The organism is Pseudomonas sp. FGI182, from assembly GCF_000511325.1.
Lineage (GTDB): Bacteria > Pseudomonadota > Gammaproteobacteria > Pseudomonadales > Pseudomonadaceae > Aquipseudomonas > Aquipseudomonas putida_Z.
Map to the genome: position 1 here is coordinate 4,483,288 of NZ_CP007012.1, position 230,686 is coordinate 4,713,973.

The window sequence follows — 230,686 nt, forward strand, 5'->3', positions numbered from 1 at the left end:
CGGTGATCTGCACGACGTATTCGCTGCGCACGCGGTCGGCAGCGGCGAAGGTTTCGGCGCGATCCGGGTCGAACACGACCTGGGCCATGCCTTCGCGGTCACGGATGTCGAGGAAGATCACCCCGCCGTGGTCGCGGCGACGATGGACCCAGCCGCAAAGGGTGACTTCCTGGCCGTCCAGGCTCTCGTTCAGTTGGCCGCAATAATGGCTGCGCATCATGATGGTGGTTTCGCTTCTCGTGATTCGTGTATTCGGTGGAGGCCTTGGCCGCCCGCAGAGGGCTAATACTGCAAGACCCGGTCACAGCATTCAACTCAGTCGGCCTTGTCGCCGCCTGCCAGATTCTTTTTCGCCCCGGTCTTGAAGTCGGTTTCGTACCAACCGTTACCGCTCAGGCGGAAGCCTGGCACCGACAGCAGCTTTTTCAGCGCCGGCGCCTGGCAGGCCGGGCAATCGGTCAGCGGCGCGGCGCTGATCTTCTGCAGCACTTCCATGCGGTGCTCGCAGGATGCACATTGATAGTCATAAAGGGGCATGGGTGTCTCTCGTCAACCACAACGCTGGCTGCCGGGGCAGCAAAAAGCGGGATTATATATGGTTAGCAAGCACTGCGCAGCCCGCCAGGCGATCAGCGCACACTTGGCGGGTCCAGCAGCCAGGCGACGCAGATCACCCTGATCAGCCCGCTGAAGTTGCGCACCCCACCCTGGCGCAGGTGTACCTCGCGGTCGACGTAGGACAGCACCGCGCTGACCGAGCAGCGGTTGGCCGCGGCGATGCGCTCCAGGATGCCCCAGTAGACGGCCTCCAGCCGCAGGCAGGTGGAAAAGCCGTTGAGCCGCACCGAGCGTGACACCGGCTGGGTCTGCAACATGTCGAAATCCGCCTTGAACGGGTCGATGCACTGTTTACCCGGCCAACGCCCCTGGCCAGCCACACGTTTGCTTGCTTGCATCATGCGCCACACTTCCTCGTCACAGGTACCAGGTGGCCTATGAAGCGCTGATGGGCGAGCTTAAAGCAGCGGCAAAATCTTCCCACACAAAATTGCGCAGGACCTGTAGGAGCGGCCTTGTGTCGCGATGGGCTGCGAAGCAGCCCCAGGGTTTGAGTGCAATTGCACAAATTGCCGGGGCTGCTGCGCAGCCCATCGCGACACAAGACCGCTCCTACAAGGGCCGGTACAGCGTTGGGTATCTACTTGCCGTCGAGCAGCACCCGCAGCATCCAGGCGGTTTTCTCGTGCACCTGCATGCGCTGGGTCAGCAGGTCGGCGGTCGGCTCGTCACTGACCTTGTCCACCACCGGGAAGATGCTGCGCGCGGTACGCACCACGGCTTCCTGGCCCTGAACCAGCTGGCGGATCATCTCGTCGGCAGGCGGCACCCCTTCTTCCTCCTTGATCGAGGAGTGCCTCGCATAGAATGCATAAGCCCCCGGCGCCGGAAAGCCCAGGGCGCGAATGCGCTCGGCGATCGAGTCGACCGCCAGCGCCAGTTCGTTGTACTGCTCTTCGAACATCAGGTGCAGGGTGCGGAACGACGGACCGGTGACGTTCCAGTGGAAGTTATGGGTTTTCAGATACAGCACGTAGGTATCCGACAACAGGCGGGACAGCCCATCGACGATGGACTTGCGATCTTCTTCACTGATACCGATATCGATTGCCATGAAGTTCCCCTTTCCATAAGGCTTGAGACCCAAGCAGGTGACGACCACTGTAGCAACACTTGGTACACGCCGCATGTGACATGGCGCAACACATCGCCCGTCGCGGCCTGCGGTTTGAGTAGCCTGCGGCTTTACTGTTAAATAGGCATGGTGCCACCCGTGCGGATTGTCATTGCCGGGTGCATAGGCTGGCCTGCCACGTGTTCGCGCTCTACACCTCATGCGCACCGTGCTGCCAGCTCTTCCTGTGATCGGCCTTATCAACTGTGAGCCAACCCCATGTTCAAGATCGTCCATCTGGTGACGGGCGTGGCAGCCTTGCTGCTATCGCTCATACCCAGCCTGAAAACCGATGCGACACCCTTCCTGCAACAACCCGACGCGGTCTACCTTGCCCTGCTCGGCCTGCTCAACCTGGTGCTGGCCCCGGTCGTACCACTGTACTACCGCGGCGCGCGACAGCAGTTGCAGCACCTGGCCTGTGCCCTGCTGGTGGTGGCCGTGGTGCTGCAGACCCTGACACTGCTGGCCCGCCCGGAAATGGGCAACCTGGCCGCACTGGTCTGCGCGGCGCTGGCCGTGGCCGTGCACCTGGCCGTGGGCTTTGCCCGCATCCCGCGCAAGGCACGCGCCAGCCAGCACGCGGCGCAGGACGCCGGCAATCGTGATACCGGTACCGTGAAGTGGTTCAACACGTCCAAAGGCTTCGGCTTCATCTCCCGCGACTCGGGCGATGATATCTTCGTGCACTTTCGCGCCATTCGCGGCGAAGGCCACCGCATCCTGGTGGAAGGCCAGCGCGTGGAGTTTTCCGTGATGCACCGTGACAAGGGCCTGCAGGCCGAGGATGTGGTTGCGGTAACCCGCCGCTGATCCAGCTTGCAGAAACCACCCCCTGCAGGAGCGGGCATGCCCGCTTCTGCAGGGGTCCAGGTATCAATAATGAGGCGGTGGCGCCTCGTCCCCTTCGCTGCCGTACTGGCCAACCATCTCTTCGTAACGCTTGATCAGCTCGGCCATCTGCAACTGCAGCCGCTCGATCACCCGCCCCTGTTCGACCACCACGTCATTCAGCGCCTGGATGGTGTCATCCTGGAACGCCTGGCGTGTTTCCAGTTCGACCACTCGCGATTCAAGCGACATGTCAGGCCTCCTGGTAGCCGGCGAGCTGCAGCCCGCGCAGGCGCTGGCGAATGGCTTGCACCTGGTCGTCGGTGTAGGCCACCGCCGGGCACTTGCCCCACACCGGTGCCGGCCAGGCGGCGTCGTCGCGCTGGCGCACGATCACGTGCATGTGCAACTGGCTGACCACATTGCCCAGGGTGGCCACGTTCATCTTGTCGGCGCTGTAGCTGGCTTTCAGCGCTTCGGCCAGGCTGGTGGTTTCCTGCCACAACTGCTGCTGCTCCGCAGCATCGAGCTCGAACAGTTCGCTGATACCGGCGCGCTTGGGCACCAGGATGAACCATGGATAGTTGGCATCCTTGCTCAGCAGCAACTGGCACAGCGCAAACTCCCCCAGCACCAGCGAATCCTGCTGCAAACGCGAATCGAGGACGAACACGGCAAATCTCCTTCAGGCAGAACCAACCCGCGTCACGCGGAAAACAGGCCTGCAAGGATACCCTGCACGTTCCCGGTAACACAGCGCTACTTTTCGCACCAAAATGAGGCCACCCGTACACCTCGCACCACACTTGCCACCCCAAAGGTGACGCTGCATGAACAAGTTGCGGTAACACATTGACTTTCATGACAGCTTTTCAAATTTTAATGATTCTTGACTGTGACACCCCGTCAGGCGGCTCCCGCCCCGTGTTTACGGCACTTTCCGACCCCCGGTAGCAGGTTTTGTGAAAATTTCATGAAGCGTTGCGAATTTTGAGCACGCTTGTTGCATTCCTTTCACGCCAAGTCGGCACGACATCTGCATCGACAGGTGTACGCGACAAATAACAACAGCGGCATTGGTTACCAGGGAGTTTCCCCAACCGGAATCGGTAGTTACAGGTTCGTTACGGTGAAAGAAACAGCGCTGGTGTTGTACGGCCCTTAAACCGGGGCGTGATTTGCGACATGGAAATACTTAAAAGCGACATGGTGAAAAAGTTCCGAAAAGGATGTTTATACCCATATCGCCAACAACAGTCAGCGTGCTATACATTTTCGCCGACATAACAAGAAAGAGCTGCCCCATATAACTAAAACACTTGGACGCAGCGGTACTCTTCCTAAAAACCAAAGGAGCAAATCACGATGCGCGTGATGAAGTGGAGCATGATCGCCCTGGCCGTTGCGGCAGGGACCTCGCAGTTGGCATTGGCCTCTTCCCAGGACGAGTCCAAAGGTTTCATCGAAGACAGCAAGCTGAACGTCAAGACCCGCATGCTGTACTTCAGCCGTGACTTCCGTAACAACGAAGGCGGCCAGAGCCGTCGCGAAGAAACCGGCCTGGGCTTCCTCGGCACCTTCGAGTCCGGCTTCACCCAGGGCACCGTGGGTGTGGGTGTTGATGCCATCGGCATGCTCGGCCTGAAACTGGACAGCGGCAAGGGCCGCGCCGGCACCGGCCTGTTCCCGACCGGCTCCGACGGCCGTTCGCAGGATGACTACTCCAAGGCCGGCGGCGCGGTTAAATTCCGCATCTCCGACACCGTACTGAAAGTGGGTGACCAGTTCACCGCTCTGCCGGTCTTCGCCACTGACGACAGCCGCCTGCTGCCGGAAATCGCCCAGGGCACCCTGATCACCAGCAACGAGATCGAGGGCCTGACCCTGCACGCTGGTCATTTCACCAGCCTGACCGCCCAGGAGCAGACCAACCGCGACAGCTTCCGCCTGAAGGAAGCCAACGTGGTAGGTGGTACCTACGCGTTCACCGACAACCTCAGCACCAGCCTGTACTACTCGAAGGTTGAAGACTACTGGCGCAAATACTACGCCAACGTCAACTGGGCTCTGCCGATCTCGGACAAACAAGGCCTGGTGTTCGACTTCAACATCTATGACACCAAGAGCGAAGGCTCGGCCGAGTACCGCGCATTCGATGGCGACAAGCTGGACAACCGCGCATTCAGCCTGTCGGGCGCCTACAACATCGGCGCTCACACCTTCACCCTGGCCTACCAGAAAGTCACCGGCGACGGCGACTATGGCTATGGCATCGACGGTGGCGGCACCATCTTCCTGGCCAACTCCGTGGCCCGTTCCGACTTCAACGCCGAAGACGAGAAATCCTGGCAGGCTCGCTACGACCTGAACTTTGCTGAATACGGCATCCCGGGCCTGACCTTCATGACCCGTTATGTACGCGGTACCGATGCCAACGTCACCGGCACCAGCAACGGCAAGGAATGGGAACGCGACGTCGATATCAAGTACGTGCTGCAGAGCGGCCCGGCGAAAGACCTGAGCTTCCGCGTGCGTCAAGCCACCTACCGTTCTTCCGATGGCACCTACTACGACTCCCCATCGATCGACGAACTGCGCCTGATCGTGGAGTACCCGCTGAGCATCCTGTAAGCCTGGCTTGCAGTGCCCCGCACCTGAAAAAGCCCGGCGATCACGCCGGGTTTTTTCTTGGCTGACAAGCGTCACGCCCTGGGGCATCCTGTACGCCTTCGTTTCGCCCCCGTACAATGCGGGGTCATTTCAATGTCTTAGGCAATCGACACGGCTCACCATGCGCACCAGTCAATATTTGCTCGCCACCCAGAAAGAAACCCCTGCCGACGCAGTGGTCATCAGCCATCAGCTCATGCTGCGTGCCGGCATGATCCGCAAACTGGCCTCCGGCCTGTACACCTGGCTGCCGATGGGCTTGCGGGTGATGCGCAAGGTCGAGGCCGTGGTGCGTGAGGAAATGAACGCCGCCGGCGCCCTGGAAGTGCTGATGCCCAGCATCCAGCCCGCCGAACTGTGGCAGGAATCCGGCCGCTGGGAACAGTACGGCCCGGAGCTGCTGCGCCTGAAGGACCGCCACCAGCGCGACTTCTGCGTCGGCCCGACCCACGAAGAAGTGATCACCGACCTGGCCCGCAACGAGCTGTCCAGCTATAAACAGCTGCCGCTCAACATGTACCAGATCCAGACCAAGTTCCGTGACGAGATCCGCCCGCGCTTCGGCCTGATGCGCGGCCGCGAGTTCATCATGAAGGACGCCTACTCGTTCCATGCCGACCAGGCTTCCCTGCAGGAAACCTACGACCGCATGCACCAGGCGTACAGCAACGTGTTCACCCGCCTGGGCCTGGACTTCCGCCCAGTGCAGGCCGACACCGGCTCCATCGGTGGCAGCTACTCGCACGAATTCCACGTACTGGCCGAGTCCGGCGAAGACGACGTGATCTTCAGCGACAGCTCCGACTACGCCGCCAACATCGAGAAGGCCGAGGCCATCCCGCGTGAAACCGTGCGCCCGGCCCCTACCGAGGAGCTGCGCCTGGTCGACACGCCGAACGCCAAGACCATCGCCCAGCTGGTGGAAAACTTCGGCCTGCCGATCGAGAAGACCGTCAAGACCTTGATCGTGCGCGGTGCCGAGGAAGGCAAGCTGGTAGCACTGATCGTGCGTGGCGACCATGAGCTCAACGAAATCAAGGCGGCCAAGCTGGAACAGGTTGCCGACCCGCTGGTCATGGCCACCGACGCCGAACTGCGCGAGGCCATCGGTGCCGGCGCCGGCTCGCTCGGCCCGCTGAACCTGCCACTGGAGTGCGTGATCGACCGTTCGGTTGCCCTGATGAGCGACTTCGGCATTGGCGCCAACATCGACGACAAGCACTACTTCGGCGTGAACTGGGAGCGCGACCTGCCGGTTCCACAGGTCGCCGACCTGCGTAACGTGGTCGAAGGCGACCCGAGCCCGGACGGCCAGGGTACCCTGGTGATCAAGCGCGGCATCGAAGTGGGCCACATCTTCCAGCTCGGCACCAAGTACAGCGAGGCGCTGAAGTGCCAGGTACTGGGCGAGAACGGCAAGCCGGTAACCCTTTCCATGGGCTGCTACGGTATCGGTGTGTCCCGCGTGGTGGCAGCTGCCATCGAGCAGAGCTACGACGACAAGGGCATCATCTGGAACGACGCCCTGGCCCCGTTCCAGATCGCCCTGGTACCGCTGCGCTACGAAACCGAGGTAGTTCGCGAGGCGACCGACAAGCTGTACGCCGAGCTGACTGCTGCCGGCTACGAAGTGCTGCTGGACGACCGTGACAAGAAGACCAGCCCAGGCATCAAGTTTGCCGACATGGAGCTGATCGGCATCCCGCACCGCATCGTCGTCAGCGATCGCGGCCTGGCCGAAGGCAACCTGGAGTACAAGCACCGCACCGAGCAGGACGCCCAGTCGTTGCCGCTCAATGAAGTGCTGACCTTCCTGCAGGCCCGCGTTCGCCGCTGATAACCAATGCACGAGTGATCATGTTCAAGCGAAGTACCTTTCCCCTGGGGGGCGCCGCACTGTGCGGCGCCCTGCTCGTCAGCGGCTGCGCCAACCAGATGTCCCAGCGCAGCGACCATGAGGAGCGCGTCGAGCGCAAACTGCTCGAGCACACCCTGCAGATCGATGTCGGCGAGCCGAAGGTGATGGAGCTTCCGCAACGACGTGTGCGCGTGCATGAGCAGAAGCGCTTCGAAGTCACCGAGTTCGAAGTCACCCGCAGCTATGACCGCTACACGCCTTACCAACCCTGGCGGGAAATCTACGAGATCCCGTTGGGTGCGGTGGCCGTGGTGGCAGGCGTGGGTGCCAATGTGGTCAATGTCTTCGCCCTGGGCAACCTGCCGGAAAGCATCACCCACGACTGGCTCAGCTATGGCGTGGACGGGCTCAACCCGTTCATGAACGTGCCGTCCAACGGCCGTGCCCAGCAGAACCTGGCCGGGATCAGCGAAGTACAGAAAGGCAAGCGCGAGGAATCTACCAGCGTGCCCTGGAGCGAGCGCCTGGTCGAGGTCAAGGCCGGCAAGATGACCCACGAGCTGACCACCGACAGGAACGGCGTGCTGCGCCTGAACCTGCTCGACAGCCCGTTCTCCGAGCAGAACCTCAACCACATCGGCACCCTGCACCTGCAGGTGCTGGACGAGGACAACGCGGTACGTGGCGATGCCAGCCTGCTGGTCAGCGCCACCCTGCGCAACAAGCTGCTCGAAGCCCATGAACTGATCTTCGATGACCTCGAAGATGACGATGTCGGCCAATGGGTACACCGGGTCAAGCGCTTGTCCGAACTGGGCCTGGAAGAGGAAGCCAGTGAAATGGAACAGAGCCTGATCGAACTGACCCGCAACGATCCGGAGTTGCAGCAGGAGTTTCTGCAGTCGCTGACCAAGGCCACTGGCCGGTTGGTGGCCGACCCGGGCGCGCAATAACCGGCATCACGCATTACCTTGTAGGAGCGGCCTTGTGTCGCGATGGGCTGCGAAGCAGCCCCGGCAATTCACGCATCAAGGCTGAAATCATGGGGCTGCTTCGCAGCCCATCGCGACACAAGGCCGCTCCTACAGGGACCGCGTTAAATTGGCGGGCCATTTATTGAGGCGGGAACAGCTCCAGCTGCTCATGCGCCCCGCGCAAGTCGCGCAACCTCACGCCTACCCCCAGCAAGCGCACCGGTTTGCCACCACGGGCAAACGCCTGCCCCAGCAATTGTCGATAACTCTCCAGGTCCCTGCCCGCCCCCGCCTGTTCCATGGTGGTCTGGCTGAAGTCATGGAACTTGACCTTGACGAAGGGCTTTTCCGGTCGGTAACTGCTGTCCATTCGGGCGATACGCTCGTTCAGGCTTTCCAGCAGCTCGGGCAGCCGTGCCAGGCAACTGGCCAGGTCCGGCAAATCGGTGTCGTAGGTGTTTTCCACGCTGACCGACTGCCGGCGACTGTCATTGTGCACCGCACGTTCATCGATACCCCGCGCCAGCCCCCACAAACGCTCGCCAAAGCTGCCGAACTCGCGCACCAGCGCCAGGCGCGACCAGTCGCGCAATTCCAGGCAGGTTTCGATACCCAACCGCGCCAGCTTGTCTGCCGTTACCTTGCCTACCCCGTGCAGCCTGGCCACCGGCAGGGCGGCGACGAACGCCTCCACTTCGCCCGGAGTAATCACGAACAGGCCATTGGGCTTGCGCCAGTCACTGGCGATCTTGGCCAGGAACTTGTTCGGCGCCACACCGGCCGAGACAGTGATATGCAGGGTGCGGGCGACGCGCCGGCGGATATCCTCGGCAATGCGCGTGGCGCTGCCCGAATACCACTGGCTGTCGCTCACATCCAGATAGGCCTCGTCCAGCGACAGTGGCTCGATCAACTCGGTGTAGTCGCGGAAGATCGTGTGGATTTCCCGCGAGGCCTCACGGTAGGCCTCGAAGCGCGGCTTGACGATCAGCAGGTCCGGGCACAGCTTAAGGGCGTGCCGCGACGACATGGCCGAACGCACGCCGTAGGCACGCGCTTCATAGTTGCAGGTGGCGATCACCCCACGGTGGTTGGCCGAGCCCCCCACCGCCATGGGCCGCCCGGCCAGGCGCGGGTCGTCACGCATTTCGATCGCGGCATAAAAGCAATCGCAGTCGACGTGGATGATCTTGCGCAAGGACATGGATGACCGTCAGCACTGTAAATTCATACAGATAGTATCGCATGTGCCTTCGAGGCATGCAGCCTGTGCCCGGCATTGGTCGATAATCGGCCTGAAAGCCCCGTCGCGCCTGAGCTGCGCGCTATATTCAAACGCTAAGAGTTTGAACAGGAAAGGTTTTTTCAGAAAAAAGCTTGACACCCACGGGTAAATCCGTAGAATTCGATCTCACAGGCGCGGGATGGAGCAGCCTGGTAGCTCGTCGGGCTCATAACCCGAAGGTCGTCGGTTCAAATCCGGCTCCCGCAACCAGATTCGAGAAAAGGCCACTGTTCACACAGTGGCCTTTTTCTTTTGCGTCAAATAATGCGTTGAAAGAAATTTCAAAAAAATCAATGACTAGCGCTTGACACCCATTCTGAAAGCTGTAGAATGCGCCCCACTGACGCGGGATGGAGCAGCCTGGTAGCTCGTCGGGCTCATAACCCGAAGGTCGTCGGTTCAAATCCGGCTCCCGCAACCATATTCGTCAGAACAAACCCCGTCTGTGTAACAGCAGCGCGGGGTTTGTTGCATTCCCCCTCCTGCTTTTCGTCGCCCTCCAATTCCCCCGCCTCCAGCCAACCCGCAGGCTTGAGAGGTCGTGCCCAGGATGAACTATCTTTAACCCTGCCAGGCCGCTGAAAGCGCTTGAGGCCGGAGTAACATTGGATACGTTTTCCTAAGGGACTCTCACTTGGCCACACCTCTCCCTCACCTCGCGCTGCAAGCCCGGGGCAATCCATGACTTCGCACAACCCCGAACCCCCGGTGCCGCTTGCCTCGGCCCTACCCGGCGCGGTGCAACGCCTGCCCTTGCTCGAACGCTTGAGCCGCTACCGCCAGCCCATCGGCCTGGTAGTGACCCTGGTGTTGTTCACCATGGCCTTGATCGCCTGCCGCCACCTGTTGAGCGAATTGGACATCTATGCCTTGCACGATGCCATGCTCAGCGTGCCGACCCAGTCCTTGCTTGGCGCCTTGCTGGCTACCGTGCTCGGTTTCGTTGTCCTGCTGGGCTACGAGTGGTCGGCCAGCCGCTATGCCGGCGTGAAGCTGCCGGCGAGCAGCCTGGTGCTGGGCGGCTTCAGCGCCTTTGCCATCGGTAACGCCATCGGCCTATCGATGCTTTCGGGCGGTTCGGTGCGCTACCGCCTGTATGCACGCCAGGGGGTTGGCGCAGGTGAAGTTGCACGGATGACCGTTTTTGCCAGCCTGTCACTGGGCTGCGCGCTGCCGCCCCTGGCCGCCTTGGCGACCTTGAGCGACCTGCCGGCGGCGTCTGCCGCACTGGGTTTGGCGCCTGGCTTGCTGGCGGGTGTCGCAATAGCCGTGCTGCTGGTATGCAGCGTGCTGGTGTTCGGCTTGTACCGCCGGCGCCTGGCTGAGCAACCACTGGCCAACAGCCTGCTGGTACAACTGGGCCGCCGCACACTGCGCCTGCCTGGCGCACGCCTGGCAGCCCTGCAATTGCTGATCACCGCACTGGATGTCGCCGCTGCCGCCACCGTGCTGTATCTGCTACTGCCCGAAGCACCGCCGTTCGGTGCCTTTGTGCTGGTGTACCTGCTGGCCTTGGCCGCAGGTGTGCTCAGCCACGTACCGGGCGGTGTCGGGGTATTCGAAGCGATCCTGCTGGCAGCTTTTGCCGACCAACTCGGCGCCGCGCCGCTGGCCGCGGCCCTGCTGCTGTATCGGCTGATCTACGTGGTGCTGCCGCTGCTGCTGGCCTGCGTGCTGCTGCTGGCCAACGAGGCCCGGCGCCTGCTGTTCGCGCAACAGGCTATCAAGGCCGCTTCCGGGCTGGCCGCGCCGATCCTGTCGATCCTGGTGTTCCTGTCCGGGGTGGTGCTGCTGTTCTCCGGGGCCACGCCCGAGATCGACACCCGCCTGGAGCACATGGGTTTCCTGGTACCGCACCGCCTGATCGACGCCTCGCACTTCGGCGCCAGCCTGATCGGCGTGCTGTGCCTGCTGCTGGCCCAGGGCCTGCGCCGGCGCCTGTCCGCCGCCTGGCTGCTGACCACCGTGCTGTTGCTGGTCGGCGCCCTGCTGTCGCTGCTCAAGGGCTTCGATTGGGAAGAGGCCTGCCTGCTGACCCTCACTGCCGCCCTGCTCGCCTTGTTCCGCCGTTCCTTCTACCGCCCCAGCCGTTTGCTCGAGTTGCCGTTCTCGCCGGTGTTTCTGGTGGCCAGCGCCTGTGTGGTCGGCGCATCGGTGTGGTTGTTGCTGTTCGCCTACCAGGATGTGCCCTACAGCCATCAGCTGTGGTGGCAGTTCACCCTCGATGCCGATGCCCCGCGTGGCCTGCGCGCCGCCATGGGCAGCGCAGTGCTGCTGGCGGCCGTGGCCCTGACCTGGCTGCTGCGCACCGCACCACCGGTGATCCACCTGCCTGACGAAGAAGAGCTGCTGCGTGCCAACCGCATTCTGCTGGCCTCCGACCAGCCCGATGGCGGCCTGGCCCTGACCGGCGACAAGGCGCTGCTGTTCCACCCTCGCGACAACGCCTTCCTCATGTACGCCCGTCGCGGCCGCAGCCTGGTGGCGCTGTACGACCCGATCGGCCCGGCCCAGGAGCGCGCCGAGATGATCTGGCAATTCCGCGACCTGTGCGACCTGCACCATGCCCGCCCGGTGTTCTATCAGGTGCGCGCCGAGAACCTGCCGTTCTACATGGACATCGGCCTGACCGCGCTGAAGCTGGGCGAAGAAGCCCGGGTCGACTTGCGCCGCTTCGACCTCGAAGCCAAGGGCAAGGAGATGAAGGACCTGCGCTACACCTGGAACCGTGGCGGCCGTGACGGCCTGAGCCTGGAAATCCACGAACCCGGGCATGCCCCGCTGGCAGAGCTGAAGGAAATATCCGACGCCTGGCTTGGCGGCAAGAACGTGCGCGAGAAAGGCTTCTCGCTGGGGCGCTTCAGCCCTGAATACTTGCAGCATTTTCGCATTGCCCTGATCCGCTTCCAGGGCCGCCCGGTGGCTTTCGCCAACCTGCTGGAAACCCATGGCAACGAACTGGCCAGCCTCGACCTGATGCGTGCGCACCCCGAGGCCCCGAAGCTGACCATGGAATTCATGATGATCGGTCTGATCCTGCACTACAAAAGCCATGACTACGCCCGCTTCAGCCTGGGCATGGTGCCGCTCTCCGGCCTGCAGCCGCGGCGTGGGGCGCCCTTGACCCAGCGCCTGGGCTCGATGGTGTTCCGCCGTGGCGAGCAGCTGTACAACTTCCAGGGGCTTCGACGCTTCAAGGACAAGTTCCAACCGGACTGGGAACCCCGCTACATGGCCGTGCCGGCCGGGCTCGACCCGCTGGTGGCACTGGCCGACACCGCCGCCCTGATCGCAGGCGGCCTGACTGGATTGGTGAAACGTTGATGACCCGACGCTTTTGGCTGTACCTGCTGGTTCCCCTGCTGTTGGCCGCCCTGGGAGGCGCGCTGGCGTTCTGGCTATGGACCCGCCCTGCCCCCGAGGCACGCCTGGAACAACTGAGCATCAATGACACCCGCATCACCCGTGTGACCCCGGGCGTGCACCCCAAGGCCCGAGTGGCCATCGGTGTACCCCAGGACCAGGCGCTGACCGACAGGCAGCTGCTGGACCTGGCCCAGGCAGGCGAAGCGCAACTGGTGCAGGTGATTCTGCCGCCCAACGACTGCAGCAAGCAGCAACAGGCCTTGGACCAGGCCATGGGCCAGTTGCCGGAGAAACCGACCCTGGTCGCCGGTATCGGCCCTGGCGCCTCTCAGGCGTGGCGCTGGCTGGCCAGCCAGAACAACGACAAGGCGCGGGCGATTTCCGTGGACTTCAGCCTGGAACAGCCCGGCTGCCAGGCAGCGCTGCCGAAGTCGGCCGCCCACGGCCACTGGAACGTCGCCTGGAACGACAACCCGGATGACGCCAGCGCCGCCTTCGTGCGCGACCAGGCCAATGCCGAAACCAGCATCAGCGACTACGACATTCACCTGCCACAAGTGCTCAAGGCCCAGCTGACCCAGGCCCTGGTCGGCCACGACGGCAACGCCCTGGCCATCCCGGTGGTCGAGGTGCCAGCCGGGCAGACCACCGACACGGTCACCCTGTTCCTTTCCGGTGATGGCGGCTGGCGGGACCTGGACCGCGACGTGGCCGGGGAAATGGCCAAGCTTGGCTACCCGGTGGTGGGCATCGACACGCTGCGCTACTACTGGCAGCACAAGACCCCGGAACAAAGCGCCGCCGACTTGTCCGAGCTGATGCAGCACTACCGGCAGAAATGGGGCACCAAGCGCTTCGTGCTGACCGGTTATTCGTTCGGTGCCGACGTGCTGCCGGCGATCTACAACCGCCTGCCGGCCGAGGACCAGCAGCGTATCGACGCGGTGATGCTGCTGGCCTTTGCCCGCAGCGGCAGTTTCGAGATCGAAGTCGAGGGCTGGCTGGGCAAGGAAGGCCAGGAAGCGCCAACCGGGCCGGAAATGGCCAGGCTGCCGGCCTCCAAGGTGGTGTGCGTGTATGGTGTGGAAGAAACCGACGAGAGCGGTTGCACCGACAAGACTGCGGTGGGTGAACGCCTCAAGCTGCCGGGGGGGCACCACTTCGACGAAAACTACCCGGCACTGGCCAAGCGCTTGATCGGCGAGATCGAGACGCGCCAGGGCAAATCCAGCGTGGCAGAGCAGAACTGATAAGACCTTGCGGCCCATTCGCGGGTGAACCCGCTCCCACAGGTATGGACTGCCCCCAAGAAGTTGGACACCAATCCAACCCTTGGGGGATCTATGGGTAAATACACAGAGCAGTTCAAGCTCACGGCTATCACCGCTTACCTAGAGGGCAGCCGGGGCTTTCGCAAGGTGGCACAACACTTTGGCATCGATTTCAGCCTGCTTCGGCGCTGGGTTGCTGGCTACCAAGTCGATGCCAGCCTCAGCCCTCGCTCGCATGGTCGCCGCTACACCGAGGAATTCAAGCGGCGGGTGCTCAAGTACATGCTTGAGCATCGCCTGTCCCTGCGCCAAACAGCGGCGCACTTTGACCTTGGACAGTCCTCACAGATAGGCATTTGGCTGCGGCAGCACTACAGTGGCAGTCCTGTAGCCACTCTCGCCAAACAAAGAAAATCAGCCGTGCCGAAGAAAATTAAGCCCATCAAGCCGACAGACACCAATGACGCAGAGAAATCTCGTGAGCAGTTGTTGAGCGAGCTCGAGTATCTGCGCATGGAGAATGATGTCCTAAAGGAGTTAAAGGCTCTGCGAGAGGAGAAGGAGCGAACACGGACGAAAAAGCCCTGATCGTCTGCAAATTCAGACATAAATATCCGCTGCCTGACCTCTTGCAGATGGTGGGGTTGCCACGCAGTACCTTTTATTACCAGGTCAAGTGCCAGCAAAAGCCGGACAGGCACGCCTCGCTCAAGGAGTTGGTGCAGCGTGTCTATCACGAGGAGAAAGGGCTGTATGGCTACCGCCGCATTGCCCTTGCCATCAGGAATCAGGGGACCTTGGTCAACAAGAAGGTCATTGAACGGTTGATGGCTGAGCTTGGTTTGCAGTCCGTTGTACGCCCGAAGAAGTATCGATCCTATCGCGGCATTGTCGGCAAGGTGGCCATGAATTTGCTTGAGCGTAATTTCGTCGCGCAACGCCCCAACCAGAAGTGGGTGACCGATGTCACTGAGTTCAAAGTGGCCCAACAAAAGCTCTACCTGTCGCCCGTGATGGACTTGTACAACGGTGAGATCATCGCCTATGAAACAGCTTGCCGGCCTACCTATGGCTTGGTCGGGAACATGCTGGAAAAGGCGCTCGATGGGTTGGGTGAAAAGCCCAAGCTAGTGATCCACTCAGACCAGGGATGGCATTACCAGCAGCCCCAATACCGCCATAAGCTCGCAGCGCGCGGTGTGAAGCAGAGCATGTCTCGCAAGGGCAATTGTCTGGATAATGCAGCGATGGAAAGCTTCTTCGGCACACTGAAGTCAGAGTTCTTCTACCTGAAGCGCTTTGAAAGCGTCGAACAGCTGAAGGCGGGCCTGGAAGAGTACATCCATTACTACAACCATGACCGCATCAGGCTGAAACTCAATGGCCTGAGCCCTGTCAGCTACAGGACTCAGGCCACTGGCTAAAACTGTCCAACTTTTCGGGGGCAGTCCAGGTACAGCGCAAGCTTTGAAAGCTATGCGGTCCATGTGGGAGCGGGCGTGCCCGCGAAGCCGGCAACTCGGTGTAGGGCACCGGCTTCGCCGGTGTTCGCGGGCATGCCCGCTCCCACATGGGACGGGTACTGCCTTGAAATCTGTGTTGCCCCTCAGATCTCGACCTGGGTCCCCAGCTCGATTACCCGGTTCAGCGGCAGGTTGAAGAAGCGCAAGTTGCCGTTGGCATTCTTCAGCAGGAACGCGAACAGGTTGCCCCGCCAGCGCGACATTCCCTCCAGCCGTGAGGCGATCACGGTCTCGCGGCTGAGGAAGAAGGTGGTGCGCATCGGGCTGAAGTCCAGGTCTTCCAGGTGGCACAGCTTCAACGCCGCCGGCACGTCTGGTTCGTCCATGAAGCCGAAGTGCAGCAACACGCGGAAGAAACCGTCGCCATAGGCCTCCACCTCAAAGCGCTCCTGCTCCGGCACCCGTGGCCGATCCTCGCTGACCACCGTCAGCAGCACCACCTGGCTGTGCAGCACCTGGTTATGCAGCATGTTGTGCAACAGCGCATGGGGTACCGCATCGGAGCGCGCCGTGAGGAACACCGCCGTGCCTTCGACCCGGTGCGGCGGCTGAATGCGGATACTGCTGATGAACAGCTGCAGCGGCAGCGCGCCTTCGTCGATACGCTCCATCAGGATCTGCTTGCCGCGCTTCCAGGTGCTCATCAACAGGAACAGCACAGCGCCGGCCAGGACCGGGAAGGCCCCGCCCTGGATGATCTTCGGCACGTTGGCGGCAAAGAACAGCCCATCCACAAACAGGAAACCCAGCAGGATCGGCACCGCCAGCACCGGTGGCCACTTCCACAGCAGCAACATCACCGCCGAGACCAGGAGCGTGGTCATCAGCATGGTACCGGTCACCGCCACGCCGTAGGCTGCCGCCAGGGCGCCGGACGACCCGAAGCCGATCACCAGCAGCACCACGCCAACCATCAGCGCCCAGTTCACCGCACCGATGTAGATCTGCCCTTGCTCGTCGCTGGAGGTGTGCTGGATCTGCATGCGTGGAATGTAGCCCAGCTGGATGGCCTGGCGGGTCAGGGAGAAGGCCCCCGAGATCACCGCCTGCGAGGCGATCACCGTGGCCATGGTGGCCAACCCGACCAGCGGCAGCAGTGCCCAGCCCGGCGCCAGCAGGTAGAAGGGGTTACGTGCCGCCTCCGGGTCCTGCAGCAGTATCGCGCCCTGGCCAAAGTAGTTGAGCACCAGCGCCGGCAGCACCAGGACGAACCAGGCGCGGGCGATCGGCTTGCGGCCAAAGTGGCCCATGTCGGCGTACAGCGCCTCGGCACCGGTCAGCGCCAGCACCACCGCGCCGAGGATGGCCACGCCCATGCCGGGGTGAACCACGAAGAAGTTCACCGCCCAGACCGGGTTGAATGCCTTGAGCACTTCCGGGCTCTGCGAGATGCCATGCACCCCGAGCACGCCCAGCGCCACGAACCAGGTGACCATGATCGGGCCGAACAGCTTGCCGATCTTCTCGGTGCCGTGCTTCTGCACCAGGAACAGCGCCACCAGCACCACCAGCGAAATCGGCACAACCCAGTGGTCGATGCCTTCGAAGGCCAGCCCCATGCCCTCGACCGCCGACAGCACCGACACCGCCGGGGTGATCATGCTGTCGCCATAGAACAGCGAAGCGCCGATCAACCCGCACACCACCATCAGCGTACGCAACCTCGGGTAGGCCGCCGTGGCCCGCCGCGCCAGTGCAGTCAGTGCCATGGTGCCACCCTCGCCCTGGTTGTCGGCGCGCAGGATGAACATCACGTACTTGAACGACACCACCCACAGCAGCGACCACAGGATCAGCGACAGGATCCCCAGCACGCCGTCATGGTTGACCGGCACTCCGTACCCGCCGCTGAAGACTTCCTTGAGGGTATACAACGGGCTGGTACCGATATCGCCATAAACCACCCCGACCGCCGCCACGAGCAGGCTCAGCGACCGCGTCGCGCCCTGCTTCCCCTCGTGCCCGCCCTCGGCGTGACTGCTTGCCTGAACCATCGACCACTCCCGCAGACGGCCTTGCAAGGCCAGTAGAATTCCCCATGCGCCAGGTGATACTGATACCCCCGACACAATGGCGCGAAGCATAGCGCAGCGTTCGTCGCATTTCTGCTGGTCAAGCGACCCTGCGCTCGCTAGAATTGCGCACTTTTTGATCAGAGGCGCCAAAAGCGCCCGTCAAGATCGCCCCCGATTCCGGTCGGGCGACCTGCATTCAATACCGAGGTTAGTCATGTCCACCACGCCCGCCACCCCCAAGGTAGGTTTCGTAAGCCTGGGTTGCCCAAAAGCCCTGGTCGATTCCGAGCGCATCCTGACCCAGCTGCGCATGGAAGGCTATGAAGTCGTGCCCACCTACGAGGACGCCGACGTGGTGGTGGTCAACACCTGCGGCTTCATCGACAGCGCCAAGGCCGAGTCGCTGGAAGTGATCGGCGAAGCGATCAAGGAAAACGGCAAGGTCATCGTTACCGGCTGCATGGGTGTCGAGGAAGGCAGCATCCGTGACGTGCACCCGAGCGTGCTGTCGGTCACCGGCCCGCAGCAGTACGAGCAGGTGGTCAACGCCGTGCACGAAGTGGTGCCGCCACGCCAGGACCACAACCCGCTGATCGACCTGGTACCGCCCCAGGGCGTCAAGCTGACCCCGCGCCACTATGCGTACCTGAAGATTTCCGAAGGCTGCAACCACAGCTGCAGCTTCTGCATCATCCCGTCGATGCGCGGCAAGCTGGTCAGCCGCCCGGTCGGCGAAGTGCTGAGCGAGGCCGAGCGCCTGGTCAAGGCCGGGGTCAAGGAGATCCTGGTAATTTCCCAGGACACCAGCGCCTACGGCGTCGACGTCAAGTACAAGACCGACTTCTGGAATGGCCGCCCGGTCAAGACCCGCATGCTCGAGCTGTGCGAAGCCCTGAGCAGCCTGGGTGCCTGGGTACGCCTGCACTACGTGTACCCGTACCCGAACGTCGACGACGTGATCCCGCTGATGGCCGCCGGCAAGATCCTGCCGTACCTGGACATCCCGTTCCAGCACGCCAGCCCGAAAGTGCTCAAGGCCATGAAGCGCCCGGCCTTCGAAGACCGCACCCTGGCACGTATCAAGAACTGGCGCGAGCAGTGCCCGGAGCTGGTGATTCGCTCCACCTTCATCGTCGGCTTCCCGGGCGAGACCGAGGAAGACTTCCAGTACCTGCTGGACTGGCTGACCGAAGCCCAACTGGACCGCGTGGGCTGCTTCCAGTACTCGCCGGTGGAAGGCGCCCCGGCCAACGACCTGGGCCTGGAAGAAGTGCCGGACGACGTCAAGCAGGACCGCTGGGACCGCTTCATGGCCCACCAGCAGGCCATCAGCGCCGCCCGCCTGCAACTGCGCATCGGCAAGGAAATCGACGTGCTGATCGATGAAGTGGAAGAGCAAGGCTCGGTTGGCCGCAGCTTCTTCGATGCCCCGGAAATCGACGGCAGCGTGTTCATCGATGGCGACCACGGCTTCAAGCCGGGTGACAAGGTGCGTTGCCGCGTGGTGGATGCCGACGAATACGACATGTGGGCTGAACCCATCTAACACAGCTGCAAACTGAAAAGCCCCTGCCCCGCCATTCCCCACAAGGAACTGCCGGGCCAGGGGCTTTTTCGTCAGAACGCGTGAAAAAGCATCAGGCCGCCCTCTGCATCCGGGCTGGCATCCGAGAAGCCTTTGACTGCATAGAGTTGCACTTTCCACTGCTGGTTGAGCTTGTGTGTCAGGAACAGGGTAAGTTCCTTGATCTGCGCGCCCGTCGAGACGACCTTCTGCCGCCAGTCGTAGGAGGCGCCCGCGGAAGTGCCTGCAGCCACGGGCATGGCGAAGCCGAGACTGGCAAATATCGGGTCGTCGAAATCGCTGTCGGGCGGGTCGCCGAACTTCTTCCAGCCCAGGGTCGCGAAGCCGGTCACCGGGCCAAAGGCCTTGGCGATGTCGACCTGGCCGGTGTAGTCGTATTCACCGGTGCCCAGGCACTGGTCTTCATCGGCAGTGGGGAATTTGACCTTGCCGATCAGGTCCAGCATCAGGCCGCCGTCACTGCCATCGAGCAGGGCATAACCGGCGCTGGCAACCGTGTCCCCCAGCCCGCTTTCCACATCCCGGCAGCCACCGGGCAAGGGGTCACCATTCGGGCCCACTTCAGGGTTGGTGATGCGCAGCCAAGGCACGGTGACCTTATAGGTCATTGGGCCGGTTTCATACTTGCCGACCACGGGGACGTACCAGATTTCCGAGGTTGTACCCGTGCCATAGTCGCCACTTGAATAGTCCATGCCTATGGCGGCGCTGAAGGTATCGCCCAGCACCGACGCACTGGCGCATGACAGCAAGCAGGCGAAAAGAGGGAGCGTGGGTCTCATCTGCACCTCGGTATCCCGGACGGGAAGGGTGATAGCACTTACCCAGCCTAGTTGCCTAATGCCCGGATCGCTCTGGATGCTCCACTTTTTCGACTTTCTCTACTGTCTCGGGCCTTTCGACCTTTTCAACCCTCTCTACTTTCTCGACCTTCTCTACTTTTTCTACCTTCTCGACTTTCTCAGGCTTTTCGATCTTCTCGACCTTTTCGGGCTTCTCGGCTTTCTCGATCTTCTCGACTTTTTCTACTTTCTCTACCTTTTCAACCTTCTCTGCTTTTTCAATCTTTTCCACCTTTTCAAGCTCGACCTTCTCTACCCGGTCAGAGCTTCCACTATTGCTGCTCTCGGGTTGCTCCACGGTGTCGACATGTTCCGACTTTCCGGACTTGTCCACGCTTTCAGTACTGTCCCGACCACTGGAATCGTCAGCACCGCCGTGCCCGCTGTGGTCATCGCTGCTTTCAATGCGATCACTGGTCGCATCGCGTCCGCCATGCCCGCTATTGCTGGAAGCTTCAGCGTCACGGGTGCCGTGCTCGCTGGCACGCCCCGAATGCCCTCTGTCCGGGTTGTCAGCACGGTCGTCATCGAACTCCACGCGGGTTGCCCGCAGCTCGTGCCTACCATTGAACACCCCGCTCACCCGCACACGTTGATCGAGCGCCAATGCCGCGGGCTGCTTGCCGACGATTACGGTGCCCTGCCCCAGCGTCACCTTGATGCCTGCCACCACCAGTTGTTGAGCGTGGCTGCGCTGTACCAGCCCCTCGATCACCGCCGTCTGCACACGGCCAGCAAAAGGCAGGCTCGGGTCTGGGCGGGTTTGCGCCACTTCCAGCTGCCGTCCGGTCCACTGCCCACGTACCAGCACTTCCCGCGCAGGTGCCACACGGGTTCCCAGCTTCAGCCCCTGGAGGCTGCCGGCACGGTCAACCGCACCGATGGCACTGGCTTCCCTGAGCCCCGGCGCCCGCTCGATACGGCTGGCTACCACTTCGCCCCTGGCATCGCGCAGGCCACTGACCCTGACCGGCTCGCCCGGGCGCAGCCCTTCAGCCACCCGCGCCCCTGCTGCAAGCCGCACAGGTTGGCCCATGACCCGCAGGGGGGCCGAAGCATTGGGCAGTGCCGTCAGCGGCCCTTCGTAAACGTTGAGGATCGAGATGCGCCCTGCTTGCAGGCCGCGTTTGCCGGCAAATGCCTCCACCGCGACAACCTGGCCGATTGCCAGGTGAGCGCTACTGGCAGGCGCACCGTTTTCACTCACCGGCACGTCCTTGCCAAAGTGCACTTCCAGGCCATTGACGCAAATCGAGGCAAACCCGGTGATGGTGCCGACGATGCCCGTGCCACCGGTACCGCCGGGGCGCAGGATCGGTGCGCCGGTACCGCCTACCCCGCCGTGATCGATGAAGGTGCCGTCCACACCGTCGGCCACCGCACCGGTCCCGCCTGTACCGCCGGGACGCTGCGGCAGCGGCGCACCGGTGCCACCCACTCCGCCGTTTTCGCTGCGTACACCGGTACCACCGACCCCGCCCGTCCTGGCCCCGGTACCACCAATACCGCCCGGAAACTGCAAGCCCGCCGCCCCCGCCATACCCACTTCGTCACGGCTGACACATACCGGTGCTGCGGCCACCTCGGCAGGCGCCACCAGGTTCAGCCCGAAACCCAGGACCAGTGTGACGACACTGAGGCAGCGCGCGAGGGAAGTCATGGGTCGGGTGTCTTCGACAAATCGGGGTCGGTAGTTTCAGTGTAGAAATAAAGCCCTACCGTGATGCGCTGACGTTGCTCGGCGCTGGGCACATCGGCATCTTCCAGGTCTGATGCGAGCCGACTGAAGGCAAGCAGCATCTGCATGCCGTCCTTGTCCACCGCCGCACGCAGATGGTCGACGCTGGCCGGGCTCAAGGCGTCGTAGTGCACACTGCGTTCAAAGAACGGCTGGCCGTCCCCACTCAGGTTGTGCACTGCTGCGCAGGCATGGTCATGCAGGTTGTGGCCAAAGTACGCGGCCTTTTCGTCGAAGCCCTTCTGCGGCACAAATGCCTGGGCCTCCAGGTGAACACAGTCCTGGTCGTCGAGCCGGACGATACCCAGGCGCAACCACTCATCCAGCACCACCCGCCCGCGGATGTCGGTGCTGATCTTCGCCACCAGCGCATCGAAGGAACAATCGCCGCCAACGCTCGCCAGGCGCGGCAACGGCAGCGCCTGGCCAGGCGCCGAGCAGAACGGCTTGCCAGTGGTCCACATATTGACCAACTGTGCACCTAACGTGATGTTTCCCGGCAGCGCGGCGAGCGATACGCCCCCCTCGCTGCGCAAACGCCGGACATCCTTGCGATGCACGCCCGTGAGCAAGCTGATGCGGCTGTCGGTCGGCGCTGTACCGTCCAGGCGAAACTCGCGATGGGCCACGTCGACGAACACTTCCTTGAGCAGGTCGGCGAACATCGTGTAGGTGACCCCTTTGCGCAGCATCAGGCGCACCAGAGGACGCATGACACGCCGCAGTGCGCTTAACATCGAAGGGGGGATGGTAGGCGATTGCATTGAGCGCATTCCTTGACAGATGAACCCAGTATACGACGCGGGAAAAGATCCCACACCAACTGTGACCATATCCCTGACGAGATGAGGGATAGTCGTCGGCGCTCATTGCATTCGCGTTGAGTGGGCTGCCGTGTATCCGAACCCGGCCTCATGCAGGCCCGCCCCGTGGGCACTGCATGAGACCGTTCAGAGCCAGTCAGCTCCTGCTGTTGTCATCACCCGGTTCGCCTGCGGCATGCTCACCGCGGTCATCACCCGGTTCGCCACCCAGATGGTCGCCACGATCATCACCAGGTTCACCACCAACGTGATTGCCGTGGTCATCGCCAGGCTCACCGCCAACATGATTGCCATGATCGTCCCCGGGCTCACCGCCAACGTGATTGCCATGATCGTCACCGGGCTCACCGCCAACGTGATTGCCGTGATCGTCCCCAGGCTCACCGCCAACGTGGTTGCCATGATCATCACCCGCTTCAGCGTGGTTGCCGCTGCGCCCAGAGTTCGAGGAGCCGTCATGGCCGCGCCCACTGTTGCCGGCATGGCCATCTCCATCCCCGCCAGCGCCGTGGCCGCCGCCTTCACCGCCATGGCCGCCACCGCCGCCACCGTGACCACCGCCGCCACCGCCATGGCCACCACCGCCACCACCGTGACCACCGCCGCCACCACCATGGCCACCGCCGCCACCACCGTGGCCGCCACCGCCGCCACCGTGACCACCTCCACCACCACCGTGGCCACCTCCACCACCACCGTGGCCACCGCCGCCACCACCTCCGTGACCACCACCGCCACCACCATCCTTGGCGTAGGCGCTGGAGCCATTGGATATCGAGTCCGGGATCAGAACGATGGAAGTCGACAGCACGCCAGCAACGGCAACCGCCAATAGCGCCTTTTTGAACAGCACATGTATTTGCATATTTCGTCTCCAGGTCGTCGCCATGAGAAACGCCAAATCAAGCCGGGAATCCTGTGTTCGGTTCTTGCCTTTCATTGCGTGGGAATTTTTCCCACGGGAAAGTAATAGACCGCCAAACCCCGAGGTTCAAGCAGCGCACGGAGAAGCCGACCGGTGGTTGGCCTGCTATGTTTGCCTTATCGTCATGGAGGAACACCGGCATGCATTCGGTACTGACGCTGCAAACCCCGCGCTTGAGTGACTACGGCGAACTGGTACAGGTGTGGGAGGACTCGGTACGCGCCACCCACGACTTCCTGCCGGATTGCTACATCGTCTTGCTGCGCGACCAGGTGCTGCGTCGCTACCTCGATGCAGTGATGCTGATCTGCTGCAAGGACCGCCAGCGCATCTGCGGCTTCGCCGGGGTCGCCAACGGGCGCGTGGACATGCTGTTCGTCGCACCGAAGTACCGTGGCAAAGGGGTTGGCAAGCGCCTGCTGCACTATGCGATCGACGAACTGAATGCCGAGCGCCTGGACGTCAACGAACAGAACCCGCAAGCCTTGGGCTTCTACCTGCACGAGGGCTTCGAGGTGATCGGCCGTTCGGAAACCGACGGCCTGGGGCAACCCTACCCGCTGCTGCACATGCGCCTGCGCAAAACGGCGTAAATGACACAGATTCCCAGCCCCTCTGCCGCGCGGGCAGGTACAATGCAGGTCTTTCCCTGCCTTTGCGAATTGCCGTCATGTCCGAACCCGTCCGCCTGTCCAAACGCCTTATCGAGCAGCTTGGCTGCTCCCGCCGCGAGGCCGAGCTGTATATCGAGGGCGGCTGGGTCACGGTCGATGGCGTGGTGGTCGAGCAACCGCAGTTCAAGGTCGAGCAGCAGCGCGTCGAACTGCTGCCGGGTGCCCGTGCCGAAACGCTGGAACCGGTAACCCTGCTGCTGAACCAGCCGGCCAGCGTGGACAGCGAGACCGCCCGCGCCAGCATGAACATGAGCAACCTCAGCGAAGCCCACCGCGAAGGCGTGCGCGCACTGCACGGGCATTTTGCCCGGCAGGCCTGCGTGGCGCCGCTGGAGCGCGGCGCCAGCGGCCTGCAGGTATTCACCCAGGACTGGCGGGTAACCCGCAAGATCGACGCCGACCTGCGCCGCCTGGAACAGGAATTCATCGTTGAAGTGCGCGGCGAGACCACGCCCCAGGCGCTGGAACGCCTGGCGCGCGGTGCCACCCGCAATGACCGCGAGCTGCCTAAAGCCAAGGCCAGCTGGCAGAACGAAACCCACCTGCGCATGGCCCTGAAAAACCCGCAGCCAGGGCAGATCGCCGAGCTGTGCGCCTACCTGCGCCTGGAGCTGGTAGGCATGCGCCGCATTCGCCTGGGTGGCGTATCGATGGGCAAGCTGCCCCTGGGCCAGTGGCGCTACCTGGCCACTACCGAACGTTTCTAAGCAATACGCCGCGCCACAGGTGCGGCACCTGAACAGGATTCTGCAACAATGAACCACAACGACGTCCTGCGCAGCCTGCGCTACATGCTCAAGGTGAATGACGCCAAGATGGCCGAAATCATCGGGCTATCCGGCCTCGACGTGCATCCCCTGGTGCTGGCCACCTACCTGAAGAAGGAAGACGAGGAAGGCTTCGTGCGGTGCCCGGAACGGGTCATGGCGCACTTTCTCGACGGCCTGGTGATCCACCGCCGCGGCAAGGATGACAGCCGCCCGCCGCAGCCGATCGAGCTGCCGGTAACCAACAACCTCATCCTCAAGAAGCTGCGGGTGGCCTTCGAGCTCAAGGAAGATGACCTGCATGCGATCCTCAAGTCGGTCAACTTCCCGGTCAGCAAACCCGAGCTCAGCGCGCTGTTCCGCAAGGCCGGCCATGACAACTACCGCCCTTGCGGCGACCAGCTGCTGCGCAACTTCCTCAAGGGCCTGACCCTGCGCGTGCGCGGCTGATTGGCCATGCAGCATACGGTTACCCCGGTCGGCATCATCCGCTCCTGTTTCAAGGAGAAGTTCGCCATCCCGCGCCAGCCGCAACTGGCGCCCGCCGCACGCGGCGTGCTCGAGCTGCTGCCGCCGTTCGATCAGGGCGATGCGGTCGAGGGGCTGGACCAGGTCAGCCATGTCTGGCTGCTGTTCCTGTTCCACCAGGCACTGGAAGACAAACCCCGCCTGAAAGTGCGGCCACCGCGCCTGGGCGGCAACAAGAGTATGGGTGTGTTCGCCACCCGCGCCACTCACCGGCCCAATGGCATCGGCCAGTCGGTGGTACGCCTGGAAGGCGTGGAGCCAGGGCGCCTGCTGTTGTCTGGCATCGACCTGCTCGACGGTACGCCGGTGCTGGACATCAAGCCGTATGTGCCGTACGCCGATAGCATCGCTGGCGCCAGCAACCAGATGGCCAGCCAAGCGCCCGCCGCGATCGCCGTGCAGTGGGGCGACAATGCCCTGCCCCAGGCCCGCGAACATGCACTGCGCCTGGGTGAGCCGCTGGTGGAGCTGATCCAGCAGTGCCTCGCGCAGGACCCACGGCCGGCCTACCAGGTGCCGCCGGCCGAGCGGGTGTATGGGGTGAAGTTCTGGGATGTGCAGGTAAGGTGGCATTACCCGCAGCCGGACGTGATCCGGGTGCTGGAGGTGGTGCTGGCCTGACCTCTGGACTGTGCGCGGTCTTCGCGCCTGTACGCGGTCCCTTGTAGGAGCGGCCTTGTGTCGCGAAAGGGGCGCGTAGCGGCCCCAGGATCTCGGCCATCCTGCAAGGTTGCCGGGGCTGCTACGCAGCCCTTTCGCGACACAAGGCCGCTCCTACAGAGGACCGCGCACAGGTATGAAGGCACATGAAAAAGGCGACCCTGAGGTCGCCTTTTTCTTTTCACCATCCCGCGATCAGCGAGCCGGGCCTTCAGCCACGCCCAGGTCGTCGGTCGGACGGGTATCGACCAGCGGCGCACCACCGGAGGCCAGCTCCGATGCCAGCTTGTCGTTATCCATTTCCTTCACCCACTTGGCCACGACCACGGTGGCAACGGCGTTGCCAACCAGGTTGGTCAGGGCGCGGGCTTCGGACATGAAGCGGTCGATGCCGAGGATCAGCGCCAGGCCGGCAACCGGCAGGTGGCCAACGGCCGACAGGGTGGCGGCCAGGACGATGAAGCCCGAACCGGTAACGCCGGCAGCACCCTTGGAGGCCACCAGCAGCACCAGCAGCAAGGTGATCTGGTGCGTGATGTCCATGGTGGTGTCGGTGGCCTGGGCGATGAACACCGCAGCCATGGTCAGGTAGATCGAGGTGCCATCGAGGTTGAACGAGTAACCGGTCGGGATGACCAGGCCAACCACCGACTTCTTCGCACCCAGGCGCTCCATCTTGGCCAGCATGCGTGGCAGGGCCGACTCCGAGGAGGAAGTACCCAGCACGATCAGCAGTTCTTCACGGATGTAGCGGATCAGCTTGAGGACACTGAAACCGTGGGCGCGGCAGATACCGCCCAGCACCACCAGCACGAACAGCAGGCAGGTGATGTAGAAGCAGGCCATCAGGTAGCCCAGTTGCACCAGCGAGCCAACGCCGTACTGGCCGATGGTGAAGGCCATTGCACCGAAGGCACCGACCGGGGCCAGTTTCATGATCATGTTGATGATGTTGAACATGACATGGGCGAAGCGGTCGATCATGTCCAGCACCGGCTTGCCGTAGCTGCCCAGGCGGTGCAAGGCGAAGCCGAACAGCACGGAGAACATCAGCACTTGCAGGATGTCGCCGTTGGCGAAGGCGCCGACCACGGTGTTGGGGATGACGTTGAGCAGGAAGCCGACAGTGGTCTGCTGCGCGCCGGCGGCGGCGTAGGCAGCCACGCTGCTGGCGTTCAGGGTGCTGACGTCGATGTGCATGCCAGCGCCCGGCTTGACCACGTTGACGACGACGAGGCCGATGATCAGGGCGATGGTGGAGACGATTTCAAAGTACAGCAGCGCGTAGCCGCCGGTCTTGCCGACCGACTTCATGCTCTGCATGCCGGCGATGCCGCTGACCACGGTACAGAAGATGATCGGGGCGATGACCATCTTGATCAGTTTGACGAAGCCGTCACCCAAGGGTTTGAGGGCGACGCCGGTCTCTGGGTAGTAGTGGCCGAGCAGGATGCCGATGGTGATGGCGACCAACACCTGGACATACAGGGATTTGTACAGCGGCTGACGTGTCGTCATGGCTAATTTTCCTCAAGTGTGCCGGTTCACCCTTCCCAGGGCGATGGGGCACCTGAATCGCTAACCCTCCTGCACCTGGAGGGATTTGTCGTTGTGTTCGAGCTGCCTGGGCAGGCCTCTGCGAGGATCAATAGCAAGGGTGGTGCCAAAATGCCCATCAAAGGTGCAAAGGCTGTATTTGCGAGGGATAAACGCCCAACGACGGGGCGGTTTGCCTGAGGAAGGCTGGCGGATTTCCGCCCGGTGGCGGGATTTGTACAGGGGCATTGGCGGGAATCCGCCCATTGTGGTTTGCCTGTGCCGGCCTCTTCGCGGGTAAACCCGCTCCCACAGGTACTGCACAGGGCTCGAGTGCAGTGCGCCCCCTGTGGGAGCGGGTTTACCCGCGAAGAGGCCGGCCAACCCAGTAAATCACTCGAGGTTGAAGGTAACCCTGAACGCCGCGCCCCCCAGAGGAGAATCCCCCAGGCTCAGCTCGGCGTCATAGCTGTCGACGATATCCTTGACCACCGCCAGCCCGATCCCCTGCCCCGGGTGCTGGCTGTCCAGCCGCTCCCCACGCTCCAGAATCCGCTCGCGCTGGTCCGCCGGCACCCCCGGCCCGTCGTCCTCGATGCACAAGGTCAACTGCCCAGGCGCCTGCTCCAGGCTCACGCGCACCTGGCCCAGGCTCAGGCGGTAGGCGTTCTCCAGCAGGTTGCCCAGCAGCTCCAGCAACGCGCCCTGCTCCATCGGCACCTGCGCCGCATCGGGCAGTTGCAGCGTCACATCCACCCGCTTGTCCCGGTACACCTTGGCCAAGGTGCTGCACAGGCTTTCGAGCAACGGCCGCAGCAACACGCTGTGGCGTACCAGGCCGCTCTTGCGCAGGCTGGCGCGTTGCAGCTGGTAGTCGATCTGCTGGCTCATGCGCTCGATCTGGCTCTGCAGCACGCGCGCCTGCTCGCGCTCGCCGCTACGCTGCTGCAGGCTTTCGCCCACCCCCTGCAACACCGCCAGCGGCGTCTTCAGGCTGTGCGCCAGGTCATCGAGCGAATCACGGTAGCGCTGACGCTGCTCGCGCTCGCTGCGCAACAGGCGGTTCAGCGAGCCGGTCAGGCGCAGCAGCTCCCGTGGGTGTTCGCGGCTCAGGCCATCCCGCACGCCCGACTCCACATCGTCCAGCTCGCGGCTGAGCCGGCGCAACGAACGCAGGCCCCAGGTCAGGCCGGCCCACAGCAGCACCAGCAGCGCCAGCAAGGCCGCGCCAAAACCCAGGTAGAGCTTTTCGCGCAGGCCATCGAGGGTGTGCTGGTATTCGCGCACCGGTTGCAGGGCAACGATGCTGTAGGCGGCGCTCTGGCCACCCAGCAGCTTGATCTCGACGTCATAGACGAAGAACTCTTCGCCATTGGCCTGGCGAATGCGGGCGAATTCGTTGCCTCGGCCGTCGTAGCGCGGGCGGTAGTTGACGTTCTGCGCGGCGGTTGCCCGCGACTGCCAGACCAGCTTGCCGTCGCGGTCGAAGATATAGCCGAGCAGGCCGGTGTACGGCAGGTTGTAACGCTCGTCCGGCAGCAGCGTAGGCATCTGCAGTTGGCCGTGCTCGATGCGCGCAGCGGAAATCAGCGTGGTCACATCCGAGGCCAGGCGTTGTTCGATCGACTCCTGCAGGGCCAGGCTGAAGGCCTTCTGCAAGGCCGGCAGCAGCGCCAGCATGAACAGCAGCGCCAGCACCGCGGCCGCCAGCATCAGGCGCACCCGCAGCGAACGGATCATCGGCAGCGCTCGGTGAACAGGTAGCCCAGGCCGCGCACGGTGTCGATCGGTTTGAAGCCGTGCTCGCCCTCGAGCTTGCGCCGCAGGCGGCCGACCAGCACTTCGATGACATTGGGGTCGCGTTCCTCGTCACCCGGGTACAGCTGCTCCATCAGGCGGTCCTTGGCCACCACCTGCTGGTGATGGCGCATGAGGTATTCGAGGATGCGGTATTCGTAAGCGGTCAGGGCCAGGGGCTGCTCGTCCAGCGTCGCCTGCTTGCGGTTGAGGTCGAGCACCAGCGGGCCGGCGGCAATGGTCGACTGTGTGAAGCCGCTGGAGCGGCGCAGCAGGGCGTTCAGGCGTGCCTCGAGTTCTTCGAACTGGAACGGCTTGACCAGGTAGTCGTCGGCACCGGCGGCCAGGCCCTCGACCTTGTCCTGCCAGTTGCCGCGGGCGGTAAGGATGAGAATGGGGAAGGTCTTGTCCTGGCTGCGCAGGCGCGTGATCAGCTCCAGCCCGCTGATGCCGGGCAGGCCCAGGTCGATGATGGCAAGGTCGAAATGGTATTGCCCGGCCTGGTACAGCGCCTCCTCGGCATCGGCGACCGCCTCGACCACATGGCCGCTCTCGCCCAGGCGGGTGTAGAGGTGATGGCGAAGCAGGGCTTCGTCCTCGACCACCAGCAGTTTCATGTGCAGCTCCTTGATATGTATTGCCTGTACCGGCCCTTTCGCGGGTAAACCCGCTCCCACAGGTACTGCACAGGTTTGAAGAACTGCGCGATCCCTGTGGGAGCGGGTTTACCCGCGAAGAGGCCGGTACAGGATAACCCGGCTCGCCCGTCAGAACTTGTAGCTTGCAGCCAGGTAGGTCTGCGCGCTGCTGGTCAGGCGCAGGGTGCCGTCCTTCGGCCCGCCGTGCGCACCCACTTCGGTGGCGGCGTTGGTACGCAGGTAACGGTAGCCCAGTTCAACCGAAGCCTTGTCGGTGATGTCCTGGATCACGCCGGCCTGCAGGCCATACGCGTAACCGTAGTCGGTATCCCGGCTGGCACCCGGCGAGTCCTGGGTCAGCTTGGTCACGCCCAGGCTGCCGCCGCCGAACAGCTTGGTGGTATCACCCACCGGCAGGAACAGGTCGTAGCTGCCCAGCAGGTTTTCCTGGCGCAGCTTCAGGCCGCTGTGGTCGCCCGAGACATTGTCGTAAGTCATGTAGTAGCGGCCCTGGTCATTGATTTTGCCCACGCGCACGCCCCAGGTGTCGTCCTTGCCGATGATGCCGTCGGCGTTGAGGTGGTCGGTGTTGCGCTGCAGCAGGCCGGACTTGCGAACCTTGTCGCTGGTCTGGCCGTAGGTCAGGCTGGCGAAGTTGTCGTCAGCGGCCTGGGCAGTGGTGATGCCAGCGGCGCAGACGGCCATGGCGGCAAGCAGGGTGTTGAAGGTTTTCATGGCTGGATACTCCAGTTGAGTGCGCTGTTTCGGTCTGGAAGCTAGAGTAAGCAGGGCACCCTGAACCGCGACTGAACCCTGGCTGAACCTCGGCTGAACGAACCGTTTGCAGAACAAGGAGTAGTGACCATGCGCGCCCTGCTGGCCTTGACCCTGATGTGCAGCGCCGCCCTCGCCCAAGCGGCGGTACAAACCCGCGAGATCCCCTACCAGGACGCCGACGGCAACCGCCTGGTCGGCTACTACGCCTATGACGACGCCATCGAAGGCAAGCGCCCCGGCATCGTCGTGGTGCATGAGTGGTGGGGGCTGAACGACTACGTCAAGCGCCGCGCCCGCGAGCTTGCGGCGCTGGGCTACAACGCGCTGGCCATCGACATGTATGGCGACGGCAAGCAAACCGAACACCCTGACGACGCCAAGGCGTTCATGACAGCGGCGACGAAAGACCCCAAGGCCGCGGAGCGGCGCTTCGATGCCGGCCTGGAGCTGCTCAAGCTGCAGCCCAATACCAACAAGCACCAGTTGGGGGCAGTGGGTTACTGCTTTGGCGGCAAGGTGGCGCTGGATGCCGCGCGGCGAGGGGAAAAGCTCGATGGCGTGGTGAGCTTCCACGCCCCGCTGGGCACGCAGACACCGGCCAGGCCGGGCGTGGTGCGGGCCGATATCCTGGTGGAGCATGGTGCGGCGGACACCCTGGTGCCCGAGCAGCAGGTGGAAGCGTTCAAGGCGGAAATGGATGCAGCCAAGGTCAACTACCAGTTCGTCAGTATTCCCGGGGCCAAGCACGGGTTCAGCAACCCGGATTCGGACCGCATGGGGCACGGTGAACATGGCGGGCCGGATATTGCTTACAGCAAGGCGGCGGATGCCAGTTCCTGGGCGGATATGCAGGCGTTCTTCAAGAAGGTGTTCAAGTAAGGAGTGCCGGGGCCGCTTTGCGGCCCATCGCGACACAAGGCCGCTCCTACAGGTACCGCGTCGCTTTGTGTAGGAGCGGCCTTGTGTCGCGATGGGCTGCAAAGCAGCCCCAGCTATTCCACCTCCCACACCACCGCTGCGGCTGGCACAATATCCCCCATGAACACACTCCCCGCCTGCTGCGCCCCGCTCCAGCACCACTGGCCCCTGCCCCGCCCACTACCCGGCGCGGTGCTGGTCAGTTGCTACTTCGACCCCGCCCGCCTGGCACCCGACGACTTCCAGCGCGCCGGCGTCGTGCCAGGCGCCAGCCTGCAGCGCTCGGTGGCCAAGCGTCAGGCCGAGTACCTGGCCGGCCGGGTATGTGCCCGCGCCGCGCTGCAGCACCTGGACGGCCGTGACTACGTGCCCGGTACCCACGAGGACCGTTCGCCCATCTGGCCCGCCGGCATCCACGGCTCGATCACCCACGGCAAAGGCTGGGCGGCCGCCGTGGTTGCTGCCGAGGGCAGTTGCCAGGGCCTGGGCCTGGATCAGGAAGCACTGCTGGATGACCAGCGTGCCGAGCGGCTGATGGGTGAAATCCTCACCCCGCCCGAACTCGAGCGCCTGGACCGCCGCCAGCTCGGCCTTGCCGTCACCCTGACCTTCTCGCTGAAGGAAAGCCTGTTCAAGACGCTCTACCCGCTGACCCGCCAGCGCTTCTACTTCGAGCACGCCGAAGTGCTGGACTGGTCCGCCGAAGGCCTGGCCCGCCTGCGCCTGCTCACCGACCTGTCGCCGCAGTGGCGGCATGGCGCCGAACTGCAGGGCCAGTTCTGCCTGCAGGACGGCCACCTGCTCAGCCTGGTCAGCGTCTGACCGTCACGACGGTGCCTGCTGCCGTGGCCAGTTCAGGCTGAAGCAGGCACCGCCCAGCGCGGCGCTGCGCCCCACCGTGGCCCGCCCCGCGTGCCAGTAGATGATCCGCCGCACGATAGACAGGCCCAAGCCATGCCCGCCCGAGGCGCGGGTACGGCTGTCGTCGAGGCGGGTGAACGGTGTGAAGATACGGTCCCAGACGCCCTCGGGGATGCCCGGGCCGTCATCCTCCACGTCGATGCGGCAGCGTTGCTGCCCCAACTGGTAGCTCAGGCGCACCTCGGCCTCTGCGTGGCGCATGGCGTTACCCACCAGGTTCTGCAGGGCCCGGTGCAGGTAGCGCGGTTCGGCTTCGACCCAGGCGCCTTCGCCATCCGCGCCCTGGCACTCACCGCGCACCACCCGTACCTCGGCACGCAGCGGCGCAAGCTCTTCGATCACCCGGTCGAGCAAGGCGTCCAGGTCTACCCGCTCGAACTTCAGCGCCGGTGCGCCCTGCTCCAGGCGGGCGTAGGTGAGCATCTCGTCGACCAACTTGTCGAGGTCCTGGATATCGCCGTCCATGCCCGCCAGGTGCTTGGCCCGGGCCTGCTCGGTGGTGGCACTTTCGATCATCTCCAGGCCAAAGCGCAGGCGTGCCACCGGCGTGCGCAGCTCGTGGGAAACCGCCCGCACCAGCTCGCGCTGCATGGTCAGCGAGCGCTGCAGGTGCTCGGCCATGCCGTTGAAGGCCGCGGCGAGGCGCCCCACCGAGTCGGCGTCGCCGGCCGGCACACGGGTGTCCAGGCTGCCCTGGGCAATGCGCGTGGCGGCAATCTCCAGGCCCGACACGCGCCGCTCCAGTTGGCGCACCAGCAGGTAGACCACCAGGCCGATCAGGCACAGGCCAAGAAAGGTGATCAGGACCAGCAACTGCGGCGGATACGGGTTGAGCTGGTACAGCGGGCCGATTTCCAGCACCCAGGGCGAACCCGCCAGCCCTGCGAACACGCGGATCGAGTCACCATCCTTGCCCAGGGCCATGACCGTGTCGCCCTCCTCGACCCGGCGCCGCTGGTCATCGTCCAGGCTCACCCGCTCGATGCGCTGCAGGGCCACGCCAAAGCCGAAGCCCTTTTCTTGCTTGATCTGTGCCAGGCGCTGCTGCTGTTCGGTCACCGGGTAGCGCACCAGTTCGTCGGCCAACAGATAGAGGGTGGCCCGCGCCAGTTGCTCGCTGATCTGTTTGATCTGCGCTACCAGCATCAGGTCTTCCTGGCCGACCTTGCGCAGCACCTGGGCCGCATGCGGGCCGGTCTTCTCGACCACCACCAGGCCACGGTACAGGCGCGCCCGCTGGCCGCCATCGAGTGTGCGCGCGGTCATCGGTTGCAGCGCCAGCGGCACGCCGAGCAGGCGCTCCCAGATCAGCAGCGAGCGCTTGCGTTCGGTGTCGTTCTGCAGCGCCAGGTTGTCGGCCATCAGGCTGAAGGTACCCTGGGCCAGGCCCTCGCGGTGCTGGGCGGCACGCACTTCGTTGACCAGGTGCAGGCTGAGCACCCCGAGCAGGGCCACCAGCACCAGCACGGCCAGCATGCCGCCATAGATGCGCAGGAAGATCGAGTTGTTCATGGGGCCTCGCCGACGAACAGGTAGCCCTTGCTGCGCAGGGTCTTGATCAGCCTCGGCTGGAGCGGGTCGTCGCCGATCTTGGGGCGGATTTTGGAGATGCGTATGTCGATGGAGCGGTCCTGGCCGTCATAGCCGACGCCACGTAGCGCGGTGAAGATCTGCTCGCGCGTCAGCACCCGCCCGGCGTTGCTGGCCAGCAGCCAGAGCAGGTCGAATTCGGCGCCGGTCAGCTCGATCAGCTGTTCCCCCAGACGCGCCTCGCGCAGGCGATTGTCGATGCGCAGTGCGCCGAAGGCCAGGTCCTGGCGCTTGCTGTCAGGTGCTTCGCTGCGGCGCAGCAGGGCCTGAATGCGTGCCAGCAGCAGGCGTGGGCGTACGGGTTTGCAGACGTAGTCGTCGGCCCCCAGGTCCAGGCCCTGGACCTGGTCGAGTTCATCGCTGCGGGCGGTCAGCATGAGGATCGGGCCGGGGTACTGGCTGCGCACCCGGCGGCAGATGCTCAGGCCGTCCTCGCCGGGCAGCATCAGGTCGAGAATGACCAGGTCGGGCTGGCTGTCGACGATGCGCCGCGCGGCGCGCGCGCCATCGCCCTCGACGCTGACTTCGTAGCCGTTGGCCTGCAGGTACTCGGCGGTGAGCTCGGCCAGGCGCTGGTCGTCTTCGACGATGAGGATGCGGGGTGCGGGGTGGTCCATGGCTTGTGCCTTTGTTTGTTGTTTTTCTATGGCCTGTGCCGGCCCCTTCGCGGGTGAACCCGCTCCCACAGGGATCGAGCCGCTTTCGAACCCTGTGCAGTACCTGTGGGAGCGGGCGTGCCCGCGAAGGGGCCGGTGCAGGCAACATAACCCTTTAACCAAAAAGCAACATCCCCTCGGAATACTACGGCTGCCATCCGGTACTGCCAACCTGCCAGCAGCCCCTCGACTGAACCGTTTTTTGTGATAGGGTTCGCGCCCGAAAAATTCTGCCCCGGGGCAGCAAGGCGCAGAAAAATACTGCAAACCACTTGGCACAAGGCCTACAGCGAATACCCACCATTCACTCACAAAGTACGCACAAGTTATCCACAGGCGCTCGCCTTGCAAAGCCCCCGATACCGCATTATCTTGTATCCCGATCGCAGCGAACCACTAGATATAGGGGTTCGTGCAAAATCACACACAAAAGTCAACCCGCAAAATCAAGCGATTTTTTCGGGTGAACTTCAAGTGATTCCAGCAGCCAAACCGCTCCTGCGGAGGCGACCGAGGCAAGCCCTTCCAGGGCCTTGTTCGGGTATGGGTGTTACAGGCCAGGCCTGGCATCCATCAGCAACAGTTTTTGGGCCCGGCCCAGAACCTTTGACTTCGGCCAGGGAGCGGCGAACCAATTGCCCTTATTCCTGAGTCTGTCCCGAAGTTGGTACGCCCGCGCGGGCGGATGCGCACGCATTGCCCATCCCCGCCGGGCCATCGAGCAAGTGGACGGAACGGTGGGCGCCCAAAAGGCGCCTGAACAATATAGAAACTGTGGAGACACCCACCCATGCAAACCGACACAACTCGCGAGAACCCGCAGGCCAAGGTGCCGCAGGCCGCCGATTCCAACCAGGATCTGGCCGCCACCGCTCCCGGCCAACTGCGTGTGATCAAGCGTAACGGCACTGTCGTCCCCTACACCGACGACAAGATCACCGTGGCCATCACCAAGGCGTTCCTCGCAGTTGAAGGCGGCACCGCCGCCGCTTCGTCGCGCATCCACGACACCGTCGCGCGCCTGACCGAGCAGGTCACCGCCACGTTCAAGCGTCGCATGCCATCGGGTGGCACCATCCACATCGAAGAGATCCAGGACCAGGTCGAACTGGCCCTGATGCGCGCCGGCGAGCAGAAAGTCGCCCGTGACTACGTGATCTACCGCGAGCAGCGCGCCAAGGAGCGTGCCACCCGCGTCAACACCGAGTCCGTGGTCGAGCCGCACCCAAGCATCCGCATCACCCTGGCCGACGGCAGCCTGGCGCCGCTCGACATGGCCCGCCTGAACACCATCATCAGCGAAGCCTGCGAAGGCCTGGCCGAAGTCGATGGCGACCTGATCCAGCGCGACACCCTGAAGAACCTGTACGACGGCGTGGCCATCAAGGACGTCAACACCGCCCTGGTGATGACCGCCCGTACCCTGGTCGAGCGCGAGCCGAACTACTCGTTCGTTACCGCCCGCCTGCTGATGGACACCCTGCGCGCCGAAGGCCTGGGCTTCCTGAACGTGGCCGAGAGCGCCACCCACCACGAAATGGCCGACCTGTACGCCAAGGCCCTGCCGGCCTACATCGACAAAGGCGTCGAGTTCGAGCTGCTGGACCCGGCCCTGAAAGGCTACGACCTGGACCGCCTGGGCAAGGCCATCGACCACGAGCGTGACCAGCAATTCACCTACCTGGGCCTGCAGACCCTGTACGACCGCTACTTCATCCACAAGGATGGCGTGCGCTTCGAGCTGCCACAGGTGTTCTTCATGCGTGTGGCCATGGGCCTGGCGCTGGAAGAGAAAGACAAAGAAGCCCGTGCCATCGAGTTCTACAACCTGTTGTCGTCCTTCGACTACATGGCCTCGACCCCGACCCTGTTCAACGCCGGCACCCTGCGCCCGCAGCTGTCCAGCTGCTACCTGACCACTGTGCCGGACGACCTGTCGGGCATCTACCACGCAATCCACGACAACGCCATGCTGTCGAAATTCGCCGGTGGCCTGGGCAACGACTGGACCCCTGTGCGTGCACTGGGCTCCTACATCAAGGGCACCAACGGCAAGTCGCAGGGCGTGGTTCCGTTCCTGAAAGTGGTCAACGACACCGCCGTTGCCGTCAACCAGGGTGGCAAGCGCAAGGGCGCCGTGTGTGCCTACCTGGAAACCTGGCACCTGGACATCGAAGAATTCATCGAGCTGCGCAAGAACACCGGTGATGACCGTCGTCGTACCCACGACATGAACACCGCCAACTGGATCCCTGACCTGTTCATGAAGCGTGTCTTCGATGACGGCAAGTGGACCCTGTTCTCGCCTTCGGAAGTGCCAGACCTGCACGACCTGACCGGCAAGGCCTTCGAAGAGCGCTACGAGTACTACGAAGCCCTGACCGAGTACAACAAGATCAAGGTGTTCAAGACCATCCAGGCCAAAGACCTGTGGCGCAAGATGCTGTCGATGCTGTTCGAGACCGGCCACCCGTGGCTGACCTTCAAGGACCCGTGCAACCTGCGTTCGCCGCAGCAGCACGTGGGCGTGGTCCACAGCTCGAACCTGTGCACCGAGATCACCCTGAACACCAACAAGGACGAGATCGCGGTCTGCAACCTGGGCTCGATCAACCTGCCGAACCACATCGTCGACGGCAAGCTGGACACCGCCAAGCTGCAACGCACCGTGAACACCGCCGTGCGCATGCTCGACAACGTGATCGACATCAACTACTACTCGGTGCCGCAAGCGCGTAACTCGAACTTCAAGCACCGCCCGGTCGGCCTGGGCATCATGGGCTTCCAGGATGCGCTGTACCTGCAGCACATTCCGTACGGCTCCGATGCTGCCGTCGAGTTCGCCGACAAGTCGATGGAAGCGGTCAGCTTCTACGCCATCCAGGCGTCCTGCGACCTGGCCGACGAGCGCGGTGCGTACGAGACCTTCCAGGGTTCGCTGTGGTCCAAGGGCATCCTGCCGCTGGATTCGCAACAGATCCTGATCGAGGCCCGTGGCGCCAAGTACATCGACGTCAACCTGGAAGAGTCCCTGGACTGGGCCCCGGTGCGCGAGCGCGTCAAGAAAGGTATCCGTAACTCGAACATCATGGCCATCGCGCCGACCGCGACCATCGCCAACATCACCGGCGTGTCGCAGTCCATCGAGCCGACCTACCAGAACCTGTACGTGAAATCGAACCTGTCGGGCGAGTTCACCGTGATCAACCCGTACCTGGTCCGCGACCTGAAGGCCCGTGGCCTGTGGGACTCGGTAATGATCAACGACCTCAAGTACTACGACGGTTCGGTGCAGCAGATCGAGCGTATCCCGCAAGAGCTGAAGGACCTGTATGCCACCGCGTTCGAAGTCGAGACCAAGTGGATCGTCGATGCCGCCTCGCGTCGCCAGAAGTGGATCGACCAGGCCCAGTCGCTGAACCTGTACATCGCCGGCGCCTCGGGCAAGAAGCTGGACGTGACCTACCGCATGGCCTGGTACCGTGGTCTGAAGACCACCTACTACCTCCGTGCCCTGGCCGCGACCAGCACCGAGAAGTCGACCATCAACACCGGCAAGCTCAACGCCGTTTCCAGCGGTGGCGACAGCGCCCCGGTCCAGGCAGCCGGCCCTGCGCCAGTGCCGAAGGCCTGCGCGATCGACGAGCCTGACTGCGAAGCCTGCCAGTAAGGCCTGAGTGCCGCGCGGGGTGCCCACGGGCGCCCCGCGCGGCATTTTTGTATCCGCCCTGCGCTGAAACCGGCCGCGTCACTTCGGTCGAAGAAGCACGCAGGCATTTCAAGACACGCATTGCCGAAACGTTGCATACAACTCGGTAGCTGCGGATTGACCCGGTTCCTGTAGGAGCGGCCTTGTGTCGCGATGGGCCGCAAAGCGGCCCCGGCGATGTATGTGGCGAAGCTGCAATATTGGGGGCGCTTTCGCACCCCATCGCGACACAAGGCCGCTCCTACAAAGATCGCGCCAACACCACATCCTGTGCTTAAAAAATAAATAACCACAACATATAGTGCCTTTCGCGTTTTACCGCTACACTTCCCCCCTGTATCTGATGACACACGCTTCGTGAACGGACGCACGCCAAAACGGTCGAAAAAGTTACCCTCGCCCGCCAGACACGCACCCCGATCGAAGGCGAATTCCGGTATACTGCGCCCCCTCTGAAAAGGGCACCTTTCAATTGTCCTGGCCCCTCCGAGAGGCCTGGCCAGGTACAAGCCAGAACACACCAGATGTAAACGAGAGTCAGCCTCTCGAGCTGTCCATTCGCCGTAACGGCCTTGCGTCAGGCATCACATTCTTAAAATCCAACCGGTTGCCCCAGGGCGACCCTCAAGCAGGAGCCAAACCATGCTGAGCTGGGACGAATTCGACAAGGAAGACGGCGAAGTAGCCGCCAAAGGCAACACCCCTGCGCAGGCCGCTGCCGCCGCCACCCTCGACAAGCTCGACAGCGCCGGTGGTGCCGCCGCCCTGGAAGCCCGTGCCGCTACCGCTGACGACTCCGACGCCGTCAAGCGCGCCAAGGCTGCCCTGAACGACCTCGACATCGCCGAAGGCCTGGCCGAGCTGGAAGGCTCCGGCGCCCGCGTGCGTGTTGACGAAAAGCGCATGATCAACTGCCGCGCCGACCTCAACCAGCTGGTACCGTTCAAGTACGACTGGGCCTGGCAGAAGTACCTGGACGGCTGCGCCAACCACTGGATGCCGCAAGAGGTCAACATGACCGCCGACATCGCCCTGTGGAAGAGCATGGACGGCCTGACCGAAGACGAGCGTCGCATCGTCATGCGCAACCTCGGCTTCTTCTCCACTGCCGACTCGCTGGTAGCCAACAACCTGGCCCTGGCCGTGTACCGCCTGATCACCAACCCGGAGTGCCGCCAGTACATCCTGCGCCAGGCCTTCGAAGAGGCGATCCACACCCACGCCTACCAGTACTGCATCGAGTCGCTGGGCATGGATGAAGGCGAGATCTTCAACATGTACCACGAGATCCCATCGGTAGCGAAGAAAGCCGCCTGGGGCCTGAAGTACACCCGCGCCATCTCCGATCCGGAATTCAACACCGGCACCGTCGAAACCGACAAAGAGCTGCTGCGCAACCTGATCGCCTATTACTGCGTACTGGAAGGCATCTTCTTCTACTGCGGCTTCACCCAGATCCTGTCCATGGGCCGCCGCAACAAGATGACCGGCGTGGCCGAGCAGTTCCAGTACATCCTGCGTGACGAGTCGATGCACCTGAACTTCGGTATCGACGTGATCAACCAGATCAAGATCGAGAACCCGCACCTGTGGGACGCGGCGATGAAGGAAGAAGCGACCCAGATGATCCTGCAAGGGACCCAGCTGGAGATCGAATACGCCCGTGACACCATGCCACGCGGCGTGCTGGGCATGAACGCAGCGATGATGGAGGACTACCTCAAGTTCATCGCCAACCGTCGCCTGACCCAGATTGGTCTGAAGGAAGAGTACCCAGGGACTACCAACCCGTTCCCGTGGATGAGCGAGATCATGGACTTGAAGAAAGAGAAGAACTTCTTCGAGACCCGTGTGATCGAGTATCAGACTGGTGGGGCGTTGAGCTGGGATTGATTATCCGAGCCCCACTTGTCACGATCGTTGATCACGAAGTCACAATGACTTGAAAGTGGAACTCCCTAGCCCTCGTCTTCAGTGAGTTTCCGCAGCAGATAGGGCAAAAAATGAAAAGTCACCTGAGCCGTTAAGGCGCAGGTGGCTTTTCAGCATAACGCCAGGGTTGAATTGCCCCAGCGCCTCGCTCAACATTAAGTTCAAACCGGCGGAATCGAGTCCTTCAAGGCTCTGAGTTCACCCCCGAACCTTTTCGATTATTTTTTCCTCCCCTCCTTCCTGATCAACCTGCATCAAGATAATCAAGGTCGCAGGGTTCACCCCCAGTCGCTCAGCGAACTTTTCCATCTTCTCAATCGTTGGACTGCGAATTCCACGTTCAACGGTGCTGACGAATGACTGACTAGCGCCAATCTGCTCTTGGGCTATCCCCTTCTGAACTCGGACAGACTTTAGCGCCGAGCCAAAGGCTAACTTGCGTTCCATGTGCTAATCCTTGTATTCAAGTTTTGGTGAAGCTCGGTGAGCAGCGAACAAGCGAAAAGCACACACGCTTAGCCAAACCGACCCTTTAAACAATCAACTTAGAGCACACACATTACAACTTCCGAACGAATGACAAAAACACACAGAATCACCTCAAACGGATGGACTGCGACATATTAAGTCGCAGTCCATTGAACTAAAAAAATCCATTCAATTTCTTTGACTCCCCCACAAAATCGTGATCAAATCACAACCATCTTAGATACATAAATCGCTCTTAGCCAGTGAATGAGTTGAGGTCCGCATGGATTTCGAGCAAACTTCAGACATTGTCAAAAGTCAAAAAACCGCCGTCAAAAGTGGAAGATTCAATACTAGTGCTGACGTCAAAAGATTGGTATGGACCCGGTCTGCTGGGCATTGTGAGCTATGTGGACTTGATCTAACGCAAGACTTTCGCGTTGGAGCATCGATGAATTGGGCTGAAGTTGCTCATATTCTTCCTGCAAGCCCAAAAGGACCAAGGGGAGGACCAGAGTGCGATTCAGCCCTGGCTCAGATCCTTACTAATGACGTAAGCAACCTCATGCTGCTATGCCCAAATTGTCACGAAAAAATTGATCGCGACGATGAGGGTTATCCAGAGAAAGACCTCAGCAGTCTACATGAGGCCTACATTGAGCGAATTCGCTTGGCTGCAACCGCGCCAGATGCTGGACGCGCGGTGGCCTTGATTGTTCTAAGTCAGCACCACGCCACTCACAACGACATTTCAGAGCGAGAGCTTTTGACAGCGATGTCAGCCGAGGGCTTGGTCGCATTTGGCCCTGTTGTTAAGCACATTTTTGCAGCCCCAGGCCCACGTGGACGAGACAATCTTTATTGGCAAAGCATCAAGGACGATGTCCAGTTCGCAATTGAAAAGCAACTTCGGTTACGTGGTGGGAGCTTTGGAGATATCCCTGCTCTAGCCATTGTTGGCATCGCAGACATCCCGACCCTTATGGTGTTGGGGCAGTCATTGGGAGATCGGTTCAATCGCTACCTGTTTTCATCCAGTCGAGAGCATCGTCTTAAGTGGCCGGATCTCAAAGCAGAACCTCCTGAATTCACTATTACGCTCCCACCACCAAGCAATGGACCGATAGCGTTGGTGCTGTCCATCTCTGCCGAAATTCCATCCAGGGACATTTTCAAGGCACTACCCAATGCTCGAATCGCAACACTGACTATCAAGGAACCTAGCTACGCGATGGTACGCAATCGTCGTGTCATTCATGCATTTCGCGATGCATTACAGATTCAAATCAGCCAACTGGAGGCCCAAACCCTCGAAGAAATCCACGTATTTGCAGCAATCCCCGCCGCGTTCGCAATAGAGTTCGGTGCTCTTCTGACGACTCAGCACCAGCACTCCTATGCGGTTTACGACCGGGACAAGACTGAAGAGAACGGATTCCAACGTATTTTAAATCTGGGTCCCACTACTGACGAGAAATGACCATGACGTTGATTACCCAAGATGAACGCACCAGGCAACGCAGTTGGGAACTGCTCCTTCTACGCGCTGCCAATCGCATTTCCTTGACTCCGAGCCAGTACCAGACGATTGATGATAGGTACACTCAACTGCAGAAAATCCTGTCGGTTTCGACCAATCCGCTCCTTGCAGGAGCTCACATTTTCGTTCAAGGGTCGATGCGTTTGAGAACAACCATCAACCCTGTCACTGGAGCTCCCAAAGACCTTGGGACCATTGATGCCGATGCCATCATCTGGCTGCCCAATGCAGCAAACGCTGATGCCATGACGGTGATGAACGCAATCGAAGAACGCTTCAAAGAAGGCAGCAGGGTGCAGTCAGCCATTAAACCCCTGCGCCGCGGCATCCGTATCGAATATGCTGATGAGAATCCTGGTTTCCACATCGACATCACTCCTGCCCGGAATGTGAGAGGCAATTTCGAACGGGACGGCAAAGGGAAACTTGAGGTGCCGGATCGTGACATTCAAGACTGGAAGCCCAGCAGTCCAATTTCTTACGCGGACTGGCTGAACGATGCCTCGGAACAGCACATCACCCTAGAGCGAGAGCTGGTTGCGGCGATGGAAAGCTATAGTCGAACGCTCGACTCGGCCACGACCCAAGAGCCATTACCTACCTACCAGGAATACGACAAGCTCGATCCGCTTCGGGCTACGGTAAAGCTGTTGAAACGGCACCGTGACGAATGGGCTATTGAGACTGGTGCTACGAACCATCGCCCTATCTCGGCAGTCATTACTACTCTGGCGACGCACGCCTACCTCAGGGTTGTTCAAGAGTCCAAAGCCTCTCCACTGACGCCTGTCGAGGCGATTATCAAAATCGTCCAGAAGATGCGTCAGTTCATCGGGTTCAACGAGGGGGAGTATCAGGTCTTGAACCCGGAGGATCGCGGTGAAAATTTCGCCGAAAAGTGGAACAAGCCTGGAGAGGGCGAAAAGTATCGCGCGGCATTCAACAACTGGCATGCCAGCGCCGAAGTCGCGATTCAGCTTGGTCTGAAAAGCCACGAAAGTGAAGATGCTTTCGCCCGCGCCATGAACTCTACCTTTGGTATCGGTAACGCGCTGATCAGCGAAGTGAATAGGCAGATACCAGGCTCATGGACGATGCCTGGACGCACCCCGGGAACAACCCGAAATAAGGCGGCCGCTGCAGTATTTTATAGCGGTGCAAGTCAGTCCAAATCTCAAAGCGGTGTGGAACCAGTTGAACGCCTCGGTTGAGTCTACCCCCACCCTCTTGGAGCGCGGCATCGCCGCCCTCCAAGATTTCATTGGCCAAGAAGCCGCCTACCTTCTTCAACCTACTCCGAGGCAGAAGGGCGAGGCGGAGAGTTTCACATTCCCACTACCGGCTGACTACACCGGGATAGAGCGTCGAGTACGCATTTCATTCCCAACCCATTTCCCCCAAGCATCACTCCAGCTGCATGTCCAGCCCTCTCCCTGGCTTAAATGGCCTCACGCAATGGAGTCCGGTCTTTGCCTCCACGGCTTTCGTGAAAAACCGATCACTGGAACGCCAGAAGAGATCGTGAGGGATAGTCTCTCTCGCCTCTCATCGATCTTGCGACTGGTAGCCGAAGGAGCAGATCCAGCTCTGCGTGATACCGAATTTCATAACGAGTGCACCACGTATTGGAGCCTGCAATTGGACTCCGCACCACAGGATCTCCTGTTGCTTGAACGCCCAAAAACCGCAACTCAGCTATTTGCGATCAGCGATCCACGGCCAGGTAGACGCAATCGCACAGCATGGCTTGCTTCAAGCAAGGACTTGTTGAAAGGCCGTCTGAAGCAAGTGATCGGTCACGCTGGGAAAATCCGAGCGCCGTCCGCGGCTGGGTTTTATGTCAAACTGCAGACCCATCCTGATATACGCTTTCCAACCCCTGAAGCCCTTTTGGATTGGTTGACCCCACACCTGAGCGCAGACGACGCTAAACAATTTCTCAATTGGTTTTCGGGAAAAGGCTCAGTCGCTGACCGCTGGATCATGCTTGAGTTACCAGGTGGACAGGGAGCGCCTGTGTACTGCTTGGAAGTTCGCTCCTACAGCAAGCAACCAGACTATGGACGCTGGCACGGGTTTAGGTCTGCCAGACGCTGGTCGGGTAAGCACCAGCCAGCCCACGCCCCTGTACTTGTGCGCACTACAACGCTCAATATCCTCGACCGAGACGACATACTCTCACGCGACCTCAGCGGTACCGCATCAGATCTCGAAAAGGCGCGTGTTGTCATGATTGGCGTCGGCTCATTGGGCAGCCCAGTTTCATTGCAGTTGGCCAAGTCGGGCGTGGGGGAACTCATTCTGATTGATCCCGATGTGCTGGAGTCCGCCAACCTAGGCCGTCACGTGCTTGGCACAGATGATCTGGCACAGCCCAAAGCAGAAGCGCTGGCTGAAAAGCTCAGGCGTGACCTCCCTATAGTGAAGGTCACCCCAATCCCCGCGCGCTCTGAAACAGTCATGCAGGCTAAACCATCGCTGATCAAAGATGCTGACCTCGTGATCGTGACGACCGCAGACTGGGATTCAGAAGTTGCACTATGGGCTAGCAAGTCAAACGGCGCCCCAAGGAACCTGATCCAAGCCTGGAGTGAGCCTCACTCCTACATTGGACATGCTCTGCTAGCTCCTGATGGAAACTTTGATGGGCGATCGTTGTTCGATCATTCAGGGAATTTTCTGAATAAGTACACGGAGTGGCCTCAAGGAGAAGGAGTCGTACAACTTCCAGCCTGCGGTCAGACTTTCATCCCTGGCGGCGCTTCAGGAATGGCTAATGTAGCGGCAATGGTGGTGCAACTCGCACTGAGATCATTGACCGAGAAGTTCGAACAGCCGGTTTGGAGCACAACGATCTATCGACCTCAGGACATTGCCAGCCGTGGCGGCACCTATCACGGACCCGAAGTGGCAGAAGGCGTTCAGCACATCGTTCTAGAACGCGAGTGGCCAACCGTCGAGGACCAAGGCCAATGACAGCCGTCGCCTGGACGTGGGAGTGGCGTTGCCTCGGTTGCAGATTGTCTGTGACACAAGCCGTTGCCGATGTACTTGATCAGTATCGGCAACGATCATCAAGGTCCGAACGGGGTGGCCAGCTGTTTTTGGATTTAGACGATCCCACCGGACTGATGATCAGTCTGGCCACACCGCCACATGCCCGGGATAGGGCGGGCTGGACATGGTTGGAGCTCGACGCCGAACGCTGCCGGCGCGAGATAGAAATTGCGAACGCACAAGGGCTTCGGCTTGTCGGCTATTGGCATACCCACCCCCAGGCCATTCCCATGATCTCTCCCACCGATGTCAAAAGCTTCAAGAGGTTTGCCGCGCGCTATGCAAACGAACTGCCCCATCCGATCGCTGTGATTGTGGGTCTCTCGTCCGAACGCAACGGTATCAAGGCTTGGCTATTCCACGGCGAGTCTTGCATCGAGGCAACCTTGGCCGACTGACTCAGCCTTGCTCTTCTCTGCGCTTCAACATCAAGGCGAAGAGCTCGGCCTGATGCTGTGCGTCTTCGAGCGCATTGTGCGTAGAGGCACTCCGGGGCTGGAGATTTTCGACCATATGCGAGGATTTGGTCTGTCTCCATTCGAGATTGAAAGCGCCCATGTAGTAGGCCTTGATGTCGAGTGCAGTAAACCCAAACGGGTTCTCTCCAACATATTTGTGAAAGTAGTAATTTACGAATGACCAGTCAAAAGGAGCGTTGAGCCCTACTAAGACGGGCTTCTTCTCACTACCTCCGACATCAGCAACCCAGGCGGAAAACTTCTTCATGGCGTCGACAGGCTCAAGCCCTGTGCGGCTCAGCTCATCAAGATGAAAGCCCGTCACGCCCAAAGCCTCAGGGTCGTGCTTGGGGCTGTCGGGTTTCAGCTCCATATAAAAGCTCTGCTCTGGCCGCCCGACCACACAGGCCCCCAAGGAAAGCATGCTGTACTCCCCAGGAATGGGGCCAGAAGCCTCGATATCAACAGAAATAAAAAGTTCTTGAGTATTCATCTCATCCCCCAACACCGGAACATTATCGAGCATGTGAGTTTATCATCTTGTCCTAATCCAAGCTGGTTCGCTCGCCCCGCTGAGAGCTTAACCATTTCTCCATACCTCTTTTACAATCGGACCGTACATATTGCAGAAAGCATCCCCTAGTGTGCCAAACACGTGGAAAAGCCTTCATCAATAGTAGCTTTAGATCATGCCATCCGTGATCATTGACTGACAGCATGCACCCTGCAGAATACTGCTTTGAATAGAAAGGAAGAATTGATGGTTAAGGAAGAAATCTTGAACTGGGGAAGGAAGCTGATCGATTGGTTCGTCCGTCCCAAGAATTTTGGACTCAGCCTTATCCGCAACGGAGTCGTGTTGATAGGCCTTTCGCTGGCCGGAGGCTTAATTGGAAAAATCATATTCGTCAGCGCCTCAGTGCAACTGCAAGCAAGCGTTGATACGACTGGCGGGCCTGCTGCCTGGATGGTCATTACCGCCTTCGCGGTAGGTCTAGTGATGATTATTGCCGGAGCAGGCTTCAATCTGCACGACCGTAAACAACTCGCCCGGCAGCGCGTCGTTCTTCTGGAGCAGAAAGGATTGTTCAAGATCGATACCCCGCTGGATAGCACGGTGCGAGATACCATTGGCGGTAACGTCGAGCGGATCCTCGTCGACATCCGTGAAGGGTTGACGGAAGGTCGCATATCGAGCCCAGAGATTGCGCTGCAGAAGGTGGTGGAAGGTCGAGGCGATCTGGTTCGTCGGTTGGAGGGCGAGAACAAAAATGACGTCAAGATCGCCTACGGTGGACTGATGGCTGTACCATTCACTTTTCTTACGGGCTACCTCCTGGATGACGAGGGAGGAAGCGTACAGGTCTTTGACTGGGATCGGTTCGGAGCCGGTCAATGGCGCCTTATCGAAAAGGGGGTTGATGATGGGCGACGGCTGGAAATCGTAGCTTCGCCCAACGGCGTAGCCGATGAAGTGGTTTTGGCGATATCAATTTCCTATCCGGTCGACGAGGCAGGCATCGCAGCTACTTTTCCAAGCTTCCCGATCATGCACCTGAAAATGCAAGAGCTGTCCTCAAATGCGCACTGGTCTCAGGAGAAACAATCCGCTTTAGCGGAGCAGTTCCTGCAGGCAGTTAAGCTACTTTCAGGACAGGGCACAAAGACCATCCACCTGGTCCTAGCAGCTCCGAACAGCGTGGTGTTCAATCTGGGACGTAGTTACGACAGAAGGCTCTTGCCGACCGCGATCATCTATCAATATGAGCGGTCCTCCGTGCCAGTCTATCCGTGGGGAGTCGCCCTACCCTCCCATGAGCACAATCAACCCGTGATCGTTCACACGTCTCGATAAAGTGACTTACTGCTCTCTGGCTCCGCGCGGAACCTCGAGTCCGCCCCTGTAGATGCAACCTGCGAACGCCTCTAGTACCATGCTAAAGACGCTCGCAGGCTAAGCTCAGGGACACTCTTAGCTCTCTTGGTCAATCCTGCCGGCTCAGCTCAAAGTGTCCATCTGTCGCTGCGCTGGTGTAATAATTACCGGTTAATTTATTAATGCCTAGCGCAGAAAATTTAAGATTGGCAGATCCTTCATATGGCTCTTTCGCCTCGACATCAGTTTTCTTGGGGGTAACCCGGTAAAAATAGAAAATCTGGGCACGCCCCGACTCCTGGTCCTTTTTTGGAACAATAGCGAGCGTCTGTGACTCCGAATTCTCCGAAAGAACTTCCATGCTCATACTCAGCCAGTTCTGCTTGATCACGGCCGTAGCTGATACAGATCCGCTCACTTCAGCATTACGGTAATGAATTTTCATTTCCCAGACACCATTTAGATCAGGAAAAAGTAGAGAGTTCAGTGCAGGGATGCATGACCATACTTTTCGCCATCCCCAATAGCAGAAACCTAGCAATCCAAGATTTAAAACAGCTCCACCGCTAAAGGCCATGGTGAGCGGACTGGAATCACGCTGGAGGCAGAAGAAATCCAATAGGGTGTAGACACCAAACACGCATACACCATAAAAAACGCATAAAAATACGATCACCCGCACTGGATATATCAACAAGAACATTCATACCCCCTCAAAATAAACTTCACGTCCATCCTTGAAAATCACAACACCCAATGATTTAGTTGATATCCCGCACAGGCACACACCCGGCAACATGGAGCCAAATATGGCGGCAACATATCGCCCACCAAATTTTCGCGACCTATTGATAACTGCCGACATCGCTATCGAAGGAGAGAAGTACTGTGACAGTGCAATCAATTTTAAATCCGGACTCAACACATGAAACCCGTCATGCAGGTCACTATCCACTGTAGATAGACCAGCTAAAATCGTAGCCACATCATCCTCAATCGGTATCTCAACATCTAGCCTCAGTGGAAACACAGGAAGCTCAGCACTTGAATCACAAACAACAACCCCTAACCCTGTGAAATCCTTTCCAGCCAGCAACCGGGCTCGACCTAAAACTTCTGCCAGCTTATTAATCATGAAGAAATCCAAACCCTTTGACTTGAGCGATCCAATTGTAGGCCAGCCGCCAATTTTCAGCATTGGGCATCGAATGCTGCACAACGCCATATAATCGCCAATTTGTCAATTTCCACCAGTACCAACCGGATATTACTGGCGGCGATTTTGGGTAGCTGTCCCCCCCGACGCGTTATGGCCAACGGTTCACGCCTCCACACAAACCGCTCCTTACATCCACCATCTGCGTCTGCTGTTGACATTAGAAGCAGTCGCTGAGATTGTCATCCGAATCGCGCCCGATTCTCTGGTGTTGGCCCAGTCCAACACTACGTTCGGACCCTCTTACTTATGAAGAACGGAAGGTGCCGTAGCTCTCTCCACTCCACATCTTCTAGACCTTGAGTGCCATACTCCGATTTTTCATGTACTTGACTCATCCCACCTAATTCTAGAGTTTCGTAGGTAAGACTAGATAGCAACGACGGCTAGCGGCCGCCGAAGCTTGAAGAGCATGAGCTTTCTGAGCTGCCACCATTGAAATGCCTCTCCAAGGCAATTCAATGAGGGCACCAGTTGCCCATTATCGAGGTATCCAGCGGCTTCGTAATTACCGTCAGGACGTCAATACTCCTTTCGCTGACGCTACTAGGCTCATGAGATGCTGTTGATCCGCCGCTAATATTCTGAGAATGGATTCATAGCTTCTTGAATTGGCACGACGACGGAAAGCGTCCTCCTGGAGTCGCTCCGAAATCAAATTAAAACCTTTCTCCCCGACCAAGTTATTTAGCCACTGCACAATATTGTCGTTGTAGAATGGCAAAACCAAACCAGTCCGTCTATTTATCATCATTGCTCGCAGTTCAGCAAGCCTCACTATGTCCGCCACATCCTTATCGTTGGTAATAATTTTATCCACGAAAAATGTAACATCCGGAAACTTCTTAGAGAATGAGAGCGAGTCCAAAATCCTGAATATGTAAATATCCCACGCACAGTTCTTGATTCTATCCAGCGGATCATCTGCAGTGAGCAACGAATTCAATTTTTTTGATGTATTGCAACGCCCACCTCTAAAAAATATATCTGCACATATGATCAGCTCCCGATTCATGACGATTGCCAGATCTTCATCCATGAACCTTATGAGCTCTAACATTTTCGACTCAGGAGTCATCCTCTTGTCAGAGTCCAATATCTTAGCCCGTAGCAGCATACATTCAACGGCGGCAGAATGTATTTTTAAGGCCTGCCCCAGCGAACTTTCTAACGTTTTGGAAAAATCTTTTATCAGGATTTTCGCATGGGCCTCTGCTTCTTCGACATATTGCGTTCGGTAGCGCTCTCCCCATCCTGCGTCCAGCGGACTATCGCATAGACTCAGGCCATAAAGTGCTGCAACAGTTTGCTCGCAACACTCCATGGTCGTAGCGTTCCAGTTCCGGTGTGCCTCCCACAGATACAAATAGGGATTGATGTTCTGCAACACGTCCGGGGTCAAGCTTGAAGCCAGCCGCTCTCTGATTTTTTCGCGCGCTTCAGACGGTTTCTTGTAAGCGATACTTCGGATGTAGGAGGCAACGTTGGAGTCGACGAAAGCACACTGCCCCATCTTCATTTCATACCGATTGTCACCCGCAGAGGCGAACTCGGCGTCCAAGCACCAAAGTGAACGCCCACGGAAAAGGGTTGCAACGATTCCATCATCCAAGAGTTGCTCTCGGCGAATGGGATATGGGCCATCGTTCCGCTCTGACGCATAGAGAATGCGCCAGTCCTTCAGAATATCCGATCGCTCCATATAGCGCTTGTAAGCGTCTTCCACCTCCGGCTCAGAGCAGACTTCAAAAATCGCGTACTGCTCCTCAAAGCTTGGAATGCGCTCTGAAGTACTTTTGTCCACCGCCATAGCCTCCTGAACAAAACACAACTTGATACACGACATCAGCCATGAAACATCCTGAGTAGCCACAACAAGCATACTAGTCACACTTTCATTAACTATGCTATCAGGCATTTACTTTTATCGACCTGCTTTCGCAGTTTTACAAAAATTACGTAGTAAGACACTGAATCACCTCTGGTTCCCCAGACACTCTCCAAGCTCAGGAAATAGCGTTTCTCATACTCTACTGGAGACAGCTGCATAGCACTGCTGTGTCGACGTTTTGGATTATAGAACATCTCGATGTAATCGAAAATATCACTTCGGGCTTCTTCACGGGTTGTGTAGATCTTTCGTCAGATTCGCTCCCGCTTCAAAAGCTGGAAGAAGCTCTCGGCTACGGCATTGTCATGTAGCCGCTGGGGTGCACCTTGAGGGTTTGGTAAAGGCGCCGCACCGGGTAATCAGTCGAGTGCTTCTTGATGAAGGCATACTTCAGCCGCACTCCTTGGCAAAGTACGCGGCGGCCTTTATTAAGATGTCTCGCTCTTCAGTCACGCGCTTGAGTTCAGCGCGTGGCTTGCGCAATTCGGCCTGCTGATCATCGTCTTGCTGACGCTGCTCTTGGGGCTTGCTGTAGACCTTGATCCAGGCGTAAAGGCTGTCCACGGACACGCCTAGGCGCTGGGCGACATCGGCGACAGGATCGCCTTTTTCGGCCACTTGCTTGACCGCTTCTATCTTGAACTCTTCGGGGTAACGCTGACGACTCATGGCATCTCCTATTTTGGCTTCATTATGAGGCTTGGAGGTGTTTACAAAACCAGGGGCGATTCATTCCTCCCTACTGAGATCCAACTGCATCCGCAGTCTCATCGTACTAGGTCATACATAGCCACCTCATATTGACAGTACCAATAAAAACTCAGAAATATTTGACATTTAGAGTCAAGTCATCATGAAATTATACTTAAATATCAGTGGCCTTTTTTCTAAGCTCCGTGGAAAGTGGGGCCGAGCGAAGCATAGGGAAGGCTGCCGATTGGCAGGAAGAAGCCGAAGAGGAAGCTTCCTACAAGGTTCTCATTGTGACTTTTGTATCGTCGCGATAACGTCTGCCGGCGCTTAAGAACGCTCACGCAGCGGTATTCCGTTCCCGTTAGCAGCGGCTCTCCAAATCAGGATGGCCAAGATGGACAGTTTCGATACACCTACCCTCTTCACCCGCCACAACCGCCCCCTCCACACCCTCTGGCTCGAATCCCAAGCCTGGTTTTGCGCCCACGAACTCGCCCGGCTGAGTGGTCACTTCTACGACGAACACTGCATGCGCAAACTCGACCCGGATCAGTACCGCTCCGTGCAGTTGCTGCGCTATGGCAAATACCAGGAAACCACGATGGTCAGCGAATCCGGGGCGTATACCTTGTTGGCGCATCACCATGTGCCGGAGAACCGGCATTTGCGCTGGTGGCTGACGCATGAGGTGGTGGCGGTGCTGCGTGATCGGCAGACGGACGGGATGGAGGATGTCCCGCGACTGGGGCAGATGTGCTGGCCTGGGGGGGGGGAGCGCGACGTTGTTGTATTGGCAGAGTGAGCCTTGGGTGAGGATGCGGGATATGCCGGTGGTGCTGGCAGGGGAGGTGCAACAGCTGCCGCCGGTAGAGAGGCCGAAGTTGAGTTGGCGGGAGTGTGCGCAGCGGGCGCTGCGGTTGCATGGGGTTTAAGCGGCGGTTTTGCCTGGGCGGGCCTCTTCGCGGGTGAACCCGCGCCCACAGGTACTGCGCTGGCTTCGGGGTCACGCTGTACCTGTGGGAGCGGCCGTGGCCGCGAACACCGGCGCAGCCGGTGCCATGCACCGCGTCGCCTGATTCGCGGGCTTGCCCGCTCCCACAGGTACTGCGCTGGCTTCAGGATCACGCTGTACCTGTGGGAGCGGCTTTAGCCGCGAACACCGGCGCAGCCGGTGCCATCCACCGCGTCGCCTGCTTCGCGGGCTTGCCCGCTCCCACAAATGCCGGTGCCATCCACAGCTAGTTCATTTGCTTGCCTACAACACCACTGCCCTGCTACTTCCCCTCCCCAACCGGCTCCACCCGCTGCACCACGATCTGCATATGGCTCGCCATGTCGCTCAGTATCACCTCCCCTTCCTTGTACTCCGGGGTGATCATCAGCGAGCGGACAAAATGCTCGTTGCCACCTTCGCGCTTTTGCACGTTCTCGAACGCCACGATGATCGTCTCGTTGCGCCAGTTGCTGATGTCGAAACCGCCCGCAGCAACGAACTCACTAATGTCGCGCTCGTCGTTGAACACATTGGCAGGCAGGATCAGCAGGCGGTCCTTGAGAAACACCTGATAATACTGGCGAGGCCCCACCGGCCAGTTCTGCTCCACCACGTGCTCGATGCGCCAGTGATGGACGTTATTCTCATAGACCACGACACGCTCGACCTTATGGCCATTGCAAGCAACGAGCAAGGGCAATAGCAAACCACCGAGCCAGGTACGCTTTCGGCGCAGATTCATCCCGATCCCCTCGTTACATCAGAGAAAGGTGTCATTTAGAGGTTTTTGCCGCGCGACGGTTGAATTTACGGATGTCCCGATACTCCACCAGGCGCACGCGCATCTCGCGGTAACGCTGGCTGTTGATGATCAGCAGAGCCAGCAAACCGAACACCAGGACGGAAATGTACGCCCCCATGTGCGGGCGATAACCGTAGCTGGGCAATGCGGCGAGCAAGGCAACCACGAGGATGCCGATCACACCGCGCACGCCCCAGACAAAGCCACGCACCATGGCGATATGCGAGGCGGCACTCACTACACCGGCTGCCGCCAGCACCATCACCGAGAGTTCAGGGTCTGAGCTGCGCATATAGGTGGAGAACACCAGCGAGACGGTGCCACCCAGCGCCATGCAGGAAAAGAAAAACTCGGCAATGAACACGCCGAAATAACGGGAAAGAAACGCTTGCAGCTCCTGGTCACGGGTCACTCGGTAATCTCCTCGTAAAGCCCCACGGCAACCGATTGCACGAAGCTACTGCTGCCAAAGCCCGACAAGCCGCCTATCGAGTCTTTGATCAAGGTACGCGTGGCATGCTGAATTTCGGTAGGGGTAAAACGTTTGATCGCAGTTCCCGCCGCTTGCTTCAGCTTGAGCTGCTTGGCAGTGAGCGACGGATGCTTGATGAGCAGAAGCTCCTCGGCCAGCGCCTTGCGTTGCTGCCGCGACAGGCTATGGAACAGCTCCCTCCAGCCCTTGCCGGTAGCCGCTTTGCGAGCCTGCAGGAACCGCACGGTGTTCAGGCTCGATGCGCCCACACCTGCCAGCGCGACGCCGTCCAGTATGCTCATCACGGTCTGGACCGTGTCGTTACTGTCGAGCCAGTCGTTCTGCCCTGGGTCGAACACTTCGTTGAACACTCGGTACCCGCCCATCATGCACTGCCCGGTACCCGCAGCCGCGGCGGCATAACCGACCGCCGTCAACACCATGCTGGCGCCGCCAGTGAACGGTACGGCAATGGTGCCACTGAACATGACGACCCAACCAAGGTAGGCCGAGAGGCAACCCAGACTGGCGTTCACGGCCTCTGCCATCACCTTGCGCTCACGCGCGCCGGTTTGCAGCTGGGTCATGAACTGTTCAGGTGACTTGTAAGGTGCTGCCTCCTGCAGAATCACACGCTTGGGCGCAATGCTGCAGATAGGCTTGAATTCGCGCAGGACGATCACGTTGTACTCGGCATCGATATAGACAACACCAGCACCCACGATACCCGGGTCGGCATCGATGGCCCTGAACAGCTTCTGCTGGTCGACGGTCAACAACAGCCGCTGACGCGCCATTTGCTGGCGGTAACCGCCCAGGGCGCCGGACATCAGATCAGTCACGACAACTCTCCTTGATTCGAAAAGCCGCTGCGCCGGCCCACGCACGCCCCGTGCAGGTCAGGCGACCTGCCAGGGGCTGCACGTGCACCGGCGCGAGCGCAACGGAGCGTGGGTTACACGTTCGGGCAAGGCACCGGCGCCCAGTCACCCATGTCGGGGCTGCGGCACATCTTGTTGACCTGGTCGACGCCAGCATTGGCCACCTGCTGGGCCTCGGCTTTCTTGGTAGTGGCCTTCTGCAGGGTCTTCTCGGTGGCGACCGCCTCTTGCGGCACGTTCGTGTTCACCTTGACGGCCTGGGTCTTCTTCTTGCCAGTGGTGGTCTTTGGCGGCTCAGCCACGGTTGCCACATCGGTACGAGCCACACCAACCTGCTTGAGGTCCTGCTCGTAGGCCTGGGTGTAGTTGTCGAGGTTTTCCGCAACGCGGCCGTTGACGGTGGCCAGCAGCTTGTTCGACTCCTGCAGGCCCGAGACGATCTCGGCCAGGCGCTTGCGCCCTTCGGTGTCGTTGATGCGGTTGGCCTTGCGGCCGTCGATCAGGCTGGTGAACTCACGCTGGTAGCAGCTCTGCGAAGCCTTGGCATAGGCCGTGGTGCGGTCCAGGTCGGCAGCGCTCTTGTCGATGTCGGTGGCGTACGAGGCAATGCGCTGCTTGTCGTCACTGATCTGCTTCTGGCGCTCGGTGTAGTAACCGGCCGCACCGCCCACCAAGGCACCACCCGCCGCACCGATGGCAGCGTTACGGCCGCGGTTGTCACCATCGACCAGGGCGCCGGTCAAGGCACCGCCGAGGGCCCCGATGACGGCGCCTGTGGCAACCGAGCGGGTCATGTCACCGTCGGTGGAGCGCAGGTGCTGCACGGGCTCGTAGCAGCTCGGGTAGTACTCGACCTTGGTCGTGGCACCAACCTTGGACACCGGAGAGCTGGAGCAGCCCGCCAGCAGGACAGTGCTGAAACCGGCGGCGAGCAGCAGGGCGGAACGGGCATGAGTAGCCGTGAAGATGGTCTTGAACATGTCACTTTCTCACGTGGGTGGTTAAAACGGGGGGCTTCATGCCACCCCGCGGTTGCGTCAGGCAGAAGCCACTACGAAGGCCGCGCGGCGGCCGATGCCAGGAGCTCCTTGAGGATCGTTGCCGGGTCGGCGCGCCGGTTCTGGCGGTACTCCCCAACATGGCGAACGAACAGGGTCGCGCGGCTAACCAGGCTCTTGCCCAGGACCGGCTTGCGATTGAGTTCTTCCTTGACCCGCTGGAACTGCGCCTGGATCACCGCATCGGTGTAGCGCGTACCACTGGCCAGGTTGTCGATGTAGATCGCCACGGCGCCATCGAGGGCGGCGCGGCCGTTGGCGATGGCTGCGGCGTACATGCTCACGGTGGTCTGGTCGCCACGCGCCTTGGCCTCGGCCTGGGTGTTGCGCAGGTTGGTCAGGCGAATGTTGTAGTTGTTGATGGTCTCGGCCACCAGCGCGGCGGACTGGATCAAGTTGCCGGCAGCCTCTTCGCGCTGGCGACCGATCAGCGAAACGCTGCGCTTGAGTTCTTCGTTGACCAGCCCCAGCTCGGCCTGCTGGCGCGGGTCGGCGGTGGCGGCGATGATGCTGTCCAGGCGCTCGGTCGGGTCCTGCACGGCATCAATATCGTCGGTCAGGCTGGCCAGGCGCCCTTCCTTTTGCCACTGCTCGAACAGTTCCTGGTAACGCGAACGGGGTGCCGACAAGGCGCCGATGGCCACCCGGAAGCCTGTGGTCTCGTTGCGCTGCTCGGTACCGTCAGCGCCGAACAGCGGGTACTCGCGGCGCATGCCGGTAAACAGCGTGCCCTCGCCTTCCAGGTAGTTGCCGCCCTTGACCACGAAGCCGCCATAGGCGCCTTGCAAGCGGCCGGCATGCACCAGCTGGAACGACTCCTGAACCATTTCGGCGGCATTGCCGATCACATCGAACAGCCCCAGCGGGTTCGGCAGCCGGGTACCGATCGGCATCAGGCGTGCGGCCTGCCCGGTGCCGCCAGCCACCTGGTTGAACACTGCCCAGTCGCCAAGCGGCCCGTCGCTGTCACTGCCCTGGACCTTGCGCGGGAACAGCCGCCCTTCCAGTTCCTGGCGGCTTACCGCAGAGCCGCCACGGGCAGCGAACTCCCACTCCACTTCGGTGGGCAGGCGCACAAAACCGACCCCGCCGTCCTCGGCCTTGCTGCCCCGGCCACTGACCGGCAGCAGGTCACGGTGATGCTTGAGCAGCCAGGCACTGTAGACCGCGGCAAAGCGCTCGGCCTCGAAACGCGACAGCTTGACCTTGGGCAGCCGCCCCGCCGCCGTGGTATCGGGCTGACAGGCCGGCGCCGCCTCGCCGCTGGCCAGCGACTGGGCCTGAGCCATCACCTGGGCATACTGCCGGGCGCTGACCTCGTACTTGCCAATGAAATACATCATCGGCTTGAGCGGGCCAGCCTGGTCGAGTTCGGGCAGGCTGGGGGCGACGGCCTTCTGCCAGGCGGGCGAAAGGTCCTGGAGGCTGAACTGGCCATTGATGAAGTCACGCCGATAACCGGAAATGAACGACTGCTGGTAGCCGGCCTCGCCCTCGCTGAACGGGTAGCCGAGGTTGACCTCGCGGTCGTCCAGGCTACCCTGGGCCAGCACGTAGACGCTGCGCAGTACCAGTTCGCCGCCGCATGGCAGCGGCAGGCTGACGTCGCCCGGCAAGGGCTTGGGGTTGTCCAGCTTGCTGGTGTCGACCGGCTGTGCCGGGGCGCTGGCGGCAGCGGCGTTGGCCGGCTTGGCAGGCGGCTCGTCGGTACCCGGCGAACAGGCCGCCAGGCCCAGCGTGGTCAGAAGCAGGGCCGTAGCCCCGAGGCGAAGTTCAGACATCACGAATTCCTTGACTGGCATCGATGCGCGTTACCCGCCAGCCACCCAGGGCAGCAGCGGCTGTGCTGGCCAGCAGCACCGCAGACAACGCAACGAAGTAATGCATGGGCAACAGATGGCTGGCGTATTCGCCTGGCACCTGCGTGAAGATCCGGTTGAGGCCCTGCTCGGCCAGCAGGTACAGGGCGCCGGCAACTGCGGCCGCCAGCACGCCGCTGTACAGCGCCTGCAGCACCACGAACAGCAGCAGCGCGGCCGTGCCGAACCCCAGCAGGCGCAGCACCGCCAGCTCACGCTGCTTGCGCTGTACCGCCGCCACCGCGCCAGCGGCGATGGCTGCCACGGCACCGGCCACGGCCAGGCTGGTGATGATCCAGAACACCAGGTCAAGGTTGCGGCTCAGGGCCTGCACCTGGGCGATCTGCGCTGCCTGGGTCGATACCAGCCACTTGCGTTCGGCGAAATAGGCGCGCAGCGTCTCGACATCAGCCAGCCCACGGGCATACAGGCGAAACGCCGGGTATATCCGCTGCGCATCATTGCCTGCGGCCTCCCCCGGCCAGCCCAGCGCCGGCACGCCGCGCCCGTCGCGGTAGTCCTCGACCGCTTCGAGCAGGGCCAGGGAAGCAAACAGGCCATCGCGCTCGAACGCCGCCAACGGCAGCACGGCAGCTACCTGCAGGCGCGTCTGGCGCCATTGCACCTGGCCGGCCTGCTGCCGGCTGAAGCTGGCCTGTAGCTCATCACCGGCAGCGGCACCGAGCTTCTCGGCAGCGGTAAAGCTCAGTACCACCTGCTGCAGGCCCTGCGGCGGCGGCACCTGTTGCAACAAGGGGTCACCGGCAGCGGTCGGCAGCATCTCGACGGTTACCGCACGCCCCTTGGCAGGCAGCAGCAGCTCTGCAGTGGCGGCGATCTGCCGGGTCCGCGCGATGGCGAAGGCGACGTCCGGTCGCTGCCCCAGGGCATCGATGAAATCGGCGCGGAAACGGCCCCCGCCCAAGGGAATGATCTCGCGTACGCTCGGGTCGCGTTGCAGCCGCTCGGTCAGGCTGCCGACCAGGCCGAACTTGAGACCGAACAGCACCAGCAACGGCGCGATCACCGCGACCAGCGCCAGCACGCTGCACGCCGACAGCCGCGCATCGTTGCGGTAGTCCTGCCAGGCCAGGCCGGCGATCAGCCACGGGCGCATCAGACGGCCTGCGCCAAGGTGGCGGTGACGCCGCCGTCGGCATCGCGCCGGCAGGCCATGCGCAGCACGCTCAACCCGGCCCGGCGCGCCAGCGCTTCGTCATGGGTGGCGAGCACGCAGGTCACCTGGCGCGCCTGTGCCTCGCGCAGCAGCAACTGCATGACCCGCTCGGCGTTCACCGGGTCCAGCGCTGCGGTAGGCTCGTCGGCCAGCAACAATGCCGGCGCATGCGCCAGGGCCCGGGCGCAGCTGACACGCTGACGTTGCCCCAGCGACAACGCGGCAGGTTTCTTGGCCAGCTGGTCACGCACGTCCAGCGCCTCGGCCAGGCGTTCGACGCTGCCGTCCTCGCCCAGCCCCAACAGCTGCCGTGGCAGGCGGATATTGCCGCGCACATCGAGGAAACCGAGCAATCCGCCGGCCTGCAGCACGTAACCCAGCTGGCGGCTGCGCAGCGCCGCCAACTGGTCGAGGCGGCGCTGGCGCCACAGGCCAGCCACATCGGCGCCGGCGAAGACGAAGCCCTCGGCGGCATCCGGCGCCAGCACCAGCGCCAGCAGGTCGAGCAAGGTACTCTTGCCGCAGCCGCTGGGGCCGACCAGGGCCACCCGTGCGCCTGCCGCCAGCTGCAGCCGGTCGATCTGCAGGCTGTAGCGCTGGGCACCCTGGCCGCGCGTCTTGTGCACCGCGTGCAGGCTGATCATCACGGCAGCGTCGACAGCGGTACACGGTACAGGGCATCGCCCGGCTCGGCCTTGCCGAAGCGCACCCAGTTGGCCATGTCGTTGTGGAAGGTTTCGTACAGGCGGATCTTCGAATCCAGCTCGTCGATGAAATCCTCCTGTTCGGCCACCGACAGCGACAGCCACAGGTCCTCGGTCATGCTCAGGGACTTGCTGCGGTACGGCAGGCCTTCGAGGTATTCGCCCAGTACCCCGCCCTGGGCCAGGTTTGCGCCCTTGCGCAGGGCACCCGGATCGCGGCTCATGTAGGCGCTCGCGCTGGCGATCTCGTTGAAGAAATCACCCGGTGAACTGCGGGTCTTGCGCGCGGCATCGACGATCAGCTTCAGCGACTGCTGCAGGTCATTGAGCTGCAGCTTGGTCAGCATCACACACACCTGCAGGCTCGGCAACGCCGGGTTGGCCAGGTCATGGTCGGCGGCCCAGGCGCTGACCAGCTGCGGCGCCTGGCTGGCGCCGTTACGGCCGAGGAAGTCCATATGCATGGCATAACCGATCGCCTGGGACTTCGCCGCCAGGCTCGCGCCCGAGCCCAACTGGGGCAACGGCTGTGGCTGCTGTTCACGCACCTGGTGCACCAGTTCGGCGAACGTCGAGCCGATCTCGCGCACGCGCTCGCCAAAGGCGCCCACATCGCCGCCCGGCACAGCCACGTACAGGTCACCGATCTGCGGGTTGCTGTCGGCGGTAAGCACGCGGTACTGGCTTTCGGCAGCGCCATGGTTTTTCACACCGGCCGGGGTGCGCAGGTGCAGGGCGTAGATCCTGATCTGCTTGCTCAACGCAGCCTGGCGAACCTCGGCCTCGTTCATCTGCGTGCTGCTGTAAGGGTCGTTCTTGCGCAGGGCACCGGCATCGCTGACCAGCAGGACGATGCGCCCGCCATAGCCCGACCAGTCCATGCCCTCCACGGCCTGCATCACGCCGGCAAAGGCATCTTCGTTGAACGAATGGCTGGAGACGCTGGTGGCCTTGACCTGCGCGGCAGCCTTGAGGAAGCGCGCCGGGTCGCGGCCCTCCTCCAGGCTGACCAGGGTCTTGCTCAGGTAGTCCAGGCCCGGGGTGCGCTTGACGCTGTTGCGAAAGCCCACCAGGCCGAAGCTGACATTGCCCAGCTCGCCCCGTGCAGCCAGTTGCGCCTGCAGTTCGCTGACCACCTGGCGCACGCGGTCGATGTAGGGTTGCATCGACACCGACGTGTCGACCACCAGGACGATGCCGGTACGGAAGCGGTTGTCCGTTGCCACGGCCGCACCGGCAGCCGTGGCCGCCTGGCTGCGAACGCTGCTGCCGGGGTCGATGGAGGCGACGTTGAGCAACTGCACCGGCTGGCCGTCGGCGCCGAAGCTTTCGCGGTAGTCGAAGATCGGCATCAGGTAGAACTGGTTCTGCGGCACCGCACTGGCGGCGGGCTCCAGGGCCAGCACCTGGGGCACCTGGTCGGGCTCGTTCTGCGCCTTGAGCAGGTCGGCGCGGGCCTTGCCGGTGTCGTCGAGCAGTTGCTGCAGGTCATCGGCCTGGCGCATGAACATCACCGGTGAACGGCCGGAACGCTCGGTAAACTTCAGCACCAGGCTTTGCTTCCAGTCGCTGGTTTGTGCCGCAGGCAACCAGCCGTCGCGCTGGCCGCTGCTGGAGGCGCCAACTTCCAGCCAGGGCTGGCCGTCGATGTCCTTGCGCTGGTACACGTACAGCACCGAGAACGCCGGCAGCGGTTCACCGGCGCTGTCACCGGGCCGCGCGCGCAGTTGCGCTTCGGGCTTGCTCAGCACGCGTTGGAACAGGGTTTTCTTGCCCGGCATCAACAAAGGCCGGCCGTCTTCGCTGGCCGCTGGCGGTGGAGCGGTTGGCGTCAGCGGTTCGCTCGCGGTTTGCGCCACGGGTGGCTGCACATCCGGTTGGTCGCTGCCACTGCGCAACCAGAACAAGGTCGCGCCCAGGCCCAGCGCCGCGGCTATGGCCACGGCCAGCATGGCCTTGGCCGGCATGCCCGAGGCTGGTTTCGGCGGCGCAGCGGGCCTGGGCCGGGACGGCTCCTTTGCAGGCGTGGGTGAGGCGACCGGCTCGGCCGTGGCCTGCGGAATATCGATGGACACCGGCGTCAGGCCGCCAAGGTCTGCCTTGCCCGGCATCGCGACCGGCAACGGCCGGACCACTGTGCTGTCCTGGTCATCGGCAGGCAAGCGGTCGAGTGCGGCCAGCAACGCGTCGGCATCGGCGAAGCGTTGATCGGGGTCCTTGGCCAGCAGCCCGCGCAGGATGCCCTGGTAGCGCCCGTGCTCGATGGGCAGCTCCGGTAGTGGCTCGGTCAGGTGGGCCAGTGCGGTCGACAACGCATCGGTGCCACGGTAGGGCAGCTCGCCGACAAGGATCTCGTACAGCACCACCCCAAGCGCATACAGGTCGGCGCGGCCGTCGATGTCCATGCCCCGCGCCTGCTCCGGGCTCATGTAGCTCGGGGTGCCGACAGCGAAGCCAGCCTGGGTGAACTGGGTGCGGTCATCCAGCGACTTGGCGATGCCAAAGTCCGAGAGCACCGCCGTGCCATCGGCGCGGAACAGGATGTTGGCCGGTTTCACGTCGCGGTGCACCAACCCCTGGCCGTGGGCATAACCCAGCGCCTGGGCGATCTGCCGCACGTACAGCAAGCCCTGCTCGGGTGCAAGCCCGGCGGCGATGCGCTCCTTGAGGGTGCCGCTGGGCAGGTACTCCATGGCCATGTAGTACAGCTCGCCGACGTTGCCGATGTCATGGATGGTGGCGATGTGCGGGTGCGCCAGCCGCGCCAGGGTGCGCCCTTCGCGCAGGAAGCGCTCGCAGAAGGTAGGGTCGGCGGCAAGGCTCGCGGCCATCACCTTCAGCGCCACCTTGCGCTGCAGCGAGCGCTGGGTGGCCAGGTAGACGCTGGCCATGGCGCCCTGGCCAATCTCGCTGTCGATGTCGAATCCGGGAATCTGCATGTTCGGGGTGCTCTTCATTTCGCCTTCACCACCACGGCGGTGATGTTGTCAGGGGCGCCACGGGTCAGCCCCAGGTGCACCAGGCTGCGGACCACCTGATAGGGGTCGGCGTGGCCGAGCACGTCGGCGATCTCGTGGTCTTCGGCGGTCTTGTTCAAGCCGTCGCTGCACAGCAGGTAGGTGTCGCCCGGCTGTACCTGCACATCCACCGCCTGGAGTTCGAGCTGGTCCTCGACGCCGATGGCGCGGGTGACGATGTTGCCGCGCGGGTGCACGCGGGCTTCGGCCTCGTTGAGCAGGCCGCTGTCCTGCAGTTCCTGGACATAGCTGTGGTCGTGCGACAGGCGCTCGATGCGGCCATCGCGCAGCCGATACAGGCGGCTGTCACCGGCCCACAGGCCTACCGCCCGGTCGCCGCGGGCGGCCAGGATCACCACCGTGCTGCCCATCATCGCCACGCCCCGGCGCAAGGTCTCCTCGCGTACGGCGCTATTGACCTGGGCCAAGGTGTCGCGCAGGGCCTGGGTGAAATCCTCCAACCCATCGATGAGCGGCAACTGGCGCAGGCTGTCCACGGCCAGGCTGCTCACATAGTCGCCGGCGGCATGCCCACCCATGCCGTCGGCAACGGCCCACAGGCCATCCCAGGTCAGCTCCAGGCAGGCGTCTTCGTTGATCTTGCGGACCATGCCTACATGGCTGTAGCTGGCCGCGCTGTAGTGCACGCGGCTCATGCTGGACTCGCCTCGCTGCCCAGCAGGAACGCGGCGAACTGCTCGCTGCGCGGCAGGCCCTGGCTACGCAGCAGGCCAGGTGCGATCCGCTCGCTGCCCAGGCCCCACCACAGGCTCATGCCTTCGCAGGCACATTCGGCCAGGGCCAACGCCCTGCCCTGCGGCGTGCTGCCGTCGAGCCGCTGCAACCCGCCCACGGCTAGACGTGGCCCCTGCAGCAGCGGCCGGGGTTGGTCGAAAGGCTGCAAGGCTGCCTCGAAATGCTCGAAAGCCGCATCCGCTTCAAGCGTGCCCAGCAACGCCGCCTCGACACCTTCGAACCACTCATCGGCCCCACCAACGATGCCTGCGATCGCCACCCCGGGCTCCAGCACCTGCGCCACGCTCAGCGGAAAATACCGCCCCACCCGGTCGATGCTCGGCATCAGCACGCCGACCACCGCGTCCGGGCCACACACCCCAGGCGCCAGGGCAAAGCGCCACAACGGGCTGACCAGGTAGGCCTGCAGCCAGGCCTCGCCAAGCGCCTGCTGGCTGGCCTGGATACCGGCGGCCAGCCACTGGTCCCAGGGCTGGATGAAGGTCTGCGGCAAGCCACGGCTGACGAAGTCGCCGCGGCAGGCCAGTTTTCCGTAGAAACCCACGTCGTTCACAGATGCTCCGGCAGGCTGAAACCGCTGACCACTCGGCTGCGGAACGGGTTGAAGGCGCTGCTGGCACGCAGCTCGTACGACACGCTGGCGCCATCCACGCGCAAACGCAGGTTGAAACGCTCCGGCGAGCTGCCAGCCACCAGGTCGGCCTGGTCGAGCAGGCGGAACCACGCCCATGGGCCCTCCACGGTCAGCCCCGAACGGCCGCTGGCCGATGGCGGCGCGATCGACAGGCGAACCACGCCGATGCTGTTCGGGTTGGGCCACTGCAACGCCACCGGGCGGCTCGGGCCGTGGTCGTAGCTGACTTGCTGGCCGTCGAGATCGAGCAGGAACTGGGTGATGCTCGCGTCCATCGCCACCGGCTTGAGCTCGAAACGCACGCTTGGCTGCAGGCCGTTACCGCTGCGGAAGAACGCATCGCGGATGGTCGCCGCGCGCTGGAAGGTGTACAGCACATTGCCGCTGATCCCGAGCTTCTGCGCAGCGCCCGGCTGCCAGCTCCAGGGCGTGCTGGAAGTATTGACGTAGGGCTGCAGGTACTTGCGGAAGTAGTTGTCCATCACCCCACCGACCCCGAAGAACTGGCCGAAGTCTTCCAGGGTGGCGTCGCGCGAACTGCCGGCCACCAGCGGGTAGCGGCCGCTGAGCGACTGGCGGTAGACATTCAGCACTTCGCTGGCCCAGGCGGCATTGAGCTGGTTGCGCACCCCGCCCATGACGATGCCATGGGTCGAGCCGAGTACCGAACTGACCAGGTTCTGCACCACCCTGGGCTGGCGCGCCGCGCCCAGGGCTACCCGTTGCGCCGCAGCCTGGGCCTGGTTCTTGGCCTCGCCGAGCAAGGCGTCGCCGCTGGCACCGACCATGGCGCTGACCTGCACGTAGAGCGCATTGAGGTCGGTGAGCAAGCCGTCGATGGCGGCGGGCTGGCCTTCACCGCTGCCAACCAGCGTGGCCAGCTCGGCGAAGTGCGCGGTCACCGGGTCCTGCGTGCGGGCTGCGGGGCTGTCGACGGGCAGCGGCGCGTCGCCGAGCAGCCCGCCAAGGCGCTGGCGCAGCTGGTCGACACCGGCCTGCTCGGCCTTGTCCTGGACCTTGTCGAGCGTGGTCGGCTGCGCCAGGTTGGTTTCACGGGCCACCGCCTGCAGCAGCTGCTTCATCGGCGAGGTCGGCCCGGACAGCACCCGCAGCACGTCGGCGGCTTGGCCAACGCTGGTGACAGGCACGACGTCCAGGTCGTCGAGCAGGGCATCCCAGTGGCGGATGTAATCCTGGTAGTAGAGTTGCTGCACATCGTCGGCCAGGCGTTTGGCATCGCCCGCTTCGCCCGGCGCGCGGCCCAGTACCCAGCGTTCCTCGGCCAGCGTGGTGCTCTGCGCCAGGCTGGCGGCGAGAAATGCCTGGCGGTAGCCCTGCACGGTGAACAGCCCCGGCAGCGGCTCGCTCAGCGGCTTGCCGCTCTTGAAGCGAAACACCAGGGCGGCATCACGCCCGGCAGCGTCGCTGACGCGGAAGTCTTCGACCCCGCCTGGCAGCTTCTGGCGCTTGACCCGGTCGTAAACACGCTGGGCCACCGGCAACTGCTGCAGCTGGCGACGGGTGTCGTCGATCAGGCGCTGGTCCAGGCGTGCGTTCGGCGGACGTTTCTCGAACAGCGCCGCCAGGTGCTGCCCCAGGGCTTGGCGCAGGTCGGGCGCAAGGTCGCGGGGTAACTGGCGCTCCCAGTCGAGGGTGATCCAGGCCTTGATGAAGTCTGGGTCGTAGTGCTCGGCATCGGCCAGCATCAGGTAGGCCTTGAGCCCTTCGTAGAGGTAATCGGATGGCCCCCCGGCATACAGCTGTTCCTCGATGCGGGTGACCAGGCGCGGGGCGAAAATGGCGATCAGCAGCTTGCGGTACAGGCTCTGCGATTCGCTTTCGAGCATGTCGCCCTGGTACAGGCCCAGGCCCTCGGCCCAGTTGGGAGGGTCGTCGGCCAGGTGGCGGACGGCGTTCAGCAGCGGCAGCACGTCGACCACGTTGCGCTGCGCAGGGCTCAGGCCTTGCACGCTTTTGCCCAGTGGCTGAAGGCGGCTGTCGACTTCGGCGATGTATTGCTGGTTGGCCCGATAACTGAGGGCCCACAAGGTCCCGACCAGCAGCACCAGCGCCACGCTCACGGCCAGCGCACCACGGGCGATCCACCGGCGCCGCCGCTCCACCTTGGGGTTGCTGCCAACCAGGCCGCGCTCGGCGAAGGCCACGGCAGTGAACAACCGCTCGATGAAATAGCTGCGCCCGCTACCGCTCTGGCGTGCCAGGTGCGCACGATCCAGGCCCATGCTCTGGGCCATGCTGCCGATCAGCCGGTCGATGGGGCTGCCTTCCTGGGTGCCGCTGGTGAAGTACACACCACGCAGTAACGCCCGTGCCTCGAAGGCGTTGGGCTTGAAGATGCCGTCGAGGAAGGCCTTGAGGTTGCCACGCAGGGCGGCGAACTGTTGCACGAAGCCATAGACAAGGTCGCGTCGGGCCGGGTCGCGTTCCTGTTGCAGGCGCTCGACCAGGCGCTCGCCGAGCCGCCGTTCGAGCAATGCGAACTCGTTGTCGAACTGCGCCAACGGGCCGTCAGCGCCCTGCTCGAGAGTATCCAGCGGGAAGGTCATGCCCCACACCTGGGCGCGTTCGTCCTTGCCCAGGTTGTCGAAGAACTCCATGAAGCCCGGCACCAGGTCGAGCTTGGTCAGCATCAGGTACACCGGGAAGCGCACGCCCAGCTGACTGTACAGCTCCTGGATGCGCGCGCGGATCGCCGCGGCGTGGGCGGCGCGCTCGGCGTCGCTGCCCAGCAGCAGGTCGGACAGGCTGATGGCGATGAATGCACCGTCGATGGGGCGGCGCGAGCGCTGGGTCTTGAGCAGGTCGAGAAAGCCCAGCCAGGCCGCCTTGTCGACCTGGGCGTGGCTGTCCTGGGTGGTGTAGCGGCCGGCAGTGTCGAGCAGCACCGCCTGGTCGGTGAACCACCAGTCGCAGTTGCGCGTGCCGCCCACACCGCGGATGGCGCCCTCGCCCAGTTGCGCGGCCAGCGGGAAGTGCAGGCCGGAATTGACCAGCGCGGTGGTCTTGCCAGAGCCGGGCGGGCCGATGATCACGTACCACGGCAGCTCGTAAAGATTGCGACGCTCGTCACCGCCCAAACGGGCCTTCTTCAACAGGGCCAAGGCCTCGTCCATGCGCTGGCGCAGCGCCGCCAGCTCTTCGGTGGTGGCCACGCTGGCAGGGTCCGGGGCGGTTTCTGCGGCCAGGCTCTGCATGACCTTGGCCGCCTGCCGGCGCGCCTGCACGATGCGCCAGGCGCGGTAGCCGCCCCACAGGGCGAACAGCAGGACGATCAGCAGCCAGCGTGGCGTGGGCGACGCCAGCATGTCCAGCAACGGCCCGACGAACCAGATGATCAGGCTCAGGGCGATCAGGCCCAGCAGCGGGATCACCCAGCGAATGACAAAACTGAAAAACGCCTTCACTCGACGCCCTCCGCCAGAACGGTGATTTCAACCCGGCGATTCTTCGCCCGGCCCTGCGCGGTGTCGTTCGACGCCAGTGGTTCGGTGTCGCTCAGCCCTTGGGCGCTGAAGCGCTCGGGTTGCCCGGTGCGCGCGGCGAGGATGCCCTTGACCTCTTCGGCGCGCGCTTGCGACAGCGCCCAGTTGGACGGGAAGCGCAACGTCGCGATGCGCTGGTTGTCGCTGTGCCCGGTGACCCGGACATTGCCCTTGACCTTGGCCACAGCCTCGGCGATGCGCAGCATCAGCGGCTGGAAATCGCCCTTGATGCTGGCGCTGGCGCTGGCGAACAGCTCGTCACCGCGAATGGTCACCACCGAGCGGTCGACCGCGTCTTCGACGGAAACCCGGCCGGCCTTGATGTCATCGGCGAGGAACCCGGCCAGGCGCGGGCGCTCCACGGGCTTGGGCTGCAGCACCGGGCGGTCCATGGCTTGTACCGGGATTTCGCCCAGCGCGTGGATACCCCGGAACACCGGCTCGGCATCGGCGGCCAGCTTCAGGCGCAGGCCGAACAACAGCAGCAACAGCAATGCCGCTGCCACCGCCAGGCCCACCCATGGCGGCACGAACTGGGCCAGGCGGTCACGGCTGACAGCCACCCCACGCCAGTGTGGCGAGAGTTCGCGCTCACGCTCGCCACGGGCACTGCGAATTGCCGCAGCGGTACGCTCGCGCAGCGCTTCGAGCTGGGCGCGGCCATCGTTCATGACCCGGTAGCGGCCCTCGAAGCCGAGGCTGGTGCACAGGTACAACAGCTCCAGCAGGTTGAGGCGTTCGCGCGGGCTCTGCAGGCAATGCTCCATCAGCTGGAACACCTTCTCACCGCCCCAGGCCTCGTTGTGCACCGTGATCAGCAAGCTCTGGCGGCTCCAGTCGCTGGCACTGCCCCACGGCGTGCTGAGCACTGCCTCGTCCAGCGCGGTGCATAGCGCATAGCGCGCCAGCAGCACCTCGTTGCGCACCACCCCGGCGGTTTCGGCACGGGTCTCGAACTGGCGCAGATAGGCCAGCAACTGCGCCCGCAGGCTGGCCGGCGCCGAATGAGCGATGGTGTTGCGCAGGCGGGTAAGCAAGGCCAGCAACGGCCCGGCCGCCTGCTCGAGCGGGTTGACACCCACGCCCTGGCCAGGCGCCAGGGGCTCGGCCGGTACCTGCAACGGCGGCGGCTGCGGCGCTGGCGCGGCGGGTTGCGGGGCAGCACGGCCACCGGGGCGCGGCATGAACTGGGTACGGTCGTTGGCCTGCGGATCTTCCGGGTGCATCACGGGTTATCCTCGAATGGCCCAGAAGGCCAGGCTCAGGCCGGGGAACTCGCCGGCGACGTAGAAGGCAAAGCCACCGGAGTGTTGCAACTGCTTCCAGTGCTCGCTACCCCGGTCGAGCTCGAAGTAGGTGGAGCCGGCATGGAACGGGATCTGCCGGGGCGCCACCGGCAACGGCAGCAGGCCGATGCCCGGCAGTTGCAGGTTGACCAGGTCGCGGATGTGCTCCACCGAGCCGATCTTGCTCTGTTGGCCAAAGCGGCTACGCAGCGTCTCGCTGGGCACATCGGCACGCACCACCAGGACGAAACTGGCGCTGTCGAGCAGGCTGCGGTCGGCAAGCATGCCAACGTGGATACCGTAGGCCTTCTCGACGATGGGAATGGCCACCGCCTTGCTGTCGATCAGCGTCGACAAGGCCTCGCGCAAGGCTGCCATCACTGGCGCGAAGGTCGCCGCCAGGTCGTCGTGTTGATACACCGGGAAGCTGTGCGGGCGGCGGCCATCGCGGGTGAAGGTGGCGAACTCGCCAGCCAGGGCCACCAGCTCGCTGTACAGCCGCTCGGGGTGCAGCGGGCTCAGCTGGTTGAGGTGTTCGACCAGCGGCTGGGCGCGGTTGACCAGTTGCAGCAGCATGAAGTCGGCAATTTCCGACGCCCCGCCATTGGCCGAGGCGACCACCCTGCCCGCCAGCGCTTCGCCACGTTGGTGCAGCAGGCCCAGCAGCTCGCCGCAGAAGCCGGACAGTTGCTGGCTGGCCGCCACGTCGAGTACCGGCGGGATGTAGCTGTCATCCACCACCAGCGCGCGGTCGGCGCGCTTTTCGCGGATGCGCAGCATGCCGAGGGCGGCGTAGTCGCTCAGGCCGTCCTCGCTGCGCAGCAGGCGCAGGGCGCGGCTGCCGAGGGCCAGCGGGGCACGGTTCTCGAACGGCGCGTTGTCGTCACGCACCTCGCTGACACGGCTGACATAGCGGGCGCCAGCGACGGCTTCGCCCTCGTCGACGGTGTCGCGGGCCCCCGCCCGCTTGAGTGGCAGCCCCAGGTGGACAACGCCATCGCGCAGATCGTCGGGCACTTCCAGCGGCGCAGGTGGCAGGTCGTCGCGGGGGATGTCGAACGGCGTGCCGTCGGGCAGCAAGCCGCGGGCGCTGAGAATCGCCACCTTGCCCTGGGCAAGCAGGCCCTGGTCGAGCAGCAGCTCGGAGAAACCCCAGGCGGCCACGCTCAGCGGCCGGTTGCGGGCGTCGACCAGGTGTTCGAGGTAGCGATCATGCTGTTGGAAATGCTGGGTCGTGATGAACATGCCTTCCGACCACACCACGCGATTGTTCCAGGACATGGGGACTCCGATTGCCTAGCGGGCAGGTTCAGGTTGTGGGGTGGCCACGGCGCTGCGCACGGCACGCACATCGAGGCTGATCTGATAGTCCCGCGGCGGCACCGGCAGCACGCTGCGCCACTGGGCCTGGTCGATCTCGCGGTAACCGACCACCAGGCCGATGTGGCGAGTGGCAGGGTCGAGCGGACGTTCCAGGCGCAACTGGCCGCCGGGCTGCAACAGCACTTCGTCCTGGTCGATCAGGTCGGCGCCGAGGGTGGCCTGGGCGCGCTCGGCCAGGGCGAAGTAGTCGGCGCGGGCAAATGCGGCGCTGTTCTTCAGCTCGTACAGGCGCACCCGTACCGGCGCAGGCGTGCCGCCAGGGCCCGGGTTCAGCCCCTCGGCGGCACTGAAATACAGGGTCACGGCTGCGCTGTCCGGTGCACTGTCGGCAGCGGGGGCAACCGGCGTGTCCTTGCTGCAGGCAGCCAGCAGCACCAGGCTCAGGGCTGCGACCAGTCGTATTGCTTTCATCCTTGTCCTCTTGACGTACCGTGGTCTTCCTGGGGGCGCTCAACTACGTTGCAAACGGCTGCTGTGGGCCTCGTAGGCGCGGCTGAATTCGCGGCCGAACAGTTCCTGGAAATCGTCTTCGGCTTCACGGGAGATCTGCCCGTAAAGCTCGGTGAACTGCTGCCAGCAGTGGGCCTGGCGCGAGCCACCGAACAACTTGGCCAGCCCCGCCGCAGGTGCCAGGCGCTGCTCCAGGCGCGCCGGCTGGAAACACGCGAGCAGGTGCTTGATTGCGGCCTGCACGCCCGCCATCACCGCCAGCTGGTGGGCGCGCACATCATCGAAGCTTTCGCGCACGGCCTGGTCCGGCGCCATGAACGCCTGGTTACCGTGACGCAGCAACAGCAGCAACGCCTCGTCGGCATTGGGGGCGAACTTCAGCGGGTTGTTCTGCACCGGGGCGATGGTGGTCTGCTGCATGCGGAACTCGCCCTTCAGGCTGCTGCGTGCACGCAACACGTCGATCAGGCCCTCCACCATCAAGCGGTAGCTCTGGCCGATGGCCTCCATTTGCGCGGCGGCGTCGGCGGCGTCGATGCGCAGGTGCTCGATACCGGCGCCGCGCAGGAACGCCTGCAGCAACGCATCGCTGCTTGCGGCTGGCGCAGGTGCGGCGACTGGTTCGCTTGCAGCAGGCTGTGCAGGCACTGCAGGAACGGCTGGCGCAGGCGGCGCAGTCGGGGTCGGGGTCGGGGTCGGGGTCGGAGCCGGTGCCGAGCCGAACAGGTTCCAGTCTTCCGGGATCATCCCCGGCGCAGCCGGTTCGGCGGCCGGGGCAGGTGCCACCACCGGGGTTGGCGGGCGGAAGTCGTGCTGCTGAGCCGGCACATGGTCGGGCTGGCTGACCGGCGGCACGCTCGAGGGGCCGAGGAAGTCGAACAGGTCAGGCAGCGTGTCGTGGTTCGACGCACCTTGCAGGAACGCAGCCGGCGCACCGGAAATCGGCGGGGCGGGAACGGCCGGGGCCGCCACCTGGTTGGCCATCAGCGCCTCGAAACTGTGTACCTGGGGTTCGCCCTCCAGGGCGCCAGGCAGGTTCACGTCGATGCGCGCCTGTATCTCGTATTCCCCAATACGGATAACTTCGCCATCCAGCAACTGCTCACTGTTACCGCGACGCAAGCGAATACCGGCACGAACTAATTCCACACCGTTCGTACTGTCATCGGTCAAAAAATATCGCCCGTCCTTGAACTGGATCACACAATGCCGGGCCGATACCAACCGCTCGGGGTCAGGAAGTACCCAGTCATTATCCGCCGCACGGCCAAGCGTGATGGCACCGGTTTCCAGCCGCATCTCCGGGCATTGCCCGGGAGTAATCTTGTGGTAACTAGTGATAGTTAGGCAAAGTGCCATCACGCCTCCATGCATCCATTTAAAACATCAATCCATCCATTTGAGTTGTTTCCCCACAACCACTCAAATACAGCTGCACCCCTTGATTTACGGGGGCTTCGTGCACACAACCGAACATACGACGGCTATTCAACGCTAATGCCGAGGCTAACCGAATGGAATCGGACGAGTGGTGCTCGGTAACTGCCAACGGATTCACAGCTGGCACTCGGGGGCGCGTAGCTTACCTTGACACTCGCGAATAAATAAACCATAAATGCGCAACTTCGAAGTGCCAAAATAATATCACCATGATATCACCCCGGCACTCTTTGGAAAGTTTGTGCGCCAGTTCACACTTGCAACTTCGCACAACAACACGCCCTCACCAAGGGCCGATATGGAGATCGAATTCTGGTGAACGCATCGCCGCTGCTCGCCGCTGTTTCCGCTGACTTTCCCTGCGGCGATGACCTCGAATATGACGCCGAGTTTCTGCAACTGGAGCGTGACGCCCAGGGCCGCCCCGAGCGCGTCATGGGCGACGCCGTCCAGCCTGCCGAGCCACCACAGTGGCGCGATATCGAGCAGGCAAGCACGACCCTGCTGCAACGCAGCAAGGACCTGCGCATCACCCATTTCCTGCTTCAGGCCAACCTGGCCCTGCACGGCCTCCCAGGGCTTGCCGCCAGCTTGGAACTGATCCGCGATCTGCTCGGCGAATACTGGCTGCACCTACACCCACAACTGGACGCCGCCGACGACAACGACCCTACGGTACGGGTCAACGCCCTGGCCGGCCTGGCCTGCGACACCAACATCGCGCTGCTGCGTGACGCCGTGCTGGTGCGCTCCCGTGCCTTTGGCCCGGTCACCCTGCGCGCGGCACTGCACGCCGCAGGCGTGCAGCATTTCGCCAGCGAACAGCTCAGCGCCGAGGAACTGGCCGCCGCCCTGCGTGACGCCGACGCCGACCAGCTGCAGCAATGCCAAGAGGCGCTGCGGCTGGCCCGCGAGGCGGTGGACGCCATCGAGAGCCGGGTCAACGACCAGGTCGGGTCGGCCAGCGGTATCGATTTGTCAGCCTTGCGCCAGCCGCTGCGCCAGGTGCAGCAGGTACTGGCTGACTACTGCCCCGACGGGGCGGGCCCAGCCCCGCAAGCCGATGACACGTCGGCTGCCGAGCGCGATGACGAGCGGCAGGCGACTGCCAGTGCCGCCCCGGGCACACGGCCGGCTGCCCGCCCTGGTGAAGTCAACAGCCGCGAAGACGTGCAGCAGAGCCTTGACCGCCTGCTGCAGTACTACGCCCGCCACGAACCATCAAGCCCGCTGCCGGTACTGCTGCACCGGGCGAAGAAGCTGGTCCATGCCGATTTCGCAACCATTGTGCGCGACCTGATCCCCGATGGCTGGTCGCAATTCGAGAACCTGCGCGGCCCCGAGGACAACTGACGTCCTCGGCCCGCATCAACACCGACGCCCGCAACGAACAGCGCCGCCGTACCGGCGACCAGGAGGAACAACGTGGCGAAAGACAGCTCCCAGAAATTCATCGCGCGCAACCGTGCGCCGCGGGTGCAGATCGAATATGACGTCGAGCTCTACGGCGCCGAAAAGAAAGTCCAGTTGCCGTTCGTCATGGGCGTGCTGTCGGACCTTGCCGGCAAGCCGGCCGAGCCGCTGCCAGCGGTGGCCGAGCGCAAGTTCCTGGAAATCGACGTCGACAACTTCGACTCGCGCCTGAAGGCGATGAAGCCACGCGTGGCCTTCAACGTGCCCAACGAACTGACCGGCGAAGGCAACCTGAGCCTGGACATCACCTTCGAGAGCATGGACGACTTCAGCCCGGCCGCCGTGGCGCGCAAGGTCGACGCCCTCAACCAGCTGCTCGAGGCCCGCACCCAATTGGCCAACCTGCTGACCTACATGGACGGCAAGACCGGTGCCGAGGACATCATCCTCAAGGCCATCAAGGACCCGGCCCTGCTGCAAGCCCTGGCCAGCGCACCGAAACCCGTCGACAACGAGCCCAAGGCCTGAGGAGACAGCCCATGAACGATCCATTGCGCGACGCCCAGGCCCAGCCGGGAGCTGCCACCCAGGACCCGAGCGAGTTCGCCGCCCTGCTGCTGCAGGAGTTCAAGCCCAAGACCGAACGTGCCAAGGAAGCGGTCGAAAGCGCCGTGCGTACCTTGGCCGAGCAGGCCCTGGCGCAGACCAGCCTGGTGTCCAACGATGCCATTGGCTCGATCGAGCAGATCATTGCCGCCATCGACGCCAAGCTGACCGCACAGGTCAACCAGATCATCCATCACGACGACTTCCAGCAGCTGGAAAGCGCCTGGCGTGGCCTGCATTACCTGGTCAACAACACCGAGAGCGACGAGCAGCTGAAGATCCGCGTGCTCAACGTCTCGAAGACCGAGCTGCACAAGACCTTGAAGAAATTCAAGGGCACTGCCTGGGACCAGAGCCCGGTGTTCAAGAAGCTGTACGAGGAAGAGTACGGCCAGTTCGGCGGCGAACCTTATGGCTGCCTGGTCGGCGACTACTACTTCGACCAGTCGCCACCCGACGTCGAGTTGCTGGGCGAGATGTCGAAGGTCTGCGCCTCGATGCACGCGCCGTTCATTGCCGCCGCCTCGCCGACCGTGATGGGCATGGGCTCCTGGCAGGAGCTGAGCAACCCGCGCGACCTGACCAAGATCTTCACTACCCCGGAATACGCTGGCTGGCGCTCGCTGCGTGAGTCCGAAGACTCGCGCTACATCGGCCTGACCATGCCACGCTTCCTGGCGCGTCTGCCTTATGGCGCCAAGACCGACCCGGTCGAGGCATTTGCCTTCGAAGAAGACACCGACGGCGCCGACAGCAGCAAGTACACCTGGGCCAACGCCGCCTATGCCATGGCCGTGAACATCAACCGCTCGTTCAAGTACTACGGCTGGTGCTCGCGCATTCGTGGCGTGGAGTCGGGTGGCGAAGTGCAGGGCCTGCCGGCGCACACCTTCCCCACCGACGACGGTGGCGTGGACATGAAGTGCCCGACCGAAATCGCCATTTCCGACCGCCGCGAAGCGGAGCTGGCCAAGAACGGGTTCATGCCGCTGTTGCACAAGAAGAACACCGACTTCGCTGCCTTCATTGGTGCCCAGTCGCTGCAGAAGCCGGCCGAGTACGACGACCCGGACGCCACCGCCAACGCCAACCTGGCCGCGCGCCTGCCGTACCTGTTCGCCACCTGCCGCTTCGCTCACTACCTCAAGTGCATCGTTCGCGACAAGATCGGCTCGTTCAAGGAGAAGGACGAGATGCAGCGCTGGCTGCAGGACTGGATCCTCAACTACGTCGACGGCGACCCGGCGCACTCCACCGAGACCACCAAGGCCCAGCACCCGCTGGCAGCCGCCGAGGTTGTGGTCGAGGACGTCGAAGGCAACCCGGGTTACTACAACTCGCGCTTCTACCTGCGCCCGCACTACCAGCTCGAAGGGCTGACCGTGTCGCTGCGCCTGGTATCAAAGCTGCCTTCGGCCAAAGGGGCCTGACAGACTTCGGGGCCGCTTAGCGGCCCTTTCGCGACGCAAGGCCGCTCCTGCACAGAGGGCCGACGTCGTGTGTTGAGTGAGAGACCGACGCAGCTTCTGTAGGAGCGGCCTTGCGTCGCGAAAGGGCTGCGCAGCAGCCCCAACTGCACCAAACCGCCAACCTGACGCGTAATACCGAGGACACCATGGCTGTAGATATTTTCATCAAGATCGGCGACATCAAGGGCGAGTCCCACGACAAGGCCCACAAGGACGAAATCGACGTGCTCAACTGGAGCTGGGGCATGTCCCAGTCCGGCAACATGCACATGGGCAGCGGCGGCGGCTCGGGCAAGGTCAACATCCAGGACCTGTCGATCACCAAGTACATCGACAAGGCCAGCCCCAACCTGATGGCCCACTGCTCCAGCGGCAAGCACATCGACAAGGTCAAGCTGACCGTGCGCAAGGCCGGGGGCGAGAGCCAGGTCGAGTACCTGATCATCAACCTTGAAGAAGTCATCATCAGCTCGCTGAGCACTGGTGGCTCGGGCAGCGACGACCGCCTGACCGAGCACGTGACCCTGAACTTCGCCAAGGTCACCGTCGACTATCAGCCGCAGAAAGCCGACGGCACCAAGGAAGGCGGCCCGATCAAGTACGGCTGGAACATCCGCTCCAACGTCAAGATCTGACCGACCGCGCCCGCGCCGCCTTGGCTGGCGCGGGCGCCTTCCCCCACCTCACCCGCTCACGGTGAACCCCATGGCCAAGCCTTCTTTCATCAACCTCTGGAATGCCTACCCGACCGACTCCTCGCCTTGCGACGGCGGCTGGGACAACCAGTGCGCCATCCGCATGAGTATCGCGCTCAACGGCGAGCACACCATCAAGGTGAACGCCGGTACCTACAGTGAACCACGTTGTGCCCATGGCCATGCCCGGGGTGCCGAATCGCTGGCCAACTGGCTGTGGAAGCACCATCTCGGCGCCCCGCTGCAACTGAGCGGCAGCGCAAGCGACCGCCTCAAGCTCGGCGAAAAGCGCGGCATCATCTTCTTCAAGGACTGCTTCGCCCGTGCCGGGCAGGCATTCGAAAACCGTACTGGCGATCACATCGACCTGTGGGACAGAGGCCGGGTCACGGGCTATTTCGCCGACCAGGCCCATCGTTCCAAGGCCGTCTGGTTCTGGGAGCTGAAATGAAACGTGCGCCCAAAGCCATGCCGGCCCTGCTGGTCGCGTTCGCCCTGAATGCCTGTGCACAGCCCCCCGCTCCCTCGCCGAACGCGGCGCCGGAGGTCAGCCTTGCCGGGAAAAAGCTCGTGCTGGTGAACCACGAAGGCCGCTGCGCGCTGCGCAAGGCCGATGCCTCGCTGTTGCAGTTGGAGATGCCCTGGCCCTGCCAGCTCAGCCCGGAGCGAGATGGCGGCAAGCCTCGCGTGGAGCAGTTCAATGGCGCGCAGATCATCATTGTCAGCCATGTGCAGCCAGACCCGTCACAACCCGGCCGTTGCGAAAGCCAGTACCAGGCTGTTCGCCAACTGGGCGAGCGCCTGGAGCCTTCCATCCTGGCACGTGGCGCCAGCTGCTCGAACGGCCCTGTAGACCAGAAGAACTTCGTGGGGCTGTTCGAGTGGTAGCCGAAATCGCCGCCCGCGACCGTCTGCAGCCCTCGCTGCTGGACCGCCTGACCGACGACGACCCGGGCAACCCGCAGGAAGCGCCGGACAAGCGCGTGCTCAGCCTGCACCAGCTCAAGGCCTCGGTACTGCGCGACCTCGCCTGGTTGCTCAACACCACTTCGCTGCTCGACAGCGCCGCGACTCTGGGCACCCCGGCCGGGGCTTCGGTGATCAACTACGGCCTGCCGGCCCTGGCCGGCAACAGCGCCTCGAACATCGACCTGGCCGCCCTGGAGCGCATCATCCACCAGGCCATCGCTACCTACGAGCCACGCATCCTCGCCCATACCTTGAAGGTGCGTGCCCAGGCCGCACCCGGCGAGATGAATGCCAACGCCCTGAGTTTCGAAATCGAAGGTGACCTGTGGGCCCAGCCGGCGGCCTTGCCGTTGCTGCTGCAGACCGAGGTGGACCTTGAGTCCGGCCATGTGCGCGTGGCCCCTGCCGAACGCCGGAGGCGTGCATGAACCCGCGCCTGCTCGAGCTGTACAACCAGGAGCTGCAGCACATCCGCGAAAGTGCGGCGGAGTTCGCCCGGGAATACCCGAAGATCGCCGGGCGCCTGACGCTGTCCGGGATCGAGTGTGCCGACCCCTATGTCGAGCGCCTGCTCGAAGGCTTCGCCTACCTCACCGCGCGGGTGCAACTGAAGCTGGATGCCGAGTACCCGACCTTCACCCATAACCTGCTGGAGATCGCCTACCCGCACTACCTGGCGCCGACCCCGTCGATGACCGTGGTGCAACTGCAGACCGACCCCGACGAGGGTTCACTGGCCGCCGGGTTCCGCCTGCCGCGTGACAGCGTGCTGCGCGCCAACCTGGGGCGCAACTCGCAAACCCCGTGCGAGTTCCGCAGCACCCAGGACGTCACCCTCTGGCCCTTGCAGGTAGCCCGCGCCGAGTACTTCGGCAACCCTGGCGCGGTGCTCGGGCGCCTGGCCAGCAGCGTGCCGCAAGCCCGCGCCGGCCTGCGCCTGACCCTGCGCAGTGGCGCCGAGGTGCCGTTCGCCAGCTTGCCGCTCAGCCATCTGCCGCTGTACCTCAACGGCGCCGACGAAACCCCGTTCCGCCTCTACGAGCAACTGCTGGGCAGCGCCTGTGCGGTGTTCGTGCGCCAACCCGGCGCCGATTGGGTGGAACGTATTCCGGTCGAACAGGCCCTGCGCCCGTGTGGCTTCGATGACCGTGAAGCGGCGTTGCCGGTGGTGCCCCAGGCCTTCCAGGGCTACCGCCTGTTGCAAGAGTACTTCGCCCTGCCGCAGCGCTTCCTGTTCGTCGATTTTGCCGGGCTGGAGCAGGCCGTACAGCGCTGCACCGGCCAGACGCTGGAAGTGCTGGTATTGTTCGAACGCTTCGACCAGAGCCTGGAGAGCAGCGTCGGCGCGAGCCAGTTCGTGCCGTTCTGCACCCCGGCGATCAACCTGTTCCCGCGCCGTGTCGACCGCCTGCACCTTTCCGATCGGGTGCATGAGCACCACGTGATCGCCGACCGCACCCGGCCCACCGATTTCGAGATCCATTCCCTGCAGCGGGTCACCGGCCACGGCACCGGGCCGGATCAGGAATTCCTGCCGTTCTACGCGGTGCGCGACCCTTCGCGCTACGGCCGCGACCAGGCCTACTACATCGTGCGCCGGGAGCCGCGGGTGCTGTCCAGCGACCAGCGACGCAATGGCACCCGCTCCAGCTACATGGGCAGCGAAACGTTCATCAGCCTGGTCGACGGCCAGCAGGCACCCTACCGCCACGACCTGCGCCAGCTGGGTATCAGCGCCCTGTGCAGCAACCGCGACCTGCCACTGTTCATGAGTGTTGGCGACGGGCGCAGCGACTTCAGCCTGGCCGACAGCGCACCGGTTGCCGGCGTGCGTTGCCTGGCCGGCCCGAGCCGGCCCAAAGCCAGCCATGCCCATGACAACCGCGCCTGGCGCCTGATCAGCCAGCTGTCGCTGAACTACCTGTCGCTGGCCGAGCACGGCCAGGGCGCCGCCGCCCTGCGCGAATTGCTGCGCCTGTATGGCGACCCGCAGGACAGCGCCCTGAACCTGCAGATCGACGGCCTGCGCGACGTCAGCAGCAAGCCCTGCACCCGACGCCTGCCGATGCCCGGGCCGATCGTTTTCGGGCGTGGCCTGGAGATCACCCTGACCTTCGACGAAAACGCCTTCCGCGGGACCGGCGTGTTCCTGCTCGGCGCGGTGTTCGAGCGTTTCCTGACCCGCTACGTGTCGATCAACAGCTTCACCGAAACGGTACTGCGCACCAGCGAACGCGGCGAGATCATGCGCTGGTCGGCCAAACCGGGGCGCAGGCCGACCTTATGAACACCTTGCAGGCCATGCAGGACGAGCCCTGGGCGTACGACTTCTTCCAGGCGCTGCGCCGCCTCGAAGCGCAATACCCCGAGCTGCCACGCTTCGGTCATTCCCTGCGCCTGGCCGACGAGCCTGTGCGCCTGGGCCAGCGCCTGGACTGCGGGTTCGCCCCGTCGACCCTGGCCTCGGTCAGCGCCGACGGCAACCAGCCGGCGCGCCTGGAGCAGTTTTTCTTCGGCCTCGGTGGCCCCAACGGGCCGCTGCCACTGCACCTGACCGAATACATGCGCGAGCGCCAGCGCAACCATGCCGATTCGACCAGCAAGGCGTTCCTCGACGTCTTCCATCACCGCCTGCTGAGCCTGTTCTACCGTGCCTGGGCCGAAGCCCGACCGACCGTCAGCCACGATCGCCCGGGTGATGACTACTGGGCCGCGCGCCTGGCGGCGCTCAGTGGCCGTGGCCAACCCGAACTGCAAGGCCAGGGCGCGCTGGCCGACACCGCCAAACTGCACTGGTCCGGCCACCTGAGCGCGCAAACGCGCTACCCGGATGGCCTGTGCAGCATCCTCAGCGGGTATTTCGGCGTGCCTGTGACGCTGGAAGAGTACGTCGGCCAGTGGCTTGAGCTGCCCGAACGCAGCCAGCTCGGCGTGCGCGCCAACCGCCTGGGCGTGGACCTGTGCCTGGGCCGCTACGCCTGGGACCGCCAGCACAAGTTCCGGCTGTGCCTCGGCCCGCTCAGCATCGACCAGTACCACGCCCTGCTGCCCGGCGGACAGGCCTTCGTCGAACTGGCGGCATGGGTCGCCGAATACCTGGGCCAGGAACTGGACTGGGACCTCAACCTGATCCTCGCGCAGGACCAGGTGCCTGCGCTGCAACTCAATGCCGGCCTACGCCTGGGCTTCGATACCTGGCTCGGCCGCCCTCCGCACGATGCACGCGACCTGAAGCTGGCCCGGTACTACGCCGACCAGCCGGCCGCCGCCCACCATACAAGGAACCAGGACCATGGGTGAAATCAGCCGCGCCGCGCTGTTCGGCAAACTCAACAGCGTCGCCTACAAGGCCATCGAGGCCGCAACGGTGTTCTGCAAGCTGCGGGGCAACCCCTATGTCGAACTGGTGCACTGGCTGCACCAGTTGCTGCAACTGCAGGACAGCGACCTGCACCGTATCGTGCGCCAGTTCGATATCGAGCCGGCGCGCCTGGCCCGCGACCTGACCGATGCGCTGGACCGGCTGCCACGCGGTTCGACCTCGATCACCGACCTTTCCTCGCAGGTGGAAGAAGCCGTCGAGCGCGGCTGGGTATACGGCAGCCTGATGTTCGGCGAGAGCCAGGTGCGCAGCGGCTACCTGCTGGTCGGCATCCTCAAGACACCTGGCCTGCGCCATGCCCTGCTGGGGCTGTCGAACGAGTTCGCCAAGCTGAAGGTCGAGGCGTTGAGCGAACGCTTCGACGAGTACGTGGGAGACTCACCGGAAAACCACCTGGCCGCCACCGACGGCTTCAGCGCTGCGCAGCCTGGCGAGGCCAGCGGCGCCGTGGCGCCTGCGGCGATGGGCAAGCAGGAGGCGCTCAAGCGCTTTACCGTCGACCTTACCGAACAGGCCCGAAGCGGCAAGCTCGACCCTATCGTCGGCCGTGACGAAGAGATCCGCCAGCTGGTCGATATCCTCATGCGACGCCGGCAAAACAACCCGATCCTTACCGGTGAAGCCGGTGTCGGCAAGACCGCCGTGGTCGAAGGGTTCGCCTTGCGCATCGTCGCTGGCGACGTGCCGCCGGCGCTCAAGGACGTCGAGCTGCGCAGCCTGGACGTCGGCCTGCTGCAGGCCGGCGCCAGCATGAAAGGCGAGTTCGAACAGCGCCTGCGCCAGGTGATCGAGGATGTGCAGGCCTCGCCCAAACCGATCATTCTGTTCATCGATGAAGCCCATACCCTGGTCGGTGCCGGTGGCGCCGCCGGCACCGGCGATGCCGCCAACCTGCTCAAGCCGGCACTGGCCCGTGGCAGCCTGCGCACGGTGGCGGCTACCACCTGGGCCGAGTACAAGAAGCACATCGAGAAGGACCCGGCCCTGACCCGCCGCTTCCAGGTGGTGCAGGTGGACGAGCCGAGCGAAGCCAAGGCGCTGCTGATGATGCGTGGGGTGGCATCGACCATGGAGCAGCACCACCAGGTGCAGATCCTCGACGAAGCACTCGAAGCCGCGGTCAAGCTGTCGCACCGCTACATCCCGGCGCGCCAGCTGCCGGACAAATCGGTAAGTCTGCTCGATACCGCCTGCGCGCGCGTGGCCATCAGCCTGCACGCGGTGCCGGCCGAGGTCGACGACAGCCGCCGGCGTATCGAGGCGCTGGAGGTCGAGCAGGCGATCATCGCCCGTGAAGCCGCCATCGGTGTGCCTACCGGGCAGCGCCAGGCCCAGGCCGACACCCTGCTGGCCGAAGAGCGCCAACGCCTGGCCACGCTGGAAAGCCGCTGGGCCGAAGAAAAGGCCCTGGTCGACCAATTGCTGGCCACCCGCGCCCAGCTGCGCGACCAGGCCGGGGTGGTCGACCAGGACGCGCAGGTGCCAGGCAACCCGGAACTGCGCGAAACGCTGGCCGACCTGCAACGGCGCCTGAGCGCCCTGCAAGGCGAGAGCCCGTTGATCCTGCCGACCGTGGATTACCAGGCAGTCGCCTCGGTGGTGGCCGACTGGACCGGGATTCCGGTGGGACGCATGGCGCGCAACGAGATCGAGACCGTGCTCAACCTCGACAGCCTGCTGGCCAGGCGCATCATTGGCCAGGACCACGCGCTTGAAATGATCGCCAAGCGCATCCAGACCTCCCGCGCCGGCCTCGACAACCCGAACAAGCCGATTGGCGTGTTCATGCTCGCCGGCACCTCTGGCGTGGGCAAGACCGAGACCGCACTGGCCCTGGCCGAGGCGCTGTACGGCGGTGAACAGAACCTGATCACCATCAACATGAGCGAGTTCCAGGAGGCCCATACCGTCTCGACCCTCAAGGGCGCCCCGCCTGGCTACGTCGGCTACGGCGAAGGCGGTGTGCTGACCGAGGCCGTGCGCCGCCGGCCGTACAGCGTGGTGCTGCTGGACGAGGTGGAAAAGGCCCACCCGGACGTGCACGAGATCTTCTTCCAGGTGTTCGACAAGGGCGTGATGGAGGACGGCGAAGGCCGCCAGATCGATTTCCGCAACACGCTGATTCTGCTCACCACCAACGCCGGTACCGAGCTCATTGCGCGCACTTGCAGCGACCCACAGGCCCTGCCCGACCCGGACGCGGTGGCCAGCCAGCTGCGCAAGCTGCTGCTGGAAATCTTCCCGCCGGCGCTGCTCGGCCGCCTGGTGACCATCCCCTACTACCCGCTCAGCGACGCCATGCTCAAGGCCATCACCCGCCTGCAACTGGAGCGCATCCGCAAGCGCGTGGAAGGCACGCACAAGGTCGGCTTCGCCTACGACGAAGGAGTGGTGGAGCTGATCGTCTCGCGCTGTACCGAAACCGAAAGCGGTGGCCGCATGATCGACGCCATCCTCACCAACGGCCTGCTGCCGGACATGAGCCGCGAGTTCCTCACCCGCATGCTCGAAGGCAAGCCGCTGGCGAGCGTGCGCATCAGCCGCCGCGACAACGACTTGCACTATGACTTCGGCGCAGCCGACTGACAGGACGGACCATGCTGTTCACGCAGTTCACGCGCCTGGCGCAGATCAACAGCCCGTTGGGGCCGGACAAGCTGATCCTGGCCGAAATGGGTGGCAGCGACGAGCTCGGCCGCCTGTTCGACTATGAGCTGCAGCTGACCAGCGACGACCCGGCCATCGACCTCAATGCCCTGCTGGGCAAGCCGATGAGCCTGAGCGTGCAGCAGGGCCTGGGCACATCACGTTACTTCCATGGCATCGTCGCCCGCTGCAGCCAGTCGGTGGACCAGGGCCAGTTCGCCAGCTACCGGGTCACCCTGCGCCCGTGGCTGTGGCTGCTGACCCGCACCAGCGACTGCCGCATCTTCCAGCACCTGAGCGCGCCACAGATCATCAAGCAGGTGTTTCGCGACCTGGGCTTTTCCGACTTCGAGGATGCCCTGAGCCGCAGCTACCGCGAACGCGAATACTGCGTGCAGTACCGCGAGACCAGCTTCGACTTCGTCAGCCGGCTGATGGAAGAGGAAGGCATCTATTACTTCTTCCGCCACGAAGCGCAGCGCCACGTGCTGGTGCTGGCCGACGCCTATGGCGCGCACCCGCAAGTGCCTGGCTACGAAAGCGTGCCCTTCTACCCGCCGGACGGGCAGCACCGCGAGCGTGACCACATCAACGACTGGCACCTGGCCCAGGAAGTCCAGCCAGGTTCCCTGGAGCTCAACGACTACGACTTCCAGCGCCCCAGCGCGCGCATCGACGTGCGCTCGGCCATGCCACGCCCGCACCAGGCCGGTGACTACCCACTGTACGACTACCCCGGCGCCTACCAGCAAAGCCAGGATGGCGAACACTATGCGCGTACTCGCCTGGAGTCGCTGCAGAGCCAGCACGAGCGGGTCGAGCTGCGCGGCAACGCCCGCGGCCTGGGCAGTGGCCACCTGTTCAGCCTCAGCGGGTTCACCCGCCAGGACCAGAACCGCGAGTACCTGATCGTCGGCGCACGCTACTACGTGCATCAGGAGCGCCTGGAAAGCGGCACAGGCAGCAGCGCAGCGCAATTCGAAAGCAACCTCAGCTGCATCGACGCACAGCAGAGCTTCCGCCCGCAGGGCAGCACCGTGCGGCCGATCGTCAAGGGCCCGCAAACCGCCGTGGTGGTCGGGCCCGCTGGCGAGGAGATCTGGACGGACCAATATGGCCGGGTGAAGGTGCACTTCCACTGGGACCGCCACGACCAGTCCAACGAGAACAGCTCCTGCTGGATCCGGGTATCGCAGGCCTGGGCCGGCAAGAACTGGGGCTCGATGCAGATCCCGCGCATCGGCCAGGAGGTGATCGTCAGCTTCCTCGAAGGCGACCCCGACCGGCCCATCATCACTGGCCGCGTCTACAACGCCGAACAGAGCGTGCCCTACGACTTGCCCGCCAATGCTACGCAAAGCGGCATGAAGAGCCGCTCGAGCAAAGGCGGCAGCCCGGCCAATTTCAATGAAATCCGCATGGAAGACAAAAAGGGCGCCGAGCAGATCTACGTGCATGCCGAGCGCAACATGGACACCGTGGTCGAGCAGAGCGAGACGCTGGCCGTCGGCATCAACCGTACCCAGACGGTGGGCATGCTGGAAACCATCACCATCGGCCAGGATCGCATCCGCGCCGTGCGCCGCGACGACATGTTGCTGGTCGGCGCCAGCAAGACCGATAGCGTCAGCACCAGCTACCTGATCGAAGTGGGCGAAAACCTGCGCCTGGTGTGCGGCAAGAGCGTGATCGAGCTCAACGCCAGCGGCCAGATCAATATCAGCTGCGAGCAGTTCAGCTTCCATGCCAGGCAGAACGGCGAGATCAACACCGACGGCACCCTCGACTTGAACGTCGGCAGTGGTGCGCAGACCGCGCCCGACAACCAGGGTGTGAAAAAGACCATCGACGACTCGGTGAAGGCGATCTTCTCCGGCTCCGACCAGTAACGAGACCTGTCATGAGTTATCGCGTCAACGAATTCCGCCTGGCCCTGCCCGATGCCGCCGTGCAGGACAGCAGTATCAACATCCTGCGTTTCGAGGCGCTGGCCACCTCGCTGATCATCAGCCGCAGCCTGCTGGCCGAAGGCGAGACCTTGCAGAGCAATTTCGATGGCCAGTTGCAGCGCCTGCAGCAGCAGGTCAAGGACCTGCGCATGCAGCCCGCCCAGGCGGTGCAGGTAGGCGCCGGGCAGGCGATCGCCGCCATCGAGCTGAGCAGCCAGTTCAGCAAGGGCCAGGAGAAGGTCTATCAGTACCAGCTGGCCCTGGTGCTGCCCGGCACGCGCAAGATGTTTGCCCTGAGCTACGTCAAGGCCAGCCCGCTGGGCACGGCCGAAGCGGCGCACTGGGCAAGCATCAAGCAGTCGCTCGACTTCGACAGCCTGGGCTGATCGCGCACCATGTCCGACGCACTGTGGGCCGCCCGCGAAGGCGACGCGCTGATGCACACCTCGATGCTGGCCGACATCGTCGGGGGTGTGCTGGAAATCGCCGCCACGGTGGCCATCGGCGCCCTGGCCACTGCCGCAGTGGCGGCGGCATTCGGCCTGACCGTGGCCACTGGCGGCCTGGGCTGCTTCGTGCTGGGCGCGGTGGTCGGCCTGGTGGTCGGTGTGGTCATGGCCAAGACCGGCGCCGATACAGGCCTGAGCCGATTATGCGAGGGCATCGGCAATTTCCTGTTCCCGCCGTCGGTGCAGGCCAACATCATCAGTGGCTCGTCGAACACTCGCACCAACGGCAAGCGCGCGGCACGTGCTGCCGGCGTCGTCACCGGCCCGCCAGCACCGTTGGCGCAGGCCGGCGCCGAGGCTGGCGAGGCGAAGGAAGAAACCTTCCTCGACATGGCCAAGGGCTTCTTCTCGCAAATGTGGCGGCCGACCGTGGCCACGCCCGCCGCCAATACCTTGCCGGCACCGGACGACAAGGTACTTTGCAGCAAGCACCCGCCGATGCCACCGCAGTACCTGGCCGAGGGGTCCAGCAAGGTGCTGATCAATGGCCACCCGGCCTGCCGCAGCGGTGACCGCAGCACCTGCGAAGCGGTGATCGTCGATGGCGGCCTGGTGTCGAACAACGTGCGCATCGGCGGCGAGCCGATCGTGGTGCGCGAGATTCGCAGCGGCAAGACGCCGGGCATCGGCCTGGCAGTGACCGCGTTGATGCTGCTGCGCGGGCGTGGCGGCAAGTTCTACAGCAAGTTCGGCTGCATGTTGGTGGGCGGCGTGAGCAGCGTGGTTACCGGCCAGGTGACCGGCGCCCTCACCCAGGCCATGGCCGGTTCGCCCAACCCGGTACATGCGGCTACCGGCGGCAAGGTCCTGTGTGGTGATGAAGACCTCGACTTCACCGTGCAGGCAACCCTGCCAATCGCCTGGCAACGCTTCTACAACAGCCATGACGAGCGGGTCGACGGCCTGTTCGGCGCGGGCTGGAGCGTGCCCTACGAAGTTTCGGTACAGGTTGGTGCAGACGATCACCTGGTGCTGATCGACGAGCAGGCACGCCGAGTGGACATGGGCATCATTACCTTGGGTGATGCGGTGTTCAGCGTCGGTGAAGGGCTGAGCGTACGCCGGGCGCACAACGGCGAACTGCTGACCGAAAGCCGCGAAGGCGAGTATCGGCTGTTCCAGCCGACCCCGGGGCGCCCCGATCGACTGCGCCTGAGCCAGATCGGTGATCGCAACGACAACCGGATCTATCTGGACTACGACAACCAGGGCCGCCTTTGCCAGTTGCGCGACACCTTCGACCAGGTGCGTGTCAGCCTGGGCTACAGCGAACAATGGCCACAACGGGTGAGCCACATCGACTTCCACGCGGCGAGCGGCGAATCGCAACGCCTGGCCAGCTATGGCCATGACGCCAATGGCGACCTCGCGCAGGTGTTGGATGGCACAGGCCAGCCGTTGCGCAGTTTCGCCTATGACGCCGCCCGACGCATGATCGAACACCGTACCGGCGGCGGCCTGTGCTGTTTCTACGAATGGGCGCAGCACGAGGACGGTTGGCGGGTGGTGCGGCATTGGACCAACGGTGGCGACACCTACGCCTTCGAATACGACGTGACCGCAGGCATCACCCGGGTGACCGACAGTCTTGGGCGCATTGCCGTGCGCCACTGGAACCAGCAGTACCAGATCACCACCTATACCGATGCCCTTGAGCGGACCTGGCGCTTCGAATGGAATGACGAGCGCCAGTTGCTTGCGGCCAGCGACCCCATGGATGGACGCTGGCAGTTCTTCTACGATGAGTCGGGCAACCTTGCCGAGACCGTCGACCCGCTGGGGCGTAGCGAGTCGACCGAGTGGCTTGAGCATTGGTCGCTGCCTCGCTGCCAGACAGACTCGGCAGGGCAACGTTGGACCTTCACCTATGACCAACGCGGCAATTGCACGCGCCAGACCGACCCGTTGGGCCAGCACACCCGCTATCGCCATGACAGCCAGGGCAACCCAGTCGAAATCGTCGATGCCAACGGTTCCAGCCGTCACCTGCGCTGGAACGAACGGGGCCTGGTGGTCGAACAGCGGGACTGCTCCGGCTACCTGACCCGCCTCGCCTACGACCCCTTGGGCCACCTGCAATCGATTACCGACGCCCAGGGCGAGCGCACCGACTACCAGCATGACGACAAAGGTCGCTTGCGCAGCGTGACCTTGCCCGATGGCCGCAGCGAAGCATTTGCCCTCGATGCCAGCGGCCTGTTGGCCCAGCACATCGACACGGCAGGTCACGTTACCCAATACCGGCGTAACCGCCGCGGCCAGCTGGAGCTGCGCATTGATGCGCTCGGCCGGCAGGTACGCTACCACCATGACGACTATGGGCGCCTGCTCGCGCTGTACAACGAAAATGGCGAGGCCTACGGCTTCGAATGGGATGCAGGCGACCGGCTGATTGCCGAGCGCGATCTGGACGGTGGCCTGAGGCGCTACCAGTACGACCCGCTGGACAACCTTGTACAGGTCACCTTCCTACCTGCGCCAGGCAGCGAGGAGGCGCCCATCATTCACCGCATGGCGTATGACGCAGGCCGTCGCCTGCTGACCCGTCATACCGATGAGGGACGCACCGACTACTGCAACGACCCACTGGACAACGTGGTTGCGATACGTCGTACCACTGTGGATGGCCAGGTCGAGGAACTGGGCTTCGCTTTCGATGCACTGGGCCAGTTGCTCGAAGAACACAGCGCGCAGGGCAGCGTGCAGTACCAGTACGACCCGCTCGGCAATGTCACCCGCACGCGGGTGCCCGACGGCCGCTGGATCAACCGCCTGTACTACGGCAGCGGGCATCTGCACCAGGTCAACCTCGATGGCACGGTGGTGTGCGATTTCGAGCGTGACCGTGTTCACCGGGAAACACTGCGACTGCAGGGCAACCTGGCGATCCAACGCCAGTACGACCGTGGCGGGCGCCTGCGCACCCTGCTCCGCCGCCCGGCAGCGCAACCCAGCCGGCTGCCAGCGCCAGACCAGCAGCGTTATCAGTTCGACGCAGCCGACCAACTGGCCGTACGCGAGGTGCAACACCCAGGCAACGGGTATTTACAGGCTTTTCAGCACGATGGCTGCGGCTATGTCCTGGGCCGTCAGGACAGCCCGTCTGGCCAGCGCGAAGCGTTCTGCTACGACCCGGCTGGCAACCTGCTCGACCCGGTGGCGGCCAGTGCCGGGCTGGTCCGGCACAACCGTGTGCTCACCTTCGAGGACAAGCGCTATCGCTACGATGGCTTCGGTCGCCTGGTGGAAAAGCGCAGCCGCCGACGCGGCACGCAGCTTTTTCGCTATGACGCCGAGCACCGGCTGGTCCAGGTACGCAACCTGCAAGCCGGGCGGGAGCGCATCATCGACATGCGCTACGACCCGATGGGCCGGCGCACGGAGAAGATCGAATCGACGCTCGACGGCCAGGTGGTCGGCCGCACCCGCTTCAACTGGAGTGGCCTGCGCCTGCTAGGTGAGCAGCACAATGGCCGGCAGGCGTTGTACCTGTATGAAGACGATGGCCACGAACCGCTGGCCCGGGTGGATGGCCTGGGGGCTCACCAGCAAGTGCTGCATTACCACAATGACATCAACGGCCTGCCGGAGCAGTTGACCGATGACACCGGCGAGGTAGTGTGGTCGGCGCGCTACCTGACCTGGGGCGCAAGTTGGGATGAACAGCGCGCCCCCCGCCTGCCGGAAGAACAGAACCTGCGCTTTCAGGGCCAGTATCTGGACCGCGAAATCGGCCTGCACTACAACCTGTTCCGCTTCTACGACCCGGATATAGGCCGTTTTACCCAGCCAGACCCGATCGGTTTGGCCGGTGGTTTAAACCTGTACCAGTACGCACCGAACCCGTTCACATGGTTGGATCCATGGGGGCTGGCGAATGTCAGGAAACTCAAGGAAGGAGAAGTCGCTGGATTCGGCACCAAACCTCATGAAGGAGATGGTCACGATGCGCATGAAATCATGCGCCACAAGTTCATGCAGGACAAAGGCATTGCCAAGACCTCGAGGGTGGTAGGCAACCCGGCGATGGCACTCAAACGTAGCAACCACACCATGGTGCACAACGAGGAGCGCCGCTTGCGAGCACTACGAGGGCTGGGGCCAAACCAGATGCTCAAGCGCGGCAAACTGGAAATCCGACTAATGTCCGAAGCTATTTACAACACATTGGTGACCCGTAATATCGTGACCCAGGACCAACTCCGCACCGCCAGGCGGCTAGCCCGGTCATACGCAAAAAGCAAAGGGTGTTATTGACTTGAATTCAATGAAAATCGTGTTTACCGAAGAAGACAAGGGCTTCGGTCAGGTGGGTGGCAGCGTCCGTATGGACGACCCGGCCCTCTGGCCTTTGGCGCCCGACACCCAGCAGCCGATGACGCCTTTGTGTACGGTCACGGAAAACTTCCTGCCAGCTAAAATCTTTCCGCCCGGCATGGCTGCCACGGTATTCATCACAGCTCAAAAACAGGGCGGCGGCTTCAACCAGTCTGTCGTCAGTCGCTACTCACTTCATGACCAGGCGGAGCTACCCGGCATCGATAATGGTTATGCACGCTTCATTCTCCACCGGCTCTGCCAAGAGGAATTACCAGCCCCGCCTGAAACATTCTTGCTTGAGCGCCGTTATATCGACTTCGAGCCAATGACCGAAGAGGAATTCGCCAAAGAGCACGCTGACGAGCACTCAGGTCTGGGCATCAGCAAGCAACTCGGTCGAGCAGCCTGGATGCAAGATCCCATCTATGTTTCAAGCCGGCATTTGCTCCTTTTGCAACTGACCGACTACGAAATCAGCCGCTGGGCTCCCCAACAGGAAGGGATCTTCCTGGATGGCATCGGTTACATCTATGTGGACAAGCAAGCCCGGCGGAAAAAACAAGGTGACGAAGCCGGGTTCTTTTTTGTTCAGTACGCCTGAATGGGCTACCAATTTCAAAGCCTTGTATCTCTCCCATACAAGAGCAGCAAGGGCTGAGGAGGCTCGCCTGAACATCTACCATTTCGACAATGCGCCACCCCCGTGGGGAGACTGGGGCGCGACACTGGTCCAGGGCATGATCGCCTGGGACGAAGATACCGATGTAGACAGCATCAAGCGGGCCGGCCCGTACACCCCGGCCGCCTACATACGTTCGGGTTCGCTGGTGCTCACCCAGCCGGTCAAGGAAGCCCTGGAAAAAAGCGGCTTGAAGGGGATCGGGCGTTACGAGCATCTGGAGAAGACCCATATCGTTCACATCGACTGGCTGCACTGGGACACCAGCAAGCCCATTACCGATTACCTCGATCTGGAAGGCGGGCCGAGCTCGATCATCGACTCCCTGCCGCATGACCCTGAGCTTGCCGCGCGTATGCCGGAGTACTGGCAGGCATTCGTGGTGGGCAAGCTCAACCTGCTCAAGGACCCGCAGCATGACCCTGCCGACCTCGGCCAGTATCTCAAGGTGCTCAAGGCCGACGAGCAAGCCGATTTCTTCAAAGGGGATGTCTATCGTGGGTACTTCCTGAGCGAACGGGCCAAGGAGTGGCTGGAACAGCAGTGCCCAGGTTGCTTTACATTCACCCTGCTCGGTTGAATCAGTCCAGCTGCCGAGCCCTCAGTTCCTGCGCCAGCATGTCAATGAAGGCGCGGACCTTGGCCGAACCGTACTTGCTCTCCCGGTGCAGTATATGGATTGGCCACGGCGCCTCTTCGTATTCGGCAAGGATCACCTGCAACTGCCCACTGGCCACCTCATCCGCGACCTGATACGACAGCAGGCGGGCAATCCCCAGTCCGCCACTGGCAGCGGCGATTGCCCCGTCATTGCTGGTCACCGTCAAGCGAGGCTTCATGCGCACCAAAGTCGGCTCATCGGTTACTCCGAAACGCCAGCCGGCTCGCGGCGACAGGTTGGTGGTGCCGATCACCGCATGCTCCGCTAGGTCGGACGGGTGCTTCGGCACGCCATGGCGCGCCAGGTACTCGGGAGAGGCGCACAGCATGCGCCGGACCCTGCCCACCCGCAGTGCTTTGAGCCCGGAGTCGGGCAAGGGGCCGATACGAACGGCTACGTCCATGCCCTCTTCGACCATGTTGACGATGCGGTCGAGGAAGTAGGCGGAAACGTCAACCTCGGGGTACTGCTGCAGGTAGTGGACGATGCACGGCATGACGAACTTCTTGCCGAACAGGATGGGCGCAGTGACGGCCAGGTCGCCCTTGGGCGTGGCGTTGATGCCGGCGGCGGCTTCGTTGGCCTCGTTGATGCTGGCGAGGATATGCCGGGTGTCTTCCAGGTAGCGGCCCCCGGCTTCGGTCAGGCGTACGCTACGGGTGGTGCGCAGCAGCAGCTTGACCCCCAGCTGATCCTCCAGGGCGCTGACGGCACGGGTGACCGCAGCTGGAGAGATGTCCAGGCGGCGGGCAGCAGCGGCGAAGCTTTCCAGCTCGCCTACGGCGACGAACACCTTCATCAGGTGGATCTGGTCCATGCGGGCTCCTGGGGCTATGAAGTGCCGGGATTATCTTTCATCTGAGCGTTTTGTGTTGCCTCTGTCCCGTACGCGGTCCCTTGTAGGAGCGGCCTTGTGTCGCGAAAGGGCTGCACAGCAGCCCCAGCAATTGATGCTTCACTACTGAAATCCTGGGGCCGCGCTGCGGCCCTTTCGCGACACAAGGCCGCTCCTACAGGGGACCGCGCACGATCAGATATCCAGCACCAACGCCTGCGCCCCCTCCTCCGGCCGGGCCGGCACGGCACAACAGATCAGCACCGACCCCGCCTCCGGCAACTCGGCCGGCGGGTTCGGGTAATGTACCTGACCACTGACCAAGCGGGTCTTGCAAGTACCACACGACCCACCTCGGCAACTGAACTCCGGCGACAATCCGCGAGCCTCGGCCAGCTCCAGCAGCGTCCCGCCACCCGGCGCCCAGCGCGCCTCCTTGGCTGAAGCCGCAAAGTACACCGGTACCGGCTCGCTGGCAGCGGGTGGCTGTTGCAGGGTGGGTTGGTCATCGTCGGTGTGCCGCCGGAGCGTCGACGGGCCAAAGGCTTCGGCATGGATCCGCGCATCCGGCACATGCACCCCGCGCAGCCCTTCATACAGGTCCTGGGTAAAACTGCCCGGGCCGCACAGATAGAAATCGTAGTCGTCCAGCGCCAGCGTCGCCTTGACCTGTTCGATACCCAGCCGACCGGCAAACTCGTAATCACGCCCCGCCAGCGCATGCTCTTCCGGCTGGCTCAGGGCGCGGTGCACGTGCAGCAGGCCGCCGGCCTGTTGCCGCAAGCTTGCCAGCTCCTCACGGAACGGCAGGTCGGCCAGGCTGCGCGCACCATGGAACAGATGAATACGCCGTGCCTGCCCCTTGCTCAACTGCTCGCGCAGCATGGCCAGTAACGGCGTGATACCCACACCCGCGCCAATCAGCACCAGCGGCCGAGTGCTCTGCTGGTCCAGCGTGAAGCTGCCCATTGGCGAGCGCACGTTCAGCATATCGCCTGCCACGATGTGCTCATGCAGGTGCCGCGAAGCCGGGCCCTGAGCTTTGACGCTGATGCGCAGGTAACCGTCGGAAGGCGCGCTGGACAGGCTGTAGGTGCGGATCAGCGCCGCCTCACCGTCGAGCTGGACTTGCACCGGAACATGCTGCCCCGGCGCAAAGGCCATCGCACTGCCAGCAGGAGGCTCAAGGTAGAACGAGCGGATATCACGGCTTTCCTGCTCCACCCGCAGCACACGCCAGGCCTGCCATTGGCGCTGCCGCTGGCGTTGCTGCAGGCGTATGTCGGCCTCGGCCCAGGTGCCGGTCATCAGGCTGGTCGGCGCGTACTCTTTGAAGGCCCAACGCAGGGAAACGGCAGCCGGGCGCCACACCACCTGCTCGACCTCCAGCGTCCACAAGCGCTCGGCACCTTCGAATGCCTGGATGGCGGGGCTGTCCAGCAGCAACTCGGCATGCCCGTATAGCTGCAACACGTTGCCGTTGCTGAAATCGATGAACAGCAACCCTGCTTGCGGGTTCACCAGCAGGTTGCCCAAGGTGTTGAAGTGCAGGTTGCCAGCATAATCGGGAATGGTCAGGCGGTTGCCTTCGACCTTGACGAACCCGGGCCGCCCGCCACGGTGGGAGACATCCACCGAGCGCTGGCCGTCGCCATGCTCGACATAGCTGGCGACAAAGAAGGTGTCGGCTGCCTGGATCATGCTGACAGCCGAGGCATCGAGTGTCGTCGCATCGACACGCCCTTGGGCGGGTTCCGCGACACGGGTGTAGTCACGCAGCTGGATGTACTGCGGGCAGTTGCCGAACGACTGCTCCACAGTCACCTGCAGTTGCCCGTCGCCGGCCTGGTGGATCTGGCCGTTGAGGCGGTTGCGCCGGCGGGTGTGCAGTTCGATCCCCAGTAGGCCGACCGCCTGCCCGGCAGCCAGCCCCGGGGTGGCGGGATCGTCTGCTGGCAGTTGAGTGTCGATCGTCAGCTGGCGCGGGTCCGGCGAGCTGACGAAACCTTCCGGCCCTTCCAACAGCGTTGCCCAGGGCCGCCCCAGTGCGTCCACGCTGGCGGCGACCATGAACGGCAACTGGTGATAGAAAATACGATGCTGGTCGGGCATGTAGTCACGAATGACCTTCTGCCCGAACGCCTCCATGCGCTCCGCGACACCGGCTTTTTCCTGCAGGGTCTTCTCCCCCGCATGCCAGGGCGAGGAGTGATGGTCCGGGTTCTGTTGCATGGCGGCGTTCCTCGCAGTGGCGGGATGTCAGGCGCTGGTCTGCAGGCCGATCACGGTGCGTGGCATGGGCACGAAGCCCGGCAGCGCCTCGATCCGCGCCAGCCAGCTGCGTACGTTGGCATAGGGCTCCAGCGACACATTGCCCTCCGGTGCGTGGGCGATGTAGGAGTAGTTGGCGATATCGGCGATGGTGGGTGTGCTACCGACCAGGAAGGGCGTGTTGGCCAGCTCGGCGTCGATCACCTTCAGCAGGGTATGGGCGCGGGTAATCACTTCGTCGGTGTTGAACGAGGCACCGAACACCGTGACCAGACGCGCGGCAGCAGGGCCGAAGGCCAACGGGCCGGCAGCGACCGACAGCCAGCGCTGGACGCGGGCGGCGGCAGCGGGTTCCTCGGGGAGCCAGGTGCCGTTGCCGTACTTCTTGGCCAGGTACACCAGAATGGCGTTGGAGTCGGCGACCACCGTGCCGTTGTCGTCGATGACCGGGACCTGGCCGAACGGGTTGAGGGCCAGGAAGTCCGGCTGCTTGTGCGCGCCTTTGGCCAGGTCGACGAACACCAGCTCGGTGGGCAGGTTCAGCAGCGAAAGCATCAGCTCGATGCGATGGGCGTGGCCGGACTTGGGGAAGTTGTAAAGCTTGATCGGGTTCGACATGGGCTTGGCTCCTGGTCAGCACCGGGGTGGGCTGGTGGAGCACATGCTGCACCGGTTCGGCTGGCAGCAGAATCCGTGTGGCGGGGAAACCATAATTTCGCAGGGCGAAACAATGGAAATATCCAGATCTGCGTATCCCCTGTGTAGGAGCGGCCTTGTGTCGCGATAGGGCCGCAAAGCGGCCCCCGACTATGGTTTATCGCTGCTGAAATCCTGGGGCCGCTTTGCGGCCCTATCGCGACACAAGGCCGCTCCTACAAAGGCAGGTGCAAGATCAGCGCAGCTTGTTGAAATACCGGAACAACCCACGCGCAGCCTCGATCACCTGCGGCACACAGGCCTGGATGTCCTCTTCGCTCATCTGGTCCAGCAACTCGAAGTTGTCCTCGAGCCCATGCAGCGAAATGGCCTTGAGCAGTTGGTCCTGCTCTGGCGGCAGCTCGGCCCAACCAGCGACCTGAGTACCGCGCATGTAGCCAAAGCACCACTCCTCCATGATGATCACACTGCCCTCTTCGCCTTCGCTTTCTTCGAACAGCGGCTCAAAATGGTCGACATCGTCGCCCAACTCCTCCGCCACCTGGCTGGCATAGCGCAGCATCAATGCCGTATACGCCTCTTCATGTGCCGGCTTCTTGAATTTCGGCACCTTGCCACCAGCCACCGCGGGCAGCCACTGTTCCGGAGTGACAGTGGTCGGTGAGCTGGCCAGTGCAGTGAAAAAGCCATTGAGCTCGGCCAGGTTGAGTACCGAGTAGTCATTGCCGTAGGTGATCAGCAGGTCTTCGAGGCGGTCGAGTTCTTTTTCGCTGAGTGCGGGGAGCATGGGTGAACATCCTGGGAAGCAAAAGTGTGTGCACCCTAGCACAGCAACGCCCGAAGGGCTGCCCGCGCTTACAGCTTTGCGGGCAGATTGCTTAACGTGGCAACCAGCCATGCAGCTGCTGCTGCCTGCCGATACCGATCAACAGCCATAGCAGAATGCGACACTTGCGCGGACACAACTGCCCCGCCATGTGTACCCCCTTGCTCTGCAGATCGATCTCGGCACCGGCAAATCCGTAAGAGGCCGTGGCTGTTGGGCCACTGCCTGTGCGGGTAGCAACAATCACCGGCAAGGTGGGCGTGAGATGACCAAGCACTTCGGACCAGCTACCGGAAACGTGGCCTGCACCAAAACCGGCGATGACCAGCCCCTCGTAGCCCAGTGTCGCTGTAGCCTTCAACAACGCCGTATCTGCGTCCAGGCACGCTTCCAGCATTGCAACCCGATGCTCGGTGCGATGCGGTAACGGCAGCACCTCCCGTGGGCCAGGCGGCTGACGATACATCACGGTACCTTCCACAACATCACCCAGCGCTCCGTACCCGGGTGATTCAAATGCAGCCATTGCAAGGCTTGCCGTCTTGCGAACCCTTGCTGCACAGTGAACCTGATCATTCATCAGCACCAAAACGCCGCGCCCACGACTGCCCGGCGCCAGTGCAACCTGCGCCGCAGCCAGCAGGTTGGCCGGGCCGTCGTTGCCCGGCTGGCTGGCCGCGCGCATGGCACCGGTCATTACCAATGGCACATCGAACGGCCAGAGCAGATCGAGGAAATACGCCGTTTCCTCGAGGCTGTCGGTACCTTGGGTCAGTATCACCGCGTGTGCTCCGCGAGCGACCTCGCCCCGGGCCCAGGCCAGCACCTCGAGCATCGCCGCAAAGCCCAGCGAGGCACTGGGGAGCAGACCCAGAGTGGCAGCTTCAAGCTGGGCCATCTCACGCAGTTGTGGCAACTCGGCCAGTTGCTCAGCGCAGTCAAGCTTGGGCATCACCCCGCATTCGCTTGCACTTGCCCGCATGCTCACCGTCCCTCCCAGGCTGGCGATCGACAACCTGGGCAGGTTTGCATGCGCTTTCATACGCCACCTCCAGCAAGCAGCCCGACCAGCGGAACGATCGCCAGTGTGCTGATGGCCATCGACACTACATTGCCGATGTAACCATGCATGTAGGCCGGCAAGCGCTGAGTGATGGCCACCGCCAACGGTGGCGCTACCAGCGCGCCAAGCACTGCACTGGCTACGACCACTTGCCAGCCTCCACCGTGGGTGAGCACAGCGGCAGGTACGATAGAGACGATGGGAATGTAAGTGGGGTACCAGCCTCGCGCCTGCCATTGGCGACGCCACAGCACGACTCCCACCAGTGATGCCAGCGCCTGCCCGGCAACCATCGGTATCAGCAGCAGCGAACCGTAGACTGGCGCAGCGGGGGCCAGCATGTATGCCAGGAACACCCCCAACAGCAGCCCGAGGCTGGCCAGTTCATTACCAAAGAACGGCGCTTCGCTGAAATCGGCCAGTACGCGCCGCAAGGTCCAGGCCACACCGTAATCGGGTTGGGCCGCAACGGGTTCAGGTGCGGCGGGCGGTTGGCTGGGCCGTACCCATGATGGAAACCGCCGGCACAGCATGAACGCCACCACGCTTGCCAGTGCCATGCCACTTACGTTGCCGACTACCACCGGCAACTGCAGGGGGTAGCACAGGTAATTGACCATGAACAGGCTGGCTGGCGTTACCAACAGCGCTCCCAGCAGTGCGCCGCTGATGGTCACCTGCCAACCCGCACCAAAAAACAGCACCATGGCTGCTGGCAACGATACGAAAGCAACGAAGGTTGGTTGCCAGGTGCCACTGGCCAAGGTCCATCCCCACAACGCGTGACTGAGCAACAAACCCAGCAGCGAACTGGTGAATACCCACGGCCATAATCCGCTGCCGTAGCAGATGGCAAAGCCGTGCCAGCGATACCCATGCACATGGGCCCAGTGCGCCAGGCAAGCTCCCAGTAGCAAGCCCAAGGCGGGCAACTCATGCTTGTAGAAGGCCACTTCGCTGATATCACCAACTATCCAGCGCAGGCGGCTTAACGGCTGATCGAGCGTCGCGGCCAGTTGCGTGTAGTCCGGCCATTGGCCCTGTACGAGGCTGGCAGCCAGGAGCACCAGCAGGCAGGCAAGGATCAACACCGACGAACGCTGCCGGTTGGGGAAGAGTAGCGTTTTCATGTGCAACTCCTCAGCGGGGCATAGGTGCATGAAGGCGATAGCCAAGCGTCGCATCGTAAAGGTCGGTGCGCCTGTCTCGCGGCAAGTCGTTAAGGCTGTTCCAGATCGGCGCCGAGCGGGCGCTGCTGAGGTCGACATCGGCGTAGAGAATGCCCTCCTCCTCTGCACTGGCCACCTCGCCGATGGGCCAGCCATTGGTACCGGCAATCAGTGAACAGCCCAGGAAGCGACCGCCCCGCTCGCTACCTATGCGATTGGCGGCAGCAATGTAGACGTTGTTGGTGTGTGCCGCCGTCATGGTCAGGTAGGACGCCATGCAGCGCCCTGATTCATCGAACAGTGGTGGTGGCGTCCATACCCAGTTGTTCAGGCTGCAGATGATGTCGGCGCCTTGCGCAGCCATCAGCCGCGGCACTTCCGGGAACCAGATATCCCAGCAGATCAGCAGGCCTATACGACCGATCGGTGTCTCGAACACTGGGAAACCCAGGTCGCCAGGGGTGAACCAGAGCTTTTCCTGGTTCCACAGGTGCGCCTTGCGGTAATGCCCGAGCAAGCCTTGCGGACCGAACAGTACGGCACTGTCGAAAAGTTTCAGTCCCTCGCGTTCGGCAAAACCCGCCGCCAGATATACCTGGTACTCCTTGGCGAAATCCGCCCAGGCTTTCAGGCTGCGCCCATCCTCCAGCGTTTCGGCGTGGGCATAGGCCTCTGCACGCGTGTGGAAGGTGTAGCCGGTGTTGGCCAGCTCGGGTAGCACGATCAGGTTGGCGCCTTCACGCGCCGCGCACCGGGCCAATGCCAGGCCCTTGCTCAGGTTGCCATCGCAATGCTCCAGCCCGACCTGAGGGTCGTACTGGATGACAGCGATACGTACGGGGCTGACGGGCGTGCAGTGATCAGACATGGCGGCTTCCTTTTATGGTTGTTGTGGAAGGGCGCCAGTAAAGCGGGGTTGGGCGGGGGAATGACAGTCGGGGAGTTCCTATGGGATCGAAGGACAAGAGAAGTGTTCCAGTAGGAAATTCCCCACAAAAACTCCCGGATGCAGCTATTTCCCAGCTTGATAATGTGGGTAGTGGTTCAGGGTAAAGCCACCATTGAACGAAGCCGATGTTCTATTGCACAGGTTGATGACCACATCAAGCGCCGTGCGTAAACACGGCTCGGTCCAACCGGCGTCAACAGAGAAGGACTCTCCAGCCAGATACAACCCTGAACTGGCACTCAGATCACGGTTGTACTTCATCAGGCTCACTGCATCGTAATAGGTCCCAGCCCGATACAACTTTGCGCAGCCAAGCGCGTTTCGATCAGTCATCCAACGCTGTATGCGAATGTTTCGGGTATCGATGTAAGGCGATATGGGTTCAGCCACGTTGCTGCAGCGAAGGAGGATCCGATCGAGTTCCTTCACGCACTTGTCGCCCAGTTCTTCATCTGAGAACGCGGCCAGTTTCGTTGCATCGTCTTCCCAGGTGTAACTGAGCAAGATGCAGTCATCAGCGTAATGGTCGTTGTAGCGATAGGCATAGACATCGTGAACGAAACTGTCAGTGACCAGGATTTGCGGAAAAGCTGGGTTGCGGTCCAGGAAGCTCTTCTTCAGCGGAGCATAAACCTTGCAGCTTGTCTCCCAATGAGCATGCTTCCAGGTATCCATGATCGTCTGCGGCAATATCTGACGGCTGAAACCGTCGAGGCGGATGTTGGTTTCGATCAGCCAGGAAGGGATGGTCAAGATCACGCTGTCGAAGTCTTCGTATTGGACGTTCCCCTGCACCGGATCACTGCAATGCCAACGGTATCCGACCCGTACGCGACCATCCTCCAGCTTTTGTAGGGAACAGACCGAAGTGTCGGTCAGTAACCCATCATCTCGTTGCAGCAGGTGGTCATACAGCGAGGAACCGCCCATCCCGACGTCCAGAAACATGAGGCTTTCATCCATCGCCGCAAGCCCGATATAGGCTGGCCCCTGAAACATCAATCCTTTACTGTCAGGGACGCTGCTGGCTTCAAGATGGGGCGCAGCGTAAGGCACACCGTCCTGGTCAACACGCCCATGTACCAACTGCAAGTGACTGCTGAAGCCAAAGATTGCTGTACGCAGCGGGTAAAGGCAGCAGACGTCATAAAACGCTCCCCAGCTACCATCTCCAATACCGATTGCATAGAAGATGGCCGACTCGTCGCCACTCATGCCTAGCCCGCCAAAATCACCAGGGTTTGCAGGGTCCCAAGCCGTAACAGCGGATAAATGCACCAGATCTCTAAACGATAATCGATGATAGCGCTCGACGATCGCCGACCACATCGACTCCCAACCATAAGTGCCATAAACCGCAGCAATACGCTCGGCGAACTGCTCCGCAAAATGGCGCCATTTATCGTAGACCTGCTGAAGCATCGCAGTGGGTGGTGGTGTCTTTCCTTCGGGATTGCGCCAGATCAACAGCGCAGGGTCTCTGTCACCCGCTAATTGCCCGTCACGAAGATATATTCCAGTGGCATTCACCCAAGGTGTCCCGGGATTTGGAAAATCGGAAATTCGTAGCTCGAACAGCTTGGCGTAATAGGCCATAAGCGAACGCCCATCTTTTGGGGGCTCACCAGTCCTGTTGAAGAACGGCATGCGCATGGCCCCCATTTCAAAAGGGGTTACAGGCTGCTTGTGATTTCCTGCGTTATTCACCAGCGTAAGGTGACGCCCACCCACACGTCGGGACTGCTCGATCAAGGTGATACGGGTAAAGCCGCAACGTAGCAATTCTCGGGCTGCAGTTAGCCCGGTAACACCAGCACCGACAATACAGATCCGGTGATCCGGCTGAGTGGCGTATGCAACTCCGCCCTCTTGTTCGAGTAGACGGCGATAATCAAAGCAAAGATCAGGAGGGTTAGGGTAACGCGCAGCCCACGGCTTTACGGACAGGGATGGCTCGATAGCCAGATCAGCAGGATGGTTGTGTGTTGAGCCGATGGTCATGGTCTCGTGTTCTCAATGAGTTGGGAACATGAGAATGATCAGTCAAGAGATGCGTGAGGAGGTTGTTAATTAGCACCAACCGGCCACCACAGGATCGTGAGAGATCTATGGTGGCCGGGTTGATGTCAATAAAGCCGTTACGCCTTACACCGCCAGCGCGCGCTCACGCAGCTCGCTGTTGAGGATGCGGTCGTTCTCGCTGTAATCGACCGGGCAGTCGATCACGTGCACGCCCGGGGTCTTGATGCAGTGCTCGAGCAGCGGCAGCAGGCCTTCGGCGCTTTCCACGCGGTGGCCGTTGGCACCGTAGGCTTCGGCGTACTTGACGAAGTCCGGGTTGCCGTAGTCCAGCCCGAAATCGGTGAAGCCCATGTTCGCCTGCTTCCAGCGGATCATGCCGTAGCCGTCGTCACGCAGGATCACCACGGTGATGTGCATGCCCAGGCGTACTGCAGTTTCCAGCTCCTGGCTGTTCATCATGAAGCCGCCGTCGCCGCAAACCGAGATCACCGGGCGGTCCGGGTGCACCAGGTGCGCAGCCATGGCCGATGGCAGGCCGGCGCCCATGGTCGCCAGGGCGTTGTCCAGCAGTACGGTGTTCGGCTTGTGCGCCTTGTAGTTGCGGGCGAACCAGATCTTGTAGATGCCGTTGTCCAGGGCAACGATGCCTTCGGACGGCAGCACGCGACGGATGTCGGCGACCATGCGCTGCGGGTAGACCGGGAAGCGGTTGTCGTCGGCACCTTCGGCGATCTGCGCTTCGTTGGCTTCACGGATGGCCATCAGGCGGGTGAAGTCCCAGTGTGTGGTGTCGGTCAGCGCTTCGCTGATCTGCCACACGGCGTTGGCGATGTCGCCGATCACTTCCACCTGCGGGAAGTACACGGCATCGACTTCGGCGGAGCGGAAGTTGATGTGGATGACTTCGGTGCCGCCACGGACCATGAAGAACGGCGGCTTCTCGATCACGTCGTGGCCGATGTTGACGATCAGGTCGGCGGCTTCGACGGCGCGGTGCACGAAGTCACCCGACGACAGCGCGGCGTTGCCCAGGAAGCGCGGGTGACGCTCGTCGACCACACCTTTGCCCATCTGGGTGGTGATGAACGGGATGCCGGTCTTGTCGATCAGCTGCTTGAGGACCTTGGCGGTCATCTTGCGGTTGGCGCCGGCACCGATCACCAGGATCGGGCTGCGAGCTTTCTGCAGTTTTTCCACGGCGGCTTCGATGGCCTTGTGCTCGGCCAGCGGGCGGCGGCTCAGGCTAGGCGGAATCGGCAGGCTTTCGGTCTGCTCGGCAGCGATGTCTTCCGGCAGCTCCAGGTGGACCGCACCCGGCTTCTCTTCTTCGGCCAGGCGGAAGGCTTCGCGCATACGGGCCGGGATGTTGTCGGCCGAGGCGAACTGGTGGGTGTACTTGGTGATGGGGTCCATCATGCCGCACACGTCGATGATCTGGAAACGGCCCTGCTTGGACTTCTTGATCGGCTTCTGGCCGGTGATCATCATCATCGGCATGCCGCCCAGGTAGGCATAGGCGCTGGCGGTGACCAGGTTGGTGGCGCCAGGGCCGAGGGTCGACAGGCTGACGCCGGTCTTGCCGGTCAGGCGGCCGTAGGTGGCTGCCATGAAGCCTGCGGACTGCTCGTGACGGGTCAGTACCAGCTTGATCTTCGACTTGCGCAAGGATTCGAGCAGATCGAGGTTTTCTTCACCGGGAATACCGAATACATACTCGACACCTTCGTTTTCCAGGCATTGCACAACGACATCGGCGGCCTTGGCCATCTTGCTTGCTACCTCAAGTGATGGGACGGTGGAAGTCCGGAAATGCGCAGCACGGTACGCTGGCATCGCTCAGCCCGGGGCCAGGAATGCCCCGAACCAAAGTCTTGACGTAGGGTGGGCGCGGGAAAGTCACGTGAATGTGACGGGAATATTGTCGCAGCCAAGATATTTTGCGGTCGGGGTGGGAGCAGGCATGTCGAGGCGTCGAACCGCCGCGAAGCGGGCGACATGGTGGATGGCACCGGCTTTGCCGGTGTTCGCGGGTGAACCCGCTCCCACAGAGGAGGGTTGTGCAGGCCTGGGATTTTTTTTGCCAGAAAGACAAAACCCCTACCTGCATGCGCAGATAGGGGTTTTGCGAAATGAATCTTGACGATGACCTACTCTCACATGGGGAAACCCCACACTACCATCGGCGATGCATCGTTTCACTGCTGAGTTCGGGATGGGATCAGGTGGTTCCAATGCTCTATGGTCGTCAAGAAATTCTGTTGCCAGAATGTCCAGATGGACAGCCCAGCGAATTCGGATATGCGATATTTGTGATGTTGCGAATTTTCGGTTCGTTTCGTCTTCACCACCACAATTTGGCTTTCGTGCGCAAATTGCTTGGGTGTTATATGGTCAAGCCTCACGGGCAATTAGTATTGGTTAGCTCAACGCCTCACAGCGCTTACACACCCAACCTATCAACGTCGTAGTCTTCGACGGCCCTTCAGGGGATTCAAGATCCCAGTGAGATCTCATCTTGAGGCAAGTTTCCCGCTTAGATGCTTTCAGCGGTTATCTCTTCCGAACATAGCTACCCGGCAATGCCACTGGCGTGACAACCGGAACACCAGAGGTTCGTCCACTCCGGTCCTCTCGTACTAGGAGCAGCCCCTCTCAAATCTCAAACGTCCACGGCAGATAGGGACCGAACTGTCTCACGACGTTCTAAACCCAGCTCGCGTACCACTTTAAATGGCGAACAGCCATACCCTTGGGACCGGCTTCAGCCCCAGGATGTGATGAGCCGACATCGAGGTGCCAAACACCGCCGTCGATATGAACTCTTGGGCGGTATCAGCCTGTTATCCCCGGAGTACCTTTTATCCGTTGAGCGATGGCCCTTCCATACAGAACCACCGGATCACTAAGACCTACTTTCGTACCTGCTCGACGTGTTTGTCTCGCAGTCAAGCGCGCTTTTGCCTTTATACTCTACGACCGATTTCCGACCGGTCTGAGCGCACCTTCGTACTCCTCCGTTACTCTTTGGGAGGAGACCGCCCCAGTCAAACTACCCACCATACACTGTCCTCGATCCGGATAACGGACCTGAGTTAGAACCTCAAAGTTGCCAGGGTGGTATTTCAAGGATGGCTCCATGAGAACTGGCGTCCCCACTTCAAAGCCTCCCACCTATCCTACACAAGCAAATTCAAAGTCCAGTGCAAAGCTATAGTAAAGGTTCACGGGGTCTTTCCGTCTAGCCGCGGATACACTGCATCTTCACAGCGATTTCAATTTCACTGAGTCTCGGGTGGAGACAGCGCCGCCATCGTTACGCCATTCGTGCAGGTCGGAACTTACCCGACAAGGAATTTCGCTACCTTAGGACCGTTATAGTTACGGCCGCCGTTTACCGGGGCTTCGATCAAGAGCTTCGCTTGCGCTAACCCCATCAATTAACCTTCCGGCACCGGGCAGGCGTCACACCCTATACGTCCACTTTCGTGTTTGCAGAGTGCTGTGTTTTTAATAAACAGTCGCAGCGGCCTGGTATCTTCGACCGGCATGGGCTTACGGAGCAAGTCCTTCACCCTCGCCGGCGCACCTTCTCCCGAAGTTACGGTGCCATTTTGCCTAGTTCCTTCACCCGAGTTCTCTCAAGCGCCTTGGTATTCTCTACCTAACCACCTGTGTCGGTTTGGGGTACGGTTCCCAGTTATCTGAAGCTTAGGAGCTTTTCTTGGAAGCATGGTATCAACCACTTCGTCGCCTAACGGCAACTCGTCATCAGCTCTCGGCCTTGAAATCCCGGATTTGCCTAAGATTTCAGCCTACCACCTTAAACCTGGACAACCAACGCCAGGCTGGCCTAACCTTCTCCGTCCCTCCATCGCAATAACTGGAAGTACAGGAATATTAACCTGTTTTCCATCGACTACGCTTTTCAGCCTCGCCTTAGGGACCGACTAACCCTGCGTCGATTAACGTTGCGCAGGAAACCTTGGTCTTTCGGCGTGCGAGTTTTTCACTCGCATTGTCGTTACTCATGTCAGCATTCGCACTTCTGATACCTCCAGCAAGCTTCTCAACTCACCTTCACAGGCTTACAGAACGCTCCTCTACCGCGTCATCAAAGATGACACCCGTAGCTTCGGTGCATGGTTTGAGCCCCGTTACATCTTCCGCGCAGGCCGACTCGACTAGTGAGCTATTACGCTTTCTTTAAAGGGTGGCTGCTTCTAAGCCAACCTCCTAGCTGTCTAAGCCTTCCCACATCGTTTCCCACTTAACCATGACTTTGGGACCTTAGCTGACGGTCTGGGTTGTTTCCCTTTTCACGACGGACGTTAGCACCCGCCGTGTGTCTCCCATGCTCGGCACTTCCAGGTATTCGGAGTTTGCATCGGTTTGGTAAGTCGGGATGACCCCCTAGCCGAAACAGTGCTCTACCCCCTGGAGTGATACATGAGGCGCTACCTAAATAGCTTTCGAGGAGAACCAGCTATCTCCGAGCTTGATTAGCCTTTCACTCCGATCCACAGGTCATCCGCTAACTTTTCAACGGTAGTCGGTTCGGTCCTCCAGTCAGTGTTACCTAACCTTCAACCTGCCCATGGATAGATCGCCCGGTTTCGGGTCTATACCCAGCGACTAAACGCCCTATTAAGACTCGCTTTCGCTACGCCTCCCCTATTCGGTTAAGCTCGCCACTGAATATAAGTCGCTGACCCATTATACAAAAGGTACGCAGTCACCTAACAAAGTAGGCTCCCACTGCTTGTACGCATACGGTTTCAGGTTCTATTTCACTCCCCTCTCCGGGGTTCTTTTCGCCTTTCCCTCACGGTACTGGTTCACTATCGGTCAGTCAGTAGTATTTAGCCTTGGAGGATGGTCCCCCCATATTCAGACAAAGTTTCTCGTGCTCCGTCCTACTCGATTTCATTGACAAGAGATTTTCGTGTACGGGGCTATCACCCACTATGGCCGCACTTTCCAGAGCGTTCCACTAATCTCAAATCAACTTAAGGGCTGGTCCCCGTTCGCTCGCCACTACTAAGGGAATCTCGGTTGATTTCTTTTCCTCAGGGTACTTAGATGTTTCAGTTCCCCTGGTTCGCCTCTTGCACCTATGTATTCAGTACAAGATACTCAGCTTGTGCTGAGTGGGTTCCCCCATTCAGAGATCTCTGGATCACAGTCTGTTTGCCGACTCCCCAAAGCTTATCGCAGGCTACCACGTCTTTCATCGCCTCTGACTGCCAAGGCATCCACCGTATGCGCTTCTTCACTTGACCATATAACCCCAAGCAATCTGGTTATACTGTGAAGACGACATTCGCCGAAAATTCGCATGTTGCTCTTTCGAGCAGAACTCACAAATTTTACCTTAGCCTGATTAACCAGCAGTGAAACTGGTCATCAGTCTATATCTATCACATATCCGAATTTTTAAAGAACGATCTGACAAAAGTCAGAAATCAACATTCGAAGCGAATGCTCATTTCCGAGTTCTGATCAGGAACAACATTCGACCCATGCTGGGTCTGATCGCCTTCAACCATGAATCAAGCAATTCGTGTGGGAGCTCATCAGCAGGCTGATGTCGTCGATTAAGGAGGTGATCCAGCCGCAGGTTCCCCTACGGCTACCTTGTTACGACTTCACCCCAGTCATGAATCACACCGTGGTAACCGTCCTCCCGAAGGTTAGACTAGCTACTTCTGGTGCAACCCACTCCCATGGTGTGACGGGCGGTGTGTACAAGGCCCGGGAACGTATTCACCGCGACATTCTGATTCGCGATTACTAGCGATTCCGACTTCACGCAGTCGAGTTGCAGACTGCGATCCGGACTACGATCGGTTTTGTGAGATTAGCTCCACCTCGCGGCTTGGCAACCCTCTGTACCGACCATTGTAGCACGTGTGTAGCCCAGGCCGTAAGGGCCATGATGACTTGACGTCATCCCCACCTTCCTCCGGCTTGTCACCGGCAGTCTCCTTAGAGTGCCCACCATAACGTGCTGGTAACTAAGGACAAGGGTTGCGCTCGTTACGGGACTTAACCCAACATCTCACGACACGAGCTGACGACAGCCATGCAGCACCTGTGTCAGAGTTCCCGAAGGCACCAATCCATCTCTGGAAAGTTCTCTGCATGTCAAGGCCTGGTAAGGTTCTTCGCGTTGCTTCGAATTAAACCACATGCTCCACCGCTTGTGCGGGCCCCCGTCAATTCATTTGAGTTTTAACCTTGCGGCCGTACTCCCCAGGCGGTCAACTTAATGCGTTAGCTGCGCCACTAAAATCTCAAGGATTCCAACGGCTAGTTGACATCGTTTACGGCGTGGACTACCAGGGTATCTAATCCTGTTTGCTCCCCACGCTTTCGCACCTCAGTGTCAGTATCAGTCCAGGTGGTCGCCTTCGCCACTGGTGTTCCTTCCTATATCTACGCATTTCACCGCTACACAGGAAATTCCACCACCCTCTACCGTACTCTAGCTCGCCAGTTTTGGATGCAGTTCCCAGGTTGAGCCCGGGGCTTTCACATCCAACTTAACGAACCACCTACGCGCGCTTTACGCCCAGTAATTCCGATTAACGCTTGCACCCTCTGTATTACCGCGGCTGCTGGCACAGAGTTAGCCGGTGCTTATTCTGTCGGTAACGTCAAAACAGCAAGGTATTAGCTTACTGCCCTTCCTCCCAACTTAAAGTGCTTTACAATCCGAAGACCTTCTTCACACACGCGGCATGGCTGGATCAGGCTTTCGCCCATTGTCCAATATTCCCCACTGCTGCCTCCCGTAGGAGTCTGGACCGTGTCTCAGTTCCAGTGTGACTGATCATCCTCTCAGACCAGTTACGGATCGTCGCCTTGGTGAGCCATTACCCCACCAACTAGCTAATCCGACCTAGGCTCATCTGATAGCGCAAGGCCCGAAGGTCCCCTGCTTTCTCCCGTAGGACGTATGCGGTATTAGCGTTCCTTTCGAAACGTTGTCCCCCACTACCAGGCAGATTCCTAGGCATTACTCACCCGTCCGCCGCTGAATCAAGGAGCAAGCTCCCATCATCCGCTCGACTTGCATGTGTTAGGCCTGCCGCCAGCGTTCAATCTGAGCCATGATCAAACTCTTCAGTTCAATACTGCTTGGGTTTTTAAGAAACCCTAAACTTGGCTCAGCAATCTCAAATGACTATGTGATTTCTCGCATGGTCACTTGTGATGCTGATAATCTTTGTGACTATCAGTCCGTACTCACAAGCACCCACACGAATTGCTTGATTCGATTTGTTAAAGAGCGTTTGGTTAAGAGCTTTTCGTCTCAACCGAGGCGCGCATTCTACGCCTTCCTCATTTGCTGTCAAGCGTTTATTTTGAAGTTTTTTACAGCTGGTTTCTTTCGAAACCCTTCAACCTCAACAACTTACCGCTTGCCTCGAAGCGTTCATCGCTGCGAGGAGGCGAATAATACGCGCTTTGAAATCAGAGTCAACACCTTGATCTGAAAAAACTTTCTGCCGGCGTTTGTCTCCTCGCCGGCAACTAATGAAAGCGCCGCGAATCTGTAGAGAAACACCACCACGGAGCGTAGCGGCCATGAGCGATGCGCAAAGCGAGAAAACCCCGGGCCTGTCGGCGGACGAGGAGCAGGAAGTCAGCCTTAGCCAGCCGCCCCGCGCGGCAGTACTGCACGAGATCATTCGTTACCAGGGCGACCAGGAACTGGAACGTACACTCGCCGCACTGTGGTGGTCGGCACTGGCCGCAGGCTTGTCCATGGGGCTGTCGCTCATGGCCATGGGCCTTTTCTATGCTCGCCTGCCAGAGGGGGACAGCGCTCAGGTAATCGCCAGCATCGGCTACAGCGCTGGCTTCCTTGCAGTGATACTGGCGCGTCAGCAGTTGTTCACCGAAAACACCCTGACCGCCGTGTTGCCGGTAATGACCGCCCCCACCCTGGCCAACTTCGGGCGCCTGCTGCGCCTTTGGAGCGTTGTACTGCTTGGCAACCTCGCCGGCACCTTGCTGGTGGCCTGGGTAATGCTGGAACTGCCGATCTTCGACAGCAAGACCGACGTGGCCTTCCTGGAGGTGGGCCGCAAGGTCATGAAGAACGATATCAGCCAGATGTTCGCCAAAGGCATCGTATCGGGGTGGATGATCGCCACCATGGTCTGGATGATCCCGTCGATGGAACACGCCAAGATCTGGATCATCCTGATGATCACCTACCTGATGGCCCTGGGCGACTTCACCCATATCGTGGTCGGCTCGGTCGAGGTGTCCTATCTGGTCTGGGCCGGCGATGAAACCTGGAGCAGCTTCTGGCTGGAGTTCGCCCTGCCGACACTGGCGGGCAACATCATCGGCGGCAGCTTCATCTTCGGCTTGATCAGCCATGCACAGGTGCGCAGCGACAGCGGCAAACCGCCCTCACGGCTACTGAAAGAGGACCGGCCACCCTCCCCGCGCCGCAACAACGGCAACAAATGAACTTCAGCGTGCCGCTACCACGCGCTCGTTCGCCTGGCCGCGCTGACGCACAGGCCGCGGCTGCCACCAGTTCTGCCCGGCGTGCGGAGAGTCGAGGCTGACCCGCTCCCCCATCTGCGGCGTGCTCAGACGCACCTGCGCCTGGTTGGCCAACGCCAGGATGCGCTCGAACGGCTCCTGCCAGCCATGCATGGACAGGTCGAAGGTGCCGTTGTGAATCGGCAACAGCCAGCGCCCGCGTAGATCCAGATGGGCCTGCAGGCTCTGCTCCGGCTGCATGTGCACATCGGGCCAGGCGACGTTGTAGGCCCCGGTCTCGATCAGGGTCAGGTCGAACGGCCCGAAGCGCTCGCCAATCTGCTTGAACCCATCGAAGTAGCCGGTATCGCCACTGAAGAATACCCGCACATCCTCGTCGACGATCACCCACGACGCCCACAAGGTCCGGTTGCTGTCCAGCAGCCCACGCCCGGAAAAGTGCTGAGCCGGGGTGGCGACAAAGCGCACGCCCTCGACCTCGCTTTCCTGCCACCAGTCCAGCTGCCGCACCTTTGCCGGTGCTACGCCCCAGGTCATCAGCAGGTTGCCTACGCCCAGCGGCGCCAGGAACACACTGGTGCGCGATGCCAGTTGGCGAATCGCCTGTTCGTCAAGATGATCGAAGTGATCGTGGGACAGTACCACCGCAGCCAACGGCGGCAACTGGTCCAGCGCCAGGGGCGGCGCATGGAAGCGCAGTGGGCCGGCCCACTGCACCGGCGAGGCGCGCTCGGCGAATACCGGGTCGGTAATAAAGAAGCGCCCGCGCAGCTTGAGCAATACCGTGGAATGGCCCAGGCGCCAAAGGCTGCGGTCGGGCGCATCGAGCACCTGTTGGCGGGTCATGGGCTGGAGGCTGACCGGTGTGGCCGGCCGGGTTTCCGGCGGTTTGCGCAGGAACAGGTACTTGAGCCCGATGCGCAGTTTCTTCAATACGCCATCCTGTGGCAACGACGCCTGATTGTGAAAGCGCCCTTCCCGCTGAGGCGCCGGCTCGCCGGCAGGGTTGGCCAAAGGGACCATCAGCAACACTCCGAGCAACAGGAAAGCCTTCATGTTACCCCACAGTGATCGGATCAACCGTGAATTGGCTTGTAAGGTCATTTTTCGTCGATGAAACACTGTTCAACAATATTCATGCGAGTTATGCGATAAACGGTGCTTCAGCAGAAGAACGATGACCAATATGGATAAACGCAGCGGCAAAGGACTTTCATTCGCCAAACGCATCTACCTGCCGCGGGTCATCGGCCTGGGGATCGGCCTGTTCAGCGTCATGGCCGCCATGGCGCCGCTGTCACCGCCCACCTGGGCATGGCTGCTGGTACTGTTCAACGGCCTGGTGTGGCCGCATGTGGCCTACCTGTGGGCCGCCCGTTCGGCCATGCCCTACCAGGCAGAACAGCGCAACCTGGTGCTGGACTCCCTGATGGGTGGGTTCTGGACCGCCGCCATGCATTTCAATCCATTGCCCAGCGTGACCGTACTGTCGATGATGACCATGAACAACGTCGCCGCCGGCGGCAAACGCATGGTCGTTCGCGGGGTGCTGGCCCAGCTAACGGGCATGCTCGTCGCCATCCTGCTGCTGGGCCCCGGCCTGCAACTGAACGCGACGCCCCTGCAGGTCTATGCCTGCCTGCCGATGTTGACCCTCTACCCGCTGGCGCTGGGCTGGGTCTGCTACCAATTGGCGATCAAGCTGGCCGACCACAAGCGCCGGCTGAGCACCCTGAGCCTTACCGACAGCCTGACCGGTCTGCTCAACCACGGCGCCTGGAAAGACCTGCTGCTGCTGAAGTTCCAGGCTTGCCAGCAGCAACAGGGGCACGCGGTGATTGCCCTGATCGACATCGACCACTTCAAGACCATCAACGACACCTTCGGCCACGTGGTCGGCGACTGTGTGCTGCGCCAGCTCGGCGCCGAGCTGCGGCGCAATCTGCGCGAAGGCGACCAGGCCGGGCGTTACGGCGGTGACGAATTCTGCGTGATCCTGCCGGACACCAGCGAGGCCCAAGCCTGCCAGGCCATGGAGCGCCTGCGCGAACGGATCGCCAGCTACCGCAACCCGCAGTTGCCGCACCTGCGCATCAGCCTGAGCATCGGCCTTTCGGCATTCGAGGCCGACCTGGAGTCACCCGAACACTGGCTCGAACAGGCGGACAAGGCGCTGTACACCGCCAAGCATGCCGGGCGCGACCAGGTCAATTTTGCCCACAGAGACGCTGCGGCGCTCAGGCTGGCCTATCCTGATTGAACCTCCTTCCTGACTAACTGGCGGGAGGCTGCCTGAAGGAGCCGCTCGCGCATGGCCAGGACCGCCAACCTTCCACCCGCCAGCCCCACACCACGCTTCCAGGTGCGTCGCCTGATTGCCGGCTTCAGCGCAGTTTTCGGCCTGGCCTGCCTGATCATCCTCGGCGCCCTGTTCAATATCGCGGGTACTCTTGACCATCAGGAGCGCCAGCGCAGTGCCTCGCAGGCAACCAAGGCGCTGGAGCAACGGCTGCTCGCCTCGCGCCAGTTCCTGTCCAGCTACGCCGTGTGGGATGCTGCCTTCGAACACCTGGCGGGCCAGGCCGACTGGAAATGGGCCTACGAAGAAAAGAACGTGGGCGAGTCGCTCTACAGCGCCAGCGGCTATGAAGGGGTGTTCGTGGTGGAGGACGCTCGCACCACCTACGGTTTGTTCAAAGGCCAGCCGACCCAGGCGGCGGCCAATACCTATATTGATGCAGCGCTGCAGCCAATCATCGACCAGGCCCGGGCGGCAGCCATCCCACGTGAACAGATCACCCGTTTCGTCCTGTTCAACGGCTGGCCGGCAGTGCTCAGTGCCGCGGCGGTGCGCCCGGACCGGGATGTCACCGATAGCGAGGTGCGCCAGGCGCCGGTGATGCTGTTCGTCGACCAGCTCACCGAGGAAAAGCTGGCACAGCTGAGCAGCGGCGCCGGCCTGACCGGCATGCACGTGGAAAACGATGATGTGGGGGAGCACGGCCACCTGCGCATCGACCTCGGCGATACCGGCTACCACCTGTCCTGGAGCAGCCCGCTGCCAGGGCACCAGTTGCTGCGCGCGGTGTTGCCGCCGCTGGCGGGTGCCTTGCTGATACTCGGCCTGGTCATGCTGTACCTGTTTCGCCATGCCTTGCGCAGTTCGCGGGCGATCGACCTCACGCTCGCCGATCTGCAGCAGAGCAACCAGGCCCTGGAGGCCAGCGAGCAGCGTTTTCGCGCGGTGGCCGAGTCGGCCTCCGACTGGATCTGGGAAACCGACCGGCAACAACGCCTGACCTACCTTTCGCAACGCTTCGTCAATGTCACCGGCTACCCGGTGGACGACTGGCTCGGCCACCCGCTCAATCAGTTGCTGGCCTGCGATACCACGCCGCTCTCGCCGTGGCTGGATGCCCTGGCCGCGGCCGACCCGCAACAACTGGCCAACCTGCGCTGCACCTACCGCGACCAGAATGGCCAGAACCGCTACTGCCGGATATCGGCCCGCGCCATCTGGTACGACGGCAAACCCGTCGGTTTTCGCGGCACCGCCAGCGACATCACCGACGAAGTAGACGCTCATGCGCGCATCCAGCACCTGTCGCTGCACGACCCGCTGACCGGGCTGGCCAACCGCAACAAGCTCGCCCGGCACCTCGAGCAGGCCTTGTTGCGCGGCAGTGATTCGCCGCCACTGACCTTGCTGCTGCTTGACCTGGACAACTTCAAGCCGATCAACGACTCCCTTGGCCATGCCGCCGGTGACGCCGTGCTGCAGGAGGTAGCAACACGCCTGCGCGACAGCACCCGCGATGGCGACCTGGTCGCGCGCCTGGGCGGCGACGAGTTCCTCCTGGTGCTCGGCGGCATGGACAACCGCAGCGAGATCGACCGCTTCTGTGCGCGCCTGATCAGCCTGCTGCAGCAACCGATCATCTTCGATAACCAGCCCCTGCACGTTGGCGCCAGTATCGGTGTCGCCCAGACCCGTACCCAAGGCTTCGATGCCGGCGAGCTGATCCGCTGCGCCGATATCGCCCTGTACCAGGCCAAGGCCGACGGCAAGTGCACCTGGCGCTATTTCGCTGCCGAAATGAACCAGCAGATCCAGTACCGCCGCCAACTGGAGAACGACATGCGGCGGGCCCTGCGCAACCAGGAATTCGAGCTGCACTACCAGCCGCGCTATCGCCTCAGCGACCTGCGCATCGTCGCGGTCGAGGCTTTGCTGCGCTGGCAGCACCCGCAGGAAGGGTTGCTGGGGCCGGACACCTTCATTCCGTTGGCCGAACAGAGTGACATCATTGTTGCGCTGGGCCGCTGGGTGCTGCGCGAAGCCTGCCGCACCGCCCATGACTGGCCCACCGATGTACTGGTTTCCGTGAACCTGTCACCGGCGCAGTTCCTGCGCAGCGATGTGGTGGCCGATGTACGCGAGATCCTGCTGGAAACCGCCTTCCCTGCCCAGCGCCTGGAGCTGGAAATTACCGAGAACGTGATGCTCAATGACATCGAAGGCGCGCTGGGCACCATGCTGTCGCTCAAGGAGCTGGGCGTGCGCCTGAACATGGACGACTTCGGCACCGGCTACTCGTCGTTGGGCTATTTGCGCACCTACCCGTTCGACAGCATCAAGATCGACAAACGCTTCATCGGCGGGCTGAACAACACCGCTGGCAGCGACCGCGCCGTGGTCCAGGCCATCATCAACCTGGGCGAAGCGATGGGGCTGACGGTGACGGCCGAAGGGGTGGAGAGCGAGCAGCAGCTCAGGGCACTGCAGAAGGACCGCTGCCATGAAGTGCAGGGCTATTACCTGAGCAGGCCGCTGGACAGTGCGGGGCTCGAGGCGTTGATGCAGCAGGCATCCCAGCGCTCGGCGCCCTACCTGTAGCGTAAGTTTGAAAGCTTGCGCAGTCCTTGTGGGAGCGGGCGTGCCCGCGAACACCGGCGAAGTCGGTGCCATACACCGCGTTGCATTCTTCGCGGGCACGCCCGCTCCCACAGGGATTTTCAGCACAGCTGCTGCAAACTGCGCTCTGCCACGATTTCCGGCAGGTCGCGCCGGCGCAGGTAGGTGCGCAGCGGTTCACCGATGTTCAAACGGTCATCCACATGCTGCTCCAGCAACAGCGCCAGCCGTTCGCGGCACAGGGCCATGCGCTGCCCTTGCTCGGGCCGCCAGACAAACTCGCTGCAGGGCGTGATGCTGGCGTCGGCCACGTCCATGCCGAACGAATCTTCGGAAAAACGCACGATGTGCACACCGCGCTTGCCATGAAAACCGACGAAGCCCTTGAGCTGGTCGGCAGCGTTGCAGATGTCCTGGGAAGTGATGGCCATGACGTAACCTCGCAATGAAATCGGAAGATACGCACGCCAGGCGGGGGTGGTTGCCTCTGCCGGGCAACTCGTGACTGGCAGCCTAACGCAAGCCGTCGCACAGGCGCCACGCTTTTCATCGATCAGCGGCCACCGTCAACCTGCGAATGCAGCACCTCGCCCAGCCACTGCATGAAGGCCTGCACCCGGCGTGGCACATGCCGTTGTCGGGCATACAGCAGTGACACGGGCATGGCCGGAGCCCGCCAGCCTTCCAGTACCGAAACCAGCTCACCGCGCTGCAGGTGCTCGGCCACGCCCACCGCCGGCACCTGGATCAGCCCCAGCCCGGCCAGGCAGGCCGCCGAGTAGGCCTCGGCATTGTTGACCGTGACCACTCCGGCCATGGCCTGGAAGTGCAGTTCACCGTCCTGCAGGTATTCGAAACCGGCACTGCGCCCCCCAAGGGTGCGCACGTAGTGCACCAGGTGGTGCTCGGCCAGGTCCTGCAGCGTGCGCGGCACGCCATGGCGGGCCAGGTAGGCAGGGCTGGCACAGTTGCGCATGCTCAGTTGCCCGACCGGGCGCGCCACCACGTCCAGGTCATGCAGGGTACCAATGCGCATCACACAATCGAAGCCTTCACGCAGCAGGTCGACCTGGCGGTCGGTGCAACTGAGCTCCACCTCCAGGCGCGGGAAGCGCTGCAGAAACTGCGGCAGCGCCGGGATGATGACCCGACGGGCCATCATGGTCGGCAGGTCGACCCGCAGGCGCCCGGCCAGCTCGGCGTCGTCGGCGCAGAACAGGCTCTCGATCTCGTCCATGCCCGACAGCAGGTCCTTGCTGCGCTCGTACAGCAAGGCGCCATCCTGGGTTGCCTGCACCCGGCGGGTAGTGCGGTTGAACAGCTGCGTACCCAGCAAACGCTCCAGCGCCCTGACCTGCTCCGACACGGTCGAACGGGGCAGCCCCAGGCTCTCGGCAGCCAGGGTGAAACTGCTGACCTCGCTCACCCGCACAAAGGTGCGCAACAACTCCAGCTTGTTCACTTGAACCTCGTCTATCCGGTTTTACCGAACAGTATTTCCATATTTGCTGGATTTAACAGCACAACACCGACCAATAACCTGTGCTCATCAGCCCACCATGAGGTTTTCACCATGACCCGCAAGATTGCCCTGATCACTGGCGCCAGCCGCGGCCTGGGCCGCAACACCGCCGAACACCTGGCCGCACGCGGCATCGATGTCATCGGCACTTACCACAGCAAGGCCGAGGAAGCCCAGGCCGTGGCCGTGCGGCTGGAGCAGGCCGGGGTCAAGGCCGCCATGTTGCAACTGGACGTCAGCGACAGCGCCAGCTTTGCCGGCTTCGCCGAACGCCTGGGAGCAACCTTGCAGCAACACTTCGGTCGCGAGCGTTTCGACTTTCTGGTGAACAATGCCGGGATCGGCTTGAACGTGCCATACACCGAAACCAGCGAGGCACAGTTCGACCAGTTGCTGAACATCCAGCTGAAAGGACCGTTCTTCCTCACCCAGCGCCTGCTGCCGCTGCTGGTCGACAATGGCCGCATCGTCAACATTTCCACTGGCCTGGCCCGCTTTGCGCTGCCGGGGTATGCCGCCTATGCCGCGATGAAGGGGGCGATGGAGGTACTGACCCGCTACCAGGCCAAGGAACTGGGGGCGCGTGGTATTCGCGTGAACATTCTGGCGCCGGGGGCGATCGAGACGGACTTTGGCGGCGGCGTTGTGCGGGATAACCGCCAGGTGAATGAATACATTGCCGGCAACACGGCGCTGGGGCGGGTGGGCTTGCCGGATGATATCGGGGCAGCGATTGCGCTGTTGCTGGAAGATGGCAATGGCTGGATCAACGGGCAACGGCTGGAGGTGTCGGGCGGGATGTTCCTCTGAAATCGAGAATTTGGGGCCGCTTTGCGGCCCATCGCGACGCAAGGCCGCTCCTACAAGAATACGCAATCGCACGGGGAATACGCGATCGCCTGTAGGAGCGGCCTTGTGTCGCGATGGGCTGCTCAGCAACCCCCTTGGCCCTCACGGCCGATTCTGCTCCTCATGCACCTGCACACTGGCCGTCATCCCCGCACTCAGGGTCACGCCCTCCGGCACCTGGTCGAGGCGGATCCTCACCGGTATCCGCTGCGCCAGGCGCACCCAGTTGAAGGTCGGTTCAACCTCCGGCAGCAACTGGCTGTCGGGGTTGCTGTTGCGGTCGGTGATACCACGGCTGATGCTCTCTACATGCCCTTGCATCGGCTCGCCTGCGCCCATCAGCCAGACCTTCACCGCATCCCCCACACGAATGCGCGGCAGCTTGGTTTCCTCGAAGTAGGCCTGGATATAGAAGGTTGAATCGTCCACCAGGGCCATCACCGATTCCCCGGTGTTCACATAGTTGCCCTCGGCCAGGCGCAGGTTGGTGATATGCCCGCTGCGCGGTGCCCGCACTTCACTGCGCGCCAGGTTGATTCTGGCAACCTGCAACTGTGCCTCGGCCTCATGCAGCTCACCGCGGGCGATGGCCGCATTGATCTGGGCGTTTTCCCGCAATTCGGCACTGATCGCCTCCGGCCCCAGGGCGGTACGCCGGGCCGCTTCACGCTCGCGCAGGCGCAGTTGCTGGGTGCGGGTCTCGGTCACCGCGCTGGCCTGGTCGAAGGCCGCCTGGAAGCGTTCGCGGTCGATGCTCATCAGCAGGTCGCCGGCCTTGACCTGCTGGTTGTCACGGACCTTCAGCTCGCGCACCCAGCCGGACACATCAGGGGCGATCACCACCACATCGGCGCGCACACGGGCATCGCGGGTCCAGGGGGTGAGCATGTAGTACTGCCACAGCTGATAGCCGGCGAACACGGCAAGAGCCACCACACACAAGGTGACCAGGGTACGTACGGCCGCACGCATCGAAACACTCCTTTATAAAGCTCCCAGCAGTCGCACCACCAGGAACAGCACACAAACGAACAACGCCGCGTCGAACAGCGCTTCATGCCAGATCCAGCGCCCCAACGGCGTGGCCTGCACCACCAGACGCAACAACCCGGTAAGCACCAGCGCCAGCAACACATAAACAAGGAAGGGGCTGAACAGCACGCCGCCCACTTCCCACTCACGCAACCCCATGGGCTTCCTCCTGCCAGCGGCACCACTTGCCCCAGCTTTTCTGCAGTTGCAGCACCGCCCCTTCGGCCAACCGCAGCGGATCGCTGGAGGGTAGACGGCGCAAGGCGCCAATGAACTGTTCGCTGGCGGCATCCAGGCGCTGACCACGCCCGGGCGCCGGCCCCTTGGCCAGCACGGCCTCTACCTGCTGCAGGTAATCGCGCTCGGCCCGCCCCAACGGGGCCTGGGCAACCGCCAGGCACATGCGCAGGTGCACCAGTTCGTCGCCGATATCCAGGCCGTGCAGGCCGTCGTCCCAGCGCTTGCGTTCGCTCTCGGGCAGTTCGCCGGCATGCCGCGCCAGTTGCATCAGGCGGTCGGCCATGCGCCCGCCAAACCAGCTGTCGGCCCCGCGCAGGTCGCGCCGGGTCAGGCGTACCAGGTCGCTCTGGGTCGCCGCACGCAGGCGCCGGCCCAGCCAGGCCGGGTGGCGAAACACCAACAAACGGAAGGCCATCACCGCTGCCGACACACCCACGAGCATGGCCAAGGCACTGTTGAGCATGGTGGCCACGCCGAACTGCATGGCGTTGAGCGGCGACACCAGCACGATAAAGTGCAGGCAATAGGAGGTGGCCGTGGCCCCGGTCCGCGGGTGAGCCATGCCCAGCGCACCAAGAAACAGCGGCACGCCCATTCCCAGACAGAGCATGGCGAAGCTGCTCCATTGCGGCAGCAGAATCTGCCCGACCAGAAACGCCGCCGGTATCGCCAGGAAAATCCCACGCAAGAAGCTCAGGCCGATCTGCGCGCCGTTCTCGCGGCTGGCGAACAGGCTGCAGACCACGCAGGTCAGCACCAGGCCACCTGGTGCCGAAGGCCAGGCGGTGGCCAGCCAGAAGCCGCTCATTACCAGAAAGGCCAGCGCACTGCGTGAACCGAACAGCAAGGCCAGAGACCAGTCGCGGTGCGCGGCCAGGCCTTGGGACACATCTTTGGGCGCCCTGCCCGCCTCCACATCCTCCAGCGCCTGGCTGGCAGCCATGGCGTAATCCAGCAGCAGCGCCATGCGCGCCAGGCAGAAGTGCTCCGCCGGGCTGATCTGTTCATCGTGGGCAGCATCCCAGATGCGCTGGCGTAGCAACAACAGGCTCGGCTGGTCGGGCTTGCCCAACAGTGCACGCACTTCCTCCAGCCAGGGTGCCAGGCGTTCGGCCTCGCGCTCATCAAGTTGCCGCCACTGCCGGCGCACCGAACGGGAAATGCGCAACAGCACCATCAGTTTCTGGCTCAGGCCACGAATGGCACGAGCGCGCTGGCGCCCGCGGTTGCCTTCGAACCAGGCGTGTTCGCGTTGGCTGTCGATGGCAACGATACGCCCCAGGCTTTCCAGCAGGCCTTTGCGCGCCTCGTCTTCGCCGCCCAGCATGGCACTGGCGGCCTGCAGGCCGTTCTGCCAGGCCTGGCGGGCCTGTCCGCCCAGTTGCTGCTCTACCCGCATGGGCCAAAGCAAGGCACTGCTGGCGGTGGCACAGAAGATACCCAGGCAGATCTCGGTACAGCGCGCCACGGCCTGGTCGAACACCTGCAACGGGTGGTCGATGGCCGGCAGGGCAATGATCGCCGCGGTGTAGCCTGCCAGCACGAAGGCATAGGCCCAGGCGCTGCGCAGTTGGGTGGAGGCGGCGGTGCACAGGGCCAGCCACAGGGCCAAGGTGAGCAGGAACAGCCATGGGGTCTGGGCAAACAGGCCGATGAACAGCACCGACGCAAACGTGCCGACCAAGGTACCGGCCAACCGCGCCAGGCCCTTCTGCACCACCATGCCCGACAACGGCTGGGCGACGATGAAAGCGGTCATCAGTGCCCAGGACGGTTGCTCCAGGCCCCAGCGCATCGCCAGCCACAGCGCCAGGCCGCCACCGAGCAGGGTCTTGATGGCGAACTTGAGGGCGAGGCTGCTGGGGGCGAACAGGGCCTGGAGGGTGATGGGCACGAGACGGACCTTGCGGGGATGGTCTTGTAGAAAGATAGACAATGGTGGGAAGGATAAAGCGGAAACGATTAATTAGCTAGCTAATCATCTTTATAAGAGGTGCAGATGGTCCTGTCCCGGCCCTTTCGCAGCACAAGGCTGCTCCTACAGATACTGTGTAGGTGCAGCCTTGTGCTGCGAAAGGGCCGGGACAGGCAACACCAAAATTGCAGGCAAAAAAATGGGCGACCGAAGTCGCCCTAAATGCCTTGCGTGCTCGTGTACCCGGAAGGTCAGCGCGGCTTGCGCTTGTTCGAGTCCTTCCAGATGAAAATGCCCAGACCGGCAAAGAAGACGACCATCAACCCGACCGTTACCACTCCGGCGATAACCACGTTGTCGAAGAACATGCTGGCCTCCCCATTCGTTTGCCGTTGTCCGATGGGTGCAAGGTAACCAATGTGGGGGCGGGGAAAATTGATCGGTGTCAATGGTGCCCGGGGCCGGGCACGCGAGGCGGGTGCAGGGTTGACCTGCGTCAAGTTTCAGCGCTTCTTCGGCTTGCCCTTGGGCTTCTTTTTCTTGGCGGTGTTCAACGGCAGGGCCTGCTCGAACGCATTGCGCATCTCGTTCAGGCGCTTTTCCTTGAGGTCGTGGACGCGCTTGGCGCGTTCGGCATCGAAATCGATGAGGTTGTCTTGGCTCATGGGTGGGCTCGACGATCAACTGAGACTTGCATGATGAAGCCAGGCGCTGGCGCTGACCAGCCCCATGTCAGACTTCGATGTCCACCAGCAGCCCCTGGCGGACATGCTCGCCCATCAACGGCGCCACCGGCACGGTGTTGTCGGCGTTGACCTCGTCACCGGGCATCGCACTGTAGCGTTCGTCGTCGCCCTTGTGCCGGCGTTGCTGCTGGCGGCGCTGCTCGTCGCGCAGCAGCAGCGCCTGCTCCTGCGGGTCACGCTGGTGCTTGAGGTCGATGGCACTTTCACCGGATGCAGGCTGCGTCGGCACCACCGGCTTGATGTCGGGTGTCGGCTTGGCCGGGTCCTGTTGCGAGGTCACCGGCGCGGCACTGAGCGGAATGATCGGTGGCAGCATGGACGTTCTCCTATGCCCCCTGTATCGGCAGGCGCGGGCTTACCTTGATGGCAGGCACAACACTTATTCGGCTTCGTCGTCAGGGTCGTCGTCGCTTGGCGGGCTGGCCTCGCTCCAGGGCCGCTTGTACACCTGCTGCCAGACCGCGTCCATGTGCTCGCGCAGCACCTGCGGCGCGGCCTTGAGCGAAGCGCTGTCCTCACGCTCACCGCCGATCGGCTCTTCACCCGCCGGGGTGATCAGCGACTGGCCGGTGATGCTGTAGCTGGCCTGCCCTTCGCGCATCTCGATGGCGATGTCGTGCGGGTCGATGCCACCGCCGCAGAAGGCGTGGCTGGCAACCGTCACCTCAGCGACACCGTCCTTGTTCAGGTCGCCGACATCGCTTACGTCGTTATAGAAGTCCACGTCCAGGTCCAGGCCCGGGCAGGTGGTTTCCTGTTCGATCTGCCAGCGCGCCTTGAACGCGTCGTTTTCGGCGGTGCGCCCGTACAGCGTGGCCTTGAGTACCACCTTGTCCACTTCCTGCTCGCTTTCCGGGTCGCTGGCCTGGCCATCGCTGCGGCTCAATACCAGCAGGCCTTCACCGTCGCGGTCACGAAAGTGCACGCTCTTGATCGGTGTCTGCACACCCAGTACCTCGAGCTGCTCGATCGGGATGGCGGGCAAGGTCTCGAAGTTTTTCTGCTCGCAGGCGGCCAGCAGCAACAGGCTGCCCACGGCCATCGAAGTGCTGATCCAGCGGTGCTTGGCAGACATGTTGATCCGGGGCCCTCGTCGGCAGCACGGTGGGGGGCGATGAAGCGGCTAGACTGTTGCTACCTATCGCACTTCGGCACCTTTCGATGCGCTCGGCACTTTGGTCTGACCGGCCGATCCGTTAACATAACCGGCTTTTTCATCGCGGGAGTTCAGGCAGTATGGCGCAGCAGTATCAACCGGGGCAACGCTGGATCAGCGACAGCGAAGCCGAGCTCGGCCTGGGTACCATCCTGGCGCAGGATGGCCGCCTGTTGACCGTGCTCTACCCGGCCACTGGCGACACCCGCCAGTATTCCCTGCGCAATGCGCCGCTGACCCGCGTGCGCTTCTCGCCAGGTGACCAGATCACCCACTTCGAAGGCTGGAAGCTGACCGTGCGCGAGGTCGAGGACATCGACGGGCTGATGGTCTACCACGGCCTGGACGGGCAGAACCAGCCGCGCACCCTGCCAGAAACCCAGTTGTCGAACTTCATCCAGTTCCGCCTGGCCAGCGACCGCCTGTTCGCCGGGCAGATCGACCCGCTGTCGTGGTTCAGCCTGCGCTACAACACCCTGCAGCACACCAGCAAGCAGATGCAGTCGGCACTGTGGGGCCTGGGCGGCTGCCGTGCCCAACCCATCGCTCACCAGTTGCACATCGCCCGCGAAGTCGCCGACCGCAGCGCGCCGCGCGTCTTGCTGGCCGACGAAGTGGGCCTGGGCAAAACCATCGAAGCCGGCCTGGTGATCCACCGCCAGCTGCTGTCGGGCCGCGCCAGCCGCGTTCTGATCCTGGTACCGGAAAACCTCCAGCACCAGTGGCTGGTGGAAATGCGCCGCCGCTTCAACCTGCAGGTGGCCCTGTTCGACGCCGAGCGTTTCATCGAAAGCGACGCCAGCAACCCGTTCGAGGATGCCCAGCTGGCGCTGGTGGCCCTGGAGTGGCTGGTCGACGACGAAAAGGCCCAGGACGCGCTGTTCGCCGCCGGCTGGGACCTGATGGTGGTGGACGAAGCCCACCACCTGGTCTGGCACGAAGACCAGGTCAGCGCCGAATATGGCCTGGTCGAACAGCTGGCCCAGGTGATCCCGGGCGTGCTGCTGCTCACGGCCACCCCGGAGCAGCTCGGCCAGGACAGCCACTTCGCCCGCCTGCGCCTGCTCGACCCCAACCGTTTCCACGACCTGGCGGCCTTCCGCGCCGAGAGCGAGCACTATCGCCCGGTGGCTGAAGCCGTACAGGAACTGCTCGACGAAGGCCGCCTGTCGCCCAAGGCCCACGCCACCATCCAGGGCTTCCTGGGTGCCGAAGGCGAAGCCCTGCTGGCCGCGGTCAGCGACGGCGATACCCAGGCCAGCGCGCGCCTGATCCGTGAGCTGCTCGACCGCCACGGCACCGGCCGCGTGCTGTTCCGTAACACCCGCGCGGCGATCCAGGGCTTCCCTGAGCGCCAGCTGCACCCTTACCCACTGGCCACGCCTGAGCAGTACCGCGACCTGCCAGCCGGCGAACATGCCGAGCTGTACCCGGAAGTCGCCTTCCAGGCCCAGGGCGAGGTGGCCGATGACGAGCGCTGGTGGCGTTTCGACCCGCGCGTCGACTGGCTGATCGACACCCTGAAGATGCTCAAGCGCACCAAGGTGCTGGTGATCTGCGCCCATGCCGAAACCGCGATGGACCTGGAAGACGCCCTGCGCGTGCGCTCCGGCATCCCGGCCTCGGTGTTCCATGAAGGCATGAGCATCCTCGAACGCGACCGCGCCGCCGCCTACTTCGCCGACGAAGAGTTCGGCGCGCAGGTGCTGATCTGCTCCGAGATCGGCAGCGAAGGCCGCAACTTCCAGTTTGCCCACCATCTGGTGATGTTCGACCTGCCGGCGCACCCCGACCTGCTCGAACAGCGCATCGGCCGCCTCGACCGTATCGGCCAGAAGCACACCATCCAGTTGCATATCCCGTACCTGCAGGACAGCCCGCAAGAGCGCCTGTTCCAGTGGTACCACGAAGGCCTCAACGCCTTCCTCAACACCTGCCCTACCGGCAACGCCCTGCAGCACCAGTTCGGCCCGCGCCTGCTGCCGCTGCTCGAAGGTGGCGAAAGCAAGGCCTGGGAAACCCTGGTGGCCGATGCCCGCAGCGAGCGCGAACGCCTGGAAGCCGAACTGCATACCGGCCGTGACCGCCTGCTGGAACTCAACTCCGGCGGTGCCGGCGAAGGCCAGGCGCTGGTCGAGGACATTCTCGAACAGGACGATCAGTTCGCCCTGCCGATCTACATGGAAACCCTGTTCGACGCCTTCGGCATCGACAGCGAAGACCATTCCGAGAACGCCCTGATCCTCAAGCCGAGCGAGAAGATGCTCGACGCCAGCTTCCCGCTGGGCGACGACGAAGGCGTGACCATCACCTACGACCGTGGCCAGGCGCTGTCGCGCGAGGACATGCAGTTCCTCACCTGGGAGCACCCGATGGTGCAAGGCGGCATGGACCTGGTGCTGTCCGGCTCGATGGGCAACACCGCCGTGGCGCTGATCAAGAACAAGGCGCTCAAACCCGGCACCGTGCTGCTTGAACTGCTGTTCGTCAGCGAGGTGGTGGCACCGCGCAGCCTGCAACTGGGCCGTTACCTGCCACCGGCGGCATTGCGCTGCCTGCTCGACGCCAACGGCAACGACCTGGCGTCCCGCGTGGCCTTCGAAACCCTCAACGACCAACTGGAAAGCGTGCCGCGCGCCAGCGCCAACAAGTTCGTCCAGGCCCAGCGCGACGTGCTTGCCCAGCGCATCAGCAGTGGCGAGGCCAAGGTCATGCCGGCCCACGTCGAGCGCGTGGCCGAGGCCCAGCGTCGCCTCACAGCTGAAGCCGACGAAGAACTGGCGCGTCTGGTCGCGCTGCAAGCGGTCAACCCGAGCGTGCGCGACAGCGAGATCGAAGCGCTGCGCAAGCAGCGCGAAGAGGGCCTGGCGATGCTGGAAAAGGCCGCCCTGCGCCTGGAAGCCATTCGCGTGCTGGTGGCTGGCTAAGTCTTTCCCCGCACCCGTGTAGGAGCGGCCTTGTGTCGCGAAAGGGCCGCAACGCGGCCCCAGAATTGACGCGCAATAGTTGAAATTGCTGGGGCTGCTTTGCAGCCCTTTCGCGACACAAGGCCGCTCCCACAGGCGGCCAATTTTCAGACCCATTTACATATTCCAGGCTGCGATCAGGTTCATAACCAAATCGTAGGAATCAATGTGCCATTAGTCAGGAAGGGTTAAACACCTCTTCCTATACTGCCTCTGGACAGTCTGCACAGGGTTGTAGCGCAGACGAGTGAAAACTCGATCATGAGGCATTCCATGGAATGGCTGGGGCTGCAACTGTTCGCCGACCTGCCGGCAACCGGGCGCATCGTCATTGATTGCAGGCATGAACCGTTCCTGGTTCTGCTCGCCTACTTCGTCGCCTGTGCGGCCTGCTTCGCCACCCTGGACATGGCCGAGCGCCAATCCCACAGCGAAGACCCCACCGCCCACCGACAATGGAACATGCTCGGTGCCTGCTGCCTTGCTGGTGGCATCTGGGCCATGCACTTCATCAGCATGCTGGCCTTCCAGGCGCCAGTTGAAGTGCATTACGACGCGTCCCTGACCATCCTTTCGCTGCTCATCGCCCTGGCCGTCGCCTGGCTGGCCATGCACAGCCTCGACCGCAGCCAGATGCAAACACACCATTACCTGCAAAGTGCGGTACTGATCGGCCTGGGTATCATCGTGATGCACTTCGTAGGCATGGCCGCCCTGGAAACCGGCGCCCGCCAGTACTACCAGTCCGGCCTGCTGCTGGCCTCGGCCACCATTGCCCTGCTCACCAGCCTGACCGCGCTGTACCTGGCCCGCTACTTCCGCCATGGCAGCGGTACCCTGCACCAGGCCATGAAGTACGGCGCCAGCCTGCTGATGGCCGGCGGTATCGTCGCCACCCACTTCACCGCGATGTCGGCCATGACCCTGGTCATCCCGGCCGACACCGCCCTGCGCCTGCCCTCTGGCGACAACAGCCTGCAATTGGCGCTGGGCATCGGCTTCATCACCCTGCTGATCAGTGCTGCCAGCGTCAGTACTGCGCTGGCCGACAAGAAGCTGCAAAGCAAGGAGCACGACCTGCGCCGGGTCAGCGTGCTGCTCAGCCAGCTCGACCAGGCCCGCGCGTCGTTGCAGCAGGCCGCGCACTACGATGCCCTGACCAGCCTGGTAAACCGCCGCGGTTTCAACCAGGTGTTCGCCGAACGCCTGGCCGAACACCAGGCCACGGAAAGCCACCTGGCAGTGATGTTCCTAGACATCGACCATTTCAAGCGCATCAACGACAGCCTCGGTCACGACGCCGGCGACGAACTGCTCAAGGTGATCGCCAGCCACATCAAGGCCGCCACTCGCAACCACGACCTGGTCGCACGCTTTGGCGGCGACGAGTTCTGCGTGGTCACCAGCCTCAACAACCGCGACGAAGCCCGCCACCTGGCCAAGCGCATCATGCAGAGGATGAAAGAGCCCATCAACCTGGGCGGCCGGCGCATGGTCATGACCACCAGTATCGGCATCAGCATCTTCCCCGACGACGGCACCACCGCCGAAGAGCTGCTCAAGCATGCAGACCTCGCCCTGTACCAGTCCAAGGGCAACGGGCGCAACAGCCTGAACTTCTTCAACTACAGCCTGAAGACCCAGGCCTCGATTGCCCTGCAACTGGAAGAGGAACTGCGGGTGGCCCTGCTCGAGGAGCATGGGCTGTGCGTGCACTACCAGCCGATCTTCGACCTGCGCAGCAGGCAAGTGGCCAAACTGGAGGCCCTGGTGCGCTGGCGACACCCGCAACACGGCCTGCTTGGGCCCGATCGTTTTGTCGCCATCGCCGAAGCCAACGGGCTGATCATCGACCTCGACCTGTGGGTGCTGCGCCACGCTTGCGCCGACCTGGCCTACCTGCAGCGACACGGCCATGGCAACCTAAAGGTCACGGTCAATTGCTCGGCCGTCACCCTCAGCCACGACGAACTGCCCAACGAAGTGGAAAAGGCGCTGTTCCACGCCGGGCTCGCACCCCGGCAGCTGGAACTGGAAGTGACCGAGAACGCCCTGATGGGTGATATCCAGCGCACGGTCAACCTGCTCAAGCGCGTGCGCGCCCTGGGCGTGGCGCTGTCGATCGATGACTTCGGCACCGGCTACTCGTCACTGGCCTACCTCAAGCGCCTGCCGCTGGACGTGCTGAAGATCGACCGCAGCTTCCTGCAGGATGTGCCGGGCAGCCAGAAGGACCGCGAGATCGTCCAGGCGATCATCGTCATGGCGCATACCCTGCATCTGCAGGTGGTCAGCGAGGGCGTGGAAACCGCCGAACAGCTGGCGTTTCTCGAAGCCCACGGCTGCGATTACCTGCAGGGCTACTTGCTGGGCCGCCCGGAGCCGCTTGCCGAACTGCGCTCGCTGCTGGAGCGGCTGCAGCACCAGGGCGGTGTGTTCAGCCCTTGCTGCGATACAGCTCAACCAGGGTCGCCGGATCTTTTTGCAGGTACCCCTGGCTTGCGTGCAGGCGCATCAATTGTGCGGCAAGGCCACTGAGTGGCGTCGCCGAGCCTTGCTCGCGGGAGAACTTGACCGCGCCATCGAGGTCCTTGAGCAGCGTGCGCACGTGCCACTTGATCGGCTCGAAGCGGCTTTCGGCCATTTGCGGGGCGAGGATCTGCAACGGTTTGGAATCGGCAAAGCCGCCCGCCAGCGCTTCGGCGATCAGCGTCGCATCGACCCCGGACTGTTCAGCCAAGGCCACCACTTCGGCAATCACCAGGGCATTGCAGGCCACGATCATCTGGTTGCAGGCCTTGGTCACCTGGCCTGCGCCCACCGCCCCCATGTGCGTCACCCGCTGGCCGAGTACCTGCAGTACCGGGCGCGCCCGCTCCAGGTCGGCCGCCTCGCCACCGATCATGATCGCCAGAGTGCCGGCTTCGGCCCCCGGCGTGCCGCCGGAAACTGGCGCGTCCAACCAGGCCATGCCGCACAGCGCTGCCAGTTCGGCGGCCATTTCACGGGTGGCGGTTGGCTCCAGGCTGGAGAAATCGATCAGCAACTGGCCGCTGCGCCCGCCCTGGGCGATGCCTTGCTCGCCGAACACCACTTCGCGGACCACGGCCGTGTCGGCCAGGCACAGCAGCAGCATGTCGCTGTCGCGGCACAGTTCGGCAGGGCTGCTTGCCAGGCGCGCGCCGGCGGCGACCAGTGCAGCGCACTTGTTCGGGCTGCGGTTCCATACCGTCAGCGGGTAACCCGCGGCCAGCAGGCGGCGGCACATGGGCAGGCCCATCAGGCCGATGCCGGCGAATCCAAGCGAAGGTAGTGCAGTGCTCATCAATGACTCCTGACTGGTTCGAACATTACCCATGCGGGCCAGGAACCTGTAGGAGCGGCCTTGTGTCGCGATGGGCTGCACAGCAGCCCCAGATTTCCGCATCGATGCAAAAAATGCCGGGGCTGCTGCGCAGCCCATCGCGACACAAGGCCGCACCTACAGGTTTCGCGTTGCCTGGCAGAACGGTGGGGCATTACGCATCCCGTAAACTGTTACCGCCACGCCGAATTGTTACTTCCCTCTACCCGCCTTGAGCGCCCTCGAGCACCAAAACGGGGCTGCTGCGCATTTTCGCGCACCAAAAGCGATCACGCCTCTGCCGGGGGCTTCACCTGGATCACGATGAACGGCGAAACCACTACCGCCCAGATCTCTGGATCGCGGCTTTGCAGGTCATGGGCCTGCTCGGCGGTCACCGGCCCAACAGTGCCATCACTACGCCACTTGGCGAAGATCTCGCTGCGATTCTCGGCCATCGCCTCGGCAACGGCGATCAGGTCGAGGCTCGGGTCGACCCAAATCAGGTCACCCTTGGCCCAGAAACGCTCCAGCGCTTTCCACTCGATGATTGCCGTCTCGCCAAGCAATTTGGCATAGAGGGTGCTTGTTTGATCAGTCATGGGTGGTTTCCGCAAAAATCGGCCAATAAAAAAGGTCGGCATTTTTGCAGAAAAACCCGGTTTCAAATATGTAATTTGGTCGATTGATCCCGAACTTGTGGGGCGGGGTCGCAGATGCAGGCAGTTTGATGGCGCCTTTCTGTATCTTTGTGTCGATCATGCGACAACCCAGGAAGCAGGCACTTTTCGACCGCTTTTCAAGCGCTCGAACAGCGCTCTACACTGTACCGGTACAGTTCCGGGACATGTTCCGGGGGAAGGTGGGCTTGCGCGTTGGCATGGCCACGCCGCAAATCCCGCCCGGTCTGTAGCCCTGGCCGCCAGGACTATAAGAATTACAACAGAATGAGTGGAGCACTATGATCAAGATTTCCAAGCTGTTCGCCGCAATGGTTCTGGCAGGGGTAGCCAGCCATTCGTTTGCCGCCGATACCATCAAGATCGGGATTGCAGGTCCCAAGACCGGCCCTGTGACCCAGTACGGCGACATGCAGTTCATCGGCGCAAAGCAAGCCATCAAGGATATCAACGCCGCGGGCGGCGTGGATGGCAAGATGCTCGAAGCCAAGGAATACGACGACGCCTGCGACCCTAAACAGGCCGTTGCAGTCGCCAACAAAGTGGTCAACGACGGCGTCAAGTTCGTGATTGGCCACCTGTGCTCCAGCTCCACCCAGCCTGCGTCCGACATCTACGAAGACGAAGGCGTGATCATGATCACCCCGGCCGCCACCTCCCCGGAAATCACCGCCCGCGGCTACAAGCTGATCTTCCGTACCATCGGCCTGGACAGCGCCCAGGGCCCGGCTGCCGGCAACTACATCGCCGACCACGTCAAGCCGAAGGTGGTAGCCGTCCTGCACGACAAGCAGCAGTACGGTGAAGGCATCGCTACCGCGGTCAAGCAGACCCTGGAAGGCAAAGGCACCAAGGTTGCCGTGTTCGAAGGCCTGAACGCCGGTGACAAGGACTTCTCCTCGATCATCCAGAAGCTCAAGCAGAACAACGTCGACTTCGTCTACTACGGCGGCTACCACCCAGAGCTGGGCCTGATCCTGCGCCAGGCTCAGGAAAAGGGCCTGAAAGCCAAGTTCATGGGCCCGGAAGGCGTGGGCAACGACTCCATCTCGCAGATCGCCCAGAACGCCTCCGAAGGCTTGCTGGTGACCTTGCCGAAGTCGTTCGACGCGGACCCTGCCAACAAGAAGATCGTCGACGCCATCAAGGCTGACGGCAAGGACCCAAGCGGCCCGTTCGTGTTCCCGGCCTACTCGGCTGTCGAGCTGATCGCCCAGGGCATCAAGGCCGCCAAGTCCGAAGACGCCGAGAAGGTGGCCGAGGCCATCCACGCCGGCTCCTTCAAGACCCCGACCGGCACCCTGTCGTACGACGAGAAGGGCGACCTGAAAGACTTCAAGTTCGTGGTCTACGAATGGCACTTCGGCAAGCCGAAGACCGAAGTCTCCCCTCAGTAACTGCGTGACTAATAGCTGACCGTAGAAGCCCACTGTGCGAGCAGTGGGCTTTGTTTTACGAGGTTCATGGGCCTGATCCCCGCGATCCGGGGGCAGGCTCACCTGAAAATCTTAAAACCGTCACCCGCGGTTTCCTGGCCTACCCCCGCCAGCGAAATGCAAATCAGGTTTTTAGGAGCGCTGTAATGCCTGAGATCTACCATTTCTTCCAACAACTGGTTAATGGATTGACCATCGGCAGCACCTATGCCTTGATCGCCATCGGCTACACGATGGTGTACGGCATCATTGGCATGATCAACTTCGCCCACGGCGAGGTGTACATGATCGGTTCCTACGTGGCCTTCATCGCCCTGGCGGGCCTGGCCATGATGGGTATCCATTCGCTGCCGATCCTGATGACCGTCGCCTTCGTCGCGACGATCTTCGTCACCAGTGCCTATGGCTACAGCATCGAACGGGTTGCCTACCGCCCCCTGCGCAACAGCAACCGACTGATCCCGCTGATTTCCGCCATCGGCATGTCGATCTTCCTGCAGAACACCGTCCTGCTTTCGCAAGACTCCAAGGACAAGTCCATCCCCAACCTGATCCCCGGAAGCTTCTCGTTCGGGCCGGGCGGCGCGGAGGAAGTACTGATCAGCTACATGCAGATCCTGGTGTTCGTGGTCACCCTGGTGGCCATGACCTGCCTCACCCTGTTCATCTCCCGTTCCCGCCTGGGCCGCGCCTGCCGCGCCTGCGCCGAGGACATCAAGATGGCCAACCTGCTGGGCATCAACACCAACAACATCATCGCCCTCACCTTCGTCATCGGTGCCGCCCTGGCGGCGGTGGCGGCCGTGCTGCTGAGCATGCAGTACGGGGTGATCAACCCCAACGCCGGTTTCCTGGTTGGCCTGAAGGCCTTTACCGCGGCGGTGCTGGGTGGCATCGGCAGCATCCCGGGCGCCATGCTCGGCGGGCTGGTGCTGGGCGTGGCCGAAGCGTTCGGTGCCGATATCTTCGGCGACCAGTACAAGGACGTGGTGGCATTCGGCTTGTTGGTTCTTGTCCTGCTATTCCGGCCGACCGGCATCCTGGGCCGCCCGGAGGTTGAAAAAGTATGAACAGAAATCTCAAACAGGCGTTCTTCAGCGCCTTGCTAGTATGGGCCGTGGCCTTCCCGGTACTGGGCCTGAAACTTAGCATCGACGGCATCAGCCTGTCCGTGCACAGCCAGGGCTCGTTCAACCTCAGCATCATTGCCCTGTGCTCGGTGCTGATGTTCCTGCGCGTGCTGTTCGACAAGCAGTGGAACTCGGTAATGGGCCGCCGTTCGGATCGCAAGCTGATCCCGCCGGCGGTCAGCAACTACCTGACCCTGCCGAAAACCCAGCGCTACGTGATCATGGGCCTGATCGTCGCGGCACTGGTGTGGCCGTTCTTCGGCTCGCGCGGTGCGGTCGACATTGCCACGCTGATCCTGATCTACGTGTTGCTGGGCCTGGGCCTGAACATTGTGGTCGGTTTGGCAGGCCTGCTCGACCTCGGTTACGTCGGCTTCTACGCCGTCGGCGCCTACAGCTACGCCATGCTCTCGCACTACCTGGGCTGGAGCTTCTGGGTATGCCTGCCGATCGCCGGCCTGATGGCCGCTACCTTCGGCTTCCTGCTCGGCTTCCCGGTGCTGCGCCTGCGCGGTGACTACCTGGCGATCGTGACCCTCGGCTTCGGCGAGATCATCCGCCTGTTCCTGCGTAACCTCACCGACTGGACCGGCGGCCCCAACGGCATCAGCAACATCCCCAAGCCAGAGCTCTTCGGCCTGACTTTCGAACGCCGTGCCGCCGAGGGCATGCAGACCTTCCATGAGTTCTTCGGGCTGGAATACAACTCGATCAACAAGGTCATCTTCCTCTACCTGGTGGCCCTGCTGCTGGCCCTGCTGGCGCTGTTCGTGATCAACCGCCTGCTGCGCATGCCGATCGGCCGCGCCTGGGAAGCCCTGCGCGAAGACGAGATCGCCTGCCGTGCACTGGGCCTGAACCCGACCGTGATCAAGCTGTCGGCATTCACCCTGGGCGCCTGCTTCGCCGGTTTCGCCGGCAGCTTCTTCGCTGCGCGCCAGGGCCTGGTGACGCCGGAGTCGTTCACCTTCATCGAGTCGGCGATCATCCTCGCCATCGTCGTGCTCGGCGGCATGGGCTCACAACTGGGCGTGATCCTCGCGGCCATCGTGATGATCCTGCTGCCCGAGCTGATGCGTGAGTTCAGCGAATACCGGATGCTGATGTTCGGTGCGCTGATGGTGTTGATGATGATCTGGCGTCCGCAAGGCCTGCTGCCTATGCAACGTCCACACATGGAGCTGCGTCGATGAGCCGCGAAATTCTGCAAGTCAGCGGCCTGAGCATGCGCTTCGGCGGCTTGTTGGCGGTCAACGGCGTGGGCCTGACCGTCAAGGAAAAACAGGTGGTGGCACTGATCGGCCCGAACGGCGCCGGCAAGACCACGGTGTTCAACTGCCTGACCGGCTTCTACAAGCCCAGCGGCGGCACCATCCTGCTCGATGGCCAGCCGATCCAGGGCCTGGCCGGGCACCAGATCGCCCGCAAGGGCGTGGTGCGGACCTTCCAGAACGTGCGCCTGTTCAAGGAAATGACCGCGCTGGAAAACCTGCTGATCGCCCAGCACCGCCACCTGAACACCAACTTCTTCGCCGGCCTGTTCAAGACCCCGAACTTCCGCCGCAGCGAGAAGGAGGCCATGGAGCGCGCGCAGTACTGGCTGGAGAAGGTCAACCTGACCGAGTTCGCAAACCGTACCGCCGGCACCCTCGCCTACGGCCAGCAGCGCCGCCTGGAAATCGCCCGCTGCATGATGACCCAGCCGCGCATCATCATGCTCGACGAACCGGCAGCGGGCCTGAACCCTAAGGAGACCGAAGACCTCAAGGCGCTGATCGCCTACCTGCGTGAGTCGCACAACGTCACCGTGCTGCTGATCGAGCACGACATGAAGCTGGTGATGAGCATTTCCGACCATATCGTGGTGATCAACCAGGGCACCCCCCTGGCCCACGGCACGCCGGAAGAGATCCGCGACAACCCTGACGTGATCAAAGCCTACCTGGGGGAAGCGTAAATGCTAAAGTTCGAGAACGTTTCCACCTTCTACGGCAAGATCCAGGCGCTGCACAGCGTCAACGTGGAGATCAACCAGGGCGAGATCGTTACCCTGATCGGCGCCAACGGTGCCGGCAAGTCGACCTTGCTGATGACCCTGTGCGGCTCGCCGCAGGCGCACAGCGGCAGCATCAAGTACCTGGGTGAAGAACTGGTCGGCCAGCCGTCCTCGCACATCATGCGCAAGAGCATCGCGGTGGTGCCGGAAGGCCGCCGCGTGTTCTCCCGCCTGACCGTCGAAGAAAACCTGGCGATGGGCGGTTTCTTCACCGACAAGGGCGATTACCAGGAGCAGCTGAACAAGGTGCTGCAGCTGTTCCCGCGCCTGAAGGAGCGTTATATCCAGCGTGGCGGCACCATGTCCGGTGGCGAGCAGCAGATGCTCGCCATTGGCCGGGCGCTGATGAGCAAACCCAAGCTGTTGCTGCTCGACGAGCCCTCGCTGGGCCTGGCGCCGATCATCATCCAGCAGATCTTCGACATCATCGAACAGCTGCGCCGTGATGGCGTGACGGTGTTCCTGGTGGAGCAGAACGCCAACCAGGCGCTGAAGATCGCTGACCGGGCGTATGTGCTGGAGAACGGCCGGGTGGTGATGCAGGGTACTGGGGAAGCACTGTTGACCGACCCGAAGGTGCGCGACGCGTACCTGGGGGGTTGATGGGAAAAGGGCCTTCGGGCCCTTTTTTCTGCCCGCCGGATTTGTATTGCCTGCACTGGCCTCTTCGCGGGCTTGCCCGCTCCCACAGGTACCGCCTAGTATTCGAAGCCTGCGCCGTACTTGTGGGAGCGGGCAAGCCCGCGAAGAGGCCGGTACAGGTTTAGCAAAAACTTGAGATCCCCGCCCAGCCTGAGTAACGTGGCCAGCTCTTTGGAAGATCCCGGAGCCCGCCCCATGCGCCTCACCCCCACCCTGCTGCTCACCGCCCTGCTGCCCCTGTTCGCCGGCTGCCAGCTCATGGCTGACGCCCCCAGCGACCCAAACATCGGCACCACGCGCATGCAGGGCGAGTTGCGTGCTGCCGGAGGCCAGCTGCTGTTCAAGCCGTGCAGCGAAAACCGCACTTTCGTGATCAACGACGTCGCCGCCACCGGCATCCTGCAGGAAGCCGCCAACCTCGCCAAGGACGCCAACGACAAGCTGTTCGCCGACGTCCGTGGCCGCCTCACCGGCAGCAGGCAGGCCAACAACGACGGCCAGCTGGAAGTTCGTCGCCTGTACCGCCTGGAACCTTCCACCCGCGCTTGTGAAGACCCCAACTTCAAACAGCTGACCCTGCGCGCCAACGGCCACGAGCCGGAATGGGACATCAAGGCCAGTGGCAAAGGCATGGTGCTCAACCGCGTCGGCCAGGAACCCCTGCCCCTGCCCTTCCTGGAAGAAGAAGTGCCCGGCGGCGGCCTGACCCTGACCAGCGAAGCCAACGGCCAGCACGTGGAGCTGTGGGTCGCGCCACAACGCTGCGTAGACACCGCCACCGGTGCCATCCACCACCTGCGCGCCGAACTGCGCATCGACGGCAAGACCCTGCAGGGCTGCGGTTACTACGGCGGTGCGCGCGACAACTGATCGCCGGGCGCTTTTATCCTGCCAGTCGGGGCGGCGAACAGCTTATACTTGGCGGTTTGTGTAAAGCCGCCGGCCGCCCATGGCCGGGATACTGGACCCTGCCATGCTACGAATCACCGAACTGAAGCTGCCCCTGGACCATCCCGACGAAGCCCTGCGTGAAGCCATCGTCCAGCGCCTGGGCATCCGCGACGAGCAACTGCTCAGCTTCAACCTGTTCAAGCGCAGCTACGATGCGCGCAAGAAGAACAGCGAACTGCTGTTCATCTACACCATCGACCTGGAAGCCAGCAACGAAGCCGAGCTGCTCAGCAAGTTCGCCGACGATCGCAACATCGGCCCGGCGCCAGACGTGACCTACAAGTTCGTCGGCCAGGCCCCTGCCGACCTGCAGGAGCGCCCGATCGTGGTCGGCTTCGGCCCGTGCGGCATCTTCGCCGGCCTGTTGCTGGCACAGATGGGCTTCAAGCCGATCATCCTCGAGCGCGGCAAGGAAGTGCGCCAGCGCACCAAGGACACCTGGGGCCTGTGGCGCAAGAGCGTGCTCAACCCCGAGTCCAACGTGCAGTTCGGCGAAGGCGGCGCCGGTACCTTCTCCGACGGCAAGCTGTACAGCCAGATCAAGGACCCGCAGCACCACGGCCGCAAAGTGCTGGAAGAGTTCGTCAAGGCCGGTGCGCCGGACGAGATCCTGTACATCAACAAGCCGCACATCGGTACCTTCCGCCTCACCGGCATGGTCGAGCAGATGCGTCAGGACATGATCGCCCTTGGCGCCGAAGTGCGCTTCCAGCAGAAGGTCACCGACCTGCTGATCGAGGATGGGCAGCTGACCGGCGTGGTGCTGGAGAGCGGCGAACAGCTGCACTCGCGCCATGTGGTGCTGGCCCTGGGCCACAGTGCCCGCGACACCTTCCGCATGCTGCACGCCAAGGGCGTGTACATGGAAGCCAAGCCGTTCTCGGTGGGCTTCCGCATCGAACACCCGCAAACGCTGATCGACAAGGCGCGTTTGGGCAAGTACGCCGGTCACCCGAAACTTGGTGCCGCCGACTACAAGCTGGTGTACCACGCCAGGAACGGCCGTTCGGTGTACAGCTTCTGCATGTGCCCGGGCGGCACCGTGGTCGCCGCCACCAGCGAGCCAGGCCGGGTGGTTACCAACGGCATGAGCCAGTACTCGCGTAACGAGCGCAACGCCAACTCCGGCATCGTCGTGGGCATCGACCCCGAACGCGATTACCCGGGCGGCCCGCTGGCCGGCATCGAACTGCAGGAGCGCCTGGAAGCCCACGCCTACGTGATGGGCGGCAGCAACTACCAGGCCCCGGCGCAGCTGGTGGGTGACTTCGTCGCCGGCCGGCCGTCGACTGCGCTGGGCAGTGTCGAGCCGTCCTACAAACCGGGCGTGACCCTGGGCGACCTGGCGCCGAGCCTGCCGGACTTCGCCATCGAGGCCATTCGCGAGGCACTGCCAGCGTTCGACCGGCAGATCAAGGGCTACAACCTGCATGATGCAGTGTTGACCGGGATCGAGACCCGCACCTCGTCGCCGCTGCGCATTACCCGCGGTGAGGACTTCCAGAGCCTGAACCTGAAGGGGCTGTTCCCGGCGGGTGAAGGGGCCGGGTATGCGGGCGGGATCCTGTCGGCGGGTGTCGATGGCATTCGCATCGCCGAGGCGGTGGCGCGGGATATACTCGGCCTCTGAGCCTTTATTACATGCCAGGGCCCTTTCGCGGGCTCGCCCGCTCCCACAGGTGCCGCGCCAGATCTGAATGTGGCGCGGTACCTGTGGGAGCGGGCAAGCCCGCGAATAGGCCCTGACAGGAATCAGAATTATCCAACCCAGAGATCAGACTCTCCCTCCCCCTTCCTTCCCCATCTGCATCTAGGCTTCCCTCAGCCCAGCCAGTAACACCATATAACAAAAACGAATATAGTTTTTGTTTGAAAGCATATCGTCACAGGCTAGGGTGTACGCCCGTTCCATCGTCAACTGCTCATGGAGAGCCTATAGCCCGTGCGTAGCCTGTTCACCCGCTTCTTCCAGCTCGAAGCCGCCAGCGGCCTGTTGCTGATCGCTGCGGCCATCCTGGCCCTGGTCATCAACAACTCGCCGCTGTCCTACCTGTACAGCGGCCTGCTCGACGTCCCCGTCGCCGTCCAGGTCGGCGCGCTGCACATCGCCAAACCGCTGCTGCTGTGGATCAACGACGGCCTGATGGCCCTGTTCTTCCTGCTCATCGGCCTGGAGGTCAAGCGCGAGGTGGTCGACGGCCACCTGTCCAAGCCCTCCCAGGTGATCCTGCCTGCCACCGCCGCCGTGGGCGGCATGGTGATACCGGCACTGATCTACTGGTTCATCAACCGTGACAACCCGGCGGCCGTGGCCGGCTGGGCGATCCCCACCGCCACCGACATCGCCTTCGCCCTCGGCGTACTGGCCTTGCTGGGCAAGCGCGTGCCGGTGTCGCTGAAACTGTTCCTGATGACCCTGGCGATCATCGACGACCTGGGTGCGATCATCGTCATTGCCCTGTTCTACTCGGGCACCCTGTCGAGCGTGTCGCTGCTGCTGGCCGCCGCCTGCCTGGTAGTGCTGGTGGCCATGAACCGGCTTGGCGTGGTCAAGCTTGGACCGTACATGGTCGTTGGCCTGATCCTGTGGGTCTGCGTGCTCAAGAGCGGTGTGCATGCCACCTTGGCCGGGGTTGCCCTGGCCCTGTGCATCCCGCTGCGCACGCGCCATGCCGAACGCTCGCCACTGCTCGCCCTGGAGCACGCCCTGCATCCTTGGGTCGCCTACGCCATCCTGCCGCTGTTCGCTTTCGCCAATGCCGGTGTATCCCTGGCAGGCATGACCGTAGAAAGCTTCACCCACCCGGTGCCACTGGGCATCGCCGTCGGGCTGCTGCTGGGCAAGACCGTGGGTGTCTTCGGCCTGACCTGGGTCGCGGTCAAGCTGCGCCTGGCCGCGCTGCCTGCAGGCGCCAGTTGGGGGCAATTGCTGGGTGTGGCAATACTTTGCGGTATCGGCTTCACAATGAGCCTGTTCGTTGGCTCGCTCGCCTTTGTGCCTGGCAGCAGTGATTACGCCGGAATGGACCGCATGGGTATTCTCACCGGCTCGTTCTTCGCCGCCGTGATCGGCTATGCGGTAACCGCCATTGCCAGCCGCAAGCCCAACGTCGGCTGACCTGGCCGCAGCATGAAAAAACCCCGACTGGCGAGCGCCATGTCGGGGTTTTGTCTTGTTGGGCTACGGTCAGTGCGTGACGCGGCTGGTGCCATCGACAGTCATGATGCGTACGCGGTCGCCAACGCGGAAGATCTCGTTCTGCTGCACGGCCTGCACATAGGCACGCATGCTGCCATCATCCTCACGCACGGTGATTTCGACACCTTGGGTACGAGTCAGGCCTTCTTCGGCGGCGGAACCGGCCAGGCCACCGGCAACGGCACCGATCACGGCGGCGACGATGCTGCCACGGCCCCCACCCACGGCGCTGCCGGCCACGCCACCGACGATGGCGCCAGCACCACCGCCGATCGGGGTCTTGGTGCCCTCGATCTTGACCGGGCGCAGGGACTCGATGGTGCCCATGCGCACGGTTTGCACGCGGCGGGCCTCATCACGGGAGTAGCTGTCACCGGTCAGGCTCGAGGCACAGCCACCCAGCAACAACGACATGGTGGTAAAGGTCGCCACCAGCAAAGCGGATTTACGCATGGGTAAAGTCTCCATAAGTCAGGTGCTCATTAGACGCTGCACGTTGACGGCTGTCACGGTACAAACGTAATAAAATTGTTTTCATTCAGCCAAGGGACAGCCTGCGTGGCTGTGTCGAGGCCTTTCAAGTGAGACCAAGGATAGCCATGGATTACTTCATCGTCGTGGTCACCACCGTTGCGGGGTTGTACTTCCACTGGTGGCTGTATGTGCGCATGCGCCGCTGGATGGACCGTGACCTGGCGTTGTCGCTGGCTGGGGCGGACCCTGCAAAACGCACGTATATGCTGCAAAGGCTGGAGCAGGCGCGGGTGGAGAAGGTGGGGCGCAAGCAGTTGGCGGGGTGGTTGGAGCGGGAGGCTGCGGGGTATCCGGGGTAGCCTGGTGGAGTGCCGGGGCTGCTGCGCAGCCCTTTCGCGACACAAGGCCGCTCCTACAGGGAGCCGCGTCCGTTGCCGGGATCGCGATCTCCTATAGGAGCGGCCTCGTGTCGCGAAAGGGCCGCAAAGCGGCCCCAACAATCTCAGGGCGCCAACCGCTCCCGCAGCCATTGCCCATCCACCAGCCGGTAGTTCAGTCGGTCATGCAGGCGGCTGGCACGCCCCTGCCAGAACTCGATGCGTTCAGGCAGCAAACGATACCCACCCCAATGTTCCGGGCAATGCGGCTGGGTGTCGGAAAAGCGCGCCTCGGTGGCCTTGACCAGCCCCTCCAGTTCCTCACGGCCGGCAATCACCTGGCTCTGCGGCGAAGCCCAGGCCCCCAGGCGGCTGCCCAGCGGGCGCACCTGGTAGTAGGCGTCCGACTCCTGGGGCGTGACCTTTTCCACCCGCCCTTCGATGCGCACCTGGCGCTCCAGTGCCGGCCAGAAGAAGGTCATGGCGGCGAAAGGGTTTACCAGCAGTTGCTGGCCCTTGGCACTATCGTAGTTGGTGAAAAAGGTGAAACCACGCTCATCGAGCCCCTTCAGCAGCAAGATACGGCAGTGAGGGCGGCCTTCACCATCGACAGTGGCCAAGGTCATGGCGTTGGCTTCCACCGGTACCTGCTCGGTTTTCACCGCATCGGCGAACCACTGGTGGAACAGGGCGAACGGCTCCCCCGGGGCCTGGGCTTCGGCCAGGCCATCACGGGTGTAGTCGCGGCGCATATCGGCCAGGGATTGGGTCATTGCTGCGTTCCTTGACGATCAGTTGGTCTTCGCAGGGCTGTTGGCAGCTACTTTCTTGTCAGTGGTAGCTTTCTTGGCGACGGGCTTGGCCGGCGCGGCTTTTTTCTTGGCCGTGGTCTTGGCTGGCGCCTTGGCCTTGGCTTTGGTCACAGGCTTTTTCGCCGCAGCCTTGGTGGCCGGCTTGCTGTCGGCAGCCTTGGCGGCAGGCGCCTTGACGTCCTGCACCGCCACCATCGGGGCCCGCGCCGGGGCGGCTTGCTGGTACTTGGCCAGCAGGGCGACCATGGTGTTCTGCGGGGTCAGCAGCATTTCCACACGGCGGTTCAGGGCACGGCCCTCGGCGCTGTCGTTGGCGGCGCGCGGCATTTCCGAGCCCATACCCTTGAGGTTCAGGCGATCACGCTGCAGGCCGCTGAGGCGGAAAATGGCCGACACCGAAGCGGCGCGCTCCAGGCTGAGCTTCTGGTTGGCGGCAGCGACACCGCTGCTGTCGGCATGGCCGAGCACCAGCACGGCGGTCTTGGCATCGCCCTCGACAGTCTTGGCCACACGAGTGATCGGGCCCAGGGTCATCGGCAGCAGCATGTTCGGACGATCAGGGTTGTACGAGCTGTCCACCGGGATGGTTACGGCCAGCACGTTGTCACGGCGCTCCAGTTCCAGCTTGCTGCCCTTGATCGCCTCACGCAGCTTGGGCTCGTACTCGTCCAGCCAGGCCTGGGTGGCCTTCTGGTCGATCTTCGGTACCACCGGCCCCTTTGCCTGCTTCTCTTCACCGCCGAACGGCCACCACCAACGGCTGGCGTTGTCGGACTTGGCGTCGGCCTTGGCCACGTTTTCCGTGACGGCTTGCTTCACTTCCTGCTCGGCAACCTTGTCCGAACCGAAGGGCCACCAGCTCGAGGCGCTGTCCTTCGAGCCGTCCTGGGAGTGGCTGGCGCAGCCGGTAACGGCGGTCAGGCACAGGGCGAGTGCTAAGGTTTTGTGTGAAGACATCAGCGATACACCATGAAATAGAAAGAAATTTTGCCTACGCCTTTCAGGCGTTGGCATTGAGGATAGTCAAAGGGGTGGGGCAACACCCGCATTACCCGATCAAAGGCAACTGGCAAGGACACGTACCAGTTTCTGGGCTCGCGGGTCCATGAGCACATAAGGGCCAAGGGTATTGACCACGAAACCGAAGGCCACATCGTGTTCCGGATCAGCGAAACCGACCGAGCCACCGGCACCTGGGTGGCCGAAGGCGCGGGCCCCGAGGCCGAACGTGGCGTTGGCCACGTCGGGCTGGTCGAGCATGCAGCCCAGGCCAAAGCGGGTCTGGGTGAGCAGGGTGCGATCCTGCCCGAGGCTGTGCTCACGGGTCAGTTCGTCGAGCAGTTCGGATTCGAGCAGGCTGCCGTCCAGCAACCCGGCATAGAAGCCCGCCAGGCTGCGTGCATTGCCATGGCCATTGGCCGCTGGCTGCTGCATGCGCCGCCACTCCGGCTTGTTGGTACTGGTCAGGATCGCCGGCGGGTTGGTGAAGGCACGGGTCGACAGGGCCTCGGGCTCGCGCATGGTCACCTGCAGCAGGCGCTGCGCCGCAGCGTCCCCGGCGTTGCCCTTGCCACGGGCGATGTGCGCCACGCGATAAAACTCATCGTCAGCCAGGCCGACATGAAAATCCAGCCCCAACGGCCGAGCGGTACGGGCCACGATCGAGTCGCCGGGGCCACGGCCGTCGGCACGGCGGATCAGCTCGCCGATCAACCAGCCGTAGGTAATGGCGGCATAGCCGTGCTCGGTGCCGGGTGTCCACCAGGGCGTTTCGGCAGCCAGCGCATCGACCATGGCCTGCCAGTCATACAGCGCTTCGGCCGGCAGCAGCTCACGGATGGCCGGCAAGCCGGCACGGTGGCTGAGCAGCTGGCGCAGGGTGATCGCCTGTTTGCCTGCCTGGGCGAACTCGGGCCAGTAGTTGGCCACCGGCGCATCGAGGGCCAGCTTGCCCTCGCCGACCAGTTGCAGGGCGGTGACAGCGGTGAAGGTCTTGGTGCAGGAGAACAGGTTGGCGATGGTATCGCTGTGCCAGGCCTGCTGGCCGTCCTTGTCGGCACTGCCGGCCCACAGGTCGACCACGGTTTCGCCACCAACCTGGATGCACAGCGCGGCGCCACGCTCCTGGGGATCATCGAACAGCGCGGCGAAGGCTTCGCGCACTGCTTCGAACTTCAGCTCATAGTGACCCTGGATCTGCACCCGCTGTTCTCCGTACGACCAATTCCGAAAATGGTGTGCATTGTTTCAGTAGTTGCGTGTTTTGCAAACTGGCTTGGGCCAAGTGGTCGCGACGAATGGCAGCCAGGACGAACGGTGCCACTGTAGGAGCGGCCTTGTGTCGCGATGGGCTGCGCAGCAGCCCCAAGATCTCAGCCGCAATGCACAAATTGCCGGGGCTGCTGCGCAGCCCATCGCGACGCAAGGCCGCTCCTACACCAGACCGCGTCAGCCGGTTGCTAGGGCGCCGGTTTTTCCAGTTGGGCGCGCAGCTGGCTCATTGCCTGCAAGTTGCTCTTGCGCACGGCATCGACAAACCCCGGGTATGGCATATCGGTGATCGCCACCAACCCAAGGTGGCCGTTCTCGCCGTCGAGCAGGCGGCCGCTGGCCGGCTGGTCGAGGTACTGGAACCAGTGCGCGCCAACGATCATCGGCTGCGCCAGGGCCGCCTTGAGGAAGTTGCCGTAGGCCGGGCCACGGTCTTCTTCCCGCGCCACTTCCAGCGGCCCCGGCCAGAACGGCCCGCGATCGCGCGAGCCGAACTGGAACTCGGACACCAACACCGGCTTGTCCAGCTCGGCCAGGCGGGCGAAGTCGTAGCCATCCTGCGGCTTGAGGGTATAGAAGTTGAAGCTGAGCACATCGCAGAACTCCGCGCAGGCCTTGACCGCCTCCGGCGTGCTGACGGCATAGCGGCCCCCCAGCAGCAGGTGATTGGGCGCATGCCACTTCAACGAGTCGGCAATGGTCCTGAAGTAGGTTTCGGCGAACACCTGCTGGAAGTGCTGGTAATCACGCTCGATTTCCGGGTGCTCCGGGCCGGGCAACGGTGCCTCGAAGCCCGGGTCCTCCATCAGTTCCCAGGCGGTCAGCTCGATGCCCCAAGCCTTGGACAGCCCTTCCTGGTTGCGATACTTGTCACGCAACTGCTTGAGGAAGGCGCGCTTGGCCGGTACATCGGTGGTCAGGCGCAAGGTACCGTAGGCCAGGCCATAACGCGCCTTCGGGTCGCTACCGGGGGCGGCCCAGGCCAGTTCGTTGTCGGCGAAATAGCCGATCAGCCAGGGGTCGTCACGGTGATCGCGGGCGGCAATGGCCACGGCGCGCTCGGTGGCCATGGCAAAACGCGGGTCGAACGGGTCGGGCATGCGACCCCACCAGTCCATGCCGGTGCTGATGCTGGCGTAATCCCCCACGATCGATAGTGGCAAGGTGTACGGCATGCGCCTGGACTGGCCCAGGGCCGGCTCGCTCCAGTTGCCGACCGTGTTGAAACCCCAGGCCTGCAGGCGGTCGAGCGCATGCGCCTGCCAGCGGGCGGTATCCAGCGCCAATGGTGGGCAGTTGGCCGGCTGCCCTTCTACCGCGGGCGGGCAGGGTTTGCCATAGGTGCGCTGCAGGTTGGCGGCATAGAAATCGAACCAGCGCCCCTGTTTGAAGTTGCGCCCTTGCGACGAGGGGTTGCCGTCGTCGTTGTTGCCGTCGCCATAGAATGCGGCCAGTGCATCACCCTCGCCCGGCAACGCCTTGAACATCCCTTCACGCCCGGCGACGTAGGTACGCCCGCCATCCGCGGCCACGGCATTCACCCCCAGGGAATAGAACGGATGCCCCTCGGGCGTTACCAGGTACCAGCGGCCGTCACGCTTTTCGGTGCGGAAGAAGCCTTTGGCCTCGAACGCCGGCCCGGCCAGCAGGCCACCGTATGCATCCAGCTGCTGCTTGCCACGCTCTGCCAGCCAGCCTTTGAGTTGTTGCTGCTCGCGTGCATCGGCCGCCTTGAGCTGCTCGTCATTGGCAACCTTTTCAGGCCAATGGCCGCGGGTGGACTGGCCATAGGCATCGATCAGCTCATGGTAGGCCGCCTTGTAGGCCTGGTCGTCATCCTGGATGCCGACCCGCTCGATCAGCAGGTTCTGCGCCACCTTGGGGTTGGGGATACTCAGGCTGACCGACGCCACCTGCTTGAGGTCGACCGCGCCGGCGCTGCTGGTCAGCAGCAGGCGCTGGCCGCCATGGTTCCAGGGCATGGGCGGGCCGGCACGCATGCCCTGGCTCAGCGGCGAGCTGGCCGTCAGCGGTACCATCACGGTTTGCGCAGGACCGGCCGGAAGGTCGATGCGGCTGGTCAACGTGCGGCCATCACTGCCCTGCACCATGACGTCCACGGTCAGCGCCCAATCCATCGCGCTTTGCAGGCGCAAGGTCAGGAACTGACCGCCGGACCAGTCCCACACACCGCTTTGCGGGCTGAGGCGCAGGGTCGGCCGCTGGGCCGGGTTGAACACCACGCGCCGCAACACTTCGCCTTCGGCCGTCTGCTCCGCGTTGTACTGCGGCATGCCGGCATCCTCGGTCGCCACGTTGACCACCGAGGCCGGGCGCACGAAGCTGAACAGCGTCTGCTGCCCAGCCAGCAAGGGCGAGCTGAACAACAGGGCGAAAATGGCGGGCAGGGTACGGCGGACCATAAGGCTGGGGCTCTCCTTCAGGGCCCTCATGGCCCACGACTGAGTAATGGACAACGCGCCGGAGCAAGTGTGCTCCGGCGGTCAGGAAATCTCCCGCCGGAACGGCGGCAGCGCATTGAGAATAGCCTTGCCGTAGCGCTGGGTGACCAGGCGCCGGTCAAGCAAGGTGATGACACCGCGATCCTGTTCGGTTCGCAGCAGGCGGCCGCAGGCCTGGATCAGCCGCAGCGAGGCGTCGGGCACGGCAATTTCCATGAACGGGTTGCCGCCGCGAGCTTCGATCCACTCGGCCAACGCCGCTTCGACCGGGTCGTCGGGCACGGCAAAGGGAATCTTGGCGATCACCACGTGCTCGCAGTAGGCACCCGGCAGGTCGACACCCTCGGCAAAGCTGGCCAGGCCGAACAGCACGCTGTGCTGGCCATCGTCGACCCGCGCCTTGTGCTTGTTAAGGGTTTCCTGCTTGGACAGGTTGCCCTGGATCAGCACCAGCTTGCGCCAGTCACGGTCCAGGCCATCGAACACGTCCTGCATCTGCTTGCGCGAGGAGAACAGCACCAGCGCGCCGCGGGCATCTTCGACGATGTTCGGCAGTTCGCGGATGATCGCTGCGGTATGCGCCGCCGCATCCCGCGGGTCGGCCTTGAGGTCGGGGACCCGCAGCAGGCCGGCATCGCCATGCACGAACGGGCTGGGCACCACGCAGGTGACCGCGTCACGCGGCAACCCCGAGCGCATGCGGAAGCGGTCGAACTTGCCCAGCGCGGTCAGCGTCGCCGAGGTCACCAGCGCGCCATGGGCCACGCTCCACAGGCTGCGGCGAAGCATTTCGGCGGCCAGGATGGGGCTGGCGTTGACTTCGATGTCGAACAGCGCACCGCTCTCGGCCAGGGTCAGCCAGCGGGCCATGGGCGGGCTGTCTTCCGGGTCTTCGGCGGTAAAGGCCGTCCACAGCTCCCAGTTGCCCTGGGCACGGGTGACCAGGCTACCGAACAGTGGGTACCACTCCTCGGCCTGGTGGCTGGCGATGCCGATGTTGACCTCACCATCCATGCCTTCCTTGAGCAGGTCGGCCAGGCGGGTGAATAGGTCGTTGAGGCGGGCAAAGCCCTTTTTCAGCTCGATGCCCACTTCGCGAATCTGCTCCGGCACCACGCCACCTTCGAAGCGGTAGCGCGGGCGCTCACGGCCTTCGTTGTCCTCGCTGGGGCGGAAGTCGGCAACCTGCTCGCACAGGGTGAACATGAACTGCTGCTGGGTGCGCACTTCCCGCGCAAGCTCCGGCACCTGTTCGATGTACTTGCCCAGGTCACCGGGCAGCGGGTGCTGGGCCAGCAGCTTGGTCAGGTTCTTGGCGGTCTGTTCCAGCCAGTCGGCAGTGGAGCGCAGGCGCGAATAGTGGGCGAAATGGCCGATGGCCTTGTCCGGCAGGTGGTGGCCTTCGTCGAACACGTACATGGTGTCGCGCGGGTCGGGCAATACCGCGCCGCCGCCCAAGGCCAGGTCGGCCAGCACCATGTCGTGGTTGGTGACGATCACGTCGACCTTGCCCATGCCTTCGCGGGCCTTGTAGAACACGCACTGCTGGAAGTTCGGGCAATGACGGCCGGTGCACTGGCTGTGGTCGGTGGTCAGTCGCGCCCAGTCCTGGTCTTCCAGGGCTTCGGGCCAGCTGTCGCGGTCACCGTCCCAGCGGTTGCCGGCAAGCTTCTCGATCATGCTGTTGAACAGCTTCTGGCTGCGCTCGTCGACTTCGATGTGGAAGCCTTCTTCCTCGAAGAGCTGGGCGGTGGCCGATTGGGCGTGGCCCTCCTGCAGCAGGATGTCGAGCTTGGACAGGCACAGGTAGCGGCCACGGCCCTTGGCCAGGGCGAAGCTGAAGTTCAGCCCGCTGCTGCGCATGAGGTCGGGCAGGTCCTTGAAGACGATCTGCTCCTGCAGCGCCACGGTGGCGGTGGCGATCACCAGGCGCTTGCCGGCGGCCTTGGCGGCCGGAATGGCAGCCAGGCTGTAGGCCACCGTCTTGCCGGTACCGGTGCCCGCCTCCACTGCCACCACGGCAGGCTCGCCGGCACGGCGGCCTTCTTCGTCGCAGGCGATGTCGCCGAGCACCTTGGCCACTTCGGCGATCATCAGGCGCTGGCCATAGCGCGGCTTGAGGCTCTTGGCTTCGAGAAAACGCGTATAGGCGCCCTGGATGGTGGCTTTGAGTTCGTTGCTGATCATGGTCTGCAGGCGCCCGGAGGGCTGGATATATTTTCAGTGTTTCGCATGGGGCGGCTATCATACCCCGCTATTGCCCTTTATGCCGCATGGAGATCCGGATGCTTGCCTTTGCCCTGCCCTACACACTGCATGTCCTGGCCGCCCTGGTGTGGGTCGGCGGCATGTTCTTCGCCTGGCTGGTGCTGCGCCCGGCAACGGTTGCAGCCCTTGAAGGGCCTGCCCGGCTGCGCTTGTGGGTGGAAGTTTTCCGACGCTTCTTCGGTTGGGTCTGGCTGGCCGTGGCGATTTTGGCGATAAGTGGTATCGGCATGTTGCACATGCGCTTCAGCGGCTTCGAGACTGCACCGAAGTATGTGCAGGTGATGATCGGTGGAGGCATCGCCATGTTTGCCCTGTTCATGCGCATCCAGGCGTTGCTGCTGCCGGAGTTGAGGGCGGCGGTGCAGGCCGAAGACTGGCCGGCAGGTGCGGCAGTGCTGGGGCGGATTCGGCGGATGGTGGGGATCAACCTGCTGCTGGGCCTGGCGGTGGTAGCCGTGGCCAGTTCGCGGCTGATGCTCTGACAGGATCTGCTCGGCCCCTGTAGGAGCGGCCTTGTGTCGCGATGGGCTGCGCAGCAGCCCCGGCAATTTGTGCGAAGGCGCTGAAATCCTGGGGCTGCTGCGCAGCCCATCGCGACACAAGGCCGCTCCTACAGGGGGCGCGGCAAGACTTCAGAGGCGCTGCAGAATCAGCTCTCCTGCAGCCCCGGCCAATCCAGGCTGGCCCGGCTGCCCCGGCCGGCCGTTGGCGCCGGCGTCTGTGCGGTACACCAGGCAACCCTTGCTAGCCCCGCCCTTGCCGGCCTTGCCAGCAGCCCCGGCCTTGCCCGGTGCGCCGCCGTCCAGGCGCACCACGATGCGTTCTTGCGGGAAGCCCTGCGGCACGCTCAAGCGGATGCGCCCACCCGGCGCACCATCGTGCCCGTTGCCGCCGTCATCGCCATTGGCACCGCGGCTGGCCTGGCCCCAGGTGCAGCCACCGGCCTGGCCGTTGCCGCCATCGAGCCCCACGTACCCCGGCGCACCGGCACCGCCACGGGCATCGATGGCCAGGCGCTCGGCATCCACTTCAGCCAGTTTCAGGTCCAGGCTGCGGCCCGACCGGGCTCCCCGCTGGTAAGTACCCGCCGCTCCCGGCGCACTGAATTCGCTACCCTCACCCAGCCGCGCACTGCGCGCCTCGATCAGCAACGGGCTATCGGACGGTGCAATGGCGATACGTGCATCGCGCCCCAACTCCAGTTGGTCGACCTTCAACTCAGCGAGCGTGGCAGGCAGCAGCAGGGTTGCGGCATCGGCGACACGCAACTGTGCCAGGTGCACGCTTGCCGACTTGTCGGGCAGGCGCAGCATGGAATTTGCAGCGACCTCCAGGCTTTCGGCCTGGGCCAGGGGAACGGCCAACATGGCCAGCAACATCAGATTACGCATTTCGCGGCGCCTCCTGCACACGGGGGATGGACATGACATGGAAGATACCCGTCAACAGGATCTGCAAACGATCGAACCAGCGGTGGCTGCGGCCGCGCAGGCTGCCATTGAAGAACAGCACTTCGAGCAGGTGCAGGCCCAGCAAGGTGATGCCGGCGGCGTTGATCAGCAGATTGAAGGGCAAGGGTTGTGGCATCAACTGATTGAACAACACCACACCCCAGAAAGCGACTGTCAGGACCTTGCCCAAGCCCAGGATGAACTTCATGTCCCGCCCCCATGGATTGTTGTTATGTCGAGACGGCCCGTTCAAGCGGGCCGTGCGACCAACATTAACTGCAATGCCAGGACAGACGCCAGCACCACTCAGTTGAGGTGCAGTTCCACCCGTCGGTTGCGGGCGCGGCCCTCCTCGCTTTCGTTGTCGGTGAGCGGTTCACTCTCGCCGCGCCCCTGGCTGGTGACCTTGCCCGCCTCCAGCCCCTGGCTGATCAGGTAAACGGCCACGCTGCTGGCGCGGCGTTCGGAAAGTGCCTGGTTGTAGCTGTCGGAGCCTACGTTGTCGGTATGCCCGATCACGCTTACTTTCGCCACCGTCGGTGAATCGAGCTTCGCCACCAGGCCTTGCAGGCGCTGCTGGGCCGCCGGGGTCAGCTCGGCGGAATCGAAGGCGAACATCACCGCGCCGTTGTCATCCAGGATGATCACCTCTGGCGAGGGTTCAGGTTCAGTGGCAGGCGGCGATGCGGGGTACACCTTCAACGGGCAACCCATGTGGTCGACCGCAGTGTTGGCGGGGGTATCGGGGCAACGATCGCGGCGGTCGAAAATACCGTCGCCATCTTCGTCGCCATCCTGGGCGTAACAGATCAGGCCCCCGGCAATGGCGCCAAGGGCTCCGCCGCCAGCCGCCCAGCTCGAACTTTCGATGGCGCCCAGGCCACCACCGACCAGGCCGCCGAGCAGGCTGCAGATGGGCCAGGTCCTCTGGTTGAGCGGCGCGCTGCCATCGCTGTGGGTGGCGCAGCCCGCGAGCAGGCTGGCAGCCACCAACAGCGGCAGCGCCGCCTTCGACGTCACACTCATGCTGAATGCTCCTGTGTCATTGGCCACGGACGGCTGACCGCCGTGAAGACGCGCCCGCACCACTGCTCAAGGCACGGGCGCACGCGTTTCTATCGCTGGATCTTGATCTCGGTACGGCGGTTCATGGCGCGCCCATCGGCCGTGGCGTTGTCTGCCACCGGCTGGGTTTCACCGGCACCGACCACCGACACGAAGCTGCTGCGCGGCACACCGCTCTCGACCAGGTAATCGGTCACCGAGTGGGCACGGCGCTCGGACAGTTTCTGGTTGTAGCTGTCGGAGCCGACGCTGTCGGTATGGCCGCTGACGCTCAGGCGGGCGGACGGCGCTTCCTGTTTCAGGCGCGTGGCAATGGTGTTGAGGCGCTCCTTGTCGCTGGCGGTCAGGCGCGCAGAGTCGAACTCGAAGTGCACATCGCGGATGACGATGACCTCTTCCTTCTGCACCACCACTTCCTCGACCACCGCGGCTGGCTCCGGCGGGCAGCCGTTGGCATCGACCTGCACACCGCGCGGAGTACCTGGGCACTTGTCACGGCTGTCCGGCACGCCGTCGCCATCCTCGTCGCCATCGCCATGGGCCCAGCAATAGCCCGCCGCCAGGCCACCGCCCAGCAACGCGCCCCAACCAGCCCAGCTGGAGCTCTCGATGGCGCCCAGGGCAGCGCCGCTTACACCCCCGACGGCGGCACATTTCGGCCAGTCGGTCTTTTGCAAACCTGCACAACCAGTCAACACACTGGTGAGCAGAACCAGGGGTATCGCTGTGCGTACTATGCTCATTTCATTGCTTCTCCTAGGGGGAATCGGCATAAGGCCGATTTCAGGGAGTAAAGACCGAGCATCTGATCCCTGCCACCAATAAGCCACGACACAGTCACATGCCTCTTTGCCCGCACGCTGCGGCCCGCTAGTCTTGGACGACTTCAACGAGGATTGCCAATGACCGACGGTTTTTCCCAGCGCACCCCGCAGCAGGCCCTGGCGGCCCTGCTCGAGCGCTTCACCCCGCAACGCCTGCTGCTGGTGGGCACGCGCTTCCCGGCGCTGGACGCCTTCGCCCAGGCGCACCCACAGGTAACCATCGCCACGGCCGCCCCAGGCCCGCTGCCGGCCGAACTGGCAGCCCAGCGCTTTGACCTGGCGGTACTGGTGGACTGCCTGGAGCACCTGCCCAAACGCACCGGCCTGGAATTGCTCGGCGGCATTCGCAACCTCAATGCCAGCCGGGTCGCGGTGCTGGCCGACCTGGCCGCCTGTGGCTGGCAAGACACCGATTTCTTTGCCCTGGCCCTGTCGGCCAGCGAGAAATTCCGCCGTGACCAGCAGGTATTGAGCCTGTTCACCTATGATCTACATGACTACAAGCAGGTACCGGACTGGCTGAATGCCAAGTTCTGGGCCAACCCTGAAAACTTCGGCAAGTACTGGTGGTGATGATGAGTGTCTCGGTCTGCCCTTGTGGCAGTGGCAACCTGCTCGACGCCTGCTGCGGGCACTACCATGCTGGCACCCCGGCACCTGATGCCCAGGCGCTGATGCGCTCACGCTACAGCGCCTACGTGCTGGGCCTGGTCGACTATCTGGTGGCCACCACCCTGCCCGCCCAGCAAGCCGGCCTGGACCGTGCCGCCATGGCCGCCTGGAGCGCCCAGAGCACCTGGCTGGGCCTGGAGGTGGAAAGCGCAGAGGTGCTGGGCGGCCAGCCGGAGCACGGTTTTGTCACCTTCACTGCACGCTGGCACGACCAGGAGGGTGACCATCAGCACCGCGAGCGCTCGGCATTCGTCCAGCATGCCGGGCGCTGGTACTTCATCGACCCCACGGTCGGGCTCAAGGCCGGGCGCAACGACCCCTGCCCCTGCGCCAGCGGCCAGAAGTTCAAGAAATGCTGCGCCAGTTACGTGGGTAGCTGAACATGATCGCCCGCACTCGCCCGCTGCTGCTCGCCACCTTGATGGCATGGCTGGCACTGCTGGCGGGCTGCGCCAGCTGGGGCAGTGACGACTGGCGCGAACCCGAGGTGCACCTGGTCGAGGTGGAGACGGTCAAGGCCAGGTTGCTGGAGCAGGAGTTCGTGCTGCATCTGCGAATCGACAACCCCAATGACAGCCGCCTGTTCATCCGCAACCTGTCGTATGCCATACGCCTCAACGACCTGTTGCTGGTGCAGGATGAAACCAGCGTGTGGCGCAGTGTCGGCGGGCATGCCCGGCGTACTTTCAAGATTACCGCGCGGACCAACCTGTGGCAGCACCTGAAACCACTGGCCAAGCTGCTGAAAAGCGAACAACCGCTGCACTACAGCCTGCAGGGCGAGCTGGCGACCGGGTTGCTCATCCATCGGGACCTGCACTTGTCGCGCAGTGGTGAGATAATCCCCGGCGATTACAAACCGGAGTAACCCTGCAATGTCCCAGCAACCCCACGTTCATGGCCCTGACTGCAACCACGATCATGATCACCACCACGATCATGGCCATGTACACGGCCCGCACTGCAACCACGGCCACCAGGAGCCGGTACGCAACGCCCTGAAGGACGTTGGCCGTAACGACCCGTGCCCGTGCGGTAGCCAGAAAAAGTTCAAGAAGTGCCACGGCGCCTGACCTGAACAGCACTTGCGCGTCCCTGCCGCGGGCCGCGCAGTGGGTAGCCGGGGCCTAGCTGGCCCTGGCAGGCCCTGAAACCTTGCGCTGCAGCACCCCTGCGGTGGCCATGAGCAGCACGATGCACAGGGCCATGCAGATGGCATTGGTGCCATCCCAACCGACCGTGCCCAGCAACAGCGACGGGCTGAATGCGCCAATGGTCGCGAACACCGCGATGGCCAGATCGTTCTTCCCCTGCATCTGCATCGCTGCCGGGCTGTTTTGCAGCGTCTGCGCCAACAGCGCCCCACCGCCCACGTAGGTCAGGTTCCAACCCAGGCCCAGGGCTATCAGTGACAAGGTCATCATCGCGTAGCTGTGCGACCACATGTTCATGGCCGTGCAACCGATCAGCAGGCCCAGGCCGAGACAGATGGTGGCCCGGATGCCGAGCTTGTGGATGATGGCGCCGGTGAAGAACGACGGCGCAAACATGGCAATCACATGCCATTGAATCGCCAGGCGAACGTCGGAAAAGTCCTCATGCATGTGTTTCATGTGCATGGACGCCTGGATCATCAGCAAATTCATGATCCCGTAGCCCAGCGCGGCCACTGCCATGGCCACGGCAACCACCGGGCTCAGCGGCTCGGCGGTCGTGCCAGCCGGTTTCGCTGCACGGTCGTTACTGGCGGTGCCGGTATCGCCGGGCAGGCAGGCCGCTGTCAGCAACGACATCACCGCCAGGCCGACAAAAGCGGCGTAGCACAGCGAAAACAGCGGATACCCACCAACGTCCCTCAACCACTCGGTGAGCGCCGGCCCGACCACGGCGGCGATCACCCCACCGGCCACCACCAGGGAAAGCGCCTTGGGCTTCAGGTTCTGGGCCAGATTGTCGGTGGCCGCGAAGCGGTTGAAGTTGGCAAACGCAATGTAGATGCCCAATGCCGAATGGCTGATCACCAGCATCGGGAACTGCTGGTACTGCACCGCCAGGTAACCACTGATGCCAGACACCGCCAAAGGGATCGAGCCCAGCATGAAGGCGCGCTTGCGGCCAATACGGCTCATCAGCCTGGAGACCGGATAGGTGGCCAGCATCAGGCAGAGGAACTGGAAACCATAGGGCACGGTGGACCACGTGGCGGCAGGCGCCAGCGCCGCCCCGACAATGGCCGCCATGGTCACGGACATGACCGCAGTCGTCAGGTTGATCGATTGCGCGGTGAAATACAGGTACGTGCGCCGCGGAAGTGTGCTCGACATAGCGTGTGCTCACGGTTGGTGGACGGGTCGATTTCGGTATTGGGAAAGATGCCGACAGGTGCATGGTCGCATCTGCCGCGCCCTGAAATTCGAACAGTCGACGCGCTTTCCGGTTAACTGTTAGGCTGTTTTTTCTAACAGCTGCTGGACCCGCCATGCGCCCGCACAGCCTTCATGACCAGTTGAAACAGCGCCTCGAAGCCGGCGAATGGCTGCCCGGCCAGCGCATGCCGTCCATCCGCAAGCTGACGGCGGCGGTTGGCTGCAGCTACCACGATGTCGTCTCCAGCTATGCCCGGCTGGTCAGCGAAGGTGTGTTGACTGCCATTCCTGGCCGCGGCTACTTCGTCGCCAGCCACACACGGCAAACCGGCGCAGTGGATGCGCCCGCAGGCATGGCCGGCGACCCACTGTTCAAGCTGCTGCAGGGGGGCCAGCACTACATCAAACTGGGCAGCGGCTGGCTGCCACCCGCCTGGCGTGACACCGAGCTGCTGGCCAAGGCGATTCGGCGCACGGCGCGGCTGGAGCAGAGCTCGCTGGCGGAATATGGCGACATCCAGGGCTACCTGCCCATGCGCAAACAGCTGTGCGTGCACCTGAAACGCCTGACCCGTGTCGATGCCCGGCCAAGCCAGTTGCTGACTACACTGGGCGCCACACAAGCGCTGGACCTGGTGGCGCGGTTGTTGATCAAGCCAGGCGATCACGTGTTCGTCGACGAGCCCGGCAACGGCAACCTGATCAAACTGATCCAGTTGGCCGGCGGCCACGTGGTCGGGGTGCGCCGAACCCAGGACGGACCAAGCGTGGAAGACATGAAGGAGCACCTGGCCAGGCACAAGGTCAAGGCGTTCTTCTGCAACAGCACCTTCCACAACCCGACCGGCGGCAACATCAGCCCGCACAATGCCTTCAGCGTCCTGCGCCTGGCGGTGGAACACGATTTCTTCGTGGTCGAGGACGATGTCTACGGCGACTTCTGCCCGGGTGTGCGCCAGACCTTTGCCGAACTGGACAACCTTGAGCGGGTCATCTACATCGGCAGCTTCTCGAAATGCCTGTCCGCTTCATTGCGCGTGGGCTACATCGCCTGCTCGGCAGAGCTGATAGAGCCGCTGACGCGCCTGAAGCTGCTGACCTGCGTGGCGGTGCCGGCGTTTTGCGAACGCTTCGTCAACACCATCTTGTCCGACGGCACCTATGCCCGGCACATGCAAGACCTGCAGCAGCGCCTGATCCGGCAGCAGGCGCAGACCCAGCAGTTGTTGCGGGCGCGTGGCTGGCAGTTCGACATAACGCCCCAAGGCGGCATGTTCCTGTGGGTCTACCACCCCGAACTGGCCGACCTGCAGCCTTTCATGCGTCGCCTGGAACAGCACAAGGTGCTATTGATGCCAGGCTCGGCCTTCGCCGTCAGCCGTGACTATCAACGCCTTGCTCGCATCAATTGCACGCACTTTTCCGACGCCGTGGCCGAACATTTCAAGGTTTGAGTGCCTGTCCTGATTTTTGAGGTGGTGCGCAAATCGAGCGCCGCCCGCGCGGCGCTTCGCAGCACAAGGCTGCTCCTACATCTGTTTCGGGCCAGTCACGCCTGTGCCAGTGCACGCGACCGCCTTGTTCGTACAACGCGATATCGAGCCATGCGCCAAAGCGTTCGCGCACAGACCTCACAGGAATAATTGGCCCGAAACAGATGTAGGAGCAGCCTTGTGCTGCGAAGCGCCGCGCGGGCGGCGCTCGATCTCACAGGCGCCACACAACCCACGCCAGGCACAAAAAATAAAGCGCCCAGGGACCTTGCACGGCGCCTGCGCGCTCACTACCTTAGCGCCTTTCGAAACCCGCCACGCCTTGCAGGAGCCCTTGTCATGGCCGCCTCCGCCTTTCCTCCATTCCGCCCGCGGTTCGCAACCGCTGCCACGCTGCTCGGCATGCTCGGGCTGGCCGGCTGCCAGACGGGCGGCTACCAGGGCAGCGTGCCACCGACCAGCGGCGTGCAGCCGCTCAAGGGCCTGGCGCAGAACGTCTCGGTACGGCGCAACGCAATGGGCGCACCACTGATCGAAAGCAGCAGCTTCCATGACGCCCTGTTCAGCCTGGGCTATGTGCATGCCGGCGACCGCATCGAGCAGATGGTCGCCATGCGCCTGCTGGCCCAGGGCCGCCTGGCAGAACTGGCCGGCAGCGACGCGCTGGACATCGACCGCCTGATGCGCGCGGCCAACCTCAAGCAGAGCGCCGCCCAGCAGTACGCCGACGCGTCGCCACGGCTCAAGCGCTTCTTCGAAGTGTATGCACGCGGGGTCAACGCCTACCTGTTCCGCTACCGCGACAAGCTGCCCGCCGGCCTGGCCAGCAGTGGCTACCGCCCCGAATACTGGAAGCCCGAAGACTCGGCACTGATCTTCAGCCTGTATGCGTTCAGCCAGTCGGTGAACCTGCAGGAAGAACTGAGCGCCCTGACCCTGGCGCAGAAAGCCGGCAGCGACAAGCTGGCCTGGCTGCTACCCGGTGCCCCGGACGAGCCGTTGGCCGAAGCCGAAGTGGACAAGCTCAAGGGCCTGAACCTGGCCAGCCAGTTGCCGGGGCTGCCGGCCCTGGCAGCTGCCAGCCAGAAACTGGCCGACCTCGACCTTCTGGGCAGCCCGGGCTCGGCCAACCTGGCCCTGGCGCCGCAGCGCAGCCGCAGCGGCAAGAGCCTGCTGGCCAGCGACAGCCGAGCCGCCTGGGCCCTGAGCCCGGTACAGATCCACACCGGCAAGTACCAGGTCGCCGGCCTGTCGTTGCCCGGCCTGCCAATCGTGCTGGCCGGCTACAACGGCAAGCTGGCCTGGAGCAGCAGCGCGGTCATGGCCGACAACCAGGACCTGTACCTGGAGCAACTGCGCCACCAGGGCAGCCAGCTGAGCTACCTGGCCGACGGCAAATGGCTGCCGGCCCGCGCCCGTAGCGAAACCTTCTTCGTCCGCGGCCAGCGCCCGCTGCGCGAGGTGATGTACGACACCCGCCACGGCACCCTGCTGGCCCAGCCAGGCAATGCCAGCCTGGGCCTGGCGCTGAACCTGCCACAGTTCAAGGGCGACCGCAGCCTGGATGCGCTGTTCGACCTGACCCGTGCCAAGAGCTTGGAGCGTGCCTTCGACAGCACCCGTGAAGTGACCGCCGCCGCCCTCAACTTCGTCTTCGCCGAACCCGAGCACATCGGCTGGCAAGTCAGTGGCCGCTACCCCAACCGCCGCGAAGGCCAGGGCCTGCTGCCCTCGCCGGGCTGGGACGGGCGCTACGACTGGGACGGCTATGCCGACCCGATGCTGCACCCTTACGACCAGGACCCGCCCGCCGGCTGGATCGGCCACGCCAACCAGCGCAGCCTGCCGCGTGGCTATGGCATGCAGCTGTCCAGCACCTGGTACTACCCCGAGCGCGCCGAGCGCCTGGCCCAGCTGGCCGGCAATGGCCGCCACGACAGCCGCAGCCTGATGGCCCTGCAGAACGACCAGACCACACTGCTGGCCGACAAGCTCAAGCAGATGTTCGACGCCCCGGGCATGGCCCAGCCGCTCAAGCAGGCGATCGACGCCCTGCCCGCCGCACAGCGCGACAAGGCCCGCGACGCGCTGGCCCGGCTCAAGGCCTTCGATGGCCGCCTGAGCCCGGTATCGGCCGATGCCGCACTGTACGAGCTGTTCCTCCAGGAAGTGGCCCGGCAAACCTTCCTCGACGACCTGGGCCCGGAATCCGGCCCGGCCTGGCAGGCTTTCGTCAGCAATGCGCGGTTGTCGTTCTCGGCGCAGGCCGACCACCTGCTGGGCCGCGACGACAGCCCGTTCTGGGATGACCGCAGCACGCCGCAGAAAGAAGACAAGCCGGCCATTCTCGCCCGCAGCCTGGCTGGCGCGGTGGATGCCGGCACCGCGCAACTGGGCGCCGACCGCCGCGCCTGGCAGTGGGGCAAGCTGCACCAATACCGCTGGCCTGCACCGGCCTACCATGGTCTGGGCGACGCCCTCGGCCGCTCGCCGCTGGCTGCCGGTGGCGACTTCACCACCCTGGCCCTGACGCCATACGCCTGGGGCAGCGACTTCGACACCCGCCTGCCGGCCTCGGCGCGGATGATCGTCGACTTCGGCCAGGCCGAGCCATTGCAGGTGCTGACCAGCAGCGGGCAGTCCGGCAACCCGGCCAGCACGCATTACAGCGACGGGCTGGATGCCTGGTTCAAAGGGCGCTTCATGAGCCTGCCACTGCAGCAGCAGAACTTCGGGCGGGCGTATGGCAACCAGCGTTTGACCCTGGTGCCCGGCAAGTAAACCTCTCAATCAAGCCGCCACCTGTGGCGGCTTGGACTATGCACTAAACAGCTACGACTGAAAGCTCGATCCGCTGTCCCAACACGTGCAGCGCATGCTCGACCTGCTCGATCTTGGAACGGTGCAGCAGATCGACCAGACGATCGACCTGGGGACGATTCACTCCAAGTCGGCGCGCCATCTCGGTCTTGCTGATTTTTTGTGCAACCATCGTATTCCACAACGCTGCCTTCGCGGCGGTCAGGGCTGGCAGACGTACGACGGGTTGACCTTCGGTTGGTGTTGCAGGCAGCGGAATAGCTATTTTTTGATCCACATAGAACGAAAGTGCGGACTCCAAGGCATCCACGGCATCGAACAGAGCTTCCTCCGAAGTGTCACCTGCGCAGGCCATCTCAGGCACATCGGGACAACTCACCCAGACACTGCCGTCTTCCAGATGAACGACTACCGGATATTCGAATACCATCACGTGCTCCCCTAAACCGTTCATGATTTCAACCCTAGGTCCTTCAGGATCTTCCGTCTCAGGCCTTCGCTTATTTCCTTCGCCCCGTGATCTGGGAAAATCGTCTGGCGATTACCTAGATAGACCTTGAAATGACTACCCTTGGCAGCGACAAACGTAGCGCCTTGGCCGCGCAGCCATCGGCGAAATTCGCTGTATTTCATATCAGCCTTTGTCGAACCAATGTGCATCATGCGCCGACAGACCGCAACATTTTTGTTGCACCCCTTCGACCTGAGGACACAGTTAACCGCAAAAGGCGGTTCGGCATTTCTGAATGGCAAGTAGTCCATTTCGCTTGTTAAAACGTTCGAACTCTCATGACATTCCCGCGCTCCTAACAAGAACCTCGGCCACCAGCGCCCATGCCATGGACCTCGTCATCGCCCGCCCCGAAGGCCTGTACTGTCCGCCCGGTGATTTCTACATCGACCCCTGGCGGCCAGTGGAGCGTGCCGTCATCACCCACGGCCACGGCGACCATGCCCGCGTCGGCAACCGCCATTACCTCACCGCCGCCCCAGGCGCCGGCATCCTGCGCAGCCGCCTGGGCCAGGACATCAACCTGCAAACCCTGCCGTACGGCGAACGCCTGCTGCACCATGGCGTAACCCTGAGCCTGCACCCGGCCGGGCATGTACTGGGCTCGGCGCAAGTGCGCCTGGAGTACCAGGGCGAGGTCTGGGTCGCCTCCGGCGACTACAAAGTGGAACCCGACGGCACCTGCACGCCGTTCGAACCGGTGCGCTGCCACACGTTCATCACCGAATCGACCTTCGGCCTGCCCATCTACCGTTGGCCCAGCCAGGGCGAGATCTTCACCGGCATCAATAACTGGTGGCGCGCCAATAGCGAACAGGGCAAAGCCAGCGTGCTGTTCTGTTATGCCTTCGGCAAGGCCCAGCGAATCCTCCACGGGCTGGACGCCAACATTGGTCCCGTCCTCGTGCATGGCGCTGTCGAACCACTAAACCGGGTGTACCGGGACGCTGGCGTCTACCTTCCGCAAACCCGCTATGTGGGCGATATCCCACGCAACGACCCGCTGCTGCGCCAGGCACTGGTCCTGGCACCGCCTTCGGCGGGTGGCAGCAGCTGGATGCGCCGTTTCGGCGACTACAGCGATGCCTTTGCCAGTGGCTGGATGCTGCTGCGCGGCACCCGCCGCCGGCGCGGGGTAGACCGAGGTTTCGTGCTCTCGGACCATGCCGATTGGCCGGGGTTGCTCTGGGCCATCGGCCAGACTGGCGCAGAACGCGTGATGGTCACCCATGGCTCGGTCAATGTGCTGGTGCGCTACCTCATCGAACAAGGCCTCGATGCCCGCGCTTTCGTGACAGAGTACGGCGAGGAAGATGACGTGGTAGCCGCGGAGCCAGACGCATGAAAGCATTCGCCGAGCTGTACCTGAGGCTGGATGCGACTACCTCCAGCACTGCAAAGCTCACGGCGCTACGCGACTATTTCAGCACCGCCCCGGCTGGGGATGCCGCCTGGGCGGTGTACTTCCTGGCAGGTGGCCGCCCCCGCCAACTGGTGCCGACACGCGTGCTGCGGGAGCTGGCCGGCAGGTTGGCGGGGCTGCCTGACTGGCTGTTCGAGGAATGCTACCAGGCCGTTGGCGACCTGGCCGAAACCATTTCCCTGCTGGTACCGAAAAGCCACCACCCTGGCGACGACGGCCTCGCCCGCTGGGTCGAAGCCCATCTGTTGCCATTGCGTGGCCTGCCGGTCGAGGAGATCCAGCAACGCCTGCCGCCTCTTTGGGCCCAGTTGGACCGCCCCAGCCTGATGCTTTGCCTGAAGCTCATCACTGGCAGCTTTCGCGTGGGGGTATCGAAGCTGTTGGTCACTCGCGCCCTCGCACAACTGGCCGGGCTGGATGCCAAACGCGTGGCCCAGCGCCTGGTTGGCTACACCGACATCAGCCACCGCCCGACGACAGCCAGCTATCAACGGCTGATAGCCCCGGAATCAGACGATGAACACAGCCAGCGTGGCGGCCAGCCCTACCCGTTTTTTCTGGCCCACCCCCTGCAGGTACCAACCGAGCAGCTCGATGCACTGCTCGGGCCGCCGAGCGAATGGCAGATCGAATGGAAATGGGACGGCATTCGCGCCCAGGTGGTCAAGCGCGAAGGCCAGCTGTGGGTCTGGTCACGCGGTGAGGAACTGGTCACCGAACGCTTTCCCGAATTGCACAGCCTGGCGCAGACGCTACCCGACGGTGTCGTGCTCGATGGCGAGATCCTGGTGTGGAAACCCGGCGGCTCAGCGGCTGAACTGGCTGTACAACCCTTTGCCATGTTGCAGCAGCGCCTGGGTCGCAAAACCTTGGGCAAGAAGCTGCTGAGCGACGCGCCGGTCGTGCTGCAGGCCTATGACCTGCTGGAATGGCAAGGCGAGGACTGGCGCAGCCGGCCGCAGCATGCACGCCGCCAACAGCTGGAACACCTGCTTGAGGAGCACCCATTGGCCCCGGTGTTGCTCTCGCCTCTACTCGAAGGCCGGGACTGGGCCGACCTTGCCTGCCAGCGCGAACAGTCCCGCAGCCTGGGGGTGGAAGGGCTGATGCTGAAACAGCGCGAGGCCTTGTATGGCGTGGGGCGCACCAAGGACATGGGCACCTGGTGGAAGTGGAAGATCGACCCGTTCAGCGTCGATGCCGTGCTGATCTATGCCCAGCGCGGCCACGGCCGGCGGGCCAGCTTGTACAGCGACTACACCTTCGCCGTGTGGGACGCGCCAGCCGGTACGCCGGGGCGGGCACTGGTCCCCTTTGCCAAGGCCTATTCAGGGCTCAGTGACGAAGAGATGCGCAAGGTCGACGCCATCATCCGCAAGACGACGGTTGAAACCTTCGGGCCGGTACGCAGCGTGACGCCGACGCTGGTGTTCGAGTTGGGCTTCGAGGGCATCGCCCTGTCCAGGAGGCACAAGAGCGGCATTGCCGTGCGCTTTCCGCGGATGCTGCGCTGGCGGCTGGACAAGCCAGTGGAAGAAGCGGATGACCTGGCTACATTGCAGGCGCTGCTGGCCTGAAACAATTTCTGGACCGTGCTGGCTTTTTCGCGGGTAAACCCGCTCCCACAGGTACCGAGCAAGCCTCGGGCAATGCACTTTCCCTGTGGGAGCGGGTTTACCCGCGAAGAAGCCAGCGCGGTGGCCAGGAGGGCACCGATGCAGGCGCAAGGCCAAAAACTGTGCTTCTATCTGTGTGCCGCCCCGTGTCGCAGACCGTTTTCGCCACGCACCCAGGACCACCATGCACCATTCAACTCACGACCTGCTCTCGCCCGTTCCGGGCATTACCCGCCAGTTGCACAGCTTCCACTTCGGACCTCGCGGTGGCGGCAAAGTCTATATCCAGGCCTCGCTGCATGCCGACGAGCTGCCCGGCATGCTGGTGGCCTGGCACCTCAAGCGCCGCCTGGGTGAACTGGAACAGCAAGGCCGCCTGCAGCGCGAGATCATCCTGGTGCCGGTGGCCAACCCGGTCGGCCTGGAACAGGTGCTGCTGGACGCGCCGCTGGGGCGTTTCGAACTGCAAAGTGGCGAAAACTTCAACCGTAACTTCGTCGACCTTTCCGACAGCATCGGCGACCAGATCGAAGAACACCTGACCGACGACCCGGCACACAACCTCGCACTGATCCGCGAATACCTGCGCCGGGGGCTGGACGCACACCCGGCGCGCACACCGCTGCAGGCCCAACGCCTGATACTGCAGCGCCTGGCCTGCGATGCCGACATGGTGCTGGACCTGCACTGCGACTTCGAGGCGGTCGAGCACCTGTACACCACGCCAGACGCCTGGCCGCAGATCGAACCGCTGGCCCGCTACCTGGGAGCCCAGGCAAGCCTGCTGGCCACCGATTCGGGCGGGCAGTCGTTCGATGAATGCTTCAGCCTGGTGTGGTGGCAGTTGCAGCAACGCTTCGGCAAACGGTTCCCGATTCCGCTGGGCTGCTGCTCGGTCACCGTCGAGCTGCGCGGCCAGGCCGATGTCAGCCACGACCTGGCCAGCAAGGACTGCCAGGCGATTCTCGATTTCCTGACCCATGCGGGGGTCATCGAAGGCGCAAGCCCGGCCCTGCCCGACTTGCGCTGCCCGGCCACGCCGCTGGCCGCCGTCGAACCGGTGATAACGCCACTGGGCGGGCTGCTGGTGTACCACGCCCGGCCAGGCCAGCACCTGGAAGCGGGCCAGTTGATCGCCGAAGTCATCGACCCGCTCAGCGACCGGGTGACTGCCATCCACAACAGCCAGCCCGGCCTGCTGTATGCACGTAACGTACGGCGCATGGCTACCGCCGGCATGGTCATCGCCCACGTCGCAGGCGAGCAGGTGTGCCGCAGCGGCTACCTGCTGGCAAACTGATCCGGTAAAACCATTGCACCTGGCTGGTTGTCTGTAGAAACACAGCCACCGACGGACCCTATGCCCCATGCCCGCCGCCACCGACCTCGCCAAGGCCTGGTTCGCCAAGCGTGGCTGGAAGCCTTTCGCTTTCCAGCGCCGTGTATGGGCGGCCGTGGACCGGGGCGAATCCGGCTTGCTGCATGCCAGTACCGGTGCCGGCAAGACCTACGCGGTATGGCTCGCCGCGCTGCGGGCCTTCAAGGCCGAAGCCCAGGGGCGTCATGCTGCACCCTTGCAGGTGGTGTGGGTTACCCCCATGCGTGCCTTGGCCGCCGACACCGCCCGCGCGCTGCAGATGCCGCTGGACGACCTGGGCCTGCCCTGGAGCGTGGGCGTTCGCAGCGGCGACACCGGCAGCGCCGAACGTGCCCGGCAAGCACGGCGCCTGCCCAGCGTACTGGTCACTACCCCTGAAAGCCTTACGCTGCTGTTGACCCGGGCACAAGCCCGCGAAGACTTCGCCACGCTGCGCCTGGTAGTGGTGGACGAATGGCACGAACTGCTGGGCAACAAGCGCGGGGTACAACTGCAACTGGCCCTGGCCCACCTGCGCCACTGGCACCCGAGCCTGCCGACATGGGGCCTGTCCGCCACCCTCGGCAATCTTCAACATGCGCTGGACGTATTGCTGCCACAAGGCGGCTTGCTGGTACAAGGCCGACAAGACAAGCCGCTGCAGGTCGATACCCTGCTGCCAACGGCTATCGAGCGCTTCCCCTGGGCCGGGCACATGGGCTTGAAGATGCTCGACCAGGTCAGCCGGGAGATCGATGCCAGCACCAGTTGCCTGGTATTCACCAACACGCGGGCGCAGGCCGAACTCTGGTACCAGGCCCTGCTCGAAGCACGCCCCGACTGGGCCGGCCTGATTGCCTTGCACCATGCCTCGCTGGCCCGCGATACCCGTGACTGGGTCGAGCGCAGCCTCAAGCAAGGCAGCCTGAAGGCAGTGGTCTGCACCTCCAGCCTGGACCTGGGGGTGGACTTCCTGCCCGTGGAGCGAGTACTGCAGATCGGTTCCGCCAAGGGCATTGCCCGCCTCGTGCAACGGGCCGGGCGCTCCGGCCACGCGCCGGGGCGGCGCTCCCGGGTTACTCTGGTGCCCACCCACAGCCTGGAACTGGTGGAAGCAGCCGCCGCCAGGCAGGCCTTGGCAGCCGGGCACATCGAGGCCCGTCATTCGCCGCGCTTGTGCATGGACGTGCTGGTGCAACACCTGGTCAGCATGGCCCTGGGCAGTGGCTTTCACCCGGAGCAGTTACTGGCCGAAGTGCGCAGCACCTGGGCCTTTCGCGAGTTGCGCGACAGCCAGTGGCAATGGGCGCTGGACTTCGTCTGCCATGGCGGCAGTTCACTCAGCGCCTACCCGGACTACCAGCGCGTCGAGCGCCAGGCCGACGGTGCTTACCGGGTTGCCAGCGAACGCCTGGCACGTCGCCACCGCATGAGTATCGGTACTATCGTCAGCGACGCCAGCCTGCAGCTCAAGTACTGGAGCAAGGGCGGCGGAGGCAAGGAGCTGGGCAGCGTCGAAGAGGCGTTCATTGCCCGTTTGCGCCCTGGCGATACCTTGGTGTTCGCCGGGCGAGTGCTGGAACTGGTGCGCGTGGAAAACATGACCGCCTACGTACGCCGCAGCACCGCGCGCAAGGCAGCGGTCGCTCGCTGGAATGGTGGCCGCATGCCGCTTTCCAGCGAACTGGCCGACGCACTGGTCGAGCAGCTTGGCGCAGCATCCCAAGGGTGCTTCCAAGGCCCGGAGATGCGTGCAGTGCGCCCTCTGCTGACCTTGCAGGCGCTATGGTCGGCGCTGCCCACCCCCGGCACGCTGCTGGCCGAGACCTTCAAGTCGCGCCAAGGTTGGCACCTGTTCCTGTACCCGTTCGCCGGACGCATGGCCAACCTTGGCCTGGCCAACCTGATTGCCTGGCGAGTGAGCCGCGTGCAGCCGCTTTCGGTTTCGATTGCCGTCAATGACTACGGGTTCGAACTGCTCAGCCCGGGCAACGTGGACTGGGCAACGCACCTGCCGCAGGCGCTGGGTACCGAACACCTGCTGGAGGATGTGCTGGCCAGCCTCAATGCTGGAGAAATGGCATTGCGCCGTTTTCGCGAGATCGCGCAGATTGCCGGGCTGGTGTTTGGCGGGTATCCGGCGGCGCAGAAAAGCCTGAGGCAGATCCAGGCCTCCAGCGGTTTGTTCTATGAGGTATTTCTCAAGCACGACGCCGGCAACTTGCTGCTGGCTCAGGCACGGGACGAAGTGCTGAATGAGGAACTGGAGATCGAGCGGCTGCACCGTCAATTGCTGAAAATGGGGCAGTTACGGCTGGAACTGCGCCAGCTTGAGCGGCCCGGGCCGTTGGCATTTGCCTTGCTGGTGGAAGGCATGCGCGAAACGTTGAGCACCGAGAAACTGGCGGACCGGATTGCCAGGATGGTCGCGGAACTGAACAGTGCGGCGGACGCAACGGAATGACCAACTTCCTATCCATCGAACACCATGGCCAGGTGCTCTGGCTGCTTTCGGACAAGGCCATCTACTGGCCAGCCCGTCGTGCCCTGCTGGTGGCCGACGTGCACATCGGCAAGGCAGCAAGCTATCGTGCCCTGCACCAACCGGTGCCACGCGGCACCACCGAAGCGACACTCGAGCGCCTGGATGCATTGCTGGCCGCGCATGATTGCGAGCAACTGATCGTTCTTGGCGATTTCCTGCATGCACGAACAGCGCGGGCGCCAGCAACGCTCACCAGGCTGCAGACATGGAGGGAACGGCACAAGGCCCTGAAAATCGTGCTGATACGCGGCAATCATGATCGCAACGCCGGTGATCCACCCGTGTCGCTCGAAATAGAAGTCATGAACGAACCCTGGCTGCTTGAACCCTTCGCGCTCCAGCACGAACCCGAACCGCACCCCAGCCACCCGGTACTGGCAGGCCATGTACATCCGGTATTTGTACTGCGTGGCAAGGCTCGGCAACGCCTGCGACTGCCCTGCTTCCTGATCGATGGCCAGGTCAGCCTGTTGCCGGCGTTCGGTGAATTCACCGGGGGTTGGGAAATCGCGCCCACGAGCGCCAGCCGGGTGTACCTGGCAGGGGCAGACCGTGTCTGGGCGCTCTAGCGGAGTTAACTCAGGCTACAGGCGCCGGAGGAGGCTCATCAGGCAAGGTTGGCTCGCCCGGTTCCATGGGTGGTGTTTCACCGGGCTCCGGCGGTTGCGGGGTATCCGGGTCAGGCTGGTGGGGTACGCCGCCCGCCTGCATGGGCAGCGGGTGTGCCAGCAGAGACCATGGCAGCAACCCGACGTGGTTGGGCTGCAGACCTGCCAGCTTGGCACTGATTGCGGGGTGGAGTTTCATTGGCTGCTCCTGACAAGGCCGCTGCGCATCATGCGCACCGGCGTTATCCAGTTGGAGTGCCAAAGGCGCGGGGAATTCCCCGCGCTCGTCGGCTCAGGTACGCGGCAGGGTGACGCCGCGTTGGCCCTGGTACTTGCCGCCACGGTCCTTGTACGACACTTCGCATTCTTCGTCGGACTGCAGGAACAGCATCTGGGCCACACCTTCGTTGGCGTAGATCTTCGCCGGCAGCGTGGTGGTGTTGGAGAACTCCAGTGTCACATGGCCTTCCCACTCGGGCTCGAGCGGGGTGACGTTGACGATGATGCCGCAACGGGCGTAGGTGCTCTTGCCCAGGCAGATGGTCAGCACATCACGCGGAATGCGGAAATACTCGACGGTGCGCGCCAGGGCGAAGGAGTTCGGCGGGATGATGCATACGTCGCTCTTGATGTCGACGAAACTGCCGGCATCGAAGTTCTTCGGGTCGACGGTGGCCGAGTTGATGTTGGTAAACACCTTGAATTCGTCGGCGCAGCGCACGTCGTAGCCGTAGCTGGAGACGCCGAAGGAGATCACCCGGCTGTCCTGTTCGCCGCGCACCTGGCGCTCGACGAACGGTTCGATCATGCCGTGTTCCTGCGCCATGCGGCGAATCCACTTGTCCGATTTGATGCTCATGGCGGGGTGTCCTGAAGAGTTGCGAGGTGAAAATTCGAGACGCGCATCTTACCGGTCCCGGCGCCCAGGTTAAAGTTCCATGCCTCATCCCGCGCCGGGCGGGGGCTGCAGCCGCCGTCGATCCGAATTTGCGTAAAGCGCCTTCTGACCATTGGCAGGTTGCGGAAAGTGGGGTAAGGTGGCGCCACTGTGCTGCACGTGACACCGAGAATCTCTAGTTTGATGCACGATCCTGATCGGCCCATCGCTGAATTTTCTGCTCTCTTTGCGCTCAGTCCCGGCCAGGGTTTTTCCTGACCGTTATCAAATTGTCCAAGGAGACAGAAAAATGTCCAACCGTCAATCCGGTGTTGTTAAGTGGTTCAACGATGAGAAAGGCTACGGCTTCATCACCCCTCAGTCGGGCGACGACCTGTTCGTGCACTTCAAAGCCATCCAAGCTGACGGCTTCAAAACCCTGAAAGAAGGCCAGGCTGTTACTTTCGTCGCTACCCGCGGCCAGAAAGGCATGCAGGCTGAAGAAGTTCAGATCGCCTAAGTCGATCGAAGCTTCCTAGCTTTCAAAAAACCCGCCTTCTGGCGGGTTTTTTTATGCCTGGCCGAAAGACCGAGTCGGCCTCTTCGCGGGTAAACCCGCTCCCACAGGGACCGCGCGGTACTTGAAGGCTGCGCTGTACCTGTGGGAGCGGGTTTACCCGCGAAGCAGGCGACTCGGTTTGCCAGTCAATCTTCGCTGATGGTAATGCTAGGCATCGCCGGCGCAGCAGCTTCCTGCAGCACGATCCGCGCGCCCACCTGGCGGGCCAGTTCCTGATAGACCATGGCAATCTGGCTTTCCGGCTCGGCGATCGCCGTCGGCTTGCCACTATCGGCCTGCTCGCGGATCAGCATCGACAGCGGCAACGATGCCAGCAGGTCGACGCCATACTGGCTCGCCAGCTTCTCGCCACCGCCTTCGCCGAACAGATGCTCGGCATGGCCGCAGTTCGAGCAGATGTGCACGGCCATGTTCTCCACCACGCCCAGCACCGGGATGTTGACCTTGCGGAACATCTCCACGCCCTTCTTGGCATCCAGCAAGGCCAGGTCCTGTGGGGTGGTGACGATCACCGAACCGGCCACCGGTACCTTCTGCGCCAGGGTCAGCTGGATGTCACCGGTGCCCGGCGGCATGTCGATCACCAGGTAATCCAGGTCGTCCCAGGCAGTCTGGGTCACCAGCTGCAGCAGCGCGCCGGAAACCATCGGGCCACGCCATACCATCGGCGTATTATCGTCGGTCAGGAACGCCATGGACATGACTTCCACGCCATGGGCCTTGATCGGCACGAACCACTTCTGCTCGCGAATCTGCGGACGGGTGCCTTCGGCGATGCCGAACATCACGCCCTGGCTGGGGCCATAGATATCGGCATCGAGAATACCCACCCGCGCACCCTCGCGGGCCAGCGCCAGGGCCAGGTTGGCCGCGGTGGTCGACTTGCCCACACCGCCCTTGCCCGAGGCCACGGCGATGATGTTCTTGACGTTGGCCATTGCCGGCACCTGGGCCTGGGCCTTGTGCGCGGCCACCACGCAGTCGATCGACACCTGGGCACCGCTGACGCCCTCGAGGTTGCCGATGGCGGTCTGCAACACCTGGGCCCAGCCGTTCTTGAACAGCCCTGCGGCATAACCCAGCTGCAACTGCACGCTGACCTGCCCGCCCTGGATATCGATGGCGCGCACGCAGCCGGCGCTGACCGGGTCCTGGTTCAGGTAGGGGTCGGTGTACTGGCGAAGCACGCCCTCGACGGCGGCACGGGTGACGGCACTCATGGAGACTCCCAATGGCAAACTGAATGTAAAACAGACGCCTATCCTAACCCGTCAATCGTCAGCAGATGCGCATGCGGGGTGAAATATCTTCGCCAGCCCTTTATAGTGGCCGATCAACCTCATTTTTACCCCGTCGCCAGATAAGTAGCCGAGCCACCATGTCCGAGCCACGTCAGATTCTCGTCACCAGCGCCTTGCCCTATGCCAACGGATCGATCCACCTTGGCCATATGCTCGAGTACATCCAGACAGACATGTGGGTCCGCTTCCAGAAGCTGCGCGGCAACCAGTGCATCTACGTCTGCGCCGACGACGCCCACGGTTCGGCCATCATGCTGCGCGCCGAGAAGGAAGGCATCACCCCGGAACAGCTGATCGCCAACGTCCAGGCCGAACACAGCAGCGACTTCGCCGACTTCCTGGTGGATTTCGACAATTTCCACTCCACCCACAGCGAAGAAAACCGCGAGCTGTCGGGCCTGATCTACGCGCGCCTGCGTGACGCCGGGCACATCGCCACCCGTTCGGTGACCCAGTACTTCGACCCGGAAAAGGGCATGTTCCTCGCCGACCGCTTCATCAAGGGCACCTGCCCCAAGTGCGCGGCCGAAGACCAGTACGGCGACAACTGCGAAAAATGCGGCGCCACCTACGCGCCCACCGAGCTGAAGAACCCCAAGTCGGCGATCTCCGGCGCCACCCCGGTACTGCGTGATTCCCAGCACTTCTTCTTCAAGCTGCCAGACTTCCAGGCCATGCTGCAGCAGTGGACCCGTAGCGGCACGCTGCAGGACGCGGTAGCCAACAAGCTGGCCGAATGGCTGGACTCGGGCCTGCAGGAATGGGACATCTCCCGCGACGCGCCGTACTTCGGCTTCGAGATCCCGGGCGAGCCAGGCAAGTACTTCTACGTGTGGCTGGACGCACCGATCGGCTACATGGCCAGCTTTAAGAACCTCTGCGCACGCCGCCCGGAGCTGGACTTCGACGCGTTCTGGAACGAGGGCTCCAAGGCCGAGCTGTATCACTTCATCGGCAAGGACATCGTCAACTTCCACGCCCTGTTCTGGCCAGCCATGCTCGAAGGCGCCGGCTTCCGCAAACCGAGCGCGGTCAACGTGCACGGCTACCTGACTGTGAACGGCGCCAAGATGTCCAAGTCGCGCGGTACCTTCATCAAGGCCCGCACCTACCTCGACCACCTGCAGCCGGAATACCTGCGTTACTACTACGCGGCCAAGCTGGGCCGTGGCGTCGATGACCTGGACCTGAACCTGGAAGACTTCGTGCAGAAGGTCAACTCCGACCTGGTCGGCAAGGTGGTCAACATCGCCAGCCGCTGCGCCGGTTTCATCCACAAAGGCAACGAAGGCGTGATGGTGGCTGGCGATGCCGCACCGGAGCTGACCGAAGCCTTCCTGGCGGCTGCCCCGTCGATCGCCGACGCCTATGAAGGCCGCGACTTCGGCCGTGCCATGCGCGAAATCATGGCGCTGGCTGACCGTGCCAACGCCTGGATCGCCGACAAGGCCCCATGGTCGCTGGCCAAACAGGAAGGTAAGCAGGATGAAGTGCAGGCCATCTGCGCCCAGGGCATCAACCTGTTCCGCCAACTGGTGATCTTCCTCAAGCCTGTCCTGCCAGTGCTGGCCGCCGACGCCGAGGCCTTCCTCAACGTGGCACCGCTGACCTGGAACGACCACCTGTCGCGCCTGGAAAACCACCAGCTGAACCCGTTCAAGGCGCTGATGAGCCGTATCGAACCGGCCAAGGTCGAAGCCATGGTCGCCGCCAGCAAGGAAGACCTGCTGGCCGCCGAAGCCAAGGCCCCGGCCGGCAACGGCGAGCTGGCCAAGGACCCGCTGTCGGCGGAAATCGAGTTCGACACCTTCGCAGCCGTCGACCTGCGCGTGGCGCTGATCGTCAAGGCCGAGGCCGTGCCGGGTGCCGACAAGCTGCTGCAACTGACCCTGGACATCGGTGACGAGCGCCGCAACGTGTTCTCCGGCATCAAGTCGGCCTACCCCGACCCGTCCCAGCTGGAAGGCCGCCTGACCATGATGGTGGCCAACCTCAAGCCACGCAAGATGCGCTTTGGCGTGTCCGAAGGCATGGTCATGGCGGCCGGGCCTGGCGGTGAAGAGATCTACCTGCTGAGCCCGGACAGCGGTGCCAAGCCGGGCCAGCGCATCAAGTAACAAAACCTGCTGGACCTTGTGGGAGCGGGCGTGCCCGCGAAACTGACTGCGCGGTGCATAGCACCGGCGTTGCCGGTGTTCGCGGGCACGCCCGCTCTCACAATGACTCCGGCCCCTTGATGCCAAACCCGGACAATCGCCCCGATTCCCGGCTATCGTCATCTCATGAGCGACTACATCCTGGTCCTGATCAGCGCTGCGCTGGTCAATCACCTGTGCCTGCAACAACAGCCATTCCCCAGGCTGCACCTCCACGTGCACGGCCTCGCCTGCGCACTGTGCATTGCCTTGGGGGTGATCGGCGCACAACTACTGGTGCGCGGGTTGCTTGCCCCGCTGCAGGCCCAGGACCTTGCCCTGTTCCTGTTGCTGCCCTGGCTGGCCGTGCTTGCCTGGGGCGTGCCATGGCTGCTGACAAGGTGGCGCCCGAGCTGGCCGGTGACGCAACTGCCCGCGCTGCTGTTGAGCAACGCGGTAGTACTGGGGTTGGCCCTGCAACAGGCAAGCGACGACAGCACATGGCTCGCTATCTTGCTGCAAGGCCTGCTGGCCGGCGGCAGCTTCTGGCTGGCGTTGGTGCTGTTCGCCGACCTGCGCCAGCGCAGCGCTCATGCCGACGTCCCCGGGGCAATGCGCGGCCTGCCCATCGAACTGCTTGGGGCCGGGGTAATGGCCATGGCGTTTTCCGGCTTCAACGGGCTGTTCGCCCAATGACCGGCAAGCCCGACCCGCGGCTACGCACCAGCATGGGCCTGGTGTTGCTGGCCTGCGTACCTGGCCTGCTGGCGCTGTTCTGGCTGCATGGCTGGAGTTTGCTACTGAACCTGTTGCTGTGCGCCAGCGCCGCGCTACTGTGCGAGGCGCTGTTGCTTACCTTGCGAGCACAACCGCTGCGCACGGCGCTGAACGACGGCAGCGCGCTGGTGACCGCCGTGCTGCTGGCCGCCGCCCTGCCCACCCTGGCGCCCTGGTGGTTGCCTGTGGTCGCAGCCAGTGTTGCCATCGGCATCGGCAAGCAGGCCTTTGGCGGGGTCGGGCGCAACCTGTTCAACCCGGCCATGGTCGGCTACGCCTTCGTGCTGCTGAGCTTCCCGTTGCAGATGAACCATTGGCCAGGGCCGGCACCAGGCCTGCTCGACAGCCTGCAGCTGGTGTTCGCCGGCGGCGAGCAGATCGATGCCTGGGCCCGGCCGACACTGCTCGACGGCCTGCGCCACAACCGCAGCCTGACCATCGATGAACTGTTCGCCAGCCACCCGGGCTTCGGCAGCATCGGTGGGCAGGGCAGCGAATGGGTCAACCTGGCGTTCCTGCTGGGCGGCCTGTTTTTGCTGCAACGCAAGGTGATCAGCTGGCATGCGCCGGTTGGCCTGCTGGCAGGGTTGTTCCTGTTCAGCCTGCTGGGCTGGAATGGGTCGGGTTCGGACTCCAACGGCTCCCCCCTGCTGCACCTGTTCTCCGGCTCGACCATGATGGCGGCGTTCTTCATTGCCACTGAACCGGTGTCCGGCCCCCGGCAGGAGTGGGCGAAGCTGGGGTTTGGCCTGGGGGCGGGCCTGCTGATCTACCTGATCCGCACCTGGGGCAGCTACCCGGACGGTACGGCGTTCGCCATCCTGCTGATGAACCTCATGGCGCCGAGCCTCGAACGCCTGGCTTTGCAGCGCCAGCAGGTTGCACGATGAAGCGCCTGGTACGTGATGTGGGCCTGTTGCTACTGATCGGGGTACTGGCACTGTCGGCCACCCTGGCCTGGCGGCACTGGACCAGCGCGGCCATCGCCGACGCCGAGAAACAACTGAATAGCCGTCAGCGGCTGGCAGTGCTGCCAGAAGGCAGTTACGACAACCAGCCCCTGGACAGCCCGCTGCCCAGGCCCGCCGCACAGCGGCCAAACAGCCGTATCCTGGCAGCTTACCGGGCGACGCTGGCAGGCAAGCCGGCCGCCATCATCCTGGTCACCCAGGCCCAGGGCTATGCCGGGCCGATCGTGCTGAGCGTGGCCATCACCCCGGACGGCCGGCTGATCGGCAGCCAGGTGGTCGAGCAACAGGAAAGCCCCGGGCTGGGTGCACGCCTGGGTGATCCGCAGCTGAACTGGCTTGGGCAATTTGCCAACCGCCAGTTGGGCGATCGCTGGGCGCTGAAGCGCGACCAGGGCGACTTTGACCAGTTGGCCGGCGCAACCGTGACCTCACGGGCGGTGATCGGCGCGCTGCAGGAGGCGCTGAGCTACTTCGATGAGCAGCGCAGCGTATTGCTGGAGGGCGCCATGCATGAATAGGTTCTGCCTGCTCGGCGCAAGCCTGGTGCCCCTGTTGGGCGCCACCCGAACACTGAGCGAAGGCGCCACCATCGGCGTGTGTGCGGTGCTGATGAGCAGCCTTCACCAGCTATTGCTGGCCCCCCTGCGCCAGCGGCTTGCCACCTGGACCTATGTGCTGGCCAGCCTGCTGCTGTTGGCGGCCCTGGCCAGTTGCCTGCAACTGGCACTGCGTGCCTGGCTGCTGCCAGTGGCACTTGCCCTCGGCCACTACCCAGCACTGCTGTGCCTGCAATGCCTGGCCACTGACCACCTTCTGCCCGATCAAGGGCGTTGGCGCCTGCTCGCTGGCCACCTTTGTGCGCTGCTTGCCACATGCCTGCTGCTCGGCGCCAGCCGCCAATGGTTGGCCGACGGTACCGGCCTGCACCTGGCCAGCCTGGCCCCGGGCGCCTTGCTACTGCTCGGACTGCTGTTGGCCTTGTACAATCGCCTGCGTCCGGGCCCCGCCCAACCACGTCGTCAAGGAAAGCTCTGATTTCATGAATGCCGCCAAACGCCTGGAGATCTTTCGCAGGCTGCACGAAGACAACCCCGACCCAAAGACCGAACTGGCCTACACCACCCCGTTCGAACTGCTGGTCGCCGTGACACTGTCTGCGCAGTCCACCGATGTCGGCGTCAACAAGGCCACCGCACGCCTGTTCCCGGTCGCCAACACCCCCGAGGCCATCTATGCGCTGGGCGTCGAAGGCCTGAGCGAGTACATCAAGACCATTGGCTTGTACAACAGCAAGGCCAAGAACGTCATCGAAGCCTGCCGACTGCTGATCGAACGCCATGGCAGCCAGGTACCGCAAACCCGCGAAGCCCTGGAGGCGCTGCCCGGCGTGGGCCGCAAGACAGCCAACGTGGTGCTCAACACGGCGTTCCGCCAGCCAACCATGGCGGTGGATACCCATATCTTCCGGGTCAGCAACCGCACAGGCATTGCGCCAGGCAAGACGGTGCTGGAAGTGGAGAAAAAGCTGATCAAGTTCGTGCCAAAGGATTACCTGCTCGACGCCCACCATTGGCTGATCCTGCACGGGCGCTATGTGTGCCAGGCACGCAAGCCGCGCTGCGGCAGTTGCCGGATCGAAGACTTGTGCGAGTACAAGCACAAGACCTCCGACGATTGAGTCGATAGCTGGAAACCACCTGCAGCGATTGAAAAAATCTTTTTTACCAGCGTCTGCTTTCTGGTTATAAGGACGGCCAATGGCCCCTTGGCTTGGAGCGACTCATGAGTAGCGATAAAGACGACCTGTCGATCGAAGATGATTTTGTTGCCGCGGATGACGAAGCGGAACCCCAGGTAGAAACCGCAAAGACCAACCTGAGCAAGCGCCGCACCATCGATAATATGCTGGAAGAAAGGCGCCTGCAAAAGCAGCTGGCCGACTTCGACTACGATCTGTAACCCTGGCAAAGCCTCCTGGCTGGAGGCTTTACGGCCTTGGCGGTCAGTTCAACCCTTGCCGCTGCGCCAGCTCGATCAGGTCGACCAGCGAGCGCGCATTGAGCTTGAGCAACAGGCGCGACTTGTAGGTACTGACCGTCTTGTTGCTGAGGAACATGCTGTCGGCAATCTCCTTGTTGGAACGCCCTCGCGCCAGCTGTTGCAACACGGTCATCTCGCGCGCCGAGAGGCGGTTGACCATATCCGTCTCGCTTCCGCCCCTGCCACGTGACACATGCAAGGCCTGGTTGGGGAAGTAGCTGTAGCCCGACAGTACGGCCTTGATGGCGCTCAGCAGCTCGGTGAGTTCCTGCTGCTTGCACACATACCCCGCCGCCCCCGCCTGCATGCAGCGCATCGAGAAGTTGCCTGGGGCCTGCGATGTCAGCACCAGCACCTTGCTGCCCGGGCTGAAAGTTGTCATGCGACCGATAACCTCCAGGCCATCCAGCTTGGGGATACCGATATCGAGCACCACGATATCCGGCAGGTGTTGCCGTGTGAGTTGCAGCGCAGCCACCCCGTTGTCGGTTTCCGCCACGACGTCATACCCATGCCGCTCCATCAGCATGCGTACGGCCAGGCGTATGACCGGATGATCATCCACGATAAGCACTTTATTCATGCGATATCCATTCATTGCTTTTGCTATGGCCCGCCAAGATAACCTACAGAACGCTTACTGGCGCGGTGATTTACCGACGAAATATATGAACAGATAGAACCTACAACACTTACAGAAATTTCCTACACTCAACTGATGCACTTGTAACAATCAAATTCCCTGCTACCGAATGAACGGTATCACCGGCCGGTAAAAGTGCACCAGTTGAAAACCGGCCGACACCTCGGGAAATACTCAGTTCAAATGCGCTGAACAAACACCGTCATCAGGATTTCGAGCGATTATTCTCACCCGGGAAACGATCCAGCCTTTAGTTGAGCATCGCCGTAAGGTAAAGATGTGCAAAATCGCTGGAGACGACCCCATATGCACCAAGTACAACCTGTCGCCCCGCTGACGATCATTGCCATCTTCGCAGGGATTATCGAAGCCTCCGCCCTTGCCACATTGCCGTTTCTCAGCGAATCCAGCCAAAAGCTCTATACCTGGTTCCTGGTGGGCTTCCCATTCTTCCTGACGGCACTGTTCTTCCTCACGCTCAACTTCAATTACAAGTCGTTCTACGACCCTTCATCAAACAGGACGGCAAATGACAACACGTCGACACAGAGCGATGTGGCCAAACATGCAATGCCTGGTAATACCAGCGAAGCGCTGCAGGGCGAGCCTGTCACATTCATGTTTTCCGGCCCCGATGCCTATCGCATGATGGAGCAGCAATTGCTGTCCGCCCTTGCCCAACCGCCGCAGCAAGCGCGCACGTGGCGCTTTTGCAACCTGGATAGACGCCAGTGCGCACAACTATCGATCAGCGCGCTTGATGGACAGCAGGCGAACGACGGCCATTGATATCACAGACAAAAAAACCCCGGCCTGGGCCGGGGTTCTTGTTTCACATGCCAGCGATCAGAGCAGCGAGCGGCCCTTGTTGGCAGCAATGCGCATACGCAGGGCGTTGAGCTTGATGAAGCCCGCTGCGTCCGCCTGGTTGTAGGCGCCGCCATCTTCCTCGAAGGTAGCGATGTTGGCATCGAACAGCGAGTCGTCCGACTTGCGGCCGACAACGGTTACGTTGCCCTTGTACAGCTTCAGGCGTACCACGCCGTTCACGTTGACCTGCGAAGCGTCGATCATCTGCTGCAGCATCAGACGCTCCGGGCTCCACCAGTAGCCGGTGTAGATCAGGCTGGCGTACTTCGGCATCAGCTCATCCTTCAGGTGAGCGACTTCGCGGTCCAGGGTGATCGACTCGATGGCACGGTGGGCTTTGAGCATGATGGTGCCGCCTGGGGTCTCGTAGCAGCCACGCGACTTCATGCCGACGTAACGGTTCTCGACGATGTCCAGACGGCCGATGCCATTGGCACCACCGATACGGTTCAGGTCGGCCAGGACAGTGGCCGGGGTCTTCTCGACACCGTCGATGGCAACGATGTCACCGTTGCGGTAGGTCAGCTCGATGTAGGTAGCCTGGTCCGGGGCGTTCTCGGGCGAGACGCTCCAGCGCCACATGTCTTCTTCGTGCTCGGTCCAGGTATCTTCCAGGACACCGCCTTCGTAGGAGATGTGCAGCAGGTTGGCGTCCATCGAGTACGGCGACTTCTTCTTGCCGTGGCGCTCGATCGGGATGCCGTGCTTCTCGGCGTAGTCCATCAGCTTCTCGCGGGACAGCAGGTCCCACTCACGCCATGGGGCGATTACCTTGACGCCTGGCTTCAGGGCGTAGGCACCCAGTTCGAAACGCACCTGGTCGTTGCCTTTGCCGGTGGCGCCGTGGGAAATGGCGTCGGCGCCGGTTTCGTTGGCGATTTCGATCAGGCGCTTGGCGATCAGCGGACGGGCGATCGAAGTACCCAGCAGGTACTCGCCCTCGTAGACGGTGTTGGCGCGGAACATCGGGAACACGAAATCACGCACGAACTCTTCGCGCAGGTCGTCGATGTAGATCTCTTTAACGCCCATTGCCTGGGCCTTGGCACGAGCCGGCTCGACCTCTTCGCCCTGACCCAGGTCAGCGGTGAAGGTCACCACTTCGCAGTTGTAGGTATCCTGCAGCCACTTGAGAATCACCGAAGTATCAAGGCCGCCGGAATACGCCAGTACGACCTTTTTTACGTCCGCCATGCCATCACTCCACGGGGTTGTACGGAAAGGGATCGATTCTAACGACGTTACGGATAAATTTACAGTGGGGCGACAGCTTCTGACGACAAAGCGACAGGAAGTTTCGGAAGGGCGACTTACCGTCGGAAAGTATGAAATGCCGTGTAGGAGCGGCCTTGTGTCGCGATGGGCTGCGCAGCAGCCCCGGCAGTTTTCGCTGCATAGCTGAGATCCAGGGGCTGCTGCGCAGCCCATCGCGACACAAGGCCGCTCCTACAGAAAGCTCCGCAACCTTCAGGACTTGGCAGGTGTTGGCTCAGGGGCCTTTTCGACAGGCTTCTCCACCGGCTTCTCGATCACCGTCACCCGATCCAGTTCAATATTCACCCGACGATTACGCGCCCGGTTGGCAGCATTGGTGTTCTTCGCCAATGGGTAACGCTCGCCATGGAAACGCACGGTAATCTGCTCTTCCGGAACGCCATGGGCCTTGAGGTAGTCGGCCACCGCCAGTGCCCGGCGGCGCGACATGTCGCGATTGGTCAGGCGGTTGCCACTGTTGTCGGAGTGGCCGTTGAGCTCGACATGGTTCACCGTCGGGTCGGCCTTCATGTAGTCGAGGATCACGTCCAGCCGCGCCTTGGCCGCACCATCCAGCTCGAAGCCGCCCCCGGGGAAGCCCACCTGGGTCTGGCGCACCTGGTCGTAATTCATCGGCAGCAGCTTGCCGGCACAGGCCTGATAGTCGCTGTAGGCCTTGGCGAAGCTGACCGGTAGCACACGCACTTCCATCGGCCTGCCCGCCTCGCCGGCGTAATTGCGTACCACCGTGCTGCGGCCATCGAGCAGGCCGTTGATCAGGCGGCTGGCCTGGCCCTGGGACGAACTGAACAGCACCCCGGTGCGAGCCATGCGCACGCTGCCCAGGTTGATATCACTGCGCCCGGGTTGCCACGGCGCAGCGGCTGCCAGCAAGGTGGCTGTGCCCGCCCCCAGAACGTTGCTGTCCGAACGCAGCTGGAACACCGGCTGCTCGCCCGCGCGGCGCACGAACTCGCCACTGCCGAAGCCGTCGATCGGCTGGATCAGCCGGCACTCGAACTGGTCACCCTCGACCTTCCAGGCGATGTTCTCCATGCGCGTCTGGAAGGTCAGCGCGCCGGCCGGCAGGCTGGCGAACAGGGTCAACAGGGCTAGGTAACGCTGGCGCACGGGCGGCTCCACAAATTCTGACGGCTTACCTGCAGGCTATCGGACGCCTGCCGGAAAACTTGATAGCCGTGCTCCACCCAGGGTTTTCCGGTAGCATTGAGGCTTGAGTTCGACCCGCCTGGAATCCCCAATGTCCGATCGCCTGACCCTCCTGCGTCCCGACGACTGGCACATCCATCTGCGCGATGGTGCCGTCCTGCCCCACACCGTTGGCGACGTGGCGCGTACTTTCGCCCGTGCCATCATCATGCCCAACCTGGTTCCGCCGGTACGCAATGCCGTCGAGGCCGGCGCCTACCGTGAGCGCATCCTGGCCGCCCGCCCGGCTGGCAGCCGCTTCGAGCCGCTGATGGTGCTGTACCTCACCGACCGCACCAGCCCCGAGGACATCCGCGCGGCCAAGGCCAGCGGTTTCGTGTACGCCGCCAAGCTGTACCCTGCCGGCGCCACCACCAACTCCGACTCGGGCGTGACCAGCATCGACAACATCTTCCCGGCCATCGAGGCGCTGGCGGAAGTTGGCATGCCGCTACTGGTGCATGGCGAAGTGACCCGCAGCGAGATCGACGTGTTCGACCGCGAGAAGCGCTTCATCGACGAGCACATGCGCCGTGTGGTCGAGCGCTTCCCGACGCTGAAGGTGGTATTCGAGCACATCACCACCAGCGATGCCGCGCAGTTCGTCACCGAGGCCCCGGCCAACGTCGGCGCGACCATCACCGCGCAGCACCTGCTGTACAACCGCAACCACATGCTGGTTGGCGGCATTCGCCCGCACTTCTACTGCCTGCCGATCCTCAAGCGCAACACCCACCAGGTGGCGCTGCTGGACGCGGCCACCAGCGGCAACCCGAAGTTCTTCCTGGGTACCGACTCGGCCCCGCACGCCCGCCACGCCAAGGAAGCCGCCTGCGGTTGTGCCGGTTGCTACACCGCCTACGCGGCCATCGAGATGTACGCCGAAGCATTCGAGCAGCGTAACGCGCTGGACAAGCTGGAAGGCTTCGCCAGCCTGCACGGCCCGGCGTTCTACGGCCTGCCGGCGAACACCGACACCATTACCCTGGTCCGCGAAGAATGGACCGCCCCGGACAGCCTGCCGTTTGGCGAGCAGACCGTGGTCCCGCTGCGCGCCGGCGAAAAACTGCGCTGGCGCCTGCTGGAGGAAAACGCGTGAGCGAAGACCTCTACGAAGACGACCTGGACACCCAAGGCAGCAGCGGCTCGCGCCACCCGATGGCCGAGCGCTTCCGCGGCTATCTGCCGGTAGTAGTGGATGTTGAAACCGGCGGCTTCAACAGCGCTACCGATGCCCTGCTGGAAATTGCCGCTGTCACCATCGGCATGGACGAAAAGGGCTTTCTGTTCCCCGAGCACACCTACTTCCACCGGGTGGAGCCATTCGAGGGCGCCAACATCGAGGCGGCCGCGCTGGAGTTCACCGGGATCAAGCTGGACCACCCGCTGCGCATGGCGGTCAGCGAGGAAAGTGCGCTGACCGACATCTTCCGCGGCGTACGCAAGGCGCTCAAGGCCAATGGCTGCAAGCGGGCGATCCTGGTCGGCCACAACAGCAGCTTCGACCTGGGCTTCCTCAATGCAGCGGTAACGCGCAATGACCTGAAGCGCAACCCGTTCCACCCGTTCTCCAGCTTCGACACCGCTACCCTGGCGGGCCTGGCTTACGGCCAGACCGTACTGGCGCGGGCCTGCCAGAGCGCCGACATCGACTTCGACGGGCGTGAGGCGCACTCGGCGCGTTATGACACCGAGAAGACGGCCGAGCTGTTCTGCGGCATCGTCAACCGCTGGAAAGAGATGGGCGGCTGGCGCGATTTCAACGATTGAGTTGAAAAAGCATTCGCGGGCTTGCCCACTCCCACAGGGATCGCACAATGGCTGAGGCCCGTGGGGTACCTGTGGGAGCGGGTTTACCCGCGAAGAGGCCGGCATAGGACGGCACAAAAAAACCGGCCACAAGGGCCGGTTTTTTCATGCACGCGGCAATTACAGCTTGCCAGCGTTCTCGCTCAGGTAGGCAGCAACGCCTTCCGGCGAAGCGTTCATGCCTTTGTCGCCTTTTTTCCAGTTGGCAGGGCAGACTTCGCCGTGCTCTTCGTGGAATTGCAGGGCGTCGACCAGGCGCAGCAGCTCGTCCATGTTGCGGCCCAGTGGCAGGTCGTTGACGATCTGCGAACGGACAACACCGTTGGTGTCGATCAGGAAGGCACCACGGAAGGCCACGCCGCCTTCGGACTCGACGTCGTAGGCCTTGCAGATTTCGTGGGTCATGTCGGCAGCCAGGGTGTATTTGACCTGGCCGATACCGCCGTTGTTGACCGGGGTGTTACGCCAGGCGTTGTGGGTGAAGTGCGAGTCGATCGACACGCCGATCACTTCCACGTTGCGCGCCTGGAAGTCAGGGATGCGATTGTCCAGGGCGATCAGCTCGGACGGGCAGACGAAGGTGAAGTCCAGCGGGTAGAAGAACACCAGGCCGTACTTGCCCTTGATGGCCGAAGCCAGGTTGAAGCTGTCGACGATCTCGCCATTGCCCAGCACGGCCGGAACGGTGAAATCGGGGGCTTTCTTACCAACGAGTACGCTCATTGTAATCTCCTGATGAGGGTGAAAAACCGTTTGCCGGGCCAGACGGGCTTGCCCGACATCCAACAAAGGCCGACCATCATACACGGCTTCTGGTGACAGGCCGACTCCAACGACGAAGCAACCGCCGGTCGCTCAAGCACGCCCCTTTCAGAAACTCCTTTGACAAGCATTCTCATTAACATTAAGCTCCACCCCATCGAGCCCACCAACGATGGTCAGCCTTTATGTATGTGTGTCTTTGTGTCGGCGTTACCGACGGACAGATCCGCGATGCGATCTATGAAGGATGCTGCAGCTACAAGGAAGTGCGAGCCGCGACCAATGTCGCCAGCCAGTGTGGCAAATGTGCCTGCGTGGCCAAGCAGGTGGTCCGCGAGACCCTGACCGAACTCCAGGTCAGCCAGGCAGCCCTGCCCTACCCCGTGGAATTTACCGCAGCCTGAAAACCCAGAATTCCAAGAACCGGACCTTGCGTCCGGTTTTTTTATGCCCGCAATTCAATAAGTTAGCGCTCCAACGCGGTTCACAAACATTCTTATTTCCATTAATTTTCACTTATTATTCAAGAACTTAGGTTTGACACACCTAAGTATCGGGCTCAAACTTCACTGTATTGGCACACTTCTACAGGGCAGGAACCCGACATGAAAGGCGACGTAAGCGTCATCCAGCATCTCAACAAGATCCTCGGAAACGAGCTGGTCGCGATCAACCAGTACTTCCTGCACGCACGCATGTACGAAGATTGGGGCCTGAACAAACTCGGCAAGCACGAGTACAAGGAATCCATCGACGAGATGAAGCACGCTGACAAACTGATCAAGCGTATTCTCTTCCTCGAAGGTATCCCCAACGTCCAGGACCTGGGCAAGCTGCTGATTGGCGAGCACACCAAGGAAATGCTCGAGTGCGACCTGAAGATCGAACAGAAAGGCCTGGTCGACCTGAAAGCAGCCATCGCCCATTGCGAAACCGCTGGCGACTTCGGCTCGCGTGACATGCTCGAAGACATCCTCGAGTCCGAGGAAGAACACATCGACTGGCTGGAAACCCAACTGGGGCTGATCGACAAGATTGGTATCGAGAACTACCTGCAGTCGCAGATGGGCGAAGAATAAATATTCGCCCCATGAAAAAACCCGCGATCAGCGGGTTTTTTCATGCTTGCCGGAAATTCAGGCCTCGGAAGCCTTGGCCTTCGCAGCCGCTTCCTTGATCAGGGTCTGCAGCTCACCCTTCTCGAACATTTCCAGCATGATGTCGCTGCCGCCGACCAGCTCACCGGCTACCCACAGTTGCGGGAAGGTCGGCCAGTTGGCGTACTTTGGCAGGTTCGCACGGATTTCCGGGTTCTGCAGGATGTCGACGTAGGCGAACTTCTCGCCACAACCCATCACGGCCTGCGATGCACGCGCAGAGAAGCCACACTGCGGGGCATTCGGCGAGCCTTTCATGTAAAGCAGAATGGTGTTGTTGGCAATCTGCTCTTTGATCGTTTCGATGATATCCATGTAGCACCTCGGCTGAACTTTCCGACGCGGTCGTCGGCACGGTGACGCATTGTAACGGAAAGCCGAGCAGCATGCTCGGCCTTACCGTTCCTTACGCGGCTTCTACCTGCACGGGTACGCCATTGAGGACGGCATTGCCGGAAACCTGATCACGCAGGCGCTCATCGGTGAGGTCGTTGGCGCTCACGCCAGGTTGCGCCTGGGCGGTCTGCATGTGCACGCCCCGACGAGAGTGACCGAAGCCATGGGGCAGGCTCACCACGCCCGGCATCATGTCCTCGCAGGCCTGCACCTCGACTTCAAGCTCCCCGGTACGCGAGCGGATACGAACCCGCTGGCCGTCCTGCAGCTGCCGCTGCTGCAGGTCCTGCGGGTGCATCAACAACTGATGTCGCGGTTTGCCTTTCACCAGCCGATGAAAATTGTGCATCCACGAATTGTTGCTGCGTACATGGCGACGGCCGATCAGCAGCAGTTCGCCCGGCGCCGGAGGGGCTTGTTGCGCCAGCCGACCCAGGTCGTCCAGCAGCACCTGGGGCGCCGCTTCGACAGCCTTGCTGGCAGTCGTCAGGCGCGCTGCGAGGTTGGCGCGCAATGACCCCAGGTCGAGGCCATGCGGGTGCTCGTCCAGCGCTGCCAGCGACAACTGCCAGGGTGTCGCTTCACCATAGCGCCCCTTGCGCAGGGCTAGGTCGATCATCTGCGCTGGCGCCCAGGTCGGCTTCAATTCCAGCTCGGCGCGCTTGGCGAACGCTTGTGCCAGCCCGACGAAAATCTCCCAGTCATGCAATGCCCCTTCGGGCTTGGCCAGGATCGCCCGGTTGAAGCGGGTCACGTTGCGCACGGCCAGCAAGTTGAACGTGGAGTCGTAATGGTCGTTTTCCAGCGCCGAGGTGGAGGGCAGGATCAGGTCGGCATGGCGGGTGGTTTCGTTGATGTACAGGTCGATGCTGAGCATGAACTCCAGCCCCTCCAGCGCCACGTCCAGCTGGCGGCCGTTGGGCGTGGACAGTACGGGGTTGCCAGCCACCGTCACCAGCGCGCGCACCTGCCCTTCGCCGGGTGTCAGCATTTCCTCGGCCAAGGCCGCCACGGGCAATTCGCCGCCGTACTCGGGCAAGCCCGACACCCGGCTCTGCCAGGCGTTGAAATGGCCACCCGAGGTGGTCGCCACCAGGTCGACGGCAGGCTCGGTGCACAACGCGCCGCCTTCACGGTCAAGGTTGCCGGTCACCAGGTTGATCAGTTGCACCAGCCAGTGGCAAAGGGTGCCGTAGGCTTGGGTCGAAACCCCCATGCGGCCGTAGCACACCGCCTTGTCGGCCGCAGCGAAGTCCCGTGCCAGCTGGCGAATGTCTGTCGCGGCAATGCCACAGTGCGCGCTCATGGCCTCCGCGCTGAACGGCGCGATCGCTTCGCGCACCTGCTGCAGACCCGCGACCGGCAAGTGCGAGCCGCGCGCCAGGCCTTCAGCGAACAGGGTGTTGAGCAAGCCGCACAACAAGGCCGCATCCCCTCCAGGGCGAATGAACAGGTGACTGTCGGCCATCGCCGCCGTTTCGCTGCGCCGCGGGTCCACCACCACCAGGCGCCCACCCCGGGCCTGCAGCGCTTTCAGGCGCTTTTCCACGTCCGGCACGGTCATGATGCTGCCGTTGGAGGCCAGCGGGTTGCCGCCGAGGATCAGCATGAAACCGGTCTGGTCGATGTCCGGGATCGGCAGCAGCAGGCCATGGCCGTACATCAGGTGGCTGACCAGGTGCTGCGGCAACTGGTCCACCGAGGTGGCAGAGAAGCGGTTGCGGGTTTTCAGCAGGCCCAGGAAGTAGTTGCTGTGGGTCATCAGGCCGAAGTTGTGCACGCTCGGGTTGCCTTGGTACACCGCCACGGCATTGCGCCCATGGGCCTGCTGGATCGCCCACAGCCTGTCGGCGGCCAGGGCAAAGGCCTCGTCCCAGCCGATGGCCTGCCAGTGCTCGCCCACCCGCTTGTGCGGTTGGCGCAGGCGGTCGGGGTCGTTCTGGATGTCCTGCAGGGCCACGGCCTTTGGGCAGACATGGCCGCGGCTGAACGGGTCCTGGGGATCGCCCTTGATCGAACTGATCAGCGCCCGCCCGTCGTCGTCATGGCTGACTTCGATGTTCAGCCCACAGATCGCTTCGCACAGGTGACAGGCACGGTGATGCAGGGTCTTGGTCATGGCCGCCTCTGCCTTGTTGTCGTGGAGGATGTGTAGAGGGTTGTCGAACATCGACTATGCTCCCGGCCCCCGCCGCCGGCCAGCGCGCTTCGCGGCGTGAATCCACCGACATCAGGCACACGATTTGCGACAGCCATTTGCCAAATTGCCGGCAAGCCGTGTACAACCTTCTGTAGCAAATAAAAAACAGCACTGCCCGTCGGGTAAAGACACCCTTTGCAACACCCTTTGGTACTGGGCAGCTGTTTCCCCTCTTGGCTTCAGGCGACATTTACTTATAGTATTGCGCCTTTCCCTATTTCGTCCGCCCCCGTGCGGCTTACGCCGCAGGTCACTCCCGTTGTCAAAAAAAACCATACGGTCGACCTGCATACCGTTGCAGATAAGGTAGTCAATCATGAGCGCTAGGCACTTTCTCTCCCTGCTGGACTTCACCACCGACGAATTGCTCGGGGTGATCCGCCGCGGCATCGAGCTGAAGGACCTGCGCAAGCGAGGCGTGCTGTTCGAGCCGTTGAAGAACCGCGTGCTGGGCATGATCTTCGAGAAGTCCTCGACCCGTACCCGCGTGTCGTTCGAGGCCGGCATGATCCAGCTCGGCGGCCAGGCCATCTTCCTGTCCCCGCGCGACACCCAGCTGGGCCGTGGCGAGCCGATCGGCGACAGTGCCATCGTGCTGTCGAGCATGCTCGATGTGGTGATGATCCGTACCCACGCCCACAGCACCCTGACCGAATTCGCCGCCAACTCGCGTGTGCCGGTGATCAACGCGCTGTCCGACGAGTCGCACCCGTGCCAGCTGCTGGCCGACATGCAGACCTTCCTCGAACATCGCGGCTCGATCCAGGGCAAGACCGTGGCCTGGATCGGCGATGGCTTCAACATGTGCAACTCGTACATCGAGGCAGCCAGGCAGTTCGACTTCCAGCTGCGCATCGCCTGCCCGGAAGGCTACGAGCCGGACCCACGCTTCATGGCCATTGGTGGTGACCACGTGCAGATCGTGCGTGACCCGAAGGAAGCCGTGCGCGGCGCCCATCTGGTGACCACGGATGTCTGGACTTCCATGGGCCAGGAGGAGGAAACTGCACGGCGCCTGGCGCATTTCGCGCCTTACCAGGTCACCCGCGAACTGCTCGACCTGGCGGCACCCGACGCCCTGTTCATGCACTGCCTGCCAGCCCACCGTGGTGAGGAAATCAGCCATGACCTGCTCGACGACCCACGTTCGGTCGCCTGGGACCAGGCTGAAAACCGCCTGCATGCACAGAAGGCCCTTCTCGAATTCCTTGTAGAACCGGCTTACCACCACGCATGAGTCAACCCCTACTGCTCAACCTGCGCAACCTGGCCTGCGGCTATGGCGACCAGCGCATCGTCCAGAACCTCAATCTGCACCTGAACGCAGGCGACATCGGTTGCCTGCTGGGTTCATCCGGTTGCGGCAAGACCACCACCCTGCGCGCCATCGCCGGTTTCGAACCCGTGCACGACGGCGAGATCCAGCTGGCTGGCGAGGTCATTTCCCGGGCTGGCTTCACCCTGGCCCCGGAAAAACGCCGCATCGGCATGGTGTTCCAGGATTACGCGCTGTTCCCGCACCTGACCGTGGCGCAGAACATTGCCTTCGGCATCGCCAAGCACCCGCGCCAGGCCGAGGTCATCGAAGAGATGCTCGAGCTGGTCAAACTGGGCGGCCTGGGCGGGCGCTACCCGCATGAACTGTCCGGCGGCCAACAGCAACGGGTCGCCCTGGCCCGTGCGCTGGCACCGGAGCCGCAACTGCTGCTGCTCGACGAGCCATTCTCCAACCTCGACGTGGAGCTGCGCCGGCGCCTGAGCCATGAGGTTCGCGACATTCTCAAGAGCCGCGGCACCAGCGCCATCCTGGTGACCCATGACCAGGAAGAGGCCTTTGCCGTCAGCGACCAGGTTGGCGTGTTCAAGGAAGGCCGCCTGGAGCAGTGGGACACGCCCTACAACCTTTACCACGAGCCGCAGACGCCGTTCGTGGCCAGCTTCATTGGCCAGGGGTATTTCATCCGTGGGCAGATGATCAGCCACGAAGCGGTCAATACCGAGCTGGGTGAACTGCGCGGCAACCGTGCCTACATCATGGCGCCGGGCAGCTCGGTGGATGTGCTGCTGCGCCCTGACGATATCGTCCACGCACCGGGCAGCGCGCTGCAGGCGAACATCGTCGGCAAGAGCTTCCTTGGGGCATCGACCCTGTACCGCCTGCAGTTGCCGACCGGCAGCCAGCTGGAAGCGATCTTCCCTAGCCATAACGACCATCAGGTCGGTGAGGATGTGGGGATTGCGGTCAAGGCCGATCACCTGGTGCTGTTCCCGGTGCCGGGCAGCGTGGCGGCGCAGTTGCCGCGGCAGGAGAACGGGGTGCGCCGGTACAGTTCGGCGACCTGATTCGAAATTTTGGGGCCGCTCTGCGGCCCATCGCGACACAAGGCCGCTCCTACAAGGGTACGTATTCCCCCCTGTAGGAGCGGCCTTGTGTCGCGATGGGCTGCAAAGCAGCCCCAGAAATCTCAGCCCCGACCAATCCCGGCAAACTTGCCCTGGGTGTGTTCCGCCAGCACCGCGGCCGCCAACTCCACCTCCAGCCCACGCCGCCCGGCGCTGACATGGATGGTTGCAAAGTTCTGCGCCGAGTCATCGATGAAGGTGCGCAGGCGCTTCTTCTGCCCCAGCGGGCTGATCCCGCCCACCAGGTAGCCCGTGGCCCGCTGCGCAACCGCCGGGTCGGCCATCTCGCACTTTTTCACCCCGGCAGCATGGGCCAGGGCCTTGAGGTCGAGCGTACCCACCACAGGCACCACCGCCACCAGCAATTCACCCTTCTCACTGCTCGCCAGCAAGGTCTTGAACACCTGCTGTGGGTCGAGACCGAGCTTTTCCGCCGCCTCCAGGCCATATGACGCCGATTTGGGGTCATGTTCGTAACTGTGCACACGATGCTCGGCACGGTGTTTCTTCAACAGGTCTAGGGCGGGGGTCATGCGGGGGCTCCGGTCGGGGACAGCTCGGCGGCTACTTTAGGACAATTCCCACACCGCAGCCAGCGCACCGCAACTGCGCGCCTCTAGTACGCGGATCCGCACCTGAAATCAGCATCCAGATCGTGACCGACCGTTCACTTTCGACCTTTGACATCAGCGTTTCTTGTCTATATTTTTTCGTTTCTGAATAAATGGTGCACTTTTAAGGTGCATTTCCTACATCTGCCCGGGGTCAACGGGGATAGACTCCAGGCTTTGCTGTCGAGCGCCACGCGCCTCACAACAAAAAAAAACGAGGTCATACATGACGACTGCTCTACGCCAACCCGCGCTGTCCAGCCAATGCCTGGCCGAGTTCCTCGGCACTGCCCTGCTCATCTTCTTCGGTACCGGCTGCGTCGCCGCGCTCAAGGTCGCGGGCGCCAGCTTCGGCCTATGGGAAATCAGTATCATCTGGGGCGTGGGCGTCAGCATGGCGATCTACCTCACCGCCGGTGTTTCCGGCGCGCACCTGAACCCTGCGGTGAGCATCGCCCTCACCCTGTTCGCCGGTTTCGACAAGCGCAAGCTGCCCTTCTACATGCTGGCCCAGGTATGCGGCGCATTCTGTGGCGCAGCGTTGGTCTACACCTTGTACAGCAACCTGTTCTTCGATTTCGAACAGGCCCACGCCATGTTGCGCGGTAGCGAAGCCAGTCTGGAACTGGCCTCGGTGTTCTCTACCTATCCGCACCCATCGCTGTCCACCGGCCAGGCGTTCCTGGTCGAAGTGATCATCACCGCCATCCTGATGGCCGTGATCATGGCCCTGACCGACGACAACAACGGCCTGCCGCGCGGCGCCATGGCCCCGCTGCTGATCGGCCTGTTGATCGCCGTGATCGGCAGCGCCATGGGCCCGTTGACCGGCTTTGCCATGAACCCGGCCCGCGATTTCGGACCAAAACTCATGACCTTCCTGGCCGGTTGGGGCGAAATCGCCTTCACTGGCGGTCGGGACATGCCTTATTTCCTGGTTCCGGTGTTCGCACCGATCCTTGGCGCCTGCCTGGGTGCCGCGACCTATCGCGGCCTGATCGCCCGCAACCTGCCAATGGCAGCCGCCGTGAACCCTGAGACAAATGACAATCGCCAGGGCGATACTCAAGTCAACTGACACCGGCATCACGCCCAGCCCTGAACCCCTATTTTCGCAAGGCCTACGACCATGACAGACACCCAGGATAAGAACTACATCATCGCCCTGGACCAGGGCACCACCAGTTCGCGGGCCATCATTTTCGACCGCGACGCCAATGTGGTGGGTACCTCCCAGCGCGAATTCGCCCAGCACTACCCGCAAGCGGGCTGGGTCGAGCACGACCCGATGGAAATCTTCGCCACGCAGAGCGCGACCATGGTCGAGGCCCTGGCCCAGGCGGGCATCAGCCACGCCCAGGTCGCCGCACTGGGTATCACCAACCAGCGTGAAACCACCGTGGTATGGGACAAGGAAACCGGCCGCCCGGTGTACAACGCCATCGTCTGGCAGTGCCGCCGCAGCACCGAGATCTGCGCCCAGCTCAAGCGCGACGGCCATGAAGACTACATTCGCGAAACCACCGGCCTGGTCACCGACCCGTACTTCTCCGGCACCAAGCTGAAGTGGATCCTCGACAATGTCGAGGGCGCCCGTGAACGCGCCGAGCGCGGCGAACTGCTGTTCGGCACCATCGATACCTGGCTGATCTGGAAGTTCTCCGGCGGTAAGGTGCATGTCACCGATTACACCAACGCCTCGCGCACGCTGATGTTCAACATCCACAGCCTGCAGTGGGACGACAAGCTCCTGGAAATCCTCGGCATCCCACGGCAGATGCTGCCCGAGGTACGCCCTTCCTCCGAGGTCTACGGCCACACCAAGAGCGGCATCGCCATTGCCGGTATCGCCGGCGACCAGCAGTCGGCACTGTTCGGCCAGATGTGCGTGGAGCCGGGCCAGGCCAAGAACACCTATGGCACCGGCTGCTTCCTGCTGATGAACACCGGCGACCAGGCGGTGAAGTCGTCCCATGGCCTGCTCACCACCATCGCCTGCGGCCCGCGAGGCGAAGTGGCCTACGCGCTGGAGGGCGCGGTGTTCAATGGTGGTTCCACCGTGCAGTGGCTGCGTGACGAACTGAAGATCGTCAACGACGCACTGGATACCGAATACTTTGCCAGCAAGGTCAAGGACAGCAACGGCGTATACCTGGTGCCTGCCTTCACCGGCCTGGGTGCCCCGTACTGGGACCCGTATGCCCGTGGCGCACTGTTCGGCCTGACCCGTGGCGTGAAGGTGGACCACATCATCCGCGCTGCTCTAGAATCGATCGCCTACCAGACCCGCGATGTGCTCGACGCCATGCAGCAGGACTGCGGCCAGCGCCTGTCCGAGTTGCGCGTGGACGGCGGTGCGGTGGCCAACAACTTCCTCATGCAGTTCCAGGCCGACATCCTCGGCACCTGCGTGGAGCGGCCGAAGATGCGCGAAACCACGGCGCTGGGTGCGGCCTACCTGGCAGGCCTGGCCTGTGGCTTCTGGAGCGGCCTGGACGAACTGCGCGACAAGGCGATCATCGAGCGCGAGTTCAGCCCGCAGCTGGATGAAACGCAGAAAGAGAAGCTGTATGCCGGCTGGAAGAAGGCAGTCGACCGTACCCGTGACTGGGAAGATCATGAGGCCTGATCCTGCCTGACAGGCGCTACACCACGTGTAGGAGCGGCCTTGTGTCGCGAAAGGGCCGCGAAGCGGCCCCAGCAACATTTGCTATGACGCGAAAATCCTGGGGCCGCTTCGCGGCCCTTTCGCGACACAAGGCCGCTCCTACAAAAAGCGCCAGCGCAGGCCACAAAATCGATGCAGGGCATTCGTCCCCGCGGCCGGCCCGATAGTCTACTGGTCGTAGTCCGCGTCCTACGGCATCATTGCAGCATTTGTCCGGCAGCCCCAAAGGACCGCCCATGAATCTGCCCCCTCGCCAACAACAAATCCTCGAACTGGTGCGCGAACGCGGTTACGTCAGTATCGAAGAAATGGCGCAGCTGTTCGTCGTCACACCACAAACCATCCGCCGTGATATCAACCAGCTGGCCGAGCTCAATCTGCTACGCCGCTACCACGGGGGCGCAGCCTACGACTCGAGCATCGAGAACACCGCCTACGCCATGCGCGCCGACCAGATGCGTGACGAAAAGCAACGCATCGCCGAAGCCGTGGCCCGGCAGATTCCCGACCATGCCTCGCTGTTCATCAATATCGGCACCACCACCGAATCCATCGCCCGGGCGCTGCTCAACCACAACCACCTGAAAGTCATCACCAACAACCTGCACGTGGCCGCGATCCTTGCCGCCAAGGACGATTTCGAAGTGCTGGTGGCAGGTGGCACGGTGCGCCGTGATGGCGGTGTTGTCGGCCAGGCCAGTGTCGACTTCATCAACCAGTTCAAGGTCGACTTCGCCCTGGTGGGCATCAGCGGCATCGACGAAGATGGCAGCCTGCTCGATTTCGACTACCAGGAAGTGCGGGTGTCCCAGGCGATCATTGCCAATGCCCGTCAAGTGGTCCTTGCCGCCGACTCCAGCAAGTTCGGGCGCAACGCCATGGTGCGCATGGGCTCGATCAGCCTGGTCGACTGCCTGGTGACCGACCAGGCGCCAACCCCCGCCCTCACCCAGCTGCTGAACCAGTACAAGATCCGGCTTGAGGTGGTTTGAGGGCTGACAGGCGCATGCCGCGAGGTTTGTCGCGCCTGTGAGATCGAGCGTCGCCCGCGCCGCGCTCGATCCCACAGACGCCACACTTTTCAAACCGATCATCCAAAATTTTCGTAAATGTTCATTTCTTTGTCATCTGATCAGTTTTTTCTATAAAGACTGACTGGCGACCGGCTTTCTGTTGCGCTAGTATTTTCGAAAACGAACATCAATGTTCATATTCGATGTGAACAGCCCCAGGAGGCCTTGCCCGTGTCCCAGCCCGTTTCGTCCCAGCCCCCAGTCGCCGACTGCTATGACCTCGCCGTGATCGGCGGCGGCATCAATGGCGTGGGCATCGCTGCCGACGCCGCCGGGCGTGGCCTCAAGGTATTCCTCTGCGAAAAGGACGACCTGGCCCAGCACACCTCGTCGGCCAGCAGCAAACTGATCCACGGCGGCCTGCGCTACCTGGAACATTACGAGTTCCGCCTTGTGCGTGAAGCCCTGGCCGAGCGCGAAGTGCTGCTGGCCAAAGCCCCGCACATCGTCAAGCCGATGCGCTTCGTGCTGCCGCACCGCCCGCACTTGCGCCCGGCCTGGATGATTCGCGCCGGCCTGTTCCTCTACGATCACCTGGGCAAGCGCAAGCGCCTGGGTGCTTCGCGCAGCCTGCGCTTCGGCCCTGGTTACCCGCTCAAGCCTGCAATCAGCCGTGGCTTCGAATATGCCGACTGCGCGGTGGACGACGCCCGCCTGGTAGTGCTGAATGCGATGGCCGCACGGGAAAAAGGTGCCCATATCCATACCCGTACCCGCTGCCTGCGTGCGGAGCGTGTGGATGGCCTGTGGCAGGTGGAGTTGCAGCACGCTGACGGCCGCCTGCAGACCATTCGCGCCCGCGCCCTGGTCAATGCCGCCGGGCCGTGGGTGGCCAGCTTCATCAAGGATGACCTCAAGCTCGATGCCCCCTACGGCATCCGCCTGATCCAGGGCAGCCATATCATCGTGCCGCGCATGTACGAAGGCGAACATGCCTACATCCTGCAGAACGAGGACCAGCGCATCGTCTTCTGCATCCCGTACCTGGAGCGCTTCACGCTGATCGGCACCACCGATCGCGAATACAGCGGCGACCCCGCCAAAGTCGCGATCACCGAGCAGGAAACCGATTATCTGCTCAAGGTGGTCAACGCCCATTTCAACCACCAGATCAGCCGCAGCGACATCGTGCACACCTATTCCGGCGTGCGCCCACTGTGCAACGACGAATCGGACAATCCGTCCGCGGTAACCCGCGACTACACCCTGGCGCTGTCCGCCAGTGAAGGGCAAGCGCCGTTGCTCTCGGTTTTCGGTGGCAAGCTGACCACCTACCGCAAACTGGCCGAGTCGGCCATGGCCGAGCTCAAGCCACACTTCCCACAGATGCGCGGCAGCTGGACCGCTGGCGCGCCGCTACCAGGTGGTGAGCAGATGACCACGGTGCAGGCTCTGGTCGATGCGGTGCTGGCGCGTTGTGGCTGGTTGCCGGTCGATATCGCCAGGCGCTGGGTGCTGACCTATGGCAGCCGCGTATGGCAGTTGCTGGATGGCGTGCAAGGGCCGGAAGACCTGGGCCAGGCCATTGGCGGTGGGTTGTTCGGCCGGGAGGTGGACTACCTTGCACACAACGAATGGGCATGCAGCGCTGAAGACATTCTCTGGCGTCGCACCAAGCTGGGCCTGTTCACCAGCACCGGCGAGCAACAGGCGCTAGCAGACTATCTGCAACGAGAGCAGCAGGCGCGCACCCAAGCGGCGTGACCGTGGCCTGCCCGCACCCACGGAACGGCGAGCAAGCCGTCCGTGAGTGCGCACCGGGTGCGTAACCGCTGCAGTCACAGGTTCAACCGGTCATAAGCTTCCCTGGCCAACGTGCTTATCAAGTCACGTTCGGCAACCTGATAATCACTCATGACCGTCCTGCCGCGTTGTACGTGGGTCCATTCATCGATGCGCTGCGCTGCCAGGTCCGCCTCGATCTGTTCCAGGCGCAGGTCGAAGCGCTGCCGCACCTCGTCGAAGCGACCCGGGTAACGCTGGCGCACATGCACCTCCCAGAACGGGCGCTGGGCGAGCGAGACGATCAGGTCCTCTCGGTTTTCCATTTCCAGCACACTATTCTGAACGCTGCGCAGGTCCTGCTCGGTGACTCTCGCGAATTCTTCGAAGTGCATCGTGTCCGGCACGATTGGCAGGTCAAGCGGCTGTCGCAGGCGCAGCCTGAAAAAAAGCCTCGTTTCGATATCGTCCACGATCGACGCATCCCCTCTGCGCAACTGCCTGATATGCGCGACGGCGAACCGGTCGACGGCATCCAGGCGAGCCAGTTGCCGCCCCAGACGAACCAGCCCTCCTTCCAGTTCCGCTGGTGGAACACGGCTGCTCACCCGCTCCGCCAGCAAGCTCAACTCCAGTTGCTCCAGAATCAACAGCATCTGGTCTTCGCAGGTGCGGGGGGACGAGGCCTCGGCAAACACCCGCAACCGCAGCTGTTCATGTTGCTCGCATGCCTGAAGGATGCGCCAGATGCGTTTACGGAAATAACCGGGATGTTCATGAAAATCGTCGCTGTCGAGGAAGTCCGCAAGGAACTGGAACAGCCCTTGCGCATCGGGCTCCTGATGTAACGACTCCCACAATGCGGCCTTGGGCGCTTTCAATGCACCGTCTTTGCCGACCCAGGCATCGCGGACAGCCTGGTCAACAGCACGATGGCGGAACGAGCCACCACCCCTGCTGCCGGCGCGGTCAACACCGGCAGCCCGATCAAGCGCGGCCTCGCCCTGGGCATCGAGCGGGTTGTCGTGCAGGCTGAGCGACTGCAATCGCTCGCCCAAGCCGTTCAGTTCCTGGCGCAACTGGCGAATACGGTTTTCCCTCAAGTCCACATGCCCACGCAGGATCACGTCCGCGGGCGTCGTCTCCAGGCCTGCGTCGCGCAGCCGAACATCAGTAAGTTGGTGCAAGCCGGTCAGCACAGGCGCGCGCCCCAACGGGTTGTGGCTCAGGTCCAGCATCGCCAGCCGCCCCAGGCTGGCCAGGCGCCGTTCACTGGCGACATTCATCACGATACGGTTGCCGGAAAGGTTCAAACGCAGCAGACGCGACAGTCGCTCGAGCCCGACAGGCACTTGCTCGAGACGATTGCCACCGAGGTCCAACTCGATCAGGTTGCCGAAACGTGACAGGAAGTCTGCACCGACTTCGCTCAGGTTCATGTTGCGCAGCACCAGCCTGCTGACGTGTCCGAAATCCAGCCCAGCGGGCAGCACCGGCAGGGAGCCAAGCCGCTCTCCGTCGATTGTCAGAACATATTCGCCGGCGTGATTGGTTATTTTCCGCCGCCAGCTTCGCCGTACCTGCCGGGCCACCCTGCGTCGCCTGGCATACTCAAGTACCCCTGGAGCCTCGGCGCACCAACCATGCAATGCCTCCCGCAACCGGGAAAGCTGCTGCTGGAGCTGGCTGAAGTGTTCCCATAGCCCTGTCGAGTGTTGCATGAGCTCCGCCAGGTAGGCGTCCATCTGCTCATCGGTCAACGTCGGGAAAACCTGGTGAATACCGCTTCTGATTGCCTGCCGGCTGCTTTCGGCACGGCCACTGAGAGGGTAACCGATGCGCCCGTCGGCAAATCTGTGCACCGGGCGCAGCCCCTGCCCGACCGGCGCCAAGCCGATCAGCCGCGCGGCCCGTTCACGGTCGGCAGCGGCCAGGGTAGCCAGGGAATCACGCAGGCCCTGCTCCCCTTCGATACCGCCGAGCAACCCTTTCTGATCGTCCTCGAGCAGGCGCAGCAGCACTTGTGAAAGCTCCAGATTCTGGCTGGCAGCGTCAGCAAGATGGTATCCCTGCTCGCCTCTGACGATGCAACGCACGTCAGCAGCTTGCTCGGCACCGAAAGCCATCAAGAGCCGGCCATTTAGCTGCGCCTCACGCAGCTCCACGCGAACCGATTCCGGCCACGGGGCAGTTTGCGATACAAGCCCCAACGCCAAGGCCTCGCTGTCTGCATTGGCCGCGCGCAGCAGGCGTACGCCGGCGCAGGCCCGATCGAGACGAGTGTCATGCAGTAGCCAGCGCGCACGTTCCGCCAGCGCCAGCGGTACTCGCCGACCTTGGGCCAGGTTATCGAGTTGCACACCAGAAGCCTGGCCAAGCAACTCGTCCAACGCGTGCGCAGACAACGTGGGGAAGTCACGCACAAGCACGGCAGCTGCCTCGGCACTGGGCTTGGGTTGGCGCTCGGTGAAGACGCGATCAAGCGCTGCCCCCCGTAACAATGGCATCTGCTCATGCAATTGATGGAACTCGAAGGCGTCCAGCAAACGGCTCGGAGCCGGAGCATTCTCCACACGCAGCCGGCGAAGCTGCTCCAGCTTCAGGCCGGTGATCTGCAACAGCTGGTGCGCCGTTTCATCAGGCACTTCTGCCAGGCTCGCCGCCAGGCGCCGCATCAGGCGAGCAGCGCCCTGCCAACGCTGAGGCTGCTCGAGCGCATGATGCCAACCACCGCCGTTGTCCTCCACCCACGGCGCAAATGCCTCGGCGCGGTCCGGGTGACGAATACGCGGTATCCCGTCCTGCGGATCGTCCCAGACCTGAAAGGCCGACTCTTCACTGCGCAGCAGACGGTAATCGGAAGCGCCCCCAGCGTCGGCCAATTTCGCCTCGGCAGCATCCACGCCATATCCTTCGAGACTTGGCGAACACAGCCTTACCTTGCCCAAGCCATCAGATAACGGTACGAGGCCATCGACGAAGGCGACTCGCTTCAAGCCTTGGATCACTGCCGCGCCGCCCTTGGCAAGGAGCAGACCGGTGGCGACGTTTTCCGCCACACCAAAAAGGTGGTCCAGCGCGCCCTCGCGATCCCCGATACGCCAGTCCTGGTAGCCCTCATAGACTTCAGAAGCCACCTGCACCGCAGCCACCGCCAGCAATGCCTCCCCAAGCACCGGCACGAACAGGCCCGCCAGGTTGAGCAGGTCCAACCCCAGTGATGCATAGGCATTGAACCGCTCGTTGCGCGCCTGCTGGTCTTCGTCGCCCGTGGGCACGGCGAGCAGGCGGGCATCGTCGTAGATCTTGCCTATCTGCAAGCGTCGCAGGTGGACGTACAGCGGTTCACTGACAGCCAGGTGGCGACCGTCGAGCTCGATAGCCGAACCCGCCCTCTTCGCCAGGCGCTCGGTCAACAGGGTAAAGAAACGGCCTCGGTCCCGCTCACTGACAAACCGAGCGAAGAATGCACGGTAGCCCGGGCTCTGCAAACGAACGGCCAGTGCAGCGTATAGTGCTTGCCAGGTGGCAAACCGAGCGACAGGGGTGATCGGATCGCCGGGAATCCAGGCAATGACCCCCTCGATACCATCGCCGCCTGCCTGTGCCACCTCAAGGGCCACTACACCGCGGATGCATTTCCCCAGCAGATAGAGCTGCCGCGCCGTGGTCACCTGGGGCAATGCCGGCACCACCGGGGTTTCAGCCAACAATGGCAACAGTTGCAGATAGCTGCGTTCGTCCAGCGCGCCCTTGAACAAAGCCATGTACACAGCGACCTGAAAATGCGCGCGCTGATTGTCTTCGAACAGTTTGTGTACCTCGCGCTCGGCCTGCCCCGGCGCGGCACCTTGCGGATCACTCGGTTTCAGGCAGGTATCGAGCTTGGCCTGGTATCTTCCACCCACGTCCAGTTGCCTGCACAGCTTCGCGAACACCTCGAACTTCAATGGCAGCCTCCTGCCATTCCCGTCCAGGAAATAGGCTTTCCGCAGGGAGTCAGCCTTTGTCTCGTTTACGTGATAGTTGTGCAGCGCGGCGGTCAACAAATTGCGTGTAGACCAACTGACAGGGTATGCCTTGCGTATCCCCGGTTGCACGGATGGCTGGAACTCCGATTCCTGCTGGAACACCTGCCAGCGCCACGCCTGCTCATTGCTGACCCCGGCTTGCTGCAGGCCAGCGGTAAGCAGTTGCCGGGCAAACGCTTCCAGCGATGGAATCTTGTGTAGCACCTTGCCCAGGTTGCGGGTGGTCTGTTCCTGTTGGCGCAAGGCCTTCAGGAAAGTGCTCCGTCGGTCGGCTGGGGCATGGGTGAGCCAATCGGGCAACTGGCGGGCAATCAGCGTATCGATCGAGTCAGGGGGGAAATCAACGGATGTCATGTGGTGTCTCCAGCGGCAATGGGCGGCCACCTCAACACCTGCGCACCGGGCATGGGCGCTAGATAATGCTCATGGATCAAACCTTGGTTTCCCGGCTGGCCGTCATCGCCCCTGCCGGCACCGCAAACAGCTCAAGCAGCACTATCTACCGCCAAGCCAGGTTCCCAGCGTGATGCTCTGGTGGCTTTTTCAGCCCTGGAGATCACCACGTGCCGCCCATCGAAAGTACCCCGTCCGACTCCATCGACCACCTGATCGCGCAGCAGCTTCCTGACTGGTTGACCCGCGCGGATGCACAGCACCGTGAAGCCTTTCGCGAGGCCTTGAGCGAACAGCAGCAAGCAGCCGACAGCCTCAAGCATCTGCTTGCCTCGATACCGGACATTGAACAATTCGCCGTCCCTCTGCTCGAAGGCGCCTTGCTTGCAGAAGGGCTTGGGGAGATCGACCCTCGGTCCACCTACGTGGTCATCAGCGAAGCGTTTCAGTTGCCATCTGCTGCAGAAAAGCTCTACCAACCCACCATTACCTACACCACACGACAGAGCCTGCTAGCCGCCGCGCTACACAACTTCGAAGCACACGAAACCCAGCCCTGGTGGCTGCGCAAGGCGCATCTGGTAGACGAAAAGGGCAGGCGCCTGGCGATGACGTTCGAGCGCTTTGCCAGCCTGTGCCGCACGCTGGACATCGGCGGACGATACCAAGCCCTTCTGAACCGCATCCTCAAACCCAGAGCAGGCCGAGGCCAACCAGCGGATCAGGCGCAAATCAAGGTGGAACAGCAGTTTCAGCGCGGTATTCGTTCGCGCATGCGAGCCGCGCTTCATGAAGGCAGGCTCAAGGGCCAACTGGATGAGCAGGATCTGCTGCGGTTGCTACCGGTGCTTGCGACCCCTGCCCAGCCGGTGCATGGCAAAGGCAGCCTGATCCCGCGCCAACTGTATGTGCTGGGCAAGTGCATGGTCGGCATCATCGCGCTCGAATGGCGACCGCTGCCAGATTCCGCCCTCGATGAGATCATCGTCTGGATCCCTGATGACCCTGACCGAAGCCTGCGTTTCTACGACTCGTGGCGCGAGCTCTACGACGACCTTGCCAGGCGCCTTGAACACCGGTCGTTCCAGACCTTTTTGCGGCGTTTCGTCAAGGCGCAGGACAGGAGCGAGTTCGACCAGGCTCTCTCGCGGGCTTTGGCTGCATCGAAGAAGGAGCACGCCCCGGAACTAGACGGGCGCAACCTCGCCGTGAGCGGTGATGTGTTCGCACACGTGCAGGCGTTGCTGATCACCAGGATCTTCGACGATGCCGCCTATCTGGCCGTAGCGACCGATCAGGAAGACCGTCTAAGCAGGCACAGGCGCTTGCAGGCCATGCTCAGCGCAGGACTGGACCTGCTGGGGCTGGTTGCATTCGTCGTACCCGTCGTAGGCGACCTGATGCTGGTGCTGAGCGCTGCGCAACTGTTGGATGAGGTCTACGAAGGCTATCAGGACTGGCAACTGGGTGATCGCCAAGGGGCTCTGGATCACCTGTTCACCGTGGCCCAGGGACTGGTGTTCGCCGGTGCCAGCGCAGGCGCGATAAAGGCAATACGGCGGGTACCTTTTGTCGATGGGTTGGCGCCAAGGCCGCTTCCTGAAGGCAAAGTCAAACTGGCTCACTCTCCTCACTACTTCCCAGCCGAGGAAAACGCGTCGGTACTGCTGCAGGGGTTGCAAGGCAACCACCTGGGTGAACTTCAGGAGTCGAGCGCCAGCATGCTGCTGGATGTCACCGGTTTTTCCACGGAGCAGTTACGCCAGCTGTGCCTGGAACACGCCCCGCCGCCAGCGCGGCTGCTCGACATCCACGAACGTATTGCACTGCATACCGACCACCCAGGGCTACGCGGCGCGGCCTTCGAAGAGCAATTGCTCGCCCGTCGCCAAGCTGTTTCCGATGAGCAGAGAACATTGATGAATGCCTTCAGGTATCTCTCACCGAGGGGTGCCCAGGAAATCATCGAGCACAGCAGCTCCTCCCAGCTGGAAAAACTCCAGGCAACCGGGCGTGTGCCGTTGGGCATGGCGGAACGTGCCCGCTGGTATGAGCGGGACAGCCGTATCGACCGGGCTTGCCTTGGCATGCGCCTGGCGGCGCTGGGTACAGCCGACAGCGAAAAACTGGCGATGGGGCTGATCGAGCGCCAAGCACCCTGGCCGGCCGCATTGCGTGTGGAACTGCGTGAAGGTCACCAGAAAGGTCGCCTGTTGTATGCAAGCCCAGATACGCAGAACAGCCAGGTGTCGATCATCGTGCGACAACCAGACGGCTACAGGCTGGCCAATGACGCGAATCACCTGGCCAACGGTACCTTGCTCGAAACGGTACTGCGCACCTTTGACGAGCAGCAGAAAACCAAGCTTGGAAACCGCAATTTGCAGGCCAGGCAGCTCCGTCAGCAACTCCTTGTGGCCGCGGTGCAGGATCGGCAACGCACGGCGGAAATCCTCGGGCTCCCCCGTATCGGTGCCAATCTGCGGCCGCCCAGGCGCTTTGCCGATGGAAGGCTTGGATACCCACTCAGCGGTGGCGGCGAAAGCAGCCGGCAGGCCATTCGCCAAGGCATCCATCAGATCTTCCCGACACTGAGCGAACTGCAACTGGACGCCTACCTGAACGCCGTGCGACAGCGAGGCGAAAACCTGTGGAGCCATTATCAGATGCTGCAACGCCAGCTTGGCGAACTACGCGAGACGCTACGGGCCTGGCAGGCCGACTGGCAGTCGCCGGTCGACGCCATCCGCCGCCGCCGTATCGTCGATGCCCTTCGCCGCAGCTGGCGGCGCAAGCTGGTGGATGGCAACGACCAGTACGAGTTGTTCATAGACGGCGAGTCCGTACCGACACTGCCAGCGTTGCCAGCCGGCATCGAATACGGGCATGTGCGCCGGCTGACATTGCGCGACATGCATCTGGAACACATCGATGCCCAATTCCTCAGGCGTTTTCCCAACATCGTCGATCTGGACCTCAGCGGCAACCGGCTGACCCAGGTGCCCGAGGGTATCGAAAGCCTTACCCAGCTCCGACGCGTGAACCTTGGCAACAACCGGATCACCCTGGACCAGACGGCAAGCAACCGCCTGGCCCAACTGCAGCGCCTCGATACGTTGATACTGAGCTACAACCCGCTCAATGGTTTGCCTGACCTGTCGGCGTTGCCGCATGTGCGTGACCTGCAGCTGCGCGCCACGGGCCAGGCAGACATCAGCCAGATTCACCAGTTGATAACGATGCGCGCCCATGTCGATCTGCGCGACAACAGGATCAGCGAGCTACAGCGGGAAATGCGCGGGCTGCGCCTGCGTCTGCAGCGTCTCAACCTGCACGACAACCCCTTGAGCGAAAGCAGTATCGAGTACCTCGACGAAGCGCGCGGCGTCACCGATGCCGGTGGCAGGGGCAGCGCCAGCTACACACATGGGGTGATCGACGAGGACACCCGCGCCAATTGGGTAGCGTCCAGGAACGAGCTGCTCCGCGCTCAACGCGAGGCAGCCTGGGACCGCCTGATAGAGGAGCCTGGTTCGGCAGGCATGTTCCGGTTCCTGGCCGACTTCGCCCAAAGCGAGGACTTCCAGGACAATCCTCGCCATTATCGTCGGCGCGCCTGGCATATCCTGGAAGCCTGCGAAAACAACGAAGCGCTGCGTGAACAGCTGTTTCGCGAGGCCGATGGACCACGCAGCTGCGATGACCGCCTGCTGCTGATGCTCAACCAGATGGAGGTCGGCGTCATGGCCTATCAGGGCGTCGAAGGCGTACCTGCTGCAAGGAGAGAGGCAAGCTTGCTGCACCTGGGGGAGCAGTTGCATCGTCTCGACCTGCTGGATGCCATTGCCAATCGCCATGTCCAGCGCTTGCGCCAGGCAGGGCGCAGGCCGGATGAAATCGAAGTCCGCCTGTTCTATCGCTTGCGCCTTGCAGACGCCCTCGACCTGCCAGTACCGCCCGATGAAATGCATTTCGCTTCGTACGCGCATGTGACGTCCGCAGACCTGAATGATGCGCAACTGGAAGTGCTTGGCACCTACGAGTCGTTACCCATGCTGGATGCGCTCGCCGCCCGCCCCTATTGGCAGACCTACCTGCGTGAAGCCTATGCGGAGCGTTTCGAGGCGATGGCCGGGCCTTACCACGATCGGATGGAAGCGCTCGAAGCGCAGGCCACGGCGGGCCAGGAAGGCGACTACGAAGACCGTGCCAGAACACTGATGCACGAGCTGGCGGCAGAGGAGTCGACCTTGATTCGCCGTTTGACGGCCGAGGCGTGGGCACGTGCCAGGTTGGCTGACGTGGACCGCCCGCTTCAGCGCTGATCCTCGAACGCTGCCCCGGTCAGGCTGCCTGGACCGTGGCCTGACCGGGTTGGTTGCGGCAGCGTATGACGAGATATGCGTTCGGATTTCCGAATGACCGAAAACAATTCGTTCGGAAATGCGCACGAAACTCACCGTCATACAATGGTCAAAAAAGATTGATTCCCAGCAAATTCGCGGCGTTATCATCGAACACAGGGCTTGGCACGACTCATGCTCTACACTTGGTAGCCGAATGCAATCGTTTACTTCTGTATTCGTTGAACGAAGAGTCCGCCAACGGCTCCATAAAAAAAACAAACACGTCGAGGAAAATTTGATGCGCATCGTTCGTCAATTGCTGGGCGCCGCCATCGCGGCCGCTGTGATCGCTTCGCCGGCCATGGCCGAAGAACTGACCGGCACCCTGAAGAAGATCAAGGATTCGGGCACCATCACCCTGGGCCACCGAGACTCCTCCATCCCGTTTTCCTACCTGGCCGGCAAGCCCGAGCCCGTGGGCTACTCGCACGACATCCAGCTGGCTGTCGTCGACGCCCTGAAGAAGCAGCTGGGCACGGACATCAAGGTCCGCTACAACCTCGTCACCTCCCAGACCCGCATCCCGCTGGTGCAGAACGGCACCGTGGACCTCGAGTGCGGCTCCACCACCAACAACGTCGAGCGCCAGCAGCAGGTCGGCTTCTCGGTCGGTATCTTCGAAGTCGGTACCCGCCTGCTGACCAAGGTCAAGGACGGTCAGCCGGCATACAAGGACTTCCCGGACCTGGCCGGCAAGAACGTGGTGACCACCGCCGGTACCACCTCCGAGCGCATCCTCAAGGCGATGAACGCCGACAAGCAGATGAAGATGAACGTGATTTCCGCCAAGGACCACGGTGAAGCCTTCAACATGCTCGAAAGCGGCCGCGCCGTGGCCTTCATGATGGACGACGCCCTGCTCGCCGGCGAAATGGCCAAGGCTCGCAAACCATCGGACTGGGTCATCACCGGTACCCCGCAATCGTACGAAATCTACGGCTGCATGGTGCGCAAGGATGACGCGGCCTTCAAGAAAGCGGTCGATGACGCCATCGTCGGCTACTTCAAGTCGGGCGAAGTCAACAAGAGCTACGACAAGTGGTTCCAGCAGCCAATCCCGCCAAAGGGCCTGAACCTGCAGTTCCCGATGAGCGACGAGCTTAAGAAACTGATCGCCGAGCCGACCGACAAGGCTGCGGACGAGAAGAAGTCCTGACTCTCAGATAGTGGCCTGGTGCTCAACAGCACCAATCAATACTGCAGGCCACTCATTAGTGTCTAACCTTTCATCCGAGGGCGCCAAGCGCTCTCGGATGCTCGAAGGTGCCCGTGAAACAATCGTCTGAGGGGAAATCCCGATGAATTACAACTGGGACTGGGGCGTGTTCTTCAAGTCCACCGGCGTGGGCAGCGAAACCTATCTGGACTGGTACGTCACCGGCCTGGGCTGGACCATCGCCATCGCCATCTCCGCCTGGATCATCGCCTTGCTGCTGGGCTCGGTCCTCGGTGTCATGCGTACCGTGCCGAACCGTGTGGTAGCAGGTATCGCCACCGCCTACGTGGAGCTGTTCCGCAACGTACCACTGCTGGTGCAGCTGTTCATCTGGTACTTCCTGGTGCCGGACCTGCTGCCAGAAGGCCTGCAGGAATGGTTCAAGCAGGACCTCAACCCGACCACCTCAGCGCTGATCAGCGTGGTCATCTGCCTGGGCCTGTTCACCGCCGCCCGCGTGTGCGAACAGGTGCGTACCGGCATCCAGGCGCTGCCCCGCGGCCAGGAAGCCGCCGCCCGCGCCATGGGCTTCAGCCTGTCGCAGATCTACACCAACGTGCTGCTGCCGCAAGCCTACCGGATCATCATTCCGCCGCTCACCTCGGAATTCCTGAACGTGTTCAAGAACTCGTCGGTGGCGTCGCTGATCGGCCTGATGGAACTGCTGGCACAAACCAAGCAGACCGCCGAATTCTCGGCCAACCTGTTCGAGGCCTTCACCCTGGCCACGCTGATCTACTTCACCCTGAACATGGGCCTGATGCTGCTGATGCGCATGGTCGAGAAGAAAGTCTCGGTGCCCGGCCTGATTTCCGTAGGGGGCAAATAAATGGACATGGATTTCAGCGAAATCATCCCGGCCCTGCCTGCCCTGTGGGAAGGCATGATCATGACCCTGCAGCTGATGGTCATGGGCGTGGTCGGCGGCATTGTGCTGGGGACCATCCTGGCCCTGATGCGCCTGTCGTCGAGCAAGCTGCTGTCGAACGTGGCCGGCGCCTACGTCAACTACTTCCGCTCGATCCCGCTGCTGCTGGTCATCACCTGGTTCTACCTGGCGGTACCGTTCGTGCTGCGCTGGATCACCGGCGAGGACACCCCGGTGGGTGCCTTCACCTCCTGCGTGGTGGCATTCATGATGTTCGAGGCCGCGTACTTCTGCGAAATCGTCCGCGCCGGCGTGCAGTCGATCTCCAAGGGCCAGATGGGCGCCGCCCAGGCGCTGGGCATGACCTACGGCCAGACCATGCGCCTGATCATCCTGCCCCAGGCCTTCCGCAAGATGACCCCACTGCTGCTGCAGCAGAGCATCATCCTGTTCCAGGACACCTCGCTGGTATACACCGTGGGCCTGGTGGACTTCCTCAACTCGGCACGCTCCAACGGCGACATCATCGGGCGCTCCCATGAGTTCCTGATCTTCGCCGGTGTCGTGTACTTCCTCATCAGCTTCTCCGCTTCGTGGCTGGTCAAGCGCCTGCAAAAAAGGATCACCGTATGATTTCCATCAAGAACGTCAACAAGTGGTACGGGGACTTCCAGGTACTGACCGACTGCAGCACCGAGGTCAAGAAGGGTGAAGTGGTGGTGGTATGCGGCCCGTCAGGATCGGGCAAGTCCACCCTGATCAAGTGCGTCAACGCCCTGGAGCCGTTCCAGAAAGGTGACATCGTGGTTGACGGCACCTCGATCGCCGACCCCAAGACCAACCTGCCCAAGCTGCGTTCGCGCGTCGGCATGGTGTTCCAGCACTTCGAGCTGTTCCCGCACCTGTCCATCACCGAGAACCTGACCATTGCCCAGCGCAAGGTGCTTGGCCGCAGCGAAGCGGAAGCGACCAAGAAGGGCCTGGCCCTGCTCGACCGTGTCGGCCTCGGTGCCCACGCCAAGAAGCACCCCGGCCAGCTGTCCGGCGGCCAGCAGCAGCGCGTGGCCATCGCCCGTGCCCTGTCGATGGACCCGATCGTCATGCTGTTCGACGAACCGACCTCGGCGCTGGACCCGGAAATGGTCAACGAAGTACTGGACGTGATGGTCGAACTGGCCCACGAAGGCATGACCATGATGTGCGTGACCCACGAAATGGGCTTCGCCCGCAAGGTGGCCAACCGCGTGATCTTCATGGACAAGGGCAACATCATCGAGGATTGCCAGAAGGAAGACTTCTTCGGCAACCCGAGCGCCCGCCACGAGCGTACCCAGCACTTCCTCAGCAAGATCCTGCAACACTGATTTTGCTTCACTGAAGCGGTCGGCGCCGCTGCCCTTTCGGGCAGCAGGCGCTGGTCGTGACAAGGCCACTGTGATGAAATGCGATCCTTCGCTTCTTCTCCCTGCCAAGCCTGCCGTGAAATCCCGCCTGCTCCGCCAATTGCTGTTGCCGCCACTGATCATCCTGCTGATGGTCGGCCTGGGAATGGCTGGCTACCTGATCAGCGAGAGCAACGGTATCCGCACCCTCAGCGAAAACGGCGAGCGCCAGCTGGAGCTGCACGCGCGCACGGTCGAGAGCGAAATCAGCAAGTACACCTACCTGCCGAGCCTGCTGGAGCTGGAAGACAGCGTCTCGCACCTGCTCACCGATCCTGATGGCGGCTCGCGGCAGATCGTCAACGAATACCTCGAAGGCCTGAACCGGCGCAGCCGCAGCCGGGCCATTTTCGTCCTCGACACCAATGGCCGGGTCCAGGCCACCAGCAACTGGCGCGATGCCGACTCGTTCCTCGGCGAGGACCTGTCGTTCCGTGCCTACTTCCAGACCGCCGTGCGCGGCGAGCCCGGGCGCTTCTACGGTATCGGCAGCACCACCGGCGAGGCCGGCTATTACCTGGCCCACGGCCTGGAGGAACACGGCAAGATCATTGGCGTAGCGGTGATCAAAGTGCGCCTGGACACCCTCGAGGAGCGCTGGCAGCGTGCCCGCCTGGAAGCGTTCGTCAGCGACGAGAACGGCATCATCATCCTCTCCAGCGACCCAGCCCGGCGCCTGAAGTCGGTACGCCCGCTGACCCCGCAGATCAAGGAGCGCCTGGCCCGTAGCCTGCAATACTACTGGTGGCCGCTGAACGAACTGCAGCCTCTGGCCCGGGAAACCCTGGCCGATGGTGTGGAAAAGCTGACCTTCCCGGCCAACAGCGAAACCGCACAGGGCAAGGCCCGCGAAATGGCCTACCTGGCCCAGACCCGGCGCCTGGTCGACACGCCCTGGCATTTCACCCTGCTGACCCCACTGCAGGACCTGCGCCGCGAATCCATGGTACAGGGCATCCTGGTAGGCGTGGCCTTCGCCCTGCTGGCGATCCTCGGCATCGCCTGGAACGAACGGCGCAAGGTCATCGCCACCCGCCTGGCAGCCCGCGAGGCCCTGCAGGAAGCCAACAGCCAGCTGGAACGACGGATTACCGAACGCACGGCCGACCTGCGCGCCAGCAATGAACGCCTCAAGGGCCAGATTCGCGAGCGCCGGCATGCCGAGCAGACCCTGCGCCACGCCCAGGACGAACTGGTACAGGCCGGCAAGCTGGCCGCCATCGGGCAGATGTCCACCAGCATTGCCCACGAACTGAACCAGCCGCTGGCCGCACTGCGCACGTTGTCCGGCAACACCGTGCGCTTCCTCGAACGTGGGGCACTGGAAACCGCCAGCACCAACCTGCGCACCATGAACGACCTGATCGACCGCATGGGCCGCATCACCGCCAGCCTGCGCTCGTTCGCCCGACGCAGTGACGACAGCGGCCAGGCCTCGCTGGCCAAGGCGGTGGACGCTACCCTGCAGGTGCTAGCCAACCGCATCAGCGCCTGTCACCTGCAGCTGCACAATCAGTTCGAGGACCAGCAGCTGGCCATCGACCAGACCCGCCTGGAGCAGATCCTGGTCAACCTGATCGGCAACGCCCTGGATGCCATGGCCGCCCAGCCGCTGCCGCAACTGTGGCTGGAAGGTGAGCTGCAGGGCGACAAGTACCGTTTGCAGGTGCGCGACAATGGCCACGGCATCGACGCCGAGGCGCGCAAGCACCTGTTCGAACCTTTTTTCACCACCAAACCGGGCGAACACGGCCTGGGCCTGGGCCTGACCCTGTCCGCGAGCCTTGCCGCCGCCGCCAAGGGCAGCCTCAACGTCGAGCACCCCGCCAGCGGCGGCACGGCCTTCGTCCTCGCCCTGCCCCTGGTCTCACCCCCTAGCGAATCGGCAGAGCACCCATGAACCAAGCGCCTCTTACCGTCCTGATCGTCGAAGACGACCCGCATGTGCTGCTCGGCTGCCAACAGGCGCTGGCCCTGGAAGACATCGCCTGCGAAGGCGTAGGCAGCGCCGAGCAGGCGCTGGAACGCATCGGCGACGACTTCGCCGGCATCGTCGTCAGCGATATCCGCCTGCCGGGCATCGATGGCCTGGAGCTGCTCAACCGCCTCAAGGCCCGCGACCGCAGCCTGCCGGTGGTACTGATCACCGGCCACGGCGATATCGACATGGCGGTCGGCGCCATGCGCAATGGCGCCTACGACTTCATGGAAAAACCCTTCTCCCCGGAGCGCCTGGTCGACGTGGTGCGCCGCGCCCTTGAGCAGCGCGGGCTGTCGCGCGAAGTGGTGGCCCTGCGCCGCCAGCTGGCCGAACAAAGCAGCCTGGAGGGGCGCATCATTGGCCGCTCGCCGGCCATGGAGCACCTGCGCGAACTGATCGCCAACGTCGCCGATACCTCGGCCAACGTGCTGATCGAAGGCGAAACCGGTACCGGCAAGGAACTGGTCGCCCGCTGCCTGCACGATTTCAGCCGCCGCCAGGGCCAGCCGTTCGTGGCACTGAACTGTGGCGGCCTGCCGGAAAACCTGTTCGAAAGCGAGATTTTCGGCCACGAGGCCAACGCCTTCACCGGTGCCGGCAAACGCCGCATCGGCAAGATCGAACACGCCAATGGCGGCACGCTGTTCCTCGACGAGGTGGAGAGCATGCCGATCAACCTGCAGATCAAGCTGTTGCGCGTGCTGCAGGAGCGCACCCTGGAGCGGCTGGGCTCGAACCAGAGCATTCCGGTGGACTGCCGAGTGATCGCGGCCACCAAGTCCGACCTGGATGCCATGGGCCAGAGCGGCCAGTTCCGCAGCGACCTGTATTACCGGCTGAACGTGGTGACCCTGGAGCTGCCGCCGCTGCGCGAGCGCCGCGAAGATATCCTGCAGCTGTTCGAACACTTTCTGCAGCAGTCGGCCCTGCGCTTCGACCGCGAAACGCCTGTGCTGGACAGCCAGACCTTGTCGCGCCTGATGGCCCACGACTGGCCGGGCAACGTGCGTGAACTGCGCAACGTCGCCGAACGCTATGCCCTCGGCCTGCCAGCGTTCAAGAAAGGCCCCAGCGGTGGTGCCAGCCAAGGTTTGGGCTTTGCCGAGGCGGTGGAAGCGTTCGAGCGCAACCTGCTCGGCGATGCCCTGCAACGCACTGGCGGCAACCTGAGCCAGGCCAGCCAGGAGCTGGGCATGGCCAAGACCACGCTGTTCGACAAAGTGAAGAAATACGGCCTCGGCTGACCTCAACCCCAACCTGGAAAGACAACGTGGACCTGGTATTCAAAGCTGCCCTGGGCGCTGGCGTGGTGGTGCTGCTGGCGGTGCTGTCGAAGACGCGCAATTACTACATCGCCGGGCTGGTGCCGCTGTTCCCCACCTTCGCCCTGATTGCCCACTACATCGTCGGCAAGGGGCGCAGCATTGCCGACCTGAAGACCACCATCCTGTTCGGCATGTGGTCGATCATTCCGTACTTCGTGTACCTGGCGACCTTGTATGTACTGGTCGACCGCATGCGCCTGGAGGCAACGCTGGCGTTGGCCACGGTGGCCTGGCTGATGGCGGCGACCGTGCTGGTGACCTTGTGGGTGCGGATGCACTGAGGCCAGTCGGCTGACGCAGTCCATGTAGGAGCGGCCTTGTGTCGCGATGGGGCGCGTAGCGGCCCCCGATTTCAGCTTCGCCGCGAGTATTCCGGGGCCGCTTTGCGGCCCTTTCGCGACACAAGGCCGCTCCTACATGGGATCGCATCAGCCTGGAAGCATGGAAATTCGCCCTGATTGCCGACCTGAGGACCACCATCCTGTTCGGCATGTGATCGATCATTCCGTACTTCGTGTACCTGGCAGCCGCGACGGCTGACGCGGTCCGTGTAGGAGCGGCCTTGTGTCGCTATGGGGCGCGTAGCGGCCCCCGATTTCAGCTTCGACGCGAATATTGCCGGGGCCGCTTTGCGGCCCTTTCGCGACACAAGGCCGCTCCTACAGGGGATCGCATCAGCCTGGAAGCATGGGAATTCAGAGCCCTGCGATATGCGTGACATCCTGCCGATGTGCCTGCAGGTAAGGCAACACCGCCCCCAGCAACGGCGCCTTGAACGGCTCCTGGAAGCGGTGCGCCAACCCCGGTATCAAGCGCAGCTGGCTGCCCTGGATATGCGCCGCCAGATGCACGCCATGCATCACCGGCAGCAACGGGTCGGCCGTGCCATGCACCACCAAGGTCGGCACCCGCAACTGGTTCAGCAACTCGACCCTGCTCGGCTCGGCCAGTATCGCCATGATCTGGCGCTTGGCCCCCTCCGGGTTGAACGCCCGGTCATAGGCCACCGCCGCCTGCTGCAGCAAGGCCGCACGGTCGTCACGCACCTCGGGGCTACCCAGCGCCGCCAGCAGGTCGGCCTGCTGTTCGATGGCCACTTCGCGGTTCGGCGCGCTGCGCCGGGCCAGCAACTGCACCAGCGCCGGATCCGGCGCTGGCAACCCCGCCGCCCCTGAACTGGACATGACCAGCGTCAGGCTGCGCACGCGCTCGGGCGCCATGGCGGCCAGGTGCTGAGCAATCATGCCGCCCATGCTCACCCCCAACACATGAAACTGGCGCACGCCCAACGCATCCATCAGCCGCAGGCCATCGTCCGCCATGTCGGTCAGCGTATAGGGCGCAGCCACCGGCAGGCCCAGCTTGTAGCGCAGCAGTTCGACCGTCAGGTTGGCCGACGGTGGCAGCTGGCTCCAGCGTGACAGGCCGACATCGCGGTTGTCATAGCGAATCACCCGAAAGCCCTGGCGGCACAATGCTTCAACCACGTCGTCCGGCCAGTGGATCAGCTGCCCGCCAAGGCCCATCACCAGCAGCAAGGCCGGGTCGCGTGGCGCACCGACGCTCTGGTAGACAAGGCTGACCGCGCCCAGCTCGGCACGCTGCACCGGCACGTGGGCGTCACAACGCTGTTCAGCGAAACTTGCAGGTACGCCGAATACAAAGAAAAGAAAAAGCCAAAAAGCCCGCATGAAAGAAACACCAGAATGCAGATCCCCAGTAGAGCGCGAGTCTGATGAATTCTGTTCGGGCGCGCTGCCACAGTTCAGTGACAGTTTGATGACTCCCGCCAGGCGGTGCGGCGGTACGCCCAGTCGACAGGCGCGGCAACATGAGGGAAACTCAACTCATTACCTGTTTCCTCAAGTCCACACACCGGAGTCAGCTGTGCTGGAGATCCGTCACCTGAAAACCCTTCATGCCCTGCGCGAGGCCGACAGCCTGGTGGAGGCCGCCGAGCGCCTGCACCTGACCCAGTCGGCGCTGTCGCACCAGTTCAAGGAGCTGGAAGAGCGCCTGGGCCTGCCGCTGTTCGTGCGCAAGACCAAGCCGATCCGCTTCACCAGCGCCGGGTTGCGCCTGCTGCAACTGGCCGATGCCACCCTGCCGCTGCTGCGCGGCGCCGAACGTGACATCGCGCGCCTGGCCGGTGGCACCGCCGGGCGCCTGCACATGGCCATCGAATGCCACAGCTGCTTCCAGTGGCTGATGCCGACCATCGACCAGTTCCGTGACGCCTGGCCGGAGGTGGAGCTGGACCTGGCCTCCGGCTTTGCCTTCGCCCCACTGCCGGCCCTGGCCCGCGGTGACCTCGACCTGGTGGTGACCTCCGACCCGCTGGACCTGGCGGGCATCACCTACGTGCCACTGTTCACCTACGAGGCGATGCTGGCGGTGGCCAACCAGCATCCGTTGGCCAGCAAGCCCTACATCGTGCCGCAGGACCTGCTTGACCAGACCCTGATCACCTACCCGGTGGAGCGCGACCGCCTGGACATCTTCACCCGCTTCCTGGAGCCGGCCGACATCGAGCCCGCCGCCGTGCGCACCTCGGAGCTGACGGTGATGATGATGCAACTGGTGGCCAGCGGCCGTGGCGTGTGCGGCATGCCGCACTGGGCGCTGCACGAGTACAGTTCGCGCGGGTATGTGAAGGGCAAGCGCCTGGGTGAAAAAGGCCTGTTCGCCACGCTTTATGCCGCTGTGCGCACCGACATGCTCGATGCGCCATACATGCGCGACTTCCTGCTGACTGCGAAGGACACCTCGTTCGCCACCCTCGATGGCGTCAGCGCGGTGCGCTGACGGCCTGGCGGTATAGCGGCAGGATCAGGTCGCGGGTCAGGGGTGCCAGCTGCATGGCGGATGCCTGGTCTGCGGCCAGCCACACCACCTCCTCGATCTCCGCGGCCGGCAGCACGGCTGCGGCGCTGTCGACACGGAACAGTTCGGCCTGTACCTCGAAGCCCGGCTCGTTGGCGGCCGGGGCGCTGAACTGGCCCAGGTGCACGGCCTGGGCCGGGTCGATGTGCAGGCCCAGCTCCTCATGCAGCTCGCGCACCAGCGCCTGCACCGGGGTTTCGCCAGCATCGATCTTGCCGCCGGGCTGCATGAAGGCCTGGGTGCCGCGTTTGCGTACCAGCAGGGTGCGTCCCTGGGGGTCGATCAGCAGGGCGGCGGCGATGCGGATGGTGTTGGGCATGGGCTGGGCTCACCTGAAACAATGGCCGGGGAGGATCCCATGGGGTTCCTGGCCTGACAAGGCCAGTGTTTCCTGTGCCGGCCCTTTCGCGGGCGCGCCCGCTCCCACAAGTCCTCCACAGCTCTTGAAAGCAACGCAGTACCTGTGAGAGCGGGCATGCCCGCGAAAGGGCCGGCACAGGATATAGCCGACCGGCCAGACGAACGGCCCCTTGCCAACCCGCCCCACACCCTCCATAACCAACGCATGAACCTGCCCGCCAAACACCACCCGGTGCTCGAGCTGTTCCACCCCGCCGTGCGCACCTGGTTCCGTCGCCACTTCGCCACGGTGACCGATGCCCAGGCCCAGGCCTGGCCGTTGATCCATGCGGGCCAGTCGATGCTGCTGGCCGCGCCGACCGGTTCGGGCAAGACCCTCAGTGCGTTTCTGGCCGTGCTCGACGAACTGTTCCGCCAAGGCCTGGAGCACCAGGGCGAGCTACCAGCGCAAACCCAGGTGGTCTACGTTTCGCCACTCAAGGCGCTGTCCAACGATATCCGCCTGAACCTGCAAGCCCCGCTCGAAGGCATCAGCCAGGCCCTCGCGGACCAGGGCCTGAACGCCCCGCGCATCACCACGGCCGTGCGCAGCGGCGACACCCCACAGAAGGAGCGTGCCGCCATGCGCAAGCTGGCGCCGCACATCCTGGTGACCACCCCCGAATCGCTCTACGTGCTGATGGGCTCGGCTTCTGGCCGTAAAGGCCTGGCCAGCGTGCACACGGTGATCGTCGACGAGATCCATGCCCTGGCAGGCAACAAGCGGGGCGCCCACCTGGCACTGACCCTGGAGCGCCTGCAGGCCCTGTGCAACCGGCCGTTGCGGCGCATCGGCCTGTCGGCCACGCAACGCCCGGTCGAGCGGGTGGCGCAATTTCTGGTCGGCAACGGCCGCCCCTGCGCAATCGTCGATGTCGGCCATGCTCGGCAGCGCGACCTGGCCATCGAGGTGCCGCCAGTGCCGCTGGGTGCAGTGATGGCTACCGATGTCTGGGGCCTGGTCTATGACCGCCTGGCCACCCTGGCGCGCGAACACCGCACCACCCTGGTGTTCGTCAACACCCGACGGCTGGCCGAGCGCATCACCCGCCACCTCAGCGACCGCCTGGGCAAGGAGGCGGTTGCCGCGCACCACGGCAGCCTGGCCAAGGAGCTACGCCTGGATGCCGAACAACGCCTGAAGAACGGCCAACTGCAGGTGCTGGTGGCCACTGCATCGCTGGAGCTGGGCATCGATATCGGCGACATCGACCTGGTTTGCCAGATCGCTTCGCCAGGTTCGATCGCGGCCTTGCTGCAGCGGGTCGGCCGCGCCGGACACCAGGTCGATGGCGTGCCCAAGGGGCGCTTGTTCCCGACCTCGCGCGATGACCTGATCGAATGCGTGGCCCTGCTCGACTGCATACGCCGGGGCGAGCTGGATGAACTGCACATTCCCCGGGCGCCGCTGGATGTGCTGGCCCAGCAGATCGTCGCCGAAGCCAGCAACCAGCCCTGGCACGAACAGGCCCTGTTCGACTGCCTGCGCCAGGCCACACCCTACGCCGAGCTCGACCAGCAACATTACCAGGCCCTGCTGCGCATGCTCGCCGAGGGCTACAACGGCCGCCAGGGCGTGCGCAGTGCCTACCTGCACCGCGATGCGGTGAGCGGTACCCTGCGTGGCCGCCGCGGCAGCCAGCTGACCGCCCTGACCAGCGGCGGCACCATCCCCGACAACGCCGACTACGCCGTGCTGCTCGAACCGCAGGCGCTGAACATCGGCAGCGTCAACGAAGACTTTGCGGTGGAAAGCATCGCCGGCGATATCTTCCAACTGGGCAATGCCTCCTATCGCATCCTGCGGGTCGAGCCAGGCCGGGTGCGGGTGGAGGATGCCCAGGGCCTGCCACCGACCATCCCGTTCTGGCTGGGCGAGGCGCCGGGGCGTAGCGACGAGCTGTCTGCCGCGGTGGCCCGGCTGCAGGCGCAGATCGACCAACAGCTGGCTGACAACAACCAGGCCGAGGTGCTGGCATGGTTGCAGGCCACCTTCGAACTGGGCGAAGCCGCCGCCGGCCAGTTGCTCGACTACCTGGCCCGCACCCGCGAAGTGCTCGGCGCCCTGCCCTCGCAGGACACGCTGGTGATGGAGCGCTTCTTCGATGAGTCCGGCGGTACCCAGCTGATCATCCATTCGCCCTACGGCAGCCGCATCAACCGCGCCTGGGGCCTGGCCCTGCGCAAGCGCTTCTGCCGCACCTTCAACTTCGAGTTGCAGGCGGCGGCCAGCGAGGACGCCATCGTGCTGTCGCTGTCCTCCAGCCACAGTTTCGAACTGGACGACGTGTGGCGTTACCTGAACAGCCGCAGCGCCGAGCCGATCCTTGTCCAGGCGCTGCTCGATGCGCCGCTGTTTGGCGTGCGCTGGCGCTGGAACGCCAGCGTGACCATGGCCCTGCCGCGCTTTGTCGGCGGTCGCAAGGTGGCGCCACAGATCCAGCGGATGAAGAGTGAAGACCTGATTGCCGCCGTATTCCCCGATCAGATCGCCTGCCTGGAGAACATCGTCGGCGAGCGGCAGATTCCCGATCATCCGCTGGTCGAGCAAACCCTCGACGACTGCCTGCACGAGGCGATGGACAGCGAAGGCTGGCTGGCGCTGTTGCGGCGTATGGAAAGCGGCACGGTGCGCCTGCTGTGCCGCGACCTGCCCGCCCCTTCGCCGCTGGCGGCGGCCATCCTCAATGCACGGCCCTATGCCTTCCTGGATGACGCGCCGTTGGAAGAACGGCGCACTCAGGCGGTGCTCAACCGGCGCTGGAGCGAAGTGCAGAGCGGCGACGACCTGGGCGCGCTGGACGCCGATGCCATTGCCGCCGTCGCAGCCGAGGCCTGGCCGCAACCGGGCAATGCCGACGAAATGCATGAAGCGTTGATGGGCCTGGGTGCCATCAGCCAGGGCGAAGTGCAAGACAATGCCAGCTGGGAGCCGCTGCTCAGGCAGTTGGCCAAGGCCGGCCGGGCCTTGCGCCTGGTGGATGAAAAGCTGTGGCTGGCGCGTGAGCGGTTGAACCTGCTGCAAGTGCTGTATCCCAACTCCCGGCTGGAACCTGCGTTGCAGGCACTGCCAGGCTTCGATCAGGCCATCGAGCCGGACAGTGCGCTGGTCGAACTATTGCGAGCCCGCCTGAGCGGCCATGGCCCGCTGACCCGTGCGCAGATTGCGGCAGCACTTGGCAAGCCGCTGCCGGCCATCGAACAGGCCCTGGCCCGCCTGGAGGCCGAAGGCTACGTGCTGCGTGGGCATTTCAGCCCCGGCGCAAGCGAACTGCAGTGGTGCGAGCGCCATTTGCTGGCGCGCATCCACCGCTACACGGTCAAACGCCTGCGCCGGGAGATCGAGCCGGTCAGCCTGCAGGACTTCGTGCGCTTTCTGTTCGACTGGCAGCACCTGGCTGACGACACGCGCCTGCGCGGCCCGCAAGCCGTGGCTGAGGTACTTGGCCAGTTGCAAGGGTTCCCGAGTGCAGCCGGAGCCTGGGAGGCCGAACTGCTGCCGGCACGTATCAAGGACTACAGCCCGCACTGGCTCGACGATGCCTGCCGTAGCGGGCAGTTCGCCTGGAGCCGGCTGGCGGCGACCGTGTCGAGCAACACCTTGGCGAGCACACCGCTGGTGCTGTTGCCGCGCGAGCATCTTGGGTTGTGGCGCAGCCTTGCCCCCGTGCCAACCCTGGATAGCCTCGGCGCACGGGCGCAACGCGTCCACGAGGTGCTGAACGCACATGGCGCGCTGTTCTTCGACGAGCTGACACACGATGCCCACCTGCTGCCCAGCGAACTGGAAACTGCCTTGCAGGAGCTGGTAGGCGCAGGCCTGGTGGGGGCCGACAGCTTCACCGGCCTGTGCAGCTTGATCACCCCGGCGGCGAAACGCACATCGCGCAACAGCCGACGCGGCCACCCGCCGCTGTCCAGCAGCATGTCCCATGCCGGGCGCTGGGCCTTGCTGCGCAGGGGCGCTGTAGACGACAGCCAGCGCCTGGAGCACATCGCCCGGGCCCTGCTTCGGCGCTATGGCGTGGTGTGCTGGCGCCTGCTGGAGCGCGAAAGCGATGTGCTGCCGCCCTGGCGCGAACTGCTGCGCTGCTATCACCGGCTGGAAGCGCGTGGCGAGATTCGTGGCGGGCGTTTCATTGCCGGGCTGGCCGGCGAACAGTTCGCCCTGCCGGAGGCGGTGGGGCTGCTGCGGCAGGTGCGCAAGCGTGAATTGGACGGGGCACTGGTGGTGGTAAGTGCCAGTGACCCGCTGAACCTGGTCGGGTCGCTGCTGCCGGGGGTAAAAGTGCCGGCGGTGAGTGGCAACCGCCTGTTGTATCGCGACGGGGTGCCGGTGGCGGTGCGGGTGGCCGGGCACTATTCGTACCTGGACGAAGCGCCGGCGCAAGAGCAGGAAAGCTGGCGGCAGAAGCTGCTGCGCGACACTATCTGAATCCCTTGTTGCCGACTTCGGGCATGCATAGCACCTGTAGGAGCAGCCTTGTGCTGCGAAGAGGCCATTATTGCCGAAGACAATCCGTATCCCTGCTGGCCTCTTCGCAGCACAAGGCTGCTCCTACAAAAGCCCGTGCTGGCCTGAAGACTATTGCCAGGCTCTGCGAGAATGATTTTCGCTACCCCGATTTTAATTTGCACAGACGTGCAACTTGGCTATGGTCGGGGTTTGCCCCAGGCCCTGAGCCTGACCGCGCCATCGCAAGGACCCTGTATGAGCCTGTCACTTCTCAGCCGCTATGCCTTCTTCGCCGCCTGTGTGCTGTTCACCCTGGCGAGCCTGCCCTTCACCCACCACGAATGGTTGTGGCCGTTCACCCTGAGCACCGCCATCCTCAGCCTGATCGGCCTGTTCGACCTGTTGCAGCAACGCCATGCAGTACGCCGCAACTACCCGATCCTGGGCAACATCCGCTATCTGGTCGAGGCCATTCGCCCGGAAATACGCCAGTACCTGCTGGAGGCGGACAGCGACGCCCTGCCGTTCTCCCGCGCCCAGCGCTCGCTGGTGTATGCACGGGCGAAGAACGAAGCCTCGGACAAACCCTTCGGCACCCTGATCGACGTGTACGAGTCCGGCTTCGAATTCATCGGCCACTCCATGCGCCCGGCGCCATTGGCCGACCCGGCCAGCTTCCGGGTCATCGTCGGCGGGCCGCAGTGCAGCCAGCCATACTCGGCATCGATCTTCAACATATCGGCGATGAGCTTTGGCTCGCTCAGCGCCAACGCCATCCGCGCCCTCAACCAAGGCGCCAAGCTGGGCAATTTCCACCATGACACCGGCGAAGGCAGCATCAGCCCCTATCACCGCGAGCACGGTGGCGACCTGGTCTGGGAACTGGGCAGCGGCTACTTCGGCTGCCGCACGGCGGACGGGCGCTTCGACCCCGAACGCTTCGCCACCCAGGCGCGCAGCCCGCAGGTGCGGATGATCGAGATCAAGATGAGCCAGGGCGCCAAGCCCGGCCATGGCGGCATCCTGCCCAAGCACAAGGTGACTCGGGAAATTGCCGAAACCCGTGGCGTGCTGATGGGCGAAGACTGCATATCGCCGTCGCGCCACAGCGCCTTCTCCACCCCCATCGAGATGATGCAGTTCATCGCCCAGCTGCGTGAGCTGTCTGGCGGCAAACCGGTAGGTTTCAAGTTCTGCCTGGGCCACCCTTGGGAGTTCATGGGCATCGCCAAGGCCATGCTGGAAACCGGCATCCTGCCCGACTTCATCGTCGTCGACGGCAAGGAAGGCGGCACAGGCGCAGCGCCGGTGGAGTTCACCGACCACATTGGCGTACCGCTGCGCGAGGGGCTGCTGTTCGTGCACAACACCCTGGTCGGCCTGAACCTGCGCGACAAGATCAAGCTGGGCGCCAGCGGCAAGATCGTCAGCGCATTCGACATTGCCAGCGTGCTGGCCATTGGCGCCGACTGGGCCAACTCGGCGCGCGGCTTCATGTTCGCCATCGGCTGCATTCAGTCACAGAGCTGCCACACCAACAAGTGCCCGACCGGTGTGGCCACGCAAGACCCACTGCGCCAGCGTGCGCTGGTGGTGCCGGACAAAGCCCAACGGGTGTTGAACTTCCATCACAATACCTTGCGTGCCCTGGCCGAAATGCTTGCGGCAGCAGGCCTGGAGCACCCGGCGCAGCTGGAGGCCAAGCACCTGGTACGGCGCATCTCGGCCACCGAGATCAAGCTGTTCTCGCAGATGCATGTGTTCCTGAAGCCGGGGGAGCTGCTGACTGGCGAGGTGAACGGGCAGTTCTATTCGCGCATGTGGCAATTGGCGCGGGCGGACAGCTTTGAACCGAACAGCGAAGTGGCGGCCTGATAGAACCCTGGGGCTGCTACGCAGCCCATCGCGACACAAGGCCGCTCCTACAGGCGACCGCGACCCATGCAGCTGGCGCGGTCGCCTGTAGGAGCGGCCTTGTGTCGCGAAAGGGCCGCAAAGCGGCCCCAGCCATTTCAGATCAGGAAGCAGTACTGGCCACGCCCTGCGCATCTTTCGGCGCCAGGCGGAATGCGTAGTACAGCACCGTCAGCAGCACCAGGAACGCCGGGCCGATGTACAGCGCCACGCGGGTATCCTCGAAGTACGCCATCAGGCCGACCACCAGCACCAGGAAGGCCAGCGCCAGATACGAGCTCAACGGCCACAGCCACATGCGGTATTTCAGCGCCTTGCGTTCAGTGGAGCTCAGGCCGGCGCGGAACTTCAGTTGCGCCAGCAGGATCATCACCCAGGTCCAGATCGCGCCGAAGGTGGCGATCGAAGTCACCCAGACGAAGACCTTTTCCGGCACCAGGTAGTTGGCCAGCACGCCCAGCAGCAGCGCGCCGATCGACAGCAGCAGCGCGTTGCGCGGCACGCCGTTCTTCGACGTACGGGCGAAGGCCGCCGGGGCCTGGCCGTTCTGCGCCAGGCTGTAGAGCATGCGCCCGGTGCTGAAGATGCCGCCGTTGCACGACGACAGCGCTGCAGTGATGACCACGAAGTTGATGATGCCGGCGGCGGTCTTGATGCCCAGGCGCTCGAAGGTCATGACGAACGGGCTGCCCTGGCTGCCGATTTCGCTCCACGGGTAGATCGACAGGATCACGAACAGCGCACCGACATAGAACAACAAGATGCGCCAGAACACCGAGCCGATGGCCTGTGGGATGGTCTTTTGCGGGTTGCGTGCTTCACCGGCGGTCAGGCCGATCATTTCCACGCCCAGGTAGGCGAACATCACCATTTGCAGCGACATCAACACGCCGGTCACGCCATTGGGCATGAAGCCGCCGTTGCTCCACAGGTTGGAGATACCCACTGCCACGCCGTCATTGCCGAAGCCGAAGGCAATGATGCCGATGCCGCCAAGGACCATGGCGATGATGGTGACAATCTTGATCAGGGCGAACCAGAACTCGAACTCACCAAACGCCTTGACGGCCACCAGGTTGACCGCCCCCATGCTGCCCAGCGCCGCCAGGGCCCAGATCCAGCGTGGTACGTCGGGGAACCAGATGCCCATGTAGATGGCCACCGCGGTAATTTCGGCAACGCAGGTCACCAACCACAGGAACCAGTAGTTCCAGCCGGTGAGGAAGCCCGCCAGCGGGCCGAGGTAGTCCTGGGCATAACGGCTGAACGAGCCGGCGACAGGGTTGTGCACGGCCATTTCGCCAAGGGCGCGCATGATCACCAGAATGGCCAGGCCGCCGATGATGTAGGACAGCATGATGGCGGGGCCGGCCATTTCGATGGCCTTGGCCGAACCGAGGAAAAGACCGACACCGATACAGGCGCCCAGCGCCATCAGGCGGATGTGCCGTTCGCCCAGTTCACGCTTGAGCGGGCCGCCTTCGGTGGCCTGGCCGTGGGCAGGGTGGTTGCCGACTGGCATAGCAATACAACCTCATTTTGTTATTGGATTTGACCTTCGTGCAGCACCGGCCAGGCCGATAGGCGTGGCGTTGGCTTGCCGAGCTGGCCTTGTGGGCCGGCCCGTGTGCCGGAATAGAGCGCCCGGCAAGGCGAAGGGGGCGAGCAGTATAGGAAGACCGTTGTAGGGGTTTTCGCTGTATAAACAGGAAAATTCAGCAAGATCTCTGGGGCCGCTTCGCGCCCCTTTCGCGACACAAGGCCGCTCCTACAAGCGTGCTCGGTCTCCTGTAGGAGCGGCCTTGTGTCGCGAAAGGGCTGCAAAGCAGCCCCAAAATCGCCCCGCCCACCATAGCAATATCGCCTTACGAAAAAACCCACACCAAAGCCGCATAGCCCTACGCCACTTTTCTCCGCCTCTTACAAATTTTTCACCTGACCCGCTCAACGTCTAAGCTTCAGACAAGCAAGACGAAAATACCTGGCCGGATAGAAGACTATGGGCGCACTGTGGCAATCGGAACCAAGCAGAACGGAAGCACCCGAGATACCTCCGGCCGAGACGCCACAACCCAAGTCCCCCCGTCAGCGTCGGCTATGGTGGCGGCTGATCATCCTCATCCTGCTGGTGGCGCTGGTGGCCATCGGCTTCGCTGCGTATGACGAATTCCGCACCTCCAACCTGCAGTCGCGGGAATTCAGCAAGCTGGCCAGCACCCTCACCTATTCGCTGCAACCAGGCCCCAGCGATGCCATCGTCTACCCCGGCGAAGGGCCGTTCGACAAACGCCTGGGCTACAGCGCGCTGGGCGAATTCCTGCCGCGCCTGCTCAAGCGCGACTACCTGATCAGCGAGCAGGTGAAGTTCTCGCCGGCGTTGATGCACTACGTCGATCATGGGCTGTTCGCCCCCTATATCGAGAAAATCCAGGCTGGCCTGTCGATCACCGACTGCCGCGGCGACATGCTGTACCAGTACAACTACCCGCAACACCTGTACCCGAACTTTGCGGCGATCCCGCCGGTGATCGTCAACAGCCTGCTGTTCATCGAGAACCGCGACCTGCTCGACACCAAGGACCCGCGCAACAACCCGGCCGTGGACTGGCCGCGCTTCGCCAAGGCCGCCTACAGCCAGGTGGCCAAGTACCTGGCCCTGCCCGGCCAGTCCGCTGGCGGCAGCACCCTGGCCACGCAGCTGGAAAAGTACCGCCATTCACCGGACGGCCTGACCGTTTCCGGCGCCGAGAAGATCCGCCAGATGATTTCCGCCAGCGTGCGCGCCTACCAGGGAGGCCCTGACACCACCGAGGCGCGCCAGCGCATCGTGCGGGACTACCTCAACAGTGTGCCGCTCTCGGCAGTGCCTGGGCATGGCGAAGTGCATGGCATGGCCGAGGGGCTGCGGGTGTGGTACGGCGCCGACTTCGACCAGGTCAACCAGGCCCTGAATTCCACCGCCAGCGACCCCGAGAGCATGGCCGCACGCGGCCTGGCCCTGCGCCAGGTGCTGTCACTGATGATTGCCCAGCGCCGGCCGTCGCACTACCTGTCCAAGGGGCGGCTCGAACTGGCCGAACTGACCGACGCGCACATCCGCGTGCTGACCGCCAACAAGGTCATCGAGCAGCCACTGGCCGACGCGGCACTGGCCAGCAAGGCGGTATACCGCGACTGGGTGGCGCAACCGACCATTGTGCCGATCGTCACCAACAAGGGCATCAGCCTGGCACGCAACCGCTTGGCGGCCATGCTCAACCGCCCGCTGTACGACCTCGACCGGCTCGACGTGTCGGCCACCAGTACCCTGCAGTCCGACTTGCAGCTGCAGGTCAGCCAGTACCTGAAAAACCTTGCCGACCCTGAATTCGCAGCGCAGATCGGCCTGATCGGCGAACGCCTGCTTACCGCCAAGACCACCGACCAGGTGAGCTACAGCTTCACCTTGTTCGAGCGCACCGCTGACGGCTCGCGGGTGCGGGTGCAGACCGACAGCACCGACCAGCCATTCGACATCAACGAAGGCAGCAAGCTGGAGCTGGGTTCGACCGCCAAGTTGCGGGTGCTCACCACCTACCTGGAGATCATCGCCGAACTGCACGACAAGTACGCCGGCAAGCCAGCCGCCGAGTTGAAGAAAGTCGAAGTCGCCGAACTCGACCGCATCAGCCAGTGGTCGCTGGAATGGCTGGCGCAGAACAGCAAGAACCAGAGCCTGGACGCCATGCTCGATGCGGCGCTGGAACGTAAGTATTCGGCCAACACCGGCGAAGCCTTCTTCACCGGCGGCGGCATGCATGTGTTCAACAACTTCCGCAAGGAAGACAACAGCCGCAACCCAACCCTCAAGGATGCATTGCGCGAGTCGATCAACCTGCCGTTCATCCGCCTGATGCGCGACCTGGTGCGCTACGTGACCTACCAGCAGCCATACAACCGCGTGCCGCTGCTCAAGGACGACTCCGACCCGCGCCGCCAGGAATACCTGGCCCGTTTCGCCGACAAGGAAGGCACCAACTACCTGATGCGCTTCTGGAAGAAATACCAGCGCAAGACCTCGCAGCAGCGCCTGGACACCTTCCTCGATAGCATGCGCGTGACCCCGCAACGGTTGGCGGCCGTGCACCGCTACCTGTTCCCCGAGGCTGGCCAGGAAACTTTCAACGCCTTCGTCCGCGCCCACCTCAAGGGTGACAAGATCGTCCTGGGCAAACTGACCGATGGCCGCCTGTCGGAGATGTACGACGCCTATGGCCCGGGCAAGTACGACCTGCCCGACCAGGGCTATATCGCCAAGGTCCACCCGCTGGACTTGTGGCTGCTGGGTTACCTGCTGAAGAACCCCGGCTCTACCTTGACCGAAATGGTCAATGCCAGCCGCTTCGAGCGCCAGGAGGTTTACGGCTGGCTGTTCAAGAGCCGCCATCAGGGCGCCCGTGACAGCCGCATTCGCACCATGGTCGAGATCGAAGCGTTCCTCGACATTCACCAGCGCTGGAAGCGCGTGGGCTATCCATTCGACCACCTGGTACCCTCGCTGGCCACCGCCATCGGCAGCTCGGGCGATCGCCCCGCCGCCCTCTCCGAACTGGTCGGCATCATCCAGAACGACGGCGTGCGCCTGCCGACCTTGCGTATCGACACCCTGCACTTCGCTGCCAACACGCCTTACGAAACCAAGCTGGTCACCGACCCGGACCGGGGTGTGCGGATTCTGCCGGTCGAAGTGGCGCGCGCCCTCAAAGGCGCAATGTCGCAGGTGGTGGATGCGGGTACCGCGCGGCGTATTTCCGGCAGTTTCAAGCTGCAGGACGGCACGCCACTGGTTATGGGTGGCAAGACCGGTACCGGTGACAACCGCATCGAAAGCTTTGGTGCTGGCGGCCGGCTGATCGGCTCACGCTCGCTGAACCGTACCGCCACCTTCGTGTTCTTTTTGGGTGACAACCACTTCGGCACCTTGACCGCGTTCGTGCCGGGGCGCTCGGCAGAGGCCTTCAAGTTCACCTCGGCGCTGCCGGTGCAGGTACTCAAGGGCATGGCTCCGATCCTCATGCCATACCTGCAACCGGGCAATCCGAATGAGTGCAAAGCGCCGCAGGTGGCCATGCACACAGCCACGCCGCAAGGGGATACATCGAACAACTAGATGATAATCATCTGCAATTAAGGGCTTGTCTTTAGATATATCTTGAGTAATATCTTAAGATATATCGCAAACGACGGAGCCCTGCCCCCATGCGTGAACATACCCCCCATGACCCCTTCGAGCGGCGCCCAGGTCGTGGCGAACGCGGCCCGCGCGTCTTCGCCCCCGGCGACCTCAAGCTGCTGATGCTGGCCCTGCTCGCCGAGCAGCCAGGCCACGGCTACGACCTGATCCGCCAGATCGAAAACCTGTTCGACGGCAGCTACAGCCCAAGCCCCGGGGTGATCTACCCCACCCTCAACTTCCTCGAGGAGGCCGAGCTGATCAGCGGCCAGGTGCAGGGCAGCAAACGCCTCTATGCCATTACCGAAGCCGGCCGCACCGCCCTGGCCGAACAGGCCGTCGCACTGGACGGCGTGCGCATGCGCATCGAAGTCAGCAAGCGCGCCCTGCGCGGCCACGACCGCCCACCAGAGATTCATGAAGCGGTCGGCAACCTGCGCCACGCACTGCACATGCACAGTGGCCGCTGGACACCGGAAGAAATCGAGCGGGTCCGCGAGCTGCTCAACCACACCGCCAAGGCCATCGCCTCCGGGCCGGCCGAACCTGTCAGGGAGACACCCCATGAGTGACACCATTCACCGCGTCAACCACGAAATCCGCCAACGCCGCCTGCAGGTGCTGCGGGTCACCGAACTGACCCCGCGCATGCGCCGCATCACCCTCGGGGGGGCCGAGCTGCAGGGCTTCACCAGCGTGGGCAGCGACGACCATATCAAGCTGCTGTTTGCCGAAACGCCGGAGCAACAGCAAGCCATCGAGGCTCGTAACCTGGGCCGAGAAGGTGGCGCGCGGCCTACCATGCGCGAATACACGCCACGGCGCATCGACCTGGTGACCAATGAGCTGGACATCGACTTCGTGCTGCACGGCGATGGCCCTGCCTCTACCTGGGCAGCCCAGGCTGCACCCGGGCAAACCCTGGACATTGCCGGGCCGCGGGCTTCGATGGTGGTGCCGGACATCTTCGACAGCTACCTGCTGATCGGCGACGAAACCGCCATTCCGGCCATTGGCCGCCGCCTGGAGGAATTGCCAGCGGGCCGCCAGGTACTGGCGGTTATCCAGATCGATGACGAGCGGGAACGCCAGCCACTGCCGAGCAAGGCACAGGTGGAAGTGATCTGGGTACGTCGCCAACAGGAAGACCTGCTGGCGCTGGTGAAGAACCTGACCTTGCCGCAAGGCCGGTTGTATGGCTGGGTGGCACTGGAAAAAGCCCTGACCCGGCAGGCCAAGGCACTGTTGCTGGAGAAAGGTTTGCCTGAGGATGCGCTCAAGGCTGTGGCCTACTGGCGTGCCGACGGGACTGCGGACGACGAATGATTGTTTATTGCCTGCACTGGCCGGCAAGCCAGTTCCCACAGGAATCGCGCAGCCCTTGAACGCTGAGGGGTGTAGGAGCGGCCTTGTGTCGCGAAAGGGCTGCAAGGCAGCCCCAGCAATTTCAACTGTTGCGCATCAATCCTGGGGCCGCGTTGCGGCCCTTTCGCGACACAAGGCCGCTCCTACAGGTACAGCGACAACCTAGAGATCAACGCTGTACTCGTGGGAGCTGGCTTGCCGGCGATAGGGCCAGTGCAGGTCAAGCCAATCTGTGCAGCCCCCGCCACCTGTCCAGCCCCAGCAACACCAGCCCAATCCCCCAGAACCCCGCCAACACCCCCAGGGCATTGAGCAATACCTGCCCATACCCCAGGCTCGCCACATCGATGAACGGGTAGGCATACACGCCAATCTCGCTCCCCCGCCACAGCGCGTAGGCAAAATACGTCGCCGGGTACACCGCCCAGACCAGCAGATGCCATAGCCGCAACCTGCCCTTGGGCACCTCGCACCACCAGTACAAGGCATATAGCACGGGCATCACATCGTGCAGCAACTCGTCCGCCAGCCATTGCCAGCCCTGCGGTTGCCACAAGTGACGCAACAGCACGCTGTAGGCCAATGCCACCAGCACGATGCTGGCGGCCACCGCGGAACTCACCGCAGGCGACAGGAAAAAGCGCCTGGCACGGCCTTCCCGGCCGAACGCCGCATAACTGAGCACCGTTGCCACCAGGGTATTGGTCAACACGGTGAAATACCCGAACACATTGATCAGGCCCCCCACCAGACTCGCCTGTTCCTGCCAACGCGCCAACAGCACCAGGTACACCTGCACGGCCAGGCCGAACCAACCCAGCACGGCCATGCCGGTCAGCCAGGGACGGCGCGGCATGTCAGGCCTGGCGCTGCAGCTTCACGTACAGCTGCTCGACCTTTTCCCGTGCCCACGGCGTCTTGCGCAGGAAGGTCAGGCTCGACTTGATGGTCGGGTTGCTTTTGAAGCAGCGCACATCGATGCGCTCGGCCAGGCCCTGCCATTGGTAGTGCGCCACCAACTCGGTGAGGATCTGTTCGAGGGTCTTGCCGTGCAGCGCGTTGTGTTGGGCCGTGCTCATGCCAGTGCTCCGTAGGAAAGATGCGCACCTTACACGAGTGTAGTGGTGGGTGGGATCAGGTGAGTCGACAGAAAAACCGCTGGCCAGGCGCAAAACCTCTGTGCTGAAATAGAGATGTTATATTGTAACAATACAAAAGCATCTGCCAAGGAACGCCCCATTCCCATGCTGTACACACCGCTTCGCCTCTCTCCCCTCGCCGTCGCGCTGTGGCTGGCCGCATCACCCAGCCACGCCGTAGAACTCGAACCCCAGGTCATCACCGCCAACCCTTTGGGCAACAGCCAGCTGGCCGCACCCAGCACCGTGCTCGAAGGCGACAACCTGCTGCAACAGCAGCACGGCAGCCTCGGTGAAACCCTGAACAAGCAGCCTGGGGTCGCCTCCACCTGGTTCGGCCCTGGCGCCAGTCGCCCGGTAATTCGTGGCCTGGATGGCGACCGTATTCGCATCCTGCGCAATGGCGTCGGCGCCCTGGATGCTTCATCGCTGTCCTACGACCACGCGGTGCCGCTGGACCCGGTGACCGTCGACCGTGTCGAGATCGTCCGTGGCCCGGCTGCCCTGCTCTACGGCGGCAACGCCATCGGAGGTGTGGTCAATACCTTCGACAATCGCATCCCGGATACCCCCATCGAGGGCATCCAAGGTGCCGGTGAACTGCGCTACGGTGGCGCCGATACCACCCGCAGCAGCGCTGGCAAGCTTGAGGCCGGCAACGGTGCCTTCGCCCTGCACCTGGATGCCAACAGCCGCCAGTTCAACGACCTGCGCATCCCCGGTTACGCGCGCAGTTCCAAGGTGCGCGACGCCGACGAACCCGGCAGCAAGCACCGCCTGGAAAACAGCGACGGCCGCCAGGACGGTGGCGCCGTGGGTGGCGCCTACCATTGGGACCACGGTTACGCCGGCCTGTCGTACAGCCGCTACGACAGCAACTATGGCTCGGTGGCCGAGCCAGGTGTGCGCCTGGACATGAAGCAGGACCACTACGCCTTCGCCTCCGAACTGCGTGACCTGGACGGCCCATTCACTTCGGTCAAGGTCGATGCCGGCTACACCGACTACGAGCACCGTGAAATAGAAGAAGGCGAAGTCCACACCACCTTCAGGAACAAGGGCTATGAAGCACGTATCGAAGCCCGCCACCAACCGCTCGGGCCGGTAGAAGGCGTGATCGGCGCCCAGGTCAGCCGCAACGAATTCTCCGCCTTGGGCGAGGAAGCCTTCGTCCCGCACACCGACACCGACAGCCTGGCGCTGTTCATGCTGGAGCAGTGGCAAGCCACCGAGCGCCTGAACCTGAGCCTGGGCGCACGCATGGAGCACACCCGGGTCGACCCGGATGCCAAAGGCAACGAGAACTTCGCCGACGCCGACAGCGCCAGCAGTTTCAACGCCTTCAGCCTGTCTTCCGGGGCGGTGTACCAGCTCGACCCGATCTGGTCGCTGGCCGCCAACCTCGGCTACACCGAGCGCGCCCCGACCTTCTACGAGCTGTATGCCAATGGTGCCCACGTGGCCACCGGAGCCTTTGAAGTCGGCGATGCCAGCCTGAACAAGGAAAAGGCCATTTCCGCCGACCTGGCCCTGCGTTTCGACAACGGCACCCACAAGGGCAGTGTCGGGGTGTTCTACAGCCACTTCCGCAACTACATCGGCCTGATCGGCACCGGCAACACCCGCGAGGGGCATGACCACGACCATGGCGAGGATGACCATGACCACGATCACGACCATGACGGTTTCCCGGAATACCAGTACCAGGGCGTGCGGGCGCGCTTCTATGGCATCGAGGCCCAGGACCGCTGGCAACTGGCCGAGAACCGCTATGGCAGCTTTGCCCTGGAGCTCTCCGGTGACTACACCCGGGCGAAAAACCTCGACAGTGGCGAGCCGCTGCCACGCATCGCCCCACTGCGCCTGAACAGCGGCCTGGTCTGGGAGCTGGACCGCTGGCAGGCGCGGGTCGACGTGCAGCATGCTGCGTCGCAGCATCGCAAACCGGCCAACGAAACCAGCACCGATGGCTACACCACGCTGGGGGCCAGCGTTGGCTACCGCTTCGAAGTTGGCCAGAGCCAGTGGCTGGCGTTTGTGCGCGGCGAGAACCTGACTGACCAGACCGTGCGCTATGCCAGCTCGATCCTGCGCGATATCGCCCCGGCGCCGGGGCGTAGTGTGGAAGTGGGCCTGCGTACCACCTTCTGATTGCAAATCAGTAACTGTGGGAGCGGGCATGCCCGCGAAGAAGCCGACACGGTGGATGGCACCGGCTCCGCCGGTGTTCGCGGGCGCGCCCGCTCCCACAAAGAGCTCGCAAGCTCTGGACTGTTGCCATATCAGCAACAATCCACTGCGACAATTTGTCTTTTTTTCTTACAACTTCCCCTATATCCTCCCCGCCGCAAGCTGAATCGCTTCACCGAAACCATCTTGTCGTCATTTCCATTGAAGGGCCCGCCCTTCGATGCGCTTGCCGTTTATTCAATAATCAAAAGATAGCGCTATCTCATGCTCCAACTGCCCAGAACCTGTTACATCGGCCTTGCCCTCAGCGCCCTGGCGGCACCCACCGGCGCCAGCGAGATGTTCGCCAGCGACTCCCCCTGGATGCTCGGCGACTGGGGTGGCACCCGCAGCGAACTGCTGGAAAAAGGCTACGACTTCACCCTCGGCTACACCGGCGAGATGGGCAGCAACCTGCATGGTGGCTACGACCACGACCGCACCGCGCGCTACAGCGACCAGTTCACCTTCGGCAGCCACCTGGACCTGGAGAAGATCCTTGGCTGGCACGACACCGAATTCCAGCTGACCATTACCGAGCGCCACGGCGACAACATCAGCAACGACCGCATCAACGACCCGCGTGTCGGCGGCTTCACCTCGGCCCAGGAGGTATGGGGCCGTGGCGAAACCTGGCGGCTGACGCAGATGTGGATCAAGCAGAAGTACTTCGATGGCGCACTGGACGTGAAATTCGGCCGTTTCGGCGAAGGCGAGGACTTCAACAGCTTCCCGTGCGACTTCCAGAACCTGGCCTTCTGCGGCTCGCAGGTAGGCAACTGGGTGGGCGGCATCTGGTACAACTGGCCGGTCAGCCAGTGGGCCCTGCGCGTGCGCTACAACCTCAGCGACGCGCTCTACGCCCAGGTCGGCGTGTTCGAGCAGAACCCCACGAACCTGGAATCGGGCAACGGCTTCAAGCTCAGCGGCAGCGGCACCCAAGGCGCGGTAATGCCGATAGAACTGGTATGGAGTCCACAGGTCAATGGTCTGAAAGGGGAATATCGCGCCGGCTACTACTACAGTAATGCCAAGGCACAGGATGTTCTCAAGGACAGCAACGGCCAGCCGGCAGCCCTCAGCGGCGCCGCCTACCGCAGCAGTTCGAGCAAGCACGGCTTGTGGCTCGGCGCCCAGCAGCAGGTGACTTCGCTGGCGTCCGACCAGTCGCGTGGCCTGAGCCTGTTCGCCAACGCCACGGTGCACGACAAGAAGACCAATGCCATCGACAACTATGTGCAGGCAGGACTGGTATACAAAGGGCCCTTCGACGCCCGCGCCAAGGACGACATCGGTTTCGCCCTGGCCCGTGTGCACGTCAACCCTGCCTATCGCAAGAACGCGCGCCTGGCCAACCAGGCCGCCGGCCTCTACGACTACGACAACCCCGGTTTCCTGCCGGTGCAGGACACCGAGTACAGCGCCGAGCTGTACTACGGCATCCACCTGGCCGACTGGCTCACGGTCCGCCCCAACCTGCAGTACATCCGCCACCCGGGCGGGGTGTCGCAGGTCGATGGCGCCCTGATCGGCGGCTTGAAGATCCAGAGCAGTTTCTAACCCCCTTTTTGACCTGACGGAGAACCTACGATGAGCACTGAAGGTGCCAACAATGGAAGCCGCTGGCTACCGCGCCTGATCGGCGCGCTGCTGTTGCTGATGGGCCTGGCCCTGCTGGCCGGCGGCATCAAGCTGAGCCAGCTGGGCGGATCGCTGTACTACCTGATCGCCGGTATCGGCTTTGCCCTGTCGGGCATCCTGCTGCTGGCCCAGCGCCGCATCGCCCTGGGCCTGTACGGCCTGGTACTGCTGGGCAGCACCGTGTGGGCCCTGCTCGAAGTGGGCCTGGACTGGTGGCAACTGGTACCGCGCCTGGCCATCTGGTTTGCCATCGGTGTGGTCCTGCTGCTGCCCTGGGCGCGTCGCCCGCTGATCGGCCCGGCCAACACGGCCAACACTGCGCTGCTCGGCATTGCAGTGGTCGCTTCGGGCGCTTGCGCCCT

Annotated in this window: 188 protein-coding genes, 2 tRNA genes, 3 rRNA genes and 1 pseudogene (2 of these 194 running past the window's edge); 102 read left to right on the forward strand and 92 right to left on the reverse strand. The window is 63.0% G+C overall.

Going from position 1 to position 230,686, the window contains the following annotated elements; translation table 11 throughout:
• The 4 genes from aspS to C163_RS19725 form a co-directional block, all read right to left on the reverse strand.
• Positions 1-220, reverse strand: partial view of an aspartate--tRNA ligase gene (gene aspS, locus C163_RS19710; RefSeq protein WP_025340263.1) — the 5' portion only. Its footprint begins 1,556 nt before the window's first position; 220 of the gene's 1,776 nt are visible here — the first part of the coding sequence; its start codon is at positions 218-220; the stop codon falls past the left edge of the window.
• Positions 221-315: 95 nt separating this feature from the next.
• Positions 316-537, reverse strand: a complete 222-nt coding sequence (locus C163_RS19715) for an FmdB family zinc ribbon protein (protein ID WP_003254776.1) — start codon at positions 535-537, stop codon at positions 316-318.
• Between the two features lie 92 nt (positions 538-629).
• Complete coding sequence (locus C163_RS19720) at positions 630-959, reverse strand: ribbon-helix-helix domain-containing protein (protein WP_024087590.1); 330 nt, start codon at positions 957-959, stop codon at positions 630-632.
• Positions 960-1,198: 239 nt separating this feature from the next.
• Positions 1,199-1,672 (reverse strand): Dps family protein, encoded by a 474-nt coding sequence (locus C163_RS19725; RefSeq protein ID WP_025340264.1) that lies wholly within the window; start codon positions 1,670-1,672, stop codon positions 1,199-1,201.
• Between the two features lie 279 nt (positions 1,673-1,951).
• Between C163_RS19725 and C163_RS27595 the strand changes: the two genes are divergently transcribed.
• Positions 1,952-2,545, forward strand: coding sequence for a cold shock domain-containing protein (locus tag C163_RS27595; RefSeq protein WP_025340265.1), 594 nt, complete (start codon positions 1,952-1,954; stop codon positions 2,543-2,545).
• A gap of 63 nt (positions 2,546-2,608) precedes the next feature.
• Here the strand turns inward: C163_RS27595 and C163_RS19735 are convergent, their stop codons facing one another.
• Both C163_RS19735 and C163_RS19740 read right to left on the reverse strand, forming a co-directional pair.
• Complete coding sequence (locus C163_RS19735; protein ID WP_025340266.1) at positions 2,609-2,815, reverse strand: SlyX family protein; 207 nt, start codon at positions 2,813-2,815, stop codon at positions 2,609-2,611.
• 1 nt (position 2,816) lies between these two features.
• Entirely contained in the window at positions 2,817-3,236 is a 420-nt protein-coding gene (locus C163_RS19740; RefSeq protein WP_025340267.1) for an HIT domain-containing protein, read from the reverse strand.
• 692 nt (positions 3,237-3,928) lie between these two features.
• Here C163_RS19740 and C163_RS19745 point away from each other — a divergent pair.
• From C163_RS19745 to C163_RS19755, 3 genes are all read left to right on the forward strand, one after another.
• Positions 3,929-5,194, forward strand: a complete 1,266-nt coding sequence (locus C163_RS19745; protein WP_025340268.1) for an OprD family porin — start codon at positions 3,929-3,931, stop codon at positions 5,192-5,194.
• A gap of 160 nt (positions 5,195-5,354) precedes the next feature.
• Complete coding sequence (locus tag C163_RS19750; RefSeq protein ID WP_025340269.1) at positions 5,355-7,070, forward strand: proline--tRNA ligase; 1,716 nt, start codon at positions 5,355-5,357, stop codon at positions 7,068-7,070.
• A gap of 20 nt (positions 7,071-7,090) precedes the next feature.
• Positions 7,091-8,044 carry a hypothetical protein gene (locus C163_RS19755; RefSeq protein ID WP_023661807.1) on the forward strand — a complete coding sequence of 318 codons (954 nt, stop codon included), beginning with the start codon at positions 7,091-7,093 and terminating at the stop codon, positions 8,042-8,044.
• Positions 8,045-8,204: 160 nt separating this feature from the next.
• Here the strand turns inward: C163_RS19755 and dinB are convergent, their stop codons facing one another.
• Positions 8,205-9,263 (reverse strand): DNA polymerase IV, encoded by a 1,059-nt coding sequence (gene dinB, locus C163_RS19760; protein WP_177325782.1) that lies wholly within the window; start codon positions 9,261-9,263, stop codon positions 8,205-8,207.
• Between the two features lie 220 nt (positions 9,264-9,483).
• On the opposite strand from dinB, the gene C163_RS19765 reads away from it, so the two are divergent.
• From C163_RS19765 to C163_RS27240, 5 genes are all read left to right on the forward strand, one after another.
• A tRNA-Met gene (locus tag C163_RS19765) sits at positions 9,484-9,560 on the forward strand.
• A gap of 134 nt (positions 9,561-9,694) precedes the next feature.
• Positions 9,695-9,771 (forward strand) — tRNA-Met (locus C163_RS19770).
• A 260-nt stretch (positions 9,772-10,031) separates the two neighbouring features.
• A complete protein-coding gene (mprF, locus tag C163_RS19775) occupies positions 10,032-12,674 on the forward strand; it encodes a bifunctional lysylphosphatidylglycerol flippase/synthetase MprF (protein ID WP_025340271.1) in 2,643 nt (880 codons plus the stop codon).
• Entirely contained in the window at positions 12,674-13,966 is a 1,293-nt protein-coding gene (locus C163_RS19780) for a virulence factor family protein (protein ID WP_025340272.1), read from the forward strand. The genes mprF and C163_RS19780 overlap by 1 nt, the downstream gene beginning before the upstream one ends.
• A 93-nt stretch (positions 13,967-14,059) precedes the next feature.
• Positions 14,060-15,411, forward strand: a protein-coding gene (locus C163_RS27240) for an IS3 family transposase (protein WP_371257950.1) whose coding sequence is annotated in 2 segments (ribosomal slippage) — positions 14,060-14,531 and positions 14,531-15,411 — 1,353 coding nt in all. Because the reading frame shifts where the segments join, the coding sequence is not laid out codon by codon here.
• A 182-nt stretch (positions 15,412-15,593) separates the two neighbouring features.
• Here C163_RS27240 and C163_RS19795 read toward each other — a convergent pair.
• Positions 15,594-17,504 (reverse strand): potassium transporter Kup, encoded by a 1,911-nt coding sequence (locus C163_RS19795; protein WP_025340273.1) that lies wholly within the window; start codon positions 17,502-17,504, stop codon positions 15,594-15,596.
• 235 nt (positions 17,505-17,739) lie between these two features.
• Here C163_RS19795 and rimO point away from each other — a divergent pair, with 235 nt between their 5' ends.
• Entirely contained in the window at positions 17,740-19,071 is a 1,332-nt protein-coding gene (rimO, locus tag C163_RS19800) for a 30S ribosomal protein S12 methylthiotransferase RimO (protein ID WP_013973825.1), read from the forward strand.
• A gap of 71 nt (positions 19,072-19,142) precedes the next feature.
• Here rimO and C163_RS19805 read toward each other — a convergent pair whose 3' ends face one another.
• The 4 genes from C163_RS19805 to C163_RS27565 all read right to left on the reverse strand — a co-directional run bounded on the left by C163_RS19805 (position 19,143) and on the right by C163_RS27565 (position 23,379).
• Positions 19,143-19,892 carry a hypothetical protein gene (locus C163_RS19805; protein ID WP_024087593.1) on the reverse strand — a complete coding sequence of 250 codons (750 nt, stop codon included), beginning with the start codon at positions 19,890-19,892 and terminating at the stop codon, positions 19,143-19,145.
• Between the two features lie 55 nt (positions 19,893-19,947).
• Positions 19,948-21,612 carry a DUF5666 domain-containing protein gene (locus C163_RS19810; protein WP_025340274.1) on the reverse strand — a complete coding sequence of 555 codons (1,665 nt, stop codon included), beginning with the start codon at positions 21,610-21,612 and terminating at the stop codon, positions 19,948-19,950.
• Positions 21,609-22,454 (reverse strand): DUF6502 family protein, encoded by an 846-nt coding sequence (locus tag C163_RS19815; protein ID WP_025340275.1) that lies wholly within the window; start codon positions 22,452-22,454, stop codon positions 21,609-21,611. Before C163_RS19815 ends, C163_RS19810 begins: the two co-directional genes overlap by 4 nt.
• A gap of 196 nt (positions 22,455-22,650) precedes the next feature.
• Entirely contained in the window at positions 22,651-23,379 is a 729-nt protein-coding gene (locus C163_RS27565) for a hypothetical protein (protein WP_305809644.1), read from the reverse strand.
• 200 nt (positions 23,380-23,579) lie between these two features.
• On the opposite strand from C163_RS27565, the gene C163_RS19825 reads away from it, so the two are divergent.
• The 4 genes from C163_RS19825 (at position 23,580) to tsaA (ending at position 26,029) form a co-directional block, all read left to right on the forward strand.
• Positions 23,580-24,032, forward strand: coding sequence for a GNAT family N-acetyltransferase (locus C163_RS19825; protein WP_025340277.1), 453 nt, complete (start codon positions 23,580-23,582; stop codon positions 24,030-24,032).
• 77 nt (positions 24,033-24,109) lie between these two features.
• Positions 24,110-24,820 carry an rRNA pseudouridine synthase gene (locus tag C163_RS19830; RefSeq protein ID WP_013973831.1) on the forward strand — a complete coding sequence of 237 codons (711 nt, stop codon included), beginning with the start codon at positions 24,110-24,112 and terminating at the stop codon, positions 24,818-24,820.
• A 48-nt stretch (positions 24,821-24,868) separates the two neighbouring features.
• Positions 24,869-25,330: a DUF1456 family protein gene (locus C163_RS19835; protein ID WP_013973832.1), complete on the forward strand. Its 462-nt coding sequence runs from the start codon at positions 24,869-24,871 to the stop codon at positions 25,328-25,330.
• Positions 25,331-25,336: 6 nt separating this feature from the next.
• Entirely contained in the window at positions 25,337-26,029 is a 693-nt protein-coding gene (gene tsaA, locus C163_RS19840) for a tRNA (N6-threonylcarbamoyladenosine(37)-N6)-methyltransferase TrmO (protein WP_025340278.1), read from the forward strand.
• A gap of 234 nt (positions 26,030-26,263) precedes the next feature.
• On the opposite strand, the gene C163_RS19845 is transcribed toward tsaA, so the two are convergent.
• From C163_RS19845 to C163_RS19860, 4 genes are all read right to left on the reverse strand, one after another.
• Positions 26,264-27,586, reverse strand: coding sequence for a dicarboxylate/amino acid:cation symporter (locus C163_RS19845; protein ID WP_025340279.1), 1,323 nt, complete (start codon positions 27,584-27,586; stop codon positions 26,264-26,266).
• Positions 27,587-27,997: 411 nt separating this feature from the next.
• Entirely contained in the window at positions 27,998-29,344 is a 1,347-nt protein-coding gene (locus C163_RS19850; RefSeq protein ID WP_025340280.1) for an ATP-binding protein, read from the reverse strand.
• Positions 29,341-30,018 carry a response regulator gene (locus C163_RS19855; RefSeq protein WP_025340281.1) on the reverse strand — a complete coding sequence of 226 codons (678 nt, stop codon included), beginning with the start codon at positions 30,016-30,018 and terminating at the stop codon, positions 29,341-29,343. The genes C163_RS19850 and C163_RS19855 overlap by 4 nt, the downstream gene beginning before the upstream one ends.
• 150 nt (positions 30,019-30,168) lie before the next feature.
• Positions 30,169-30,774 (reverse strand): outer membrane beta-barrel protein, encoded by a 606-nt coding sequence (locus tag C163_RS19860; protein WP_013973837.1) that lies wholly within the window; start codon positions 30,772-30,774, stop codon positions 30,169-30,171.
• A gap of 129 nt (positions 30,775-30,903) precedes the next feature.
• Here C163_RS19860 and C163_RS19865 point away from each other — a divergent pair, with 129 nt between their 5' ends.
• Together C163_RS19865 and C163_RS19870 are read left to right on the forward strand one after the other, a co-directional pair.
• The gene (locus tag C163_RS19865; RefSeq protein WP_025340282.1) at positions 30,904-31,695 is read left to right on the forward strand and encodes a dienelactone hydrolase family protein; all 792 of its coding nucleotides are present in this window, start codon (positions 30,904-30,906) and stop codon (positions 31,693-31,695) included.
• 159 nt (positions 31,696-31,854) lie between these two features.
• Positions 31,855-32,556: a 4'-phosphopantetheinyl transferase gene (locus C163_RS19870; RefSeq protein WP_025340283.1), complete on the forward strand. Its 702-nt coding sequence runs from the start codon at positions 31,855-31,857 to the stop codon at positions 32,554-32,556.
• A 3-nt stretch (positions 32,557-32,559) separates the two neighbouring features.
• Here the strand turns inward: C163_RS19870 and C163_RS19875 are convergent, their stop codons facing one another.
• On the reverse strand, positions 32,560-34,167 hold the full coding sequence (locus C163_RS19875) for an ATP-binding protein (protein WP_025340284.1): 1,608 nt from the start codon (positions 34,165-34,167) through the stop codon (positions 32,560-32,562).
• Positions 34,164-34,862 (reverse strand): response regulator transcription factor, encoded by a 699-nt coding sequence (locus tag C163_RS19880; RefSeq protein ID WP_025340285.1) that lies wholly within the window; start codon positions 34,860-34,862, stop codon positions 34,164-34,166. The genes C163_RS19875 and C163_RS19880 overlap by 4 nt, the downstream gene beginning before the upstream one ends.
• 829 nt (positions 34,863-35,691) lie before the next feature.
• On the opposite strand from C163_RS19880, the gene C163_RS19890 reads away from it, so the two are divergent.
• Positions 35,692-38,571 (forward strand): ribonucleoside-diphosphate reductase subunit alpha, encoded by a 2,880-nt coding sequence (locus C163_RS19890; protein WP_025340287.1) that lies wholly within the window; start codon positions 35,692-35,694, stop codon positions 38,569-38,571.
• Positions 38,572-39,252: 681 nt separating this feature from the next.
• Positions 39,253-40,503, forward strand: a complete 1,251-nt coding sequence (locus C163_RS19895) for a ribonucleotide-diphosphate reductase subunit beta (RefSeq protein ID WP_024087598.1) — start codon at positions 39,253-39,255, stop codon at positions 40,501-40,503.
• Between the two features lie 237 nt (positions 40,504-40,740).
• Here the strand turns inward: C163_RS19895 and C163_RS19900 are convergent, their stop codons facing one another.
• Positions 40,741-40,989: a helix-turn-helix domain-containing protein gene (locus C163_RS19900; protein WP_025340288.1), complete on the reverse strand. Its 249-nt coding sequence runs from the start codon at positions 40,987-40,989 to the stop codon at positions 40,741-40,743.
• A 304-nt stretch (positions 40,990-41,293) separates the two neighbouring features.
• On the opposite strand from C163_RS19900, the gene C163_RS19905 reads away from it, so the two are divergent.
• The 4 genes from C163_RS19905 to C163_RS19920 all read left to right on the forward strand — a co-directional run bounded on the left by C163_RS19905 (position 41,294) and on the right by C163_RS19920 (position 46,005).
• Positions 41,294-42,490: an SAVED domain-containing protein gene (locus C163_RS19905; RefSeq protein ID WP_049866774.1), complete on the forward strand. Its 1,197-nt coding sequence runs from the start codon at positions 41,294-41,296 to the stop codon at positions 42,488-42,490.
• 2 nt (positions 42,491-42,492) lie between these two features.
• Positions 42,493-43,761, forward strand: coding sequence for a nucleotidyltransferase (locus C163_RS19910; RefSeq protein WP_256220380.1), 1,269 nt, complete (start codon positions 42,493-42,495; stop codon positions 43,759-43,761).
• A gap of 244 nt (positions 43,762-44,005) precedes the next feature.
• Positions 44,006-45,526 carry a ThiF family adenylyltransferase gene (locus C163_RS19915; RefSeq protein ID WP_256220381.1) on the forward strand — a complete coding sequence of 507 codons (1,521 nt, stop codon included), beginning with the start codon at positions 44,006-44,008 and terminating at the stop codon, positions 45,524-45,526.
• A complete protein-coding gene (locus C163_RS19920) occupies positions 45,523-46,005 on the forward strand; it encodes a Mov34/MPN/PAD-1 family protein (protein WP_025340292.1) in 483 nt (160 codons plus the stop codon). The genes C163_RS19915 and C163_RS19920 overlap by 4 nt, the downstream gene beginning before the upstream one ends.
• A gap of 1 nt (position 46,006) precedes the next feature.
• On the opposite strand, the gene C163_RS19925 is transcribed toward C163_RS19920, so the two are convergent.
• Entirely contained in the window at positions 46,007-46,558 is a 552-nt protein-coding gene (locus C163_RS19925) for a 3'-5' exonuclease (RefSeq protein ID WP_025340293.1), read from the reverse strand.
• Between the two features lie 267 nt (positions 46,559-46,825).
• Here C163_RS19925 and C163_RS19930 point away from each other — a divergent pair, with 267 nt between their 5' ends.
• Complete coding sequence (locus C163_RS19930; RefSeq protein WP_025340294.1) at positions 46,826-47,920, forward strand: SAVED domain-containing protein; 1,095 nt, start codon at positions 46,826-46,828, stop codon at positions 47,918-47,920.
• 130 nt (positions 47,921-48,050) lie between these two features.
• Here C163_RS19930 and C163_RS27250 read toward each other — a convergent pair whose 3' ends face one another.
• From C163_RS27250 to C163_RS26765, 4 genes and pseudogenes are all read right to left on the reverse strand, one after another.
• The gene (locus C163_RS27250) at positions 48,051-48,644 is read right to left on the reverse strand and encodes a hypothetical protein (protein WP_025340295.1); all 594 of its coding nucleotides are present in this window, start codon (positions 48,642-48,644) and stop codon (positions 48,051-48,053) included.
• Positions 48,645-49,076 carry a hypothetical protein gene (locus C163_RS27255; protein ID WP_155951637.1) on the reverse strand — a complete coding sequence of 144 codons (432 nt, stop codon included), beginning with the start codon at positions 49,074-49,076 and terminating at the stop codon, positions 48,645-48,647.
• A 595-nt stretch (positions 49,077-49,671) separates the two neighbouring features.
• Positions 49,672-50,961 carry a hypothetical protein gene (locus tag C163_RS19940; protein ID WP_155951638.1) on the reverse strand — a complete coding sequence of 430 codons (1,290 nt, stop codon included), beginning with the start codon at positions 50,959-50,961 and terminating at the stop codon, positions 49,672-49,674.
• Between the two features lie 188 nt (positions 50,962-51,149).
• Positions 51,150-51,717 (reverse strand): annotated as a pseudogene (locus C163_RS26765) (transposase); the annotation flags it as partial.
• Positions 51,718-52,135: 418 nt separating this feature from the next.
• On the opposite strand from C163_RS26765, the gene C163_RS19950 reads away from it, so the two are divergent.
• On the forward strand, positions 52,136-52,543 hold the full coding sequence (locus C163_RS19950) for a Bro-N domain-containing protein (protein ID WP_371257951.1): 408 nt from the start codon (positions 52,136-52,138) through the stop codon (positions 52,541-52,543).
• A 472-nt stretch (positions 52,544-53,015) separates the two neighbouring features.
• On the opposite strand, the gene C163_RS19955 is transcribed toward C163_RS19950, so the two are convergent.
• The 15 genes from C163_RS19955 to tagH all read right to left on the reverse strand — a co-directional run bounded on the left by C163_RS19955 (position 53,016) and on the right by tagH (position 72,076).
• Positions 53,016-53,477, reverse strand: coding sequence for a hypothetical protein (locus tag C163_RS19955; protein ID WP_025340298.1), 462 nt, complete (start codon positions 53,475-53,477; stop codon positions 53,016-53,018).
• Between the two features lie 31 nt (positions 53,478-53,508).
• Entirely contained in the window at positions 53,509-53,949 is a 441-nt protein-coding gene (locus C163_RS19960) for a hypothetical protein (protein WP_025340299.1), read from the reverse strand.
• On the reverse strand, positions 53,946-54,839 hold the full coding sequence (locus C163_RS19965) for a hypothetical protein (RefSeq protein ID WP_038408275.1): 894 nt from the start codon (positions 54,837-54,839) through the stop codon (positions 53,946-53,948). The genes C163_RS19960 and C163_RS19965 overlap by 4 nt, the downstream gene beginning before the upstream one ends.
• Positions 54,840-54,964: 125 nt before the next feature.
• The gene (tagQ, locus tag C163_RS19970) at positions 54,965-55,870 is read right to left on the reverse strand and encodes a type VI secretion system-associated lipoprotein TagQ (RefSeq protein WP_025340301.1); all 906 of its coding nucleotides are present in this window, start codon (positions 55,868-55,870) and stop codon (positions 54,965-54,967) included.
• A 71-nt stretch (positions 55,871-55,941) separates the two neighbouring features.
• The gene (locus C163_RS19975; protein WP_025340302.1) at positions 55,942-57,729 is read right to left on the reverse strand and encodes an SUMF1/EgtB/PvdO family nonheme iron enzyme; all 1,788 of its coding nucleotides are present in this window, start codon (positions 57,727-57,729) and stop codon (positions 55,942-55,944) included.
• A complete protein-coding gene (locus C163_RS19980; RefSeq protein ID WP_025340303.1) occupies positions 57,722-58,924 on the reverse strand; it encodes an FtsX-like permease family protein in 1,203 nt (400 codons plus the stop codon). Before C163_RS19980 ends, C163_RS19975 begins: the two co-directional genes overlap by 8 nt.
• Positions 58,924-59,628, reverse strand: a complete 705-nt coding sequence (locus C163_RS19985; RefSeq protein ID WP_025340304.1) for an ATP-binding cassette domain-containing protein — start codon at positions 59,626-59,628, stop codon at positions 58,924-58,926. The genes C163_RS19980 and C163_RS19985 overlap by 1 nt, the downstream gene beginning before the upstream one ends.
• Positions 59,628-62,645 carry a serine/threonine-protein kinase gene (locus C163_RS19990; protein WP_025340305.1) on the reverse strand — a complete coding sequence of 1,006 codons (3,018 nt, stop codon included), beginning with the start codon at positions 62,643-62,645 and terminating at the stop codon, positions 59,628-59,630. The genes C163_RS19985 and C163_RS19990 overlap by 1 nt, the downstream gene beginning before the upstream one ends.
• Complete coding sequence (locus tag C163_RS19995) at positions 62,642-63,361, reverse strand: PP2C family serine/threonine-protein phosphatase (protein WP_025340306.1); 720 nt, start codon at positions 63,359-63,361, stop codon at positions 62,642-62,644. Before C163_RS19995 ends, C163_RS19990 begins: the two co-directional genes overlap by 4 nt.
• A complete protein-coding gene (gene tagF / locus C163_RS20000) occupies positions 63,358-64,014 on the reverse strand; it encodes a type VI secretion system-associated protein TagF (RefSeq protein ID WP_025340307.1) in 657 nt (218 codons plus the stop codon). Before tagF ends, C163_RS19995 begins: the two co-directional genes overlap by 4 nt.
• Entirely contained in the window at positions 64,011-67,520 is a 3,510-nt protein-coding gene (gene tssM / locus C163_RS20005; RefSeq protein WP_025340308.1) for a type VI secretion system membrane subunit TssM, read from the reverse strand. Before tssM ends, tagF begins: the two co-directional genes overlap by 4 nt.
• On the reverse strand, positions 67,517-68,824 hold the full coding sequence (locus C163_RS20010; RefSeq protein ID WP_025340309.1) for a DotU family type VI secretion system protein: 1,308 nt from the start codon (positions 68,822-68,824) through the stop codon (positions 67,517-67,519). Before C163_RS20010 ends, tssM begins: the two co-directional genes overlap by 4 nt.
• Positions 68,825-68,830: 6 nt before the next feature.
• Entirely contained in the window at positions 68,831-70,165 is a 1,335-nt protein-coding gene (gene tssK / locus C163_RS20015; RefSeq protein ID WP_025340310.1) for a type VI secretion system baseplate subunit TssK, read from the reverse strand.
• Between the two features lie 15 nt (positions 70,166-70,180).
• Entirely contained in the window at positions 70,181-70,678 is a 498-nt protein-coding gene (gene tssJ / locus C163_RS20020; RefSeq protein ID WP_025340311.1) for a type VI secretion system lipoprotein TssJ, read from the reverse strand.
• A gap of 39 nt (positions 70,679-70,717) precedes the next feature.
• Positions 70,718-72,076: a type VI secretion system-associated FHA domain protein TagH gene (gene tagH, locus C163_RS20025; protein WP_025340312.1), complete on the reverse strand. Its 1,359-nt coding sequence runs from the start codon at positions 72,074-72,076 to the stop codon at positions 70,718-70,720.
• A gap of 396 nt (positions 72,077-72,472) precedes the next feature.
• Between tagH and tssA the strand changes: the two genes are divergently transcribed.
• The 15 genes from tssA (at position 72,473) to C163_RS20100 (ending at position 91,374) form a co-directional block, all read left to right on the forward strand.
• Positions 72,473-73,510 carry a type VI secretion system protein TssA gene (tssA, locus tag C163_RS20030; RefSeq protein ID WP_025340313.1) on the forward strand — a complete coding sequence of 346 codons (1,038 nt, stop codon included), beginning with the start codon at positions 72,473-72,475 and terminating at the stop codon, positions 73,508-73,510.
• Between the two features lie 72 nt (positions 73,511-73,582).
• On the forward strand, positions 73,583-74,098 hold the full coding sequence (gene tssB / locus C163_RS20035; protein ID WP_025340314.1) for a type VI secretion system contractile sheath small subunit: 516 nt from the start codon (positions 73,583-73,585) through the stop codon (positions 74,096-74,098).
• A gap of 11 nt (positions 74,099-74,109) precedes the next feature.
• Complete coding sequence (tssC, locus tag C163_RS20040; protein ID WP_025340315.1) at positions 74,110-75,606, forward strand: type VI secretion system contractile sheath large subunit; 1,497 nt, start codon at positions 74,110-74,112, stop codon at positions 75,604-75,606.
• 185 nt (positions 75,607-75,791) lie between these two features.
• Entirely contained in the window at positions 75,792-76,280 is a 489-nt protein-coding gene (locus tag C163_RS20045) for a type VI secretion system tube protein Hcp (protein ID WP_025340316.1), read from the forward strand.
• A 70-nt stretch (positions 76,281-76,350) separates the two neighbouring features.
• On the forward strand, positions 76,351-76,791 hold the full coding sequence (locus tag C163_RS20050; RefSeq protein WP_025340317.1) for a type VI secretion system amidase effector protein Tae4: 441 nt from the start codon (positions 76,351-76,353) through the stop codon (positions 76,789-76,791).
• Positions 76,788-77,228 (forward strand): hypothetical protein, encoded by a 441-nt coding sequence (locus tag C163_RS27375; protein ID WP_025340318.1) that lies wholly within the window; start codon positions 76,788-76,790, stop codon positions 77,226-77,228. Before C163_RS20050 ends, C163_RS27375 begins: the two co-directional genes overlap by 4 nt.
• Positions 77,222-77,737: a type VI secretion system baseplate subunit TssE gene (gene tssE, locus C163_RS20060; protein WP_025340319.1), complete on the forward strand. Its 516-nt coding sequence runs from the start codon at positions 77,222-77,224 to the stop codon at positions 77,735-77,737. The genes C163_RS27375 and tssE overlap by 7 nt, the downstream gene beginning before the upstream one ends.
• On the forward strand, positions 77,734-79,596 hold the full coding sequence (gene tssF, locus C163_RS20065) for a type VI secretion system baseplate subunit TssF (RefSeq protein ID WP_025340320.1): 1,863 nt from the start codon (positions 77,734-77,736) through the stop codon (positions 79,594-79,596). The genes tssE and tssF overlap by 4 nt, the downstream gene beginning before the upstream one ends.
• Positions 79,593-80,609: a type VI secretion system baseplate subunit TssG gene (gene tssG / locus C163_RS20070; protein WP_025340321.1), complete on the forward strand. Its 1,017-nt coding sequence runs from the start codon at positions 79,593-79,595 to the stop codon at positions 80,607-80,609. Before tssF ends, tssG begins: the two co-directional genes overlap by 4 nt.
• Complete coding sequence (gene tssH, locus C163_RS20075; protein ID WP_025340322.1) at positions 80,602-83,277, forward strand: type VI secretion system ATPase TssH; 2,676 nt, start codon at positions 80,602-80,604, stop codon at positions 83,275-83,277. The genes tssG and tssH overlap by 8 nt, the downstream gene beginning before the upstream one ends.
• Before the next feature lie 11 nt (positions 83,278-83,288).
• Positions 83,289-85,226, forward strand: a complete 1,938-nt coding sequence (locus C163_RS20080; RefSeq protein WP_025340323.1) for a type VI secretion system tip protein VgrG — start codon at positions 83,289-83,291, stop codon at positions 85,224-85,226.
• An 11-nt stretch (positions 85,227-85,237) separates the two neighbouring features.
• Positions 85,238-85,672, forward strand: coding sequence for a DcrB-related protein (locus tag C163_RS20085; RefSeq protein ID WP_025340324.1), 435 nt, complete (start codon positions 85,238-85,240; stop codon positions 85,670-85,672).
• A 9-nt stretch (positions 85,673-85,681) separates the two neighbouring features.
• Positions 85,682-90,052 (forward strand): RHS repeat-associated core domain-containing protein, encoded by a 4,371-nt coding sequence (locus C163_RS20090; protein ID WP_025340325.1) that lies wholly within the window; start codon positions 85,682-85,684, stop codon positions 90,050-90,052.
• Positions 90,053-90,062: 10 nt separating this feature from the next.
• Positions 90,063-90,716: a hypothetical protein gene (locus tag C163_RS20095; RefSeq protein ID WP_025340326.1), complete on the forward strand. Its 654-nt coding sequence runs from the start codon at positions 90,063-90,065 to the stop codon at positions 90,714-90,716.
• A 136-nt stretch (positions 90,717-90,852) separates the two neighbouring features.
• Positions 90,853-91,374: a hypothetical protein gene (locus tag C163_RS20100; protein WP_025340327.1), complete on the forward strand. Its 522-nt coding sequence runs from the start codon at positions 90,853-90,855 to the stop codon at positions 91,372-91,374.
• 1 nt (position 91,375) lies between these two features.
• On the opposite strand, the gene C163_RS20105 is transcribed toward C163_RS20100, so the two are convergent.
• The 12 genes from C163_RS20105 to C163_RS20160 form a co-directional block, all read right to left on the reverse strand.
• Positions 91,376-92,272 carry a LysR family transcriptional regulator gene (locus C163_RS20105; RefSeq protein WP_025340328.1) on the reverse strand — a complete coding sequence of 299 codons (897 nt, stop codon included), beginning with the start codon at positions 92,270-92,272 and terminating at the stop codon, positions 91,376-91,378.
• A 213-nt stretch (positions 92,273-92,485) separates the two neighbouring features.
• Entirely contained in the window at positions 92,486-94,522 is a 2,037-nt protein-coding gene (locus C163_RS20110) for a pyridoxamine 5'-phosphate oxidase family protein (protein ID WP_025340329.1), read from the reverse strand.
• 27 nt (positions 94,523-94,549) lie between these two features.
• Positions 94,550-95,179 (reverse strand): glutathione S-transferase family protein, encoded by a 630-nt coding sequence (locus C163_RS20115; protein ID WP_025340330.1) that lies wholly within the window; start codon positions 95,177-95,179, stop codon positions 94,550-94,552.
• A 274-nt stretch (positions 95,180-95,453) separates the two neighbouring features.
• Complete coding sequence (locus C163_RS20120) at positions 95,454-96,005, reverse strand: UPF0149 family protein (protein ID WP_025340331.1); 552 nt, start codon at positions 96,003-96,005, stop codon at positions 95,454-95,456.
• A gap of 91 nt (positions 96,006-96,096) precedes the next feature.
• Positions 96,097-97,086, reverse strand: coding sequence for an asparaginase (locus C163_RS20125; protein WP_025340332.1), 990 nt, complete (start codon positions 97,084-97,086; stop codon positions 96,097-96,099).
• Positions 97,083-98,237, reverse strand: coding sequence for a hypothetical protein (locus C163_RS20130; protein ID WP_025340333.1), 1,155 nt, complete (start codon positions 98,235-98,237; stop codon positions 97,083-97,085). The genes C163_RS20125 and C163_RS20130 overlap by 4 nt, the downstream gene beginning before the upstream one ends.
• Before the next feature lie 10 nt (positions 98,238-98,247).
• Positions 98,248-99,144, reverse strand: coding sequence for a nitrilase family protein (locus tag C163_RS20135; protein ID WP_025340334.1), 897 nt, complete (start codon positions 99,142-99,144; stop codon positions 98,248-98,250).
• A 144-nt stretch (positions 99,145-99,288) separates the two neighbouring features.
• On the reverse strand, positions 99,289-101,226 hold the full coding sequence (locus C163_RS20140) for an FAD-dependent oxidoreductase (protein ID WP_025340335.1): 1,938 nt from the start codon (positions 101,224-101,226) through the stop codon (positions 99,289-99,291).
• A gap of 144 nt (positions 101,227-101,370) precedes the next feature.
• Positions 101,371-103,014, reverse strand: coding sequence for an acetolactate synthase large subunit (locus C163_RS20145; protein ID WP_025340336.1), 1,644 nt, complete (start codon positions 103,012-103,014; stop codon positions 101,371-101,373).
• Between the two features lie 367 nt (positions 103,015-103,381).
• A 5S ribosomal RNA gene (gene rrf, locus C163_RS20150) occupies positions 103,382-103,497 on the reverse strand.
• A 137-nt stretch (positions 103,498-103,634) separates the two neighbouring features.
• Positions 103,635-106,526 (reverse strand): 23S ribosomal RNA (locus C163_RS20155).
• Positions 106,527-106,842: 316 nt separating this feature from the next.
• Positions 106,843-108,379: ribosomal RNA gene (locus tag C163_RS20160) — 16S ribosomal RNA — on the reverse strand.
• Together the 16S, 23S and 5S rRNA genes form the textbook arrangement of a ribosomal RNA operon.
• A 458-nt stretch (positions 108,380-108,837) precedes the next feature.
• Here C163_RS20160 and C163_RS20165 point away from each other — a divergent pair.
• Complete coding sequence (locus tag C163_RS20165) at positions 108,838-109,734, forward strand: formate/nitrite transporter family protein (RefSeq protein ID WP_025340337.1); 897 nt, start codon at positions 108,838-108,840, stop codon at positions 109,732-109,734.
• A gap of 3 nt (positions 109,735-109,737) precedes the next feature.
• On the opposite strand, the gene C163_RS20170 is transcribed toward C163_RS20165, so the two are convergent.
• Positions 109,738-110,829 (reverse strand): MBL fold metallo-hydrolase, encoded by a 1,092-nt coding sequence (locus tag C163_RS20170; protein WP_025340338.1) that lies wholly within the window; start codon positions 110,827-110,829, stop codon positions 109,738-109,740.
• A 130-nt stretch (positions 110,830-110,959) separates the two neighbouring features.
• Here C163_RS20170 and C163_RS20175 point away from each other — a divergent pair, with 130 nt between their 5' ends.
• Both C163_RS20175 and C163_RS20180 read left to right on the forward strand, forming a co-directional pair.
• Positions 110,960-112,033 carry a diguanylate cyclase gene (locus C163_RS20175; RefSeq protein ID WP_025340339.1) on the forward strand — a complete coding sequence of 358 codons (1,074 nt, stop codon included), beginning with the start codon at positions 110,960-110,962 and terminating at the stop codon, positions 112,031-112,033.
• A 51-nt stretch (positions 112,034-112,084) separates the two neighbouring features.
• Positions 112,085-114,670: an EAL domain-containing protein gene (locus tag C163_RS20180; RefSeq protein WP_025340340.1), complete on the forward strand. Its 2,586-nt coding sequence runs from the start codon at positions 112,085-112,087 to the stop codon at positions 114,668-114,670.
• A 119-nt stretch (positions 114,671-114,789) separates the two neighbouring features.
• Here the strand turns inward: C163_RS20180 and C163_RS20185 are convergent, their stop codons facing one another.
• On the reverse strand, positions 114,790-115,119 hold the full coding sequence (locus C163_RS20185; RefSeq protein WP_025340341.1) for a DUF2025 family protein: 330 nt from the start codon (positions 115,117-115,119) through the stop codon (positions 114,790-114,792).
• 122 nt (positions 115,120-115,241) lie between these two features.
• Positions 115,242-116,150, reverse strand: a complete 909-nt coding sequence (locus C163_RS20190; RefSeq protein WP_025340342.1) for a LysR family transcriptional regulator — start codon at positions 116,148-116,150, stop codon at positions 115,242-115,244.
• 111 nt (positions 116,151-116,261) lie between these two features.
• Between C163_RS20190 and C163_RS20195 the strand changes: the two genes are divergently transcribed.
• On the forward strand, positions 116,262-117,020 hold the full coding sequence (locus tag C163_RS20195) for an SDR family NAD(P)-dependent oxidoreductase (RefSeq protein WP_025340343.1): 759 nt from the start codon (positions 116,262-116,264) through the stop codon (positions 117,018-117,020).
• A gap of 141 nt (positions 117,021-117,161) precedes the next feature.
• Here the strand turns inward: C163_RS20195 and C163_RS20200 are convergent, their stop codons facing one another.
• The 7 genes from C163_RS20200 to C163_RS20225 all read right to left on the reverse strand — a co-directional run bounded on the left by C163_RS20200 (position 117,162) and on the right by C163_RS20225 (position 122,067).
• Complete coding sequence (locus C163_RS20200) at positions 117,162-118,031, reverse strand: HlyD family secretion protein (protein ID WP_025340344.1); 870 nt, start codon at positions 118,029-118,031, stop codon at positions 117,162-117,164.
• Positions 118,032-118,043: 12 nt separating this feature from the next.
• Positions 118,044-118,250: a DUF1656 domain-containing protein gene (locus C163_RS20205; protein WP_025340345.1), complete on the reverse strand. Its 207-nt coding sequence runs from the start codon at positions 118,248-118,250 to the stop codon at positions 118,044-118,046.
• Positions 118,237-120,225: an FUSC family protein gene (locus tag C163_RS20210; protein WP_025340346.1), complete on the reverse strand. Its 1,989-nt coding sequence runs from the start codon at positions 120,223-120,225 to the stop codon at positions 118,237-118,239. The genes C163_RS20205 and C163_RS20210 overlap by 14 nt, the downstream gene beginning before the upstream one ends.
• A gap of 272 nt (positions 120,226-120,497) precedes the next feature.
• On the reverse strand, positions 120,498-120,614 hold the full coding sequence (gene ccoM / locus C163_RS27600) for a cytochrome c oxidase subunit CcoM (protein ID WP_025340347.1): 117 nt from the start codon (positions 120,612-120,614) through the stop codon (positions 120,498-120,500).
• Positions 120,615-120,749: 135 nt separating this feature from the next.
• Positions 120,750-120,911: a hypothetical protein gene (locus tag C163_RS27380; RefSeq protein ID WP_075046112.1), complete on the reverse strand. Its 162-nt coding sequence runs from the start codon at positions 120,909-120,911 to the stop codon at positions 120,750-120,752.
• A gap of 67 nt (positions 120,912-120,978) precedes the next feature.
• Positions 120,979-121,308: a hypothetical protein gene (locus C163_RS20220; RefSeq protein ID WP_025340348.1), complete on the reverse strand. Its 330-nt coding sequence runs from the start codon at positions 121,306-121,308 to the stop codon at positions 120,979-120,981.
• Between the two features lie 63 nt (positions 121,309-121,371).
• Positions 121,372-122,067, reverse strand: coding sequence for a M949_RS01915 family surface polysaccharide biosynthesis protein (locus tag C163_RS20225; protein WP_025340349.1), 696 nt, complete (start codon positions 122,065-122,067; stop codon positions 121,372-121,374).
• Between the two features lie 161 nt (positions 122,068-122,228).
• Between C163_RS20225 and rapA the strand changes: the two genes are divergently transcribed.
• Together rapA and C163_RS20235 are read left to right on the forward strand one after the other, a co-directional pair.
• Positions 122,229-125,075, forward strand: coding sequence for an RNA polymerase-associated protein RapA (gene rapA, locus C163_RS20230; RefSeq protein ID WP_025340350.1), 2,847 nt, complete (start codon positions 122,229-122,231; stop codon positions 125,073-125,075).
• A gap of 312 nt (positions 125,076-125,387) precedes the next feature.
• The gene (locus C163_RS20235; RefSeq protein ID WP_025340351.1) at positions 125,388-127,652 is read left to right on the forward strand and encodes a bifunctional diguanylate cyclase/phosphodiesterase; all 2,265 of its coding nucleotides are present in this window, start codon (positions 125,388-125,390) and stop codon (positions 127,650-127,652) included.
• On the opposite strand, the gene C163_RS26785 is transcribed toward C163_RS20235, so the two are convergent.
• Positions 127,552-128,439: an NAD(P)-dependent oxidoreductase gene (locus tag C163_RS26785; RefSeq protein WP_081742313.1), complete on the reverse strand. Its 888-nt coding sequence runs from the start codon at positions 128,437-128,439 to the stop codon at positions 127,552-127,554. The two genes, C163_RS20235 and C163_RS26785, sit on opposite strands and share 101 nt — an antisense overlap.
• A gap of 308 nt (positions 128,440-128,747) precedes the next feature.
• Positions 128,748-129,059 carry a DUF2288 domain-containing protein gene (locus C163_RS20245; protein ID WP_025340353.1) on the reverse strand — a complete coding sequence of 104 codons (312 nt, stop codon included), beginning with the start codon at positions 129,057-129,059 and terminating at the stop codon, positions 128,748-128,750.
• Positions 129,060-129,418: 359 nt separating this feature from the next.
• On the opposite strand from C163_RS20245, the gene C163_RS20255 reads away from it, so the two are divergent.
• The 8 genes from C163_RS20255 to nhaA all read left to right on the forward strand — a co-directional run bounded on the left by C163_RS20255 (position 129,419) and on the right by nhaA (position 138,470).
• Positions 129,419-130,534: a branched-chain amino acid ABC transporter substrate-binding protein gene (locus tag C163_RS20255; RefSeq protein ID WP_025340355.1), complete on the forward strand. Its 1,116-nt coding sequence runs from the start codon at positions 129,419-129,421 to the stop codon at positions 130,532-130,534.
• Between the two features lie 185 nt (positions 130,535-130,719).
• The gene (gene livH, locus C163_RS20260; protein ID WP_025340356.1) at positions 130,720-131,643 is read left to right on the forward strand and encodes a high-affinity branched-chain amino acid ABC transporter permease LivH; all 924 of its coding nucleotides are present in this window, start codon (positions 130,720-130,722) and stop codon (positions 131,641-131,643) included.
• Positions 131,640-132,896 carry a high-affinity branched-chain amino acid ABC transporter permease LivM gene (locus tag C163_RS20265; RefSeq protein WP_025340357.1) on the forward strand — a complete coding sequence of 419 codons (1,257 nt, stop codon included), beginning with the start codon at positions 131,640-131,642 and terminating at the stop codon, positions 132,894-132,896. The genes livH and C163_RS20265 overlap by 4 nt, the downstream gene beginning before the upstream one ends.
• Complete coding sequence (livG, locus tag C163_RS20270; protein ID WP_025340358.1) at positions 132,893-133,660, forward strand: high-affinity branched-chain amino acid ABC transporter ATP-binding protein LivG; 768 nt, start codon at positions 132,893-132,895, stop codon at positions 133,658-133,660. Before C163_RS20265 ends, livG begins: the two co-directional genes overlap by 4 nt.
• Positions 133,661-134,362, forward strand: coding sequence for an ABC transporter ATP-binding protein (locus C163_RS20275; protein ID WP_025340359.1), 702 nt, complete (start codon positions 133,661-133,663; stop codon positions 134,360-134,362).
• Positions 134,363-134,596: 234 nt separating this feature from the next.
• The gene (locus tag C163_RS20280) at positions 134,597-135,271 is read left to right on the forward strand and encodes a COG3650 family protein (RefSeq protein ID WP_025340360.1); all 675 of its coding nucleotides are present in this window, start codon (positions 134,597-134,599) and stop codon (positions 135,269-135,271) included.
• Between the two features lie 103 nt (positions 135,272-135,374).
• On the forward strand, positions 135,375-136,982 hold the full coding sequence (locus C163_RS20285) for an NAD(P)/FAD-dependent oxidoreductase (RefSeq protein WP_025340361.1): 1,608 nt from the start codon (positions 135,375-135,377) through the stop codon (positions 136,980-136,982).
• 312 nt (positions 136,983-137,294) lie between these two features.
• Complete coding sequence (gene nhaA / locus C163_RS20290; RefSeq protein ID WP_025340362.1) at positions 137,295-138,470, forward strand: Na+/H+ antiporter NhaA; 1,176 nt, start codon at positions 137,295-137,297, stop codon at positions 138,468-138,470.
• A gap of 69 nt (positions 138,471-138,539) precedes the next feature.
• On the opposite strand, the gene C163_RS20295 is transcribed toward nhaA, so the two are convergent.
• Positions 138,540-139,004: a glycine zipper 2TM domain-containing protein gene (locus tag C163_RS20295; RefSeq protein WP_013973925.1), complete on the reverse strand. Its 465-nt coding sequence runs from the start codon at positions 139,002-139,004 to the stop codon at positions 138,540-138,542.
• 146 nt (positions 139,005-139,150) lie between these two features.
• Here C163_RS20295 and C163_RS20300 point away from each other — a divergent pair, with 146 nt between their 5' ends.
• Positions 139,151-139,384, forward strand: a complete 234-nt coding sequence (locus tag C163_RS20300) for a hypothetical protein (protein ID WP_025340363.1) — start codon at positions 139,151-139,153, stop codon at positions 139,382-139,384.
• A 143-nt stretch (positions 139,385-139,527) separates the two neighbouring features.
• Here the strand turns inward: C163_RS20300 and pdxH are convergent, their stop codons facing one another.
• From pdxH to dinG, 5 genes are all read right to left on the reverse strand, one after another.
• Positions 139,528-140,175: a pyridoxamine 5'-phosphate oxidase gene (gene pdxH / locus C163_RS20305; protein WP_025340364.1), complete on the reverse strand. Its 648-nt coding sequence runs from the start codon at positions 140,173-140,175 to the stop codon at positions 139,528-139,530.
• A gap of 18 nt (positions 140,176-140,193) precedes the next feature.
• Positions 140,194-141,171 (reverse strand): OmpA family protein, encoded by a 978-nt coding sequence (locus C163_RS20310; protein WP_025340365.1) that lies wholly within the window; start codon positions 141,169-141,171, stop codon positions 140,194-140,196.
• Positions 141,172-141,270: 99 nt separating this feature from the next.
• Positions 141,271-142,416 (reverse strand): EstA family serine hydrolase, encoded by a 1,146-nt coding sequence (locus tag C163_RS20315; RefSeq protein WP_025340366.1) that lies wholly within the window; start codon positions 142,414-142,416, stop codon positions 141,271-141,273.
• Positions 142,417-142,673: 257 nt separating this feature from the next.
• Positions 142,674-144,908: a beta-galactosidase gene (locus tag C163_RS20320; protein ID WP_025340367.1), complete on the reverse strand. Its 2,235-nt coding sequence runs from the start codon at positions 144,906-144,908 to the stop codon at positions 142,674-142,676.
• An 81-nt stretch (positions 144,909-144,989) separates the two neighbouring features.
• The gene (dinG, locus tag C163_RS20325; RefSeq protein ID WP_013973931.1) at positions 144,990-147,134 is read right to left on the reverse strand and encodes an ATP-dependent DNA helicase DinG; all 2,145 of its coding nucleotides are present in this window, start codon (positions 147,132-147,134) and stop codon (positions 144,990-144,992) included.
• 98 nt (positions 147,135-147,232) lie between these two features.
• Between dinG and C163_RS20330 the strand changes: the two genes are divergently transcribed.
• Complete coding sequence (locus C163_RS20330) at positions 147,233-147,697, forward strand: CopD family protein (RefSeq protein ID WP_003258897.1); 465 nt, start codon at positions 147,233-147,235, stop codon at positions 147,695-147,697.
• Positions 147,698-147,847: 150 nt separating this feature from the next.
• Here the strand turns inward: C163_RS20330 and C163_RS20335 are convergent, their stop codons facing one another.
• The 4 genes from C163_RS20335 to C163_RS20350 all read right to left on the reverse strand — a co-directional run bounded on the left by C163_RS20335 (position 147,848) and on the right by C163_RS20350 (position 150,474).
• Complete coding sequence (locus C163_RS20335) at positions 147,848-148,606, reverse strand: hypothetical protein (protein WP_025340368.1); 759 nt, start codon at positions 148,604-148,606, stop codon at positions 147,848-147,850.
• Positions 148,599-148,874, reverse strand: coding sequence for a DUF1145 domain-containing protein (locus C163_RS20340; protein ID WP_025340369.1), 276 nt, complete (start codon positions 148,872-148,874; stop codon positions 148,599-148,601). The genes C163_RS20335 and C163_RS20340 overlap by 8 nt, the downstream gene beginning before the upstream one ends.
• Before the next feature lie 98 nt (positions 148,875-148,972).
• Positions 148,973-149,692, reverse strand: a complete 720-nt coding sequence (locus C163_RS20345; RefSeq protein ID WP_025340370.1) for an OmpA family protein — start codon at positions 149,690-149,692, stop codon at positions 148,973-148,975.
• A gap of 89 nt (positions 149,693-149,781) precedes the next feature.
• On the reverse strand, positions 149,782-150,474 hold the full coding sequence (locus C163_RS20350; protein ID WP_025340371.1) for an OmpA family protein: 693 nt from the start codon (positions 150,472-150,474) through the stop codon (positions 149,782-149,784).
• Between the two features lie 159 nt (positions 150,475-150,633).
• On the opposite strand from C163_RS20350, the gene C163_RS20355 reads away from it, so the two are divergent.
• The 4 genes from C163_RS20355 to C163_RS20370 are packed head-to-tail and all read left to right on the forward strand — an operon-like array spanning position 150,634 to position 152,300.
• The gene (locus C163_RS20355) at positions 150,634-151,128 is read left to right on the forward strand and encodes a DUF6231 family protein (RefSeq protein WP_025340372.1); all 495 of its coding nucleotides are present in this window, start codon (positions 150,634-150,636) and stop codon (positions 151,126-151,128) included.
• A 2-nt stretch (positions 151,129-151,130) separates the two neighbouring features.
• On the forward strand, positions 151,131-151,607 hold the full coding sequence (locus C163_RS20360; protein ID WP_015271542.1) for a YchJ family protein: 477 nt from the start codon (positions 151,131-151,133) through the stop codon (positions 151,605-151,607).
• A 2-nt stretch (positions 151,608-151,609) separates the two neighbouring features.
• Complete coding sequence (locus C163_RS20365; RefSeq protein ID WP_025340373.1) at positions 151,610-152,095, forward strand: LEA type 2 family protein; 486 nt, start codon at positions 151,610-151,612, stop codon at positions 152,093-152,095.
• A 7-nt stretch (positions 152,096-152,102) separates the two neighbouring features.
• Positions 152,103-152,300, forward strand: coding sequence for an SEC-C metal-binding domain-containing protein (locus C163_RS20370; protein WP_003258907.1), 198 nt, complete (start codon positions 152,103-152,105; stop codon positions 152,298-152,300).
• A gap of 54 nt (positions 152,301-152,354) precedes the next feature.
• On the opposite strand, the gene C163_RS20375 is transcribed toward C163_RS20370, so the two are convergent.
• Positions 152,355-153,551, reverse strand: a complete 1,197-nt coding sequence (locus tag C163_RS20375; protein WP_025340374.1) for an MFS transporter — start codon at positions 153,549-153,551, stop codon at positions 152,355-152,357.
• A gap of 155 nt (positions 153,552-153,706) precedes the next feature.
• Between C163_RS20375 and C163_RS20380 the strand changes: the two genes are divergently transcribed.
• Positions 153,707-155,047, forward strand: a complete 1,341-nt coding sequence (locus C163_RS20380) for a PLP-dependent aminotransferase family protein (RefSeq protein WP_025340375.1) — start codon at positions 153,707-153,709, stop codon at positions 155,045-155,047.
• A 378-nt stretch (positions 155,048-155,425) separates the two neighbouring features.
• Positions 155,426-157,867 carry a penicillin acylase family protein gene (locus tag C163_RS20385; protein WP_025340376.1) on the forward strand — a complete coding sequence of 814 codons (2,442 nt, stop codon included), beginning with the start codon at positions 155,426-155,428 and terminating at the stop codon, positions 157,865-157,867.
• A gap of 43 nt (positions 157,868-157,910) precedes the next feature.
• Here C163_RS20385 and C163_RS20390 read toward each other — a convergent pair whose 3' ends face one another.
• Both C163_RS20390 and C163_RS20395 read right to left on the reverse strand, forming a co-directional pair.
• Complete coding sequence (locus C163_RS20390; protein WP_038408384.1) at positions 157,911-158,336, reverse strand: type II toxin-antitoxin system HicB family antitoxin; 426 nt, start codon at positions 158,334-158,336, stop codon at positions 157,911-157,913.
• A gap of 20 nt (positions 158,337-158,356) precedes the next feature.
• Entirely contained in the window at positions 158,357-158,539 is a 183-nt protein-coding gene (locus tag C163_RS20395) for a type II toxin-antitoxin system HicA family toxin (RefSeq protein WP_025340378.1), read from the reverse strand.
• A gap of 206 nt (positions 158,540-158,745) precedes the next feature.
• On the opposite strand from C163_RS20395, the gene C163_RS20400 reads away from it, so the two are divergent.
• From C163_RS20400 to pdeM, 5 genes are all read left to right on the forward strand, one after another.
• Positions 158,746-159,762 (forward strand): ligase-associated DNA damage response exonuclease, encoded by a 1,017-nt coding sequence (locus C163_RS20400; protein WP_025340379.1) that lies wholly within the window; start codon positions 158,746-158,748, stop codon positions 159,760-159,762.
• Positions 159,759-161,417, forward strand: coding sequence for an ATP-dependent DNA ligase (locus C163_RS20405; RefSeq protein WP_025340380.1), 1,659 nt, complete (start codon positions 159,759-159,761; stop codon positions 161,415-161,417). Before C163_RS20400 ends, C163_RS20405 begins: the two co-directional genes overlap by 4 nt.
• 223 nt (positions 161,418-161,640) lie before the next feature.
• Positions 161,641-162,756 carry a succinylglutamate desuccinylase/aspartoacylase family protein gene (locus C163_RS20410; RefSeq protein WP_025340381.1) on the forward strand — a complete coding sequence of 372 codons (1,116 nt, stop codon included), beginning with the start codon at positions 161,641-161,643 and terminating at the stop codon, positions 162,754-162,756.
• A gap of 67 nt (positions 162,757-162,823) precedes the next feature.
• Positions 162,824-165,277: a ligase-associated DNA damage response DEXH box helicase gene (locus C163_RS20415; RefSeq protein ID WP_025340382.1), complete on the forward strand. Its 2,454-nt coding sequence runs from the start codon at positions 162,824-162,826 to the stop codon at positions 165,275-165,277.
• Positions 165,274-165,927 carry a ligase-associated DNA damage response endonuclease PdeM gene (gene pdeM, locus C163_RS20420; RefSeq protein WP_025340383.1) on the forward strand — a complete coding sequence of 218 codons (654 nt, stop codon included), beginning with the start codon at positions 165,274-165,276 and terminating at the stop codon, positions 165,925-165,927. Before C163_RS20415 ends, pdeM begins: the two co-directional genes overlap by 4 nt.
• Positions 165,928-165,937: 10 nt before the next feature.
• Here pdeM and C163_RS26790 read toward each other — a convergent pair whose 3' ends face one another.
• Together C163_RS26790 and dcd are read right to left on the reverse strand one after the other, a co-directional pair.
• Positions 165,938-166,165 carry a hypothetical protein gene (locus tag C163_RS26790; protein ID WP_003254918.1) on the reverse strand — a complete coding sequence of 76 codons (228 nt, stop codon included), beginning with the start codon at positions 166,163-166,165 and terminating at the stop codon, positions 165,938-165,940.
• Positions 166,166-166,258: 93 nt separating this feature from the next.
• On the reverse strand, positions 166,259-166,825 hold the full coding sequence (gene dcd / locus C163_RS20425; RefSeq protein ID WP_003258001.1) for a dCTP deaminase: 567 nt from the start codon (positions 166,823-166,825) through the stop codon (positions 166,259-166,261).
• Positions 166,826-167,153: 328 nt separating this feature from the next.
• On the opposite strand from dcd, the gene C163_RS20430 reads away from it, so the two are divergent.
• Complete coding sequence (locus C163_RS20430; RefSeq protein WP_003254922.1) at positions 167,154-167,363, forward strand: cold-shock protein; 210 nt, start codon at positions 167,154-167,156, stop codon at positions 167,361-167,363.
• A 185-nt stretch (positions 167,364-167,548) separates the two neighbouring features.
• Here the strand turns inward: C163_RS20430 and apbC are convergent, their stop codons facing one another.
• Positions 167,549-168,643 (reverse strand): iron-sulfur cluster carrier protein ApbC, encoded by a 1,095-nt coding sequence (gene apbC, locus C163_RS20435; RefSeq protein ID WP_012273870.1) that lies wholly within the window; start codon positions 168,641-168,643, stop codon positions 167,549-167,551.
• A 158-nt stretch (positions 168,644-168,801) separates the two neighbouring features.
• Here apbC and metG point away from each other — a divergent pair, with 158 nt between their 5' ends.
• The 7 genes from metG to C163_RS27385 all read left to right on the forward strand — a co-directional run bounded on the left by metG (position 168,802) and on the right by C163_RS27385 (position 174,566).
• Positions 168,802-170,841, forward strand: coding sequence for a methionine--tRNA ligase (metG, locus tag C163_RS20440; RefSeq protein WP_015271555.1), 2,040 nt, complete (start codon positions 168,802-168,804; stop codon positions 170,839-170,841).
• 165 nt (positions 170,842-171,006) lie between these two features.
• A complete protein-coding gene (locus tag C163_RS20445) occupies positions 171,007-171,555 on the forward strand; it encodes an Rnf-Nqr domain containing protein (protein WP_025340384.1) in 549 nt (182 codons plus the stop codon).
• Positions 171,552-172,526 (forward strand): RnfABCDGE type electron transport complex subunit D, encoded by a 975-nt coding sequence (locus tag C163_RS20450; protein WP_025340385.1) that lies wholly within the window; start codon positions 171,552-171,554, stop codon positions 172,524-172,526. The genes C163_RS20445 and C163_RS20450 overlap by 4 nt, the downstream gene beginning before the upstream one ends.
• A complete protein-coding gene (locus tag C163_RS20455; protein ID WP_025340386.1) occupies positions 172,523-173,125 on the forward strand; it encodes an RnfABCDGE type electron transport complex subunit G in 603 nt (200 codons plus the stop codon). Before C163_RS20450 ends, C163_RS20455 begins: the two co-directional genes overlap by 4 nt.
• Complete coding sequence (locus C163_RS20460; RefSeq protein WP_025340387.1) at positions 173,118-173,642, forward strand: NADH:quinone oxidoreductase; 525 nt, start codon at positions 173,118-173,120, stop codon at positions 173,640-173,642. The genes C163_RS20455 and C163_RS20460 overlap by 8 nt, the downstream gene beginning before the upstream one ends.
• 4 nt (positions 173,643-173,646) lie before the next feature.
• Entirely contained in the window at positions 173,647-174,285 is a 639-nt protein-coding gene (gene nth / locus C163_RS20465) for an endonuclease III (protein WP_025340388.1), read from the forward strand.
• A gap of 104 nt (positions 174,286-174,389) precedes the next feature.
• Positions 174,390-174,566: a PA3496 family putative envelope integrity protein gene (locus C163_RS27385; protein ID WP_003258006.1), complete on the forward strand. Its 177-nt coding sequence runs from the start codon at positions 174,390-174,392 to the stop codon at positions 174,564-174,566.
• Positions 174,567-174,609: 43 nt separating this feature from the next.
• Here the strand turns inward: C163_RS27385 and C163_RS20475 are convergent, their stop codons facing one another.
• Positions 174,610-175,230, reverse strand: coding sequence for a response regulator transcription factor (locus C163_RS20475; protein WP_023660944.1), 621 nt, complete (start codon positions 175,228-175,230; stop codon positions 174,610-174,612).
• Between the two features lie 366 nt (positions 175,231-175,596).
• On the opposite strand from C163_RS20475, the gene C163_RS20480 reads away from it, so the two are divergent.
• Positions 175,597-176,079 carry a hypothetical protein gene (locus C163_RS20480; protein ID WP_025340389.1) on the forward strand — a complete coding sequence of 161 codons (483 nt, stop codon included), beginning with the start codon at positions 175,597-175,599 and terminating at the stop codon, positions 176,077-176,079.
• 57 nt (positions 176,080-176,136) lie between these two features.
• On the opposite strand, the gene C163_RS20485 is transcribed toward C163_RS20480, so the two are convergent.
• Positions 176,137-177,354 carry an argininosuccinate synthase gene (locus C163_RS20485; RefSeq protein WP_013973956.1) on the reverse strand — a complete coding sequence of 406 codons (1,218 nt, stop codon included), beginning with the start codon at positions 177,352-177,354 and terminating at the stop codon, positions 176,137-176,139.
• Between the two features lie 273 nt (positions 177,355-177,627).
• Complete coding sequence (locus C163_RS20490; RefSeq protein ID WP_025340390.1) at positions 177,628-178,545, reverse strand: OmpA family protein; 918 nt, start codon at positions 178,543-178,545, stop codon at positions 177,628-177,630.
• A 130-nt stretch (positions 178,546-178,675) separates the two neighbouring features.
• Here C163_RS20490 and pyrC point away from each other — a divergent pair, with 130 nt between their 5' ends.
• Positions 178,676-179,722 (forward strand): dihydroorotase, encoded by a 1,047-nt coding sequence (gene pyrC / locus C163_RS20495; RefSeq protein ID WP_015271562.1) that lies wholly within the window; start codon positions 178,676-178,678, stop codon positions 179,720-179,722.
• A gap of 59 nt (positions 179,723-179,781) precedes the next feature.
• Positions 179,782-180,393, forward strand: a complete 612-nt coding sequence (rnt, locus tag C163_RS20500; RefSeq protein WP_230388460.1) for a ribonuclease T — start codon at positions 179,782-179,784, stop codon at positions 180,391-180,393.
• Between the two features lie 159 nt (positions 180,394-180,552).
• On the opposite strand, the gene C163_RS20505 is transcribed toward rnt, so the two are convergent.
• Complete coding sequence (locus tag C163_RS20505; RefSeq protein ID WP_003254945.1) at positions 180,553-181,155, reverse strand: peroxiredoxin; 603 nt, start codon at positions 181,153-181,155, stop codon at positions 180,553-180,555.
• 224 nt (positions 181,156-181,379) lie between these two features.
• Between C163_RS20505 and C163_RS20510 the strand changes: the two genes are divergently transcribed.
• Together C163_RS20510 and bfr are read left to right on the forward strand one after the other, a co-directional pair.
• Positions 181,380-181,598: a bacterioferritin-associated ferredoxin gene (locus C163_RS20510; protein WP_003254947.1), complete on the forward strand. Its 219-nt coding sequence runs from the start codon at positions 181,380-181,382 to the stop codon at positions 181,596-181,598.
• Between the two features lie 201 nt (positions 181,599-181,799).
• Positions 181,800-182,273 (forward strand): bacterioferritin, encoded by a 474-nt coding sequence (gene bfr / locus C163_RS20515; RefSeq protein WP_003258014.1) that lies wholly within the window; start codon positions 181,800-181,802, stop codon positions 182,271-182,273.
• A 57-nt stretch (positions 182,274-182,330) separates the two neighbouring features.
• Here the strand turns inward: bfr and grxD are convergent, their stop codons facing one another.
• On the reverse strand, positions 182,331-182,666 hold the full coding sequence (grxD, locus tag C163_RS20520; RefSeq protein WP_003254949.1) for a Grx4 family monothiol glutaredoxin: 336 nt from the start codon (positions 182,664-182,666) through the stop codon (positions 182,331-182,333).
• Positions 182,667-182,757: 91 nt separating this feature from the next.
• Complete coding sequence (locus C163_RS20525) at positions 182,758-184,866, reverse strand: molybdopterin-dependent oxidoreductase (RefSeq protein ID WP_025340391.1); 2,109 nt, start codon at positions 184,864-184,866, stop codon at positions 182,758-182,760.
• Between the two features lie 397 nt (positions 184,867-185,263).
• Between C163_RS20525 and argF the strand changes: the two genes are divergently transcribed.
• Positions 185,264-186,184 (forward strand): ornithine carbamoyltransferase, encoded by a 921-nt coding sequence (gene argF / locus C163_RS20530; RefSeq protein ID WP_013973960.1) that lies wholly within the window; start codon positions 185,264-185,266, stop codon positions 186,182-186,184.
• A complete protein-coding gene (locus tag C163_RS20535; protein ID WP_025340392.1) occupies positions 186,181-187,290 on the forward strand; it encodes an ABC transporter ATP-binding protein in 1,110 nt (369 codons plus the stop codon). The genes argF and C163_RS20535 overlap by 4 nt, the downstream gene beginning before the upstream one ends.
• Positions 187,291-187,412: 122 nt before the next feature.
• On the opposite strand, the gene ybaK is transcribed toward C163_RS20535, so the two are convergent.
• Complete coding sequence (ybaK, locus tag C163_RS20540; protein WP_016713736.1) at positions 187,413-187,883, reverse strand: Cys-tRNA(Pro) deacylase; 471 nt, start codon at positions 187,881-187,883, stop codon at positions 187,413-187,415.
• Between the two features lie 304 nt (positions 187,884-188,187).
• On the opposite strand from ybaK, the gene C163_RS20545 reads away from it, so the two are divergent.
• The 4 genes from C163_RS20545 (at position 188,188) to glpD (ending at position 193,406) form a co-directional block, all read left to right on the forward strand.
• Positions 188,188-189,039, forward strand: coding sequence for an MIP/aquaporin family protein (locus C163_RS20545; RefSeq protein ID WP_025340393.1), 852 nt, complete (start codon positions 188,188-188,190; stop codon positions 189,037-189,039).
• A 51-nt stretch (positions 189,040-189,090) separates the two neighbouring features.
• Positions 189,091-190,590 carry a glycerol kinase GlpK gene (gene glpK, locus C163_RS20550; protein ID WP_015271569.1) on the forward strand — a complete coding sequence of 500 codons (1,500 nt, stop codon included), beginning with the start codon at positions 189,091-189,093 and terminating at the stop codon, positions 190,588-190,590.
• 275 nt (positions 190,591-190,865) lie between these two features.
• The gene (glpR, locus tag C163_RS20555) at positions 190,866-191,621 is read left to right on the forward strand and encodes a DNA-binding transcriptional repressor GlpR (protein ID WP_025340394.1); all 756 of its coding nucleotides are present in this window, start codon (positions 190,866-190,868) and stop codon (positions 191,619-191,621) included.
• A 252-nt stretch (positions 191,622-191,873) separates the two neighbouring features.
• A complete protein-coding gene (gene glpD / locus C163_RS20560; RefSeq protein ID WP_025340395.1) occupies positions 191,874-193,406 on the forward strand; it encodes a glycerol-3-phosphate dehydrogenase in 1,533 nt (510 codons plus the stop codon).
• Between the two features lie 74 nt (positions 193,407-193,480).
• On the opposite strand, the gene C163_RS20565 is transcribed toward glpD, so the two are convergent.
• Positions 193,481-197,809, reverse strand: a complete 4,329-nt coding sequence (locus C163_RS20565) for an NEL-type E3 ubiquitin ligase domain-containing protein (RefSeq protein WP_025340396.1) — start codon at positions 197,807-197,809, stop codon at positions 193,481-193,483.
• A 209-nt stretch (positions 197,810-198,018) separates the two neighbouring features.
• Between C163_RS20565 and C163_RS20570 the strand changes: the two genes are divergently transcribed.
• The 8 genes from C163_RS20570 (at position 198,019) to C163_RS20605 (ending at position 209,367) form a co-directional block, all read left to right on the forward strand.
• Positions 198,019-202,173 (forward strand): NEL-type E3 ubiquitin ligase domain-containing protein, encoded by a 4,155-nt coding sequence (locus C163_RS20570; RefSeq protein WP_025340397.1) that lies wholly within the window; start codon positions 198,019-198,021, stop codon positions 202,171-202,173.
• A gap of 319 nt (positions 202,174-202,492) precedes the next feature.
• Positions 202,493-203,410: a glutamate/aspartate ABC transporter substrate-binding protein gene (locus C163_RS20575; protein ID WP_025340398.1), complete on the forward strand. Its 918-nt coding sequence runs from the start codon at positions 202,493-202,495 to the stop codon at positions 203,408-203,410.
• Positions 203,411-203,552: 142 nt separating this feature from the next.
• Positions 203,553-204,299, forward strand: coding sequence for an amino acid ABC transporter permease (locus C163_RS20580; RefSeq protein WP_025340399.1), 747 nt, complete (start codon positions 203,553-203,555; stop codon positions 204,297-204,299).
• Positions 204,300-204,971 (forward strand): amino acid ABC transporter permease, encoded by a 672-nt coding sequence (locus C163_RS20585; RefSeq protein WP_025340400.1) that lies wholly within the window; start codon positions 204,300-204,302, stop codon positions 204,969-204,971. It abuts the gene before it with no gap.
• Complete coding sequence (locus C163_RS20590) at positions 204,968-205,702, forward strand: amino acid ABC transporter ATP-binding protein (protein ID WP_003258023.1); 735 nt, start codon at positions 204,968-204,970, stop codon at positions 205,700-205,702. Before C163_RS20585 ends, C163_RS20590 begins: the two co-directional genes overlap by 4 nt.
• 73 nt (positions 205,703-205,775) lie before the next feature.
• Positions 205,776-207,680: an ATP-binding protein gene (locus C163_RS20595; RefSeq protein ID WP_025340401.1), complete on the forward strand. Its 1,905-nt coding sequence runs from the start codon at positions 205,776-205,778 to the stop codon at positions 207,678-207,680.
• On the forward strand, positions 207,677-209,005 hold the full coding sequence (locus C163_RS20600; RefSeq protein WP_025340402.1) for a sigma-54 dependent transcriptional regulator: 1,329 nt from the start codon (positions 207,677-207,679) through the stop codon (positions 209,003-209,005). Before C163_RS20595 ends, C163_RS20600 begins: the two co-directional genes overlap by 4 nt.
• A 26-nt stretch (positions 209,006-209,031) precedes the next feature.
• Positions 209,032-209,367: a GlpM family protein gene (locus C163_RS20605; protein ID WP_025340403.1), complete on the forward strand. Its 336-nt coding sequence runs from the start codon at positions 209,032-209,034 to the stop codon at positions 209,365-209,367.
• A 414-nt stretch (positions 209,368-209,781) separates the two neighbouring features.
• Here the strand turns inward: C163_RS20605 and C163_RS20610 are convergent, their stop codons facing one another.
• Entirely contained in the window at positions 209,782-210,777 is a 996-nt protein-coding gene (locus tag C163_RS20610) for an alpha/beta fold hydrolase (protein WP_025340404.1), read from the reverse strand.
• Between the two features lie 196 nt (positions 210,778-210,973).
• Between C163_RS20610 and metR the strand changes: the two genes are divergently transcribed.
• Complete coding sequence (gene metR / locus C163_RS20615) at positions 210,974-211,891, forward strand: transcriptional regulator MetR (RefSeq protein WP_003258025.1); 918 nt, start codon at positions 210,974-210,976, stop codon at positions 211,889-211,891.
• On the opposite strand, the gene C163_RS20620 is transcribed toward metR, so the two are convergent.
• Positions 211,875-212,288 (reverse strand): NUDIX domain-containing protein, encoded by a 414-nt coding sequence (locus tag C163_RS20620; protein WP_025340405.1) that lies wholly within the window; start codon positions 212,286-212,288, stop codon positions 211,875-211,877. The two genes, metR and C163_RS20620, sit on opposite strands and share 17 nt — an antisense overlap.
• Before the next feature lie 246 nt (positions 212,289-212,534).
• Here C163_RS20620 and C163_RS20625 point away from each other — a divergent pair, with 246 nt between their 5' ends.
• Together C163_RS20625 and C163_RS20630 are read left to right on the forward strand one after the other, a co-directional pair.
• Positions 212,535-216,803: a DEAD/DEAH box helicase gene (locus C163_RS20625; RefSeq protein WP_025340406.1), complete on the forward strand. Its 4,269-nt coding sequence runs from the start codon at positions 212,535-212,537 to the stop codon at positions 216,801-216,803.
• A 276-nt stretch (positions 216,804-217,079) separates the two neighbouring features.
• Positions 217,080-218,699, forward strand: a complete 1,620-nt coding sequence (locus tag C163_RS20630; RefSeq protein WP_025340407.1) for an FMN-binding glutamate synthase family protein — start codon at positions 217,080-217,082, stop codon at positions 218,697-218,699.
• 142 nt (positions 218,700-218,841) lie between these two features.
• On the opposite strand, the gene C163_RS20635 is transcribed toward C163_RS20630, so the two are convergent.
• Entirely contained in the window at positions 218,842-220,260 is a 1,419-nt protein-coding gene (locus C163_RS20635) for an amino acid permease (protein WP_025340408.1), read from the reverse strand.
• A gap of 477 nt (positions 220,261-220,737) precedes the next feature.
• Here C163_RS20635 and C163_RS20640 point away from each other — a divergent pair, with 477 nt between their 5' ends.
• The 3 genes from C163_RS20640 (at position 220,738) to C163_RS20650 (ending at position 225,276) form a co-directional block, all read left to right on the forward strand.
• Entirely contained in the window at positions 220,738-223,887 is a 3,150-nt protein-coding gene (locus tag C163_RS20640) for a transglycosylase domain-containing protein (protein WP_025340409.1), read from the forward strand.
• Between the two features lie 89 nt (positions 223,888-223,976).
• Positions 223,977-224,522 carry a PadR family transcriptional regulator gene (locus C163_RS20645; RefSeq protein WP_025340410.1) on the forward strand — a complete coding sequence of 182 codons (546 nt, stop codon included), beginning with the start codon at positions 223,977-223,979 and terminating at the stop codon, positions 224,520-224,522.
• Positions 224,515-225,276, forward strand: coding sequence for a siderophore-interacting protein (locus tag C163_RS20650; RefSeq protein WP_025340411.1), 762 nt, complete (start codon positions 224,515-224,517; stop codon positions 225,274-225,276). Before C163_RS20645 ends, C163_RS20650 begins: the two co-directional genes overlap by 8 nt.
• 259 nt (positions 225,277-225,535) lie before the next feature.
• Here C163_RS20650 and C163_RS20655 read toward each other — a convergent pair whose 3' ends face one another.
• Together C163_RS20655 and C163_RS20660 are read right to left on the reverse strand one after the other, a co-directional pair.
• Positions 225,536-226,171 (reverse strand): Pr6Pr family membrane protein, encoded by a 636-nt coding sequence (locus tag C163_RS20655; protein WP_025340412.1) that lies wholly within the window; start codon positions 226,169-226,171, stop codon positions 225,536-225,538.
• Position 226,172: 1 nt separating this feature from the next.
• Complete coding sequence (locus C163_RS20660) at positions 226,173-226,394, reverse strand: VF530 family DNA-binding protein (protein WP_003252112.1); 222 nt, start codon at positions 226,392-226,394, stop codon at positions 226,173-226,175.
• Positions 226,395-226,559: 165 nt separating this feature from the next.
• Between C163_RS20660 and C163_RS20665 the strand changes: the two genes are divergently transcribed.
• From C163_RS20665 to C163_RS20675, 3 genes are all read left to right on the forward strand, one after another.
• A complete protein-coding gene (locus C163_RS20665) occupies positions 226,560-228,605 on the forward strand; it encodes a TonB-dependent receptor (RefSeq protein ID WP_025340413.1) in 2,046 nt (681 codons plus the stop codon).
• Positions 228,606-228,908: 303 nt separating this feature from the next.
• On the forward strand, positions 228,909-230,243 hold the full coding sequence (locus tag C163_RS20670; protein WP_025340414.1) for a carbohydrate porin: 1,335 nt from the start codon (positions 228,909-228,911) through the stop codon (positions 230,241-230,243).
• A 30-nt stretch (positions 230,244-230,273) separates the two neighbouring features.
• A protein-coding gene (locus C163_RS20675) for a glucose/quinate/shikimate family membrane-bound PQQ-dependent dehydrogenase (RefSeq protein ID WP_025340415.1) crosses the window boundary here: on the forward strand, positions 230,274-230,686 show its beginning. Its footprint extends 1,999 nt past the window's final position; the window shows 413 of its 2,412 coding nt (coding positions 1-413); its start codon is at positions 230,274-230,276; its stop codon lies off the right edge, out of view.

Bases quoted from the DNA above. Each gene is read 5' to 3' on its own strand.
- C163_RS19715 (WP_003254776.1), bottom strand. From the start codon at position 537: ATGCCCCTTTATGACTATCAATGTGCATCCTGCGAGCACCGCATGGAA.
- C163_RS19720 (WP_024087590.1), bottom strand. From the start codon at position 959: ATGATGCAAGCAAGCAAACGTGTGGCTGGCCAGGGGCGTTGGCCGGGT.
- C163_RS19725 (WP_025340264.1), bottom strand. From the start codon at position 1,672: ATGGCAATCGATATCGGTATCAGTGAAGAAGATCGCAAGTCCATCGTC.
- C163_RS27595 (WP_025340265.1), top strand. From the start codon at position 1,952: ATGTTCAAGATCGTCCATCTGGTGACGGGCGTGGCAGCCTTGCTGCTA.
- C163_RS19735 (WP_025340266.1), bottom strand. From the start codon at position 2,815: ATGTCGCTTGAATCGCGAGTGGTCGAACTGGAAACACGCCAGGCGTTC.
- C163_RS19745 (WP_025340268.1), top strand. From the start codon at position 3,929: ATGCGCGTGATGAAGTGGAGCATGATCGCCCTGGCCGTTGCGGCAGGG.
- C163_RS19750 (WP_025340269.1), top strand. From the start codon at position 5,355: ATGCGCACCAGTCAATATTTGCTCGCCACCCAGAAAGAAACCCCTGCC.
- C163_RS19755 (WP_023661807.1), top strand. From the start codon at position 7,091: ATGTTCAAGCGAAGTACCTTTCCCCTGGGGGGCGCCGCACTGTGCGGC.
- mprF (WP_025340271.1), top strand. From the start codon at position 10,032: ATGACTTCGCACAACCCCGAACCCCCGGTGCCGCTTGCCTCGGCCCTA.
- C163_RS19780 (WP_025340272.1), top strand. From the start codon at position 12,674: ATGACCCGACGCTTTTGGCTGTACCTGCTGGTTCCCCTGCTGTTGGCC.
- C163_RS19795 (WP_025340273.1), bottom strand. From the start codon at position 17,504: ATGGTTCAGGCAAGCAGTCACGCCGAGGGCGGGCACGAGGGGAAGCAG.
- rimO (WP_013973825.1), top strand. From the start codon at position 17,740: ATGTCCACCACGCCCGCCACCCCCAAGGTAGGTTTCGTAAGCCTGGGT.
- C163_RS19805 (WP_024087593.1), bottom strand. From the start codon at position 19,892: ATGAGACCCACGCTCCCTCTTTTCGCCTGCTTGCTGTCATGCGCCAGT.
- C163_RS19810 (WP_025340274.1), bottom strand. From the start codon at position 21,612: ATGACTTCCCTCGCGCGCTGCCTCAGTGTCGTCACACTGGTCCTGGGT.
- C163_RS19815 (WP_025340275.1), bottom strand. From the start codon at position 22,454: ATGCAATCGCCTACCATCCCCCCTTCGATGTTAAGCGCACTGCGGCGT.
- C163_RS27565 (WP_305809644.1), bottom strand. From the start codon at position 23,379: ATGCAAATACATGTGCTGTTCAAAAAGGCGCTATTGGCGGTTGCCGTT.
- C163_RS19825 (WP_025340277.1), top strand. From the start codon at position 23,580: ATGCATTCGGTACTGACGCTGCAAACCCCGCGCTTGAGTGACTACGGC.
- C163_RS19830 (WP_013973831.1), top strand. From the start codon at position 24,110: ATGTCCGAACCCGTCCGCCTGTCCAAACGCCTTATCGAGCAGCTTGGC.
- C163_RS19835 (WP_013973832.1), top strand. From the start codon at position 24,869: ATGAACCACAACGACGTCCTGCGCAGCCTGCGCTACATGCTCAAGGTG.
- tsaA (WP_025340278.1), top strand. From the start codon at position 25,337: ATGCAGCATACGGTTACCCCGGTCGGCATCATCCGCTCCTGTTTCAAG.
- C163_RS19845 (WP_025340279.1), bottom strand. From the start codon at position 27,586: ATGACGACACGTCAGCCGCTGTACAAATCCCTGTATGTCCAGGTGTTG.
- C163_RS19850 (WP_025340280.1), bottom strand. From the start codon at position 29,344: ATGATCCGTTCGCTGCGGGTGCGCCTGATGCTGGCGGCCGCGGTGCTG.
- C163_RS19855 (WP_025340281.1), bottom strand. From the start codon at position 30,018: ATGAAACTGCTGGTGGTCGAGGACGAAGCCCTGCTTCGCCATCACCTC.
- C163_RS19860 (WP_013973837.1), bottom strand. From the start codon at position 30,774: ATGAAAACCTTCAACACCCTGCTTGCCGCCATGGCCGTCTGCGCCGCT.
- C163_RS19865 (WP_025340282.1), top strand. From the start codon at position 30,904: ATGCGCGCCCTGCTGGCCTTGACCCTGATGTGCAGCGCCGCCCTCGCC.
- C163_RS19870 (WP_025340283.1), top strand. From the start codon at position 31,855: ATGAACACACTCCCCGCCTGCTGCGCCCCGCTCCAGCACCACTGGCCC.
- C163_RS19875 (WP_025340284.1), bottom strand. From the start codon at position 34,167: ATGAACAACTCGATCTTCCTGCGCATCTATGGCGGCATGCTGGCCGTG.
- C163_RS19880 (WP_025340285.1), bottom strand. From the start codon at position 34,862: ATGGACCACCCCGCACCCCGCATCCTCATCGTCGAAGACGACCAGCGC.
- C163_RS19890 (WP_025340287.1), top strand. From the start codon at position 35,692: ATGCAAACCGACACAACTCGCGAGAACCCGCAGGCCAAGGTGCCGCAG.
- C163_RS19895 (WP_024087598.1), top strand. From the start codon at position 39,253: ATGCTGAGCTGGGACGAATTCGACAAGGAAGACGGCGAAGTAGCCGCC.
- C163_RS19900 (WP_025340288.1), bottom strand. From the start codon at position 40,989: ATGGAACGCAAGTTAGCCTTTGGCTCGGCGCTAAAGTCTGTCCGAGTT.
- C163_RS19905 (WP_049866774.1), top strand. From the start codon at position 41,294: ATGGATTTCGAGCAAACTTCAGACATTGTCAAAAGTCAAAAAACCGCC.
- C163_RS19910 (WP_256220380.1), top strand. From the start codon at position 42,493: ATGACGTTGATTACCCAAGATGAACGCACCAGGCAACGCAGTTGGGAA.
- C163_RS19915 (WP_256220381.1), top strand. From the start codon at position 44,006: ATGGAGTCCGGTCTTTGCCTCCACGGCTTTCGTGAAAAACCGATCACT.
- C163_RS19920 (WP_025340292.1), top strand. From the start codon at position 45,523: ATGACAGCCGTCGCCTGGACGTGGGAGTGGCGTTGCCTCGGTTGCAGA.
- C163_RS19925 (WP_025340293.1), bottom strand. From the start codon at position 46,558: ATGAATACTCAAGAACTTTTTATTTCTGTTGATATCGAGGCTTCTGGC.
- C163_RS19930 (WP_025340294.1), top strand. From the start codon at position 46,826: ATGGTTAAGGAAGAAATCTTGAACTGGGGAAGGAAGCTGATCGATTGG.
- C163_RS27250 (WP_025340295.1), bottom strand. From the start codon at position 48,644: ATGTTCTTGTTGATATATCCAGTGCGGGTGATCGTATTTTTATGCGTT.
- C163_RS27255 (WP_155951637.1), bottom strand. From the start codon at position 49,076: ATGATTAATAAGCTGGCAGAAGTTTTAGGTCGAGCCCGGTTGCTGGCT.
- C163_RS19950 (WP_371257951.1), top strand. From the start codon at position 52,136: ATGGACAGTTTCGATACACCTACCCTCTTCACCCGCCACAACCGCCCC.
- C163_RS19955 (WP_025340298.1), bottom strand. From the start codon at position 53,477: ATGAATCTGCGCCGAAAGCGTACCTGGCTCGGTGGTTTGCTATTGCCC.
- C163_RS19965 (WP_038408275.1), bottom strand. From the start codon at position 54,839: ATGTCCGGCGCCCTGGGCGGTTACCGCCAGCAAATGGCGCGTCAGCGG.
- tagQ (WP_025340301.1), bottom strand. From the start codon at position 55,870: ATGTTCAAGACCATCTTCACGGCTACTCATGCCCGTTCCGCCCTGCTG.
- C163_RS19975 (WP_025340302.1), bottom strand. From the start codon at position 57,729: ATGTCTGAACTTCGCCTCGGGGCTACGGCCCTGCTTCTGACCACGCTG.
- C163_RS19980 (WP_025340303.1), bottom strand. From the start codon at position 58,924: ATGCGCCCGTGGCTGATCGCCGGCCTGGCCTGGCAGGACTACCGCAAC.
- C163_RS19985 (WP_025340304.1), bottom strand. From the start codon at position 59,628: ATGATCAGCCTGCACGCGGTGCACAAGACGCGCGGCCAGGGTGCCCAG.
- C163_RS19990 (WP_025340305.1), bottom strand. From the start codon at position 62,645: ATGAAGAGCACCCCGAACATGCAGATTCCCGGATTCGACATCGACAGC.
- C163_RS19995 (WP_025340306.1), bottom strand. From the start codon at position 63,361: ATGAGCCGCGTGCACTACAGCGCGGCCAGCTACAGCCATGTAGGCATG.
- C163_RS20010 (WP_025340309.1), bottom strand. From the start codon at position 68,824: ATGCACCCGGAAGATCCGCAGGCCAACGACCGTACCCAGTTCATGCCG.
- tssK (WP_025340310.1), bottom strand. From the start codon at position 70,165: ATGTCCTGGAACAATCGCGTGGTGTGGTCGGAAGGCATGTTCATCACG.
- tssJ (WP_025340311.1), bottom strand. From the start codon at position 70,678: ATGAAAGCAATACGACTGGTCGCAGCCCTGAGCCTGGTGCTGCTGGCT.
- tagH (WP_025340312.1), bottom strand. From the start codon at position 72,076: ATGGCACTTTGCCTAACTATCACTAGTTACCACAAGATTACTCCCGGG.
- tssC (WP_025340315.1), top strand. From the start codon at position 74,110: ATGAACGATCCATTGCGCGACGCCCAGGCCCAGCCGGGAGCTGCCACC.
- C163_RS20045 (WP_025340316.1), top strand. From the start codon at position 75,792: ATGGCTGTAGATATTTTCATCAAGATCGGCGACATCAAGGGCGAGTCC.
- C163_RS20050 (WP_025340317.1), top strand. From the start codon at position 76,351: ATGGCCAAGCCTTCTTTCATCAACCTCTGGAATGCCTACCCGACCGAC.
- C163_RS27375 (WP_025340318.1), top strand. From the start codon at position 76,788: ATGAAACGTGCGCCCAAAGCCATGCCGGCCCTGCTGGTCGCGTTCGCC.
- tssF (WP_025340320.1), top strand. From the start codon at position 77,734: ATGAACCCGCGCCTGCTCGAGCTGTACAACCAGGAGCTGCAGCACATC.
- tssG (WP_025340321.1), top strand. From the start codon at position 79,593: ATGAACACCTTGCAGGCCATGCAGGACGAGCCCTGGGCGTACGACTTC.
- tssH (WP_025340322.1), top strand. From the start codon at position 80,602: ATGGGTGAAATCAGCCGCGCCGCGCTGTTCGGCAAACTCAACAGCGTC.
- C163_RS20080 (WP_025340323.1), top strand. From the start codon at position 83,289: ATGCTGTTCACGCAGTTCACGCGCCTGGCGCAGATCAACAGCCCGTTG.
- C163_RS20085 (WP_025340324.1), top strand. From the start codon at position 85,238: ATGAGTTATCGCGTCAACGAATTCCGCCTGGCCCTGCCCGATGCCGCC.
- C163_RS20090 (WP_025340325.1), top strand. From the start codon at position 85,682: ATGTCCGACGCACTGTGGGCCGCCCGCGAAGGCGACGCGCTGATGCAC.
- C163_RS20095 (WP_025340326.1), top strand. From the start codon at position 90,063: ATGAAAATCGTGTTTACCGAAGAAGACAAGGGCTTCGGTCAGGTGGGT.
- C163_RS20100 (WP_025340327.1), top strand. From the start codon at position 90,853: ATGATCGCCTGGGACGAAGATACCGATGTAGACAGCATCAAGCGGGCC.
- C163_RS20105 (WP_025340328.1), bottom strand. From the start codon at position 92,272: ATGGACCAGATCCACCTGATGAAGGTGTTCGTCGCCGTAGGCGAGCTG.
- C163_RS20110 (WP_025340329.1), bottom strand. From the start codon at position 94,522: ATGCAACAGAACCCGGACCATCACTCCTCGCCCTGGCATGCGGGGGAG.
- C163_RS20115 (WP_025340330.1), bottom strand. From the start codon at position 95,179: ATGTCGAACCCGATCAAGCTTTACAACTTCCCCAAGTCCGGCCACGCC.
- C163_RS20120 (WP_025340331.1), bottom strand. From the start codon at position 96,005: ATGCTCCCCGCACTCAGCGAAAAAGAACTCGACCGCCTCGAAGACCTG.
- C163_RS20125 (WP_025340332.1), bottom strand. From the start codon at position 97,086: ATGAAAGCGCATGCAAACCTGCCCAGGTTGTCGATCGCCAGCCTGGGA.
- C163_RS20130 (WP_025340333.1), bottom strand. From the start codon at position 98,237: ATGAAAACGCTACTCTTCCCCAACCGGCAGCGTTCGTCGGTGTTGATC.
- C163_RS20135 (WP_025340334.1), bottom strand. From the start codon at position 99,144: ATGTCTGATCACTGCACGCCCGTCAGCCCCGTACGTATCGCTGTCATC.
- C163_RS20140 (WP_025340335.1), bottom strand. From the start codon at position 101,226: ATGACCATCGGCTCAACACACAACCATCCTGCTGATCTGGCTATCGAG.
- C163_RS20145 (WP_025340336.1), bottom strand. From the start codon at position 103,014: ATGGCCAAGGCCGCCGATGTCGTTGTGCAATGCCTGGAAAACGAAGGT.
- C163_RS20165 (WP_025340337.1), top strand. From the start codon at position 108,838: ATGAGCGATGCGCAAAGCGAGAAAACCCCGGGCCTGTCGGCGGACGAG.
- C163_RS20170 (WP_025340338.1), bottom strand. From the start codon at position 110,829: ATGAAGGCTTTCCTGTTGCTCGGAGTGTTGCTGATGGTCCCTTTGGCC.
- C163_RS20175 (WP_025340339.1), top strand. From the start codon at position 110,960: ATGGATAAACGCAGCGGCAAAGGACTTTCATTCGCCAAACGCATCTAC.
- C163_RS20180 (WP_025340340.1), top strand. From the start codon at position 112,085: ATGGCCAGGACCGCCAACCTTCCACCCGCCAGCCCCACACCACGCTTC.
- C163_RS20185 (WP_025340341.1), bottom strand. From the start codon at position 115,119: ATGGCCATCACTTCCCAGGACATCTGCAACGCTGCCGACCAGCTCAAG.
- C163_RS20195 (WP_025340343.1), top strand. From the start codon at position 116,262: ATGACCCGCAAGATTGCCCTGATCACTGGCGCCAGCCGCGGCCTGGGC.
- C163_RS20200 (WP_025340344.1), bottom strand. From the start codon at position 118,031: ATGCGTGCGGCCGTACGTACCCTGGTCACCTTGTGTGTGGTGGCTCTT.
- C163_RS20205 (WP_025340345.1), bottom strand. From the start codon at position 118,250: ATGGGGTTGCGTGAGTGGGAAGTGGGCGGCGTGCTGTTCAGCCCCTTC.
- ccoM (WP_025340347.1), bottom strand. From the start codon at position 120,614: ATGTTCTTCGACAACGTGGTTATCGCCGGAGTGGTAACGGTCGGGTTG.
- C163_RS27380 (WP_075046112.1), bottom strand. From the start codon at position 120,911: ATGAGCCAAGACAACCTCATCGATTTCGATGCCGAACGCGCCAAGCGC.
- C163_RS20220 (WP_025340348.1), bottom strand. From the start codon at position 121,308: ATGCTGCCACCGATCATTCCGCTCAGTGCCGCGCCGGTGACCTCGCAA.
- C163_RS20225 (WP_025340349.1), bottom strand. From the start codon at position 122,067: ATGTCTGCCAAGCACCGCTGGATCAGCACTTCGATGGCCGTGGGCAGC.
- rapA (WP_025340350.1), top strand. From the start codon at position 122,229: ATGGCGCAGCAGTATCAACCGGGGCAACGCTGGATCAGCGACAGCGAA.
- C163_RS20235 (WP_025340351.1), top strand. From the start codon at position 125,388: ATGGAATGGCTGGGGCTGCAACTGTTCGCCGACCTGCCGGCAACCGGG.
- C163_RS26785 (WP_081742313.1), bottom strand. From the start codon at position 128,439: ATGAGCACTGCACTACCTTCGCTTGGATTCGCCGGCATCGGCCTGATG.
- C163_RS20245 (WP_025340353.1), bottom strand. From the start codon at position 129,059: ATGACTGATCAAACAAGCACCCTCTATGCCAAATTGCTTGGCGAGACG.
- C163_RS20255 (WP_025340355.1), top strand. From the start codon at position 129,419: ATGATCAAGATTTCCAAGCTGTTCGCCGCAATGGTTCTGGCAGGGGTA.
- livH (WP_025340356.1), top strand. From the start codon at position 130,720: ATGCCTGAGATCTACCATTTCTTCCAACAACTGGTTAATGGATTGACC.
- C163_RS20265 (WP_025340357.1), top strand. From the start codon at position 131,640: ATGAACAGAAATCTCAAACAGGCGTTCTTCAGCGCCTTGCTAGTATGG.
- livG (WP_025340358.1), top strand. From the start codon at position 132,893: ATGAGCCGCGAAATTCTGCAAGTCAGCGGCCTGAGCATGCGCTTCGGC.
- C163_RS20275 (WP_025340359.1), top strand. From the start codon at position 133,661: ATGCTAAAGTTCGAGAACGTTTCCACCTTCTACGGCAAGATCCAGGCG.
- C163_RS20280 (WP_025340360.1), top strand. From the start codon at position 134,597: ATGCGCCTCACCCCCACCCTGCTGCTCACCGCCCTGCTGCCCCTGTTC.
- C163_RS20285 (WP_025340361.1), top strand. From the start codon at position 135,375: ATGCTACGAATCACCGAACTGAAGCTGCCCCTGGACCATCCCGACGAA.
- C163_RS20295 (WP_013973925.1), bottom strand. From the start codon at position 139,004: ATGCGTAAATCCGCTTTGCTGGTGGCGACCTTTACCACCATGTCGTTG.
- C163_RS20300 (WP_025340363.1), top strand. From the start codon at position 139,151: ATGGATTACTTCATCGTCGTGGTCACCACCGTTGCGGGGTTGTACTTC.
- pdxH (WP_025340364.1), bottom strand. From the start codon at position 140,175: ATGACCCAATCCCTGGCCGATATGCGCCGCGACTACACCCGTGATGGC.
- C163_RS20310 (WP_025340365.1), bottom strand. From the start codon at position 141,171: ATGTCTTCACACAAAACCTTAGCACTCGCCCTGTGCCTGACCGCCGTT.
- C163_RS20320 (WP_025340367.1), bottom strand. From the start codon at position 144,908: ATGGTCCGCCGTACCCTGCCCGCCATTTTCGCCCTGTTGTTCAGCTCG.
- dinG (WP_013973931.1), bottom strand. From the start codon at position 147,134: ATGATCAGCAACGAACTCAAAGCCACCATCCAGGGCGCCTATACGCGT.
- C163_RS20330 (WP_003258897.1), top strand. From the start codon at position 147,233: ATGCTTGCCTTTGCCCTGCCCTACACACTGCATGTCCTGGCCGCCCTG.
- C163_RS20335 (WP_025340368.1), bottom strand. From the start codon at position 148,606: ATGCGTAATCTGATGTTGCTGGCCATGTTGGCCGTTCCCCTGGCCCAG.
- C163_RS20340 (WP_025340369.1), bottom strand. From the start codon at position 148,874: ATGAAGTTCATCCTGGGCTTGGGCAAGGTCCTGACAGTCGCTTTCTGG.
- C163_RS20345 (WP_025340370.1), bottom strand. From the start codon at position 149,692: ATGAGTGTGACGTCGAAGGCGGCGCTGCCGCTGTTGGTGGCTGCCAGC.
- C163_RS20350 (WP_025340371.1), bottom strand. From the start codon at position 150,474: ATGAGCATAGTACGCACAGCGATACCCCTGGTTCTGCTCACCAGTGTG.
- C163_RS20355 (WP_025340372.1), top strand. From the start codon at position 150,634: ATGACCGACGGTTTTTCCCAGCGCACCCCGCAGCAGGCCCTGGCGGCC.
- C163_RS20360 (WP_015271542.1), top strand. From the start codon at position 151,131: ATGAGTGTCTCGGTCTGCCCTTGTGGCAGTGGCAACCTGCTCGACGCC.
- C163_RS20365 (WP_025340373.1), top strand. From the start codon at position 151,610: ATGATCGCCCGCACTCGCCCGCTGCTGCTCGCCACCTTGATGGCATGG.
- C163_RS20370 (WP_003258907.1), top strand. From the start codon at position 152,103: ATGTCCCAGCAACCCCACGTTCATGGCCCTGACTGCAACCACGATCAT.
- C163_RS20375 (WP_025340374.1), bottom strand. From the start codon at position 153,551: ATGTCGAGCACACTTCCGCGGCGCACGTACCTGTATTTCACCGCGCAA.
- C163_RS20380 (WP_025340375.1), top strand. From the start codon at position 153,707: ATGCGCCCGCACAGCCTTCATGACCAGTTGAAACAGCGCCTCGAAGCC.
- C163_RS20385 (WP_025340376.1), top strand. From the start codon at position 155,426: ATGGCCGCCTCCGCCTTTCCTCCATTCCGCCCGCGGTTCGCAACCGCT.
- C163_RS20390 (WP_038408384.1), bottom strand. From the start codon at position 158,336: ATGGTATTCGAATATCCGGTAGTCGTTCATCTGGAAGACGGCAGTGTC.
- C163_RS20395 (WP_025340378.1), bottom strand. From the start codon at position 158,539: ATGAAATACAGCGAATTTCGCCGATGGCTGCGCGGCCAAGGCGCTACG.
- C163_RS20400 (WP_025340379.1), top strand. From the start codon at position 158,746: ATGGACCTCGTCATCGCCCGCCCCGAAGGCCTGTACTGTCCGCCCGGT.
- C163_RS20405 (WP_025340380.1), top strand. From the start codon at position 159,759: ATGAAAGCATTCGCCGAGCTGTACCTGAGGCTGGATGCGACTACCTCC.
- C163_RS20410 (WP_025340381.1), top strand. From the start codon at position 161,641: ATGCACCATTCAACTCACGACCTGCTCTCGCCCGTTCCGGGCATTACC.
- C163_RS20415 (WP_025340382.1), top strand. From the start codon at position 162,824: ATGCCCGCCGCCACCGACCTCGCCAAGGCCTGGTTCGCCAAGCGTGGC.
- pdeM (WP_025340383.1), top strand. From the start codon at position 165,274: ATGACCAACTTCCTATCCATCGAACACCATGGCCAGGTGCTCTGGCTG.
- C163_RS26790 (WP_003254918.1), bottom strand. From the start codon at position 166,165: ATGAAACTCCACCCCGCAATCAGTGCCAAGCTGGCAGGTCTGCAGCCC.
- dcd (WP_003258001.1), bottom strand. From the start codon at position 166,825: ATGAGCATCAAATCGGACAAGTGGATTCGCCGCATGGCGCAGGAACAC.
- C163_RS20430 (WP_003254922.1), top strand. From the start codon at position 167,154: ATGTCCAACCGTCAATCCGGTGTTGTTAAGTGGTTCAACGATGAGAAA.
- apbC (WP_012273870.1), bottom strand. From the start codon at position 168,643: ATGAGTGCCGTCACCCGTGCCGCCGTCGAGGGCGTGCTTCGCCAGTAC.
- metG (WP_015271555.1), top strand. From the start codon at position 168,802: ATGTCCGAGCCACGTCAGATTCTCGTCACCAGCGCCTTGCCCTATGCC.
- C163_RS20445 (WP_025340384.1), top strand. From the start codon at position 171,007: ATGAGCGACTACATCCTGGTCCTGATCAGCGCTGCGCTGGTCAATCAC.
- C163_RS20450 (WP_025340385.1), top strand. From the start codon at position 171,552: ATGACCGGCAAGCCCGACCCGCGGCTACGCACCAGCATGGGCCTGGTG.
- C163_RS20455 (WP_025340386.1), top strand. From the start codon at position 172,523: ATGAAGCGCCTGGTACGTGATGTGGGCCTGTTGCTACTGATCGGGGTA.
- C163_RS20460 (WP_025340387.1), top strand. From the start codon at position 173,118: ATGAATAGGTTCTGCCTGCTCGGCGCAAGCCTGGTGCCCCTGTTGGGC.
- nth (WP_025340388.1), top strand. From the start codon at position 173,647: ATGAATGCCGCCAAACGCCTGGAGATCTTTCGCAGGCTGCACGAAGAC.
- C163_RS27385 (WP_003258006.1), top strand. From the start codon at position 174,390: ATGAGTAGCGATAAAGACGACCTGTCGATCGAAGATGATTTTGTTGCC.
- C163_RS20475 (WP_023660944.1), bottom strand. From the start codon at position 175,230: ATGAATAAAGTGCTTATCGTGGATGATCATCCGGTCATACGCCTGGCC.
- C163_RS20480 (WP_025340389.1), top strand. From the start codon at position 175,597: ATGCACCAAGTACAACCTGTCGCCCCGCTGACGATCATTGCCATCTTC.
- C163_RS20485 (WP_013973956.1), bottom strand. From the start codon at position 177,354: ATGGCGGACGTAAAAAAGGTCGTACTGGCGTATTCCGGCGGCCTTGAT.
- pyrC (WP_015271562.1), top strand. From the start codon at position 178,676: ATGTCCGATCGCCTGACCCTCCTGCGTCCCGACGACTGGCACATCCAT.
- rnt (WP_230388460.1), top strand. From the start codon at position 179,782: ATGGCCGAGCGCTTCCGCGGCTATCTGCCGGTAGTAGTGGATGTTGAA.
- C163_RS20505 (WP_003254945.1), bottom strand. From the start codon at position 181,155: ATGAGCGTACTCGTTGGTAAGAAAGCCCCCGATTTCACCGTTCCGGCC.
- C163_RS20510 (WP_003254947.1), top strand. From the start codon at position 181,380: ATGTATGTGTGTCTTTGTGTCGGCGTTACCGACGGACAGATCCGCGAT.
- bfr (WP_003258014.1), top strand. From the start codon at position 181,800: ATGAAAGGCGACGTAAGCGTCATCCAGCATCTCAACAAGATCCTCGGA.
- grxD (WP_003254949.1), bottom strand. From the start codon at position 182,666: ATGGATATCATCGAAACGATCAAAGAGCAGATTGCCAACAACACCATT.
- C163_RS20525 (WP_025340391.1), bottom strand. From the start codon at position 184,866: ATGACCAAGACCCTGCATCACCGTGCCTGTCACCTGTGCGAAGCGATC.
- argF (WP_013973960.1), top strand. From the start codon at position 185,264: ATGAGCGCTAGGCACTTTCTCTCCCTGCTGGACTTCACCACCGACGAA.
- C163_RS20535 (WP_025340392.1), top strand. From the start codon at position 186,181: ATGAGTCAACCCCTACTGCTCAACCTGCGCAACCTGGCCTGCGGCTAT.
- ybaK (WP_016713736.1), bottom strand. From the start codon at position 187,883: ATGACCCCCGCCCTAGACCTGTTGAAGAAACACCGTGCCGAGCATCGT.
- C163_RS20545 (WP_025340393.1), top strand. From the start codon at position 188,188: ATGACGACTGCTCTACGCCAACCCGCGCTGTCCAGCCAATGCCTGGCC.
- glpK (WP_015271569.1), top strand. From the start codon at position 189,091: ATGACAGACACCCAGGATAAGAACTACATCATCGCCCTGGACCAGGGC.
- glpR (WP_025340394.1), top strand. From the start codon at position 190,866: ATGAATCTGCCCCCTCGCCAACAACAAATCCTCGAACTGGTGCGCGAA.
- C163_RS20565 (WP_025340396.1), bottom strand. From the start codon at position 197,809: ATGACATCCGTTGATTTCCCCCCTGACTCGATCGATACGCTGATTGCC.
- C163_RS20575 (WP_025340398.1), top strand. From the start codon at position 202,493: ATGCGCATCGTTCGTCAATTGCTGGGCGCCGCCATCGCGGCCGCTGTG.
- C163_RS20580 (WP_025340399.1), top strand. From the start codon at position 203,553: ATGAATTACAACTGGGACTGGGGCGTGTTCTTCAAGTCCACCGGCGTG.
- C163_RS20585 (WP_025340400.1), top strand. From the start codon at position 204,300: ATGGACATGGATTTCAGCGAAATCATCCCGGCCCTGCCTGCCCTGTGG.
- C163_RS20590 (WP_003258023.1), top strand. From the start codon at position 204,968: ATGATTTCCATCAAGAACGTCAACAAGTGGTACGGGGACTTCCAGGTA.
- C163_RS20595 (WP_025340401.1), top strand. From the start codon at position 205,776: ATGAAATGCGATCCTTCGCTTCTTCTCCCTGCCAAGCCTGCCGTGAAA.
- C163_RS20600 (WP_025340402.1), top strand. From the start codon at position 207,677: ATGAACCAAGCGCCTCTTACCGTCCTGATCGTCGAAGACGACCCGCAT.
- C163_RS20610 (WP_025340404.1), bottom strand. From the start codon at position 210,777: ATGCGGGCTTTTTGGCTTTTTCTTTTCTTTGTATTCGGCGTACCTGCA.
- C163_RS20620 (WP_025340405.1), bottom strand. From the start codon at position 212,288: ATGCCCAACACCATCCGCATCGCCGCCGCCCTGCTGATCGACCCCCAG.
- C163_RS20625 (WP_025340406.1), top strand. From the start codon at position 212,535: ATGAACCTGCCCGCCAAACACCACCCGGTGCTCGAGCTGTTCCACCCC.
- C163_RS20630 (WP_025340407.1), top strand. From the start codon at position 217,080: ATGAGCCTGTCACTTCTCAGCCGCTATGCCTTCTTCGCCGCCTGTGTG.
- C163_RS20635 (WP_025340408.1), bottom strand. From the start codon at position 220,260: ATGCCAGTCGGCAACCACCCTGCCCACGGCCAGGCCACCGAAGGCGGC.
- C163_RS20640 (WP_025340409.1), top strand. From the start codon at position 220,738: ATGGGCGCACTGTGGCAATCGGAACCAAGCAGAACGGAAGCACCCGAG.
- C163_RS20645 (WP_025340410.1), top strand. From the start codon at position 223,977: ATGCGTGAACATACCCCCCATGACCCCTTCGAGCGGCGCCCAGGTCGT.
- C163_RS20650 (WP_025340411.1), top strand. From the start codon at position 224,515: ATGAGTGACACCATTCACCGCGTCAACCACGAAATCCGCCAACGCCGC.
- C163_RS20655 (WP_025340412.1), bottom strand. From the start codon at position 226,171: ATGCCGCGCCGTCCCTGGCTGACCGGCATGGCCGTGCTGGGTTGGTTC.
- C163_RS20660 (WP_003252112.1), bottom strand. From the start codon at position 226,394: ATGAGCACGGCCCAACACAACGCGCTGCACGGCAAGACCCTCGAACAG.
- C163_RS20665 (WP_025340413.1), top strand. From the start codon at position 226,560: ATGCTGTACACACCGCTTCGCCTCTCTCCCCTCGCCGTCGCGCTGTGG.
- C163_RS20670 (WP_025340414.1), top strand. From the start codon at position 228,909: ATGCTCCAACTGCCCAGAACCTGTTACATCGGCCTTGCCCTCAGCGCC.